Source organism: Pseudoxanthomonas kalamensis DSM 18571 (genome assembly GCF_010211745.1).
GTDB classification, from domain to species: domain Bacteria; phylum Pseudomonadota; class Gammaproteobacteria; order Xanthomonadales; family Xanthomonadaceae; genus Pseudoxanthomonas_A; species Pseudoxanthomonas_A kalamensis.
Map to the genome: position 1 here is coordinate 692,501 of NZ_PDWQ01000001.1, position 185,352 is coordinate 877,852.

Below are 185,352 nucleotides of genomic sequence, written 5' to 3' on the forward strand. Positions count from 1 at the left end.
GAAGCCCACATGGGCCGCATGCTCCGGGGCCATAGCTCAGCTGGGAGAGCACCTGCTTTGCAAGCAGGGGGTCGTCGGTTCGATCCCGACTGGCTCCACCATCTGGCTTCGGCCTGTACGTTTTGGGTCTGTAGCTCAGGTGGTTAGAGCGCACCCCTGATAAGGGTGAGGTCGGTGGTTCGAGTCCTCCCAGACCCACCATCCCGGTCGGGCGAATACTCTGCATTGCGCACACTAAAAAAGTTCGATGAAACATGCTTGGCGTTGAGGCCGGCATTGTGTTCTTTGACAACTTGGGACGTAGCGAGCGTTTGGATTTTCATCTAGACGTGTCGTTGAGGCTAAGGCGGGGGCATATAAGCCCCTAAACTTGAATGTCGTTGATATTCGCGTTCGTGGTTTGTACCCACGAGCACAGACGACCCTGAGGCGACTTGGGGTTATATGGTCAAGCGAATAAGCGCACACGGTGGATGCCTTGGCGGTCAGAGGCGATGAAGGACGTGGTAGCCTGCGAAAAGCGCGGGGGAGCTGGCAACAAGCTTTGATCCCGCGATGTCCGAATGGGGAAACCCACTGCTTCGGCAGTATCCTGCAGTGAATACATAGCTGCTGGAGGCAAACCCGGTGAACTGAAATATCTAAGTAACCGGAGGAAAAGAAATCAACCGAGATTCCCTCAGTAGTGACGAGCGAACGGGGACCAGCCCTTAAGCTGAGATGGTTTTAGAAGAAGCGCCTGGAAAGGTGCGCCATAGATGGTGATAGCCCAGTATTCGAAAGGGCCACCTCAGTGAAGACGAGTAGGGCGGGGCACGAGAAACCCTGTCTGAACATGGGGGGACCATCCTCCAAGGCTAAATACTCCTGACCGACCGATAGTGAACCAGTACCGTGAGGGAAAGGCGAAAAGAACCCCGGAGAGGGGAGTGAAATAGACCCTGAAACCGTGTGCGTACAAGCAGTAGGAGCCCTTCGGGGTGACTGCGTACCTTTTGTATAATGGGTCAGCGACTTACTGTTCGTGGCAAGCTTAACCGTATAGGGGAGGCGAAGGGAAACCGAGTCTGAAAAGGGCGCATAGTCGCGGGCAGTAGACCCGAAACCGGGTGATCTAGTCATGCCCAGGGTGAAGGTGCCGTAACAGGTACTGGAGGCCCGAACCCACTCCCGTTGCAAAGGTAGGGGATGAGGTGTGATTAGGAGTGAAAAGCTAATCGAACCCGGAGATAGCTGGTTCTCCTCGAAAGCTATTTAGGTAGCGCCTCATATGTATCCTCTTGGGGGTAGAGCACTGTTATGGCTAGCGGGTCATCGCGACTTAGCAAACCATTGCAAACTCCGAATACCAAGACGGACTGTATGGGAGACACACGGCGGGTGCTAACGTCCGTCGTGAAAAGGGAAACAACCCAGACCCACAGCTAAGGTCCCAAATTCAGTGCTAAGTGGAAAACCATGTGGAAAGGCACAGACAGCCAGGAGGTTGGCTTAGAAGCAGCCACCCTTTAAAGAAAGCGTAATAGCTCACTGGTCGAGTCGGTCTGCGGGGAAGATTTAACGGGGCTAAGTACTGAACCGAAGCTTGGGGTGCACACTTTGGTGTGCGCGGTAGAGGAGCGTTCCGTAAGCCTGCGAAGGTGGATTGAGAAGTCTGCTGGAGGTATCGGAAGTGCGAATGCTGACATGAGTAACGATAATGCGGGTGAAAAACCCGCACGCCGAAAGCCCAAGGTTTCCTTGCGCAACGTTAATCGGCGCAGGGTTAGTCGGCCCCTAAGGCGAGGGCGAAAGCCGTAGTCGATGGGAAGCTGGTTAATATTCCAGCACCTCGTGCAAGTGCGATGGAGGGACGGAGAAGGTTAGGCAGGCCGGGCGTTGGTTGTCCCGGTGAGAGAGTTGAGGCGGTGCCCTTAGGCAAATCCGGGGGCGCAACGTTGAGACTAAGGACGAGTCCTTTAGGACAAAGCTGCTGATATCACGCTTCCAGGAAAAGCTCCTAAGCTTCAGCTTGCACAGACCGTACCGTAAACCGACACAGGTGGGTAGGATGAGAATTCTCAGGCGCTTGAGAGAACTCGGGTGAAGGAACTAGGCAAAATAGCACCGTAACTTCGGGAGAAGGTGCGCCTCTTCTGGTGAATAGCTGGGGGAGGCCGAAGTAACCAGGCCGCTGCGACTGTTTACCAAAAACACAGCACTCTGCAAACACGTAAGTGGACGTATAGGGTGTGACGCCTGCCCGGTGCCGGAAGGTTAATTGATGGGGTCAGCCGCAAGGCGAAGCTCTTGATCGAAGCCCCGGTAAACGGCGGCCGTAACTATAACGGTCCTAAGGTAGCGAAATTCCTTGTCGGGTAAGTTCCGACCTGCACGAATGGCGTAACGACAGCGGCGCTGTCTCCACCCGAGACTCAGTGAAATTGAAATCGCTGTGAAGATGCAGCGTTCCCGTGGCAAGACGGAAAGACCCCGTGAACCTTTACTACAGCTTTACATTGAACGTTGAGTTCGTCTGTGTAGGATAGGTGGGAGGCTTTGAAACCGAGGCGCCAGCTTCGGTGGAGCCAACCTTGAAATACCACCCTGATGTGCTTGACGTTCTAACCCAGGCCCGTAATCCGGGTCGGGGACCATGTATGGTGGGTAGTTTGACTGGGGCGGTCTCCTCCCAAAGAGTAACGGAGGAGCTCGAAGGTACGCTCAGCGCGGTCGGACATCGCGCACTGTGTGCAAAGGCATAAGCGTGCTTGACTGCAAGATCGACGGATCAAGCAGGTACGAAAGTAGGACTTAGTGATCCGGTGGTTCTGTATGGAAGGGCCATCGCTCAACGGATAAAAGGTACTCCGGGGATAACAGGCTGATACCGCCCAAGAGTTCATATCGACGGCGGTGTTTGGCACCTCGATGTCGGCTCATCACATCCTGGGGCTGTAGTCGGTCCCAAGGGTATGGCTGTTCGCCATTTAAAGTGGTACGCGAGCTGGGTTCAGAACGTCGTGAGACAGTTCGGTCCCTATCTGCCATGGGCGTTGGAGATTTGAGAGGGGCTGCTCCTAGTACGAGAGGACCGGAGTGGACGAACCTCTGGTGTTCCGGTTGTCACGCCAGTGGCACTGCCGGGTAGCTATGTTCGGAAGCGATAACCGCTGAAAGCATCTAAGCGGGAAGCGCGCCTCAAGATGAGATCTCCCGGGGCACAAGCCCCCTAAAGGAACCATCAAGACCAGGTGGTTGATAGGTCAGGTGTGTAAGTGCAGTAATGCATTGAGCTAACTGATACTAATGATCCGTGTGGCTTGACCATATAACCTCAAGTTGCCTTGGACTCGACGAAACGTCGGAGAGAATCCAGGTTAACGCTACGTCCCAAGACCCTATGTGAGACAGGCGCCGCCCGTAGCTTCGGCACGGATGTGCGACGCTCCACCGTCTCCCTGGTGAAATTAGCGCTGTGGCACCACCCGATCCCATTCCGAACTCGGAAGTGAAACGCAGCTGCGCCGATGGTAGTGTGGGCTTCCCATGCGAGAGTAGGTCATCGCCAGGGTCTTTACCCGGAACCCCCAGTCGCAAGGCTGGGGGTTCTTCTTTTTGCTTTTCTGGGGTGTCTGCCGATGGCGGACGATCCGATTCCGGCATGAAAAAAGCGCGCGACTTTCGCCACGCGCCTTGCACGCCGACGATTCCGGTCGCCGTATCTAGAAGGCGTCGCCCGGTACGCGGACGCAACCTTCCATCAGGATCCGGGCGCTGCGGCTCATCACCGCCTTGGTCACCGTCCACTGGCCATCGACCTGCTGCACGGCCGCGCCAACACGCAAGGTGCCGGAGGGATGACCGAAGCGGACTGCGTCGCGCTGCCCACCGCCTGCCGCCAGGTTGACCAGCGTTCCCGGAACGGCCGCCGCAGTGGCAATGGCGACGGAGGCGGTGCCCATCATCGCGTGGTGCAGCTTGCCCATCGACATCGCCCGCACATTAAGGTCGATGTCGTCGGCCAGAATCGATTTGCCCGCCGATGTCGCGTATTCCGCCGGTGGCGCGACGAAGGCGACCTTCGGCGTGTGCTGGCGGCTGGCCGCTTCTTCCGGCGTCTTGATCAGACCCATGCGCAGCGCGCCGGCCACGCGGATGGCTTCCATCTTGTTGAGGGTCGCCGGATCGCCATTGATCGCAGGTTGCAGTTCGGTACCGTCGAAACCGATGTCAGCGGCATTGACGAACACGGTCGGAATGCCGGCGGTGATCATCGTGGCCTGCAGACCGCCGATGCCGGGCACGTCCAGCGTATCGACGACATTGCCGGTGGGAAACATCGAGCCGCCGGCTTCGTCCTCGTCGGCCGGGTCGAGGAATTCCAGCACGATCTCGGCGGCCGGGAAGGTCACCCCGTCCAGTTCGAAATCGCCGGTTTCCTGCACCTGGCCGCCAGTCACCGGCACGTGGGCGATGATGGTCTTGCCGATATTCGCCTGCCAGATGCGTACGACACAGGTGCCGCTTTCCGGTATGCGAGCCGGATCGACGTAACCGGCGTGCAGCGCGAAGGCGCCGGCGGCCGTGGACAGGTTGCCGCAATTGCCGGACCAGTCGACGAAATCGCTGTCGATCGACACCTGGCCATACAGGTAATCCACATCGTGATCGGGTTTTGCGGACGGCGACACGATCACGCACTTGCTGGTGCTGGAGGTCGCCCCACCCATGCCGTCGGTCTGCTTGCCGTAGGGGTCGGGCGAACCGATCACACGCTGGAACAGCTTGTCGCGCGCCGCTCCCGGAACTTGCGCCGAGGCCGGCAGGTCTTCCCGCCGGAAGAACACGCCCTTGCTGGTGCCGCCACGCATGTAAGTGGCGGCAATGCGGATCTGCGCAACGTGGCTCATGTCAGGCCGCCTTCGACGATTCGAGAAAATCCTGGGCGAAACGCTGCAGCACGCCGCCGGCTTCGTAGATCGAGACTTCTTCGGCGGTGTCGAGGCGACAGATGACCGGGACGTCGATGCTTTCGCCATTGCGTCGATGCACGATCAACTTCAGGGTCGCGCGCGGGGTGCGTTCGCCGATGACGTCGTAGGTTTCGCTGCCGTCCAGGCCGAGCGTCTTGCGGTTGGTGCCCGGCTCGAACTCCAGCGGCAGCACACCCATGCCGATCAGGTTGGTACGGTGAATTCGCTCGAAGCCCTCGGCGACGATCGCCTCGACCCCGGCCAGGCGCACGCCCTTGGCCGCCCAGTCGCGCGAGCTGCCCTGACCGTAATCGGTGCCGGCGACGATGATCAGCGGCTGCTTGCGATCCATGTAGGTCTCGATCGCCTCCCACATGCGCATGACGGTGCCGTCCGGCTCCAGCCGGGTCAGCGAGCCTTGCTTGACCTCGCCGTCGACCACCGCCATTTCGTTGATCAGCTTGGGGTTGGCGAAGGTGGCGCGCTGCGCGGTCAGGTGATCGCCGCGATGGGTGGCGTAGGAATTGAAGTCCTCTTCCGGCAAACCCATTTTTGCCAGGTATTCACCGGCGGCGCTGCTGGCGAGGATGGCATTGGACGGCGACAGGTGGTCAGTGGTGATGTTGTCGCCGAGCACGGCCAGCGGGCGCATGCCGGTGAGCGTGCGCTCGCCGGCCAGCGCGCCTTCCCAGTACGGCGGACGGCGGATATAGGTGCTCTGCGGGCGCCAGTCGTACAGTGGGTCGATCTTGTCGCCGGACTCGACGTGCAGCTTGAACATCGGTCCGTACACGCTGCGGAACTGTTCCGGCTTCACGCTGGCGGCGACGATGGCGTCGATCTCCTCGTCGCTCGGCCACAGGTCCTTCAGCGTGACCGGCGTGCCGTCGGCATCGACGCCCAGCGCGTCCTGCTCGATGTCGAAGCGGATGGTGCCGGCGATGGGGTAGGCAACCACCAGCGGCGGCGAGGCCAGGAACGCCTGCTTGGCATAGGGATGGATGCGGCCGTCGAAGTTGCGGTTGCCCGACAGCACGGCAACCGAATACAGGTCGCGGTCGATGATTTCCTGCTGGATCTTCGGGTCCAGCGCGCCGCTCATGCCGTTGCAGGTGGTGCAGGCGAAGCCGACGATGCCGAAGCCCAGTTGCTCCAGTTCCGGCAGCAGACCGGATTCCTGCAGGTACAGCTGCACCGCTTTCGAACCCGGCGCCAGCGAGGTCTTCACCCACGGCTTGCGCAACAGGCCGCGTGCGTTGGCGTTGCGCGCCAGCAGGCCGGCGGCGATCACGTTGCGCGGATTGGAGGTGTTGGTGCAGCTGGTGATGGCGGCGATGATCACCGCGCCGTCCGGCATCAGGCCCTGCGCCTCTTCCGCCTTCGCCGCGGCCAGCTTGGCCTCGTCGGCCAGTCCGCGCTCGTGCAGGGCGGTGGTCGGCAGGCGCCGGTGCGGGTTGGAGGGACCGGCCATGTTGCGCACCACGGTGGACAGGTCGAAGCTCAGTACGCGCTCGTAGCGCGCGTCCTTCAGGGCGTCGGACCAGTAGCCGGCGTGCCTGGCATAGGTTTCCACCAGTTTGACCTGCTCGTCCTCGCGGCCGGTCAGTTTCAGATAATCGATGGTCTGCGCGTCGATGTAGAACAGCGCCGCGGTGGCGCCGTACTCGGGGCACATGTTGGAAATGGTCGCGCGGTCGCCGATGGTCAGGCTGTCGGCGCCTTCGCCGTAGAACTCCAGGTAGGCACCGACCACCTTTTCCTTGCGCAGGAACTCGGTCAGCGCCAGCACGATGTCGGTGCAGGTGATGCCCGGCTGGCGGCGTCCGGTCAGTTGCACGCCGACGATGTCCGGCAGCCGCATCCACGAGGCGCGGCCGAGCATGACGTTTTCGGCTTCCAGGCCGCCGACGCCGACCGCGATCACGCCCAGCGCATCGACATGCGGGGTGTGGCTGTCGGTGCCGACGCAGGTGTCGGGGAAGGCGACGCCGTCCTGTACGTAGACCACCGGCGACATCTTCTCCAGATTGATCTGATGCATGATGCCGTTGCCGGGAGGGATGACATCGACGTTGCGGAACGCGCGCTTGGTCCAGTTGATGAAGTCGAAGCGGTCGGCGTTGCGGCGGTCCTCGACCGCACGGTTGCGGGCGAAGGCGTCCTTGTCGAAACCGGGATATTCGACCGCCAGCGAGTGATCGACGATCAGCTGGGTCGGGACCACCGGATTGACCTGGGCCGGATCGCCGCCCTTGTCGGCGATCGCGTCGCGCAGACCGGCCAGATCGACCAGCGCGGTCTGGCCGAGGATGTCGTGGCAGACCACGCGCACCGGGAACCACGGGAAGTCCAGGACGCGCCGACGCTCGATCAGCTGGGTCAGGTAATCGTGCAGCCGGTCCGGATCGGCGCGGCGGACCAGGTTCTCGGCATGCACGCGCGAGGTGTAGGGCAGGCCGTCCCAGGCGCCGGGGGCGATGGCCTCAACTGCGGCGCGGGCGTCGAAGTACTCCAGCGAGGTGCCGGGCAGGGGTTTGCGGTAGTTGGTGTTCATGGCGGGCATCCGGTGTTCGGGGCTGGCACGGACTGGCGGGGATCGGGGCGGAAGGCGCCGGACCGGCGGATCGGGAGGACAATCTGGCACCGGAGAACCCATTGATCAATCTTGATGGATGCGATCAATGCATCTGCCGGCAAGCGGTTTTCCCGACAGCGACCGCGCGGGAAACGACCGGCGTGGCGACCCTGTCCACAAGCAAACCTCAAGTGATTGATTCTGAATGATAAAATTTCTGCCTTCGGCAGCCGTTCCAGCCGCGGAACACAGGGAACTATCGGCCGGATTAGCAGTCAAACCCCGTGATTGCTAAGATGAATTCCATGAGCCAGAACATGACATCCACAGCCTTGGTTTCCCACAGCCTGCCGGTGCCCAGCGCGCTGGGTTCGCTGGAGGCCTACATCGGCGCCGTGCACCAGATTCCGGTGCTGTCGGTCGACGACGAGCAGGCGCTGGCCCGCCGTTTTCGCGACGATGACGATCTGGATGCGGCCCGCGAACTGGTGCATTCGCACCTGCGCTTCGTCGTTCACGTCGCCCGCGGCTACAGCGGCTACGGCCTGCAGCTGGGCGACCTGATCCAGGAAGGCAACATCGGCCTGATGAAGGCGGTCAAGCGCTTCGACCCCGACCAGGGCGTGCGCCTGGTCAGCTTCGCCGTGCACTGGATCCGTGCCGAGATGCACGAGTTCATCCTGAAGAACTGGCGCATCGTCAAGGTCGCCACGACCAAGGCGCAGCGCAAGCTGTTCTTCAACCTGCGCAAGGCCAAGACCCGCCTCGGCTGGCTGAATGCCGAAGAGGTCAGCGCGGTCGCCCGCGACCTCAACGTGTCCGAGCGCGAAGTGATGGAAATGGAATCGCGCCTGTCCGGCCGTGACATCGGTTTCGATGCTCCGTCCGGCGAGGACGATGATCACGCGCCGCCGGCGCCGGCCAACTATCTGGTCGCGCACGAGGAAGATCCGTCGCAGGCCTACGAGCGCGCCGACAGCGAGGACAACCAGCTTGAGCTGTTGCGCGAAGGCATGGCCAGCCTGGATGCGCGTTCGCGCGACATCGTCGCCCGCCGCTGGCTGGACGCCGACAACAAGGTCACCCTGCAGGAACTGGCCGACGAATACGGCGTGTCCGCCGAGCGCATCCGCCAGATTGAGGCCAATGCGTTGAAGAAGATGAAGGCGCTGTTCACCGCCTGATCACGTGTACTGCGTGAAACGAAACGGCCCGAATCGCTCCGGGCCGTTTCCATTTGTGCGACGATGCCGTTTCAGTCGAGGTCGATCCGCGAGTTGCGCCGGGTATCCGGCATCCACAGGTAGACCAGCAGCGAGAGGGCGATGCAGGCGGTGACGTAGCCGTAGAAGCCGCGCTCGAAGCCGATGTGCTTGAACCACAGTGCCACGTATTCGGCGCTGCCGCCGAACAGGGCCACGGTCAGCGCATACGGCAGGCCGACGCCGAGCGCGCGGATCTCGACCGGGAACAGTTCGGCCTTCACCACGGCATTGATCGAGGTGTATCCGCTGACGATGACCAGCGCCGCGAGGATCAGCCAGAAGGCCTGCGCGGGACTGGACGCATGCTGTAGCGCGGACAGGATCGGCCAGGTGCACAGGGTGCCGAGCACGCCGAAGGCGATCAGGATCGGGCGTCGGCCGATCCGGTCCGAAAGCGCGCCGACCAGCGGTTGCAGCAGCATGAAGACGAACAGGGTCGACGCGTTGATCAGGCTCGCCGTGCTGTTGGCGATACCGGCGCTGTTGACCATGAACTTGTGCACGTAGGTCGTGTAGGTATAGAAGGCCAGGGTGCCGCCCATGGTCAGGCCGACCACCGTCAGCACCGCGCGCGGATGCTTCGCCAGTTCGTGCAGCGTGCCCTGGCGCGCGTTGTCGGCGGCCGATGCGATGGTTTCGCTGCGTTCGAACGACTCGCTTTCGACCATCGCCCGCCGCAGCCACAGCGCCACGACTGCGGCGATGGCGCCGATCACGAACGGGATCCGCCAGCCCCAGGCGCGCAGTTGCTGTTCGTCCAGGAACAGCCGTTGCAGCGCGATCAGCACGCCGAGCGCGATCAGGTGGCCCATCACCAGGGTCACGTACTGCATGCTGGCCCAGAAACCGCGATGCCCGCGCGAAGCGACTTCACTCAGATAGGTTGCCGAGGTGCCGTATTCGCCGCCCACGCTCAGCCCCTGCAGCAGCCGCGCCAGCACCAGCAGGACCGGCGCGGCCATGCCGATGCTGGCGTGGACCGGCGTGCAGGCGATCAGCAGCGAGCCGCTGCACATCATCGTCACCGACAGCATCAGTGCGCGCTTGCGGCCGTGGCGGTCGGCGTAGCGGCCAAGCATCCAGGCGCCCAGCGGACGCATCAGGAAACCGACGGCGAAGATGGCCGACGTTTTCAGCAGCTGGCTGGTGCGGTCGCCGCCGGGGAAGAACGCTTCGGCGAAATACAGCGAGAACGCCGCGTAGACATACCAGTCGTACCACTCGACCAGGTTGCCGATCGAGCCGCTGAAGATGCTGCGCAGGCGGTGCGCGGGAGTCATTCCGGGTCCGGCAGTCGGGGCCATTCGTTGTCCGCGGGCGGGCGTCGCCACGATTCTGGCGGTTGCGGGCGTCGGCGTCACGCCTTGCGCGAGTCGGGTCTCAGTACAGGTCGATCGGATCCACGTCCAGCGACCAGCGGGTCTTGCGTGCGTCAGGCAGCGCGTGAATCTTCGGCATGGCCGCTTCCAGCGCGGCGTGCAGTTCGCGACGCGAGGACGCGGACAGCAGCAACTGCGTGCGATGCATGCCGGCGCGCAGCGGCATCGGCGCCGGCAGCGGGCCGCTGAGCTCGACCTGCTCGGCGCAGGCCGGCAGCAGGGTATCGCGGGCCGCGCGCAGGAAATCCATCGGCGGTCCGGCATGCTTGGCTTCGGCGCGCAGCAGGGCCAGATGCGCGAATGGCGGGAAGCCGGCGGCTTCGCGCTGCTCCAGTTCCTGTTCGGCAAAGGCGTGATAACCGCCGCGGATCAGCGTCTGCAGCAGCGGGTGCTCCGGGTGATGGGTCTGCAACACGACTTCGCCCGGCTTGCCGGCGCGCCCGGCGCGCCCTGCTACCTGCACCAGTAATTGCGCCAGCCGTTCGCCGGCGCGGAAGTCGGCCGAGAACAGCCCTTCGTCGATGCCGACCACCACCACCAGGGTCAGGTGCGGCAGGTCGTGGCCCTTGGCCAGCATCTGCGTGCCGATCAGGATGCCGGGGCGGTCTGCGAGTTCGTGCAGATGCTTTTCCAGCGCGTCCTTGCGGCGGGTACTGCCACGGTCGATGCGCAGCACCGGCACGTCGGTGAATTGCTCTGCCAGCAGTTCCTCCAGCCGCTCGGTGCCGACGCCCTGCGGCTGCAGGGCGAGGCTGGCGCAATCCGGGCAGGCCGGTGGCGACAGCTTGCGATAGCCGCAATGGTGGCATTGCAGACGCCGGCCGCCGTTGTGCGCGGTCAGCGGGGTGTCGCAGCGCGGGCAGCGCGCGCTCCAGCCGCAGTCGTGACAGAGCAGCACCGGCGCGTAGCCGCGGCGGTTGCGGAACACCAGCACCTGGCCACCGGCATCCAGCGCGGCGCGCACCGCGTCCAGCACCTGTTGCGACAGTCCGGCCTGCAGCGCACGCTTGCGCACGTCGATCACCCGCACCTGCGGCGGCTTCGCTTCGCCGGCGCGCCGGCTCAGGCGCAGCAGTCGGTAACGGTCGTTGCGCGCGTTGTACAGGCTTTCCAGCGACGGCGTTGCGCTGCCCAGCAACACCGGAACCTCCAGCGCCTTGCCGCGCACCAGAACGAAATCGCGGGCGTGGTAGTGGATGCCGTCCTGTTGCTTGTAGCTGGCGTCGTGTTCCTCGTCGACGACGATCAGCCCGGCGTCCGGCAACGGCACGAAGGCGGCCGAACGGGTGCCGACGATCACCCGCGCCTCGCCGCGCCAGGCCGCCGCCCAGGTGCGCGCGCGTTCGTTGTCGTTCAACCCGGAATGGCTGGCATGCACCGGCACGCCGAGACGGCTGCGGAACCGCGCCAGCAGTTGCGGGGTCAGGCCGATTTCCGGCACCAGCACCAGCGCCTGCTTGCCACGGGCCAGGCAATCGGCGATGGCCTGCAAATAGACCTCGGTCTTGCCGCTGCCGGTCACCCCGTCCAGCAGGAATGGCGCGAAGCCGTCGGTGGCGCGGACCGATTCGATCGCCGCGCGCTGTTCGGCGTTGAGCGCCGGTCCGGGGTGCGGCAACGGCGCTTGCGACGAGGCCGGCACCGCCAGGCGTTCGACATGGCCGCGCGCGGCCAGGCTGCGCATCGGCGTTCGCCAGCCGTCCAGCAGCCGGTCCAGCGCGTCTTCGTGCAACACCGCCGCGTGCAGGTGTTCGGCCAGCCGACGCGGTCGGCTGTTCTTGCGCAGGCCGGGCAGGGCCTCGATGCCGGCTTCGGTCAGTTGCCAGGCCCAGGCATGGGTGTCCGGCAGCGGTTCGCCGCGGCGCAGCGCGGCCGGCAGGGCGGTGGCCAGTACTTCGCCGAGGGGAGCCTGGGTGTAGCGCGCCAGCCAGCGCAGCGAGGCCAGCAACTCGCCTTGCAGCAACGGTTCGGGATCCAGCCAGGCCAGCGCGGTGCGCAGGTCGCCGACTTGCGGGTCTGTCGGCGCGATTTCGACCACGGTGCCGACCAGCTCGCGCGGGCCGAACGGCACCCGGACGCGGCGGCCGACAGCATCCGCGCCGACCGTATCAGTGTCCGGTGGCAGGTAGTCGAAGGCCTGCGGCAACGGCAAGGGCAGGGCGATGCGCAGGACGGATGCGGCGGCGGACATCGGCTCAGTGTAACCAGCGTCCTTGCCTCGTCAGCGGGCCGCGGCGCGGGACTACAGTTGCGAAGGAAAGCTGGCTCGCGATTGATGAGAATCACGCAAGCTGCTGCCGCGCATGGAGATTCCCGCTTATCCACACAGCTTGTGGATAAAACTGTGCATGGGCTTGTGGCTTCACGGCCCGGACGCCGTATCACAAGCCTGTCATCTGGATTGGCGAAAAAATCGCCAAATAAATAATTCATTTAAAAATCAAACAGATAGGCGTGAAACGGGAATGTCATCCGGGCGCCGGAGCGGGCGCGAACACGGCCGCACTCCCGCGTCGTGCCGCTGTGCACAACCTTGCCGGGCAAATTCCGGTCTGCATCAAAGGTTTGCAGCGACATGACAGCCCGGCTTGCCGCAACGGTGCGGTCCAAGCACCATTCCGGTGCGGGGCACCGCCGGCCAGCCGGGCTGGCTAGAATGCGTGTCCCGGCCCGGGGCCAGCGCCGCATTCCGATGGCGCGACCGCAGCCGTTCGAGCACTCGCATGACCTCCCGTGCCCAGGCCCGGACGCCCTTCGCCAGCGAAGTGCGCCGCACGGCCGTTCTTGCCGCGCCGCTGGTCGGCGGCCATCTGGCCACCGGCCTGTTCGGCTTCGTCGACAGCGTCATCGCCGGTCGCCACGGCACCGATACCCTGGCCGGGGTGGCGGTGGGCACGGCGATGTTCTGGCTGCCGATGATGGTGCCGATGGGCACGCTGATGGCCTTGCCGGCGATGGTGTCGCAACTGGACGGCAGCGGCCGGCACGAACGGATCGGGCCGCTGTTCCGGCAGGCGCTGTGGCTGGCGGCGACGCTTGGGCTGCTGCTGTTCGGCTTCCTCAGCCTGGCCGGCCTGCTGCTGGCGCCGATGGGGATCGCCGCCGAAGTGCGTCCGGCGGCGGCCGCTTTTCTCGACGGCCTGCGCTGGGGCATGCCCGCGCTGACCCTGTACTACGCCATGCGCTACCTCAGCGACGGCTTGCACTGGACCCTGCCGACCCTGGTGCTGGGCTTCGGCGGCCTGCTGCTGCTGGCCCCGCTAGGCTATGCGCTGACCTTTGGCTTGGGCGGCTTGCCGGAACTGGGGGCGAAGGGGCTGGGACTGGCGTCGTCGGTGATGATGTGGACGCAGGCGACGGTGTTCTTCGCCTATCTGGCGCGGTCGAAGCGGTTCGCCGGATTGCATCTGTTCGTGCGGCTGGAAGCACCGGATGCGCGCCAGATCGGCGCCCTGCTGCGGACCGGGCTGCCGATCGGGATCACCGTGCTGATGGAAGGCGGCCTGTTCATCGCCACCGCGCTGCTGATCGGCCGGTTGGGCGAAGTGCCGGCGGCGGCGCACCAGATCGCCATCAACGTGGCCAGCCTGTGCTTCATGATCCCGTTCGGCGTCGCCGAGGCGACCACGGTGCGGGTCGGGCATGCGCTTGGCGGCGGCCGCGGCACCGAAGGCGTGCGCCGCGCCGTGTGGGCCGGGCTGGCGCTGGTGCTGGCGACCCAGGCGCTGACCGGCCTGGCCCTGCTGCTGGGGCACGATGTGATCGCCGCCTGGTACACCCGTGATGCCGCGGTGGCGGGGCTGGCGGCCAGCCTGCTGCTGTTCGCGGCGGCGTTCCAGTTCCCCGACGGCGTGCAGGCGTTGTCGAACGGCGCCCTGCGCGGGCTGAAGGACACCCAGGTGCCGATGCTGCTGGCGGCGCTGGCCTATTGGGGCGTCGGCATGCCGCTGGGCGCCGGCCTGGGGCTGGGGCTGGGCCTGGGGCCGAAGGGTATGTGGGCGGGCCTGATCGCCGGGCTGGTGGTGGCGGCGGTCTTGCTGGGCGGGCGCTTCCTGCGCAGCAGCCGACGATTGCAGGCCTTCGCCGACGGTCAATGAGAGATGCCGGGCTGTGTCCGCTCATGCACATGGCCCGGACGCAATGACGATCGGCGCATGAAACCGCCGCTTGCAGCCGTTAAGCTGCCGGTATCGCAGCAGGAGCTTCCCCATGAACCAACCCGCCCCGTCGCGCGGCCCCATCGCCACTTTCTTCGTCGGCCTGTGGGACGTGATGAATTTCACCCGCCGGCTGATCCTCAACCTGCTGTTCTTCGGCCTGCTGCTGCTGTTCCTGGTGATCCTGGTGATGGTGGCCGGCAGTGGCGGTGGCATCACCCCGATGGGTGAGCGCACGACCCTGGTGATTGCGCCGGAAGGCGCGCTGGTCGAACAGTACACGCGCGATGCGCTGACCCGCGATGTCGGTCGTGCGCTGGGCGACCCCAGCGTCGAGGAAGTGCAGCTGCGCGACCTGATCCGCGGAATCGAGGCGGCCAAGGACGACAAGCGCATCGAGCGCGTGCTGCTGGACGTGGACAAGTTGCAGGCCAGCGGCTGGGCCTCGCTGCGCGAAGTCGCGGCGGCGCTGGCCGATCTGCGCGCGTCCGGCAAGCAGGTCGTCGCCTTCAGCCAGGGGCTGGGCCAGGGCCAGTACCTGCTGGCCGCGCAGGCCGACGAGGTCTATCTGGATCCGATGGGCGGCCTGGTGCTGGAAGGCCTGGGACGCTATCGCCAGTACTACCGGCAGGCGCTGCAGGACAAGCTCGGGGTGGACGTGCACCTGTTCCGCGTCGGCGAATACAAGTCGGCCGCCGAGCCGTACATTCTCGACGCCGCGTCGAAGGAGTCCAAGGAAGCCGACCTGTACTGGATGGGCGACCTGTGGCAGCGCTATCTGCAAGACGTCGCCAGCGCGCGCAAGCTGACCCCGGAAGCGATCGCGGCCGGCATCGACACCCTGCCCGAAGGCGTTGCCGCAGCCGGCGGCGACCTGGCCAAGTTCGCCCTGCAGCAGAAGCTGGTCGATGGCCTGAAAACCCGCGAGGAAGTCGAGGACCTGCTGGCCGAGCGCGGCGTCGCCGACGAGGATTCCGAATACGGCTTCCGCAGCATCGGTCTGGGCGCCTATCTGGCCCAGCTCGACGCCAAGCGCAATCCGCTCGATGAGCGTCCGCAGGTCGCAGTGGTGGTGGCGGCTGGCGAAATCACCGGTGGCCAGCAGCCGCCGGGTACGGTGGGCGGCGAATCGACGTCGGCCCTGCTGCGCGAGGCGCGCGACGACGAGGACGTCAAGGCGGTGGTGCTGCGGGTGGATTCGCCCGGTGGCGAGGTGTTCGCTTCCGAACAGATCCGCCGCGAGGTGGTCGCGCTGCAGGAAGCCGGCAAGCCGGTGGTGGTGTCGATGGGCGACCTGGCCGCGTCCGGCGGCTACTGGATCAGCATGAACGCCGACCGCATCTACGCCGACCCGTCGACCATCAGCGGCTCGATCGGCATCTTCGGCCTGATCCCCAACATCACCCGCACCCTGGACAAGGTCGGCGTGCATACCGACGGCGTCGGTACTACCCGCTTCGCCGGCGCCTTCGACATCAGCCGTCCGCTGGACCCGGCGGTCGGCCAGGTCATCCAGTCGGTGATCGACAAGGGCTACGCCGACTTCACCGGCAAGGTGGCCACGGCGCGCAAGAAGAGTGTCGAGGAGATCGACGCGATCGGCCGCGGCCGGGTCTGGAGTGGTGCACAGGCCAAGGAGCGCGGGCTGGTCGACGAACTGGGCGGACTGGACGCGGCGATCGCCGATGCCGCCGCCCGCGCCACGCTGGGCGATGTCGGCAAGTACCGCGTGCGCTACATCGAGCGCATGGCAACGCCGTTCGAGCGGTTCCTCGGTGGCTTCGCCGGCAGCCGCCTCGGCTCGGCCTGGCTGAAGGATTCGGGGCTGGCGCGTGCGCTGCTGGTCAAGGCGTTGCCGGAAACCGAGGCGCAGCTGCGCTTCGTCGAGAATGCGGTCAAGGACCGCAACGGCACGCCGGTGAAGTCGCTGGCCTACTGCTTCTGCGGGATGTAGGTCCGCAACCGTTTACCACTTCACTCAAGGAGTTCGCGTGATGATCAGGAAGTCGTGGGTTGCCGTGTTGCTGCTGCTGTTCCCGTTTGCCATCGTTGCCACCGCCGTCGCCGCCGAATCGCTGCCCAGCGAAGCCTCGGTGCGCGACCTGTTGCAGGTGACTGAGGCGCGCAAGATGATCGATGCCTCGATCGCCCAGATCGAGCCGATGATGCAGGCCACGACCCAGCAGGCCTTGCAGGGCCACGAGCTGGACGATGCGCAGCAGGCTCTGGTCGCGGAAATGAACGCCAAGCTCGTCGGCCTGCTCGGCGAGACGCTGGACTGGGACAGCCTGGAGCCGTCCTTCATCGACATCTACCGCAAGTCCTTCAGCCAGGACGAAATCGACGGCATGCTGCAGTTCTATCGCAGCGATGCCGGCAAGGCGGTGATCGCCAAGATGCCGCAGGTCATGCAATACAGCATGGAGTTGAGCCAGCAGCGCGTGCTCGGGATGATGCCGAAGCTGCAGGCGCTGCAGGCGGAGTATCTGGAGAAGCTGAAGGCAACCGACTGACGCGGTCGCTTACTGCTCCGCCGCCTCCAGCTCCTCGCGGCGCTTCTGGTCGGCCTGCTGCAAGGTGTCTTCCACGGCGCGCGCCTTGTCCTGCGGCGCCTGAATGGCGTCACGGAGTTCGGTGTTCGCCGGTTTCGCTGCGGCGGTCGCCTGAGGCTCGGGCGGCTGCTCCAGCGGCGGCGGTTCGGGCTGGCAGCCGGCCAAGGCGCAGATTGCGGCCAGCACGGCCAGCGGATGCAAAGTACTCATGCAAGCTCCCGGTGAGTAGGCAGGGGTATGCTACGCCCACGGAGGCGAAGATCGCATGAGCACCCATCGCTGGCGGCTGGACGGACAACTGGCGCTGATCACCGGCGCCAGCGCCGGCATCGGTCTGGCCGTCGCCCGCGAGCTGCTCGGCCTGGGCGCCGACGTCATGCTGGTGGCGCGCAATGCCGACATGCTGGAAACGGTCCGCGACGAGTTGTCCGACGAATTCCCCGAGCAGGGCGTGCTCGGTCTGGCTGCGGACGTGTCCGACGACGAGGACCGGCGCGAGATCCTCGACTGGGTGGAAGACCACGCCGACGGCCTGGACCTGCTGGTCAACAATGCCGGCGGCAACATCAGCAAGGCCACCGTCGACTACACCGAGGACGAGTGGCGCGACATCTTCGAGACCAACCTGTTCTCGGCCTTCGAGCTGTCGCGCTACGCCCATCCCTTGCTGTCGCGGCGTGCGGCGTCGGCGATCGTCAACGTCGGCAGCGTGTCCGGCATCACCGCAGTGCGCAGCGGCTCGCCCTACGGCATGACCAAGGCCGCGCTGCACCAGCTGACCCGCAACCTGGCGACCGAATGGGCCGAGGACGGCGTGCGGGTCAACGCGGTGGCGCCGTGGTACATCCGCACCCGGCGCACCTCGGCCCCGCTGGCCGATGTGGACTACTACGAGGAAGTGATCGAACGCACGCCGATGCGCCGGATCGGCGAACCGGAGGAAGTGGCCGCGGCGGTCGCCTTCCTGTGCCTGCCGGCGGCCAGCTACATCACCGGCGAATGCATCGCCGTGGACGGCGGCTTCCTGCGCTACGGCTTCTGAAAAACGCGGGCATCGCGGTCACGGGCCGCTGCAGGTACTTTCGGCCAGGATGCGCTGCACGCGCTCGAATTCGGCCCGGTTCTTCGCCGCGTTTTCCGCTCGGCCGAAGCGCCAGGCGACTTCGGTTTCGCTCAGGCGCTTGCGCCAGGTCTCGCACAGCTGCTCGTCCGGCACGCGCGCGCAGACATCGTGCACGATTTCGCAGGCCTGGCCGGCGCCGGTCTGCGGGTTGCCGTCCAGACCGACGGTACGCAAGGGCACGCAGCGGGATTGCGGCTGGTCGCTTTCGGTGATGTAGCTGCCGCCGGTGTCGGGCGCGGTGCAACTGAAGATCACTGGTGGCGGCAGGCGGTTTTCCGCGGGCGGCGGGGCTTCAGGCGGGCTCGACGGGGCGGCGGCCGTGTCCAGCACAGCGCTGCCCGCTTGCGTCGCGGGGACCGGTGGCGCTGCCGGCGATGGCGTGGCCGGGCGCGCGGGCAGATTGTCCATCGGCACCGTGTTGACGCTGGACACGGTGCGCTTCTCCTCGTGCATGCCGGCACCGCAGGGTTCGTTCTGCAGGGTCAGCTGGCCGGCGGCGTCGGTGCAGCGATAGATCACCACGTCCGTGGCCATGCCTGGTTGGGCGAGATGCAGCAGGGACGCAGCCAGCGCGAGCAATGCGACCTGTCGCATCAATAGCCTCCGCAATCGTTGTTCATCCGCGCCTCGATGTCGCGTTGTTCCAGATCCAGTGCGCGTCGTTCGCTCTGCAGCGCACTGTGGTAACGCCGCTTGATTTCGTAGCGACGGTCGGACAGCCGCGCACAGGCTTCCTGCTGCGGCAGCATGTGGCAGCTGTCGCGCACCCAGGTGCCACCGCCTGTGGGCACCACCACCGGTCCACCGGGACGCTGCACCGGCGGATAGCCCAGCGTCCACAACGGCACCCAGCGCGGATTGCCTTCGCCATCGTCGCTGTCGTAGCGATCGCCTTCGGGCGTGACGCATTCGTACATCGGCCGCGGCGGGGCGCGGTAGACTACCTGCACTTCACGCGGTGGTGACGGCGGTTCGACCGCGTCGGCGGGCGCAGCAGGAACCGCGAGCGCCGGCGGCGGGTCTTTCGGCCGCTGCATGCTGCGGATCTCCTGGGTTTCGCCGGCCAGGCATGGCGAATCACGCAGGCTGGTGTGGCCGCTGGCGTCAGTGCAGCGGTAGATGACGACTTCGTCGGCATGCAGTGGCAACGCCGTTGCCGACAGCAGCAGGAACAATAGCAGGCAGGCGGTTTCCGCTCGGGACATGGCCGCAGTGTGCGCGAACGGGCCGTCCATGCAAGTCCGGCGATCGTGTTTGTTCAGCCGCGCAGTCGCGCACCGCTGCGCGCATCGCGGATCGGCGTGGCCTCGACCAACTCTCCGGTTTCGCCTTCCAGCACGCCGTCCACCAGCGCCAGCAGGGCCGGATCGAGAGCTTCGCGCCGCCGCGGTGCCGGCTGCCCGGCCAGGTTGGCGCTGGTCGAGACCAGGGCACCGCCATGGGCGCGGCACAGGGCGACGACCGCAGGATGTGCGCTGACCCGCACGGCGATGCCGTCGTGGTTGCCGGTGATCCAGCCGGGCGCCTTGGCGCTGGCTGGCAGGATCCAGGTATGCGGCCCGGGCCAGCTCGCCAGCACTTCGGACAGCCGTTCGGCGGGCAGCGCCGTCAGGTCGAGAAAATCACGCAGCGGCTCCAGCGCATCGGCGATCAGGATCAGGCCCTTGTCGGGAGGACGGTGCTTGATCGCCAGCAGGCGCATCACCGCGAATTCGTCGAGCGGGTCGCAACCCAGGCCCCACACGCCCTCGGTCGGGTAGGCGATCACACCGCCCGCATGCAGGCGGCCGGCGGCGTGTTCGGCGGAGAGCGTGTCCATGTCGGCATTCTCGCACTCCGCAGTGGACGACGGACTATTGCGGACTGGGGCAGGCGGGATCGGGCTGCTTCAGCTTGGCGCACAGTTTCTGCCGGCAGCTGATGCCCTGCACGGTGTTGGCGGGCGGACAATTGCGCATGCGGGACTGCAGCTTGGCCGAGCTCTGCTCGATGCCGTCGACGGAAGCGGTCGAGGCGTCTTCTTTCAGCAGGTCCTCGACCAGTTCGTCCATGGTCTGCGGCTGGCCGACGGTGGTGGTGCCGCGCGACTGCCCCTGGTAGATGTTGTCGAGCAGGGTGGCCAGCAGATTCTCGTCGCCCGGCTGGACGGAAGCGCTGCGCGTTGCGCGCGCGCTGCGCGGACCGGCGGCGGTCCGTCGCGGCGAAGGCGTCTTGGTCGATGCCATCGCCCCGGGAGCGGCAGGAGCGTCGAGGGCCGGCCAGGCCGGGCTGGTGCTCGCGGCGACGGGTTCGGCCGAAGGCGCGCTGCCGGTCGCCGCTGGCTGGCCGAGCCGCGCCAGCGGGTCATCCGTTTCCGGTGCCGAAGATTGCGCCGCGACGGCGCCGGCGGAGTCGCCGACCAGGATCGCGGTGTCGGGGCGGGCCGGATCGCTTTCGTGTCCGCCATCGTTTGGCATCGCTGCGATCGCCACGGTCGGCGCCGGGTCCTGCGCGTCTGGCCCGAAGAACCACCATCCGATCACGCCGACCAGCAGCAGCGCGGCGATCGCGGACGGAATCAGCCAGCGCGGCGAACGCACGCGACGATGCGCGGTCGGTAGTGCCGAGGGCGCGGGGGGCAGGGCGGGGCCGCCGGTAGTCGGTGCGGCATCGCCCGTCTTGAAAAGACTGGGGCGGGCGGGCCTAGAGTCGTTCCTGTCCAATAGGATGCCTTGTCGTCCATGGCGGCGGAATCCGCAGCGCATGGCATTCTAACTCCGGCGGCATCGAGGCCGTCAATCGACCCACACGGACCGGATCGCGTGATTGCAATCGGAATGCTGGCGTTTCTGCTGGTCTCGGCGCTGCTGGTGTGGCTGCTGTTGTTCGAGCAGGCGCGCGATCGCGTGTTCGGCGGCTTGCGCCGTGGCGGATCGGCGCTGGCGGCGGTCTGCAGGCGCTGGCTGGGCCGCTGGTCGTCGCGTGCGGAGGTCGCCGCGACGCGCACGCGCAAGCAGGGCGGACGGGTGGCCGGCGCACTGCATGCGCACCGCGGCGTGCTGGTGATCGCGGTCGCGCTGCTGCTGGTCCCGGCGTTGTCGATCCTGGTGCTGCGGCGGAACGTGATTCTGGAAGGGTTCGATGCGGTCCAGCGTCCGGCGGTCAATCCGCTGGTGCAGGAACTGCTGCGCGGCGAGCGCCTGACCCCGCCGCCGCCGCCGCCGCCGGAGGTGTTCACGACCGCCGAGGTCGAGCAGGTGCGGCCGATGACCGCCAGCGCCGACCGCAAGTGGGAGCGGCTGGACCCCGAGTTCACCCAGAAGCTGCTGGTGGTCTACAAGGTCATGCGCGAGCAGTACGGCTACGAGATGGTGCTGGTCGAAGGCTATCGCAGTCCCGAGCGGCAGAACCGGCTGGCGGCGCAGGGCGCGGACGTGACCCGCGCGCGCGGCGGGCAGAGCTGGCACCAGTACGGACTGGCGGCCGACAGCGCCTTCCTGCGTGAGGGCAAGCTGGTGATCTCCGAGCGCGACCCGTGGGCCATGCGCGGCTACCAGCTGTACGGGCAGGTGGCCAAGCAGGCCGGGCTGACCTGGGGCGGCGACTGGCGCAGCATCAAGGACCTGATGCATGTCGAGCAGCGCCGGCCGGGTGTGATGAAACGCTAGCGACCTGCTATCTTTATCGGACATTGAACCCACGGAACGGGAGTCACATTCATGTCGCGGCCATTCATCGTATTGGGCGATTCGCTGGATCACGGCGGCAAGGTCACGTCCGCCTCGATCCAGAGCGGCACCGGCGGAAAACCCATCGCCCGCGTCGGCGACGGTTGCGTTTGCAGCAAGCATGGTCCCACCGTGATCGCCAGCGGCGACAGCACGGTGATCGTGGATGGCAAACCGGTCGCCCGCGACGGCGACAAGACCGCTTGCGGCGCCAAACTGATCTCCAGCCAGGCGCCGACCCATATCGGCTGAACCCGCGCGGCCCGGAGCGACCGCGCGATTTTCGCTACACGGCACTTCGCCGCAACACATCAGGGAATCGATACCGTGGCCGCCGCGGCGGCCACTACCAGGAAGGTAGGGCTAGTGAGCAGGGGCAGGTTGTTCGGCGCATTCGCAGGATTGTTGGTACTCACCGCGCTGGTGTGGTGCACGGTGCTGCTGTATTGGCAGGTCAACGATATCCGTCCCGGCGCGCGCGACATCGCCCTGTACCTGGGGGTGCTGCCGGTGGGCATGTTTGCGGTGGCGGTGCTGTTGCGCCGCGGTCTGCGCAGCGCCGCCGACAAGGCGAAGGCCAGCGATACGGTCGAAGGCGACGATACAACGACTCCGGAAGCGGCTGCCGCCGCTGCCGAGCCGGTCGATGTCGCGGTGCTGGCGATCCGCGCCGGCGCCCTGCGGTTGCCGGCCGGCGGCAATGCCTCCGACGTGGAACAGGCGGCGCGCGAGTCGCGCCAGGCCGGGCTGCACGGGAAACTGAAGGACGCCTCCGGATTTCCGGTGTTCGCCGCCTGGGTCGAGGACGCCGATGCCGAAGCCGGCCGCGACTGGTGGGCCGGGCTGGCGGGCGAGCCGCCCGCACTGGACGACGAGCAGTGGCGTGCGCTGTCGCTGCTGCAGCCGGTGGCGCGGGAGTTGCTGGAACGGGTGGCGGCCGATGGCCTGCTTGATGCGCCGGAACCGCCATCGCTGCAACGCCGGCGCGAACCGCTGCCGGCGCCGTCGTTGCAGGTTCGCCTGCAGCTGCCGGCCGACTGGAACGTGGCGGTCCGCGAAGGCACGCGCGCCCTGCTGCAGGCCGAAGCTTCCGCCTGCGGCTTGCCGTCGGAACGGGTTGCCTTCGACGTCCAGGCCTATCGCTCGCCGACCGAGGCCTGGCAATGGCTGCAAGCTTTGCAGCGAACCATGCCCGACATCGCCGCGCCGCCGACGCATTACCTGTGGCTGGGTTGCGATTCGCAACTCGGCGAACGTAGCGTGCAGCGGCTGCAGTCGGCCGGCCGGCTGATGGATGCGGCCACGCCGGAAGGACAGGTACCCGGCGAAGGCGCGGCTGGCCTGCTGCTGACGGTGGCCGATCGGCAGGCGCAGGGACAGCCGCTGGCACAGGCCTGCGGACTGGTGGATATCGACCAGGGCGTGTCCTGGCGCGAACGGACCGCGCAACAGCAAGTGGCGCAGATGCTGGCGCAGGTGTTCGCCCGCGCAGGCGCGCCGGACAAGGAGGTGGTGGCCGTGGTCAGCGATGCAGATCACCGCAAGAGCCGTCGGCAAATATCGGCCGCGGTGGCATCCGGGCTGGACGCAGTCGATCCCGAGGAAGGCCAGACCGATTTCGGCATGGCCTGCGGCAGCCTGGGTGCGGCGGCGGCGCCGGCCTTGCTGGCGCTGGCCGCGGCGCGTGCCGAGCGCGAACAGGCGCCGGTGCTCGCCCTTGGCCTGTGTGCCGAAAGCGAGCGCATCGCCGCCCTGCTGTTGCCGCCGCACGCCGCAGAAGACGAACCAGACGCGCCGGCCGGACACGGCGCGGCATGAGCGAACGACCCATGGACGCATGATGAGCAGATTCCGCTACTTCCTCACCGACTACCGCACCCTGACCGCGCTGGGCCTGATCTTCGGCGGCGGGGTCATGTTCATGGGCGCGGACCGCTGGCGGCAGATCGGCTTCTGGCTGCTGGTGGCGGCCATCGTCCTGCTACTGGTGTGGCTGCTGGTGTGGACGGTCAAGCGCATCCGCGCGCGGCGCGCGGCGGCGCAACTGGACGACATGGTGCGCGAGCAGGCCGACCGCGCGGTCGCCTCGGCCAAGCCGGCCGCGCGCGCCGACACCGAAGTGCTGCGCGAGAAGATGCTGGAGGCGGTCAAGGCGATCAAGGGTTCGCGGCTGGGACATACCCACGGTGCGTCCGCGCTGTACGAACTGCCGTGGTACGTGATCATCGGCAATCCGGCCGCCGGCAAGAGCACGGCGATCCTAAACTCGGGGCTGCAGTTCCCGTTCGAGGACAACCGCAGCAACGTGGTCCAGGGCATCGGCGGCACCCGCAACTGCGACTGGTACTTCACCACCGAAGGCATCGTGCTGGACACCGCCGGCCGCTATTCGGTCAATGCCGAAGACCGGCTCGACTGGCTGACCTTCCTTGAACTGCTGAAGAAGAACCGGCCGATGGCGCCGATCAACGGCGTGATCATCGCCGCCAGCATCGCCGAGCTCAGCGGCAGCAAGCCCGAGTTCGCCATCGAGCTGGCCAAGAACCTGCGCCAGCGCGTGCAGGAGCTGACCGAACGGCTGGAAGTGTTCGTGCCGATCTACGTGGTGTTCACCAAGGCCGACCTGATCGCCGGGTTCCCGGAATTCTTCGCCAGCCTGGACCCGGGCGAACGCGAGAACGGCTGGGGCGCGACCCTGCCGTTCGACGGCAAGGGCGAGACCGATGCGCTGGCCGCGTTCGACACTCATTTCGACATCCTGTCCGAAGGCCTGCGCGAGATGGCGCTGTCGCAGCTGGCGCTGCGCCGCGGCCGCGACATCGGTCCCGGCCTGCTGACCCTGCCGCTGGAATTCACCTCGCTGAAGCCATCGCTGCGTACCTTCATCGCCACCCTGTTCGAGGAGAATCCGTACCAGTTCAAGCCGGTGTTCCGCGGCTTCTACTTCACCAGTGCACTGCAGGAAGGCTTGAGCATGCAGCGCGCCTCGGACCGGATCTCCAACCAGTTCGGCCTGCAGGCGCGCAACGAGCCGACCGCGGTCGATCCGGTCGCGACCGGCGACACCGGCTATTTCCTCAAGGGCCTGTTCCGCAAGGTCGTGTTCGCCGATCGCAAGCTGGTGCGGCAGTACGCCAGCCCCGGCCGCACCCGGATGCGCTACGCGGCGCTGCTCGGTTCGGTGGCGTTGCTGGCGGTGGTGCTGGCCGGATGGGCGTGGTCGTACACCAGCAACCGCCAGTTCGCCAGCAACGTCGCGGCCGACCTGGACAAGGCGGTGCAGGTGCAGCAGGACAAGTTCGACCTGAAATCGCGGATCGAGGCCTTGCTGATCTTGCAGATGCGGCTGGAGCAACTGGAGCAGTACCGCAAGCAAAAGCCGCTGTCGATGGGATTGGGGCTGTACCAGGGCGACAACATCGAGCAGAAGCTGCGCCAAGAATACTTCGCCGGCATGCAGCAGGTGATGCTGCAACCGACCCGCGAGCGACTGGAGACGTTCCTGTCCGAGGTGGTCGGCAACGGCGACGCCATCCGCACTGCGGCCGGCAATCGCGGCAGTGCGGCCGAGGCGAAGCCGGAACCGGGCGAACAGCTGTACCAGGAAGCGTCGGCCGACAATCCCGACGATGCCTACAACGCGTTGAAGGCCTACCTGATGCTCGGCGATCCGGCGCGGGTCGAAGCCACCCACCTGAACGCCGAGCTGACCCGGTTCTGGCGCGGCTGGCTGGAAGCCAATCGCGGGCAGATGCCGCGCGAGGACATGATCCGCGACGCCGAGCGGCTGATGTCGTTCTACGTGGCCCAGTCCGCGACGTCGGGATGGCCGCGGATCGAGCCGCGCTTCGCCCTGGTCGACGACAGCCGCGGCCTGCTGCGCGAGGTGATGAAGGGCAAGCCGGCGCTGGAGCGCGTGTATACCGACATCAAGGCGCGCGCGGCGACCCGTTTCCCCACCATCACCGCGAACTACCTGATCGGCGAGGAAGCCAACAAGGGCGCGATCACCGGCAACTACGCCATTTCCGGCGCGTTCTCGCGCGAGGCCTGGGAAAACTACGTCCAGGATGCGATCAAGGAAGCCTCCAACACCCAGCTCAACACCACCGACTGGGTGCTGGAGACCAACGCGCCGACCGACCTGACCCTGGCCGGCAGTCCCGAACACATCCAGCAGGAGCTGGTTGCCCTGTACAAGAACGAATACGCGCGCGAGTGGCGCAAGTTCCTGGCCGGGGCGGCGGTGGCCGGATTCCCCGATTTCGAAACCGCGGTGGCACGGATGGGCAGCCTGGGCGACGTGCGCAATTCGCCGCTGCGCAAGCTGATCGAAGCGGTCAACCACAACACCATCTGGGACAACCCGCAAGCCGAAAGCGAACTGATGGGCAAGGTGCGCACCGGCTTCGTGGCCTGGTTCGAACGGGTCATCATGCGCCGCAACCCGACCACGATCCCGGTGCGGCTGGACCCGGAAACCGGCAAGAAGGTGCCGGTCCCGGCCGGCCCGGTCGGGCGCGAGTTCGCCGGGCTGGCGCGGCTGGCGCTGTCGCGCGACGGCAGCCCGTCCATGCTGGACGCCTATTTCGAGGCGCTGGGCAAGATCCGCGGTCGCCTCAACGCGATCCGCACCCAGGGCGAACCCGGTCCCGGCGCCGGCAAGCTGATGCAGGAAACCCTGTCCAACGGCGACGCCTCGGAACTGGCGGCGGCGCTGAAGCTGGTCGACGAGCAGATGCTGGACGGGGTCGAGGACGAGCAGCGGCAGGTGCTGCGCGCCTTGCTGCTGCGGCCGCTGACCCAGACCTATGCGGCATTGGTGGCGCCGACCGAAGGCGAGCTCAACCGCACTTGGACGGCGCAGGTCTACCAGCCGTTCCAGAACGGCATCGCCCAGCGCTATCCGTTCGCGCCCAACGCCTCGGTCGAGGCGATGCGGACCGACATCGAGCAGGTATTCGGCCCCAACGGCAGCATCGCCCAGTTCGGCAAAGACGCGCTGGGCACCTTGGTGACCCGCCGCGGCAACCAGATGGAGCCGGCGCGCTGGGCCGACATCGGCATCGGCCTGTCGCCGGAGTTCACCACCAGCTACGCCAGCTGGGTGGCGCCGCTGGGCCAGGTCGGCAGCGGCGGCGGTGGCGCGGCGGCCGAGTCCAACGGGCGCATGTTCCGCATCCAGCCGCAACCGGTAGCCGGGGTCAACGAATACAGCATCGAGATCGACGGCCAGCTGCTGCGCTACCGCAACACGCCGCCGCAATGGCAGAGCTTCCGCTGGCCCGGCCCCGGCACCCCCGGCGCGCGGGTATCGGCGACCGTGCCCGATGGCAGCGTGGTCGAACTGGTCAACGCGCCGGGTAGCCAGGGCCTGGGCAAATTGTTCGATGCCGCCGAGCAGGAAACCCTGGGCGACAACCATTACCGCCTGACCTGGCGCAACGGCAACGTCGCCATCTCGGTGGAATTGCAGGTGGTCAGCGCACCGGTGCAGGCCGCCAACGACAGCGGCAGCGTCGGTGGGCTGTCGCCGACCAGCATGCGCGGCCTGCGCCTGCCGACCCGGGTCGCCGGCGCGCCGGCTGCTGCTGCCACGCCAACGGCGGCGGCCACTTCGACGGAGCAGGCCGATGAGTGAGACGCAGGTTCCGCTGGGGTTCTTCGGCAAGCTGCCCGCGCGCGGCGATTTCGTCCGCAGCGGCGACGACCACGCCCTGCTGTCCTGGCTGGACCAATGGGCCGGGCAGGGGCTGGAACTGCTGAGCCGCGACGTGGCCTGGAAGCAGGCCTACGACCAGGCCCCGCCGCTGGCGTTCGCGGTGATGGGCGCGCGCAGCCGCAACGCCATCGCCGGGCACTGGCTGTCCAGCCAGGATGCTTCGCAGCGCCGCTTCCCGTTCCTGGCCGCGGCGCGGATCGACGCGCAACCGCCGCTGGATTTTCTTGCGCGCAGCCCGATGGCGCTGTCGCGGCTGTGGGCGGCGCTGTCGCGGATGTCGCGCGAGGTGACGATGGCCGAAGACCCGTCCGAGCCGCTGCGCCGGCTGTCCGAATCGCGGCCGGCGCTGAACCTGGCGCCCGGGTCCTACGACGCCCCGTTCTTCGACTTCCTCGACATGCAGTCGGTCGGCAGCCTGCGCGAGATGCTGCAGTCGGCTGGGCATGGCGCGGTCGAGTTGAAGTGGACCCTGCCGGCGCTGGGCCTGCTGCTGCAGCCGGCGCTGAGCCAGGCGCCGGGCCAGATCGACAAGGGCCTGTCGCTGCCGCTGCCGCGCGACCCGATCCACCGCAGCCTGGCGGCGGCGTTCTGGATGGACCTGATGGCCGGCTTCTTCGCCCGCGCCGATTACCAGCTGGCCCTGCTGCTGCCGGATTCCGAACAGCCGCGACTGGTGCTGGGCCTGAACGGCGCCGATGGCGCCACCCTGCACAGCCTGCTGGACCCGCAGGTCGCGCGCGAGCAGCTGATCCGGGTCGACGACGCCGAGTGGATCGAGGACCAGCTGTCCGGCGATTACGCGCTGAACAAGCTGGCGTCCTACCTGGATCACGACGACATCAGCCTGCGCTCGATCCGGCAGGTGTTCCGCGAGACTTTCCTGGGAGCGTGAGATGAGATTCCGAACCGCGAGCATCCTGCTGTGCGCCGTCCTCTCGGCATCGGCGCTGCCGACGCAGGCGCAGCGTGCGCCGGCGACCGGCGAGCGGCCGGTCGTGGCCGAAGGCGTGGTGCCGGACGAAGCGACCAAGGCGCAGTTGCTGGCGCGGCTGGGCGAACTGTACGGCGCCGGCCGGGTGGTCGATCGCCTGCGCGTCGAGCCGGTGGTCGCACCGCCCAACTGGAGCGAGAACGTGGCCAAGCTGGCCGCCGCACAGCTACGCCAGGTTTCGCCCGGCAAGCTCGAGGTGAACGGCAACAGCGTGCGCATCAGCGGCCAGGTGCCGAACGAGGCGCAGCGCCAGCAGGTGGTCAATCACCTGCTGACCTCGCTCAACGCCAGCTATTCGGTCGATGCCGACGGCCTGCGCGTCGGCGGCTCGCCGCAGACCCTGCTGGACGACGTGCTGGCCGACCGCATCATCGAATTCGAAAGCGGCAGCGCCAACCTGACGACGACCGGACGCGCCATCCTCGACGAGTTGGTGGAACCGATGCGGCAGATCGGCGATACCCGGGTGCAGGTGATCGGCCACACCGACAACGTCGGTGCGCGCCAGGCCAACATCGCGCTGAGCTACGCGCGGGCGCAGGCGGTACGCGAGTATTTCCGCCAGCGCGGCATTCCCGATGCCGGCCTGAGCGTGCTGGGCAAGGGCCCGGACGAGCCGGTGGCCGACAACGCCACCACCGAAGGCCGCGCCCGCAACCGGCGGATCCAGTTCAAGGTGCTGTGACGCGCGATTCGTGCGGGTGACGAAGCGGGCCGTCATCCCCGCGAAGGCGGGGATCCACATGCGTGCATCGCGGATGCGAAAGGCTGGATTCCCGCTTTCGCGGGAATGACGAGCAGAAGCCGAGTCGTGAATGGCGTCTCGTGGCGTGGGCGGCCCGGCATGCAGGTTATGCAGCCAACGACCGCAAGTCAGCTGTTGTCGTCCCAGCCGCTGTTCTGCTGGTCCACGTCCAGCAGTTCCTCGACCTGGGCCAGGGTGCTGTCGTCCTTGATGACCCGCTTCAGCCATACGTGCAGCGGCATTTCGCCCCAGCGCGCGGCCTTGTCGGCCAGGTAGGCGACCGGGCTGTGCGGTTCGGTGCGGCGGAAGAATTCGGCGACCCGGCGCAGTTGCGCCAGCGCTTCGCGTCGCGAATTGAGCGGGCCGTTGCCGCCGCCGGTGGTCGGTGCCGCATCGGCGTCCGCGGAATCGGCGGCTTCGGTCGCCTCCTCGCCTTCGACCAGCATGCCGGCTTCGCGCGCCGAACGCAGCACCAGGTCGTGCAGGAACTGCAGCTGGTCGCGGGCCGCGGCGAAGCTGGGGCCGTCCAGCCCCAGGCGGGCATCGACCACGTCCTCCAGCGATTTCAGCGCGCGCTGGCAATCGGGAATCGACTCCAGCAGTTCGCGATAGTAGTCGTGCGGGGTCTCGCGGCGCGCGGTCTCCAGCACATCCAGCGGCGGCAGCCCGTCATTGGCCTGAGCGGCGTTGTCGGGATGGTTGTGGCGGCTGCGCGCGGTTTCGAACTGGATCAGCCCGAACTGTCCCTGCGCGGTGCGGGTCAGTGGAATGTCCTTCATCCAGGCCCCGGAATTGGCCAGCAGCCAGCCCAGGTTGCCGATGCGCTGCTCGCTGTCGCCGTCCTCGATCGGCGGATACAGCGCGTCCCAGTAGCGTTCGCACAGGCCGGCCACCAGCCGGTAGCCTTCGGCCAGTCCGCGGAAGCCCTGCGTGCGTGCCGCCGCTTCGCAATGCCATACGGCCAGCTGCAGGTCCTTGCTGCGTTTGCGCAGCAGCGTGCCGGTCTGCGCCAGCACCGCCGGCCAGTCGGCGGCTTTCAGGTCGGTGACCCATTCGCCCTGTTCCAGGGTCGGGTCGTCGCTGCGGCGGGCGTCCTGGATGCGGTCGTATTCGAGGGAGAAGGACAGGTCCTCGCCGCAGGGCTGCGCTTCGGAGATCGGCGCCAGCAGGCCGCCGGTCAGGTCTTCCGCTTCCGTCATGTCGGTTCCATCCGATGGAATGTCGTCGCGATTCTACGTCAGCAGAACTCACCCGGCTAACCGTGCGGACGGCGGCTTAATGTGATTCCGTCGCATGTCGTATCGCGCACGAGTGTTCATCTGTCCGGCGACATCTGCTAATTTCACTTTTCGGTCGGCGTCGCGCGGGCCGGGCCGCGGAGGCGGTTGCGCCCGTATCGCCGGAAGCGAGACGCGGGCAGTTTCATGGAGGAAACATGGGCATTGTCGAGACATCGCAATCCCTGCTGGCGGCGCTGGCGCGCTATGTCGGCAGCGGGCGTCTGCACGAACTGGAATCCGATGCCGTTCCGGCCGATGCCGCCGTCGAGCGCTGGCAGGGGTGGGAACGGCTGGCGGACGGTTACGAATGGTGGGTGGACGTGCTGTCGTCCGATGCCGGCTGGGATCTGGACGCACTCGGCGGGCAGCCGGCCACGCTGAAGACGCGACTGGCGCGCGACGGTTTCGCGCGGCGCAGCGGAGTGATCCGCGAAGCGGCCTGCCTCGGCGCCGATGGCGGATTGGCGCGCTATCGCCTGTGCCTGGTGCCGTGGACGTGGTGGCTGGGGCAGGGCCGGCACAGCCGGGTGTTCCAGGACCGCAGCGTGTTGCAAATCGTCGAGGCAGTGTTCGCCGACTACGCACCACTGGCGGTCTGGCAGGTGGCCGACGAGGTCGGCCCGTTCCTGGCGGAGGCGCCGCCGCGCAGTTACTGCGTGCAGTATCGCGAGAGCGACCATGCCTTCGTGACCCGGCTGCTGGCCGAGGAAGGGCTGGGCTGGTGCTGGCAGGAAGACGAATCCGCCCCGGCCGGGCACCGGCTGCTGATCTTCGCCGACAGCACGACCCTGGCCGACGATGCCTGCGCGGCGGACGGCGGCATCCGCTTCCATCGCAGCGACGCCACCGAGTCCGACGACAGCGTGCAGGCCATCGGCCGCGAACACCGGCTGGGCGCGGCGAAGCTGAGCCTGCTCGGTACCGATTACAAGCACGACCAGGCGATCACGGCGCAACTGCCGCTGGGCTTGGACGATGTGCCGGTGTCGGGCGAGGTCTACGACCCGGCCGGCGCTTACGCCTTCGCCGACACCGCGCAAGGCCGACGTTACGCCGGTCTACTGGCGCAGGCGCGCGAAGCGCAGCTGCAGCACTGGCAAGGCCAAGGCACGGTGCGCAGCTTCCGCGCCGGCACCGGCTTCACTTTGACCCAGGCGCCGCTGTCGGCGGCCGACGGCGGCGAATATCTGCTGCTCAGCGTGCAGCAAGCGGGGTTCAACAACCTGCCGGACACGCTGCGCGAAGGCGTGCAGGCGCTGCTGGGACCATCGTCCGAACCGGCATCGCCGACGCCGGCGACCGGCGAAGGCTGGCAGGCGCTATGGCAACGCGCCGAACGGGTCGGCTACGCCAATGCCTTCCTCGCTCTGTCGCGGCAACAGCCGTGGCGGCCGGTGCTGCAGGACGGAACCGGCGCCCTGCTGAATCCGCGTCCGACCGCGCCGGGCTACCAGAGCGCGATCGTGGTGGCCGACGAAGGCGCCGATGCGCAGGAGTTGTACTGCGACGCGCTGGGCCGGGTGAAGGTGAAGTTCCACTTCCAGCAGGGTCGCGAAGCCGACGACCGCAACAGCTGCTGGTTGCGGGTGGCGCAGCGCTATGCCGGTCCCGGGGTGGGCGCGCAGTTCCTGCCGCGAATCGGGCAGGAAGTGCTGGTCGGCTTCCTGGACGGCGACATCGACCGACCGCTGATCCTCGGCAGCCTGTACAACGGCCGCGGCGAAGCGGGTGTCGCGGCCACGCCGGGCGGGCAGGCGGCGGAGAGCGATCTGTCGGCTTACGCGCAGGCCGGCGACCACCGCCCCAGCGCGCAGGCCAACCTGGCCGGCGGGCAGGCGCCGCTGTGGCACGGCATGGGCGCCGGCGATCAGGCCCACCGCAATGCGGCGGCGATGTGGGGCATTCAGTCGAAGGAATGGAATGGTTCGGGCCACAGTCGGCTGGTGTTCGACGACAGCGACGGCCAGTTGCGACTGCAGCTGGCCACCACCCAGGCGGCCAGCCAGTTGAACCTGGGGCATTTGATCCATCAGGCCGACAACTTCCGCGGCAGCTTCCGTGGCGAAGGTTTCGAGTTGCGGACCGATGGCTGGGGCGCGGTGCGCGCCGAGGCCGGGCTGTGGCTGAGCGCTCATGCGCATGCCGGGCAAACGCCCGCCGGCGACGCGGTGGCGCCGGCGGCGCTGCTGAAGCAGGCGCAGGCGGTGGCGCAAGTGTTCAGCCAGGCGGCCGGCACCCACCGCACGGTCAAGCTGGCCGTGCACGAAGGCGTGGGCGAAGCAAAGTCTTCGCTGATCGACGATCAGGCACCGCTGCAGGCGCTGCTGGCCAGCGTGAAGACCACCGTGGACGGCAGCGACTACGGCAACGGGCGCGGCGAAGCGATCGAACGCAGCCCGGCGTCAGGCGACGGCCGGGTTCCGCACAGCGGCGATGCGGTGCTGGGCATCGCCGCCCCGGCGGGCATCGGTCTGGTGGCCGGACAAAGCCTGCACTGGAGCGTCGGTGAAACCCTGACCCTGGCCAGCGGGCAGGCCAGCAACGCCGCCATCGCCGGCAACTTGCGTCTGCACAGCGGCCAGGCCATCGGCTGGCTGACCGCGGCGGTGGAAGGCGCGCCGGAGCAGACCGCGCTGAGCCTGGTGGCCGGCGAAGGCAAGCTGGAGTTCGAGGCCCAGCACGACAGCGCCCGGCTGCAATCTCGGGACGGCCTGAAGATCGTCAGCGCCAACGCCGAAGTCGAACTGGCGGCCGGCAAGACCGTGCACCTGGCCGTGGCCGGCGGCGCCAGCCTCACCCTCGAAGGCGGCAACATCGTCATCGCCTGCCCCGGCAAGATCACCGTGCACGCGGCCAGGAAGGACTTCGAAGGACCGGCGCACCTGAGCCGCGAGATGAACTCGTGGCCGGAGGCGAAGTTCGATGAGGTTTACGTGGTCAGGCATGAATTGACAGGTGAGCCGCTGAAGGATGTGGAGGTCGAACTGCAACGGGCGGATGGTGCAATTCTCAGACTGAAAACGGACGCGCAAGGCAAGCTTCCAAGGCAGCAAAGCGCATGGATGGATCAGGTGACGATGCGCGTGCTTGAGAAGGTGAAGGAAGAGGAGTAGCTAAGGATGGGCGAAAACTCAGAAGAAAGTGTCGATATCCCTTCGTACATCGACCCGAAGACGGGCGCGCGCCTTTGGCGTCCGCAGCTTACGGCGACAACTGACCAGCGGGAGAAGACGCTGTATCACAAGCCGAGCGCTGTGATCCCCATCGTGTTCATACCGGGCATCATGGGGACAAATCTTCGTACACGCGGCAAGAATGACGCGGTATGGCGGCCGCCGAATACGGTAGGCGGGAAACTTTCCGCGGCGTTCACATGGATATGGCGAGGTCCGAAGACACGGCAGGGATTGCTGGACATGAACGCTGTCGAGGTGGATCCGACTGGCCCGATCGACGTAGGTAACTCAGGTATCTCAACGGCTGTGGCAAGCGCCCGTGGTTGGGGCGCGGCCATGCAAAGCTCGTACCACCCGATCATGGCGCTGATGCAGAAGAGATTGAATGCGATAGCATTCTTCAGTTCGGGCGCACCTTTGAAATCTCCAACGGCATCTGTCACGTTGCATGATGGATGGAAGAAAGACGGGCTGAATGATCCTGCCGAGTACGGCGAGCGCCGCAAGTCGCCGGCTTTGACGCATGATGAGCTGGTTCGGGCGGCTCATTATCGATTTGATGTGTGGTGTGCTGGCTACAACTGGCTTCAATCCAATCGTCAATCCGGTCTTGATGTCAGGGATTACATCGAGAACACGGTTCTGAAATATTACAAAGACAGCAACATACCAGCCGAGAAAGTGATTCTGGTGACTCACTCCATGGGTGGGCTGGTCAGTCGTGCGCTGACCGAAATACATGGTTACGACAAAGTGCTTGGTGTGGTGAGTGGCGTCCAGCCAGCGACAGGGGCGCCGGCGTTCTATCATCATGCGCGCTGCGGGTATACGGGCTTGGAGCAGGTCGTCCTGGGAAGGAATGCGGGCGAGGTGGTGGCAGTCATTGCCAATGCGCCGGGAGCGCTTGAGTTGGCGCCGACATTTGACTACAACAGTGGCAATCCGTGGCTGACGTTGCATGATACGAGTACGCACAAGAAGACGCTGCTGCCGGCAACAAAAGACCCATACACGGAAATCTACAAGAATCCCGCTTGGTATGGATTGGTGCCGCAGGGGAATTCTAAATATCTAGACTTATCTAGCCTGGGAGGCGGGGGTCCGATCGCTTCTGCAAGAGCGAGATTTTATAAAACCATTAATATGGTCTCTGATTTTCATCATGATATTTATCACAAATATAATGATCAAACTTATGCGCACTATGGGGCAGATAGCAGGCGCGACAGCTGGACATCGATAGAATGGGTGGGGGAGGTGAGCAAGATGGGTTCGGAATATTTCGATGACCAGAACGGAAACTACTCAAGAACGGAAATCATCCCGACGCCCATGGGAGCGGTTACCAGTACCATTACCGGAGCTAGCCTGCGCTCGGGGGAGGGAGGGTCTGGCGACAGCACGGTTCCGATACTATCGGGGGCAGCGCCGGGCATGGCGGGGGTAAAGACTAGCTTTCGCCACGGCAACATGGGGGGCGGGACCTTCAACAAGGCCGAGGGATATGACCACCAGAGCAGTTACAACGACTCGCGTGCGCAGTGGGCAACGCTGTATAGCATTGCCAAGCTGGCGCAGCTTGCCGACTGGCATGCGCAGTAAATTGCTGGTTTTTCAAAAGTGGTTTTTCATTGCGAGCTTGTGCGTGTTCGTATCAGGCTGTGGTCATGCGAAGGTGAATCCTATGGATACAACAGGGTGGAAGACGCATTGCTTTGGCAGATTTTTGGTGGATTTGCCGCCAAAGGCAAGAGTCAGTCAGATGTACAAGATATGGAGTAATGAATTCAAAAGAACTTCAATTGATTTCAAATCTCTCGACGGGAAAATAAGCAGCATTGAAGACGATTTAAAGTCGGCGAGCCATAAGGGCTCCGGATCTATGTACATAAAGACCATTGGGTATGATAATGGATCTACTGGGGTTCTTCGCTGGGATTCAGCAAGATCTTCGGAATTTATGTGGATGAGCACATATTTTGTTGCTCCTCCCAAGGGTTTTGTTTATCAAATGGAATCTTTGGTGGAGATTGATAAACAACATTCATCTCAGAGTTTTGCAGAAAAAATTTCGTCAAATATCTCCTCCTTGGAGATGGATGTAATTCCATCTGGCTCCGGCTACTGCATTGATGGAGCTTTCATTGCGGGTGACGATCTTCAGTCAGAGTCGTTCAACATAGGAGTGACCCTGCCAAAGCATCCGGGAATGAACATCACTCTATTCGTCACGACACAGGGTGAAGTGGACAAGGAGACGCTGTTGGACCGCGCCGGGGCGGTAGAAGCTGCAGTATTGCTGCAGGGTGGCAAGCTGCTGAGAAAGGGGAAGCGCAATACCGGCGACCATGGTTCGATTCCCGGCGGCGAGTACTTGATGACATCGGAAGAAGATGGGCAAAAGATCTACGGATTCACGTGGGAGGCTCTTGGCAAGGCGAATTCGATAGCCGCGCCGTATATGACGGTCGAGCTTCAAGTGCTGGGCCAGAGCGTGGTCGATGAAGAGCATCCCTACCAGCCGCCTTTCAAGGATGACGACGAAGCGGTTGCCCTTTGGGATGCGATCATCGAATCGATTCGCTTGCGCCCTGGCGCAGCTTCCATTTGACGCCTCGGCGCCGGCCGGGCATCGGCTACTGATCTTCGCCGACAGCACGACCCTGTCGGACGATGCCTGCGCAGCGGGTGACAGCATCCGTTTCCAACGCAACGACGCCACCGAGTCCGACGACAGCATGCGGCCATTAGTCGTGAAACCCAGCTTCCGCCACGGCAACATGGGGGGGGGCGGGACCTTCAACAAGGCCGAGGGATATGACCACCAGAGCAGTTACAACGACTCGCGTGCACAGTGGGCAACGCTGTATAGCATTGCCAAGCTGGCGCAGCTTGCCGACTGGCATGCGCAGTAAATTCTTGGTTGTGCGCAAGTGGTTTTTCATCGCCGGCTTGTGCGTGTTCGTATCTGGCTGTGGTCATGCGAAGGTGAATCCCATGGATACAACGGACTGGAAGACGCATTGCTTTGGCAGGTTTTTGGTTGATTTACCAGAAACCTTTCGAGTTAATTATCGGGTCAGTTCTGTGACTTTATATTTTGGTCGCGATGAAAATTTTGAGACTGTGGATGTTCAAATTTCCGAAGAAGGGATAAGCTCTGATGAGTATATCGCCGCTGTGGAGAAGCGGAGTGAGCAGATTGCGGCAGAAACAAGTGATGTGACGAATGGATCAATGCTTCTTCTGAAAGAAGAGATTGAATCTGATGAAGTTCTTCTGCGCTATCAAAAAAGTGATATATCCGATCGGTCTCAGGTTCATGAAGTTCACCTATTGATTTCAGGGGTGCATGTTTTTCTGAAGGCAAATTCATATCAGGGGGTGATTGCCCCTGTGGAGGCCAGACTAATAAAGCTTGCAAAGCGAATTCATGCCGTTTCCGATTTAAAGAATGCGGGCCCTGGATTCTGCTTGGGTCCAATCGTGATTGATGCAGAGAACGACTATGAATTGGCAGATGTCCATTTTCGAGATGGAAATCGCGCCCATCGGGATGTGAGTCTTGATATTGAAATGAATACCTTCAAGCAGGACGGGGATGCTTCACGACTGGTGGACCGCATTGATTCTGTAATGTCCACGTTCGGATTTGGTCCCAAAGTGTTCCGCAAGGGGCAGACACAATTGGCCGGCATGCCGGCGGAAGAATGGCTTGGGCGCCATCGGGAAGATGGGCGAACCCAACATGCGTTCAGCATCGAATCTTATCCGCTGTCGCCTGGAATTGGATCGGCCGTATTGCAGTTGAGGATGAAAACTGGCGGGAGGATCCCGAATCTACCGACCAAGGGACTTCCCTCCTACATCCCAGTAACCCCGGACCCTGCATCCATGTCGACGGAGGAAGTCGATACCTCCCTTAATGATGACGAAGCTGTGAGTCTCTGGGATGCGATCATCGAATCGATTCGCTTGCGCCCGGGCTCAGCTTCCATTTGACGCCTCCGCGCCTTGCGACGATGGCAATGGTAGTTACCGCCGTCGCGGCACGCGCACCGCACCGGAAATTATCGCCGTCCATGGTGCAGGCGACGGCACGGTCAGTGAGCCTTCCGGCGCCGCGCCAAGTCGAGCCGGGGTAAGGGCCAGCTTCCGGCAAGGCTCGCTCGGCAACGGCCAGTATGCGACAGCGCGTGAAGGTTACGACCATCAGAACAGCTACAACGACAAGGGCGATCGCGCGCAATGGGCCACGTTGTATAGCATGGTCAAATTGGCGCAACAGGCCGACTGGCATCCTAATGACAAGGGTTGAATCCGATGAAATCGCTGCGTTTGATGTGCTGCATTGCGCTGGCGGCGGTGTCCGCCTGCGCGTATCCCGGCCAAGCCACCCGGAGTAATGCCATGGACACGACTGGATGGAGCACGTACTGCTTCGGCCGCTTTCTGGTGGACCTGCCACCATCGGTCAGGGTGACCGCAAGCTATGAAATATGGGGGGAAGAAGATTAAACGTTTGCAGGGCTCACCTTCGTCGCTGGCATCTGGCATTGATCAGCGAGAGAAAGAACTGAAGGTGCAGCCTCATGAAGAAGGCGGAAGTATGTTTATAGGTCGATACGCGCAATTTCAATCCACCAGCCTGTTTTCATGGGATAGCTCGAACAGAAAGTCTTTGATGAGGAGAGACACCTACTTGGTTACCCCAGACTCAAGGGTGGCATACGAATACACCGGCAAAGTATCGCCTGACAAGCAGCAATCGTCTTTGAATTTTATAGAGATACTCGCTCGCAATATCCGCTCTCGTACCCCCAGCGAAATCCCCACTGACCCCGGATTCTGCATCGACGGCGGTTTCATTGCCGGCAATACCTTCCAGTCCGAATCGGTTCGTGCAGGGGTGCAGATGCCAGAACATCCCGGGATGCAGATTTCATTCTGGAGCAGTACGGGCACCACGGAAACCACCTTGCTGGAGCGCGCTGATGGCTTCTTGCAGGGAATTGCCAAAAGCATCGCCGGCCTGCATACCTTGCGCAAAGGCAAGCGCAACATCGGGCCAATCCGGGCCGAGGAATACTTGATTGCGGCCAGTGCCAACGGCGAGCGGAGTTATGGCTTCAAGTGGGAGTCGCAAGGCAAGGACGATTCGCTTGCCTCGCCCACATTGAGCTTGGAGTTGAATGTGCTTGAGCGCGGCGAGGGTGACGATGGCAACCCACCACCGCCAGCATTCGAATCCGACGAAGAGGCGTTGGAGTTGTGGGACGCCATCCTCGACTCGATACGCCTGCGTCCAGGTGCGGCATAAACTCCAACCCACTCACAATCGATGTCTATGTGGATAGATGTCGCCTCCCTTGTGGAATGCGAAATGGATGCTTGCGTACGGCCATCCTTGCAGATTGATGGGCGGTACAGTTTGGAGTAACAAAACGTCGTGAGAATTCGTTACTCGATTTGGGTTAGGTAATTGGCATGCCAGATAAAATTCAGGTGGGTCGTATTCCTTTATATGCCTTTCCCGTTGGAATTGTAGCCGTACTGATTGGGCTGTTGGCAAATTCCTTATATCCATAAGCTCAGGGCGGCTTAGGCATGTCCAGGTCGATTGGAGTTGCGCTTATTCTTCTTCTGCATGGCCTCTATGGCCTGATATTCGCGGTGACGGCCTTCATATTGTTGCTGGTAAACCACAGAAGGAAAGGCGTGTCCCTGTCTCCTGCATGGTATGCCTTAACACTGCACGGAATCGTTGTGGGGTTGTTGATACTGGTCCTAATTTTTGGAAAAGAATAGTCATTCGAAATTTGAGTAATTGCGGTATTCACTCAGTCTTTTGACCACATGCCATCTTGCCGATGGCGATCACTTGCCCGGGCTGGCAGGGGCTCGGTATTGGCACAGTCGGCAGATCAGGCTATTGCGATTAGGCAGAAGCGTGCCGCTGGTTGTCGTATACTCCCCACCAGTATCAAGACGGGTGGTCATCCATGCCTCATTCGCCGGAGGACAAGAAGAAGGCGCTAACGCGGGTTCGCCGGATCCGCGGTCAGCTGGATGCGCTGGAACGCGCGCTGGATGCGGGTGCCGATTGCGCGCCGGTGCTGCAGCAGCTGGCGGCGGTGCGCGGCGCGGTCAACGGCTTGATGTCCGAGGTGCTGGAAAGCCACCTGCGCGAGACCCTAGTCCAATCGTCGCCGTCGAAGGCGACGCATCAGGCTGGCATCGACGATGCCGTGGCCCTGGTGCGCTCCTATCTCAAATAAATGCCCGAACGGAGGGAATCCCATGAAATCACGTGCCGCCGTCGCTTTCGCCGCTGGCGAACCCCTGCAGATCGTCGAGATCGACGTCGCCCCACCCAAGGCCGGCGAAGTGCTGGTGAAGATCACTCATACCGGCATCTGTCATACCGATGCCTTCACCCTGTCCGGCGACGATCCGGAAGGCCTGTTCCCGTGCATACTCGGTCACGAGGGCGCGGGCGTGGTGGTCGAGGTCGGTGAAGACGTGACCAGCGTCAAGCCGGGCGATCACGTCATCCCGCTGTATACCGCCGAATGCGGCGAGTGCCTGTTCTGCAAGAGCGGCAAGACCAACCTGTGCACCGCGGTGCGCGCCACCCAGGGCAAGGGCGTGATGCCCGACGGTACCAGCCGTTTCAGCTACAACGGTCAGCCGCTCTATCATTACATGGGCTGTTCGACCTTCAGCGAATACACCGTGGTCGCCGAGGTGTCGCTGGCCAAGGTCAATCCGCAATCCAATCCCGAACATGTCTGCCTGCTGGGTTGCGGGGTCACCACCGGCATCGGCGCCGTGCACAATACGGCCAAGGTGCAGGAAGGCGATTCGGTGGCGGTATTCGGGCTGGGCGGGATCGGCCTGGCGGTCATCCAGGGTGCGCGTCAGGCCAGAGCCGGGCGAATTATTGCCATCGACACCAACTCGTCGAAGTTCGAGTTGGCGAAGCAATTCGGTGCCACCGACTGCGTCAACCCGAAGGACCACAACGTCCCGATCCAGCAGGTGATCGTGGAGATGACCGGCTGGGGCGTGGACCACAGCTTCGAATGCATCGGCAACGTCAACGTGATGCGCGCGGCGCTGGAATGCGCGCACCGTGGCTGGGGCCAGAGCGTGATCATCGGCGTGGCCGGCTCCGGGCAGGAGATCAGTACGCGGCCGTTCCAGCTGGTCACCGGTCGCAAGTGGATGGGAACCGCTTTCGGCGGGGTGAAGGGGCGCAGTCAATTGCCGGGCATGGTCGAGGATGCGATGAAGGGCGATATCGAACTGGCGCCATTCGTCACCCACACCATGCCGCTGGACGACATCAACACCGCCTTCGATCTGATGCACGAGGGCAAGTCGATCCGCAGCGTGGTGCATTACTGATGGAACGGATCGAACATCGCGCCTGTTTCGGCGGCTGGCAGGATGTGTACCGGCATGAATCGGCGACGCTGGATTGCACGATGAACTTTGCCGTCTACCAGCCACCACAGGCGGAAGATGGCGCCAGGCTGCCGGTGCTGTACTGGCTGTCGGGGCTGACCTGCAGCGAGCAGAACTTCATCACCAAGGCCGGGGCACAGCGCTATGCGGCTGAGCACGGCATCGTCGTGGTCGCACCGGATACCAGCCCGCGCGGCGAGGACGTGGCCGACGATGCCGGCTACGACCTCGGCCAGGGCGCAGGCTTCTACCTCAACGCTACCCGCGAGCCGTGGGCCAGGCATTACCGGATGCGCGATTATCTCGTCGACGAGCTGTCTGCACTGATCGAGGCGAATTTTCCGGTGAACGATGCGCGCGCCATCAGTGGTCATTCGATGGGCGGACACGGCGCGCTGACCCTGGCGTTGGCGAATCCCGGGCGCTACCGCAGTGTGTCGGCGTTCTCGCCGATCGTCGCGCCCAGCCAGGTGCCGTGGGGGCAGAAGGCGTTCAGTGCCTATCTTGGAGATGACCTTGCTGCGTGGAGGCAGTACGACGCGGTCGAACTGGTGAAAACATCAGACGGAAAACTGCCGCTGCTGATCGATCAGGGCGGCGATGACGAATTCCTCGACGGGCAGCTGCGGCCGCAATTGCTGCAGGCCGCCTGCGAGGCGGCCGGGCATCCGCTGACTTTGCGGCTACGTCCCGGATACGACCACAGCTACTACTTCATCGCCAGTTTCATTGGCGAGCATTTCGCACATCATGCTGCCGCGTTGAAACAGGAATGTTGAAACAGGGATAAGGCGCGGACGACAGGCTCAGGCCGACGAGACGTCGTGCAGGCGCCAAGCGCTGCCGGCCAGCAGGCCCATGCGATGGCGGAACACCGCGCCGGGAATGGCGGTGACGACGATCAGGTCGACGTGCAGGTCGTGCTGTTCGCCTTTGACGCTGGCCTGCGGATCGACCGCGGCGAGACTGCCGTCGGTGGCATCCGGGTCGTCCTGCGCGCCGAGCCAGCGCTGGAACAGCGCATCGCCGCGCAAGGCGTCCTGCAACTCTTCGGCCAGGCCTTCGGCGCTGTGGGAACGGAAGGCGAACGGGCCGGCGGCGCGTGCTTGTTCCGGGTCGGGCAGGGTGATGTAGTAGCGGGCCGTCACGGCGAGCCCCTTCGGCAGGATCAGGCCGGAAGGGTAACCGAATCCCCGCGATGACGGATCAGGTGGCGAACTTGTGCGGATCTGCGGCGAAGGCGATGCCGACCGCGCCCTTGCCCACGTTGACCATGCCGGTCAGGCTCATCACGCTTTCGTAGACGTCGACGGAATGCTCGGCGCAGATTTCGCGCAACCGGGTGTAGCCGGGCAGCATGCGCAATTCCTCCAGCTCGCCGCCGTAGCAGATGCACACGGTAGGCGTCATCAGCCCTTCGCGCACCTTGCCGGCGGTGAACTCGAACAGCTTCTGCGCGGACGGTTCGAACCCCTTCAGCTTGGCGACCGGCTCGGTTTCGCCGCGGAAAGCGCGGATCACCGGCTTGATGTCCAGCGCACTGCCCAGTGTGGCGCCGATCAGGCCGACGCTGCGGTCGCCCTTGGCGCGCGCGCGATTGCGCAGGTAGTACAGATCGCGCGGGATCATGTAGCCGTAGGTGTTCTCGGTCAGCTGTTCGATCCGCGCACGGATCTGTGCGACGTTGGCGCCTTCGTCTCGCATCCTGACCGCCTCGACCGCGGTGATGCCCTGGCCGGCGAACAGGCTCAGGGTGTCGATCACGCGCAGCGCGAACGGCGAATTGTGTCCGGCCGCGCGGCGGACCGGCTTGTAGTCGTTGAGGATGGCGAAGCTGGCCTGCAGCGCGTTTTCGTGGATGTGGCTGCGCAGCTTGGAGATGGTCAGGCAGAACACATGGTCGTAGTCGATGACCAGCTTCTGCAGGAACAGGTCGCGGATCTGGTCGACGGTGAACGGCGTGGTCTCCGCTTCGTGCCCGCGTTCGGCCACGTGCGCATGCAGGAAGCTCAACGTGGCCTCCTCATCGCGGTGGTCGGCCAGGATCGCCTCGCCGATGCGCACGGTGATCGGCAGCACCACGATGTCGTTGCGGTCGATGTAGTCCGCTGGCAGGTCGCAGGCCGAATCGACGACGATCCCGATGCGCATGTGTTCCCCTCTGGCTTTCTTGAGTTCCCCGGCCCGGAACAGTAGCGGCTTGCCTGGAGGTTGTGCGCAGGCGGTCGGAGAAAAGTGATACGAGTCACAAAAGCATCGTGAACAGAGACAAATTCCGGGGAGCAGGCAACGATGTTGCGGCCACGACCGTAAAATATGTGACGGCCATCACGTTAACTGTGGTTGCCGTCTTGCCCGGTTCATGTGAGGACAAGACACTTGATCGCCCAAGGAGCAAGGTGCGGCATGAAGCAGGGGTGGTTACCGGTTTTCGTGGCATGGGGCGGGTTGTTAGTCTTGCCTGCCTTTGCGGCGATGGCCGGGAACGCCGGCATTGTCCGCGTCACGCCAGTCAACGATACGGGCAATTCCGCTCAATCGAAGGTCGATTCCCGGCAGGAACAGGGTTCCGAACTCGCTGTCGGCTGGTCGCTGGGCAACGGAACTTGGGAAATCGAAACTGAGCCGGGCATCGATACGCCGCTGCTGGTGATCTCGCACGCCTATTCGGCACGGGTGGGCGTGCAGGAAGGTGACGGCGCGTGGCATGAGAAATCCGTGTTCGACGCGGAACTCGATGCCGGATTTTCGCGCCAAGCCCTGGTGTTTCCTTTGGGTGTGCGGGGACCGGTCCGGGTCCGGGTCGAGAATGCGCGCTACCCGCCACGCGTCGCCGTGGTGCCGCAGGCGGCGTACCAGCGCGGCGATCAGCGGCATCTGCGGAATTTCATGCTGGTCGCAGGTGTGCTGGTGGGTCTGGCACTGACGGTCCTGCTGTTCTGGGTCATGCTGCGCGAAGCGGTCTATCTGCTGTACACCGTCACCCTGTCGCTGCAGACCTTGTCGCTGCTGTACCTGTCCGGCGAAGGCTATGCCATGCCGGTATTGCGGCAGCTGGCGCCGCTCGGTACCTATGGCGTCTGGATCGTGAGCGTACTGGCGATGGTGTCGGCCACCATGCTGTTGCTGGCCTATGCCGGCATGCGCTGGCGGGTACCGCGGATCAGCCAGGCGATGCGCTGGCTGGGCATCTACCTGCCGATGCTGCTGTTGCTGTTGCAGGCGTTGCCGTGGCTACAGGCCAAAGGGTGGCTGCCGAATGCGAGCAACGCGCTGTTCGTGGCCAGCAGCGCGCTGGGGATCGTCGGTCTGTACGCCGCCTGGCGCAAGGGCGGACGCCATGCGGGCATTCTGCTGATTGCCTGGGTGCCGATGGTGCTGTTCATCGCCGCACGCACCGTGCAGCTGGAGTCGCAGCGGCCGATGCCCGGCTGGATGGAATACGGCATGCCGCTGATGCTGGCCTTCACCGGGGTGGTAATGGCGTTGGGGCTGGCCGACCGCACGTTGACGATGCGCCGCGAACGCGACAGCGCGAAGGAGCATGCCGAGCGCGATTACCTGACCGGTGTGCTGAACCGAGGCGGCATCGAGTACCGGCTGGACTGGGCGATCATCAATACCCGTCGCGAGGGGTTGCCGTTGTCGGTGCTGTTCATGGACATCGACCACTTCAAGCGGGTCAACGACCATCATGGGCATGGCGTGGGCGACAGTTGCCTGCGGGCCGTGGTGCGCGCGATCAGCGAGGAGCTGCATTACGGGGACCAGTTGGGTCGTCTGGGCGGCGAGGAGTTCGTGCTCGGTCTGCCGGGCGCCGACGGCGAGGACGCGCTGCAGACCGCCGAGCGGCTGCGGCGGAAGATCGAATCCAATTGCAGGGAAGTCGAGGGCGCTCCGGTGTACATCACCGTCAGCATCGGCGTGGCCGAGAGCAATCCCGCCGACACCGTGGCTAGCCTGATCCGGCGCGCGGATCAGGCCATGTACGCGGCCAAGCATGCCGGCCGCAACCGGGTGGTCTGAACCGCGGCGGCTTTGGTCCTGCCTACTGTCCGGGGTAGGCGCGCGGCAGACCGCCCTCGGACGCCGGTTTCGGCGTCGGCAGATAGCGATCACGCAGCTCTGTCTGGCGCGAATGCATCGGCATTTCGCGACCGCCCAGCCAGACCTGGCGCGCGGTGTTGGCCACGTCCAGCGGATCGCCGCTCCACAACACCAGATCGGCGTTCATGCCGACGGCGATGCCGCCCAGACGGTCGCCGATGCCGAAAGCCTGCGCCGGCACCCGGGTCAGGCCGGCCAGCCCGTCGTCCCAGGGCAGGCCGTTGGCCACCGCGTTGCCGGCCAGCTGGCGTACCTTGCGCGCATTGTGCGAAGCATCGCCGCTCTGGGTGAAACCGACATCGACACCGGCGGCGCGCAGCCGGGCGGCGTTCTCCAGCGTGGCGTTGATCTGGTCGAAGCTGGAGGGCAGGTTGGCCAGCGCATCGACGAACACCGGCACCCTGGCCTTCGCCAGTTCCGGCGCCAGCTTCCACGCCTCGGCACCACCCGCGATCGCGATCTTCACGTTCTGCTTGCCGGCCCAGCGCAGCAACTGGCGGATGTCGGCGGCGCGCTGTACCCCGACGACAACGCGTCCCTGGCCGTCCAGATACTTGGCCAGCACGCTGCGGCCGGCGGGCGTCAGCAGGGCATGCGGCGAATCGCTGGCGACGCGCCCGCGCGCCTCGGCGACCATCTGGTCCAGCAGCATCCATTGCGCGGCGCGCGAATTGCCACTGCGGCTGGCGGCACTGCTGCCCAGCCGGATGAACAGCGCATGCGGGCCGATCGTGTCCGGACCGCCATCCAGCCGCATCATCGCACCCTGTCCGGCAACGAAGGCGCCGCCCTGACCGGCTGCCAGCAGGGTGAAGCCGATGCCTTCCACCCGCGCGACCGGCAACAGCACCGAATCGGGGTTGTAGGCCAGGGTGACATCGAATTCGGGACGCGCCGGCTGTTCGCCTTTGAGGTCGACGGCATCATCGACGGTGCTCGATTCGCCGGAGACTTCCTCGATGCCGATGTCGGTGATGCCGCCAAACAGCGCCGGCGTCAGCGGCTTGCCGTTGGCCTCCACCACCGGCACGCCAGTGGCGGACAGGCCGCTGCCGATGGCGGCGACCCTGCCGTCGCGCACCAGCACATCGGTGTGCTGCAGGGTGCCGCGCGCGGTGGCGGTATGCACGGTGGCGTCGTGGATCAGCACGTTCTGGGCACAGGCCGGGATGGCCAGCGCGGCCAGCGCGGCGGCGAGCAGGGAGCGACGGATCATGGCGTCGCCTCCTGGCCCAGCATGAAATCGGAAACGGGTCGATGGGCCGGGTCGTTGCGGTCGTACAGGCGAGCGCCGTCGATGTAGACCTGCTCGGCCAATGCATAGGAACTGAACGGATTGCGGTTCCACAGCACCACGTCGGCCATCTTGCCTTCTTCCAGCGTTCCGGTCTGGTCGAGAATGCCCATCGCCTTGGCCGGATTGGCGGTCAGCCAGCGGATGGCGTGTTCCGGCGTGATCGCGTTCATGCCTGCGCGTTCGGCGTTGGCGATGACCTTGGCCGACTCCTGATTCAAGCGCTGGATGCCTTCATCCGAATCCGAATGCACGATGGCGCAACCCTTGCCATCGCGGTCGACGATGGCGACGTTCTCCTGAATGCCGTCGAAGGCCTCCATCTTGAACCCCCACCAATCGGCCCACAGTGCGCCGCAGATGCCTTCGGCGGCGAGGGTGTCGGCCAGCTTGTAGGCTTCCACGCCGTGATGGAAAGCGGCGATCTTGAAGCCGAATTCCTTCGACAAATCTATCATGTTGGCCATTTCGTCGGCGCGGTAGCAGTGGATCTGCGGCAGGACCGAGCCATCCAGCACGCCGGCCAGCGTCTCCAGTTTGAGGTCGCGCTTGCCCGGGCTGCCCGACTTGCGTTTGCGGGCGTATTCGGCAGCGTCGATGAAGGCGGCACGGTAGCCGGCCATGCTGCCCATGCGGGTGGACGGACCGCCCTTCTGCCCGTAGACGCGCTTGGGATTCTCGCCGCAGGCCATCTTCAACCCGTACGGCGCGCCGGGGAACTTCATGCCCTGCATGGTGGTGGAGGGCACGTTCTTCAGCGTTACCCCTCGGCCGCCAAACAGGTTGGCCGAACCGGGCAGTATCTGCAGGGTGGTGATGCCGCCCGCCAGCGCGGTGATCAGGCCGGGGTCCTGCGGCCATACCGAGTGTTCGGCCCAGACCTGGGCGGTATTCGGGCTGACCGCCTCGTTGCCGTCGCTGCTTGCGCGCACCCCGGGGCTGGCGTACACGCCCAGGTGCGAGTGGATGTCGATCAGCCCCGGCGTGACCCATTTGCCCTGGCCGTCGACGCGGATGGCGTCGGCGGGGGCGGACAGGCCGGTGCCGATGGCGGCGATCTTGCCGTCCTGCAGCAGCACATCGGCGTTTTCCAGACGGCGTCCGTCGCCGACCAGCACGGTGGCACCGCTGATCAACACCGGTGGCGAGGCAATCGGCTGGTAGGTGCTAGGAAAGGCGGGTGAGGTATCCGGCTTCGGCGTGGTGGCGGTCGTCGCGCTGCGCTTGGTGTCGCCCGTGTGCGCGCAGCCGCCCAGCAGGGCGGCGCACAGGGCCAGGCTCAAGGTCTTGGTCATGCGGATCGGTCACGCTCCCCGGGACGAGTCCGTACAGTAACGGCCCGTTCGCGAACTGCCAAGTGAAAGCGCATGCGGCGTGACAGAATAGCGCAGATACGGAGAACGCGGATGAAAGAGAAAGAACAGATCGTCGAGAACTGGCTGCCACGCTATACCGGTGTGCCGCTGGACGGCTTCGGCCAGCACATCCTGCTGACCAATTTCGGCGGTTACCTGGACGCCTTTTCGCGCCTGACCGGCGCCGAGGTGGTCGGTCGCGACCGGCCGATGCCCAGCGCGACCTTCGACGGCATCACCATCATCAACTTCGGCATGGGCAGTCCCAATGCGGCAACGATGATGGACCTGCTGTCGGCAGTGACGCCGAAGGCGGCGCTGTTCCTGGGCAAGTGCGGCGGCTTGAAGCGAAAGAACCAGCTCGGCGATCTGGTGCTGCCGATCGCGGCGATCCGCGGCGAAGGCACCAGCGACGACTACCTGCCGCCGCAGGTGCCGGCGCTGCCGGCGTTCGCGATGCAGCGGGTGATTTCGACCACCATCCGCGACCTCGACCACGACTACTGGACCGGCACGGTCTACACCACCAACCGCCGGGTGTGGGAGCACGACGACGCGTTCAAGAAACGACTGCGACAGATGCGCTGCATGGCCATCGACATGGAGACGGCGACCATCTTCGCCGCCGGCTTCGCCAACCGCATTCCCTGCGGTGCGCTGCTGCTGGTGTCCGATCAGCCGATGATTCCGGAAGGGGTCAAGACCGAGGCGTCCGACGCCAAGGTCAGCGCGCAATATGTCGAGGACCACATCACCATCGGCATCGAGGCGCTGAAGCTGATCCGGCGCAACGGCAAGTCGGTGCGGCATCTGCGGTTCGATGAGTGAGCACGATGACGACGACGGAAGGCATCGGGAAAATCAACCGGTTCTGGCGCGAAGCCGGAGCCGGCAAGTGGTTCGGCGGCGGCGTGGCGTTCGATGCCGAATGCGAGCGCTTCCGCGACGCGCACTTCGCCGCCGCGTGCGGCGAGTGCGAGCCGTGGCTTGACGATGCCGAGGGCGCGCTGGCGGTCCTGATCCTGCTCGACCAGATTCCACGCAACCTGTTCCGCGGCAGCGCGCATTCCTGGGCTGCCGACGGGCTGGCGCGACAGTACGCGCAACGCGTCATCGCCGCCGGTCTGGATGCCGGTATCGAGCCGGCGCTGCGATTGTTCTTCTACCTGCCGTACGAGCATTCCGAGGCGCTGGCCGATCAGGCGCGTTCGCTGCAGTTGTTCGCTGCGCTGGGCAATGCCGGGTATCTGGATTACGCGCAGCGGCACTATGACGTCATCGAGCGTTTCGGTCGCTTCCCGCATCGCAATGCGGCGCTGGGCCGGGCGAACAGCCCGGACGAGCAGGCGTGGCTGGAGGCGGGTGGGGGATTCTGAGCCGAGATGCACGCGGATCTGTTCGCACAAGTCATCGACGATGACGACCAAGTACTCGGCGAACAGGCACGCGTGCTGCGTGGTTTCGCCATCCTGCAGGCGGAGGCGCTGTTGTCGGCTGTGGACGAGGTTGTCGCCATCGCGCCGTTCCGCCAGCTGCGTACGCCGAGCGGCCTGATGTCGGTGGCGATGAGCAACTGCGGCGAGCGCGGATGGTGCAGCGATGCGTGCGGTTACCGCTACAGTGCGACCGATCCGGACAGCGGTCGTGCGTGGCCGGCGATGCCGCTGTCGCTGCGCGATCTCGCCTGCAGGGCGGCGCAGGCGGCGGGGTTCCCGGACTATCGGCCGGATGCCTGCCTGATCAATCGCTATCGACCCGGTACGCGGATGGGTCTGCACCAGGATCGCGACGAAGGCGACAAGATCGCACCGATCGTGTCGGTTTCGCTCGGCATTCCGGCGACCTTCCTGTTCGGCGGCCTGAAGCGCAACGACGCGATCCGGAGGATCGAGGTGCGTCACGGTGATGTCGCGGTCTGGGGCGGCGTGGATCGCCTGCGCTATCACGGCGTCGCGACAGTCAAGCGTGCCGTGCATCCGCTGCTCGGCGATCAGCGGATCAACCTGACCTTCCGCAAGACGCGCTGAGTCGCAGGCGTCGGTACTTAGTACTCAATACTTGCCGATGCTGCCGTCGACCTGGTCGGACCAGGCGAGGATGCCACCGCTGACGTTGTAGACATCAGTGAAGCCGAGCGCACGGAATTCCTCGGCGGCGGTCTGGCTGCGCGCGCCGCTGCGACACAGAAAGGCCAGAGGAGTGTCCTTGGGCAGGGCTTCCAGTTCGGCACGGTCGTTGCCGTCGAAGGTACGGAACGGCACCTGCACCGCGGCGATGGTGCGTTCCTCGGGCGGACGGACGTCGATCAACACCAGTTCGCCGTTACGTGCTCGGGCATCTGCGTCCTGTACCGACATCGCCTGCACCGGCTTGGGCGCATTGGGGTTGTCGATGGCCAGGCCCTTGCCGCGGATATCGTCGATCCAGTCGATGGTGATGCCTTCGGCGCGGCGCGCGCTGGTCAAGTCGAACTGCACGCGCACGCCGTTGGATTCGCTGGCGATGGCGTTGGGGTCGTGGCGGGCGATCTGGAAGTTGGGCTGGAAGGCGGTGTTGATCGACAACGCCAGCGCGGCACCGGGGCCGGCATCGGCCAGCGCCTGCTTGAGCATGTCGGCGGCGGCCGGAGTGACGGTAATGACAGGCGGCGTGCGGTCGGGCATCGGCACGCCGAGCAGGCTGGCCAGTTCACCGGAGGCGGTCATCTGCTCGATGATATCGCTGCCGCCGACCAGTTCGCCGTCCACGTACAGCTGCGGGATGGTCGGCCAGTCGCCATAGGCCTTGATGCCTTCGCGGATTTCCGCATCGGCCAGCACGTTGACATGGGCGTAGTCCGCGCCCAGCGAATCCAGCGCGCCGGCGGCCTTGGCCGAGAAGCCGCATTGCGGCATCGAGGGCTGACCCTTCATGAACAGCACCACGCGGTTGGACTGCAGCAGGGATTCGATGCGCGAACGCAGGGCGGGGTCGAGGGACATCGGCGGATTCCGGGGGATTTCGAGGCCCGCAGTTTACGCCTGCCCGTCGTAGGCTGCCGTAACGGCAGGGCAACGCAGTGTCGCCGCAGCGCGTTCCGGGCTATTCCGGCATGGCGCGCACGGCCGGCAGGGCCAGTCGCGCCCATTCGGCGTACATCGCCGCCGAGGGGTGCAGGCCATCGGCGGCCAGCATGTTCGGCTCGGCGCCGTGCGCGCGGCTGACCGCGGTGATGTCGACGAATACGACGCCGCGATCGGCGCAGATGTCGTGCGCGGCGGCGTTGAAGGCGTCGATCTCGGCTGCGATCCGGCGTCGGCTGCGCAGTTCGCGGCCGGCGAACGGGGTCACGCCCCAGTCGGGAATCGACAGCACCAGCACCCGGTCCGGTCGCCGCCCTGCGTAGCCGATGGCGCGCGCCAGCAGTTCGGCAAATTGATGGCGGTATTCGTCGAGGTCGCGGCCGCGGTACTGGTTGTTGACCCCGATCAGCAGGCTGATCAGGCCGTATTCGCCGACCGGTTCGACGGCATCGAGCGCAGTCGCCAGTTCGTCGGTGGTCCAGCCGGTGGTGGCGATGATGCGCGGTTCGGCCACGGCAATGCCTTCGGCAGCCAAGGCGCGCACCAGCTGCACTGGCCAGCGTCCGTGCGGCTCGACGCCTTCGCCGATGGTGTAGGAATCGCCGAGGGCGAGGTAGCCCGGCAGCGATTCGCCGGGTGACTTGCTGTCTCGGGTCACGCCGCCGATTTCGCCTTCGACTTCATCGGCACCACCTTGGTGGCGGCCTCGGCGCGGCGCGACAGGGCGCGGTCGATGCGGGCGAACACTTCGCGCATGGCGTCCGCTTCCGGCAGCAGGGTGATGCGGAAATGGTGGCGGTACGGCACGTTGAAGCTGGAGCCGGGCACGATCAGCACGCTTTCGTTGTTCATCAGGTCCAGGGCGAAGTCGTGGTCGTCGAAGCCTTTGGCCGCCGGGCCGACCACGGCCGGGAAGGCGTACAGCGCACCGGCCGGCGCGACCAGCTGCAGGTGTTCGCTGGCGCCGCAGGCCTCGATCACGGCGCGGCGGGTTTCGTACAGGCGCCCGCCCGGCGAGCACAGCGCGCTGATGGTGTCCGGGCCGTTGACCGCCGCTTCGACCGCGTATTGCCCCGGTACGTTGGCGCACAGGCGCAGGGCGCCGAGCAGGTCCATCGCGTGGTGCAGCTCGCCGATCCGGTCCCAGGTGCCGGACAGCAGCGCCCAGCCGACCCGCCAGCCGCAGGCGCGGTGGACTTTGCTCAGGCCGCTGAAGGTCAGGCAGGGAACGTCGCCGGCCAGCGGCGCCAGCGGCACGAATTCGCTGTCGTCGTACAGCACTTGGTCGTAGATCTCGTCGACCATCAGCAGCAGCTGATGCTTGGCGGCGATGGCGACGATCCGTTCCAGCAACTCGCGCGGATAGGCGGCGCCGGTCGGGTTGTTGGGGTTGATCAACACGATGGCGCGGGTGCGATGCGACACGCGTGCTTCGATCTGCGCCGGATCGGGCAGGAAGCCGTTTTCGGGGTCGCAGCTGTAATAGACCGGGCGGCCGTCGTTTAGGATGGTCGCCGCGGACCACAGCGGGTAATCGGGCGAGGGCAGCAGGACTTCGTCGCCGGGGTTCAGCAGCGCGCGCAGCGACAGGTCGATCAGCTCGCTGACGCCGTTGCCGATGAAGACCCGTTCCGGCACCGCGTCCGGCGCGCCGCGGCGGGCGTAGTAGGCGGCGATGGCCTCGCGCGCTTCCGGCAGGCCCTGCTGGTGGGTGTAGGGGTCGGTGCGTCCCATGTCGTCGGCGATCGCGCGCTGCAGGTGCTCGGGCGCGCGGAAGCCGAAATTGCCCGGGTTGCCGATGTTCAGCTTGATCAGCTTGCGGCCACTGGCCTCCAGCTCGCGGGCGCGCTTGGCCAGTTCGCCACGGATTTCGTAGCGGACCTCGGACAGGCGCTCGCGGACGGCGAGCGAGGCTTGCGATGGATCGGGTGGCAGCGGGGACATGGCGACCCTGGCGGGAAAACGCTGAACAGGCGGCCGATGATAGCGAACATTCGCCTTCCGGTACGGTTTGCCTGCATCCGACATTAGAATCGGTACATGACTTCGAACGCCGTGGATTTCGCCGTATTGCACCGCATCGGCTGGCCTGCTGCCGGCGAGGCGGAAGAGCCTGCCTGGAGTGAACTGCTGGCTGCCCATCCACAGGCGCGCCCGGCGCGGGTGGTCGAACAGCACCGCAGCGGCTACGTGGTCGCCGATGCCCCGGGCGTCGCCCTGCGCGCCGAATCGCCGCCGGAATGGTTGCGCCGACCGGCCTTCCGCAAGGGCGAGGCGCCGATGCACGAGCGCGCCGCGGTCGGCGACTGGGTGCTGCTGGAGGACGTCCGCATCGTCGCCCTGCTGCCGCGGCATAGCGTGATCAAGCGCGGCGCCGCCGGCGAGCACTACCAGCAGCAGGTGATCGCGGCCAACATCGACACCGTGTTCGTGGTCTGCGGCCTGGACGAGGATTTCAATCCGCGGCGGATCGAACGCTACCTGCTGCTGGTCGGTGGTGGCGGCGCCGAACCGGTGGTGGTACTGACCAAGGCCGATCGCGGCGCCGATGTCGAGGCGGCGCTGGCGGGACTGGCCGACATTGCCGCACAAGGCGTGCCGGTGCTGGCGGTCAATGCCAAGGACCGCGACAGCGTGACCGCGCTCGATCCCTGGTTGGGCCCCGGCCGCAGCGTGGTGCTGGTCGGCTCGTCCGGTGCCGGCAAGTCGACCCTGGCCAATACCCTGCTGGGCGAGCAGAAGATGAAGACCGGCAAGGTGCGCGAATCGGATTCCCGTGGCCGCCACACCACCACCCACCGCGCGTTGATCGCGCTGCCGGGTGGCGCCTGCCTGATCGACACACCGGGGATGCGCGAGCTGAAACCGACCGGCGAGGAGGACCTGGCCGAAGGCGGTTTCGCCGACATCGAGGCGCTGGCGCGGGAATGCCGCTTCCGCGACTGTTCGCACCGGCAGGAGCCCGGTTGCGCGCTGCGTGCGGCCGTCGAGCGCGGCGAACTGGATCCGGCACGGCTGCAGAACTACCTGAAGCTGGAAGACGAGGTGGCCGGCGCAGCCGATCGCCTGGCCACCCGACTGGCGCAGAAGGCGCAGGCGCGCACCCAGGGGAAGGCGCTCAACAAGCGCCTGGACGAGAAATACGGCAAGCACTGAGCAGCAGATGCCCCAGGACATGGACATCGCCCGCCACGCCGTGCTGGACGCCCGTCTGGTGCAGGCCGTACGCGGCATCCGCCTGCTCGGCCTGAGCAGCTGGCCGGCCGGGCAGCAGGAACCGTTTCTGGAAAGCGTGCGCCGCGGGCAGCCACGACTGCCGGTGATCGAGTACCCGCACCACGATTTCGGCGATGCCCGCCGTGAGCTTGGCGAGATCGCGACGGCGGCCGATCCGGCGCATCCGCTGGGCAATTATCTGCAGGAATCGGTCCGCAGCTGGGACCTGGCCGCGCGCCTGCTGGAATCGCTGGGCAGTGCGCGGGCGGGGGAATTGTCGATCGAACTGTTCGGCCGTCCCGACCAGCCGCTGCCGGGCGACGGCCCGACCACGCGCGAGGCGGCGCGGCACTTCATCGGCATCGCCGACGAGCTGGATCATGAATTGCTGGCGCCGGAAGAACAGGTGCCGGTCTCGGCCACCGCGTTGCAATTGCAGTTGCAGGGCGATCTGGACGATTTCTTCGACGGCCGCGTGGTGACGGTGGAACTGGACTCCGAGCTGCTGGCCAAGGCCGCCGCCGGCGCCACTCGCATCCGCCTGCGCCAGGGTGCCGCGTTCGGTGACTACGATCGCCGCCAGTTGTTCAATCACGAGGCGCTGGTGCATTCGCTGACCGCGCTGAACGGCCGCGAGCAGGCCGTGCTGCCGAGCCTGGCGCTGTCCTCGCCGCGGGTCACCGAGACCCAGGAGGGGCTGGCGACCTTCGCCGAGCAGATCACCGGCAGCATCGACATCGAGCGGATGAAGCGGATCAGTCTGCGCACCGAGGCGGTTGCGATGGCGCTGGAAGGTGCCGACTTCGTCGAGGTGTTCCGCTACTTCGTCGGCGAAGGGCAGAATGAAGTGGAGAGCTTTTCCTCGGCCCAGCGCGTGTTCCGTGGGGTGCCGGTGTCCGGCGGCGCGGCCTTCACCAAGGACGCGACCTATCTGCGCGGCCTGGTCCGCGTGCATACCTTCTTCCGCCAGTCGCTGCAGCACGAGCGCCTGCCGCATTGTCGCTGGCTGTTCGCCGGCAAGATGACCCTGGACGACCTGCACGGATTCGCGCCGCTGTTCGAAACCGGGGTGCTGGTCGCACCGCGCTGGCTGCCCGAATGGGTCGAACGCGCCAGCGGTCTGGCCGGCATGCTGGCGTTCTCGCTGTTCGCCAATCGCATCCGGATGGACCGGCTGACGGCCATCGAATAGCGGCAGGGCATCGATGGCGGGTTGCGGGCGTGCTGTCCGCGGCGGCACCATGCGCGAAGCCGAACCGGAGCTGTTGCGTGCATCACAATCAAAATCCCCGGCCCGAACCGGCGCGAAAGACCCCCCTGTATCGGCAGTTGTATTTCCAGGTGGTGGTGGCCATCGCGCTGGGCGCCCTGCTGGGGCATTTCTGGCCCGGACTGGCCGAATCGATGAAGCCGCTGGGCGATGCCTTCATCAAGCTGGTCAAGATGATCATCGCGCCGGTGATCTTCCTGACCATCGTCACCGGAATCGCCGGCATGACCCACCTGCGCACGGTGGGCCGGGTATTCGCCAAGGCGATGGTCTACTTCCTGTTCTTCTCGACCCTGGCGCTGGTGGTCGGGTTGCTGGTCGCGCACACTGTCCAGCCCGGCGCTGGCATGAACATCGATCCCGCCGACCTGGACCAGACCGCGGTACAGGGCTACGTGCAGAAATCGCACGAGCTGACCCTGGTCGGCTTTGCGCTGGACATCATCCCGAAGACCCTGCTCAGTCCGTTCGTCGGCGACAACATCCTGCAGGTGCTGTTCGTCTCGATCCTGTTCGGCCTGTCGCTGGCACTGGTCGGCGAACGCGGCAAGCCGGTGCAGAACCTGCTGGAAGCGCTGGTGGCCCCGGTGTTCCAGCTGGTGCATCTGCTGATGCGTGCGGCGCCGATCGGTGCCTTCGGCGCGATCGCCTTCACCATCGGCAAGTACGGACTGGGTGCCCTGGCCAACCTCGCCTGGCTGGTCGGATCGTTCTACCTGACCTCGCTGCTGTTCGTGCTGGTCATCCTCGGCACGGTATCGTGGGCCTGCGGTTTCTCGATCCTGCGCCTGATCCGCTACCTGAAGGCCGAACTGCTGCTGGTGCTGGGGACTTCGTCGTCGGAGTCGGCGCTGCCGTCGCTGATGGAGAAGATGCAGCGCGCCGGCTGTTCCAAGTCGGTGGTCGGGCTGGTGGTGCCGACCGGCTATTCGTTCAACCTGGACGGCACCAACATCTACATGACCCTGGCGGCGCTGTTCATCGCCCAGGCCACTAATACCGAACTGACCCTGGGCCACCAGATCGCCCTGCTGCTGGTGGCGATGCTGAGCTCCAAGGGCGCCGCCGGCGTGACTGGGGCCGGCTTCATCACCCTGGCCGCCACCCTGGCGGTGGTGCCGGAAGTGCCGGTGGCCGGCATGGCGCTGATCCTGGGCGTGGACCGCTTCATGAGTGAATGCCGTTCGCTGACCAACTTCATCGGCAACGCCGTGGCCACCGTGGTGGTCGCGCGCTGGGAAGGCGAACTGGATCGCGAGGCGTTGGCGCAGGCCCTGCATGGTGTGCCGCGTACGCTGGCCGCCGCACCGGACCCGGCGGCCGGGCCGGGCGATCCGGTTCGATTGACCTCGGACTAGATCCGTCACGGTCGACCCGGAAGTCGAGCGGCAAATTTGCCGCAGTGCCGCAATCACGACGGCACGAGTCGCGAATGGAGCAGGTAGAATCCGGGCTCCTTCGCCTTTTCCCACGGCTTTCGGCTCCGCAATGAACAACGACGATTTGAAGCAGGCCGCTCTCGAGTACCACCGCTGCCCGCGCCCCGGCAAGATCAAGGTCTCGCCGACCAAGGCCATGGTTACCCAACGCGACCTGTCGCTGGCCTATTCGCCCGGTGTGGCCTACGCCTGCGAAGCGATCGTCGAGGATCCCGGGCAAGCCAGCCAGCTGACCGCGCGCGGCAACCTGGTGGCGGTGATCAGCAACGGTACCGCGGTGCTGGGGCTGGGCAACATCGGCCCGCTGGCCGGCAAGCCGGTGATGGAAGGCAAGGGCGTGCTGTTCAAGAAATTCGCCGGAATCGATGTGTTCGACATCGAGATCGACGAATCCGACCCCGACAAGCTGGTCGACATCATCGCCTCGCTGGAACCGACCTTCGGCGGCATCAACCTGGAAGACATCAAGGCGCCGGAATGTTTCGTCGTCGAGCGCAAGTTGCGCGAGCGGATGAACATCCCGGTGTTCCACGACGACCAGCACGGCACCGCGATCATCGTCGGCGCGGCGGTGCTGAACGCGATGGAAGTGACCGGCAAGAAGATCGGCGAGGTGCGGCTGGCGACCACCGGGATGGGCGCGGCCGGCATTTCCTGCGTCAACATGCTGATCTCGCTGGGGTTGAATCCGGACAACGTGCTGGCATTCGATCGTGGCGGCGTCATCCACAGCGGGCGTACCGACCTGGACCCCGAGAAGCGCCGCTTTGCGCGCGACACCGACAAGCGCACGCTGGCCGAGATCGTCGAGGGCGCGGACATCTTCCTCGGGCTGTCCGCCGGCGGCATCCTGAAGCCGGAGATGGTGGCGACAATGGCCAAGCAGCCGGTCATCTTCGCCCTAGCCAACCCCAGCCCGGAAATCAGTCCGGAAGATGCACGCAAGGTGAGACCGGACGCGATCATCGGCACCGGCCGCTCGGACTATCCGAACCAGGTCAACAATGTCCTCTGCTTCCCCTACCTGTTCCGTGGTGCGCTCGACGTCGGTGCCACCGAGATCAACGAGGAGATGAAGATCGCCTGCGTGAAGGCGATCGCGGCGCTGGCCAAGCGCGAAACGTCCGACCTTGGCGCGGTGTACGGCGGCGAGGCGCCCAGCTTCGGCCCCGATTACCTGATTCCGCGGCCGTTCGACCGGCGCCTGCTGGTGGAACTGTCGGCGGCGGTGGCGCAGGCGGCGATGGACTCCGGGGTGGCGACCCGTCCGATCGCCGACATGCGCGCCTATCGCGAGCAACTGGGCCAGTTCGTCCACCGCAGCAGCCTGATGATGAAGCCGGTCTACGAGCGCGCGCGCGCCGACCGCAAGCGGGTGGTGTATGCCGAAGGCGAGGAGGAGACCGTGTTGCGCGCGGTGCAGACGGTGGTCGACGAGGGCCTGGCCTTCCCGATCCTGATCGGTCGCCCGGAGGTGATCGAGTCGCGGATCGCGCGGCTGGGGCTGCGCCTGCGTATGGGCGTCGATTTCGAGCTGACCAACCAGGACGACGATCCACGCTTCAACGACTACTGGCAGTTCTACCACCAGCTGACTTCGCGTCGCGGGGTAACCCCGTCGGCGGCGAAGAACCTGATGCGTTCGCGGCCGACCCTGATTGCGGCGGTAATGGTCGCGCGCGGCGAGGCCGATGCGATGGTCAGCGGCATCGTCGGCCGCTACCACAAGAAACTCGGCTACGTGCGCAGCGTGGTCCCGCTGGATCGCGGCGTCGAATCGACCTCGGCAATGACCGGGGTGATCAATTCGCTCGGGGCGTGGTTCTTCGTCGATACCCATGTGCAGGACGACCCCGGCGCCGAGCAGATCGCCGAGGCGACCCTGCAGGCGGCGTACCGGCTGAAGCTGTTTGGGATCGAGCCGCGGGTGGCGCTGCTGTCGTATTCCAACTTCGGCAACCACGACAGTCCGGCCTCGCGCAAGATGCGTCAGGTGCGCGAACTGCTGCTCAAGCGCAAGCCCGATCTGAACATGGACGGCGAGATGCAGGGCGACACCGCCTGGGACGAGGTTCTGCGGCAGAAGTTCATGGCCGACAGCACGCTGAAAGGCCGCGCCAACCTGTTCGTGATGCCCAACCTGGAAGCGGCCAACATCGCCTACAACCTGGTGCGGGTGATGACCGACGGCGTGGCCATCGGTCCGATCCTGATGGGGATTTCCAGGCCGGTGCACATCCTGACCAGCAGCGCCACTGCGCGCCGGGTGGTCAACATGACCGCGATCGCCGCGGTCGACGCGCAGATCCGCGCGCAGCTGGAAGTGCGCGCCGACGAAGCGGGTTGAGCGCAACGGGGATGGGTCAGGATCTGGATCCAGCCTCCGGATCGCCGTCCTGGCCCAGGATCTGCCGCTGCACTGCGTCCAGGTAGGCGTCCAGCTCCTCGGTCGAGGCGAACACTACCTCGGGCGGCACCGCCTGCACCAGTTCGATCACCCGCCGCACCTGTTCCTGCGGATGCACCACCACCAGCCGGCCGCCGAACAGGTTCATGATCTTGCGCGTCTTCAGGATCGAGCGCACGCCGGCGCTGCTGATGTATTCCAGCCGGGCCAAATCCATCACCAGGGTCTGCGGGCGTTCGGCCAGCAGCGGCTCCAGCCGGGCGTCCAGCGATTCGTGGGTCAGCGTGTCCAGCCGCCCGTCCAGGGTCACGTACTGGTTGCCGTTCACTGGCGGGTAGATTTCGATCTGCAGGCTCATCAGGCCGGATTCCTTGCGTTTCCGTGTCAGTCTTCGTCGTCGTCCTGCAACACCTTGCGCTGCATCGCGTCCAGATAGGCGTCGACTTCCTCGATGGAGGTGAAGATGTCTCCCAGCGGTACCGCCTTGACCACGTCGAAGACCTTCTGGATCTGCGGCTGCGGGTTCAGCACCAGCACCTTGCCGCCGTGTTCGGCCTGAGCCTTGCGCGCCTTGAAGATGGAACGGATGCCGGCGCTGCTGATGTACTCCAGCTCGGTCAGGTCCAGCAACAGCGAATGCGGACGCTCGGCCAGCGCGGGCGCCAGCGCCGCATCGAACGCGTCGCAGGTGTGCGTATCCAGCCGGCCGCTCAGCTGCACACGGCGACTGCCGCCGCGATCGTCCTGCAGTCGGATGTCCAGACTCATGCCGCGTCCCCGGATTCGGGAATACGAAGATCCACCCGCAGCACGTTGCAATGGCCGTCGCGTTCGTAGTCGATGTTGCTGGCCAGCTGGCGGATCAGATAGACGCCCAGCCCACCAAGCGGGCGCTCGCTGATGTCGGTGTCCAGATCCGGTTCGGGCGCGCTGAGCGGGTTGAACGGCGCGCCGGTGTCGCGGAATTCCAGACGCAGGATGTCGCCGTGGATACCGATGTCCACCGACAACTCGTGCTGGGCCATGCCATTGGGTTCGCCACCGTAGTCGATGGCGTTGCTGGCCAGCTCCTCGACCACCAGCCGCACGTCGTTGCGCACGCTGTGGTCGATACGATGCAGGTTGAGCACCGCTTCCAGCGATGCATTGAGGTCTTCGACGCGGGCGTATTCGCCGGGCACGATCAGCCGGATCAGCATGCGAGCGGTTCCTGTCGGGTGGTGGAAGGGGTCGGGTGTGGATCGTGGTGCAGACGCATCGCCAGCAGGGTGATGTCGTCCGATTGCGGCGCCGGTTTGGCGAAAGCGTGCACGCGCGCGGCGACGCTGTCGCACAGTCCCTGCACGTCCAGTTCCGGCTGCAGCGATTCGACCAGATGGCCGCTGCCGAAGGCCACGTTGTCGGGGTTGAAGGCCTCGGTGACGCCATCGGTGTAGGCGACCAGGGTGGCCTCGGGCGGCAAGCGGCCGTGCCAGACCGGGAAGTCCTCGCTGACCTCGAAGCCCAGCGGCGGCCCGGCTTCGACCGGTAGCGTCTCGCAGCGGCCGTCGGCATGCAGCAGCAGCGGGCGTTCGTGGCCGGCGCTGGCCAGCGCGCATTCGCCGCTGTGCAGGTCGATGCGGCCGAACAGCACGGTGACGAACATGCAGGTGTCGTTGCCCTCGACCAGTTGGCGCGAGGCCTCGGCCAGCACCTGGTCGGGCGAACGGCTGCCGCGGGCGGCGACTTCCAGCACGGTGACGGTGCGCGCCATGAACAGCGCGGCCGGCACGCCCTTGTCGGAAACGTCGCCGATGGCGAACCACAGCGCGCCTTCCTCGGCATCGACGAAGCTGTAGAAATCGCCGCCGACCGTCTTCGCCGGTTCGAGCAGGGCGCCAACCTCCAGCCGCAGTGCGCCGCCCAGGCCGATTACCCGGCCGCGCGGCAGCATCGCCTGCTGGATGTCGCGCGCGATCGACAGCTCACTCTCCAGCTTCTGCCGCGCCGCGGCCATGTCCTCGATCTCGTCCATCTGCTGGCGGATCGACAATCGGGCCTGCTCCAGCGTGCGCGCCAGCACGCCGACCTCGTTGCTGCCCGGCGTTTCGCTCACCGGGGTTTCGTAGTGGCCTTCGACCATGCCGGCGGCGGCGGCGGTCAACTGCTCCAACGGCTGGCTGATGCGGCGCGACATCCGGCTGATCAGCAGCATGCAGACCAGGGTCAGCAGCACGCCGCCGGCCAGCAGCAACCACAGCGCGTGTTCCAGCCGTGCGGTGATCGGCGAGGACGCCTGCGAGACCAGCAATTTCCAGCCGCTCTCGTCGACCGGCTCGATCACGGTGAAGTACTTCTCGCCGCTGTCCACCGCGGTGTGGCTGAGATAGGCGAAATGCGGTACCGGCGCCGCGGCGGCGTCGGCCAGCGGCTGCAGGTCGCTGCGACCGCTGCGCTGGACGAACTGCGGCAGCGACAGGTTGTCGGCGACGTCCACGCCGGGGTAGTCGGCCAGGGTGCCGGAGGGCGAGATCAGGCCGGCGCGCCAGCCGGCGGTACGGGCCAGCGGCTCGATGCGCTGCTTCAGGCTGGACAGCGGCACGTCCAGGCTGACCATGCCGCGGGTGGCCACGCCGGCGCCTTCGCGGCGCAGCGGCCGGTTGTAGGTCAGCATCCACACGTTGCCGGCGGTTTCGTTGAAATAGGCGTCCGACCACCAGCCGTCCGGCGCGGCGATCGTGCGCCGGTACCAGGCCTGGCTGCGGAAGTCGTAGCCATTGGCGATGAAGTCGCGGTCGGCGCCGTGTGCGGAAATGTAGTGCGCGAACGCGGGCACGGCCGGGTCGTCGGACTCCAGGATCAGCAGGCCGCCAGCGCAATCCGGGGTGGCGCGCACCATCGCCCGCATCGCGGTCATCAGTTCGCCGGAGTCCAGATCCGAATTGGCCACCAGGTCCGACACGCCGCGGGTGGTGATGGTCACCATCTGCATCATGGTGCCGAGCCGGTCGACGGTTTCCTTGCTGCTGGCGCGGACGTCGAGACGGGCCTCGTCGAGGATCGCGCGGCGCGCGTACCAGGCCGCGCCGATCGTGACCAGCAGCAGCACGGCCACGATCAATGCCCCGGTCAGCAGCGCGATCCGGGTGCGCAGGCTGTGCCGCCAGCGGACGCGGCCGGCCTGCGACAGCGATGGGTCCTGCCGGGTTCCGAGCATCGGTCCCGTTTTCCCTGAATTTGTCCCCGAGCCGATCATACGCCGGATTTCCTGCAGGGGGACGACAGTGGTCCCATTTTGGTCATGCCTTGCCTCGGGACGGGCACACGCCGACCGCATCCATACGCCTGTGTCGGTGCGCCTTGCTGCGCTAGACTTCGAAGTTCGAACAAGAACGACTGCCGCTCTGCTGCGCGGCACCTCAGGGAGTGGCGATGAACTGGCTGAACGAGATGCTGCACAACGACCCCGATCCGGTCGAGACCCGCGAATGGGTCGAGTCGATGAAGGCGGTCATCGACGCCTCCGGCCCGCAGCGCGCGCATCAATTGCTGGAAGGCATGGTCGAGGTCACCCGCCGTTCCGGCGCCTTCCTGCCGTTCTCGCCGACCACCGAGTACGTCAACACCATCGCCCCGGCGCTGGAGGCCAAATCGCCCGGCGACGCCGAGATGGAGTGGAAGCTGCGCTGCCTGATCCGCTGGAACGCGATGGCCACCGTGGTCCGCGCCAATCGCAAGCCCGGCGACCTTGGCGGTCACATCGCCAGCTTCGCCTCCTCGGCCACCCTGTACGACGTCGGCTTCAACCACTTCTGGCGCGCGCCCAGCGACAGCCATCCCGGCGACCTGCTGTACATCCAGGGCCACAGCTCGCCCGGCGTGTATGCGCGCGCTTTCCTCGAAGGCCGCATCAGCGAATCGCAGCTGGACAACTTCCGCATGGAAGTGGATGGTCGCGGCATTTCCTCCTATCCGCACCCGTGGCTGATGCCGGAGTTCTGGCAGACCCCGACCGTGTCGATGGGTCTGGGCCCGCTGAGCGCGATCTACCAGGCGCAGTTCATGAAGTACCTGGAGCACCGCGGCCTGATCGAGCCGTCCGACCGCAAGGTCTGGTGCTTCCTCGGCGACGGCGAGACTGACGAGCCGGAGAGCCTGGGCGCGATCGCGCTGGCGGGCCGCGAAGGGCTGGACAACCTGGTGTTCGTCATCAACTGCAACCTGCAGCGCCTGGACGGCCCGGTGCGCGGCAACGGCAAGATCATCCAGGAGCTGGAAGGCGTGTTTCGCGGCGGCGGTTGGAACGTCATCAAGCTGATCTGGGGCAGCTACTGGGATCCGCTTCTGGCCCGAGACAGCGGCGGCGTGCTGAAGAAGCTGATGATGGAAACCGTCGACGGCGAGTACCAGAACTACAAGGCCTTCGGCGGCAAGTACACCCGCGAGCATTTCTTCAACAAGTACCCGGAAACCGCCGCGCTGGTGGCCAACATGTCCGACGACGACATCTGGCGCCTGAACCGCGGCGGCCACGACCCGCACAAGGTCTATGCGGCCTATCACCAGGCGGTCAATACCAAAGGCATGCCGACGGTGATCCTGGCCAAGACCGTGAAGGGCTACGGCATGGGCTCGTCCGGCGAGTCGCTCAACCCGACCCACCAGACCAAGAAGCTCGACGACGACGCGGTGCGCACCTTCCGCGACCGTTTCCAGATTCCGATCAGCGACAAACAGCTGGCCGAAGCCGAGCAGATCCCGTTCTATCACCCCGGCGAGGATTCGCCGGAAGTGCAGTACCTCAAGTCGCGCCGCAGTGCGCTGGGCGGTTACCTGCCGCAACGTCGGCGCAAGGCCAGCCAGTCGTTCGCGGTTCCGGCGCTGGACAGCTTCGAGCGCCTGCTCAAGTCCAGCGGCGAGCGCGAGCTCAGCACCACCATGGCTTTCGTGCAAGGCCTGAACATCGCCCTGCGCGACAAGCAGATCGGTCCGCGGCTGGTGCCGATCGTCGCCGACGAGGCGCGCACCTTCGGCATGGAAGGCATGTTCCGCCAGATCGGCATCTACGCGCCGTTCGGGCAGAAGTACAAGCCGGTCGACGCCGACCAGCTGATGTTCTACCGTGAGGACCAGTCCGGCCAGGTGTTGCAGCAGGGCATCAGCGAGCCGGGCGCGATCGCCTCGTGGATGGCCGCCGGCACCAGCTACTCGGTCAGCGACGTGCCGATGCTGCCGTTCTACATCTACTACTCCATGTTCGGTTTCCAGCGCGTCGGCGACATCGCTTGGCAGGCGGCCGACATGCGCACCCGCGGCTTCCTGCTCGGCGGCACTGCCGGTCGCACCACCCTCAACGGCGAGGGCCTGCAACACGAGGACGGCCACAGCCACCTGCTGGCCGGCGCCATTCCCAACTGCCGCAGCTACGACCCGACTTTCGGCTACGAAGTCATCGTGGTCCTGCAGCATGGCATGAAGGCGATGCTGGAAGACCAGATCGACGAGTACTACTACATCACCCTGATGAACGAGAACTACCCGCACCCGGAGATGCCCGTGGGCGCCGAGGCAGGCATCATCAAGGGCATGTACCTGCTGCAAGACGCCGGCAAGCCGAAGAAGGGCGAACTGCGCGTGCAGCTGCTGGGCAGCGGCACTATCCTGCGCGAGGCGATCGCGGCCGCCGAACTGCTGGACAAGGAGTTCGGCGTCACCGCCGACATCTGGTCCTGCCCCAGTTTCAACGAACTGCGCCGCGACGGCTTCGACGCCGAGCGCTGGAGCCGCCTGCATCCCGAGGAAACCCCGCGCAAGCCCTACGTCACCGAGTGCCTGGAAGGCCGCCAGGGCCCGGCCATCGCCGCCACCGACTACGTGCGCGGCTACGCCGACCAGGTCCGCGCCTTCGTTCCGGGCCACTACACGGTGCTGGGCACCGACGGCTTCGGCCGCAGCGACACCCGCGCCAACCTGCGCCGTTTCTTCGAGGTGGACCGCTACTACATCGCCCACGCCGCCATTGCCGCATTGGCGAAGGAAGGCAAGATGACCGGCAAGGACGTCGCCCGCGCGATCAAGCAGTGGAACATCGATCCGGAAAAGGCCAACCCGGTCGGGGTGTGAATCCCAACCTCTCTCCCGCGTGCGGGAGAGGGTGCCGAAGGCGGGTGAGGGAAAGTGAAAAGCGGCCGCAAGGCCGCTTTTTCATGAGCCGCGTAGGGTGGCGCGATAGTTGGAAGTTTCAAGATGGAAATTAGCTTCCACAGGCCCGACTTGGGTAAACATCCGAGGCCTTTTGCGAAAGGAGAAGAGCCGATAGAGGTGAAACTGAAATGGATTTTCGGCGGAGAACTCCACTTCGTTCGGCGTAATAAAGAAAGGGGTTTCGGCATCGTAGGCAGTGGTCTTGACTTCGATGAAACGCTCTCGTCCGTCGGCATCAAACGACAAGATGTCATGGCCAAGGCCGTCACCTCGACGGCTGGATACATGCTCGATACGATCGGCGAGCTTCTTTGCACCTTCGGCAAACAAGCGACGTGCCTCATACTCCATGACCAACAGCTCGCCTGCATGCCCAAGGGAGCGATTCTTGGCCTCACGCTCCAGATAGTCCCGCCGGATGGGTTTTCGCTGTATGAATCCGTTTTGAGCTTCATTGACCCTGTGTTTTGGCACAGGGATGTCAACGACAAAATCTTCCATGCTTTCCAGTAGGGGTTTCTCCGCTGGAGTTTCGACGCTGCGAAGGGTTGCATCATCGAGCTGGCGGTCAATCTCGAGGGCATCGGCAACCGCATCTACCAACAGCCCCTGGAAGTTGGAGAGTGGCTTGTATCCAGATACGGCTGGCACGCCGAACGAGTGGAGCACGGAACTGATGTTTCGGAATTTGTATTCGATGGCAGATCGATTGCGTGCGGGGAGTTTCTCGCCAAGTTCTTGGAGAAGTCTGGATTTCACAAAACTTTGGCCAAGCTCCTGCATCCGCAACATGCGGAAATAGCTCTGCACGGTTTCCCGCACTTCCGCCGGCGTCCAGTCTTCACCCGCGACCCCGTTCGATGTGGTCATGGCGTCCCCAGGAATCTATGCGTGCCAGGATAGCAGCCTGTAAAGCATGCTCAAGTCCATGCTGTGATCTGTGACTGCATCAGGTCAGGGAAATTGTTTGCCCATATGGTCGATTCACCCAAACAACCCCGGCTGCATCGGCACTTCTTCCGTGTCGTGGAAGTTGGACAGGCCGACGCCGACCAAGCGGTAGCGGGTGTCGTCTGGCAGGTCGATGCGCTGCAGCAGACCGACCGCGATCTCGGTGAAGGCCTGTACCGAATCCGGTGGGGATTCAGGGGTCAGGCTGCGGGTCAGGATGCGGAACTGCGCGGTCTTCAACTTCAGCACCACGGTGCGGCCGATGCGTTCGGTCTTGCGACTGGCGTTCCAGGCTTTCTCGGCGATGCGCCGCACCTCCGGCTCCAGCGCCGACAGCGGCAGATCGGTGGCGAAGGTGTCTTCGGCCGAGATCGATTGCACCGGCTGATCCGGCTGCACCGGGCGCTCGTCGATGCCGCGCGCGCGCCGGTACAGCGCCGCGCCGAAGCTGCCGAAGCGCAGTTGCAGTTCCTCCTGCCCGAAGCGGCGCAAGTCGCCGACGGTCAGCACGCCCAACTGTTCCAGCTTGCCCTGCATGACCTTGCCGACGCCGGGAATCTTGCCGACCGGCAGCGGGGTCAGGAAGGCCTCGACCTGCGCCGGCTTGACCACGAACAACCCGTCCGGCTTATTCCAGTCCGAAGCGATCTTGGCGATGAACTTGTTCGGCGCCACCCCGGCGGAGGCGGTCAACCCGGTGGCCTCGCGGATCTGCGCGCGGATCGCCTGCGCGGTGGCGGTGGCGCTGGGCGAGGCAATTTTCGGCTCGGTGACGTCCAGGTAGGCTTCGTCCAGCGACAGCGGCTGCACCAGATCGGTATGCGACAGGAAGATTTCGCGTACCTGCCGCGAGACGGCCTTGTAACGCGGGAAATCCGGCGGCACGAACACCGCCTGCGGGCACAGCCGTTCCGCGCGCAGCGCCGGCATCGCCGAGCGCACACCGAAGGTGCGCGCTTCGTACGAGGCCGCGCACACTACCGAGCGAGCGCCGCGCCAGGCGACCACTACCGGACGCCCGCGCAGTGCGGGATCGTCGCGTTGCTCGACCGACGCGTAGAACGCATCCATGTCGACATGGAGGATCTTGCGCAGGCGGCCGGTGGCCTCGGTCATGGCAGTCCGGGCAGTTGGCGCAGGTCGCCGACGATGGCGCAGGCACCGGCGGCATCGAGGTCGAAGTCGCGGCGGTAGCCGTAATCGACCAGCGCCAGCGGCATGCCGGCGGCATCGGCGGCTTCGGCATCGGTGCGCGAATCGCCGACCATCAGGCATTGCGCCGGGATCAGGCCAAACTTGCCGGCGATGTGCAATAACGGCTCCGGATCGGGCTTGCGCTGCGGCAGGGTATCGCCGCCGACGATGGCGTCGAAGCGCTCGCGCCAGTCCAGCGCCTGCAGTAGCGGGGCGATGAAGCGCTCGGGCTTGTTGGTGCACAGGGCGATCCGTATATCCTGCTGGCGCAGCGCCTCCAGCGCTTCGCATGCGCCCGGATAGGCGCGGGCCTGCAGCGGCAGAGAATCGCCGTAGTGACGCATCAGCCGTGCATAGGCATCCTCGAAATCCGGACCATCGGCCACGTCGGCGCCGGCGTGTTGCAGTGCGCGGTGCAGCAGCAGGCGTGCGCCATCGCCGATCCATGCGCGCACGGTGGCCTCGTCCTCACCGGTGTGGCCCAGTTCCCGCAGGGTGTGGTTGACCGCATCGGCGATGCCGACGGCGCTGTCGATCAGGGTGCCATCGAGGTCGAACAGCACGGCGCGGTAGGGAACGGGCATGCAACGGTCCACGAACGAACGGATGACCAGTGTATCGGTTGTGCTGCCGTGGTCCGGGCCGGTATGGTGGCGCGCCGACACGCCACCGATGCATTCGATGAGCCGCAAGACCTGGCTATGGACGGTGACGGCACTGACCGCCGTCGCCCTGGCCGCCACCTACATTTACGAAAGGACACGACCGTCGCCGGTCGAGGGTCCGCCGCCGACCCCGTTCGGTTGGCTGGCGCAGCTTCAGCTGGAAGCCGGCGATGGCGTCGGCGGCTGGCGCGATGGTGCGGCATTGCAGGCGCGCTTCGACGATCCCTGGGGGCTGGCGCTGGCCGCCGACGGGTCGCTGTACGTGGCCGATGCCGGCGACAACAATCGCATCCGTCGTATCGCCGTGGATGGCAACGTGACTACCCTGGCGGGCGGCGGTGAAGGCTTCGTGGACGGCAGCGGCGCGGCGGCGCGCTTCAATACCCCGTCCGGATTGGCGCTGGACGCGGCCGGCAATCTGTACGTGGCCGATACCGGCAATCACGCGATTCGCAAGGTATCGCCCGACGACATCGTGACCACACTGGCCGGCGACGGACAGCCGGGCGAGCGCGACGGCATCGGTGCGCAGGCGCGCTTCAACGGGCCGATGGGCGTGGCCGTCGATGCGGTGGGCAACGTCTACGTGGCCGATACCTACAACGACCGCATCCGCCGCATCGATGCGCAGGGGCGGGTCAGCACCATGGCCGGCGGCGGTGGTCCGGGGCAGTGGGACGGCATCGGCGCCGAGGCGCGCTTCGACACGCCGACCGCGCTGACGCTGGATGCCGACGGCAACCTGTGGGTGGCCGATACCGGCAACAGTACGCTGCGCCGGATCGCCGCCGGTGACGGCTGGGCCGGTACGCCGTTCCTGCCACCGCTGGACGGACCGCCACTGGTGCGGCGCCCGCTGGGACTGGTACTGACCGAGGACGGCACCATCTACGCCAGCGAAATGTCCGGGCGGGTGGTGCAGATTTCGCGCAGTGGCGTGCGTCACGAATTGATCGGCGCCGAACCGTCACAGCGGTTGTCGCGTCCGGCCGGACTGGTGCTGGCGGTCGATGGCAGCCTGCGGGTGGCCGATGCCGGCAGCCATCGCGTGCATCGCATCGTGCCGACGACCGATGCCGCCGCTGCCGTGCCGGTGGTCGGGCCGTCGATCGACGACCCCTTGCCCGACACCGGCGGTCGCTGGCCGCTGGCGCCGCAGAATGGCTGGCATGAAGTGGTCGGCACGCTGGGCGAGGTGCGCGGCAACTATCGGGGCGACAGCCGCGATCACCTGCACGCCGGACTGGACATCCGCGGCGATGTCGGCGCGACGGTGCTGGCGATTGCCGATGGCAAGGTCGACAGTCCGTTGGCGGCGCGGTCGGCTGGCAGCTTGAACGAAGGTTTCGCGATCGCCGATCTGGATTACATCCACATGCGGGTCGGCCGCGACCCTGCAGGACGCGTGCTGGACCCTTCGCGCTTCCACGCACAATACGACGAGGATGGAAGGCTGCGGCGCATCCGCGTGCCGCGCGGCACCCGCTTCCGTGCCGGCGACGCGCTGGGCACGATCAACGGCATGGCGCACGTGCACCTGCAGGTCGGCGCCAGCGGTTTCCAGCGCAACGCGGTGCAGCTTGGCTTCGTCGGCTATGCCGACCGGCAGCCGCCGCGGATCGTCGCCGTCGAGTTGTCCGATGCCGACGGCCAACCGCTGCCAAAGAACACCGATGGTCGCATCGTGGTGCCGCGCGATGCTGGTGTGCAGATCGTCGTCGAGGCCTGGGACCAGGTCGACGACAATCTGCCGCGGCGGCGACTGGGCCTGTATGCGGCGGGATATCAATTGCTAGACGCCAACGGCGCGGCGGCGCCGGGCTATGCGTCGCCGCGGATGAGCATCGTGTTCGACCGCATGCCGGCCGATCCGGACGCGGTGATGCTGGCTTATGCGCCGGACAGCGGCATCACCGTGCACGGCAGCGCGAGCACCCGTTTCCGCTACGTGTTGAGCAACACCGTGCACAACGGCGAGGTCGCCGCCGGGTATTGGCGCCCCGGCGAGTTGCCGCCCGGCGAATACACCCTGCGCATCGTCGCACGCGACTACAGCGGCAACGAAGCGCAGGCCGGTCGCGACGTCGGCCTGGTGCTGGAGTGATCCGGCACACGACCGGAATTCGAAATCCGTTTCAGCGCTTCATGCAGCGCTGCCAGCGTTCATCGACGCGGTTGGCGAACCAGGCGGTGGTCAGGTTGCGGGTGATTTTCGGGCTTTGCAGTTTGATGCCGGGCAGTACCGCACGCGGCAATGGCTTGCCGGCGGCCTGTTCGGCCAGCTCGTATACGCGTCGGTACAGCGCGGTTTTCTCGAAGTCCGGCGAATCGCCTTTCTGCAGGGCGCGGCGGATCTCGCGCGCATCCATGTCCAGCCGTGTGGACAACGCGTGCACGGCGCGTTCGGTTGCACCGGGATGTTCCAGATCGGCGCCGGGCAGCAGCAGGTCGCCGTCCAGCGCCAGCTCAATCCCCGAGGCGCGGGCGACGGCGACCTGGAAAGCGGCGTTGCGGCTGGCGTACCAGCCGGCGTTGAAGTCGGCGTAGCGGTAGATCAGCGATTCGTAGCTGGCCGGATAGTCCAGCAGGTGGGCGGTGCCGAAATACACGCCGCCGCGACGGGTGAACACCTCCTGGCGCACGCTGCCGGGCAACGGGTAAGGGTACTCGCGCGCATGCGCTTCGGCGAAGTCGATCGAGACCTGCATCGGACCGCCGGTATGTACCGGGTTGAAACCGCCCAGCAGGCGCTGGCCCATCGGCACGCGCGCGGTCATTTCCTCGAACAGCTCGCTCAGCTCGCGCTCGGTGCGTACCGTGTCGATCCGTTCGCCGTAGCTGCGGCCGTCCGGCGATTCCAGCTTCAGCGCCGTATCGACCACGAAACCCGGCACATGCAGGGTGGCGGCGCGCCTGCGCAGTTCCTCGCGGGCGATGCGGCCCAGGCCGGGCACCGCCGGATCGGCCTGCCAGCCCGATTCCTGTTCGATCACCGCCAACACCGCGCAGATGTTGTCGGGCGTGGTGGCGAGGTCGCGTGCCGACAGTGCCACGTAGATATCGTTGGCCCAGCCCTGGCGGTCGCCGGCACGGGCGGGAATCCGCCGTGCGATGTCGGCCTTGACCTCCTCGGGCGTGCGCTGCGGCAGTTGCGGGCCACTAGCGCAAGCGCCGAGCAGCAAGGCGACCAGCGTGGCAGGAAGGAACAGGCGTCGGGACATGCGGCCATCAATACCTGCGGCAAGCCCAGAACGGCAAGCCGATGCGGCCGCCGGTACATCGGCGCTTCAGCTGCCGACCAGTCGGTGGCGGCTATGCTGGACGCCGTCTCCAGTGATCGAATTCGGCATGAAGTCGCGCATTTCCCTGCATTCCGTCCGTATCTTCGCGGTGGCTGGCTTGTTGACGGCACTGGCCGGTTGCGGTGGCGACGAAGTGCGCCCGGACCCGCCGCCACCAGTCGTGCAGGCACCGCCGCCGTTGAAGATCGGTCTGGCGCTGGGCGGCGGCGCGGCCAAGGGCTTCGCCCACATCGGCGTGATCAAGATGCTGGAAGCCAATGGCATCAGGATCGACGTGGTCGCCGGCACCAGCGCCGGCAGCGTGGTCGGCGCGATGTATGCCAGCGGCATGGATGCGTTCACGATGCAGGAAAAGGCACTGGCGCTGGACGAATCCAGCATCCGCGACGTGCGGCTGTTCTCCGGCGGGCTGATCCAGGGTCAGGCGCTGCAGGACTACGTCAACCGCGAGGTCGGCGGGCTGCCGATCGAACGCCTGCGCAAGCCGTTCGCGGCGGTGGCGACGCGGCTGGAAACCGGCGACCGCACCGTGTTCGTGCGCGGCAATACCGGCCAGGCGGTGCGCGCTTCGAGCAGCGTGCCCGGGGTGTTCGAACCGGTGGTTATCCGCGACCGCAACTACGTCGATGGCGGCGTGGTCAGCCCGGTGCCGGTGGATGCCGCGCGCCAGCTTGGCGCCGATGTGGTGATCGCGGTGGACATTTCCACCAAGACCGACGGTAGTACGCCGACCAAGAGCATGGTCGGGATCGTCAACCAGTCGATCACCATCATGGGCCAGACCCTGGGCAAGCAGGAGCTGGCGCGTGCCGACGCGGTGATCCGCCCGCAGGTCAACGACATCGGCCCGGCCAGTTTCGAGCAACGCAACGCGGCGATCCTGCAGGGCGAGCGCGCGGCGCTGGCGGCGTTGCCGCAGATCCGTCGCGCACTGGCCGATGCCGAGCGCAAGCGCGCGCAGGCCGCGGCCGTCGCGCAACCGGCGACGGCGGAAAAGGACATCGACTGCGGCGACAGCTGGGTGCGGCGGCTGAATCCGTTCGCCAGGGACAAGGCTTGCTGAACGCCGGTTGCGGCTGCAGTGTCCGCAGGTCAACGCGACGGCGGGACGCCCGTTCCCGGACAATCGGTTGCGGTGAATGGACGGGCATGACGAGCGACACCATCGGCGGGGCGATGCGGGGCGGATCGGTGTGAGGGAGGCCTGGAGTTCCGGGCATCATGACCGTGGCATCGCGGCTGTCGTGGTGGTGCTGGTGCTGGCCTTGTTGCTGTCTCTGCTTCGCCTCGGCCCGGAAGGCGGGTCGGGTGCCGATGGCGAACGGATCCAGGTGCGTTTCCTGCGCCCGTTGCCGACGTATGCCGGGCCGGTCCCGCGGCAGCCGGCGGACACGGCGGTCGCGCCGTTGGCGCAGACACCTGCGATACCGGCACCTGCGGCGAGGATTGCGGCGCGACCGGACAGTCGTGACGAAGCGGCATCGACAACGATAGCGACAACGCCGGCTGCGGAAGGCCTGTACACCCGACAAGGGCAGGTACGGATCGCCGATGCGGTCGAGCTGACGCCGGAGTTCGCCGCGCATCCGCCGGGGGTGACGAACGAGCGCGAACGCCACCAAGCCGAACGGGTGCTGGAGCGCAGGAATCCGGTGGAATATCGCGAGACGGTATTCGACCAGGCCAAACGCGACCTGGCTGGCGGGCAGAGCAGGATCGAAGAGATCATCTTCGGCAAGGACCGCCAGGCCATCGCCGCGCGGCCGCCGCCAGAGGTGCGCTTCAACCCGGCCCTGCATGAACGTAGCGCCGACCTCGGCAGCGAGGCGACCGGGAATGCCTACCAGGCCGCGCCGATCGCGTTCGAGAAGGCACCCGGGTTGGACGGCGAAGCCAGCCGGCGGATCCGCAGCGGCATCGCCGAGGTCGAGAAGCGTCACGCCGGTTGCGACGGCGCGCGCCGGCAGCATCTGCTGGAACCGGCACGCCGGCATCTGGCCGACCTGGAACGGACCGAATACGCCCATGCTCACGGTGCCGACCCGGTGCAGGCCGAGCACCTGCTGCCGCGCCAGGCCGACAGCGCCTACAACCTGGCGCGCCGCGCGCTGTGGTACGCCCGCGACCAACTGCAGGCCTGTCGCGGCTAGGGCAGTATCCGAAGCGGACTCGGGCGGACGATTCTCGTCTATAACCCGCCCGGGGCTCCCGTTGCGCCGACCCGTTGGCGCTCCCCCTGCATGTCATGCAGGGCCCTGACTTCCAGGCTGCCGTAGTGAATCCACGGGAACTCGTGCGCCACCTGCACCGCGGTTTCGATGTCAGGGGCCTCGATCAGGTTGAAGCCGGCCAGGATTTCCTTGGTCTCGGCGAACGGTCCGTCGGTGACCCGCGACAGGCCATGGCGGGAGCGCACGGTGCGCGCCGTGGTCGGCGGTTCCAGTTTCTGCGCGGCCAGCAGGATGCCGCGCGCCTGCAACTCGGCGGCGTGCTCCAGGCAACCGCGCATCAGGCGGTCGTATTCCTCGGCCGGCAGGGCGGCGAGCAGGTCGGGGTCGGTATAGACCAGCAGCAGGTATTGCATGCCGGGCTCCGGCAGGGCGGGAAGGCCATGATGCCCGAAGACTGCGGCTGGCTTGTGAATGTGATTGCTGCGCGGCAGCGGGCGTTCCGGCACCGGCGGTGAAAAAATTTTCGTCCAGGCGTCGATTTTCGTCATTCCCGTTCGTCGTATGCCATGAGAGCGGTCGATCCGGCCGACGAACAGGCAAACGAAACCCAGGGAGACAGCGCAATGAGAGTGATGGCCATGGTACGCGCCACGACGGCGTCGGAAGCCGAACAGATGCCCGACACCGCCTTGCTGGAGGCGATGGGCAATTTCAACGAGGAACTGGTCCGGGCCGGGGTGATGCTGGCTGGCGAGGGCCTGCGTGCCAGCCGCCACGGCGCGCGGATCCGCTACCACGGGGCTACGCGCACGGTGATCGACGGGCCGTTCACCGAAACCAATGAACTGATTGCGGGCTTCTGGCTGTGGCAGGTGCGCTCGATGGACGAGGCGCTCGAATGGGCGCGACGCTGTCCGCCGCCGCTGGATGGCGAGTGCGAGATCGAACTGCGTCCGCTGTATGAAGCCGAGGATTTCGGCGAGGCCATGACCCCCGAACTGCGCAAACTGGAAGCACGACTGCGCCAGCGCCTGCAAGGCGGCGACTGAGGCCGCTGCGCACAAATGCCACGACCACCGACAAGGAGAACGAGATGAAACTGATGCCGTACCTGATGTTCACCAAGGGCGCCTGCCACGAGGCGTTCATGTTCTACGCACAAGCCCTTGGTGGCGAGATCGTCTCACTGATCCGCTACAGCGACATGCCCGACTCCCCCGAGCACATTCCACCGGAAAGCCTGGAGAGGATCGCCAATATTCACCTCATCGCCGGCGGCGCATCGATCATGGGCAGCGACAACGTCATGGGCGGGGCTGCCGCTGATGATGACGATGGCCGCAATGACACCACGGTCAATGTCGAAGTCGAAACCGTCGAGGATGCCGAGCGCGTGTTCGCCGCGCTGTCCGCCGGCGGACAGATACGGATGCCGTTGGCGGAAACCCCGTGGGCGATACGTTTCGGCATGTTCGAGGACCGCTACGGCAAGCCGTGGATGGTCAATTGCATGAAAACGCCGTGAGCGGTTTCGCAAATTCACCCCGACAGGAGAACGAACATGAGCTACGTGGACGGATTCGTGGTACCGGTGCCGATGGCACGACTGGACGAGTACAGGAAAATGGCGCGGCTGGGCCGCAAGGTGTGGATGGAGCATGGCGCGCTGGCCTACCACGAATGCATCGCGGACGACGTGCCGGTCGGCAAGCTGACCTCGTTTCCGAAGTCGGTCAAGCTGAAGGAGGACGAGGTCGTGGTGTTCTCGTACATCGTCTACAAGTCGCGCGCGCACCGGGACAAGGTCAACAAGCTGGCGATGAACGACAAGCGCTTCGCGAAGATGGATTTCAAGAGCATGCCGTTTGATGGGAAGCGGATGATCTACGGCGGCTTCAAGACCCTGGTTTCGACCTGAAACCCGGTATTGCCATCGTGATGGCGCGGTGGTGTCATCCCCCGCCATGACGGGTTTGCACGCGAAACTGGACACGTTGTGGCGGTTGGAGTCGCCGCGCATCGTCGCCCGTCTGGCGAGGATGACCGGCGACGTCGGCGCGGCCGAGGAACTGTCGCAGGACGTGTTGCTGGCCGCGTTGGAGCGCTGGCCACGCGACGGCGTGCCGGACAATCCGGCCGCCTGGCTGACCACGGCGGCCAGGCGGCGCGGCATCGACCATCTGCGCCAGCGGCGCCTGCGTGCGGACAAGCACGTCCTGCTGGCGAGCGAAACGGAAGATGATGCCATGGCCTGGATCGACGAGGATCGGCTGGACGAGGGCATCGACGACGACCTGCTGCGGCTGGTGTTCGTCGCCTGCCATCCGGTGCTGCCGCCGGACGCGCGGGTGGCGCTGACCCTGCGCCTGCTGTGCGGCCTGGGTACCGACGAGATCGCGCGTGCCTACCTGCAGTCCGAAGCCACCATCGCCCAGCGTATCGTCCGCGCCAAGCGCATGCTGGCGCAGAAGCGGGTGCCGTTCGAAGTGCCGCGCAAGGACGAACTGGACGAGCGCCTGGACTCGGTGCTGGAGGTGGTCTATCTGGTCTTCAACGAAGGCTATTCGGCCAGCGCCGGCGAGGACTGGATGCGCCCGGCACTGTGCGAGGAAGCCTTGCGTCTGGGGCGCGTGTTGTGCGCATTGATGCCGCGGGCGGCCGAAGTGCATGGCCTGCTTGCGTTGATGGAATTGCAGGCATCGCGGTTGCGCGCGCGCAGCGGTCGCGATGGCCGACCGGTGCTGCTGCAGGACCAGGACCGCAGCCGCTGGGACCGGCTGCAGATCGCGCGCGGACTGGCGACCCTGCAGCAGGCGCTGCGGCTGGGTGGTGCGCAGGAACCGTACACACTGCAGGCGTCGATCGCCGCCTGTCATGCCACCGCGACCCGCGCCGAACGGACTGACTGGGCCCGTATCGCCGCCCTGTATGCGCAATTGGCCAAGGCGATGCCGTCGCCGGTGGTCGAACTGAACCGCGCGGCGGCGATCGGCCATGCGCAGGGCGCGCAGGCGGCGTTGCCGCTGGTCGATGCGCTGGTGGACGAGCCCCTGCTGCGCGACTACCCGCAGCTGCCGGCCTTGCGTGGCGATCTGCTGGAGCGGCTGCAGCGCCATGCCGAGGCGCGGATCGAATTCGAACGCGCCGCCGCGCTGACCCGCAATGCCGGCGAACGCATGCAGATGCAGGCGCGCGCCCACGCCTGCCGGCAGCGGGAATGATGCGGCCGGGGTTCAGGCCGGATTCTTGTACCAGACGACCACTTCGCCGGTGTACTTCATCGTGATCGGCTTGCCGCGGCGGTCCAGCGCGCGTCCGGCCTGCACCCGGATCCAGCCCTCGCTGATGCAGTATTCCTCGACGTTGTCGCGCTCCACGCCGTTGAAACGCACACCGACGCCGCGGTCCAGGGCGGCGGCATCGTGATAGCGGCTGTCCTCGTCCACGGCCAGTCGATCGGGGGGCGTATCGGTTGCGGTCATCGTCGGCAGGAGCGGATGCGGAAAGGGCCGACAATGTAGCAGGTCAGGGTGCCTGGCCGCGTCCCTGCGCCTTGGCGCGGGCGATCACCACACGCATCTGCTCGCGATCGCGATGGCGGGAAATGGCCACCGCGCCCAGTTGCAGCGCCTGCTCGCGCAGCGGTGCCGGCAGGTCGTAGTGCGCGCCGCTGGTCTTGTCCTGGAAGGCGCGCCGTGGAATGCCCAGCGCGGCGGCGAAGGCGTGCAGTTCGTCCAGGGTGTCGGCCATCAGGTGCGCCCAGCGCTGCCCGCGCCACGGCGTCACCGCGTCGTCGACGTAGACCGCCACCGGGTCAGTCGGCCGGGCCGGCGTCGGCGCCGCCGCGCTGCAACAGATCGGGCAGGGGCTGGCCGCGATCGGTGAAGGTCAGCGACACCGAATTCAGGCAATGCCGTTCGCCGGTCGGCGGCGGGCCGTCCGGGAATACATGCCCGAGATGACTGCCGCAGCGGGCGCAGACTTCCTCGGTGCGGGTCATGCCGTGGCTGCTGTCGCGCAGGTAGCGGATGTGCTGCGGGTGGTAGGGCTGGAAGAAGCTGGGCCAGCCAGTACCGGAATCGAACTTGGCGCTGGAGCGGAACAGCGGCAGGCCGCAGAAGCGGCAGCTGTAGACGCCTTCGCGCTTGTTGTCGAGGAACACGCCGCAGAACGGCGCCTCGGTGCCGTGGCTCAACAGCACATGGCGTTCTTCCGGCGACAGCTCCGCCGTCAGCCGCGCGCGCTGCGTGTCGTCCGGCGGAGTCAGGTCGAAGTCCGTCATCGCGGGCGGGTCATTCGCCCTTCGGTTCGCGGATCGCACGCAGGCCGTTGCGGGTCCAGTCGTCGATCATGTTCTTTTCGTAGCGCAGCATGTCGCTGTCGCGGTACATCGAGCTGTGCATCAGGAAGCCGGTGTCGGCCAGTTTGCTGTCGCTTTCGGCGATGATCTGGCCGTCGGCATTGCGCAGCACGTAACTCAGCTCCATCCGTGGCGGATACATGTCGCGAACGATGCGGACATGGTCCAGATTCGGTCCGCGCCCCGGCTCGTAATGCCCGGCACGGGTGATGTCGGTGATGTTGACGCTCAGGGTTTCGCCCGGCGCCAGCTGCTTGGCGGCACTTTCGCGCAGGTGTTCGGCCAGATCCACGACCCAATTGCCGCGCTTGGCTTCCCAGCTGTTGCCGCTGAACTTGATCTCGCTGAACTCGTTCGGATCGGTCCAGGTCACCGAGACCGGACCTTCCTCGGGCAGGCTGCGCGGATAGTCGGCGTCGGTGACCGAAACGCTGCGGGCGTGGCCGGTGACGACCGTGCCCAGGCCAAGGGCCAGGGTGAACATCAGAGCGGCGATTTTCATGGGAACTCCGGGGGAATCGGCAATGTGAGAATTCTGCGCCGGCCGACCAATGCGCAGCAATCCTCGAAGCCATCGCAGTTGCGCGGGGTTCAGGCGCGCGTAGTGCGCGACACGGTCCGCAAGTTGCGATGCAGCATTCCGTTTTCGACCTTGCGCAGCCAGTCGCTCGCGGGTCGAATGATGACCTTCCCCCGATGCTTCGCAGGCGACTGTCCATGGAATACCGCTACCTCGGCAACTCCGGCTTCCGCGTCCCCGCCCTCAGCCTGGGCACCGGCACCTTCGGTGGTCAGGGCGAGTTCTTCAAGGCCTGGGGCAGTACCGATGTGGCGCAGGCGCGGCGCATGGTCGACATCTGCCTGGAGGCCGGGCTGAACATGTTCGACAGCGCCGACATCTATTCGAAAGGCGCGGCCGAATCGATCCTGGGCGAGGCGATCAAAGGCCGTCCGCGCGATTCGCTGATCATTTCCACCAAGGCCACCTTCCGCTTCGGCGAGGGCGAGAACCAGGTCGGCTCTTCCCGCTATCACCTGATCAACGCCGTCGATGCGGCGCTGCAGCGGTTGGGCACCGATTACATCGACCTGTTCCAATTGCATGGTTTCGACGCGCGGCCGCCGGTGGAGGAAGTGCTGTCCACTCTCGACACCCTGGTCAAGGCCGGCAAGATCCGCTATCTCGGCGTGTCCAATTTCTCCGGCTGGCACCTGATGAAGTCGCTGGCCGCCGCCGACCGCCATGGCTGGACCCGCTACGTTGCGCACCAGGCCTATTACTCGCTGGTCGGTCGCGATTACGAGTGGGAGCTGATGCCGCTGGCGGCCGACCAAGGTGTCGGTACGGTGATCTGGAGCCCGCTGGGCTGGGGCCGGTTGACCGGCAAGATCCGCCGCGGGCAACCGCTGCCGGCATCCAGCCGCCTGCAATCGCAGGTCGCCAACGATGCCGGTCCGCAGGTGGATCCGGAACACCTGTACCGGGTCGTCGACGCGCTGGACGCGGTCGCGCAGGAAACCGGCAAGACCATTCCGCAAGTCGCGCTGAACTGGCTGCTGCAGCGGCCGACCGTCTCTACCGTGGTGGTCGGTGCACGCAACGAGGAACAGTTGCGACAGAATCTCGGCGCGGTGGGCTGGAACCTGAGTCCCGAACAGATGGCCAAGCTGGATGAGGCCAGCGCCGTGCCCAAGCCGTACCCGTACTGGCACCAGGCCGCGTTCGCCTACCGCAATCCCCCACCGGTCTGATTACAGCCCCGGCGCCTTGCGGTGAACCACGGCCGGTCAGCCGTGGCTGCTGACCAGTACCGCTTCGCGGCCGGCCATGTCCATGACCACGGCGGTCGGGATGCCGTGACGTTCGTGCAGCGCGCCGGCCATGATGTCGGCCGTTTCCAGTGCGTCGTCCCAGCGGGAAAACCAGAACTTGCCTTCGTCGCCTTCGTACAACTGCCAGCCGGTGGCCTGGGCGGCGATGGTGAACAGCAATCGGTGCATGACGGCAACCTCGGTTGGACCGGTGCCTGCCAGCATGCGAGTCCGCCTCACAATTGCCACTCGGGGCATGCCGCGCCTGCGGGTAGGAAAAATCCGAATCGCGGGTCCGAAAGCCGTACGGGCCCGAGCGGTTGGCACGGGCCCGTACGGGTCAGCAGCAATCGAGAGGGATCAGTCCTGCCTGTCCTTGTGTTGCAGGTAGTCGCGCGCCCAGCGCTGGGTCAGGGTCGCCGCGGCTTCGCGACCGCCGAGGCCGAAGGCCAGGGCGGTGGCTACGGCAACCGCGCCGAGTATCAGGCCGAAGGCCAGGTTGACGATGTCGTCGGCGATGCCCATCGCCCGCAGGCCCATCGCCAGCACCATGCCGAGGATGGCGATGCGGGCGATCCGCGACAGGCCGATCGCCTTGTCCGGATTGGCGCGCTGGATGGCTTTGGCGGCCACGTCGGCCAGCCAGTAGCCGACCGCCAGGATCACGCCGCCGAGCAGGATGTCGGCGCCGAAGGCGATGAACTGTTCGAACAGTTCGCGCACGCCGGCGAAGCCCAGCTGGTGCGCGGCCTCGACGGTGGCGAACAGCATGACGAAGAACAGCGCCAGCTTGCCGGCGAAGGTGGACAGGCTGTTGCCGCCTGGCGCGTCATCGCCCGGCTTCGGGGCGTCGAAGGCCTGCCCCAGACCGAGCCGTGCCGGCAGCTGGTCGAAGCCCAGGCTCTGCAGCAGGCGCGCGATCAGACCGGCGACGAAGCGGCCCAGGTACCAGGCCACGATCAGGATCGCGGCGGCGGCCAGCACGTGCGGGATCGCGGCCAGGAAGATTTCCAGCATCCGGATCGCCGGTGCCGACAGCGCGGTGATGCCCAGCGTGTCCAGCGCGGCGATCAGCGCCGGCACCATGACCAGGACGAAGACCAGGGTGCCGCCCAGCTTCGACAGCTTCAGGCCCGAGTCGACTTCGCTGCCGAGCTTGTCCGCGCCCGCCGCATCCAGCAGGTGGGTAACCAGGCCGCGCAGCACGCGCGCCAGCAACCAGCCGGCACCGGCGATCAACGCGGCCGAGAACACGTTCGGCAAGGCCTGCAGGAAGGTGTGGGTCATGTCGCTCAACGGCGCCATCAGTCCCTGGATGTTCAGCGCGGCGATGATGGCGGGCAGGAACAGCAGCAGGACCAGCCAGTAGACGACGTTGCCCAGGGTCGAGGCGATCGGCTTGACCCCGGCCGAGCTGGACAGCTTCTCGTCCCACTGGGTGGCGGCCATCAGCCGGTTCAGGCCGGCGCGCAGCAGGACCGCCAGTACCCAGGCGAATCCGGCCAGCACGGCAGCCAGCAGGATCCGCGGCAGGTACAGCATAACTTCCGAGGCCAGTGCCGAGAACGGCGAATACAGCGCTTCGAACCTCAACACGCTGAACACGCCGGCCAGGGTTAGCACGATCACCAGCCAGAAGGCGACCAGCGAACCGATGCGCGCCAGCGGCAACGAGCCTTCGGTCTGGTCGTGGACTTTCGCCTCGATGCCGGTGGCGACGATCGCTTTGCGCACGCCGGCGCGGACCAGCAGAGCGACGACCAGGCCGACGACGAAGATCGCGATTGCGCCCAGTACGCTGGGCAGGTAGTTCCCCAGGCTTTGCTGGAGTTGCATGAGCAGGTTGTGGAGGTCCATGGATTTCCCCGGTTGATGCCATCGCGCGATGACCCGCGATGTCTGTGGCAAGAGCCCTGCAGCGGCAGGACGCGGCGCACGCATGGAGTCGGGCAGGGGCAGGCTTCGCCGGGAAGCCGCATCGATCCTGCCCGCTTCCGCGCAATGTCTGCGGAAATCGGGTCCGTCGACGACGACGGATTCCATGGATGCGTGCTTTTACCGTAGCACAGCCAGCAGGATTCACCGATGACAGTTGCGCAGGTGCGCATGCGGAATTCGAGCGGATTTTTGGCTGTGTTTCGCAAGTTGCCGGAATCACGGCGATTGTGCGGGCGAAATGCAAACTGGGGATTCAAGCGGCTTGCGGTCGCGGGTTCTCACATTCTTGCCGAGGCAAAGCTAGAATCGCCGCCCGTCTCTTTGATCATGGAGCATTGGCTTGACTGCAGCCGGATCCGATCCTGCGCTGGACGCCTTGCTGCTGCCGTTCGCTTCCGGGCAACTGGACTGGCCGCAGCGAGGCAGTCTGTTCCTGCGCGCGCGCGACGGCGGGACGCTGCATCGGCAGTCGATTCCGTCGTTGGTGTGCGAGCAGAGCTTCAAGCCGGCCCACGACGCCCTGCTGCGCTCCGGTCTGCAGGCGCGAATGAGCGGTGACGACACCGGTTGGCCGTGCGTGCTGCTGCTGCCGCCGCGTCAGCGCGACGAGGCGCGCGCGCTGTTCGCGCAGGCATGGACGCGTGCGCAGGCGGGTGGCATCGTCGTTGCCAGCATGGCCAACGACGAAGGCGCGAAATCCGGGCAGGCCGATTTCGAAAAGCTGTTCGGACCGGCTCATGCGCTCAGCAAGCACAAGTGCCGGGTGTTCTGGGCCCGGCGTGGCGACGACGGCGATGGCGATGCGGATGTGCTGGCGGCATGGACCCTGCTGGATGCGCCGCGCGCAATCGCTGCCGGGCGTTTCGTCAGCCGTCCCGGCGTGTTCGCCTGGGACCGGATCGATGCCGCCTCGGCGCTGCTGGCCGAGCATCTGCCCGACACGCTGGCCGGAAGCGGCGCCGATCTCGGTGCCGGTTACGGCTATCTGTCGACCGAACTGCTGGCGCGTTGTCCGGGCATTACCGACCTGCACCTGTACGAGGCCGAGGCGCGTGCGCTGGACTGTGCGCGCAGCAACCTGCAGGCGTACACGGGAGCGGTCGCGCTCGATTTCCGCTGGCACGACGTGACCGTTGGCTTGCCGCAGCGCTACGACTTCATCGTCAGCAATCCGCCGTTCCATGCGCAGCAACGGCAGTCGCGTCCGGATATCGGCCGCGCCTTCATCGCCGCCGCCGCCGAGGCGCTGCGCCCGCGTGGCGAACTGTGGTTGGTCGCGAATCGCCAGCTGCCCTACGAACAGGTGCTGGACACGCGCTTCGGCGAGGTCGAGACGCTGGCCCAGCGCGACGGCTTCAAAGTGGTGCGTGCGCGTAGGGGTGCGGCATGAAACTGGTCCGGCATCTGGCCAATCTTGGCTACGGCAGCCGCAAGCAGGTGGCGTGGATGTTCCGCGAAGGCCGGGTGACCGACGCCGACGGCGAGGTGCTGTACGCCGACGATGCAGTCGCGCACGACGATGTGCGAATCGACGGCGAGCCGCTGGACCCGCCGCCAGGCATGCTGGCGATGTTGCACAAGCCGGTCGGCTGCACCTGTTCGAACAAGGATGGCGGGCGACTGGTCCACGATCTGCTGCCGCCGCGTTTCCGCCTGCGCAAGCCGGTGCTGTCGACGGTGGGCCGGCTCGACCGCGACACCAGTGGCCTGCTGCTGCTGACCGACGACGGCAGCCTGTTGCACCGGATCATCTCGCCGAAGGCGAAACTGCCCAAGGTGTACGAAGCCGTGCTGGCCGAGGACCTGCGCGGCGACGAGGCCGCGCTGTTCGCCAGCGGCACGCTGTTGCTGGAGTCGGAAACCGTGCCGCTGCTGCCGGCGGATCTGCAGGTGCTGGAATCGCGACGGATACGGCTGACCCTGCACGAAGGCCGCTACCACCAGGTGCGGCGGATGTTCGCCGCAGTCGGCAACCATGTGCTGGCGCTGCATCGCAGCCGCGTCGGCGGACTGGCGCTGGACGGATTGCCGGAAGGGCAGTGGCGGTTGCTGGAACCTGCGGATCGGGAACGCTTGTTTTCGGTCGCGGATTCAGTCCGATAGTAGGCGCCGCCAGCCGTCGGCTCCCAGTTCGCGCAGGGTGTCGATGTTGCGCTGGACGATCACGTCCGGGTCCGGGAAGGCTTCCACCGCACGGTCGATGCTGGCTTCGCGCAGCAAGTGCAGGGTGGGGAAGGGCGAGCGGTTGGTGAAGTTGTCGATGTCGTCTTCGCCGCTGCCGGCGAAGCGATATTGCGGGTGGAAGCTGGCGACCTGCAGCACGCCGTCCAGCTCCAGCGCTTCCACCAGCGCATCGGCGCGGTCGAGGAAATCGTTGTAGTCGAGGAAATCGCCCAGTACCTGCGGGTGCACGATCAGGGTGGTGTCGATCCGTTCCGGGTCGGCGTCGCGCAGTTCCAGCAGTTCCTCGGCCAGCTGCTCCAGAAGCGCATCGGCAGTGCTGGCGTCGCTGAGGACCAGGCGCACCTGCTGCTTGGCGTACACCGCCTTGGCGAACGGGCACAGGTTCAGGCCGATCACCGCGCGTTCCAGCCAGCGCCGGGTCGCGGCGATGGCGTCCGGTTCGTCTGCGTGCATGTCAGTCGCGGAAATTGTCGAACTGCAGTGGCAGCTCGAACTCGGCGGCCTTCAGCAGGGCGATGACCTGTTGCAGGTCGTCGCGCTTCTTGCCGTTGACCCGCAGCTTGTCGCCGTTGATCTGCGCCTCGGCCTTGATCTTCGATTCCTTGATCTTGGCCACGATCTGCTTGGCCAGTTTCTGTTCGATGCCCTGGCGCACGGTGATCTTCTGCCGTGCGCCGGCCAGGTTGGTTTCCACCTCGCCGAACTCCAGACAGCGGGCGTCGATGCCGCGCGCGATCAGCCGCGCGCGCAGGATGTCGGACATCTGCTTGAGCTGGAAGTCGCTGGGTGCGGACTGCACGATCAGGCGCTCGTCCAGCGCGAACTTCGCGTCCACCCCCTTGAAGTCGAAGCGGTTGGACAGTTCGCGGTTGGCCTGGTCGACCGCATTGGTCAGTTCGTGGGTATCGACCTGGGATACGACGTCGAAGGAGGGCATGGCGGCGGATCGCTCCTGGTTGCGGAGAGGGGTGCGGGAATCATTCCGGGCTATCAGGGTAACCCGGCCGCGATGCGATAATGGACCATGACCTCCGTGCCGCTGTCCCGCCAGACTTCGCCACTGCCCGCGATCGGCCTGATGCTGCTGGCGGTGGCACTGTTCGCGCTGATGGACGCGGGCCTGAAACTGCTGTCGGCGCATTACCCGCCCTTGCAGGTGGCCACGTTGCGCGGGCTGTCCTCGTTGCCGTTCGTGCTGGTATGGGCGCTGTTGACGGTGCCGCCGCGTTCGCTGCTGCGGGTGCACTGGTCGCTGCACCTGCTGCGCGGCGCGCTGGGCATCGCGATGATGGTCGGTTTCGTCTACGGCCTGCGGCAGATGCCGATGTCCACCGCGTACGCAATCGCCTTCGTCGCCCCGCTACTGGTCACCGCGATGGCCGGGCCGGTGTTGAAGGAAAAAGTCGGTGCTCAGCGCTGGGTCGCCATCGCGATCGGCATGCTCGGGGTGCTGGTGATCCTGCGGCCCAACGGCGAGGGGTTCCCGATCCGCGCCGGGTTGGCCGTGCTGGTGTCGGCCGCCTGTTACGCGGGCAATTCGCTGACCGTGCGGGTGCTGGCGCAGCGCGACAGCACCCAGGCCATGGTGGTGTGGATGCTGACGCTGCTCTCGCTGGGCGCCGGGATGCTGGCGCTGCCACAGTGGCAGCCGTTGCGCTGGGACGATGCGGCGATCATCGCCGGCGTTGGCGTGGTCGGTGGGCTGGGACAGGTGGCGCTGACCGAGGCTTTCCGCCGCGGCGAGGCTTCGTTGATCGCGCCGCTCGAATACACCGCGCTGATCTGGGTGGTCGGGCTGGATCTGGCGGTATGGGGCGTGCTGCCGGACATGGTGACCTGGCTTGGGGCGGGAATCATCATTGCCAGCGGCTTCTATCTGCTGCGTCGCGAACAGGTGCACGCCGAAGCCGAGCATCCCTGAACGCGGCAATGGCTGGCCTACAATGGTCGTATCGCAGCCGCGTGACCGCCGATGCCCAAGCGCCGCCCCAGATCCCCGCAGACCTTGCCGGACGCCGGACCGACCATGGCGGACCTGGCCAAGATCGCCGGCGTTTCGGCGATCACCGTGTCCCGTGCCCTGCGCGACAGTCCGCTGGTCAACGCCGAGACCCGGGCCCGGGTGCAGGAAGTGGCACGCCAGCACGGTTACGCCTTCAACATCAATGCGCGCAACCTGCGCCTGCGCCGCAGCATGACGGTGGCGGTGGTGGTGGAGATGAAACCGAGTCTGGAGCGGCAGATGTCCGGTCCATATCCGCTGGAACTGCTCGGTGGTATTACCCAGGAACTGACCTCGTCCGGCTACAGCGTGTTGTTGACCGCATTGCAGGGGCCGCCGCCGCCCAGCGTGCAGGCGGCCGACGGGGTGATCCTGCTGGGCCAGGGCGCGCACGAGGACGCCATGCACGCCGTGCGCAGTTGGGGCCGACCGCTGGTGGTCTGGGGTGCGGTCAGCCGGCACGAGTCCGAGGTGGTGGTCGGCAGTGACAACCGCCGCGGTGGCGCGCTGGTCGCCGAGCGCTTCCTTGCCCTGGGTCGCAGCCGGCCGGTGTTCCTCGGCGATCCCGCCCACGGCGAGTTCGCCGAGCGCCTGGCCGGTTTTGCCGACACCCTGGCCGGTTACGGCATCCAGCCGCTGACCCCGCCGGTGGGTGGCTTCACCGTCAGCGCCGGGGCCGAGGCCGTGCGTGCCCTGCTCGAGCGGCAGCCGCAGTTTGACGCGCTGTTTGCGGCCAGCGACCTGCTGGCAATCGGTGCAATCCGTGCCCTGCTCGAACGCGGCCGGCGGGTTCCGGAAGACGTTTCGGTGATCGGCTACGACGACACCCCGCTGGGCGCGACCTACGTGCCGCCGCTGAGTTCGGTCCACCAGAATTTCCTCGATGCCGGCGTGCTGCTGGCACGCAAGGTGCGGGCCCTGATCGAGGGCGAAGCGGCCGATTCGGAGACCCTGCCGACCCATCTGGTGCTGCGCGCCACCTGAACCGCGGACGCGTTGTGCGCCGCAGCGTGCGGTTATCCCGAATCGCATCCGGATGATGATCGTCTTTCGGCAGATAACTCCTTGGATTTCATCGGCATGTCGTCGATATCGGGCGGTGGCGCCGGATCTGTCTGGAGCGCCGTTTTCGAACAAAATCCGCATTTGTTATCGATAACTTGACATCGATAACAATGGCCGCCTAGTGTCCGCCGCGGCCACCGGACCGGTGGCATTGGAAAGCGAGGCGACGTGGGCAGGCAGGAGCTGACGAACCAGGCGCAGATCGATACCGGGGCGAACGCAACCACGGGGGCAATCGACCCTTGGCGGTTGTGCCGCGACGGTTACGACCCCGTCAGCGACGCCCGTGACCAGACCCTGTTCGCGCTGGCCAACGGTTCGCTCGGCGTGCGTGCCGGGTTGGAGGAAGGCGGTCGTGGTGGCAGCTTCATGGCCGGTGTCTACGAGCGCCATCCGATTCACTACCACGAGCGTTTCCCCGGTTTCGCCCGCCATACCGATACCCGCCTGCCGGTCGCCGACGGCGCCCGCATCGGCATCTGGCTGGACGAAGAGCGGGTCGATCCGGGGCGCGTGGAATGGCTGCGGTTTCGGCGCGAACTGGATTTGCGCGATGGGCGCCTGACCCGTCGTGCGCGCTTGCGCACACCGCAGGGCAGGACGCTGGATATCGTCGCCGAGCGTGTGGTGCCAACGACGACACGTCCCGGCGCGGCCGATCTGCTGGCGATCCGCTATCGCGTGGAATCGGTCGATTACGACGGTCCGCTGACCCTGGTGTCGGCGCTGGAAAGCGGGCAACAGGCGGCGGCGCAGGGCGACGACCCACGCATCGGCGTGTCCGGAGGCGAAGGCCTGATCACCGAGGCCGGCGAAGCCAGCGAAGTGCAGGCGAGCCTGCGCCAGCGCACCCGCCACAGTGGCATCCATCTGGTTTGTGCGCAGCGCCACGGCGGCGATGACATGCCCGCCTACGACGGCAGTGAGCGCGAACCGGACCGGGTGGCGCAACGTTATCGCGTGCGCCTGCAGCCCGGGCAGGGCGTCACCCTGGAAAAGTACGTGGCCTATGCCTGTGGCGATTCGTCGGCCACGCTGCACGAACGGGCGGACGAGGCGTTGCGCGAGGCCATGAGCCTGGGCTTCGACGGCCTGGCCCGCCGCCATGCCGAAGGGTTGCACGAGTTCTGGCAGGCGGCCGAACTCGGTGTCGGTGGCGATCCCGCCAGCGAGCAGGCGTTGCGCTTCAACCTGTTTCATCTGCTGCAGTCGGCCGCGCACGACGGTGTGCACGGCACCGCGGCCAAGGGCCTGACCGGGGAAGGCTACGAAGGTCATTGCTTCTGGGATACCGAGGCTTTCGTGCTGCCGGTGATGGCGCTGACGGCGCCGGACATCGCCCGCGCCATGCTGATGTACCGCCATCGCACGCTGGACGCGGCGCGCGCGCATGCGCGGGAGATGAACCACGACAGCGGCGCGCTGTACGCCTGGCGCACCATCGCCGGTGGCGAGTGCTCGGCCCACTACCCCAGCGGCTCGGCGGCCTACCACATCAATGCCGCGATCGCCTACGCCATCGGCATGTACTTCGACGCCAGCGGCGACGTGGATTTCCTGGCTGAGGCCGGCGCCGAGATGCTGTTCGAAACTGCGCGGGTGTGGATGCAGATCGGCCACTTCAATCCGCACCGCGACAACCGCTTCTGCATCCACGAAGTGACCGGGCCAGACGAGTACACGACCCTGGTCGACAACAACTACTACACCAATCGGATGGCGCAGCGGCACCTGCAGCGCGCCGCGCAGGTCTGGCAGTTGCTGCAGGAGCAGCGGCCGGATGCGATCGCCGGACTGGCGCGCCAGCTGAGGGTGGACGCCGACGAAGTCGCCAACTGGCAACGCGCGGCCGACACGATGTACCTGCCCTACGACGAGGCGCTGGGCGTGCATGCGCAGGACGACACCTTCCTGGACAAGCCGCGCTGGCCGCATCCGCTGCAGCAGGGCGAACACCGGCCGCTGTTGCTCGACTACCACCCGCTGACCTTGTACCGCTACCAGGTCTGCAAGCAGGCCGACGTGGTCATGGCCCTGGTGCTGGCCGGCGACGGCATCGATGCGGCGAGCAAGCGCCGCGACTTCGACTACTACGAAGCCATCACCACCCACGATTCCACCCTGTCGGCCTCGGTGTTCGGCATCCTTGCAGGCGAGGTCGGCCATCCGGCGCGTGCCTGGCATTATTTCGACGCCGGCTTGCGGGTCGATCTGGACGATTTGCACCGCAATACCGACCACGGCGTGCACATGGCGGCGCTGGCCGGCAGCTGGCTGGGGCTGGCACAGGGCTTCGGCGGGCTGCGTGTAGTCGAAGGCGAACTGCACTTCCATCCGCGCTTGCCCGCGGCCTGGCAGAGCTATCGCTTCGGCCTGCGCTGGCGCGGCAGCGCGCTGCGGGTTGAAGTGGATGCCAGTGGCGTGCACTACACGCTGACCGGACAGGCGCCGCTGCGCATCCGCCATGCAGGTCGGGTGCTGGACCTGTTGCCTGGCCAGTCGCAGGTCATCGCCGACGAATTGGCTGAGACGGCGGTATTCCCGCGCCAGTGTCGCGCATTGATTTTCGACCTGGATGGGGTGTTGACCGATACCGCCAGCACCCACTACCGCGCCTGGAAGCGGCTGGCCGACGAGATCGGCGTGCCGTTCGACCGCAAGGTCAACGAGCGCCTGAAGGGCGTCGACCGCATGGCCTCGCTGGAAATCATCCTGGAACGTGCCGAGCGTGGCTATTCCGACGAAGAAAAGCAGGCGCTGGCCGCGCGCAAGAACACCTACTACGTGGCTGAGATCGAACACGTCACACCGGCGGATCTGTTCGAAGGTGTCGAGCGTCTACTGGCCGAGGCGCGTGCCCGTGGTCTGAAGCTGGGCCTGGCCTCGGCCAGCCGCAATGCCGCGGCGTTGCTGCAGCGGCTGGGCATCGCCGATCGCTTCGACTACGTGGCCGATGCGGCCCGCATCCGCAACGCCAAGCCCGATCCGGAAATCTTCCTGACCGTGGCCAATGCGCTGGGCGTCGCCCCGGCGCAATGCATCGGCGTTGAAGACGCCGCCGCCGGCATCGTCGCCATCCGCGATGCCGGCATGCCCGCGGTGGGCATCGGCGATCCCGTCGAACTGGCGCAGGCCGACCGCGTGCTGCCGTCGCTGGCGGCGTTCCGGCTGGAGGATTTCGTGTTGCCGTAAACGTCGCGGCAAAGACTGCGACGCATCAGCTGTATCGACTCAAAAAGAAGCACCCACTGGAGGGAAATATCATGAGATACAAGAAATTCATCCGTTACACGCTCTCTGCCGCCATCGCCGCGGCCCTGGCTCCGGTGTACGCGCAGGCGCAGGAAGCCACCGATACCGCTCCGTCCAGCGACCAGGCGGCGACCACGCTCGATGCGGTGGTCGTGTCCGGCAGCGCGGTCAGAGGCGGCGTCAAGAAACTCGAGGCCAGTTACAACATCGTTCGCGCAAGCGAAGAGCAGATCAAGATGGCCAATCCCAAGAGCACGGCCGACCTGCTGAAGATCTCGCCCGGACTGTGGCCGGAATCGACCGGCGGTCAGACCGGCGCCAACATCGAGATCGCCGGCTTCCCTGGTGGCGGCGACGCGCCGTACTTCTCCACGTTGCTGATGGGCTCGCCGTTGTATGGCATGCCGACCCTGTCGTTCTTCGAGACGACCTCGATGTTCCGCCTTGACGACACGGTGGGTTCGACCGAAATCCTGCAAGGCGGCCCGTCGGTGGTGTTCGCCGACGGCCAGATCGGCGCCACGGCCAACTTCTTCCTGAAGACCGGTTCCGATACGCCCTATGGCAGCGTCGGTCTGACTTATGGCGATGAAGGCCTGTTGCGGCTGGATGCCTTCAGCGGCTTCAAGGTGGCCGATGGCTGGTACGGCAGCGTTGGCGGCTTCTGGCGCAGTTCCGACGGCGTGCGCGATCCGCAGTTCAAGGCCGACGAGGGCGGCCAGCTGACCGCCACGTTGTCGCACGACTTCGCCGACGACAAGGGCAACCTGACCTTGTACGCGCGCTATCTGAACGACAAGAACCAGTTCATCACCCCGATTCCGCTGGTTCAGACCGGCACGGACAGTTTCCGCGCCTATCCCGGCTTCGATCCGCTGAAGGACACCTACTACAGCAAGGCCATCCAGCATGTGCACTTGCCGTCCTACGGCGGCGTGGCCGGGGGCGTGGACGCCGATCTGGCCGATGGCCGCGGCGCCGACATGATCTTCGTCGGCGGCAACTTCGACTACGACCTGGGCAACGGCTGGTCGATCAGCGACAAGTTCCTGTTCGACGAAGGCGACATGGACACCAGTGCGCTGTTTTCCGGCAACAACCCGGCCAGCCTGAACGACATGCTGTACACCGCCGGCGTTCCGGGCGGCTTCGCCCTGCCCGCGGGGACTGCCACGGCAACCTACGTCGGTGGTGGAGACGTGGCGCTGGACCAGAGCGTCATCCAGCAGGGCTGGTGGCATATTCACAAGCACCTGAAGAGTTTCAACAACGATTTCCGCCTGAGCAAGGAATTGTTTGACGGAAACACGCTGACCATCGGCCTGTATGTCAACCACTACACCATGGACGACAAGTGGTCGCTGGGCAATCAGATGCTGATGACCAATGAACCCAATGCGCGTCCCATCATGGTCACCTACGATGATGGCGGCACCACCTACTATCGCACCGACAGCCAGGGCTTTGCCGATTTCAGCGGATTCCATATCGCCGAGCACGGCAGCGCAACCAACACCGCGCTGTACCTGTCGGATTCGTGGCGGGTCGGCAAATGGCTGCTGGATTTGTCCGGTCGCATCGAGAATCAGGATGCCACCAACAACGTGTGCAACCTGGACAACGTCGACCTGGACGGCGACCCGACTACGCTGTACGACAACGCGGTTCCGGTTTGCAACGGCACTTATGCCAAGACCGATTATGACAAGACCCATCCGTCCTTCAGTGCGGGGGCGAACTATTCGTTCAACGACCACATGTCGATGTACGGACGCGTCAATACGGGCGGACATTTCCTTGATTTCGACAACGGCATTCGCGGCAGCACCACCGGCAACACGCCACCCATGCAGAAGATTCGCAACTACGAGATCGGCTTCAAGTACCAGTCCAAGCTGCTGTACGCCGACATCAGTGCCTATCGCCGCAAGTTCACCGGCCTGCAGTACCAGCCGACCAACGGCCTTGGCACTCCGACCGGTGACGTGCAGGTCTATGGTTCCGACTCGTTCGGGGTCAACTTCATTGGCGCGGTGACGCCGACCGACAACCTGCGCATCCAGCTGGTGGCCAATTATCTCGACGGCGAATACACCGACTACGATGCCTGTTTCCCGTATACCGACATCAATGGTGTCGACCAGTGCGCCGCCATCGATGGCGAGCAACTGCAGCGGCAACCGAAGATCCGCGCGATGCTGACGCCCAGCTACCGCTTCGACTTCGCCTGGGGCGACATCACCCCGTACATCACCTATACCCATGTCGGGGATCACACCCAGGACCAGTCGGGTCTGCAGGAACTTGGCTCGTACCACACGCTGGATTTCGGTATCACCTCCAACGTCGGTTACAACTGGTCGTTCGCGCTGCGCGGCACCAACGTGACCAACGAGCTGGGATTGACCGAGAGCAATTCGCGCATCTTCGGTTCAGCCGCAAGCAGCGGCGGTGTGCTGCTGGCGCGTCCGCTGGAAGGCCGCGAGATCAACTTCCAGGCCAAGTACAGCTGGTAACGGTGTTGCCGGCCCGGATTGGCGAAATCCGGCGGCGGGGCGCGTTGGCGCGCCCCGCCTTGTGCAGATCCGCAACCATGAAGTCGCCCAAGTACGATGACGTCGTGTTTCCCGCGCTGACGGTGCATCCGCAGTCGGGGCATGTCCCGGCCGGAGCGTTTGTCGTCCTGTCGTCCATGATCGGAGTCCATGAATGAGCCGTTCCCGCATGATTCTGGCGATGATCCTGACCTACATGGTCTTCGCCATACTGCTCAACAGCGTGGGTACCCTGATCCTGATAAGCCAGAAGGCTTACGGTGTCAGCAAGGAGGCGACCAGCGTTCTTGATGCGTACAAGGATCTGCCCATCGCGGTCGTGGCGTTTCTGGTTGCGTCATGGCTGCCGCGACTGGGCTATCGCCGCGGGATGATGCTGGGCCTGGTCGCGACCGCGGCGGCATGCGCGATGATGCCGCTGGCCAACACGTTCTGGGTGATGAAGCTGATGCTGGCCGTGCTGGGCGTGGCCTTCGCTTTCGTGAAGGTTTCGGTCTATTCCAGCATCGGCCTGCTGACCGAAGACAGCAAGGGGCATGCGAGTCTGACCAGTTTCGTCGAAGGCTGTTTCATGATCGGCGTTCTGGCCGGTCCATGGTTGTACAGCATCTTCATCGGCCAGCAGGAGACCCCGGATGATCCGGTCTGGCTGCACATCTACTGGTGGTTGGTGGGGGCGTGCGTGATCATCATCGGCCTGCTGGCAGTGTCGAGCATGGACGAAAGCGCCGCGACTGATGGCCACAACATCGCCCAGTCCTATCTGGACATGATCAAGCTGATCGCGGTGCCGCTGGTGATCGTGTTCCTGGTGTCGGCGTTCCTGTACGTGCTGCTCGAACAGGGCATCAACACCTGGCTGCCGACCTTCAATGCCGATGTGCTGCATCTGTCGACTGCGACCAGCGTGCAGCTGGGGAGCCTGTTCGCGGCCAGCACCGCGCTGGGCCGCCTCGGTGCGGGCCTGTTGTTGCGTCGCATGTCCTGGCACTGGTTGCTGGTGTTCTGCCTGCTGGCGACGGCGGGTCTGGTGCTGGTGGTCCTGCCGCTGGCGGCAAATGCCCAGCCACCGGCCGCCGATGGCTGGTGGCATGCGCCGAAAGCGGCGTTCCTGTTTCCGCTGATCGGCCTGTTCATCGCGCCGATCTACCCTTCGATCGTCTCGGCGGTGCTCAGCGCATTGCCCAGGACGCGGCATGCCGCGATGGCCGGCCTGGCCGTGGTGTTCTCGGCATTGGGCGGCAGCACCGGCTCGTTCGTCACCGGACACGTATTCGCGCGGTTCGGCGGACAGACGGCATTCTACCTGTCGCTGATACCGCTGGCGCTGCTGTTGCCCGCAGTATTGCTGCTCAAGCGGTGGTCCGATCGTCGCGGCACGACCTCGCCAGCGGCGATGGAGATTGCGCAATGAGGGCCTGGCCCATGCTGTTGGCGGTCGCATTGTGTGGCGTATGCGTACAGGTGACTGCCGAACCCCTGCAGTTCAGGATCAGCGAGGGCAGGGTCGAGAATGCGTTCTACCAGGAGGGACCGGTCGCGGTGCATGTGCTGCTCGACTCGGGCGTGCATCCGCGCGCGCTGGTGGCGTTCCCTGCCGGCAACAGCGGGGTCGGCGTCTGGTTCGAGGCGACCGACTCGACCGTGCGATGGACGCTCGAGGACATGCGTGGTGCCACGGTCGTCGATGATGCGGGGCGTGCACTGCACGGCATCGTCGCCACGGCCAGCGTCGATGCAACGCGACTGGTGGTGAAGGATGCGGTGCTGGGAAGCGTGCGCGTGTTGCGGGACTACCAGCTGGGGCAGCCGTATCCGCCGCAGACGGCAGCCAGGGCGGAGGTGTCGACCGACACGATCCTTTGGCGGCGGCACCGCCTGGATGGCGCCCCCGGCTACCGAATGGCGCTGGTGATCGAGCAGGGACGGATTGCCGGGCAGTCGCCGTTGACCCTGGTGCCGGATCGTCCGGGACAACCGCTGCGCCTGCGAATCGAGGCGTATACCGGCGAAACGCCGCTGACCCCGTTCGCGGCCGGGGAATTGTTCAACGCCGATGCCGGCAGCGATCCGCGCAGCCGCCAGGCGCTGCGTTTCCTCGCCTACCGGGACAAGTATCTGGCCGGCTCCTGGCGTTTCGACACGTATTTCGGTCGCGATACCTTGTTGTCCTTGCGGATGCTGATGCCGGTCCTGCAGCCGGATGCCGTCGAGGCCGGCCTGGCTGCAGTGCTCGACCGCCTGAACGCGAACGGCGAGGTGGCGCACGAGGAGGACATCGGCGAATTCGCCGTGCTTCGCCGCCGCGAACGGGGCGAAGATGGCGATGCGCCGTTGTACGACTACGGCATGGTCGATGACGACCGCATGCTGGCACCGGTCGCGGCGACCTATCTGCTCGATACGCTGGACCTGGATCGCGCCGCAGATCGTGCCCGCGCGGAAGCGTTCCTGGCCCGAAGGACGGCAACGGGCGAAGCCCTGAGTTCGGCATTGGTGCGCAACTTCGCTTTCGTGACGAAGTCGGCGCGCGCTTTCGCATCTGCGCCGGAAGCCGGCCACCTGATCGCCTTCGGCGAAGGGCGCAGCACCGGCCAGTGGCGCGACAGTCAGGAGGGCAATGCCTACGGGCGCTACGCCTACGACGTGAATGCGGTCTGGATGCCGGCGGCGCTCGAGGCGATTGCGCGCTTTGCCGGTTCCGGACTGCTGCAGCCGTATGCGAATGGCGGGATGTTCGACGATTGCAAGGTCCTGGCACGGGTCTGGGCGGAAAAGGCGCCTGCCATGTTCAGGGTGAAGCTGGATGCCGGAGCGGCGAATGCAGCCGTGCGCGCCTATGCGAACGGGCAGGGCATCGATCCGACGGCGGCGCTGGACAGCCTGCCGTCGGAGGGGCTCAAATTCGATGCATTGGCGCTGGACGCGCAGGGCAAGCCGATTCCGGTACTGCATTCCGATTACGGCTTTGCCCTGCTGTTCGGCAACCCCGACCCCGGAACGCTCGAACGAATGGTCGATGACATGATGCGTCCGTTTCCGGCGGGCCTGATGACCGATGTCGGCATGCTGGTGGCGAATCCGGCCTATGCCGATCCCGGAGTCGCGAAGCTGCTGGGTCGCACGGCCTACCACGGCACCGTGGTCTGGTCCTGGCAACAGGCACTGCTGGCCGACGGTCTGGCGCGGCAGCTGGCCCGGACCGACCTGCCTGCCGGCGTGCGGGACCGTCTGCGCTCGGCGCAGCGCCGCCTGTGGCGGGTCATCGATGCCACCCGCGATCTGCGTACCTCGGAATTGTGGTCCTGGTCGTGGAAGGATGGCCGCTACCGGATAGAGCCGTTCGGCCAGAGCGGCGGCGATGCCGACGAATCCAATGCCGCGCAGTTGTGGAGCACGGTGTACCTGGCGGTGAAACCGCCGGTCGAGACAACGGATGTTGCAGAATCCGCCACGGATCATGACGACTGACCGGGCCGTTTCCGGCGCATCGACGCGACTGGCTGCGCGTCTTCGCGATTTTCGCTATTGCAGGGAGTGCTCCTGATGAGCAGATGGTCGGTCTTCGTCGCGATATTGTTCTTCTGCAGCGGAACGGTTTTAGCGCAGGCGGCTGTCGAACCGGCTACAGGCAGCCGGGTGGACATGCCGGCGACGTCGTTGCCCTACAGCCGTTTCGCCAGCCCCGAGGCCAGAACCCGGTTCGAGCAGCTGCAGGCGGATCAAGGCCCGCCCTCTACCGACATCGCCGACTTGCGGCGTTTCTATCAGGACTACAACGATGCACGGCTGCGCGAAGTGCAATCGCGTTACCTGGCGCGGGTGGAAGCAACGACCATGGGCGGAGTGCCGGTGCAGGTCGTCGACCCGGCGGCCGGCGTCGCGGAAGGTAACGGCGCGCGCGTGTTGATCAATCTGCATGGCGGCGCCTTCATGTGGGGCGCGGGCAGCGGCGCGCTGGTGGAGGCGATTCCGATTGCCGTCGTTGCCGGCATGCGGGTGGTGGCGGTCGACTACCGGCTGGCGCCCGAGCATCCGTACCCGGCCGCTGCGGAAGACGTGGAGGCGGTGTACCGGGCGCTGCTGGAGGAATACCGGGCGGAGAACATTGGCATCTACGGCTGTTCGGCCGGCGGGGTGCTGACCGCGCAGGCAACCGCCAGGATCCTGCGGGCGGGCCTGCCGCGCCCCGGTGCCATCGGCACCTTCTGCGGCACCGGCTTGCCGTTCGCCGGCGACTCGGTTGTGCTGGGACAACTGGCGACCGGCGCCGCGCCGATGAAGGCCGACAGCGACGCGCGCCCCCCCTATCTGCTGGCGGATTCGGTCGATGGTCCGGCGGCGTATCCGGGCAAGTTTCCGGAACTGCTCGAACGCTTCCCGCCGACGCTGTTGCTGGCCGGTGGCAGGGATTTTTCGGTCAGTGCCCTGACCACCATGCATCGGCGCCTGCTGGGTTCGGGGGTCGAGGCCGATCTGGTGCTGTTCGATGGCATGTGGCACGCCTTCTTCGTGTTTCCGGAACTGCCCGAATCGCGAGAAGCCTACGGGCTGATCGCGGATTTCTTCGACCGGCACCTGGGCCGCGCACCGCACTGATCCGTCGGCGTCGCCAAACCGCGGCCGGCGTTCGCGTATCGTGATTGCCAGAATCGGACGGGTGGAGGCGGCACGTGAAAGCAATGAGTCTGGGACTGGCGGTTTTCATCGGCATGTTGTTGCCGTTGCAGGCCTTGATCAACGCCGCGCTGGGTCGACAGACCTTCGGGCCGCTGTTCGCCGCGTTGGCGTCGTTCGCGGTCGGCACGCTGGTGCTGCTGTTGTGGTGGTGGGCGGCCAAGCCGGTGTTCGAAGTGGCGGCGCTGGTGCGGGTGCCGTGGTGGGCCTGGACCGGGGGCGTGATCGGCGCGGTCTACGTGGCCGCGGCGACCCTGCTGATTCCGCGCATGGGCGCCGCGCCGCTGATCTGCCTGGTGGTGTTCGGCCAGTTGATCGGATCGCTGCTGCTCGATCATTTCGGCGTGCTGCACGCGCGCCAGCCGATCGACGGCATGCGCATGCTGGGTGCCGCACTGGTCGTCGTCGGCGCCTTGCTGGTGGTGCGTCCCTGGCAATCGCCTGCCGGTTGAATATGGCGGAGGAACTGGTCGGACTGGGGCCGCGGATTGCGGCCGATTGCCGCGTGCTGGTGCTGGGCTCGATGCCCGGCGGCGCTTCGCTGCAGGCCGGGCAGTATTACGCGCATCCGCGCAACCGGTTCTGGCCGCTGATGCAGCACCTGTTCGGCATCCCGGCCGGGCACGAATACGAACGGCGCATCGTCGGCTTGCAGCGCGCAGGCGTGGGCCTGTGGGACGTGATCGGCCGCTGCCGGCGCCGTGGCAGCCTGGATTCGGCCATCGAACGCGGCAGCGAGCTGCCCAATGCCGTCGCCGAAATACTGCAAGAGCAAACTGGTATCGCCGTGGTCGCGCTGAATGGCGGCAAGGCGGCATCGGCGTTCCGTCGATACGTGGTGCCGCAATTACAGCCGCAACGGTTGCAGACGCTGACCGTGCTGCCGTTGCCATCGACCAGTCCGGCGCATGCCGCGATGGATCTGCCCGCGCTGGTTCGGGCATGGTCGGTGTTGGCTGCGGCAGACGCTTGACCGGTTCGGTCGTCGCCCGTGGACGAAGGGACAGATGGCGATGCGGTCTGCTGATCCGACCAAAGCCATACCAGCGGCGTCGGTTTCGACGAATACGCGGCAGTATCGTCGGCATGGCCTGCCGAGACGGCGAAATTGCTGCACTGCAGAGGTTGTGCGCAGTGCGTTGCGCTGTCCACAATAGCAGTTCTCCCGTTCACGTGTTCCCCCGGAGTTCCCCGTATGGCTGAAGTCAAGGAAGCCCGCGTTCCCGATATCGGCGATTACAGCGATGTCCCCGTCATCGAGGTGCTGGTCGCGGTCGGCGATACGGTGAAGAAGGACCAGGGTTTGGTCACGCTGGAGTCGGACAAGGCGACGATGGAAGTGCCGTCGCCGTTCGATGGCGTGGTCAAGGAGCTGAAGGTCAAGCTGGGCGACGAATTGGCCGAAGGCAAGGTGGTGGCGCTGATCGAAGTCGGTGACACCGCGGCGGCGGCAGCGTCGGCCAGCGCGCCTGCGTCGAAGCCGGAACCACCTGCACCGGCGCCTGTTCCGGAAGCGAAACCGGTTGCGGTCGAGCCGGCTGAATTGACTGCCTTGTCGGCGGCCCCGCCGCAGTCGCCGCCGGTCAGTTTCGGCGCCGATAGCGTGTTGCCGTCCAAGGTGCCCTACGCCAGCCCGGCCGTGCGCCTGTTCGCGCGCGAACTGGGCGTCGATCTGTCGCAGGTCGCCGGCAGCGAGAAGGGTGGGCGCATCGGCAAGGCCGACGTGCAGAAATACGTCAAGGGCGTGATGTCCGGTACGGGCGCGCCGCCGCCGCCGGCAGGCGGCGGCAACGGTCTGAACCTGCTGCCGTGGCCGAAGGTGGATTTCTCCAAGTTCGGCGACACCGAGACGGTGCCGCTGTCGCGGATCAAGAAGATCTCCGGCGCCAACCTGGCGCGCAACTGGGCGATGATCCCGCATGTCACCCAGCATGAAGACGCCGACATCACCGAGCTGGAAGCGCTGCGGGTGAAGTTGAACAAGGAGAACGAGAAGGCCGGCATCAAGCTGACCATGCTGGCCTTCCTGATCAAGGCCAGTGCGGCGGCGCTGAAGAAATACCCCGAGTTCAACGCTTCGCTGGACGCCGCCGGCGAAAACCTGACCCTGAAGAAGTACTTCCACATCGGCTTCGCCGCCGACACGCCCAACGGGCTGGTGGTGCCGGTGCTGCGCGACGTGGACAGCAAGGGCGTGCTGCAGATCAGCCAGGAAATGGGCGACCTGGCGAAGAAGGCGCGCGACGGCAAGCTGGGTCCGGCCGACATGTCCGGCGGCTGCTTCTCGATTAGTTCGCTGGGCGGCATCGGCGGCACCAAGTTCACCCCGATCGTCAACGCGCCGGAAGTGGCGATCCTCGGCGTATCGAAATCGTCGATCCAGCCGGTCTGGGACGGTGCGCAGTTCCAGCCGCGGTTGATCCTGCCGCTGTCGCTGAGCTACGACCATCGCGTCATCGATGGCGCCGCCGCCGCGCGCTTCGCCGCGTACCTGGCGCAGGTGCTGGCCGACATGCGCCGCGTGCTGCTGTAAGGGGAACGGAAGAATGGCGAATATCGAAGTCAAGGTTCCCGATATCGGCGATTACAGCGACGTGCCGGTGATCGAGGTGCTGGTTGCGGTCGGCGACACGGTGACGAAGGACCAGGGCTTGGTCACGCTGGAGTCGGACAAGGCGACGATGGAAGTGCCGTCCTCGGCGGCTGGCGTGGTCAAGGAGCTGAGGGTCAAGCTGGGCGACAGCCTGTCCGAAGGCATGGTGGTAGCGATCCTGGAGGCTGAAGGCGCCGCTTCGGTGCCGGCGTCCGCCCCGGTGGCTCCTGCTGCCCCGGCTCCTGCCGCCGCGCCGCCGGCCGCACCCGCCGCTCCGGCACCGAAGGCCGCGACCGGTACCGGCAAGCCGGCCGACATCGAGTGTCGGATGGTGGTGATCGGTTCCGGCCCCGGCGGCTACACCGCGGCGTTCCGCGCCGCCGACCTCGGCTTGGACACGGTGCTGGTCGAACGCTACGACACGCTGGGTGGCGTCTGCCTCAACGTGGGCTGTATCCCGTCGAAGGCGTTGCTGCACGCGGCGGCGCTGATTGAGGAGGCGGCGCATTCGGACGCCATCGGTATCAGTTTCGGCAAGCCGAAGATCGACATCGACAAGCTGCGCGGCTTCAAGCAGGACAAGGTGGTCGGCCAGTTCACCAAGGGCCTGGCCGGCATGGCCAAGCAGCGCAAGGTGCGCACGGTGACCGGCGTGGCGAAGTTCGTTTCGCCGAATGAGCTCGAAATCGCCGGCGCCGGCGGCAAGACGCAGCTGCTGCGCTTCGAGCAATGCATCATCGCCGCCGGCTCGCAGGCGGTGAAGCTGCCCAACTTCCCGTGGGACGACCCGCGGGTGATGGATTCCACCGACGCCCTGCAGCTGGCCGAAGTGCCGAAAACGCTGCTGGTGGTCGGCGGCGGCATCATCGGTCTGGAAATGGCGACCGTGTACCGCGCGCTGGGCGCGCAGGTCACCGTGGTCGAGTTCATGGACCAACTGATGCCGGGTGCCGACAAGGATCTGGTCAAGCCGCTGGCCGACCGGCTGAAGAAGCAGGGTGTGGTCGTGCATCTCAAGACCAAGGCCGCCAAGGTCGAAGCGTCGAAGAAAGGCATTGCCGTGCATTTCGAAAGTGCCACCGAAGGCCAGGCGCCGGAACTGGAGTCCGGCATGTTTGATCGCGTGCTGGTCGCGGTCGGCCGCACGCCGAACGGCGGCAAGCTGGATGCCGACAAGGCCGGCGTGCAGGTGAGCGAACGCGGCTTCATCCCGGTCGACCGTCAGATGCGTACCAACGTGCCGCACATCTTCGCCATCGGCGATCTGGTCGGGCAGCCGATGCTGGCGCACAAGGCGACCCACGAAGGCAAGCTGGCCGCGGAAGTCGCCGCTGGCGAGAAGAAGGAGTGGGTGGCGCGGGTGATTCCGTCGGTGGCCTACACCGATCCGGAAATCGCCTGGACCGGTGTCACCGAGACCGAGGCCAAGGCCAGGGGCCTGAAAGTCGGCGTCGGCAAGTTCCCGTGGGTGGCTTCGGCGCGCGCGGTGGGCATCGGCCGCGGCGAGGGCTTCACCAAGCTGGTGTTCGACGAGGACAGCCACCGCATCATCGGCGCCGGCATCGTCGGCGTGCATGCCGGCGACCTGATCAGCGAACTGGCGCTGGCGATCGAGATGGGCTGCGAGGCGGCCGACATCGGTGCCACCGTGCATCCGCACCCGACGCTCAGCGAGTCGGTGGCGATGGCGGCCGAAGTCTACGAAGGCACGATCACCGACCTGTACATCCCGAAGAAGAAATAGCTGGCTCGCCCCGCCTGCGGGCGGGGAGGGTCAGACGGCCAATGCCTCGGACTGGCCGGAGCGCCGAAGCTCGCGCCGCTTCCAGAACTTCTCGTGGAAGTGGAACACCACCGTGTTGCAGGCCGGTTCCACCAGGGCCAGGGCGCCGCCAACCAGCCAGCTGCCGGTAAACAACCAGCCCAGCAGGAAAGCCACGCTGAAGTGCAGGGCGGCGAAGCTCATCGTCTTGGCCATGACCGACTCCAATTGAGAATGATTCCTATTATCTAGATGGGAGTTCTCTTGTCAAATGGATTGCTTGAAAGAAATTGATAGACATTTCCTATCGAAAGGTCGACCCCTTGACGGAGTCACCTCCTGTTCCGATGTGGCTGTACAGCTCGGGATACCCCGCCCTGCACGAGGCATCAGGAACGGTGTTTGCGGCAAGGCCGACGCCACGTCGACGCCATTCCGGCACCGCCGGCATTCGACCTTTGGCGGTTGCCGCTGAAAATTAACGACTGCTATACTTTCGCTGCTCGGCGAGGTGCTTTGATTGGCCTTGTCCCCCTGTCCACTTCCGGGCTTTTCGTGTGTCGAATTCGGTTGCCGCGGGCCGGCGGCTGGCATTGCGCGCGGCGGTCTGGCAGGCGGTTGCGGTAGCGATAGCGGCACTGGCCTTCCTGATCAAGGGGCCTCAGGCCGCCATCGCCGCGGCCGTGGGCGGAGCGGGAGTGGTGCTGGGCAATGCCCTGGCTGCGCATGTCGCGCTGGGCGGAGGGGTGGTGGCGGCCAGACCGGCGTTCAGGCGCTTGCTGATTGCCACGCTGCTGAAATGGACGGCGGCAATAACGGTATTCGCAGTGGCATTGGCTGTCTGGCGCATGGCGCCGCTGCCGGTGCTGGCAGGGTTCGCGACCGGCGTGGTGGCGTACCCGATCCTTTTGAATCTTAGTGTCAGGGTTGAACGTGAGCGCTGAAGCGGAAGCGGGTTCCGGCGGTTCCACCGCATACATCCAGCACCACCTGCAGCACCTGCAGTGGCAGGTCGGCGAGGGCAAGTTCATGACCCTCAACGTCGACAGTGTGGTGATTTCGCTGCTGCTGTCGCTGCTGTTCCTGGTGGTGTTCCTGCGCGTTTCGCGCAAGGCGACCGCCGGCGTGCCCGGCAAGTTCCAGACCTTCGTCGAGATGGTGGTCGGATTCGTCGACGGCCTGGTGCGCGAAACCTTCCACGGCCGCAGCAAGCTGATCGCGCCGCTGGCCATCACCATCTTCTGCATCGTGTTCCTGATGAACTTCATGGACATGATCCCGGTCGACTGGCTGCCGGGCGCGTGGATGAAGCTCAACGAGCTGGCCGGCCACGACCCCCATCATGCCTACCTGCGCGTGGTGCCGACCGCCGACCTCAACATCACCCTTGGCCTGTCGCTGATGGTGTTCCTGCTGATCCAGGTGTTCGCGATCGGGCACAAGGGCGTCGGCACCTTCGTCAAGGAAGCCTTCACCGCCCCGTTCCACGCCCACGGCGCGGTCGGCAAGATCATTCTGGCCCCGGTCAACCTGCTGCTGCGCGTGATTGAGGAACTGGTGCGCCCGCTGTCGCTGACCCTGAGACTGTTCGGCAACATGTACGCCGGCGAGCTGATCTTCATCCTGATCGCGCTGATGACCTGGAACGCGGCCTTCTCCAGCGGCCTCACCTACGTGATGGCGCCGATCCAGTTCATTTCCGGCTTCGTCTGGACCGCGTTCCATATCCTGGTCATCACCCTGCAGGCCTTCATTTTCATGATGCTGACCATCGTCTACCTGAGCATGTCGGTGGAAAGCCACTGATCGCGGCTTGCCGCGTTCCGCAAACGTTTCGCAGTACTGGTTTCAGTTCCTTTTACCCTTTCAATCAACTCGTAGCACCACGGAGAACACCATGGAAAACATTGCCCTGTACGCCGAAGTGGCGAAGTTCACGGTCATCGCGGCCGGCCTGCTGATCGGCCTTGGCGCCCTCGGTACCGCCATCGGCTTCGCCCTGCTGGGCGGCAAGTTCCTCGAGGGCTCGGCCCGCCAGCCGGAACTGACCCCGATGCTGCAGACCAAGATGTTCATCGTCGCCGGCTTGCTGGACGCGGTGCCGATCATCGGTGTGGCCATCGCCCTGCTGCTGATCTTCGCCAACCCGTTCCTCTCGGCGATCGCCGGCTGATCTAGCGCCCTGGCACGGCGTCGGCGCGACCCGCCGGCGCCCTGGAGTACGTCATGGATATCAATCTCACTTTCATCGTCCAGGGCCTCGCGTTCTTCGCGGTGGCGTGGTTGGTGATGAAGTTCGGCTGGCCGAGCATCATCGCGGCCATCGAAGAGCGTCAGCAGAAGATCGCCGAAGGCCTGGCCGCGGCCGACAACAGCCAGAAGGCGTTGGCTCAGGCGCAGGAACAGATCGACGACGAGCTGAAGCAGGCCCGCGCCAAGGCCAACGAGGTCATCGAGCAGGCCCACCAGCGCGCCAACCAGATCATCGAGGCGGCGCGCAACGAGGCGCTGACCGAAGCCGCGCGGCAGAAGGAAATCGCCCAGGCCGAGATCGAGGCGGCGACCAACCGTGCCCGCGAAGACCTGCGCAAGCAGGTGTCCGCGCTGGCGGTCACCGGCGCCGAGAAGCTGCTGCGGCGCGAGATCGACGCCAACGCGCACAAGGCCTTGCTCGACGAGCTGGCGGCCGAGATCTGACCATGAGCCAGGCTCTCACCCTCGCCCGTCCGTATGCCCGCGCCGCGTTCGGCATCGCCAGCGACGAAGGTCGGTTGCCGGCTTGGTCCGAAGCGCTCGGCCTGGCTGCGCGCGTGGCCGCTGATCCGCGAGTGGCGCCGTTGCTGCTGAATCCGGAACTGGACGACGCCGACGCCATTGCACTGGTCGGCAGCGATGCCGGCGGCGAAGCGTTCTCGCGCTTCCTGGCCCTGCTGGCCGAGAACCGCCGGTTGCCGCTGTTGCCGGAAATCGCCGGCCTGTACGAGGAGCTGCGCGCGGAAGCCGAGTGCGTGATCCGCGCCACGGTGACCTCGGCCGAGGCCTTGCCGGCGGCCGAACTGGACGGCATCAAGGTGGCGCTGAAGCGCCGCTTCGGCCGCGAAGTACAGGTCGAGACGGCGGTGGACGCCTCGCTGATCGGCGGCGCGGTCATCGACGCCGGCGACGTGGTGATCGACGGCTCGCTGAAGGGCAAGCTGGAGCGGCTGCAGACAGCTTTGGCGAATTAAACCGAAACACATGGGCGGGCCCCGGCCCACCGAACAGGATGGCGGGCCAGGGCCCGCCCTACAGGAAACCAAAATGGCTACCACGCTCAACCCCTCCGAAATCAGCGAACTGATCAAGACCCGGATAGAAAAGGTCAAGCTGGCCGCCGAGGCGCGCAACGAAGGCACCGTGACCAGCGTGTCCGACGGCATCGTGCGCATCTTCGGCCTGGCCGACGTGATGCAGGGCGAAATGATCGAACTGCCGGGCAACAGCTTCGCGCTGGCCCTGAACCTGGAGCGCGATTCGGTCGGCGCCGTGGTGCTGGGCGACTATGAGCACCTGCGCGAAGGCGACGTGGCCAAGACCACCGGCCGCATCCTGGAAGTGCCGACCGGTCCGGAGCTGCTGGGTCGTGTGGTCAACGCGCTGGGCGAGCCGATCGACGGCAAGGGCCCGATCGATGCCAAGACCCATGCCCCGGTGGAGCGCGTGGCCCCGGGCGTGATCTGGCGCAAGTCGGTATCGCAGCCGGTGCAGACCGGCTACAAGTCGGTCGACGCCATGATCCCGATCGGCCGCGGCCAGCGCGAGCTGATCATCGGCGACCGCCAGACCGGCAAGACCGCGCTGGCGGTCGACGCCATCATCAACCAGAAGGGTACCGGCGTTAAGTGCGTGTACGTGGCGATCGGGCAGAAGGCCTCGTCGGTGGCCAACGTGGTGCGCAAGCTGGAAGAGCACGGCGCGCTGGCACACACCATCGTGGTCGCCGCGACCGCCTCCGAATCGGCGGCGATGCAGTACATCAGCGCCTACTCCGGTTGCACGATGGGCGAATACTTCCTGGACCGTGGCGAAGACGCGCTGATCGTCTACGACGACCTGTCCAAGCAGGCGGTGGCCTATCGCCAGATCTCGCTGCTGCTGAAGCGCCCGCCGGGCCGCGAAGCCTATCCGGGCGACGTGTTTTACCTGCACAGCCGTTTGCTGGAGCGCGCCTGCCGCGTGTCCGAGGACTATGTCGAGAAGGCCACCGGCGGCGCCGTGAAGGGCAAGACCGGTTCGCTGACCGCGCTGCCGATCATCGAGACCCAGGCCGGCGACGTCTCCGCGTTCGTGCCGACCAACGTGATCTCGATCACCGACGGCCAGATCTTCCTGGAAACCGACCTGTTCAACGCCGGCATCCGCCCGGCGGTGAACGCCGGCATCTCGGTGTCGCGCGTCGGCGGCGCCGCGCAGACCAAGATCATCAAGAAGCTGTCGGGCGGCATCCGCATCTCGCTCGCCCAGTATCGTGAGCTGGCGGCGTTCGCCCAGTTCGCCTCGGATCTGGACGAAGCGACCCGCAAGCAGCTGGAGCGCGGTCAGCGCGTGACCGAGCTGATGAAGCAGAAACAGTACGCGCCGATGTCGATCGCGCATCAGGCGCTGTCGATCTACGCCGTCAACGAAGGCTATCTGGACGACGTGCCGGTCAACAGGATCCTAGCGTTCGAGGAATCGCTGCTGGCCCACTTCGACAACACCCTGGGCGACGTGGTCGGGAAGATCAACGACAGCGGCGACTGGAACGACGAGCTGGAAGCGGCGTTCAAGCAGGGCATCGAGGACTTCAAGAAGACCGGTAGCTGGTAATCGCAGGCGCGGCGCAAGCCGCGACGGGAGCCGCGGTTGATGCGGCGCCCACGACAGAGAGAGACGAAATGGCGGGCGGCAGAGAAATCAAAACCAAGATCAAGAGCGTGCAGAACACCCGCAAGGTGACCCGCGCGCTGGAAATGGTCTCGGCGTCCAAGATCCGCAAGGCGCAGGAGCGGATGAACGCTTCGCGCCCGTACGCGCGCGCCATGAAGCAGATGATCGGACACCTGGCCCAGGCCAATTCCGAGTATCAGCACCCGTACCTGGTCGAGCGCAAGGAGATCGGGCGGGTCGGATACATCGTGGTGTCGTCCGACCGCGGTCTGGCCGGTGGCCTGAACAACAACCTGTTCCGCAAGGCCGTCGGCGAGATGCGCCAATGGCAGCAGCAGGGCGCCGAGATCGACATGGTCACCATCGGCCAGAAGGCGTCGGCGTTCTTCCGCCGCATCAAGGTCGACATGCTGGCCAGCGTCACCCACCTGGGCGACGTGCCGCACCTGGACCAGCTGGTCGGCGTGATCAAGGTGATGCTGGATGCTTACGAATCCGGCAAGGTCGACCGCGTGTATCTGGTGTACAACGATTTCGTCAACACCATGACCCAGCGCGCGGCCTTCGACCAGTTGCTGCCGCTGGCCGCCGGCGAGCAGCTGGAGACCCGGCACGACTGGGACTACCTGTACGAGCCGGACGCGGAAGCGGTGCTGGAGCACGTGCTGACCCGCTACATCGAGTCGCTGGTGTACCAGGCGGTGCTGGAGAACGTGGCCTCCGAGCACGCGGCGCGCATGGTGGCGATGAAGGCCGCCAGCGACAACGCCAGCAAACTGATCGAAACGCTGAACCTGGCTTACAACAAGTCCCGGCAGGCGGCGATCACCCAGGAGATTTCCGAAATCGTCGGTGGCGCCGCAGCCGTCTGACGAGATCCACTGTAGGAGCGGCGCAAGCCGCGACCTGCAACCCGAACGAAGCGGTCGCGGCTCACGCCGCTCCTACAACGATATTGGAAAGTTAAGAGGAAACCAAAATGAGTCAGGGCAAGATCGTTCAGATCATCGGCGCGGTGGTAGACGTCGAGTTCCCGCGCAGCGAAGTGCCGAAGGTGTACGACGCGCTGAAGGTGCAGGGCACCGACATCACCCTGGAAGTGCAGCAGCAGCTGGGTGACGGCGTGGTGCGCACCATCGCGCTGGGCTCCACCGACGGCCTGAAGCGCAACCTGCTGGCCGACAACACCGGCAAGGCGATCTCGGTCCCGGTCGGCACCGGCACCCTCGGCCGCATCCTCGACGTGCTCGGCAACGCCATCGACGAGGCCGGCCCGGTCAAGGCCGCCGACCATTGGGAAATCCATCGCGCGGCGCCTTCGTACGAGGACCAGTCCTCGGCGACCGAGCTGCTGGAAACCGGCATCAAGGTGATCGACCTGATGTGCCCGTTCGCCAAGGGCGGCAAGGTCGGCCTGTTCGGCGGCGCCGGCGTCGGCAAGACCGTCAACATGATGGAGTTGATCAACAACATCGCCAAGGCGCACAGCGGTCTGTCGGTGTTCGCCGGCGTGGGCGAGCGTACCCGTGAAGGCAACGACTTCTACCACGAGATGATCGAGTCCGGCGTCGTCAACGTCGACACCCCGGAAGAATCCAAGGTGGCGATGGTCTACGGCCAGATGAACGAGCCGCCGGGCAACCGCCTGCGCGTCGCGCTGACCGGCCTGACCCTGGCCGAGTACTTCCGCGACGAGAAGGACGCTTCGGGCAAGGGCCGCGACGTGCTGCTGTTCGTCGACAACATCTACCGCTACACGCTGGCCGGTACCGAAGTGTCGGCGCTGCTGGGCCGCATGCCGTCGGCGGTGGGCTACCAGCCGACCCTGGCCGAGGAAATGGGCGTGTTGCAGGAACGCATCACCTCGACCAAGACCGGTTCGATCACCTCGATCCAGGCCGTGTACGTGCCCGCGGACGACCTGACCGACCCGTCGCCGGCGACCACCTTCGCCCACCTCGACGCCACCGTGGTGCTGAGCCGCAACATCGCTGCGCTGGGCATCTACCCGGCGGTCGATCCGCTGGATTCGACCAGCCGCCAGCTGGACCCGAACGTGATCGGCCACGAGCACTACGACACCGCGCGCCGGGTGCAGGCCACCCTGCAGAAGTACAAGGAACTGAAGGACATCATCGCCATCCTCGGCATGGACGAGTTGTCCGAAGAAGACAAGCAGGCGGTGTCGCGTGCGCGCAAGATCGAGCGCTTCTTCAGCCAGCCGTTCCACGTGGCCGAAGTGTTCACCGGCGCGCCCGGCAAGTACGTGTCGCTGAAGGACACCATCCGCGGCTTCAAGGGCATCGTCGACGGCGAGTACGACCACCTGCCGGAGCAGGCCTTCTACATGGTCGGCACCATCGAGGAAGCGGTCGAGAAGGCGGGCAAGATCGCAGAGAAGGCGTAAGAGCAGTGGTGAGAGAAGAGGAGTGAGGAGTCAGTAAAAGCCTTTCTCTTGTTCCTCACTTCTGACTTCTTACCTTCCCGGGCCGAACAAAGCGAGACCACATCATGGTATCCACCATCCGTTGCGACATCGTCAGTGCCGAGGCCGAGATCTTCCACGGCGAGGTCACCCTGGTCGTCGCCACCGGCGAAATCGGCGAGCTGGGCATCGTGCCCCGCCACGCGCCGCTGATCACCCGGCTGAAGCCGGGCAAGGTCGTGGTGACCCGCGACAACGGCGAAGTTCTGGACTTTGCGATCAGCGGCGGCATCCTCGAGGTACAGCCGCAGGTGGTGACTGTGCTGGCCGATACCGCGGTGCGCGCCGACGCCATCGACGAGGCCGCGGTGCGTGCAGCCAAGGAAGAGGCCGAGCGCGTGCTGGCGCAGAAGGATCCGAAGATGAGCATGGAAGAAGCGCAGCAGCAGCTGGCCATGAGCCTGGCCCAGCTGAGCGCGCTGGAGCGTCTGCGCAAGAACCTCAAGCACTGATCGGTCGGTCCCGGCCGATCCGCTGCAGCGCAAACGCCGGCCCTGTGCCGGCGTTGCGTTTTCCGGCTGTCAGGATTCAGCGATAGACCACATGCCGCCACAGGAAGAAGGCGGGCACCGCCAACGCGGCTTCCACCAGCGGCTTGGCCAGCCAGGCCAGCTGCAGCCCCATATGCTGGGCGACGCTGCTGACCAGCCAGGTGCTCAGTGCGGTCAGCGACAGCCAGATCAACACGAATTTCGTCAGTCGCCACCATCCCAGGCGGGCCTGGCCCTGGTGGGCGAAGGTATGCCGGCCATGCAGCCAGAAGCCCAGCAGGGCGCCGCTCACCCGCGCCAGCAGGTTGGCCGGCGGGGGCGGCATGCCCAGTGCAGTGGCGCCGACGAACACGCCCCAGTCGAGCAGTAGCTGCGCCGCGCCGACCAGCAGGAACAGCCGGCCTTGCCGCAGCAGGGTCATGCGAGGTGGTGTGAAGGGATCATCGATGCCGATCTTACGGTTGGCTGGCATAGAATTCGACATCGATTCTCCGGGATGGACCCGACATGACCCAAGCCCTGCACGTTGTCATTCTTGCCGCCGGCGAGGGCAAGCGGATGAAATCCGCCCTGCCCAAGGTGCTGCAACCGGTTGCCGGGCAGCCGATGCTGGCGCATGTGATCGCCGCGGCGCGCGGCCTGCAGCCGCAGGCCATCCACGTGGTGCACGGCCACGGCGGCGCGCAGGTGCGGGAGGCGTTCGCCGGCCAGGACGACCCCGGATCAAGTCCGGTGCAGGCTCTGCAATGGGTCGAACAGGCGCAGCAACTGGGTACGGGCCATGCCGTGGCCCAAGCCATGCCGCAGATCCCCGATGGCAGCACCGTGCTGGTGCTGTACGGCGACGTGCCGCTGATCCGCAGCGAGACCCTGAAGCGGCTGCTGGATGCCGGCGGCCGGCTGTCGGTACTGGTTGCCGAGCCGGAAGATCCCACCGGCTATGGCCGCGTGCTGCGCGACCCGGAAGGCAAGGTAGCGGCGATCGTCGAACAGAAGGACGCCAGCGAAGAGCAGCGCCGGATCCGCACCATCAACACCGGGATCATCGCCGCCGAGGCGACCGCCTTGCGCGGCTGGCTGCAGCGCCTGTCCAACGACAACGCGCAGGGCGAATACTATCTGACCGACGTGTTCGCCTCGGCTGCCAGGGAATACACGCCGGCCGAAATGGTGCTGGTCGCCGACCCGATGGAAACCGAAGGCGCCAACGATCCCTGGCAGCTGGCGCAACTGGAGCGCGCATTCCAGCGCCGGCAGGCGCGGGCGCTGTGCCTGCAGGGTGCGCATCTGGCCGATCCGGCCCGTTTCGACCAGCGCGGCAACGTGCGCGTCGGTCGCGACGTGCGCATCGATGTCGATGTAGTGCTGGAAGGCGAGGTCGAACTGGCCGATGGCGTCAGCATCGGTCCGTTCACCCGGCTCAAGGACGTGCGCCTGGGTCCGGGGACCGAAGTGCGCGCGCACTGCGACCTCGAAGGCGTGCAGACCGAAGGTGCGGCGATGATCGGCCCGTATGCGCGGCTGCGTCCCGGCACGGTGCTGGCCGATGGCGTCCACATCGGCAACTTCGTCGAGACCAAGAACGCCCGGATGGGGATCGGCAGCAAGGCCAACCATCTGACCTATCTCGGCGATGCGGTCGTGGGCGGCAAGGTGAACATTGGTGCGGGGACCATCACGTGCAACTACGACGGCGTGAACAAGTCACGCACTACTATCGGCGATGGTGTGTTCGTCGGCTCCAATTCCTCGCTGGTCGCGCCGGTGACGCTGGGCGACGGCGCGACTATCGGTGCCGGTTCGGTGATCACCAAGGATGCGCCGGCCGGCAAGTTGACCGTCTCGCGTTCGCGTCAGGTCACTGTGGATGGCTGGCAGCGGCCGCAGAAGAAGTCCTGACGGCACGCGTCGACTGAATTCGTTCAGGACGGCGACGGCCGCTCAGCCGGACAGCGGCAACTGCAAGGCCACGCACAATCCACCGCCATCGCGGTTGTGCAGCGACAGTCGTCCGCCATGTGCCTCGGCGATTTCGCGGGTCAGAGCCAGGCCCAGACCGGTGCCGTTGCGCTTGGTGGAGTAGAAGGGCACCAGCGCGTTTTGCAGCACGGCGTCGTTCATGCCGCTGCCGCGGTCCATCACTTCGATCCGCAGCCATTCCGGCAGGCGGGTCACGCGCAGACTGACTTCATTGTCGTCGCCGCCCGACTCGTGTGCGTTCTTCAGCAGGTTCAGCAGCGCCTGCTCGATCTGCGCCGGATCGATGCGGCAATCCACATCGCTGGTGTCGCCTTCCAGACGGAATCCGACCTGTCGCTGCAGGCCGGCTAGAAAATCCTGCCAGTCCACCGTCTGCAGGTGCGGTTGCGGCAGCTTGGCGAAACGGGCATAGCCGCGGATGAAGCCTTCCAGATGGCGGGCGCGTTCCTCGATGGTGGAGAAGATCTCCTCCAGCCGTTCCTGCCGGCCGCGACGGACCATTTCCGCACCGGAGTGCGCCAGCGAGGCGACCGGCGCCAGCGAGTTGTTCAGTTCGTGGCTGATCACCCGGATGACCTTCTTCCAGGTCTGCACTTCCTGTCGTCGCAGTTCGCTGGTCAGCTGCCGCAGCAGCAGCAGTTCGTGGTGGCGGCCGTTGAGGCGGAAGTTGCGCCGGGCCAGGTGATAGACCTGTTCGTCTCCGGACTCGCCGGTGCCGGTCTCGCCGCTGCCCTCGCCGCCGACGGCGAACAGGCTATCGCCGCCGCGCGCCATCGCTTCGCGCATTTCCAGCGGCGCATGCGCCATCAGTTCGTCCAGCCGCTGCCCTTCCAGCTTCCAGCCGCCATGCAGCAGCTTGCGCGCGGCCAGGTTGGCGAACGCCACCCGCTGCACGCCATCGCCGCCGCTGCCGAGCAGAAGCATTGCCACCGGGGTGTTCTGCACCATCGTGTCCAGCAGCAGTTCACGCTGCACCAGGGTCTGACGCTGCTCGCGCAGTACCTGGCCGAGCTCGGCATGCGATTGCACCAGCTCGCCGAGATCGTCGTTGCTGCGCCAGTGCACGCCGAAGTTGTATTCGCCGTCGCGATAGGTGTTGATGCTGCCGGCCAGGGCGCGGAACAGCGAGGCCAGCGGCAGCAGTGCGCGGCGTACGGTCCATGCGGCCAGCGGCAGGATCAGCATTGCGGACAGGATGGTGCTGAACCACGCATCGTCGAGCCAGCGTTGTAGCAGCAGGGGCAGGGCGATCGCCGCCAGCAGCAGCGGCGAGATCCACAACAGCAGACGACCGGCGAGCGAGCGGCGCTTCATTCCCGCGGCAGCTGGTAGCGATCCATGCGCCGGTACAGCGCTTGCCGGCTCAGGCCCAGTTCCGCAGCCGCCTGGGCGATCACGCCGCCAGCGCGCGCCAGCGCGGCTTCGACGGCCTCGCGGTCGGGTTCTTCGGCGCTCGTCGTCTTCTGCACCGGTGCGGATTTCGGCAGGTTGAGGTCGCTTGCCTCGATGCGTTCGCCGGCAGTCAGCAAGCCGGCGCGCTGGATGACATTGCGGAGTTCGCGCACGTTGCCCGGCCAGGGGTGGCGCAACAGCGCGGCGCGTGCGCTTTCGCCGATCCGCTTTTCCGGCGGGCAGAACAGTTCGGCCAGCGGCAGGATGTCGCCCGGTCGCTCGGCCAGCGGCGGCAGGTTCAGTTCGATCGCGTTGAGGCGGTAGTAGAGGTCCTCGCGGAACGTGCCTTCGCGGATCATCGCCGGCAGATCGGCATTGGTGGCGCTGATCACCCGCACATCCACCTGGCGTTCGCGATTGGAGCCCAGCCGTTCGAAACGGCCGGTTTCCAGCACCCGCAACAGTTTCATCTGCCCGGCCAGCGGCAGGTTGCCGATCTCGTCGAGGAATAGGGTGCCGCCGTCGGAGGCTTCGAACTTGCCTTCGCGGGCCTTGTTGGCGCCGGTGTAGGCGCCGGCGTCGGCACCGAACAGTTCGGCTTCGATCAGCTCGCCGGGCAGCGCACCGCAGTTGAGGGTCACGAACGGACCATTGCGTACCGCCGAATTGGCCTGGATGATTTCCGCGATCTTCTCCTTGCCGGCGCCGTTCGGTCCGGTGATCAGCACCGGCAGGTCCGAGCGCGCCACCTGGCAGGCCAGCGCGATCACCCGCTCGCTGGCCGGGTCGGAAAAGACCACCCCACGCAGGTCGTACTTCTGCTCCAGCTGCTGCCGGCTGCGGCGTTCGTGACTGCGGCGGCGGTCGAGCTCGTGCCGGGTTTCCGACAATTCCAGCAGGTTGTTGACCGTGGTCAGCAGCTTGCCGTCGTCCCAGGGCTTGGCCATATAGTCGGCGGCGCCGGCGCGGATCAGTTCGACCGCGCTGCTCAGATGCGTCCATGCGGTCAGCAGGATCACCGGCAGGTCGGGGTGGCGCTCGCGGATGGCGGCGAACAGCGCCTCGCCTTCGGCGCCGGAGGTGGTGTCGGCGCTGAAGTTCATGTCCTGGATGACCAGGTCGATCGATTCGGATTCCAGCAACGCCAACCCCGCTTCCGGCGATTCGGCATGCACGGAAGCGATGTCGTGCAGCGAGAACAGCACTTCCAGCGCGGTGGCGACCGAGGGGTTGTCGTCGATGATCAGGACGGTGGGCATGGCAAGTGCAAGTATGCGGACGGTTCTATCCTAACGGCTTGAACGTTGGCCGGCGGGGTGACAGTCCGGGCAACGCATCGATCACACGCTGCGGGTGGCGGTGGCCGGCGGCACGTCGGCGGCGCGGCGTGCAGGCCAGTACACCGCGATCTGCCCCAGCAGCCACAGCGCCAATGCGCCGGCTGGCAGGTAGAGCAGCGGCAGCCGTTCCAGCTCGTATTTGCTCATCAGCAATTGGTTGATGCCGTAGGCGGCCAGCATGCCGATGACGATGCCGAGCGTAGCCAGCAGGAAATTTTCGGTCTGGAAATATCGCAGGATCTGCCCCTTGGTCGCACCGAGCGCGCGGCGCACGCCGATCTGCTTGGTGCGCTGCTGTACCCAGAAACTGGCCAGGCCGATGATGCCGAGCGCGGTGATCACCAGCAGGGCGGCGATGACGATGCCGAGCAGCCAGACCATCGAACGCGATTGCTGGTGGTACTCCTGGCGCAGTTCCTGCATGGTCTTGCTGTTTTCCTCCAGAATGATCCGGTTCGGGTCATTGCTGCGCAGGATATCCTTGGCGGCTTTCATGACCTCGTCACGGCGACCCGGATCGGTGCGTAACAGGTAGTTTCCACCCATGCTGTAAGGAACGCGGATTGGAAACACCATGCTGAATTCGCGGGCCGCCGGACCGCCCTGCATGCTGGGCCGGATCAGGTGTTCGACTACGCCGACTACACGGGTCGGTTTATCGCCCCCCCAGCTATAGAAGGTCTTGCCGATGGCGCTTTCGCCGGGGAAAAGCTTGTCGGCCATCTTCTGGGTGATGATGGCAACGGGAATGCCGCCTTCGTAGTCGGGGGTGGAACCCACGGACCATTCGATGTATTCGTCGGGCTCGAAGTTGCGGCCCTGAACCAGGCGTAATCCCAACGTGTCGATGAACTGGTCCTCGGCAAGATATACGGTAGCGTTTAGAGTGGAGCGCTCCTGATCTTTGCTCAGGTTCACGCCGGAATTCCAAGACGAATTCACGAACGGCACCTGGTTCAGCACGGTGGCGGCCTTGACCCCGGGAATGGCACGCAGCGCGGCCAGATCGGTCCGGGTCATGGCCTCGTCGTTCTCGTTGGTGCCGATGCCGGTCAGCTGCACGCGGACCAGTTCGTCCTCGGCCAGGCCGCTGACTTCGTTGATCTGGTTCAGGCGTCCGCTGATCAGGAACAGCGCGTTGCAGATGATGGCGCAGGTCAGGGCGATTTCCAGCACGATCAGGGCGGCTGCGGTCTTGTGCCGGCGCAGGGTGCTGAGAATGGGGCGGATTTCCATGGAAGTGTCCTCGATGATCGGGGCGTTCTCCCCGCGAACGGGGAGAGCGGCATCACTGCGATTTCAGTTGCACGGCCGGGGTGATCTGCATTGCCCGCCATGCCGGCAGTACGCCGGCAAGCAGGCTGGCGACCACGGTCACGGCGAAGGTGGCCAGCAGCATCCACGGATCGAGGTGAGCCAGATCGGCATAATCGACGGGTTGCTGGCGGACCGCCCACAAGCCCAGCAGTGCCAGGCCCAGACCGAGCACGCCGCCGGCCAGACCGACCGCGCCGGCTTCGACCAGGAACTGCTTGAACACCTCCGTGCGGGTTGCGCCCAACGCGCGACGCACGCCGATCTCGCCGCTGCGGCGCAGGAACTTGGCCAGCAGCAGGCCGACGGTGTTGAGCAGGCAGACGGCCAGGAAGGCGAATGCCAGCCACATCTGCATGACCACATCGCTTGGCACGATGCGGTTGAAATCCAGCCATTCCATCAGGTTGCGCAGACGGATGTTGTTCGGCCGCTCGAAGCGCCCCGCCGCGCGTTGCTGGTCCGAATAGTTGGACAGGTATTGGCGATAGGCCTCGGCCTTGTCCGGCGAATCCAGCTGCACCCAGTACTGGATCCAGACGCATGGTGCATTCACGTCGGTTTCGTCGCCGCTGCTGTCTCCCCAGCAGTCCATGCTGCCGGAACGGTCCATCTTCAGATCGCGGGAAGTCGAGAACGGCACGAATACGTCCTCCCCGTCGCCGTAACCGCGATTGGCGAACATGTCGTAGAAGCGTGGGGTCGGACGCCAATCGTCGAGCACACCGACAATGGTGAGATCCGACTTGTCGACATGAATCGTCTTGCCGACACTGTTTGCGCCACCAAACAGCTTTTCGTTCAGGGATTTGGTGATTACGACCACGCGCGCGTGAGCGTCGTCTTCCTGGCTGCCCCAGCCGTTACCGTGCAGGAACGGCATGTCGAACATCGTGAACATGTCCGTCGATGTATAGCGCGAGTCGACCCGGAACGGGGCCAGATCGGAGTTCTGCGGCGTGATCGACACACTGCCGCCGGTCATCATCGCCTGGCGGTCGCCTTTCTTTTCGCGCAACAGGGTTTCCGCATCGAAGCGGGTGAGCTGGATGGGCGGTTCTTCGCCTTCCTGGTAGCCGCGAAGCGCCTGCGGGTCCAACTGCGGATGGAACAGCGCATGACTGCGGCCGGGAATCGGATCGCCGGAAAGCACGTAGAACACGGTCAGCGTGGTCATGCTGGCACCGATACCCAGAGCGATGGCCAGCACCATCAACGCGGTCAGGACCTTGTTACGCCTGAAGCTGCGCAGGGCCAGGTTGAAGTAGTAGGCAAGCATGGTCTCCTCCGAAGATCAGGCGCTGCGGGTGGCGATGGCCGGCGGAACGCTGGCGGCCTTGCGCGCAGGGCCCAGCACGGCCAGTTGTCCCAGCACCCATAACAGAACGGCACCGACAGGCAGGTAGAACCATGGCAGGCGCGTTAGTTCGTACCTGCTCATTAGCAATTGGTTGATGGCGAAGGCCAGTAGCATGCCCAGCACGATGCCACAACTGGTGAGGATGAAATTCTCGCTCTGGAAGTAGCTGAGGATCTGGCCCTTGGTGGCGCCCAGCGCGCGGCGCACGCCAATCTGCTTGGTGCGTTGCTGCACCCAGAAACTCGCCAGACCGGCGATGCCTAGTGCCGTCACCGCCAGCAGGGTGATGCTCACCGCAATCAGCAGCCAGACCACGGCGCGGTCGCGGCTGTAAAAATCGTGGCGCATGTCGGTAATGGTTCTCTGGTCGTTGAAGATGCGGTTGGCATCCACTTTGTTTAATGCGGCGATGGCGGCTTTCATCACTTCGTCGCGGCGTTCAGGAGTGGTGCGAAGCGCAAAGCTTCCATTGGAAACGCGTCCTGGAAGAATGATGGAGTCGTAATCCTCGTTGCTGCCACCAACTGAGGCACGGCTGTTGCCGGGGCCGACCAGATCATTGACGACGCCAACGATGCGGATGGGGTTCTCTCCCCAGACATAGACAGTCTTGCCGAGTGCGCTTTCACCGTGGAAAAGGTGCTGTGCCAGCGTGCGTGTCACCAGCGCCGCGCCGAAGACGGTGGTAGAGCCGGGTTTCTCCATTTCGCTCAGGTCAACGTATTCTTCCGGAGTGAAGGTGCGGCCCTCCAGTATCGTCAGACCGAAGGTCGGCAGCATGCCGCCATCATCCATATAGGTGTAGGCACTTAGGTTCGGCTCGGGCTGTTCCTTGGCCAGATTCACGCCGCTCATCCATGTATTCTCGCCGTAGGGAATCATGTTGAAGCTGGAAACGGCCTTGACGCCGGGCACGGCGGATAGCGCGGCGATGTCTTCGCGCCGTCCCGCGTCAATGTTGCGGTCGGGATTCAGGGTGGCGACTTCGATGTCCACCAATTCATCCTCGGCGATGCCACTTTCACGCTGCATGTGCTGTATGCGGCTTCCAATCACGAATGTTGCATTGCAGACAATGGCGCAGGCCAGCGCGATTTCAACAATGATGAGTGCGGCGGCTAGTTTGTGCCTGCGTAGTGAAGAAAGGATAGGGCGGATTTCCATGGCGTTCTCTGTAAGCTCATTCCTCTTGCAGGGGAAAGAGTTGAAATGGGGTTATTGCGTCTTGAGTTGTACCGCGGGAGCGATCTGCATTGCGCGCCATGCGGGCAGTACCCCGGCAAGCAAGCTCGCCAGCAGCGACAAGACGAAAGTGACCAGCAACATCTGCGCATCCAGTTGTGCCAGCTTGGCATAGTCGTCCGGTTGTTGGCGCACCAGCCACAGGCCCAGCCACGCGAAGCCAAGGCCCAATACCGCACCGACAATACCGATGCAACCCACTTCCACTAGGCATTGCTTGAAAATTTCCAGCCGCGATGCGCCCAGCGCGCGACGCACGCCGATCTCGCCGCTGCGGCGCAGGAACTTTGCCAGCAGCAAACCCACGGTGTTGACCAGGCACACCAGTAGAAAGCCAAAGGCCAGCCACATCTGCAGGCGAACATCATTCGGCACGATTTTCTTGTAATCCAGCCATTCCATCACGCTGTGCAGGCGAGTGTTTGCCGGCTGGGTGAAGCGCCCGGCACGGCGTTGCTGCTCGGAATAGTCCACCAGATATTTGCGGTAATCGGCCACTTTCTGCGGTGTGTCCAGTTGTACCCAGTATTGCAGCCACGCGCAGGGCGCGTTGATGCCGGTGCTGCCTTCTTCGTCCTGCCGGGAGTCGCCCCAGCAGTTCATGCTGCCCCGAGTGCCCAGGCGCAGCTCGCGCGAAGTGGAAAACGGCAGGAATACCATCTCGTTACCGCCGAAGCGGTTGTGGGTTAAATCGTAGAAACGCGGGCTCAGTTTCCATTCGTCCATCACCCCTATGATCTGGAATGTACTGCGCAGCGTGCGCAATTCGCGGCCAACGGCATTGCCGTCTCCGAACAGTTTTTCTGCCAGTTTGCGACTGATGACCACTACGAGCGCACGCGCCTCATCTTCTTTTGCTGTCCAGCTTCGCCCGGCCAGCATTGGCGGCTCGAACATGGGGAAGAAGTCTGCGCTGGTATAGCGGGCCTGAACGCGGAACGGCTGTATGCCGCTGTTCTCGGGTTGTGCGGTCAGCGAGCCGCCGGTCATCACCGCCTGGTAGTCGGCCTTCTTCTGCCGCAGAAGTTCCTCGGCGTCGAAGCGGGTCATCTGGTCGGATGGCTCCGGTTCCGGCTTGCCGTTCCTGCCCATCGTGCGTGGTTCGATTTGCGGGTAGAACAGCTTGCCGCTTTTCTGCGGAATCGGATCACCTGATAGCACATGGAACACGGTGAGCGTGGTCATGCTGGCGCCGATGCCCAAGGCAATGGTCAGCACCATCAGCACGGTCAATACCTTGTTGCGACGGAAGCTGCGCAAGGCCAGGCTGAAGTAGTAACCGAACATGGGATGGCCTCAGGCGGAGGCAGATGCGTCGGCCGCGGATTCGGCGGCGATCAGCGCAGGATCGGCGGTCAGGTCGGTGGCCATGCCGTCGACGATGTGCACGTTGCGCTGCGCGCGCGCGGCCAACTCTGGGTCGTGGGTGACCATGACGATGGTGGTGCCCTGCTGGTTGATCTCCTCCATCAGCTCCATCACCCCGCGCGCCATGTGCGAGTCCAGGTTGCCGGTCGGTTCGTCGGCGAGCAGCAGCTTGGGGCTGCCGGCCAGGGCGCGGGCGATGGCGGCGCGCTGCTGCTGGCCGCCGGACAGTTCGGCCGGGTAGTGCTTGATGCGCGAGCCCAGGCCGACCTGGCCCAGCGCCTGTTCGATCCGCTGCTTGCGTTCGGTGGCGGGCATGCCGCGGTAGCGCAGCGGCACGTCGCAGTTGTCGAACAGGTTCAGGTCAGGGATCAGGTTGAAGCTCTGGAAGATGAAGCCAATCTTCTGGTTGCGCAGCTTGCTGCGCTGGTTGTCGCTGAGATGGCTGACGTCCTCGCCGTCCAGCAGATAGGTGCCCGAGGTGAAGGTCTCCAGCAGGCCGGCGATGTTGAGGAAGGTGGTCTTGCCGGAACCGGACGGGCCGGTGACGGCCACGAACTCGCCGGTGCGGACATGCAGATCCAGCGAACGCAGGGCATGGGTTTCGACCAGCTCGGTGCGGTAGACCTTGGAGACTTGGCGCATTTCCAACATGGGAGATTCCTCGGGATTGGGATGAGTGGATGGGGTGGGCGGCTGCCGGCGACGGACGGGAGAGAGGTCGTCGCCGGCCGGCAGTCGCCGGTCAATTGATCTTCACGCGCTCCTCGTCGTCGAACTGGTCGCTGCCGGAGACCACGACGCGGTCGCCGGGCTTCAGGCCTTCCACCACTTCGATTTCGCCCAGGCTGCTGACGCCCAGCTGGACCGGCTGTCGGACCGCGACCGAGCCATCCATGACATAGGCGTAGCGACCGCCGGACTGCTCGACGAAGGGGCCGCGTTCGACCTTCAGCACGTTCGGACGGGTATCCAGCACGATTCGCGCAGACAGGCGCTGGTTCTGCCGCAGGCCCGGCGGTTGCTGGCCTTCGTCGAAGCGCAGTCGTGCGGTGACCTCACCGTTGACCACTTCGGGCGATACCGCCGCGACCTGCGCTGCGTACTGCTTGCTGCTGCTGGTGATCTGCGCGGGCACGCCGATGGCCAGATCACGGGCGAAGCTTTCCGGCACCTTGATCTCGACCTCGAACACGCTCAGGTCGACCACGCTGAGGATCGGCGCGTTGATCGCCACGTTGGTGCCCTGTGCGATCTGCACTTGGCCGACCTGGCCGTCGAACGGCGCGCGCAGGGTCAGCGCCTCGACCTGGCGCTGCAGTTCGGCCACGACCGCGCGCTGGCGGTCCGCCAGCAGGCGCTTGTTGCGCGAATCGATGCCGGCGCCCTGATCCTGCAGGCCAGATTCCTTGCGCGCAGTGGCCAGGCCGATGTCGGCCTTCTTCATCAGGTCCTGGGCGCGGTCCAGGTCGTTCTTGGACACGGCGCCACCCTCGTAGGCGCGCTGCATGCGCTCGAGGTCGCGCTGCGCCGCGGTGTGTTCGATCTGCGCCTGATCGACCAACTTGCCCGCGTTGGCCTGGGCCAGCAGGGCGTCGAGCTGGGCGCGACGGGCCTCGCCTTCCAGGCTGGCCAGGGTCGATTCCTCCTGCACCAGCCGGCTGCGCAGTTCCGGGCTGTCGATGACCGCCAGTTCCTGGCCATGCTTGACCGCGTCGCCGGCCACCACCTTCAGCGCCACGGTGCCGCCGGCGATGGCGTACAGGGTCGGGCTGTTGGCGGTGATGACCCGGCCGTCGGCGCGGATGTCACGGACCAGATCGCCGCGGACCACCTCGGCGATGCGTACCCGCGATTCGTCGATCGAACGCGATCCCGAGACCCAGGCGCGCACCAGCCACAGCAGGCTCAGCAGCAGGACGACGGCGACGGCGATCAGCAGCCAGCGTTGCGGCCGGAAGCCGGAAGCCGGCTTCTGCAGGACCTGATCCTGTCCGGAGGTGTCCCGAATCATTGCGAGCATGCGTTTATGGTCATGGCAGGGGTGACGCAAGCCCCATGCCAACCCCAAGTCGTTGATTGCAAAGCGCGGCGACCCGGCGGACGGTCTGTCCGGGTGTCCGCGGACAGTCGGCGGACACCGAGGCCCCGGTTCGCGTCGCGGTCATGGAGGGGACGATACACTCGACCATCGGACAGGCAACAGGACAGTACGGGGACAACAACACGATGTGCGGAATAGTGGGTGCGATCGCTGATCGCAATGTGGTCCCGGTACTGATCGAAGGCCTGAAGCGGCTGGAATACCGCGGTTACGATTCGGCCGGCATCGCCGTGGTCGATGGCCAGGATGTGCGCCGTGTGCGCCGCACCGGCCGCGTGGCCGAAATGGAGGGTGCGGCGGCCGGCGAAGGCTTCCGTTCCAGCCTCGGCATCGGCCATACCCGCTGGGCTACCCACGGTGGCGTGACCGAGGCCAACGCCCATCCGCACATCAGCCACGGCGTGGCGCTGGTTCACAACGGCATCATCGAGAACCACGAGGAGCAGCGCGAACGCCTGCGCGCATTGGGCTACGAATTCGAGTCGCAGACCGATACCGAGGTCATCGCCCACCTGATCCACCATCACCTCAAGCAGGGCACCGACCTGCTGCAGGCGCTGCAGCGGGTGGTCAAGGAACTGACCGGCGCCTATGCGCTGGCCGTGGTCAGCCGCAAGGAGCCCGAGCGGCTGGTGTGCGCGCGCATGGGCTGTCCGCTGCTGGTCGGCTTGGGCGAAGGCGAGAACTTCGTCGCCTCCGATGTGTCGGCGATCATCCAGGCCACCCGGCGGGTGATCTTCCTGGAAGAAGGCGATACCGCCGAAGTCGCGCGCGACCGCGTCCGCGTCTTCGACGCCGACGACCAGCCGGTGCAGCGCGAGGAACACGTGTCCGACGTGTCGCTGGCCTCGCTGGAGCTGGGCCCGTACCGGCACTTCATGCAGAAGGAAATCCACGAACAGCCGCGCGCGCTCGGCGATACCCTGGAAGCGGTGATCGACGCGGCTGGTTTCGAACCGTCACTGTTCGGCGCCGGTGCCGAGGACGTGCTGCAGCAGGTCGAAGGCATCCAGATCCTCGCCTGCGGCACCAGCTACTACGCCGGCTCGGTGGCGCGTTACTGGATCGAGTCGATCAGCGGCCTGCCGTGCAGCGTGGAGATTGCCAGCGAATACCGTTATCGCACCGTTGTCGCCAATCCGAAGCATCTGGTGGTGACAATCTCGCAGTCGGGCGAAACCCTGGACACGATGGAGGCGCTGAAATACGCCAAGTCGCTGGGCCATGCGCATACGCTGTCGATCTGCAACGTGCCCGAGAGCGCCATCCCGCGCGCCAGCCGGCTGGTGTTCTACACCCGCGCCGGCGCCGAGATCGGGGTGGCCTCGACCAAGGCCTTCACCACCCAGCTGGCCGGTCTGTTCCTGCTGGCCGCCACCCTGGCCAAGTTGAACGGACGGCTGGACGCGGAGCAGGAGGCCGGCTACATCGAGGCCTTGCGCCATCTGCCGGGCAGCGTGCAGCATGCGCTGAACCTGGAGCCGCAGATCGCTTCATGGGCCGAACGTTTCGCGCCGAAGCAGCACGCGCTGTTCCTGGGCCGTGGCGTGCATTATCCGATCGCGCTGGAAGGTGCGCTCAAGCTCAAGGAAATCTCCTACATCCACGCCGAAGCCTATCCGGCCGGCGAGCTCAAGCATGGCCCGCTGGCGCTGGTCGATGCCGACATGCCGGTGGTGGTGATCGCGCCGAACGACGGTCTGCTGGAAAAGGTCAAGTCCAACATGCAGGAAGTGCGCGCGCGCGGCGGCGAACTGTTCGTGTTCACCGACCAGGACAGCAACTTCGGCGAGTCCGAAGGCGTGCACGTCATCCGCACTCCGCGCCATGTCGGTGTGCTCAGCCCGATCGTCCACACCATCCCGGTACAGTTGCTGGCCTACCACACCGCACTGGCGCGCGGCACCGACGTGGACAAGCCGCGCAACCTGGCCAAGTCGGTGACGGTGGAATAGCGATCGTCGCGAGATATCAGCGCGCGGGCTGGTATCTCAGGTTGATGCCGTACTCGCGGCCGGGCTGGTTGTACCAGGCGATGGTTTCGTACTGGCGGTCGAACACGTTGTTGGCGCGGGCCTGCACGCTCCAGCCGGGGGCGAAGGCATATTCGGCGCGCAGGTCGAAGGTGGCATAGCCGCCCAGGCGCACGCTGTTGGCCGCATCGTCGTAGCGCTCGCCGGAGCCGAACAGGGTGGCGCCGAGGCGCAGCTTGCCGAAAGCGCGGTCGATGTCGATGCGGCCGGTATCGCGCGCGCGCCGCGGCAGCAACTTGTCGTAGTTGGCGCTGCCGGACGTGCGGTTGCGCGGATCGGTATGGCTGAGCTGGGTCGAGATTTCCCAGTCGGCCAGTCGCAGCGACAAGGTCAGTTCCGCGCCGCGGATGCGTGCCTGCTCGACCTGCTCCAGCACGAATGTGGACAGGTTGTAGGAAATCAGGTCGTCAACGTCGGTCTGGTACGCGTCCAGCCGCCATTGCCAGCTGTTGCCTTGCTGGCCGATGCCGAGGTTGACGCTTTCCGAGGTCTCCGGATCCAGCGTCGGCACGCCGCTCCACGGGTCGTACAGGTCGTTGAAGCTGGGTGCGCGGAAGCCAGTGGAATAGTCGGCCGAAAGCCGCCAGCCATCGCCGAACTGCAGCCCCCAGCCGACGCCGCCAGTGGTGTGGCCGCCGAACTGCTCGTTGTCGTCGTGGCGCAGGCTGGCCTGCAGTTGCTGCACGCCGAAGCGGCCCTGGTACAGGGCGAATACGCCGGTGTTGTCGCGGCTGTCGGCGGCGTAGGCGGTCGTGCTCTCGATGTCGTCGCGCAGCCAGTCCGCGCCGAGGCTCAGCGATTGCGTCCGTCCCAGGGCGATGTCGGCCTGCAGGCCGGCCTGATCGCGGCGGGTGTCGAAGGTGCTGATGTAGGTGTTGTCGTGGTAATCGTCGGACTGGTCGCGGCTGCGGCCCACGCTCAGCCCCAGCTTCAACGCCGGCAACGCCTGCCAGTCCATGCGCACGCCGGTGGCCTGCTGCACGGTATCGGAACGATTGGTCCAGCTGCCGTCGTACTCGTTCTCGGCGCGGGCGTCGAGCAAGCGACCTTCCACGCTGAGGGAGTCGCTCAGGCGCAGACCGGCATTCACCGAGACCGAGGTGTTGCGGTAGCCGTCTTCGTCCGGTTCATCGGTGTAGCAGCCGGTGAACAGGGTGCCGGAACCGCGGCAGGCGTTGATGCCGTCGGTGCGCAATTGTGCGGCGTGCACCCCGAACCAGCCGCGCTCGCCTCCGTTGCCGAAGCCACCGCCGAGCTGGCGCAGGCCGTGGCTGCCGGCGCCGAGCTCCAGATGCGGGGCGAAGCCGTTCGCGCGTCGGGTGAAGATCTGCAGTACGCCGCCGATGGCGTCCGAACCGTACAGGCTGGAGCGCGGGCCGCGCACGATTTCGATGCGTTCGATCTGGCCCAGTGGCAGGTCCTGCAGCGCCGGCAGGCCGGCGGTGGCCGAGCCGATGCGGATGCCGTCCACCAGCACCAACACGTGATCCGATTCGGTGCCGCGCAGGTTCAGCGTGGTGATCTTGCCCGGGCCGCCCTGGTTGGACAGGCTGATACCGGCGCGGCCTTTCAGCAGTTCCAGCAGCGAGGTGGCCTGGCTGCGCTCGATTTCGTCGCGGTCGATGACCTGGGCCGGGACCAGACTGTCGTCCAGCCGGTGTTCGCTGCGGGTGGCGGTAACGACGATCTGGTCCAGTTCGGTGGCCGGATCGACAGCTTGCGCATGGACCAGTGGGGACAGCGCCAGGGTAGTGGCGGTGAAAAGGTGGCGGTACTGCATGAAGTCGACTCCATCGCGCGCCCCGCGCGCATCGGTGCGGTGGGAAGTCGCGCGGGAGGACGGAAGCGGACAGCGCAGGGAAAGCGCGGCACGCGCGACGCCCTCCGCATCGCAACCAGTGGACTTCGGGGCCGGTCTCCGGACTCGCGAGTGGAGTCGATGACTCCGATCCCGGCGCCTTCCCATGCGCATGCACAGTGGCGGTTGCCTGGACCTTTCTCGCTTACCGTTGCGGGGGCAGTGCCGGAATGGCCGTGGCATGCGGATGCATGCGGTGGCGTCACCGGCTTCCCGTTTCAGCCCTTGGCGAAAAGCCGCGGGCCACCTCGAAGCGATGAGGATTGTACGGGATTGCGGCTGCGGGTGGACAGGTCGCGGCGGATCAGCCGATGCCGATCAGCTCGGCGGCCATGCGCGCGGCGATCCACTCCTCGTTGGTCGGTTCGACCGCGACCTGCACCCGGCTGTCCGGCGTCGAGATCACCGCCGCATCGCCGGCGTTGGCATCCGCGTCCAGCTCGATACCGAGGAAGCCGAGATCGCGGCAGACGCGTTCGCGGATGAAGGCATTGTGCTCGCCGATGCCGGCAGTGAAGACCAGCAGGTCCAGTCCGCCGAGGACGGCGGTCAGCGCGCCGATCTCGCGTACGATCCGGCGCACGAACAGGTCCAGCGCCAGCCGCGCGCGTTCGCCGCGTTCGCCGACGTCGTTTTCGTGCTGCACGATCGTCCGCGGCTCGCTGGAAATGCCGGAGACGCCGAGCAGACCGGACTCGTGGTAGAGCAGGTGGCCGACCTGTCGCAATGAAAGCTTCTCGATTTCCATCAGGTACAGCAGCGCGCCGGGGTCGAGCGCGCCGGTGCGGGAGCCCATCATCAGTCCGTCCAGCGCCGAGAAGCCCATCGTGGTGGCCATGCTGCGCAGTTCGCGCATGGCGCACAGGCTGGCGCCGCTGCCGAGGTGCGCTACCAGCGTGCGTCCATGGGCGAGCTCGCCATGCCGTTCCGGCAAGGCGGTGGCCATGTAGGCATAGGACAGTCCGTGGAAACCATAGCGACGCAGGCCGCGTCGCCAGGCGTCCCAGGGCAGCGGCAATGCCTGTTCGACCGTGGGCAGGGTGTGGTGGAAGCCGGTGTCGAAGCAGGCCACCTGCGGCAGTTCGGGGCGCTCGCGCAGCAGGATCTCGATTGCGTCCAGCGCGAACGGTTGGTGCAGCGGCGCCAGCGGGATGTAGCCCTTGAGATCGGCCAGCACGCCGGCATCGACGCGTACCGGATCGAAATACTTGCTGCCGCCATGGACGACGCGATGCGCCACTGCGGCCAGACGGCGTTCGCCCAGCCGCGCGAGCACGCGCTGGCGGATCAGTTCCAGCGCGGCGTGGTAGGGCTGGTCGGCATCAAGCTGGACCGCGAACGGCGCTACCCCGGTTTCGCCGCAGGTTGGCGCCGGGCCGCCGATGCCCTGTACCTTGCCGTTCCACACCGGTTGTCGCGGCAGCGGCGACTGTCCGGCGTCGAACAGCGCGAACTTGATGCTGGACGAACCGCAATTCAGTACCAGGACCAGCTCGCCGCGGCTCGGGTAGCGGTCGTGGCGTGCGCTCACGGCGGATGGTCGCGGTAGTGATGGGCCAGCATCAGCGCAATCGCGCACGAGGCGATCCGCGACTCGCGCGAATCGGCGCGGCTGGTCAGGATGATCGGAACCTTGGCGCCCAGCACAATCCCGGCGCTGGCCGCGTCGCCGAGGAACATCAATTGCTTGGCCAGCATGTTGCCGCTTTCCAGATCCGGTACCACCAGCACGTCGGCCTGGCCGGCCACTTCGGAGACGATGCCCTTGGTGCGCGCGGCGGCGGCCGAGACGGCATTGTCGAAGGCCAGCGGGCCGTCGAGCAGAGCACCGGAAATCTGTCCGCGATCGGCCATCTTGCACAGCGCGGCCGCATCCAGGGTGGCGGGCATTTCGGGGTTGACCGTCTCCACCGCGGCCAGGATCGCCACCCGTGGCGTTTGCACGCCGATCACGTGCGCCAGTTCGATCGCATTGCGGATGATGTCGGCCTTCTGCTGCAGGTCCGGGGCGATGTTGATCGCCGCGTCGGTGACGATGAACGGCCGCGGATAGGCCGGGGTCTGCAGCAGGAAGCAGTGGCTGATCCGGCGCTTGGTGCGCAGGCCGGCGCCGGCCGCGACCACCGCGGCCATCACTTCGTCGGTGTGCAGGCTGCCTTTCATCAGCGCTTCCACCTGGCCGCCGGCGGCCAGTTCGGCGGCGCGCGCGGCGGCGGCGTGGCTGTGCGGCACGTCCTCGATTTCCAGTCCGTCCAGGTCCAGGCCGGTTTCGGCGGCGACTGCTTCCAGTCGTGCCCGGGGTGCGATCAGCACCGGCACGATCAGGCCGGCGTCGCGTGCTTCCAGCGCTGCCGACAGGCTGAGTGCGTCACAGGGATGGATGACCGCGACCCGGATCGCCGGCAGGCTGGCGGTGTGTTGCAGCAAGCGCTGCAGGCCATCCGCGCCAGCCACGTCCAGGCGGATCTCCGGCAGGGTCGTGCGCCGGCGTTCGATCCGTTCGCTGGGCGCGACGACCAGGGCGCGACCGTCAATGACCGTCTTGCCGTCCTGGTTGACACAGCGGCAGGCTAGATCGACGCGCTTGTGCTCGGGTTCCAGCGTCTCGACCGTTACGCTGACCACGAGGCGGTCGCCGACGTGGACCGGGGCGAGGAAGCGCAGGCTCTGATCCAGATAGATCGTGCCCGGACCGGGCAGGTGGGTGCCCAGCACGGCCGAGATCAGCGCTGCGCCCCACATGCCGTGGGCGATCACCCCGTGGAAGCGCGCCGAGGCGGCGAATTCCGGATCGACGTGGAAGGGATTGACGTCGCCGGACATCAGCGCGAACAGCTGGATGTCCTGCTGGGTCAGGGTGCGCTCGATGCTGGCGCAGTCGCCGACGGCCAGCTCATCGAAGGTACGGTTGCGCAGTATCAGCAGGTCGCTGTCGGTACGGTCGCCGGAATCGTTCATGTTGTCGTCAAGGCCAAGCGTGTCCGCCAGCCACCTTATCCTGCAAAGGTGACCATCGAGTGGAGGATACGCCGGCCGCTGCGGTTCAGCGGCTGCGCTTGGCGGCCTTCTTCGCCGGGGCCTTCTTCGCGACTGCCTTCCTGGACGCGGCTTTCTTCGCTGGCGCCTTCTTTGCTGCTGCCTTCTTCTTTGCAGCGGGCTTGGGTGCCACTGCGGTCATGCCGGTGGCTTGCAGCAGTTCTTCCCAGGGCTTGACCAGGTCGTCCCAGCCCTCGGGCACGGATGGCATCAGGCTGGCCTCCTGACCGAGCAGGTGGGTGGTCTCGTACTGCCAGTCCTGCAGTATCTGCTGCAGACCACTGGCGAAGGCGTTCTGCGCGTTGACCGCGATCTGCGCCACCGCCTGGCTGTCGCCGACGCGTTGCTGCAGCTGCCGCCACAGCGATTCGGCCGGCAGGCTGGCCAGCTGCTGCCAATCCTGCGCCTGCAGCAGCTCGTCCATCTCGGCATTGCTTTCGGCGATGCTGTCGCCGATCAGGCGGTTGCCGTAGTCGAGCCATTGCTGGCCGCTTTCCTGGATCAGGCGGCCGATCTTCACCTGAAGCTCCAGGTTCGCCTTGTACAGGCTCAACGGCAATTCGGTCTTGCTGTTCATCGTGAGACCTCTCAGGGATTCGTGGGGGAAGACATCCGTCCGGGCAGCCCCGTCCGGATCGCTAAAGACTACGCCGAAACCGGCCCCTGCGGCCAAGCCGGCAGGGCCGGATTCGACGAAATGTCTAGTTGGGGCGATCAGTTGAGGATGTGGTAGCCGCCGTCGACGTACTGGGTGGTGCCGGTGATGGCGCGTGCGGCGTCGCTGGCCAGGAAGGCGGCCAGCGGGCCGACATCGTCGATGGAAAGCGCGGAAGGCAGCGGCGCGCGGCGCGACTGGTCGGCGACCAGGGCGTCGAATTCGGCCAGGCCGGAGGCGGCGCGGGTGGGGATGGCGCCCGGCGAGATCGCGTTGACGCGGATCGCTGACGGCCCGAGTTCGGCGGCCAGGTAGCGCACGGTCGATTCCAGCGCCGCCTTCACCGGGCCCATCAGGCCGTAGTGCGGTACGACTTCCTCGCTGCCCAGATAGCTGAGCGTGGTCAGGCTGCCGCCCTGCGCCATCAGCGGTTCGGCCAGCCGCGCCATGCGCACGAAGGAATGGCAGGACACGTCCATCGCCAGCAGGAAGCCTTCGCGGCTGCTGTCGGTCACCCGGCCCTGTAGGTCGGCCTTCGGGGCGAAGGCCACCGCGTGCAGCAGGAAATCCAGTCGCCCCCATTGCTCGGCGATGCGTGCGAACAGCGCCTGCATCTGCGCGTCGTCGGCCACGTCCAGCGCTTGCCGCAAATCCACGTCTAGCACATCCAGCAGTGGCTCGACATGCGGACGCGCCTTCTCGGTTTGCCAGGTCGCCGCCAGTTCGGCGCCGGCGTCGCGGCAGGCGCGGGCGCAGGCCCAGGCGATGCTGTGTTCGTTGGCGATGCCGACGATCAGCCCCTTCTTGCCCTGCAGCGAGATCAGTCCCACGTCTTTCCCTCCATGTCTGCGGATGGCAGCGCGGTGACAGTATCGGTCGGCACGGTTTCAGGCGCACGACGTTTCCGCCACGCGCCGGGCCGCAGCCGTTCGAGCGCGATCAGACGCTGCGCGGAGTGCGCCGGGCCAGGTAGATGCCGGTGCCGATCAGCAGGGCCACGCCCATCGCCAGCAGGTTCTGCCAGCTGGCCGCGGCCATCAGGCCGAGCGTCAGCAGCAGGGCCAGCACCGGGATCAGCGGACCGCCCGGCAGCCGCAAGGCATCGGGACGGTCGCCGTAGCGCTTGTGCAGCACCAGCACGCCAGCGGCGGTGCAGATGTAGCCGAGCAGGCGGGTCACCGTGGACAGCAGGGCCAGTTGCACGAACGAGCCGCTCAGCGCCAGCACCAGCGCGATCAGGCCCTGGGTGGCGATCGCCGCCGCCGGGGTGTGGAAGCGCGGATGCAGGCGGGCGAACCACGATGGCCCGTAGCCGTCCTGGGCCAGGCTCTGCAGGAAACGCGGTCCCAGCAGCATGGTGTTGCTGTTGGTGCCGAGGATCGACACTGCTGCGCCGAATGTCAGCAGCACCGCCAGCCACGGGCCTGCGAACAGGTCGGAAGCGTCGGCCAGCGGCGCCTTCGATGCGCCCAGGTCGGGCAGCGTGCCCTGCGCGACCAGCTGCGCGCCGGCGTACAGCAGGGTGACGATGGTGATCATGCTGAGCAGGGCGAACGGCACGTTGCGCTGCGGGCGGTGGTATTCGCCGGCGGCGGCCGGCAGGTTCTCGAAGCCGGCATAGGCGAACAGCAGCAGCAGCGCCGCTTCGCCCATCATCTTGTAGTTGTGGGTGTCCACCGGCGGGCCGCTGAAGGCCTGGCCCCAGTCCATGGCGAACAGGCCGATGCCGATGAACAGCAGCAGCGGTACCACCTTGCCGATCACCAGTACGCTGGCGGCATGTGCCGCCCAGCGCACGCCGGCGATGTTGATGCCGATCAGCAGCAGCAGCGAGCCGGCGACGATCGCAATCCGCACCGGACCGTCGGCAGCGGCCGGCCAGAAGCGGGTCAGCGCATCGGCCAGGCCGTTGCTGAGCGAGGCGGCCACGCTGACCCGGGTCAGCCAGATCGTCCAGCCGACCTGGAAGCCGACATACGGGCCGAAGGCCTCGCGCGCGTACAGGTAGCTGCCGCCGGGCTGGTCGAAGTAGCTGGCCGCCTGCGCGTAGCACATCACCAGCAGCGCCACCGCCAGGCCGGCCAGCAGCACCGCCCACAGGCTGAAGGGGCCGAGCAGGGCGAAGGTGGCAGCCGGCAGCAGGTAGACGCCGCTGCCGATGACGTCGTTGATCGACAGGCCGAGGATCTGCCAGCGTCCGACCGCACGCAGGTAACCGGGTTCGGAAGCGGGCTGGGTCATCAGGTGTCCTTGTCGGGTGAGGGCAGGCGCCAGGCGTGTTGCAGGCGCAGGTATTCGGAACGCGGCAGCAGCACGAACACCGGCTCCGCTTCCGGACGCAGCCAGGCCAGCAGCGCATCCATCGTCTCCGGCGCCATCGCCGTGCAGCCGGCGGTCGGTTCGCCCGGACGCCGCCACAGGTGGGCGAAGATGCAGCTGCCCGCGCCTTGCCGGGCATCGGGATTGTGGCCGATCACCAGGCCGTTGCGGTAGCGCGGGTCGCCGTCGTGGTGCAGGTCCAGCCGCATCGGTTCGCTGGAACCCTCGACCGCGTCGGCGCCGACCTCGGCGGCATCGACGATGCGGTTGTACAGCGGCGAGGCGGGCACGTCCATGCAGTAGCTGGTCGCCTGCATCGGCGCGTAGGGCATCGCGGTATCGGCGCTGCCGGCATAGCCGAAGGCGGTGCCCAGGGCGAACACGCCGGCCGGCGCGCGGCCATCGCCTTCGCGCTTCTGCGGGCCCTCGGCCTGCGCCGGATGCAGGCCCAGACCCCAGGCGGCGCCGGCACGACCGATCGCGATCGGTGCGGCGGGTGCGGCGGCCTTCCAGTCGCCGCCGGCATCGCGTTCGAAACGTTGCAGGGTGCCGGTGGTGGCGTCCCAGTTGGCCGGGATCACCAACACCAGCTGGCGCGCGCCGTCCCACGGCAGCGGCGCGGTTGCGGGCGTGCCGGCGCAGGCGCCCAGCGCGGTCGCGGACAGCGCGGTGAGCAGGGCGAAGGCGCGGCGAAAACGCGAAATCGAGGACGTCATGGGCGATCCGGTCAGGAGTCCAGCAGGTGCTGGATGCGTTCGAGGTTGATGTCCAGCTGCTGGCGACGCTCCGGGCTGGCATGACACAGCAGCACGAACAGGAAGTCGAGCAGGTAGTGCAGCGAGTTGCGGTACAGCAGCTGCGCCACGTGCGGCGAGGGGTCGTGCGCGGAGATCACCAGCGTGCCGTCGGCGTGCGCGCGCAGCGGATTGGCGGTATGGCGGGTGATCGAGACCACCTTGCCGCCGCCGGCCTGGAACTGGCGGCTGATCTGCGACAGTTCGGGCAGCTTGCCATGTTCGGAGAACATCAGCAGCACGTCGTCGTCGCGCACCGCCGACAGGTTGGCCATCATCAGGATCGGGTCGGCCTGGTGCACGGTCAGCACGCCCAGCAGGGACAGCCGCATGGCGAATTCGCGCGCGAACAGGCCGTCGTCGCCCAGCCCGCAGACGAACACCTTGCCGGCCCGGTCCAGCAGGCCGACGATCGGCTCGATCTGCTCGCGCGGATTGAGCAGCCGGGTTTCCTCCTCCGCCGCGGCCTTGCTGCGGCGCAGTTCGTCCAGCAGCTGGCCGTAGGCGTCGGTGGGGGCTGCTGCTTCCGGCAGATCGACCATCTGGCCGTTGCCGTTGCGGGCGACCGCCTCGCCGATCGAGTACTTCAGGTCCGGGTAGCCCTTGAAGCCGAGCTTCTGGCTGAATTTGACCACGCTGGACTGGCTGATGCCCAGCGCGTTGGCCAGCTGCTGCGAGGAGTAGTCGCGCAGCAGGGCAGCGTTTTCGAGGACAAAATCGGCGATGCGGCGCTCGATGGCCGACATCTGGTCGCGTTCGGAGCGGATTCTCACCAGTGGTGGCATGCGTTCCCCCCGGATTCTTCCGTCGTATCCTGCCATGGTCAGCGCGAAAGCATTTCCAGCCCGCGGATTTCGCGGATGCCCAGACCCGGCGCGTCGGTGATGGTGATCTCCGAATCGTCGAAGATCACCCCGCCTTCGACCGGGTCGTACTGGCACAGCGAGGGGCCATCCAGGTCGACCTTGGTGATCACGTCGGCCTTGGCCACGCCCAGATGCACGGCGGCAGCCACGCTGATGCTGGTCTCCAGCATGCAGCCGATCATGCATTCCACCCCGTACAGGGCGGCGATGTCGGCGATCCGGATGGCGTTGGACAGGCCGCCGGTCTTCATCAGCTTGATGTTGATGATGTCGGCCGCGCGCATCTTGATCAGGTCGATGGCGTCGGCCGGGCCGAACACGCTCTCGTCGGCCATCACCGGCGTGTGCACGCGGTCGGTGACGTATTTCAGGCCGTCGATGTCCTGCGCCTTGACCGGTTGCTCCAGCAGTTCCAGCACCACCCCGGCGTCTTCCAGGCTGTGCATGGCGAACACCGCCTGCTTGGCGGTCCAGCCCTGGTTGGCGTCCAGCCGCAGCAGGGCGCGGCCCTCGACCGCGGCGTGGATCGCCTTGACCCGTTCGACGTCCAGACCGATGTCCTTGCCGACCTTGATCTTCAGAGAGGCGAAACCGCGTTCTACCGCGTCGATCGAATCGGCCACCATCTTGTCGATGTAATCCACGCTGATGGTGATGTCGGTGGTGATGACCGGGTCGCCGCCGCCCAGCATGCGGTACAGCGGCGCGTTGTGCAGCTGCGCCCACAGGTCGTAGACGGCGATCTCGACCGCGGCCTTGGCGCTGGTGTTGCCTTCCAGCGAGGTCTGGATCAGCCGGGTGATGCGGTTCAGGTTGGACACGTCCTGGCCGATCAGCCGCGGACGGATGATCTTGTCGATGGCTTCGACGATCGAACCGTGGGTGTCGCCGGTGATGACCGCGGTGGCCGGCGCCTCGCCATAACCGATCTTGCCGGCGTCGGTTTCCACCAGCACCACGATGTCGTCGACGGTGTCGATGGTGCGCAACGCGGTCTTGAACGGGGTTTTCAACGGCACGCGCAGCATGCCCAGGCGAATGTCGGTGATCTTCATGCTTCGGTTCCGGTAGGCATGCGGGACTCAGGGGCGGATGCGCTGGATGCTGGTGATGCGTTCGACATAGCTGGTGTCGCCGTTGAACAGCAGCGGCTCCAGTGGAGTGACCGAGACGCCGTTGAGGTGGGCGCTGACGCGCTGACCCGAGGCATCGCGATACGAGGTCCCGCTGGTGTCGTGGATCACCCAGGTGCGGCCGTCCTGATGGCCGATCACCATCATCACGTGGCCGGGGATGTAGATCAGGTCGCCGGGGCGGGTGTCGCGGACGACGGCCAGCCGCGTCTGCAGGCTGTCGGCCGGGTCGAAGGCGATCCGGTTCAAGGCCGGGCTGACTGCCTGCGCGCTGGTGTTGCGGGGCAGTTCCACGCCCATGCTGCGGTAGATTTCGGACACGAAGCCGCTGCAGTCGCGGGTGCCGTAGGAATGGCCCCAACCGTAGCGTTCACCGAGGAACTTGAACGACTGTGCGATCAGGTTGGACGGTGTCAGCGGCAGATAGCCTTCGCGCACGTCGGCGCTGCGCGGCACCAGCGCCGGCACCAGCTGCAGGCCGCCATTGGCGTCGCGCACCGGCAGCTGCACCACATAGGACGCATAAGGATGCTGGCCGTTGACGGCGCGGTCCTGCGGCCAGTCGGTCAGCAACGGCAGGCGCAGGCCCATGTCCAGCCGCAGCGAGGATACGCGCGGTTCTTCCGGGGTGAAGGTGGTAAGCACGTCGGCGCCGGTCACTACCAGAGAGGGCCCTTGGTCGGCGTAATCCAGCACTTCGGTGCGCTCGCCCAGGGCGACGTACTGCTTCTCGATCCATGCCGCGTAATTCGGCCCGACCACGAACCACCACTGGCCGTCGAGGCTTTCGTGGACCACCGCGACCGTGGTGCCGGGGAACAGCGCGGATTCCTGGAAACGGTCGATGTCGGTATCGCCGATGGTGCTGAACGTGCGCAACCGGGTCGGGAAGGCGCGCAGGTCGCCGCGCCGCATGATCAGGCCGAAACGCGGCGCGACGCTGGCGGGAATCGCGGCCAATTGCAGCGATTGCTGCAGGTTGTCCAGGGCGGCATCGTCGATCTGCTTGCCCTGTGCGTCGTACAGCGTTCGTGTTGGTGGCGCGGACAGTTTGGATATCCAGGCACGTACCTGTTCGCCGGGCAGCGTCGCCGGCAGCTCGGCCAGCCGATGCATGGTCGGGTCCAAGGCATACAGCCGCGCGTTCTGGGCTGCGATGGCGGCCGTGTCCATCACCGGCCGGTCGGGGTGGGCCAATCGCGACTGCCAATAGCCGGGCTCGAGCTGGGCGATGCGTATGCCGAGCAGGCCGGTGTCGGGCGAGAGCGCCTCACGCGCCAGCGCCACCGTGCCCGGTGCCAGCGCCAGCAGCAGGGCCAGCATCGGTGCCGGGTTCATCGTCGGCCGTTTCATCGGGACGTGGGCGACGACCGGCCGGCAGGCCTGCCTGCAGGCAAGGGAAAGCGGATTTGCGGGGCCAGTTCCGTGGTTCACGTCGGGTCTTTCGTCCGGCATTGGCCGATGTTATGGAATATTTGCTTCGAAATTACAACATGAACGTAATAATTTATTGCGCTGGGTCCCGGTTACGTGATACGTCTTGGCACCGACAAGTCGGGAACCCGTGGGGTGGAATGATGATGGGAATGCGGCCGGGGCGGTACCGGCAATGGGTGCGTGCGCTTGCGGCCGGTCTGGCCGTGGTGGCGCTGGCGGGCTGCGTGAGCAGCGGGCCGCGCAACCCGATGGCGGACTGGGTGCGCTCCAAGAACTACGACGTCCGCCGCCCGGTGTTGATCGTCTTGCATTACACCGAGCAGGACTCGGTCGAGCAGTCGCTGCACACCCTGCGCAACCGCAACAGCGGCGGACGGGTCAGTTCGCACTATCTGGTCGGCAAGGACGGCAGCCTGTACCAGTTGGTGTCCGACGAAAAGCGTGCCTGGCATGCCGGCGCCGGGCGCTGGGGCACGATCACCGACGTCAATTCAGCCTCCATCGGCATCGAAATCGACAACGACGGCAAAAGCCCCTATCCGCAGGCGCAGATCGAGACTCTGCTGAAGCTGCTGGACGACCTGTGCACGCGCTGGCAGATCCCGCGCAGTCAGGTGATCGGCCATTCCGACTTGGCGCCGCGGCGCAAGGTCGATCCGGGTCCGCTGTTCCCGTGGAAGCAGTTGGCCGACGCCGGTTTCGGCGTCTGGCCGGCCGCCGATGCTGGCGACCCCGCTCCGGGTTTCGACCCGTGGCTGGCGATGCAGGCGATCGGCTACGACTTGCAGGACCGTGCCGCCGCGGTGCGCAGCTTTCATCACCATTTCCGCGGCATGGAGGGCGTTGAGCTGGATGCAGAGGACCTGCGAGTCCTGTGGGCGCTGACCCGGCTGCCGGCAGGGGACGTCCAGCCGTAATGGGCCGTGTGTACCGGCGGGATAGGCGCAGACCGGTTGCGGGGCGCCGATTCAGCCGGGAATTCAGTTGGGAATATTTATTCGGCCAATTTCAAATTCGACGAATAATTTATTGACACTGGCGTCCGGCACATGCTAAATCGCAATGTAACGGAATATTAAGCAATCGTACAGGACGTCAGTCCGGGGCGATTGCGGGCATGGAGGCGGTCAGGCAGGCGGGAGGCGATAGCGGTTTTGCCCGTATCCGATCGGGGATCGGCCGGGCGCGGGAATCAGGCAATTCGGCGGATCCGTGGCAGCGCCGGTTTCGTGGCGGGATCGGGCAGATACGGGCCGTAACGGTACATACGACACATTCCAGGAGAGATCGTCATGAAACTGAAGAGGTTGGCTTTGTCCCTGGCCATTGCGAGCGCATGTGCTCCGCTGATGGCGCAGGAAACCACGGCTCCCGCCGAGGACACGACATCCAAGACGCTCGATACCGTGACCGTGACCGGTTCGCGCATCAAGCGCGCCGATATCGAAACGCAGCTGCCGGTCACGATCATCAAGAAGGAAGAAATCGATGCCCAGGGCATCAGCTCTGCCGAGCAGTTGATGAATTACCTGAACATCGCCGGCAACGGCATGGACAACCTGGCCAGCAACGCCGGCATCATTTCCGGTGTTGATCAGCGTGGTAATAACGGCGTTTCCTCGGCCAACCTGCGCGGCCAAGGCGCCGATGCGACTCTGGTATTGCTGAACGGTCGTCGCGTTGCTTCACATGGTCTGAAGGGGCGAGTGGTTGACCTGAACTCGATTCCGTTCGCTGCCATCGAGCGTGTGGAAGTCCTGCGTGACGGTGCTTCGGCCATATACGGCACCGACGCCATCGGCGGCGTGATCAACTTCATCACCCGAACCGACTATCAAGGCCTGCAGGCTTCGGCTTTCACCGATACTACCGAGGAAGGTGGCGGCAACATCTATCGTGTCAACGTGCTGGGTGGTGCCGGCGATCTCGATACAGATCGCTGGAATGTCTTTGCGAGCCTGAGCTGGAAGAAGAACGAGATCCTGCGTGGCACCGATCGAGACTTCTCCAATGCGTTCCAGCCTGACCGCGGCTTGTCGCCGGACACCCGCGGCACGCCGTTTGCGACCATTGCCTATCGGCCAACCTCCACTCCGACCCTGATCGGAGCCGGGCTTACCGATCCGGCAGATGGGTCGAACCAGCGATACATAAACATCCTGAACCTGCCAGGTGCGTCGAGCTGCGAGAGCGGTCACGACATGATGGGTCCGTATGACTACCAGTTGTGGGGTTTGGTCGACTCGACCTATGCCTGTGCCTACGATTATCCGGCCGCGGCAGTGATTCAGCAGCCGGTCGAGAGCAAGGATTTCATCGGGCGAGCGACCTTCAAGGTGTCCGATACGACCCAAGCCTTCATCGAATTCATGGGTTCGGAAGTCGATGCACGCAAGTCGTTCGAGCCGTACCAGATCTCGCCCGGCAGTACCTTCGATGCGACCACTTGGTACCCGAGTACCGGGGAAGCCTACGACATGATCTACGATGCGTTGGCCGACTATTTCGGTACCGCGCAGCTGAATTATGGTGAGCCGATCGCTTATCGCTGGCGATGCATGGCTTGTGGCTCGCGTCAGATATCGACCAACACCAAGTCGTATCGCTTCCTGGCAGGAGTCGAAGGTTCATTGGGTAGCTGGGATTATGATGTCGGTGTGTCGCGCGCCGAGAGCAAGTCGACGTCCAAGCTATATGGGGGCTACTACTACACCGACAAGCTGAAAGCGGTGCTGGGCAGCGGGCTGCTGAATCCGTTCCTGCTTCCGGGCGAGGAGCAGTCGGAAGCAGGCATGGCGGCGCTGGCAGCAGCCTCCGCCTCCGGTACTGAGCTGTATGGCGGTACCTCGACGATGAGTACTCTGGATGCCAATTTCTCCGGAGGCTTGGGGTTCAGTTTGCCCGGTGGTGAAGCGCAAATGGCAACGGGTCTTGAGCTGCGTCGTGAGGAGTACGAGTTCGGCGGTAACTTGGATGCGGAAGCTGACGGCATTTATCTGGCGCCGTTTGATAATGGCAACGTGCTGAAGCAAGTCAAGCGTGATGTCTGGGCGGTCTATGCCGAGGTCTATCTGCCGATCCTAGATAGTCTGGACGTGACCATCGCTGGTCGTCATGACGATTACGAGGGTTTCGGAGGGACAGACAATCCGAAGGTGTCGTTCAAATGGCAGCCGATCGATTCGCTGGCTTTCCGTGGTGCCTATAGCACTGGCTTCAAAGTGCCGACTTTCAACCAGTTGTACTATGGCACCTCGTTGAGCCCGTATACAGGACTTGATTTGGCCGATCCGGCGACCTGCCCGAGTGGCATTGCGGATCCGTCGATTCCGGGTTGCGAGATGATCCAGCCAGATCTGCTGACCGGAGGCAAGGAGGATCTGGATCCGGAGGAATCCACGCAGAAGAGCATCGGTGTGGTGTTCTCACCGATCGACTGGTTCAACATGAGCCTGGATTGGTGGGAGATCGAACGCGAAAAGACCATCCGTTCCGGCATTTCGGTAGATACGTTGATTGAGAATTACGACACTTTCGCCGATAACTGGATTCGCGACGCCAATGGTGATGTGATTGCCATCGATCAGCGCTATCTCAACTCTGGTGGCAGTCTGATGCGAGGCATCGAGCTGGATGCCAACCTGATGTTCGACGATGTGTTCGATGGCGACTTGCGTATCCATCTCAATGGCAGCTATTTGGATACTTTCCAGACTAAAGATCTGGAGACCCTGCCGTACACGGACAATCTGGTCGGCGACTACATTCGCTACTACAGCTTGCCGATCCGCTGGAAGCACACTCTGGATTTCAGCTGGCGTCGCGGCGACTGGGCACACAATCTGACTCAGGTCTATCGTGCCGGCTACAAGGACGAAGAGCCCAATGGTGTCGCCAGCGGCAATTACATTCCGTCCAATTGGGACCCGGATGTGGATGCCTACATCGTCTACAACTACAACCTGACCTACACGGGGTTCGAGAAGATGAAGTTGTCGTTCGGCATCAAGAATCTGCTGAACACCGATCCGCCGTTCACCGCCCACAAGAACGACTGGGCGGCTGGTGCAGCATGGGAGCCGCGTATCGCAGATCCGCGGGGACGTGCCTATACGCTGCAGGTCGAGTACAAGTTCTTCTGATCCGGAAGTTGATGTTGTGATACGGGGAGGCGGCCTGAACGGGCCGCTTTCCTTTTTGCGGGGTCGGGCGGGCATGCCCGACGCGACAATCGAAAGTGGAGGCGGGCATGAAGCAGGCGCGAACAAACTTCCGGCGGACTGGAACAGAGTCGGAATCACTCCGTTGCAGGGCGATGGCCGTATTTGCATGTCTGCTGCTTTGCGGTTCGGGGCAGGTACTCGCACGCGACAACGGGGAGCGGGCGATCTTCGATGCCGCCTTCGACGACACCTTCAACCGCTATCACCTGCCGGGGTTGGCGGTCGGCATCGTCGAGGACGGCAAGGTCGTTTACACACGCGCCGCTGGTGAACTGGAGGCGGGCAAGGGCGAGTCGATCACGACCGAGACATTATTCAAGATCGCCTCCAACAGCAAGGCGATGACTACCGGCCTGCTGGCGCGGCTGGTCGATCAGGGCAAGCTGGCCTGGAGCGATCCGGTCAGCAAGTACTTGCCGGAGTTCCGCATGCACGACGACTGGGTGACGCAGAACATCCAGGTGCGCGACCTGCTGATTCACAACAGCGGCCTGGGTCCGGGTGCCGGCGACCTGATGCTATGGCCGGAGCCCAACCACTTCACCCGTGCGGACATCATCAACGGATTGGGGTGGTTGAAGCCGACCCACAGCTTCCGTGCGCATTACACCTACGACAACCTGATGTACGTGGTGGCAGGCGAAGTGGCGGCGGCGGCAGGCGGAAAGCCCTACGACCAACTGCTGCGCGAGCAGCTGTTTCAGCCGCTGGGTATGCAGCGATGCCAGGTAGGCGAATGGAATCGGATCGAGGTCGGGAACGTTGCCCAGCCGCACATGCGCATCGGCGACGGCAACCAGGTGATCCGCCGCGACGGCGATCTCGTGCCCGATGCGACCGGAATGGCGGCCGGCGGTATCCGTTGCAGCCTGGACGACATGCTGACCTGGGTGCGGATGTGGCTGGACCCGCAATCGCAGTGGGTCTCCGCGACTCAGCGGCGCACACTGTGGAGCGTGCAGATGCCGATGCCGGTCTCGCAGCGGATGCGTAACTGGGACAACACGCATTTCAACGGCTACGGCTACGGCTGGCGTCTGTCGGACGTGGATGGCGTCTGGCGGGTTGCGCATACCGGCACCCTCGCGGGGATGTATTCCTCGGTGACCTTGTTGCCCGACCAGCGCACGGGCATCGTGGTCCTGATCAACGGCAGCGGCGGCGAAGCACGCACGGTGCTGACCCAAGCATTGACCAAGCATTTCACCGCGCCGGAGCAGCGGGCAACCGTGGCTGGTTATGCCGAAGCCCTGGCCGGCGAGCGTGGCAAGACCGGGCGGTCTTCGGTTCAGGTCCCCGACACGTCGGCGCGCGCATCGCTGCCGCCAGCGCAGGCGAAGGATGCGCTGGGGCGTTATGTCGACCCCTGGTTCGGCACGATCAGTTTGTGCACGGTAGACGACCGGGTTGTCTTTGCCTCGGACAAGTCGCCGCTGATGCGCGGCGAAGTGATGCAAGTCGGCGGTCGCTGGCTGATCGACTGGTTCGACGACAGCGTCGATGCCGAGGCGTGGCTGGAATTCCATCCGCGGACTGCCGATACTGGAGGCCGACTTAGCCTGTCGCATGTCGATCCCGATGCCGATTCCAGCTTCGATTTCCCCGATCTCGATTTCAGTCGGGTTGCCGACTGTCCGTAAACGCGCGTGGGGTCGCATCCCGGCCTTGTTCGCGCTGTTGGCAGTCACGTTTTTACTGCACGCTCAGACAATCTCTCCGGCAACCCGGTTCGAGCAGACGGATCTGATCGATCTGACCCGGCTGGCGCCCGATATCCTGCTGGATATCCGTTACGCCACGGCCGACAATTTCGTCGGTGTGCCGGTGCGTGGATACGAGGCACCGAAGTGCTATCTGCTGGCACCAGCGGCGGCGGCGCTGGTGAGGCTCGAACATGAGCTGCGAGCGCAAGGGTATGCGCTGAAGGTGTTCGACTGCTACCGGCCAGCGCGCGCGGTGGCGCATTTCGTCGAATGGTCGCAGGATCTGTCCGACCGGAAGACCAAGCCGGGACACTATCCGGACCTGGACAAGTCGCAGCTGATGGGCGAGTACATTGCGCCGGTCTCCGGGCACAGCAAGGGCGCCACTGTCGACCTGACGCTGATGCGCTGCGAGCAGGATGACGTGTGCCGGGAACTGGACATGGGAACCGATTTCGATCTGTTCGGCCCACAGGCCAATACGGACTCGTCCGAAGTGACGAAACTTCAGCACGAAAACCGTTTGCGCTTGCGGCGCGCCATGGAGAGCGCCGGTTTTCGCAACTACCCGCTGGAATGGTGGCATTACAGTTTCCAGGCGGTTCCAGCCCCGGAGCTGCTGTACGATATTCCAGTAAAGTGAAATAAAGACACATTAAATGTGTCCATACCCGACCTCAGGCTTCCGAGCGGCCGTGTCGTGGCGACGGATTCCGGGGCGTTGCTTCCGAAACAGAGACGACAATGAACGACGCCGCGGTTTCCGGTCTTCTGGACGACCCATGGGTGATGACGGCGCTGCCGCTGATCAACATCCTGATCATGTTCGGAATCGGCATGACGCTGAGGGCGGGAGACTTCCGCAAGGTGATGCGGTATCCCGGCGCGGTCGGCGTCGGCATGGCCGGGCAATACCTGTTGTTGCCCGCGATCGGATTCATGATTGCCGCCCTGTTCACAAACACACCGGCGTATGCGGTCGGTTTCGTGCTTCTGGCCGCGTGCCCCAGCGCCAGCAGCTCCAATGTGCTGACCTATCTTTCGCGCGGCAATGTCGCATTGTCGGTGACCCTGACCGTCGTTTGCAGCGTGGTCACCCTGATCAGCATTCCGCTGCTGGTGAACCTGGCCTTGCATTGGCGGGGTGCGCAGATGCAGACAGTGCATCTGCCGATCATGAACACCATGGGCAGCCTGACGATGATCGTGTTGCTGCCGATCCTGGCGGGAATGCTTGCCCGGCGATATGCACCCGCGTTTGTATCTCGCGTCGAGAAGTGGGTTGGCCTGGTGTCTTTCCTGCTGCTGTTGGGCTTGATCGCGCTGATCACCTGGGCGCAGATCGAACTGGTGCAGTCAACGATTCTGCGGTTGGGTCCGGCGGCGCTGGTCATGTGTATGGCAGGTCTGGCCGGGGGCTGGGCATTGGCCAGAATGGCGCGCTTGGACGCTGCCGACAGCACCACCATCGCGATCGAGGTCGGGGTGCAGAACTGCGCGCTGGCGATCGTGGTGGCGCTTTCGGTGTTGCGGATGCCGCAGGCCGCGCTTCCGGCCGGAATCTATGGCTTGTTGATGTATCTCCCCGCTCTGGCAGGTGTGGCGATCACCAGGCGTCGGCGTAAAACCGCGCTGTCTTTATCTTGAGCTTCCTGCTGAGCACTAGCCGCTGAATGCTCGATGAGATTCTTGGCAGTGTAATAGGCGCTTTAGTTTCAATTGTGAGACGAAGTCCCTTGACAGGCGCGACTTGTTCTGATTTTGGATTCAAGACTATAATTGCCTGCGAGTCACGGAGTGCACGGGCTGGGGGATTATCTGCAAGTGCCGTTCATGTGGCTGAGTCCAGCCAGTTCGGCATCGTGACCGCAGGGGTATAGGGGGTTGTACAGGGGATCCGGAAGTGCATGCAGGTCATGCCCTGCGTTTTCCGCTGTCGACATCCGTACTCATCAGCATGACGCTGACGCCTTTGGTGTCGGTGTCCTTGAGGTGTGCGGAATCGTGTCCAAAGGGCATGGCATCCGTTTTTGGTGAAATCGACAGGCAGTTTCGGGTGGAGTGGATGCTCAGTCCACGCCATTGATCAGGGGATGATGCGGTGTATCAGGGAATACGAATGGACGTGAAGGGCTCGATGGCGCGAGGGGTGCTTCGCGCGACATTGTTGTTGCTGGCGTTGTGGCTGGTGCCGACCGTAGCCATGGCACAGCTGGCTATGAACAAGTCGTTTTCTCCGGCGGTTATTCCGCCCGGCGGCACCAGTACACTTTCCATTCTGTTGTTCAACAACGGTCCGGACGAGGCATTAAACGTATCGCTTGTCGACGATTTTCCGGCCAGTCCATCCGGCCTGACCGTGGGGCCGGGAGGGCTGCTCAGCAATACTTGTGGTGGCGCGGTCGCGGCCAATACTGGCGATGCATCCATTGTGCTCAGCGGCGGCGCGATTCCGGCAGCTTCGGGCGTTCTTCCGGGGCAGTGCGAGATCGTGGTCGAAGTGGTCGGAATGCCGCCGACGGCGCCTGCCAGCTACCTCAACGAGATTCCCGCGGGCAATGTGACCAGCAGTGTCGGAAGTCCGGGTGCGGATGTGTCCGCTTCATTGTCGGTCATTGCTGGAACCGAGATTGGCGTAAGCAAGACCATAATCAACTTTCCCGTGCGAGGGGGCGCCGAGTCGACAGTCCGGATCACGCTGAACAATCTGAATTTGTTCGACGTGACCGGAGTCAGCGTCAGTGATCCATTGCCCGGAGGTGGAATTCTGGTCGTGGCGGCGACGCCTGATGTGAATTCAACCTGTGGTGGTACGGTCACGGCCACGCCCGGCGCGACCAGTTTCTCGCTTGCGGGCGGGGTGATTGCTGCGGGGTCAAGCTGCGTCATCGAGGTCGATATCGAATTCAGCGGAGGTGGAACGGATCTCTACGGTGCCCGCCCGACCAATACCATCGCTGCGGGGACATTATCGAGCGACCAGGGTATATCCAACACGGTTGCATCAAGGAACTTCTATGCATTCAGTGGTGCAACGCTTACCAAGGCGTTCAGTCCGGCGGTGATTGCCCCGGATGGCGACAGCACCCTGACCATCACCATCGGTAACCGCAACGCCATCCCGATCGACAATTTCAGCCTGACCGACAACCTTCCGGCGGGGGTTACGATTACTGGCGCACCGACGACGACATGCTCGGGCGGCACGGTCGATGTCGTCGGCAGCGATGTGACGTTGAGTGGCGCCACCGTGCCAGGGTCGGGCTATCAAACCAGTATCAACGCCAATGTCCCGTACGACATTGGGAGTGCCAGTTGTACGGTGACAATTCCAGTGACGGCCAATGCCCTCGGGACCTATACCAATACGATCCCTGCCGGGACATTCTCCGGCGGCGTGCCGCATACGCAGGCTACCGATGATCTTGACGTCATCGGCACCGAGATCGTCGGCTACAAGGATTTCACTCCGTATGGCGGCGCGAATCCGGATATTCCGCAGTCGGGCCAGACTACTCTGCGGATCCGGGCGACCAATACAAGTACGACTACGCCGGCCACCAACCTCAGTATCACGGACGACTTGGCCACGATGGGTGCAGGGATCAGCATCGGTGGAACAGGAGGCGCTACTGCGAACACCTGCGGCGGCACGGTGACTGCGGTTCCAGGAACGACGCTGATTTCCCTCACGGGCGGCAGCATTCCTCCCGGAACTAGCGCGGCCAACCCGGGCGAGTGCTATATCGAAGTGCCGGTCAGGGTTGCCGCAGATGCGACAAGGAGTGCCCGTAACAATGACATCTTGCCGGGTGCCATCAGCAGCGATCTGGGAAGCAACCCGCAGCGCATTCGCAAACGCATGGATGTCACTTATGCGCTGCGCGCAGCCAAGGCATGGCTTCGCCCGGGATCCAATACCGCCGGCGCCACTTCGGTCAATGCCGGCGATATCGTCCGGGTCAGGGTGCAGGTCCTGCGAACCAATCAGGCGGCACGAATCACCGATATCGGTTTTACCGACACGCTTCCTGCTGGCTTCGTCATCGCCCCGACTCCGAATGAAAGCACCACCTGCTCGGGGGGCAGCGTAGCTGCTGTTCCGGGAAATGATTCGTTCACGCTGAGTGGGGGCGTACTAGGCTCTAGTGATTTCGTGGGCGCGGACAATTGTTACGTCTACGTCGATGTCGTGGCACCTATCACAACCGGGCAGTACATCAACAGGATCGAGATCGGTGATGTGACTGGCATGACGAATGTCGGCCAAGTCGCAAATGTCACGGCTGCAAGTGATGATATCAATGTCACCTCCGGGCTAGGTGTCAGCAAGTCGTTCTCGCCGATCAATATTGCGGCGGGAGGGACTTCTCGCGTCAGTGTGGTGGTTTCCAATACCGGTTTCGGTGCGGTTGCACTCACCGGAGTGAATCTGGCGGATGCATTGCCTGCCGGGCTGGAGATCGCCGCTGTGCCGAATGCGATCATCAGCCCGATCGCTGGTACATGCGGTGGCAACGCGTCGGCACCGGCCGGTGGCAATACGGCAACCTGGTCGAGCGGATCGATCGGCGTCAATGCCGTTTGTGAGCTGGCGTTCGATGTCACGACTGGTGCTATCGGCACCTTCGTCAACACTATACCCAGCGGCGCAGTGAGTTCCACGCAGAACATCAGCAACGTGAATTCCGCGCTGGCGACCTTGGTGAGTTCCGGCGACGCCGACATTGCCGTGACCAAGGATGATGGCGTGCCGGGTGTGGGCAAGGGCGACAGCACGACCTATCAGATCAACGTCACCAACAATTCCACGAACCGGTTCGTGTCCGGCATCCTGTTCGAGGATCTCGAGCCGACGGGGATGAGTTTCACTGCTTGGACCTGCACGGCGATCGCAGGCTCCAGCTGTGACGCAAGCAGCGGGACGGGCAGTATCAATACCCGCGTCAACCTGGCGCCTTCCGGAGTTGCCACATTCACGGTCGAGGCGACGGTCGATTCCGGCTACACCGGAGCCCAGATCACGAATACCGCCACGATCAATCCCGGTTCCAGTGGCGTCGTCGACCCGGATCTGAGCAACAACACTACATCGGATACCGATGACGTTTATCCGAAGCTGACCTTGGTCAAATCGGTGGATAACACCGGCGGTGGAACGGCAGCGGCCGACGCGTGGACACTGCAGGCATCAGGACCGACGCCAATAAGCGGGCAGAGCGGCAATGCAGCCGTCACCGATGTGGCCGTGTTGCCGGGAACGTATGCCCTTTCCGAAAGTGGCGGCCCGACTGATTACACGGCAGGAGACTGGGTCTGTACGAACGGCATCGCTGTCAATGCAGGCCAGATCGATCTTTCGCTTGGTCAGGACACGGTTTGCACCATCGTCAACACATTCCAGCCGGCTCCTGCGATGACGCTGGTCAAGTCCGCGGATGTCGACACGTATTCCACCATTGGTCAGGTGATCACGTACACCTATACGTTGACCAATACCGGTAACAACGCGATCACCGGCGTGTCGGTTTCGGACGACAAGCTGGGTCCGGTTACCTGTGCACCGACTGACATTGCGCCGACCGAAACATCAACCTGCACGGCGACCTATGCCATCCAGGCGAGTGACCTGGCAGCGACTCCAGGCACGATCACCAATGTCGCGACCGGCAATGGCACGCCGGAAGGCGGCACGCTGACGGCTCCGACCGATACCGTCATCATTACCGAATCGGTAAACCCGATTGTCGCAGTCAACGACAGCTACCCGGGGATCAACGGTTCAGATGGTGCGACCACGGGCAGCGTGCTGGACAACGACACGCTGAACGGGGTGGTGCTGGATCCTGCAGACGTGACACTGACGCCGGGGACGGCACCGACGCCGGCCAATGGCAGCATCACGATGAATGCCGATGGCACGATCACGGTGGCGCCGGGGACGACGGCCGGGGCGTACACCTACGACTACACGATTTGCGAGGTGCTGAACCCGACCAATTGCGATAGCGCGACGGCGACGGTGACGGTGACGGCTGCGCCGATCGTGGCCGAGGACGATGCCTATACCGGGATCAACGGTTCAGATGGTGCGACCACGGGCAGCGTGCTGGACAACGACACGCTCAATGGTGCGGCGGTGGTACCGGCCGAGGTGACACTGACGCCGGGGACGGCGCCGACGCCGGCCAATGGCAGCATCGCGATGAATGCTGATGGCACGATCACGGTAGCGCCGGGGACGACGGCCGGGGCGTACACCTACGACTACACGATTTGCGAGGTGCTGAACCCGACCAATTGCGACAGCGCGACGGTGACGGTGACGGTGACGGCTGCGCCGATCGTGGCCGAGGACGATGCCTATACCGGGATCAACGGTTCAGATGGTGCGACCACGGGCAGCGTGCTGGACAACGACACGCTCAATGGTGCGGCGGTGGTACCGGCCGAGGTGACACTGACGCCGGGGACGGCGCCGACGCCGGCCAATGGCAGCATCGCGATGAATGCCGATGGCACGATCACGGTGGCGCCGGGGACGACGGCCGGGGCGTACACCTACGACTACACGATTTGCGAGGTGCTGAACCCGACCAATTGCGACAGCGCGACGGCGACGGTGACGGTGGATGCCGCCGTGATCGATGCAGTGGACGACACGGGCAGTGTTTCGAGCGGCGCCACGGGCGGCACGGCAGTGACGAACGTTCTATCCAACGACAGTCTGAATGGCGCGGTACCGACATTGTCGACGGTGACGTTGGCTCAGGTATCAACGACGCATGCGAACGTGGTACTGGATCCGGCAACGGGTGCGGTAAGCGTTGCCCCAGGCACGCCGGCGGGCAGCTACGAAGTGGTTTACCGGATCTGCGAGGTGCTGAACCCGAGCAACTGCGATACCGCCACGGTTACGGTGGGTGTGGCGGCCGCGCCGATCAATGCAGTGGACGACAGCTACCCGGGGATCAACGGTTCGGATGGTGCAACCACGGGCAGCGTGCTGATCAACGACACGCTGAACGGGGTGGTGTTGGATCCTGCGGACGTGACACTGACGCCAGGGACGGCACCGACGCCGGCCAATGGCAGCATCACGATGAATGCCGATGGCACGATCACGGTGGCGCCGGGGACGACGGCCGGGGCATACACCTACGACTACACGATTTGCGAGGTGCTGAACCCGACCAATTGCGACAGTGCGACGGCGACGGTGACAGTGGATGCTGCCGCGATCGATGCAGCGAACGATGCCTTGGGTCCGGTGAACGGCAGTGATGGAGGCAGCGCGGGTAACGCCTACGACAACGACACGCTCAATGGCAGCCCGGTTGCTCCGACGGACATCACCGGGACAGTAACGACCCCGGCCACGCCGATCAACGGCGGTCCGGTGCCGACGCTGGATCTGGCCACGGGCGAGGTGACGGTGCCTGCGGCGACGCCGGCGGGCGACTACACGATCGTCTACCAGATCTGCGAGGTACTGAACCCGAGCAACTGCGATACGGCGACGATCACGGTGACGGTGACGGCCGCGCCGATCGATGCGGTGGATGACACCTTTGCCCCGGTGGATGGTGCTGGAGGTGACACTGCGGGCAACGCGTTCGACAACGACATGCTGAACGGCAATCCGATCACGACGATCGACATTACCGGCACGGTGGTGACGCCAGCCACGCCGATCAATGGCGGTCGGGTACCGATACTGGATCCGACGACGGGCGAGGTGACGGTGCCACCAGCGACGCCGGCGGGGGACTACACGATCGTTTACCAGATCTGCGAGCAGCTGAACCCGAGCAATTGCGACACGGCCACCATTACGGTGCCGGTGGCGGCTACGGCAATCGACGCGGTGGATGACACGCTGGCATCGGTTAATGGCGCCGAGGGTGGCAGCGCGGGCAACGCGTATAGCAACGACACGCTGAGTGGCTATCCGGTCGACCCGGACGAAAACATCACCGGGACAGTGACGACCCCGGCCACGCCGATCAACGGCGGTCCGGTGCCGACGCTGGACGTGAGCACGGGCGAGGTGACGGTGCCTGCGGCGACGCCGGCGGGCGACTACACGATCGTCTACCAGATCTGCGAGGTACTGAACCCGAGCAACTGTGATACGGCGACGATCACGGTGACGGTGACGGCCGCGCCGATCGAGGCGACCGATGACACCCTGGGTCCGATGAACGGCAGTGACGGCGGCAGCGCGGGTAACGCCTATGACAACGACACGCTGAACGGCAACCCGGTCGACCCGACGGAGATCACCGGGACGGTGACCACACCGGCCACGCCGATCAACGGTGGCCCGGTGCCGACGCTGGACGTAAGCACCGGCGAGGTGACGGTGCCGGCGGGCACGCCGGCGGGCGACTACACGATCGCCTACCAGATCTGCGAGGTGCTGAACCCGAGCAACTGTGACACCGCGACGGTGACGGTGACGGTGACGGCCGCGCCGATCGAGGCCAATGACGACGCGCTGGATCCGGTGAACGGCAGCGACGGTGGCAGTGCCGGCAATGCGTATGACAACGACACGCTGAACGGCAACCCGGTCGACCCGACGGAGATCACCGGGACGGTGACCACACCGGCCACGCCGATCAACGGTGGCCCGGTGCCGACGCTGGACGTAAGCACGGGCGAGGTGACGGTGCCGGCGGCGACACCGGCGGGCGACTACACGATCGCCTATCAGATCTGCGAGGTGCTGAACCCGAGCAACTGCGACACCGCGACGGTGACGGTGACGGTGACGGCGCCGGAAGTGATCGCCAACCCCGACGTCTATGACGGCGTGGACGGGACCGATGGCGGCCCGGTTGGCAACGTGCTGGACAACGACACCTACAACGGTGGCGTGACCGACATCAGCCAGGTGACGATCACGGTGGACGATCCGGATACCGGCGACGGCGTGCACATCGATCCGACCACCGGTGCGGTGATCGTCGATCCGGGAACGCCGACGGGCACCTACGAGCTGACCTACACGATCTGCGACGTGATCAACCCGGGCAACTGCAGTACCACGACGGTGACGGTGGGCGTGCTGGGCGATGTGCAGCTGCGGGTAACCAAGACCGCCAGCGTGCGCGAGGTCAATGTCGGCGATCTGGTCCGCTACACGGTAACGGTGGAGAACGTGGGCGACAGCCCGGCTGTGGCCGTGAGCATCGTGGACACCGCGGCAGCCGGCCTGAGCTACGTGGACGGTTCGCTGAGCGTGGTCGACGGCGACAACGCCGGCACGGCCACCGGCAGTAACCCGGTCCGCTTCGAGGGCCTGGACATCGGCGTGGGCCAGAGCGCGACCCTGGTCTACCTGATGCGGGTGGGCGCGGGCGTGCGTCCGGGCACCCTGGAGAACCAGGCCCAGGCCTACAGTTCGAGCGGCCAGCCGCTGTCGAACGTGGCCACGGCATCGGTGACCGTGGAGAGCGACCCGTTGATGGACGACTCGCTGGTGTTCGGCACGGTGTTCAACGATCGTGATGGCGACGGCTGGCAAGACAGCGCGGCCCTGGGCGGGGTACGGGTGCAGGGCGGCTTCGCACCAGGCGCCTACGTGGCCAACTCGACCACGGTCGACCGTGGCGCGGGCATGCAGCCCGAGCCGGATGCCAGCTCGCCGATGCTGCATGGCATCGAGGTGGGTGGCATCAGCGGCCGTGCCTCGACCGCTGATCCGGTGGGCGCGCATCAGGTGGTGATCCGTCAGCGCCTGAAGGAACTGGCCTTCACCGACGACTTCATGCTGACCAGCGCGCAGGGCGTGACGGTGCGGATGGATGCGGCCGGCCAGACCACGGTGGAGCGCTCGGGCCAGGCGGCCAAGGGCCTGACCGCAGCCGATCCGGTGGTCCAGCGCAAGGTCTCGCAGGGCGAAGGCGGCTACATCGTCGACTACGTGATCGGCAATGCCGGTATCGACGAACGCGGCATCCCCGGCGTGCGGATCGCCTCGGTCGAGGGCCTTCTGGTGGAGACTGACCAGTTCGGTCGCTACCATCTGGAAGGCATCGACGGCGGCAACCTGGCGCGTGGACGCAACTTTATCCTGAAGGTCGACAAGGCCACGTTGCCCTCGGGCGCGGTGTTCAGTACCGACAACCCGCTGTTGCGGCGGGTGACCCAGGGCGTGCCGGTGCGGTTCGACTTCGGCGTGACGTTGCCGGAAGTGGAGATCCAGGGCGGCAGCGAACAGGTGGAGCTGGAGCTGGGCGAGGTGTTCTTCGCCCCGGGCAGCGCCGAAGTGCGCGAGCAGTACCTGCCGGCGATCGAGCAGATCGCCGAGCAGGTCCAGCGCTACCAGGGCGGCGAGGTGGTGATCAGCGCCAACGGCTACAGCGAGGCGCTGGCCTTCGACCGCGCCAATGCGGTCAAGGACGCGCTGTTGTCGCGGCTGACGCCGGAACTGGCCTCGGCGCTGAAGGTCAGCGTGCGCAACGACCCGTCCGACCCGGACACGATGCTGGCCGGGATCGATGGCGGCTCGCCGGTGCTGGGCGTGGTGCTGTTCGATACCGATAAGTCGACGATCAAGCCGCAGTACCAGCCGCTGATCGACAAGATCGCCGCGTATCTGGAGCAGCAGGGTGGCGGCACGGTGGCCGTGGTCGGCCATACCGACTGGCGCGCCTCGGATGCCTACAACGCGGCCCTGGGCATGCGTCGGGCACGAGCAGTGTACGAAGCGATCGCAGCGAAATTGAGTCAGGACGTCCGTGGCAAGGTCCGGGTCGAAGCGAACAACGATCCGGCGGCTCCCGCTGGCATGGAACGCAAGTAAGGGGGGCGGGACATGAAGATGAAGATGAAACTGCTCGATTACACGCTGATCGGCCTGCTGGCCGGTACTGCGCCGCTGGCTGCGGCGCAGGAGGCCGGCACGGCGCCGGCCGCGGACATGAACTGCACCGATGACGGTTGCGCCTCGCAGGAGGGTCTGCTGTTCAAGTTGCGTACCCGCGGCGAGCGCGAGCCGGTCACCGAAGGCACGGCGCACAACCCGGACGCGCGGGTACTGGCGCCGGACCGCCGGGTCACCGTCGGCCTGGAAGGGCCGGGCAAGGCGGTGGCACGGGGCACGTTCTCGGTGGAACTGGCCAACGGTGGCGCGATCTGGGCGACCGAGGATCCGGTGCTGGGCGATGCCGAGCTGACGGTGACCGCACCATCGATCGTGGCGTTCGACGGCAAGGCGATCACCAAGCCGGTGCAGTTCTACGTGCGCAGCAACTACTCGGCCTTCGTCGAGCGCTACGAGTTGTCGGTGTACCGCTCCAGCGACGTGGACCTGATCGAGCCGATCGCCACGGTGCCGCTGAAGGTGGGCAACGTCAGCGCGAGCGAGTGGGACGGCGCATTGCCGGCGTCGTATCCGTTCCGCGCCGGCGACGAGCTGGTCTACGTGCTGCGCGCCTACGATGCGCACGGCGCCTACGACGAGACCTGGCCGCGCACCTTGCAACTGGTCACGCCGCAGGAAGCCGATCGCGGCGGACAGCAGCTGCGCGACAGTACCGAGAAGTCGCTGGGTACCTCGCTGACTACCGATCAGGCGCAGACGCAGAGCCTGCTGGACGCGGTGTTCGCCGAGAACGGGCTGCGCCTGCAGAACATCCCGCTGTACGGCTCGCGGGTGCGCATCCAGGGCCGCAACATCCCGCAGAACACCCAGCTGAAGATCAACGAGGAGAACTATCCGGTCGATCTGGAGCGCAAGTTCGTTGCCGAGTATCTGGTGCCGGTGGGCCGGCACAGCTTCGACATCGCGGTGGGCAACCAGGACGCCGCGGCGCACCACACGCTGGACGTGGATGTGACCGGTCAGTACTTCTTCGGCGTGGGCCTGGCCGACGTGACGATCGCGCAGAACAAGATCGGCGGCTCGACCGCGGCGTTCCAGAATGATCCGCGCTACCAGGACGACATCATCAGCGATGGCCGGCTGGCGTTCTACGGCAAGGCCAAGTTCAAGGGCAAGTACCTGGTGACGGCGCAGGCCGACACCACCGAGAAGGACCTGGAGCACCTGTTCGACGGCTTCACCGAGGCCTATCCGCAGGATGTGTTCCGGCGGCTGGACCCGGACCTGTACTACCCGGTCTACGGCGACGACTCCACGACCTATCGCGACGTCGACACCCAGGGCCGGTTCTACCTGCGGGTGGACTGGGACAAGAACGAAGCGTTGTGGGGCAACTTCTACACCGGTCTGACCGGGACCGAGTACAGCCAGTACACGCGTTCGCTCTATGGCGCGGCGCTGGACTGGCGCTCGCGCGGAATCAACGCCTGGGGCGATGCCAAGACCCAGTTGCGCGCGTTCGGCTCCGAGGCGCAGAGTGCGCCGGGGCATAGCGAATTCATTGGCACCGGCGGCAGCCTGTACTACCTGAAGCACACCGACCTGTTGCCGGGCTCGGACGTGGTGGTGCTGGAAGTGCGCGATGTCACCACCGGCCGGGTCGAGAACCGGGTCAACCTGGTGCGCGGGGCCGACTACGAGATCGACGAGCTGCAGGGGCGGATCCTGCTGACCCGGGCGTTGTCGCAGATCACCCGGGAGAACATCCCGACCCTGACCCGCGATACGCCGCTGAGCGGGTTCGAGCAGCGCCTGCTGGTGGACTACGAGTGGATCCCGAACGGGTTCGACGCCGACGAGACCACTGCCGGGTTCCGCGGCAAGCAGTGGTTCGGCGATCACCTCGGGGTGGGCCTGACCTATGTGCAGGAGAACCGGGCCGGTGAGGACTACACCCTCAGTGGCGCGGACCTGACCCTGCAGGCGGGCAAGGGCACCTACGTCAAGGCCGAGTATGCGCAGACCGAGTCGTTCAGCGCACCGGTGTTCTTCTCGGACAACGGCGGCTTCAGCTTCACCCAGCTCAACCCGACTGGTCCGCGCGAAGGCGAGGCCAAGTCGGTCGAGGCGCGGGCCAACTTCAAGGAACTGGGCTGGACGGCGCAGGATTGGAGTGCGGGCGCCTGGTGGCGCAACGTGGGCGCGGGTTACTCGATCAACCGTGCCGACACCGGGCTGGAGACCACCGAGTACGGCGCCGAGGTGCTGGGCAAGTTCACCCCGGACATCAGTCTGTACGCCCGCTACACCCGTGCCGAACGCGGCGCCGAGGCGCTGACCCAGGCGCAGTTGAGCGGCGAATGGCGGATGGGCGAGTACAGCACCTGGAGCGCGGAGATCCGTCGGGTCGAACAGGAGCAGACCGGCGGCGATGCGGCCGGCACTCTGGGCGCGGTGCGCTACACCCACCGCTTCGGCACCGCCTTCGACGTGTACGGCACCGCGCAGCTGACCCTGGACGACGATGGCGGGCGCTACGAGGACAACGACGCGTTCACCCTGGGCACCAAGTACCTGTTCGGCGAGCGTTCCAGCGTGGGCGCCGAGGCGACCACCGGCGATCGCGGCGATGCCCTGACCGCCAGCGCCGAGTACGAGTTGAACCCGGAGCACACGCTGTACGGCAGCTACACCTATTCGACCGACACCACCGAGTACGACTCGCTGTTCAACCCCAACCGGCAGACCGGCTGGACCCTGGGCCAACGCTGGCGGCTGAGCAACCAGGTCAACATGTTCAACGAGAGCCAGTACCTGAAAGCCGACCGCGCCACCGGCGAGGCCGGGCTGGCGCACACGTTCGGCATGGACTTCTATCCCGGTCAGGGCTGGAACCTGGGGTTCACTCTGGGCTATGGCGAACTGGTCAACAGTGTGGGCGGCAACGTCGACCGCAAGACGGTGAGCCTGAGTGGTGGGCGGACCTCGCCGGATACCGACTGGCAGAGCAAGCTCGAGTGGCGTCAGGACAGCGGCGCCGAGCAGCGCGAGCAGTGGGTCAGCACCAACCGGCTGACGCACAAGATCAACGAGAGCTGGCGGATCGCGGCGCGGCTGAACTACTCGGATACCGACGACGAGCTGGATCCGGCGGCCGGGGCGAAGTTCATCGAGGGCAACCTGGGCTTTGCCTGGCGTCCGTGGAACAGCACCCGCTGGGGCGTGTTCGGTCGCTACACCTACCTGTACGACCTGGCCACGCTGGGGCAGATGGGCGGGGCGGACTACGACCAGAAGTCGCAGGTGGTTTCGGTCGAAGGCGTGTACAAGCACGACTCCCGCTGGGAGTTCGCGGCCAAGGTCGCGCGGCGCGAAGGCGAGGTGCGCTACGGCCGCGGGACCGGCGACTGGGCCGACTCGGCGACCACGTTCGCTTCCGGGCAGATCCGTTACGACCTGCGCCAGCAGTGGCACGCGCTGGCCGAGTACCGCTGGCTGGACGTCAAGGACGGCGGCACCCGCACCGGCTGGCTGGTCGGCGTGGACCGCGACCTGGGCAAGAACTTCCGCATCGGCGTGGGCTACAACTTCACCGATTTCAGCGACGATCTGACCGATTTCGATTACGACCACAAGGGATGGTTCATCAACCTTGTCGGAACGTATTGATCTGGCGGCCGGATGAACAGGGGTCTGGCCTGCGGGCTCGGTTGACTGCGGTTTCAGGTCCGTTTGCGAAAGCCCCCGGTTAGCCGGGGGCTTTTACAAGACATCGGGGATGGGCACCGACAGCGCTTCGGCTTCCGCCTTGCAGTCACGGGCCGGCGGCGTTCCTTGTGTGCGTGCGGTATCCAGTTCGCGCCGGGCGATGGCCATGTCCTCGGTGAACTGTGGATTGGCGTGCAAACGGGCGACTACCGAAGCGGCGACGAAGCGGCCCTGCAGGATGTCGCTTTGCCAGTGGACGTTGCAGACCAGCCGGCTCTCGCCAAAGCTGCGGCCGCGGGCCAGCACGGCTTCGGCCTGATCCGGCGATGCCTCGGCCAACACCAGCGCGGAGGCCCAGCCGATCGCTGTATGCCCTGACGGGTATGAACCGCTCTTGCGCAAACCGGCTTCGTTGTCGGGAGTGCAGGTGGTTTCGCCGTGCGCCATGAACGGGCGTGGACGCAGGTAATGATTCTTGGCCGACCTGGTGCCGTAATGGCCGACATCGGCCATCAGGCGCTGCAGCACCTGGTACAGGCGCGGCGTTCCCTCGGCAGTGACCGCGGTTCCCAGAGCGCAATCGAAGGCGCTGGCCGCGCCCGGAAAATGCAGATCGGCATCGACGGCAGCCTGCTCCCAGCGCGGCGTTCCACGCAGGGCCTGGACATTGCGATGCACTTCCTCGTCGTGTGCAAGGGCAGCCGTGCCCGGGGCGGGCGGAGGTGGCAGCAATTCCAGGCTGCTGGGTACGGCGGCGGGATCCAGGTATCCGGCCAGGAAGCCCGGTATGGCTTCGGGCACATCGGTGCGCGGACCGGAGGCCAGCGGAGCCGGTGCCGTGGCGCAGGCACAGAGCAGCGCGGCGGCAAGCGAGGACAGCAAGACGAAGCGTGATGGCGAGTTCGGCATGGACATGGCGGCAGGCGTTTGTCTGGGAAGGATCAGGATACCGGTTCGATTTCAGTTTCCTGCCGGGTTTCATCATTCTGCACAGATCGTTTTTCAGGAAGCCACGAAGACGGGCCGGAAGCTGATGATCGATATCTTGGCCAATGTGCCGCTCTCGGTTTGCTTCAGTACCCGACTGTCTGCGTAGCCGGGGATGTACCAGACTTGGACGACGGCATCGCGCTTTTGAGGGAATCCCCTCTGTCCTTCGCCTGCGGCAGTTGAATCGACACGGAAAAGCCCGCATCAAGGGCGGGCTTTCGTTGCGTAACGAGCTGTTTTTGCAATTGATTCTGGTGGCTATGGGTGGAATCGAACCACCGACCTCGGGATTATGAGTCTCGCGCTCTAACCGTCTGAGCTACATAGCCATGGAACCGCGTATTTTTCCCGGGTCCGGGAGGCTTGTCAATTTTCTGCCGCTATGGGCGATTCCGGCTTGAGCCTTCCGCGTGGCCGTGGCACAGTCGGGCGCAGTAGATATCAGGAGTCCGCATCGTGATCGATTCGGACGGCTTCCGACCCAATGTCGGGATCGTGTTGATGCGCCAGGACGGCCAGGTGTTCTGGGCGCGGCGGGTGCGCCGCGACGGCTGGCAGTTTCCGCAGGGCGGCATGAACACGGACGAGACCCCGGTCGAGGCCATGTACCGCGAATTGCGTGAGGAAACCGGCCTGCTGCCCGAGCACGTGGAAGTGCTGGCGGCGACGCCAGGCTGGCTGCGCTACCGATTGCCGCAACGGGCGATCCGCCGCAACGAGCGCCATGTCTGTATCGGTCAGAAGCAGGTCTGGTTCCTGCTGCGGCTGGTCGGCGATGAGCGGCATGTGCAGCTGGATCTGACCGAGGCGCCCGAGTTCGACCATTGGCGCTGGGTGGATTTCTGGTATCCGCTGGAACACGTGGTCATGTTCAAGCGCGGGGTGTACGCCCGGGCGCTGCGTCATCTGGCGTCCTACGCCGAACAGGTCGCCGGCATCCAGGACCTGCCGCAGGCGTTGCTGGACAGCCTGCTGCCGGACCCGGGGCGCCGGCGACGCCCGGCGCGACACCGGAACGGACCGCGCTGCAAAGAGGCGGGAGTCGGCCAGGAGGGCGCTCCGAGGCCCGGCAGAAGCGGCGAATCGGGGAAGAATTGACAATCATTCTCATTCAATGTTGAATGGGCACGGGCCGATTCAGCCCGCGAAGCCGAACAACCCGCCTGCCATGTATGTCTGCGTCTGCAATGGAGTCACCGATCGCCAGATCCGCGAAGCCGCGGCCGGTGGTTGCCGCAGCGTGGCCGAACTGACCATGCGTACCGGCGCCGGTGCCTGCTGCGGCACCTGTCTGGACCTGGCGGCTTCGCTGCTGGACGAAGTCGCCGGCGCACGTGACCTCGGCCTGCCGCTGCTGAATCTGTCGCAGGCGGCCTGAACCTGTTCCGACACATTCGCGAACTGATCACGATTCGCGTTTCGTCATTCTCCTGCGCGGCTTGCTAGGCTGCGGCCACTCCCCGCCGAGAGAACCTGCCATGAAGGGCGATGCCAAGGTCATCGAGTTCCTCAACAAGGCGCTCTACAACGAGCTGACCGCGATCAACCAGTATTTCCTGCACGCCAAGATGCTGAAGAACTGGGGTCTGAAGGAACTGGCCGAACACGAGTACAAGGAATCGATCGACGAGATGAAGCACGCCGATGCCTTGTCCGAGCGGATCCTGTTTCTGGAAGGGCTGCCGAATTTCCAGTCGCTGGGCAAATTGCGGATCGGCGAGAACCCGCATGAGCTGCTGCAATGCGACCTGGCGCTGGAGATGGAGGCCGTGCCGCTGCTGCGCGAGGCGATCGCCCATTGCGAAGGCATGGGCGATTACGTCAGCCGCGACTTGCTGGCCGATATCCTCGAATCCGAGGAAGAGCACATCGACTGGATCGAGACCCAGCTGTCGCTGATCGAACGGATCGGCGAACCGAGCTACCTGCTGACCAAGCTGGAAGACTAGGGGTTGTCGACCGGGGCACGCGAGGCGTGCTGCGAGATGTAGCCCTGCAAGGCCATGCGCGCCCGCGCGTATTCGGCGATCACCAGCGCCACCGAGACCGCAGGGCGGTCCAGTTTCTGCGCCCGCGCGCCCAGCTCCACCCGTTTGGCCGCGGTGGACAGGGCCATGGCGCCGACGTTGGCGCTGGAGGATTTCAACGTATGCGCGGCATCGCGCATGGCATTCATGTCGGGGGCGACGGATGCCACTTCCAGCTGCTGGATCAGCTGCGGGGCGTCTTCCAGGAACAGCTGGATGATGCGCACGGTTTCGTCGCCGGCGATTTCCTGCAATTCGTCCAGCAGGTTGTGGTCCAGTACCGGGAAGCTGGCCGGCGAGGGCGCCGGCTTGCCGGTGGCCAGGGTGGCGGCAGGTGCGCCACCCATCGACGGCGTCGGCGGGGAGCCTTCGGCGGTGGCCAGCGGCTTGACCGGCTTCGGTGTCGGGGTCGAAGGCAGCCAGCGGCGCAGGCAGGCATCGAGCTGTTCGCGCGAGACCGGCTTGGACAGGAAGTCGTCCATGCCGGCATCCAGGCAGCGCTGGCGATCACCGGACATGGCGTTGGCCGTCATCGCCACGATCGGCAGTCGCGCCGTGCCCGGTCGGCCGGACTCGATGTCGCGCCAGCGGCGCGAGGCGGTATAGCCGTCCAGCACCGGCATCTGGCAATCCATCAGCACCAGGCCGTAGGCGCCGGTCGCCATCTTCTCCAGCGCCTGTTCGCCGTTGCCGGCGATGTCCGAGTCGTAACCCAGCACTTCCAGCAGCTTGCGGGCGACGGCGAGATTGACCGGGTTGTCCTCGACCAGCAGCAGTCGTCGGCTGGAGGCGACTGACGAGGCGGTGGCGATGTCGGCGGAGGCGGGCTTGGCGACGTCGGACGGCGCCGCCGCCGCCGGGATCGGTTCGGGTTCCGGTTTTGCGGCCGGAATCGACGATCCCGCTGGTGCCAGCAGGACTTCGCGAAGCTCCGATTCCGGGATCTGCCGGGGCAGCAGCGCGGCAGCCATGCGCAGCTCGTCGGGGACGCGTTCGTCGCCGTACAGCCATAGCAGGCGGGTGTCCGTATGGCGGTCGTTGCCTTCCAGGTTGCGTTGCAGCGCACGGGCGCTGCCGGGGATGCCGGCCAGGTCGCCGATCACCCAGGCGTAACTGCCGGGCGCATGCGTGCGCAGCAGTTCCAGCGCCTCCTGGGTGGTTTCGACCGCGTTGAGCTGCAGGTTCCAGGACGGCAGCAGGAAACTCATGCGCTGGCGCAGCCGCGGATCGGAGGTGACCAGCAGGACCCGTGGCGTGCTGCCGGCCAGCGTGTGGTTGCGCAGGTCGCCGACGATCTTCAGCAGCGGGATCTCGAACCAGAATGTCGAACCACGCCCGCGTGCCGAGACCACGCCGATGCTGCCGCCCATCAGGTCAACAATGCGCTTGCAGATCACCAGGCCCAGGCCGGTGCCGCCGTACAGGCGAGTGGTGGAGGCGTCGGCCTGATTGAAGGGGAGGAACAGACGCTCCTGTGCGTCTTCCTCGATGCCGATGCCGGTGTCGTGGACCTCGAAGCGCAGCAGGTGCTGGTCCTGACTCTCGCCGAGCCGGCGCACGGTGACGGTGACCGCGCCGCGCTCGGTGAACTTGACCGCGTTGCCGATCAGGTTGCTGAGGATCTGCCGCAGTCTCACCGGATCGCCGCGCACCGACAGGCGCACGGCCGGGTCCAGTTGCAGTTCCAGCCGCAGGCCCTTGCTTTCGGCCGGGCGCAGCATCAGGTGCAGCACGCCGTCGAGCAGTTCGCGCAGGTTGAAGGTGGTGGTCTCGAGGTCGAGCTTGTCGGCTTCGAGCTTGGAGTAGTCGAGGATGTCGTCGACGATCCGCAGCAGTTGCTGCGAAGACGCGGTCGCGGTGACCAGCATCTCGCGCTGGTCGGGCGCCAGCGGCGCGCGCGACAGCAGGTCCAGCATCGGCACGATGCCGTTGAGCGGAGTGCGGATCTCGTGGCTCATCGTGGCCAGGAACTCGCCCTTGGCCAGCACTGCGGCCTCGGCGGCCTGCTTGGCCTGCATCAGTTCCTGTTCCAGCTGGTCGTGGCGGCGCAGTTCGCGGTGCAGGCTGTCGCGCTCGGATTCGGCCATGGCCGCGCGCGTGCGCATCATGTCGTCTTCATCGGCCAGCTGGCGGTACTGCAACAGTGCGGCGATCGCCAGCAGCAGGGTCGCGGTGGCGCAGGGCAGGGCCAGCAGCAGCCACGGCCCCGGCACCCGCAGCACGTCCAGCGCCAGGAAGCACAGCGCCAGCAATGCGGCCGACAGGGTCAGCCAGGCCATGCGGGACGAACGCGGCGTTGAACCCATTCCTACAGGACCGCGTTGTAGAAATCGAAGCTCAGCTCGCTGCCGACGCCTTGCACCAGATTGCCCTGGATGAAATCGACGCCGCCCAGCCACATCGCGGCAGCGGCCTGCGGATCCTCGATGTGCTGGCCGATGACCTGCAGGCTGTGGCGATGGGCCAGCTCGATGATGTTGCGCAGCTGGTCGTGCAGGGCCGGGTCGGCATGCGCCTGGGCGTAGCGGTTGGCCAGCCGCAGGAAGCCCAGCGGCAGCTGCGCCAGCAGCGACTCGGCTTCAGCGCCGGGCTCGAACTGGCTGAGGCAGAACTGCACGCCGGCCGCCATCAACCGCTGGCAGAACTCGCGCAGGGTGACGGTGTGGATCAGTGCGTCGGCCAGGCGCAGGTCGATCACCAGCGAACTCGGGTCGATGCCGCGCTCGGCGATGCCCTTCAGCAGCCAGTCGGCGACGCCGTCGCGGGCCAGGGTGCGCGGCGACTGCGAGACGAACAGCCGCAGCGGCGGCGTCTGATCCTTGCGCTGGGCCAGCAGCTCCAGCACCCGTTCCAGCACCTGCTGGTCCAGCTCGACGATGCGGCCGGCGAATTCGGCCGCCGGCACGGCTTCGGCGGCGGTCAGCAGGTGGCCGTCGTCCTGGCGCATGCGCAGCAGGACCTGGTACTGCGCCAGATCGCTGCCGGCGACCGAGACGATCGGCTGGAACGCCAGTTCCAGCGAAGCGTCTTCCAGCGAGACCTTGTCCTGATCCTCGTCGGCGACGGCCGGCATGTAGGCGGCGATGTCGCTGGTCTGCTGGCGGGCGTCGAGGGCGGCGCGTTCGACCGCTTCCAGCGCGCTGCCGCCATCGGCGAACCCGTACGGCAGCGCGGCATAGCCGATCACCCCGCGCAGGCGCAGCGGCTGGTCTTCGCCGGGCAGTTCGAACGCCGCATGGCCGAGGCTGTCGCGCAGGCCGGTGGCCAGCGGCTCCAGCTGCTCCGCGGCGATGCCTTCGGCCAGGCACAGGAAACTGTTGTCGTTGAGCCGGGCCAGCAGGTGCGGCGCGGCCGCCTGCGCCAGCCGCTGTCCGGCCTGGATCATCAGCTGCTCGAAGCGCGAATAGCCGAAGCGCTCGCGCAGGCCCGGCGCGCCGCCGACTTCGACGAAATACACGCCGCCGGCGACCTCGTCGGAGCCGCGATGGGCCTCCAGCAGCGCGTTCAGGCGCTGGAACACGTGCGAGCGCACATGCAGCCCGGTCTCGGGGTTGATCGTCGGCGCGGGGGCGGCGACCGGCGCGCGCTGGCGCGCGCGCAGGATGCGGTTGGAGACCGCCGCGATCAGGTGGCGCGGGCGGATCGGCTTGGTCAGGAAATCGTCGGCGCCGCTTTCCAGCACTTCGAACTGGCGCTCCGGGTCCGGGTCGCCGGTCAGGAACACGATCGGCATGTGCAGGTATTCCGGGCGCTTGCGCAGTTGCTGGGTCAGCACCATGCCGTCGTTGCCGGGCATGTGCAGGTCCATCAGCACCAGATCGGGCGAGTAGCGTTCGATCGCTTCCAGGGCGTGCGCCGGGTCGGTCTGCACTTCGGCCTGCATGCCGGCCCCGTGCAGCACGGATTGCGCGAACAGCGCCTGCCCGCGGTCGTCCTCGATGATCAGGACCCGGTAGGGGGCGACATTGCCGCCATCGGCACCGCCGTTGCGGTCGGTTGCCGGAGGGGACATCGTGGCGCCGGTGTCGGCCGCGGACGGCGCTGCAGTCGTTTGCGGTCCGGGGATAGGCGGCGCCGGCGCGGCTGCAGTGGCGGGTTCGGGGGCGTCTTCGGCCGGGGCATCGCCGGTCCAGCGCCGCCAGAAATGCGGCGGCGGTGTTTCCGCGCGCAGCTGCGTTCGTTCGTTCGGCGGTCGTGGCGTCGATTCGATCCCGGACATCTAGGCTTCCCCAAGCTATCTCACATTATGCGACGAAGTTCACGAGTTGGGGCGCCGGCCGGAAAACTCATTCGGCGGCCGCGGCCGGGCCCGCGCCCGGAGATTCGTCGGTCTGGAACAGGCGCTTGAGCCCGCGGGTCACCTTCCGCCATACCCACCAGACGGTCAGCGCCACGATCAGGCTGATGCCTACCACCAGTACCAACGCAATCCAGGGGTGGGCAAAGGCCAGCGACAGGCCGCCGACCACCACCGCATCCTCGACGATCGACGCGGTCAGGTTGCTGGCCGGCTCCGGCGAGGTGTTGAGCAGGGCGCGCGAACCGCTCTTGACCAGATGGCTGGTCAGGGCCACGCCAGCCCCTGCCGCCAGCGCGCCGGCGCCGAGCTCGCCGTCGGGCGACAGCGTGGCCGCGGCCAGGAAGGCGCCGGCCGGGACCCGGGCCAGGGTCTGCAGCAGGTCCCAGACCGAGTCGACGCCGGGGATCTTGTCGGCGAAGAATTCGGTCAGCGCCAATGCGCCCGACGTGCCCAGCACCCACCACGAGGTCGTGGCTTCCAGGGCCGGCGGCAGGTCCAGCCAGCCCAGCGCGCCGGCTAGGCCGACGCCGAACACGGTCAGGTAGACGCGGATCCCGGCCATCCATGCCAACAGGATCCCAATTGCGAAAAGATGTGCTTCGGACATGGCGGGGATTCCCCTAGACTGGGCGCCAATGGGCCGTCATGGCCCGGCATGCCTCCGAGTATAGGATTGTTGACTGGATGCCGCCTGAGTCGCCCGTCAGCGGTGGGCACGGGGCGGCCAGACCCGGTTTCCCTGTCATCCGATGTCCAAGAACGCCGTACCCAATCCCGATTCGTTCGTCCACTACCGGATCGTGGCCCGCGATCCGGCGACCCGGCGCTGGATGGTCTGGGCGGTCGCGGCGCTGTGGCTGGCCAGCCTGATTGCGGTCTGGCTGCTCGCCGGGCGCCAGGCGGTCGGACCGCAGCGGGCCACCTCGCAGCAACAGACGCAGCAGTTGGAAAAGGAACTGCGGCAGGCCAAGGCGCGCCTGCGCGAGTTCGACCAGCGCGACGCCACCTTGCGCCGTTCGGACCAGATCAGCCGCCAGGCCAACCTGGACCTGCAAGGTACGCTGGCGCAGCGCGACGAGGAAATCGCCTCGCTGCGCGCCGACGTGGCCTTCTACGAACGTCTGGTCGGACCGACCAGCCCGCGCCAGGGGTTGAACGTGTTCAACGCCGAATTCGTCCCGCTCGGCGAGAACACCTGGAAATACCAGATCGTGCTGACCCAGAACCTCAACCGCGGTTCGGTCAGCAGCGGGCGCATGCGTTTCAGCGTGGAAGGCATCCGCGACGGCAAGCTGGCCACCATGGACTGGGCGCAACTGCACCAGAAGCCGGACATCGAACAACAGCCGTATTCGTTCCGCTATTTCCAGCAGCTGGAAGGCAATGTCACCTTGCCGCCCGGTTTCACCCCGCAGCGCGTGCGCGTATGGTTGCGTGGCGACAACGTCACCGTGCAGCGCGATTTCGACTGGACGCTTGCCGAAGCCACCCCCTGAGCCGTGGCGCGACCGCCGAGCGGCATCCCCCACCCCTGTCGGAGAACTCCCGATGCTCAAACAGAAACGACCGAATCCCGACGGTACCCAGATCGACACCCTGATCGGCGCCCACGTTACCCTGCGCGGCGACATCAGTTTCAGCGGCGGGCTGTACGTGGAAGGCCGCATCCACGGCACCGTGGTCGCCGAGGAGGGCCAGGCGGCGATACTGACGCTGTCCGAGCAGGGCAGCATCGAGGGCGAAGTGCGCGCGCCGGTGGTGATCGTCAACGGCCGCCTGCACGGCGACGTGTACGCGTCGGAAAAGGTCGAACTGGCGGCCAAGGCGCGGGTGCAGGGCAACATCCACTACAAGGTGGTGGAGATGAGCGCCGGCGCTACCCTGACCGGACGCCTGATCCACGCCGATGCCGAGACCGAATCGCCCGCGCTCAGCGCGGTGCCGTCGTCCCGGCCGGCGGCCAACGGCGACTGAAGCCGGTCGTTGTCCTGAGCCATGGGACATCCTGCACATCCACCGTCGGGCCTTCCTGCCCGCATCGGTTCGCTGGCACTGGGCATCGGGGTCCTGCTGTGTCTGGGATTCGGTGTCTGGGGTTTGTGGAGGGTGTGGGCGACGCGCAGCCAGCCGCAGGTCACCGCCGAGCAATGGCAGGCGCAGCAGCGCCGGATCGACGAACTGGAGCAGCAGGCCGTCAGCCTGCAGCGTTCCGACCAGATCAGCCGCGACGCCAATCTCGAATTGCAGGGCACGCTGGCCGAGCGCGACGAGGAAATTTCCGCGCTGCGCGCCGACGTGGCCTTCTATGAACGCCTGGTCGGGCCGACCGCGCAGCGGCGCGGCCTGACCGTGCATGCGCTGCGGTTGCAGGCGCAGAACGACCAGGCCTGGCATTTCACCGCCACTCTCAGCCAGACCCTCGGCCGCAGTGTCAACGCCGGCCAGCTGCGGCTGCGGGTGGAGGGCACCGAGAACGGCAAGCTGCGCCGGCTGGACTGGTCCGACCTGCGTCAGCAGGCCGATGCGCCGGGGGTGGCGTATTCGTTCAAGTACTTCCAGCGCCTCGAAGGCGATCTGCTGCTGCCGCCGGGGTTCCAGCCGGTCCGGATCGCGGTGCGCCTGCAGCCGCGCGGCGGTACGGCGGTGGAACAGTCCTTTGCCTGGAACGCAGTGGTGGCCCCGGAAGCCGCGCCGGACGGGGGATCGCCGGAACCGGATTGAAGCGGCGGACTTGAACCGCATCGGTTCCGGGCCCATCCTGAGTGCATGAGCACGCTGATTTCCCTGCCCGAAGCCGCGCCCGGCTACCAGTCGCTGGAGCAACCGCTGCATTTCACCGCGGCGGCGGCGGCCAAGGTGCGCGAGCTGATCCGTGAAGAGGGCAACGAGGCTCTGGCCCTGCGCGTGTATATCGAAGGTGGCGGCTGCTCGGGCTTCCAGTACGGTTTCGAGTTCGACGAGAACCGCGCCGAAGACGATCTGGCGGTACAGACCAACGGCGTGACCCTGCTGGTCGATCCGCTGAGCCTGCAGTACCTGATGGGCGCCGAAGTGGATTACAGCGAAAGCCTGCAGGGTGCCCAGTTCGTGATCCGCAATCCCAACGCCAGCACGACCTGCGGGTGCGGCAGCAGCTTCTCGGTCTGACCCGCACCGCGATCGCATGAGCGCCGCCACGGACGCCCGCGTTTCCGGCTTCGCCTTCGTCGACGATCCGCTCGACCGCGCCGATCTGCTGCGCGGCGATGCCGAAGCGTTGCGCCGCCTGTGGCCGCAGGCGCGGGTGCTGTGCCTGGATGCAGAGGGCCGCGCGCGCGCCGACGCGCAGGGGCAGCCGATGCCGCGGACCGGCGCGCAGGCCGGGGCCGGCCCGGAAGGGGCGATCTTCCTAGGACTGGACGGCGAACAGGCCTGGTTCGCCCAGGCCGGCGATGCGGCCGATGCGGAAACCCCGGGCGTCGATCTGCGCCAGGCGGGAGCGACCTGGCCGGCGCGCGAGGCGGGCGTGTTCGCGCTGGCGCGCGCCTTGCTGCATTGGCAGTCGCGCACCCGTTTCTGCGGCGTCTGCGGCGGCGGCGTGCGGTTCGAGCGCGCCGGCTATCTGGGCCGCTGCACGCAATGCCATGCCGAACACTATCCACGGGTGGATCCGGCGGTGATCGCCGCGGTCAGCGACGGCCGGCGCCTGCTGCTGGGGCGCAAGGCCGAATGGCCGGCGCGGCGCTATTCGCTGATCGCAGGCTTCGTCGAACCCGGGGAGACGCTGGAACAGACCGTGGCGCGCGAGGTGATGGAGGAAACCGGCGTGCGCGTACGTCGCAGCCGATACCTGGCTTCGCAGCCATGGCCGTTCCCCGGCGCGCTGATGCTGGGCTTCGAGGCGCTGGCCGAACCCGACCCGCCGCGGCTGGAAGACGAACTGGAGGACGTGCGCTGGTTCGAGCGCGAACAGGTGGGCGCGGCGCTGGAGCGCGGTGGCGAGGATGCGCCGTTGCGGCTGCCGCCGCGGCTTTCGATCGCCCGTGCCCTGGTCGAACGCTGGTACCGGCACGGCCCGATGCCCGCGTGATCCGGGGTACCGGCACCCGGCGGGAAGGCCGCTCGGCTAGAATCGTGGTCATGGAAGGGGACGACGCGTCGAGGAGTCGCGGATGTCGATCACGTTGCTAGCCGTGGTGGTCGCGCTGGTGCTGGGCCATGTGGCGCCGACGCTGGTTGCCGGCCTGCGGCAGTACGGCTGGTTCGCGCACTGGACCGGCTGGCTGGGCCGGCAGGCGCAGGGCTGGGAATTCTGGCGCGGACGCTACGGCATCGTGCTGGCGCTGCTGCCGCCGTTGCTGCTGGTCGGGCTGGTGCAGTGGGTCTGGCGACTGCCGTGGATGGGGTTGTTCGACCTGCTGTTTGGCGTCGTTGCGCTGGTGTACGCGTGGGGGCCGCGCGACCTCGATGTGGATGTCGAGGCGATCATCGACAGCGACGATCCTGAAGCGCGCCGTATCGCCATCGCGGACCTGTGGCCGTCCGATGCGCAGCCGTCCAGTGAGGGGCCGGCGTTGGTCGAGGCGGTGTTCCGCAGTGCTCTGCAGCGCTGGTTCGGCGTGGTGTTCTGGTTCCTGCTGTTGGGGCCGGCCGGCGCGCTGTTGTATCGCCTTGCCGAGCTGGCGGCCCAGCACGGCGAAACCTACGGCCTGCCGGAGGCCAACGCGGCCGGTGCGCGCGTGTTGCGCGCGCTGCTGGAATGGCCGGTGGCGCAGCTGATGACGTGGTCGATGGCGCTGGTCGGCAATTTCGACGTGGTCTACCAGGCCTGGCGCTCGAATGGCGGCAATCGCCTGCAACTGGACAGCGGCTTCCTGGGCGCGGCCGCACGCGCCAGCGTACGCTCGGAACTGGCCGAAGAAGCACAGGAATACGCCGAGGAAGGCATGGTGCAGGTATTGCCCGAACTGCCCGAATTGCGCGATGCGATGAGCCTGGCCTGGCGTGTGCTGCTGCTGTGGCTGGCGGTGCTGGCGGTACTGGTGATCGCCGGCTGGGTCAGCTGAGGCGGGCGTTGCCGGAAGGCGTGCGGCTCAGCCCGGCGCCAGCAGCGTGAACGGCATCCACGGCAGGTTTCGCAATACGGCGAAACCGAGCAGCAGAACCAGCCATAGTTGAGGTTTGGCCAATACTCGGATCAATGGATCGAGCGGGCGCAGGCGCACGCCGGCCGCGTTCAGCGCCATCAGGGCAATGAAGGGCAACGCCAATGTCAGCAGCGGATTCATCGTCAATGCCTGCAGGACATCCAGCTGGGTCAGTGCATGCAGGCAACGCGTGCTGCCACATCCAGGGCAATAGAGACCTGTTAGTGCGTGGAACGGGCATTCCGGCAACAGACTGCCCTGTGCGTTCGGATCGATCCGGCTGACCACTGACAATGCGCCGACACCGGCGACAGCCAGCAGGGCCGTAGGTGCCCAGCGCGGGATTCTTGAGACGAGGCTATGGTGCATGAATTCGGGCCAAGACGGCCCGGACGTTGTCCGGGCCGCTCACTTGCGATCAGTAATTACCCTGAAGCGCGCCCAGTCCACCCAAGGCGAACAGGAAGATCAGATAGGCGACGACCAGCACGACCCATGCGATGACCGACCAGATTGCCCATTGCTTGGCCTTGTTGGATGACTCTTGCGCTCCAGCCACATCGCCGGCAGCAAGCTTGCCGTTGACCTGTGCGGCATACACGATCGAGACGATGCCCAGCGGCAGACAGCAGAACAAGGTGGCCAGGATGGCCCAGACCAAGTTGTTCGGAACGTAGGCTGTGGGTGCGTTGGGAGGGGTTGCGCTCATGGGTGCTCCTCGATTGGGTGGTGATACGAAAATACAACAACTGGCAGCTTGTCAATTCATGTTGCTCAGGCCGCCCAGCACGCCCATCCCGCCGACGAGCAGGATGAACAGCAGATACAGCAACAATGGCACCAGGGCCAGGCCGGCCGACAGCATGGCCCAGAACTTGGCCTTGGCGGAGGATTCGCGTGCGCCGCTGATGTCGCCGGCAGCGCGCTTGCCGTCCACCTGTGAGGCATACACGATCGAGACGATGCCGATGGGCAGGCAGCAGAACAGTGTGCTGAGGATGGCCCAGACCAGATGGTTGGGAATGTATTCGACGGTATTGCCGGGCAGCGGAGGCGTCGCGTTCATCGGTTCCCCAGAGACTATGGTGCAGAAGCGTTGGCCCGCTGGACGCGAGGCAGCCTTATGCCGCTAGGGTAACCAAGTCGGCGTGCCCGGGAAAGCGTCAGGCCGCGTCGCCGCGCAGTTCGCGGACCTTGGCTTCCAGCGTCTCTGCCGTGACCGTGCTCCCATCGACCGGCGCATCGGCCACCACGTCCGCCCGCGCGCGGAAGCGGCGCGGCACGCGCATCCGGTGCAGTCGCGAGTCGCGATGGCTCCACATGCTGCTCCACATGCCTTTCAGCGCCATCGGTACCACTGGCACCGGGCGGCGTTCGAGGATCTTTTCCACGCCGGACTTGAACGGAGCGATCTGCCCGTCCCTGGTCAACGCGCCCTCGGGGAAGATGCACACCAGCTCGCCTTCGGCCAGCACGGCGTCGATCTGGTCGAAGGCGAGCTGCATCATCTCCGGGTCTTCGCGGGCGCCGGCGATCGGGATCGCCTTGGCGGTGCGGAAGATCCAGCGCATCACCGGGATGTTGAAGATCTTGTAGTACATCACGAAGCGCACCGGACGCGGCACGCTGGCGGCCAGGATCAGCGCGTCCATGTAGCTGACATGGTTGCACACCAGCAGGGCCGGGCCTTCGTCGGGGACGTGCTTCTCGATCCCGTGCAGGCGCAGCCGGTACAGCGCGCTGACCAGCATCCAGCTGAGGAAACGCATCAGGAACTCGGGCACGATGGTGAAGATCCACAGGGCGACTACCGCGTTGGCGATCGCCAGCGCCAGGAACAGTTGCGGGATGCTCCAGCCCAGCCAGCGCTGCAGCGCGATGCCGATCAGGGCCGCGCCGACGATGAACAGCGAGTTCTGGATGTTCATACCGGCGATCACCCGGGCCAGCTCCGATTTCGGCGTGCGGCTCTGGATCAGCGCATACAGCGGCACCACGTAGAAGCCGGTGAACAGGCCGATGCCGGTCAGGTCGAGGATGATCCGCCAGCTGCCGGCGCTTTCGACGAACTGGCCGATGCTCAGCCCCGACGCCAGCGCGCGGCCGGGCTGGGCGAAATACAGGTCCAGCATGAAGGCGCTCACGCCGAACGCGCCCAGCGGCACCAGGCCGATCTCGACGATGCGCCCGGACAGTTTTTCGCACAGCAGCGAGCCCACGCCCACGCCCAGCGAGAACAGCGCCAGCGCGAGGATGTACAGCTTCTGCGTGCCGCCGAGGTTGACCTCGGCATACACCGGCAACTGTGCGGTCAGCACGGTGCCGATGAACCAGAACCACGACACGCCGAGTACGGCGTTGCGCACGGCCAGGCGCTTGCGGGTCAGCTGCCAGATCGCCCATGATTCGCGCGCGATGTTCCAGCTGATCTCGAGTCCGGGTTCGCCGGCATCCACCTTCGGGATCCGCCGCGCCACCACGTTGCCGGCGATGGCCAGCAGAATGATCGAGATCGCCGCCACCTGCGGGCCGCATTCGCCGGCCAGTTCGAAGATCATGCCGCCGAAGATCATGCCGATCAGGATCGAGATCGAGGTGCCCATCTCGACCAGGCCGTTGCCGCCGGTCAGTTCCTCGGGCTTGAGTACCGAAGGCAGGATCGAATACTTGACCGGTCCGAACAGGGTCGATTGCAGGCCGGTGCAGAACAGTGCGACCAGCAGGATGGTCATGTTCTGCAGCAGAAAGCCGGCTGCGGCCACCGACATGATGACGATCTCCATCGTTGTGGTGATCACGATCAGCTTCTGCTTCTCCATCTTTTCGGCGATCTGCCCGGCGCTGGCCGAGAACAGCAGGTAGGGCAGGATGAAGATGGCTGGAGCCAGGTTGGCGTACAGCGCCTTTTCCGCGCTGCCGACGGCCATGAAGGCGAGCAGGCCGATGATCGCCTGCCGGTACACGTTGTCGTTGAACGCACCCAGCGCCTGTACGGTGAAATAGGGCAGGAATCGGCGCTGCCCGAGCAGGGCAAACTGGCTGTGTCCGGACATGCAAGGCTCCTTGGCTGGGCGAAGCCTAGCAGATGCGCGATGGCGGACGATGTCGGCGCACCTGTCCGTTCCACCGGCTTCGCCAATCGGTCGCGCCGGGCTTGCTAGAGTGCGGTCACGGTCCGGACGAGGGTGTCGCCATGACGCAGCCGCTGATGCCTGCCGCCTTCCTTGGCCATGGCAGCCCGATGAACGCGCTGGAACGCAATCGCTACACCGAGGCGTGGCGCGCGTTCGGCGCATCGGTGCCGAAGCCGCGGGCGATCCTGATGGTGTCCGCGCACTGGTACGTCAACGCGCTGGCGCTGACCGCGATGCCGGCGCCGCGCACGATTCATGATTTCTACGGATTCCCACAGGCGCTGTTCGACGTGCAATACCCGGCGCCGGGCTTGCCATCGCTGGCAGAAGAAGTCGCCGATCTGGTGAAACCGGACTTCGTTGCCGGCCAGGATCGCGACGGCTGGGGTCTGGATCATGGCGCCTGGTCAGTGCTGGTGCATGCGTTTCCGCAGGCCGACATCCCGGTGGTGCAGCTGTCCATCGATGCGCGCCGGCCGTTCGAATGGCATCTGGCGCTGGGCGCCAGGCTGGCGGCATTGCGCGCCAGCGGCGTGCTGGTCATCGGCAGCGGCAACGTGGTGCACAACCTGCGCGCGATCGACTGGCAGCAGCCGGATGGTGCATTCGACTGGACGCGGCGGTTCGATGCCGATGCGCGCGAGTTGATGGCCGAGCGCCCGCACGAACTGCCTTCACTGGTTGCGCATCGCGACTACCGGCTGGCGGTGCCGACGCCCGACCATTTCCTGCCGCTGCTGTACCTGGCCGGACTGGCGGCGGCGGAAAAGACCGGCGCCAGCGTCCTCGTCGACGGTGATGCCTACGGCTCGCTGTCGATGACCTCGTACACCCTGGATGCGCACTGTCCGCAAGCTGGCGATGCGACCGATGGCGCGGCGCCGCTGGAAACGGTGTTGCCGCCGGAGAGCGCCAACATCTGAGCGCTGCGCGGCTGTGTTCCGCCGGTGGCGTTGAACACCGGCGCGCTCGCGCCGATAGTGGCGACCTTGCGCACTCCGGGGTCGGCGTGCGCATGGGCGATATCCGCCGCACCTTCATCCTGTCCGGGAGTCCGTCTTGAGCCGCTTGTTCGCTCCGTTGTCCATCGGTCCGCTGTCGCTGTCCAACCGCATCGTCATCGCGCCGATGTGCCAGTACTCGGCCAATGACGGCCGCGCCAGCGACTGGCACCACTTCCATTGGACCAACCTGGCCCTGTCCGGTGCCGGGCTGATGATCATCGAAGCCACCGCCGTCGAGCCGCGCGGGCGCATCAGCTGGGCCGACATGGGCCTGTGGGACGATGACACCGAGCGTGCTTTCGCCGCCGCGCTGGCGGTCGCGCGTGGTTATTCGCGCATGCCGATCGGCGTGCAACTTGCCCACGCCGGGCGCAAGGCTTCGACGTAGCGGCCTTGGGAGCAGGGTGGTGGAGCCATCGCGGCGGGCGAGGAACATGGCTGGCTGACCGTTTCGGCTTCGGCATTGCCCTATGCCGAAGGCGATCCCGCGCCGGACGAACTCGACGCTACCGGCATCGATGCGGTGGTCGAAGCCTTCGCCGCCGCCGCGCGTCGCGCGGTGCGGTTGGGCCTGGATCTGATCGAGATCCATGCCGCGCACGGCTATCTGCTGCATCAGTTCCTGTCGCCATTGTCCAACCTGCGGCAGGACGCATACGGCGGCTCGCTGGAAAACCGCATGCGGCTGCTGTTGCGGGTGTTCGACGCGGTCAAGGCGGCGGTGCCGGAGTCGATGGCGCTGGGCGTGCGCATCTCCGCGACCGACTGGGTCGAAGATGGCTGGGATCTGGTGCAGAGCGTCGAGCTGGCGAAGGTGCTGGATGCGCGCGGCTGTCACTACATCCACGTCTCCAGCGGCGGGCTGGACCCGCGCCAGCAGATCAGCATCGGTCCTGGCTATCAGTTGCCGTTCGCCGAGGCGATCAAGCGCGAGGTGCGGATGCCGGTGGTCGCGGTCGGCCTGATCACCGAGGCCAGGCAGGCCGAGTCGGTGCTGGCGCAGGAACAGGCCGACGCGGTGGCGCTGGCGCGCGGCATCCTTTACGACCCTCGTTGGCCGTGGCATGCCGCCGCCGAGCTGGGTGCGCAGGTCGCGGTCGCGCCGCAGTACCTGCGCTGCACGCCGCACGGGCTGGACAAACTGCTCGTCGCGCAGCAGTGAGGGTGACGCCGGCAGTGCGGCGCCGGATTCAGGCCGTGCCGCGTTCGCGTTCGATCGCGCGCCAGCCGATGTCGTGGCGGTGGAATTCGTGCGACCACGAGATCGCGGCGACCCCGGCATAGGCGTCGCGTTGCGCCGCTGATACCGATTCGCCCAGCGCGGCTACGCACAGCACGCGGCCGCCGGCGCTGACCACCCGGCCCTCGGTGTCCAGTGCGGTGCCGGCGTGAAAGACCTTGGCGGTGTCCGGTACGGCGTCCAGACCATCGATGACCTCGCCGGTGACCGGCGATTCCGGATACGGGTGGGCCGCCATTACCACGCCCAGCGACGGCCGCGGGTCCCACTGCGCATCGACGGTATCCAGCCGGCCGTCAATGGCGGCCTCGACCAGTTCGATCAGGTCCGATTGCAGGCGCAGCATCACCGGCTGGGTTTCCGGGTCGCCGAAGCGCACGTTGAATTCGATCACCTTCGGTGCGCCGTTCTTGTCGATCATCAGCCCGGCGTACAGGAAACCGGTGAACGGCACGCCATCGGCGGCCATGCCGGCCACGGTCGGTTCGACCACCTCGCGCATGATTCGCGCATGCACCTCGGGGGTGACCACCGGCGCCGGTGAATACGCGCCCATGCCGCCGGTGTTGGGGCCGGTGTCGCCGTCGCCGACCCGCTTGTGGTCCTGCGAGGTCGCCATTGGCAGCGCATGGGTACCGTCCACCATCGAGATGAAGCTGGCTTCCTCGCCGTCGAGGAACTCCTCGATCACCACCCGCGCCCCCGCTTCGCCGAAAGCATTGCCGGCCAGCATGTCGCGCACCGCGGCCTCGGCTTCGTCCAGCGTCATCGCCACGATCACGCCCTTGCCGGCGGCCAGGCCATCGGCCTTGATGACGATCGGTGCGCCTTTGTCGCGGACATAGGCCAGCGCGGCATCCACGTCGGTATGCACTTCGTAGAACGCGGTGGGAATGGCGTGACGCTTGAGGAAATCCTTGGCGAACGCTTTGCTGCCCTCCAGCTGCGCGGCGGCGGCGCTCGGGCCGAAGATGCGCAGCCCGGCATTGCGGAAGGCATCGACCACGCCAGCCACCAGCGGCACTTCCGGGCCGACCACGGTCAGGCCCACGCCTTCGTCTTGCGCCAGCTTCAGCAGACCGGCGATGTCGGTGACCTTGACGGCTGCGTTGCGACAGCCGGCTTCGGTCGCGGTGCCGGCGTTGCCGGGGGCGACGATTACCTCGCTCACGCGCGGCGACTGCGCCAGCTTCCAGGCCAGGGCGTGTTCGCGGCCACCGGCGCCGATGACGAGGAGCTTCATGAAGCAGTCCTCGGGGCGGGGCACTCGCTGGCCGGCATCGAGACTTCGAAGATCAGCTTGTCCGAGGCATCCACGAAACGGCGGACGAGGACAGCATCGGTGCCGCGTAGCGGAGCGATGGCCGGCAGCGCACACAATCGCGGCAATTCGCGTTGTTCGCTCTGGTGCAGCTCGTCGAAGCGCGGATTCTTGCGCAGCGTGTCGGCATCGCCTTCCGGGCTGCGGATCAGGAACACCAGGCGCTTGCCTCTGGCCTCGACCGATTCGGTGACCAGGTCCTCGAAGTACGGCGCCGGCAGGGTGGCGGCGATCTGTTCGCGCACCTGTTGCACCGCCGGGTCGCGGGTGGTGCAGGCGGCCAGCACGAGCAGGCCGAGCGCGAGGATCGCGGGGCGAAGGAAGGAGGTCGTGGCCATGTCGCGCTCCGGCAGCGGAAATGATCGGTCAGTGGCGGAAGTGCCGCACGCCGGTGAATACCATGGCGATGCCGTGTTCGTCGGCTGCGGCGACGATTTCGGCGTCGCGCATCGAGCCGCCGGGCTGGATCACCGCCTTGATGCCGGCTTCGGCTGCGGCGTCGATACCGTCGCGGAACGGGAAGAAGGCGTCCGAAGCCATCACCGAGCCGGGCACGACCAAGTTGGCGTCGGTTGCCTTGATCCCGGCGATGCGCGCCGAATACACCCGGCTCATCTGCCCGGCGCCGACACCGATGGTGCGCTGGTCGCGGGCATAGACGATCGCATTCGACTTGACGAACTTGGCGACCTTCCAGGCGAACAACAGGTCGGCGAACTGTTGCTCGGTGGGCACCTGCCGGGTAACGACCTTCAGCTCGTCGCGGGTGACCACGCGGTCGTCGGCGGTTTGCAGCAGCATGCCGGAGTTGACCCGCTTGGCATCGATGAAGCCGGGCGAAACCGGCGCCAGCGGGATGCGCAGCACGCGCACGTTGACCTTCTTCTTGGCGTACTCCAGTGCGCCTTCCTCGTAGTCCGGCGCGATCAGCACCTCGACGAACTGACGGTCCAGGATGACCTTGGCGGTGGCCGCATCCAGCGTCCGGTTGAAGGCGAGGATGCCGCCGAAGGCGCTGGTCGGGTCGGTGGCGTAGGCCAGTTCGTAGGCGTCGCCACAGGCCGCGCCGACCGCCACCCCGCAGGGATTGGCGTGCTTGACGATCACGCAGGCCGGCGCATCGAACTGGCGCACGCATTCCCACGCCGCATCGCTGTCGGCGATGTTGTTGTAGCTCAGTTCCTTGCCCTGCAACTGGGTGAACGTGGGCAGCGAGCCCGGCGCGGGGTACAGGTCGCGGTAGAACGCGGCCTGCTGGTGCGGGTTCTCGCCGTAGCGCAGGTCCATCACCTTGACGAAGCAGCCGTTGGCTTGCGCGGCGAACTGCGCCTTGCTGCCGTCTTCCTGCAGGGAGGACAGGTGGCTGCTGATGCAGCCGTCGTAGTAGGCGACGCTGTTGAACGCGGCCACGGCGAGCTGCCAGCGGGTCTTCGCCGACAGCGCGCCGGCGTTGGCGTCCAGTTCCTCGACGATGCCGGCGTACTGCGCCGGGTCGGTGGCGACGGCCACGCGCGCGAAATTCTTGGCCGCGCTGCGCAGCATCGCCGGGCCGCCGATGTCGATGTTCTCGATGATGTCCTCGAAGCGGCTGTCCGGGTTGGCCGCCACTTGCGCGAACGGATACAGGTTCAGCACCAGCAGGTCGATTTTCTCGATGCCGTGCTGCGCCATCACCGCATCGTCCAGGCCGGCGCGGCCCAGCAGGCCGCCGTGGACCATCGGGTGCAGCGTCTTCACCCGGCCATCCATCATTTCCGGGAAGCCGGTGACGTCGGACACGTCCTTCACCGCCAGGCCGGCGTCGCGGATCGCTTTCGCGGTGCCGCCGGTGGAAAGCAGTTCCACGCCGTGCGCGGCCAGCGCCTTGGCGAGTTCGATCAGGCCGGTCTTGTCGGATACGGACAGCAGGGCCCGGCGGACGGGCGTCGGTTCGGACATTGTGGGGTGTGCGCTGGGAAACGGGCGCACATTGTAAGACCTGCGCGGCGGGGCTGTCCGCGCGCCGGCCGCGACCCGCTCAGTCCAGGCCGTAGTCGCGCAGCTTCTTGCGCAGGGTCGAGCGATGGATGCCCAGCAGTGCCGCGGCGCGGCTCTGGTTGCCTTCGCAGTGGTTCAGCACTTCGACGAACAGCGGGATTTCCATCTCGCGCAGGACGATGTCGTACACGTCGTTGGCGGTGCAGCCATCCAGATCGCACAGGTAGCGCCGGACCGATTGCGCGACGTGTTCGCGCAAGGGCTGGCGGTTGTGGCCACGACCTGGATCATGGCGGTTCGTGGCGGTGATCAACGCGACTCCCCGGAGAGTATTGCAGCGGACTGTGCTCGAAACGTGGACAAAAACCCGGCATTGCCGGCCGCCGCGACTGTTGTTGTGGAATCGGCGGGGGAGCGAGTCTAGCGCGTGAGCGCGGCTTGCGCACGTCCGTCCGGATCAAACTCAGCGGAATTCGAATGCGAAGGCGACCGCCGGCGTCGACGGCTCGCGCAAACGGAACGCGATCTGCGCACTTTGTCCTGGAAGGATCAATGTATCGGCGGCATCGCGGCTGTCGGCGTCGGCCTGGCTCAGATAATCGTCCGGCTGGAACGCGCGGGTGGCGACCACGCGGCCGTCGGCATCGGACAACGACAGCACCAGCACCGGCCACGGCTGTGCCCAGCGCGCATCGTTGCGGAAGCTGGCCTGCACCTGCAATGCGCCGTCTCGTTCCGGCACCGGACGCACGTCGCGGCTGAGCATGGCGAAGGCTTGCGGTTCGCGCCAGGCCGGCAGTTCGCAGCCAAGCGAATTGCACAATGTTTCGACGACCGGCCGCCATTCGGGATCGCCCGCCAGTCGCGCGCGGTCGGCCAGCAATACCTGCAGGCCGAGCAGCAGGGCCAGCGCGATCAGCAAGGCCCATTGCCAGCGGGGAACGGGTGGTCGCGGTGCCGCGTCCGGGCGGGTGAAGCTGGGCAGGGTCTCGGCGCTTTCATCGGCGGCGTCGGAGATGACGACGACCTGGGAAGCATCGACGGCATCGGGCGACGTCGCTTCGAGGTGCGCGTCTGCCGGTTCCGGAATGTCTTCGCTGGGAGTGGCGACATCGGTCGCTACGGCTTCCGTGATCTCCACGGCCTCGACGGCCACCAGTTCCGGTGTTTCCTCTGCTTCGGCCGCGAGCGGCTCGTCGTCACTCTCGGGTTCCGAAGGGGCAATGACGTCGTCGCTGACGGTTTCCTGCCCGACCGTGTCTTCGGCTGCGGTGGATGCCTCGGAAGCAAGCAGTTCCGGCGCCGGCACCCGCAGCAAGGTGGCCAGGCTGGTCGGCGCCTTCGCAGCGGCGCTGTCGACCGGCTTGCCGCAGCGCGGACAGAGACGCGAAGCGTCCGCCGGCCAGTCGGCATCGAAGGGGAACTGGCAATGTGGGCAAAGCTGGCTCACCGGCGTATTCCAACATGGTCGCCACGCAGGGCGCGGCGGCTTGCAAGGGCAGGCGTCGGCCGGGTCAGCGGCGCACGCCGTCGATGCGCATCCAGTCGTCTTCCCGTTCCGTGCGCAAGTCGTCGAACCAGGCCGCGTAGCGCTGCAGCAGTTCCCCTTCCTGCCCGTGCAGGATACCCGACAGCGCGATCCGCCCGCCCGCGGCCACGCGTGCGGCCAGGGTATCGGCCAGCGCATCGAGCGCCGAGGCCAGGATGTTGGCGACGACGATGGGGTAGGCGCCGGCTGGTTCGTCCTGCGGCGCGAACACCGCCAACCGCTCGCCGACCTGGTTGCGTTCGGCATTGTCGCGGGTGGCCAGCAGGGCCTGCGGATCGTTGTCCACGCCCACCGCCTGCGCCGCGCCCAGTTTCAGCGCCGCCAGCGCGAGAATGCCCGAGCCGCAGCCGAAATCCAGCACCGGTTGCCCCTGCAGTTCGCCACCGATGGCCAGCCCGTCCAGCCAGCGCAGGCACAGTGCGGTGGTCGGGTGGGTGCCCGAGCCGAAGGCCAGCCCCGGGTCCAGCCGCACCACGGCCGCGTCGGCGGCCTGCGCCTCGTCGGGCAGGGCGTGATTCCAGGGCACGATGAAGGTGCGGCTGCCGAAGCGCATCGGCTGGAACTGGTCCAGCCAGACGCGCTCCCAGTCCTGATCCTCGATGCTGCGGAAGCCGGCGCGGCTCCAGTCCAGACCGGGATCGAAGCTTTCCAGCGCGGCCAGCAGCAACAGGGCGTCGGTGCCGGCCGGAAACAGCGCGGTCAGCACCAGGGTGTCCCACAGCGGGGTCTGGCCGACGCCGGGCTCGAGGATGGCGCGCTCGTTGCTCGTGTCGGCCTCGGCGTCGAGCAGGGATACCGACAGCGCGCCAACGTCTTCCAGCGCGGTTTCGTAACGCGGCTGCTCGGATTCGGCGCAGCGCAGGGAAAGTTCCAGGTAGGGCACGGCAGGGTCGAAGTCGAGACGGGAAGCGCAAGGATACGCATCCCGTCACCGTGGTGCCGGCCTCAGCCCAGCGCGATCGACTTGTTCTTGCGCTCGGCCAGGCGCTTTTCCAGGTAGTGGATGTTCTGCCCGCCGGCCTGGAAGCCCTTGTCGCGCATGATCCGCTGCTGCAGCGGGATGTTGGTGCGGATGCCGTCCACGACCATTTCGCTCAGCGCCACCTTCATCCGCGCGATCGCGGTTTCGCGATCCGGTCCGTGCACGATCAGCTTGCCGATCATCGAGTCGTAGTTCGGCGGCACGCGGTAGCCGCTGTAGATGTGGGTGTCCACGCGCACGCCGGGGCCGCCGGGCGGGTGGAAGGTGTTGATCAGACCCGGATGCGGCATGAAGGTTTCCGGGTCTTCGGCGTTGATCCGGCACTCGATGGCGTGCCCGCGCAGCACCACGTCCTCTTGGCGGATGCTCAGCTTGCGACCGGCGGCGATTCGCAGCTGCTCGGCCAGCAGGTCGATGCCGGTCACCATCTCGGTCACCGGATGCTCGACCTGGATGCGGGTGTTCATCTCGATGAAGTAGAAGCGGCCGTTCTCGTAAAGGAACTCGAAGGTGCCGGCGCCACGATAGCCGATGCGCAGGCAGGCTTCGACGCAGACCTTGCCGATCTCGGCGCGCTGTTCGTCGCTGATGCCCGGCGCCGGCGCTTCCTCGACCACCTTCTGGTGGCGGCGCTGCATCGAGCAGTCACGTTCGCCCAGGTGGATGGCGTTGCCCTGGCCGTCGGCCAGCACCTGGATCTCCACGTGGCGCGGATTCTCCAGGAACTTCTCCATGTACACCTGATCGTTGCCGAACGCGGCCTTGGCCTCGGACTTGGTGGTGGCGATGGCGTTGTTCAGCGCGGCCTCGGAGTGGACCACGCGCATGCCGCGACCGCCGCCGCCGCCGGCCGCCTTGACGATGACCGGGTAGCCGATCTCACGGGCGATCCGGGTGTTGGTCACGACGTCGTCGTCCAGCGGGCCACCGGAGCCGGGCACGCAGGGCACGCCCGCGGCCTTCATCGCGCGGATCGCCTCGACCTTGTCGCCCATCAGGCGGATGGTGTCGGCCTTGGGGCCGATGAAGACGAAGCCGGACTGTTCGACACGCTCGGCGAAGCTGGCGTTCTCGGACAGGAAGCCGTAGCCAGGATGGATGGCCTGGGCGTCGGTGACTTCGGCCGCGGCGATGATCGCCGGGATGTTGAGGTAGCTTTCCGACGACGGCGCCGGGCCGATGCACACCGATTCGTCGGCCATGGCCACGTGCTTGAGGTTGCGGTCGACGGTGGAATGCACGGCCACGGTGTGGATGCCCAGCGCGTGGCAGGCACGCAGGATGCGCAGGGCGATTTCGCCGCGGTTGGCGATGACTACTTTATCGAGCATGGTCGGTTCTCGGTTGTTTCGCTCGTCCGGCCCGCCGGCATGCAGGCCGGCGGGCGTTCGCAGGCGCGCGCCTGCGGCGCTCGAATTCCCTGCTCACCCAATCACGAACAGCGGCTGGTCGAATTCCACCGGCGAGCCGTTCTCGACCAGGATCGCCAGTACGGTGCCGGAGACTTCGGCTTCGATCGGGTTGAACATCTTCATCGCCTCGATGATCGCCAGCGGATCGCCGGCCTTGACCGTCTGCCCGACGGTGGCGAACGGCGGCTTGTCCGGCGAGGCCGAGGCGTAATAGGTGCCGACCATCGGCGCGCGCATCACGTGGCCGTCAGGCAGGTCGGACGCGGCCGGGCGCGCGTTGCCGCCGGTGGCTGATTCGGTCGGCGACTGCATCGGCATCGGCGCCTCGGCACGCGGCGCGGCGGCGACCGGGGCGGCATGCATCATGTGGGCGACCGGCGCGGTGACGGTATTGCGCGACAGGCGGACGGACTCCTCGCCCTCCTTGATCTCGATCTCGGCGAGATTGGATTCTTCCAGCAGGTCGATGAGTTTCTTGATCTTGCGAAGGTCCATGGTTCGGCCCTTGTCTAGTGAATGTGGAAAGTAGGGGCAGGGGACAGTTGCTGCTGGCCCGATGACCGCGAAGGGGTGAAGAAGCAGCGGATCAGCCCGTAGTTCGGGTTGTCGGGATCGTCGCGAAACCGGCGCATGCCGTCGTAGGTCAGGTTGTCGTGGCGCAATCCGTGCGCGTCCAGCAGGGCTTTGGCGGCGGTTTCGAAACCGTCCTGCTGTCCCGGTTCGGACCAGAAGCGGACTTCCAACTGGCCGAATTCGGCCTGCCCGCGGATGCAGAACGGCATGTTGCTGCCATAGGTCTCGTCGAAGTTGGCGTCGGCACGGCCGCTCCATTCCAGGTCGAAACGGTTGTCGTGGCGCTGGCCGATGCGGATGTCGGATTCGCGCAGCGGCTCGTAATCGCACAGGTACAGGGTAGGGCCGCCGTCTTCGCCGGGGTCGGTTTCCAGGTCGAAGTGCAGCCGGCTTCCGGCAATCGCGCTCCAGTCCGGCACGCTCAACGGCAATACGTCGGTGAAGAAACACGGCGCAAAGCACGGCGCATCGGTGGCGTCCGGGAAGACGTGTTCCTTGCAGCGGACATCCAGCGACCAGCACACGCCGGCATCGGCAACGTCCGAGTACAGGTATGCATTGATGGCGGCGGACTCGATGCCGAGGCGCAGTCCGTTCAGCATGGCGTGACCTTCGGTAACCGGAGTCATTCGACGCTGGCGTCCAGCTGGCGCATCGCCGCGACCAGCGCCAGGCCGTAGCTCAGCGGGCCGAAGCCGGCGACCACGCCGACGGCCAGGTCGCTGAAGTAGCTGCTGTGGCGGAACGGTTCGCGGCGGTGCGGGTTGGACAGGTGCACCTCGATGAACGGCACGGCCACTGCGGCCAGCGCGTCGCGCAGGGCCACCGAGGTATGGGTGAAGGCGGCCGGATTGATCAGCACGAAGTCGGTGTCGTCCTCGCGGATGGCCTGGACCCGGGCGACCAGCTCGTGCTCGGCATTGGACTGGAAGCTTTCCAGCTCGTGGCCCTTGGCCATCGCCCGCGCCTTCAGGTCGGCGTCGATGTCCTCGAGCGTCGCATGGCCGTAGATGTCCGGCTCGCGGGTGCCCAGCAGATTCAGGTTGGGCCCGTGCAGGACCAGCAGCTTGGCCATGGGGGAACTCCAGCGGCAGGGCGCGCAGTGTGCGGGATGCTGGCGTTAGTGTCCAGATCAACGAAGTTGACGTTGTTTTAAGCGAACGTTTGAATTTGTTGAGGATGCAGCGCAAATCCTGCAATGGCGGGCTCAGCGGGTCCAGCCGTCGATTTCGCCGGGCTGGAACGGGCCCAGCTTCTGCTTGGCGATCCGGCCATTGGCGTCGATCAGCACCGTGTACGGCAGGGCGCCACGGACATTGCCCAGGCGCACGCTGGCATCGTCCGCACCGGGCAGGTCCAGCACGATCGGGTAATGCACCGGCAGCTGCCGCAGGAAGGCGCGGACCGCTTCCGGGGTGTCCAGCGCCAGCCCGATCACTTGCACGCCGTTATCGCCCTGTTCGCGGGAGTAACGGTCAAGTTCCGGCATTTCCTGCAGGCAGGGGCCACACCAGCTGGCCCAGACGTTGATCAGCAGCGGCCGGCCGGCGAAACGGCCGGGCAGTTTCAGTGGCTGGCCGTCCGGGTCGGGCAGGGTCAGCGCCGGCATCGGATCGCCGATGGCGACCATCGGCGCGGCTACGCTGACCTGTTCCGGCGCCGGGGATGGGGGCGACGGCTTGCGGCCATGCTCCAGCCACAGCCCACCGGCCAGGCCCAGCAGGCCGGCCAGCAAGGCTGCCAGCAGGGTCAGGGTGGTGGAGCGGCTCATTGCGTCGCCCGCTGCAGGGCGGAAACGACGATGTCCTCGGTCAGCACTGCCGGCAGTGCTTCGCCCTCGCCGCCGCCGCGCGGATAGACCACGTACAGCGGCACGCCGACCGCGTGGTGCTGTTCCAGATAGGCGCCGATGGCCGGATCAACATTGGTCCAGTCGCCAACCAGATAGGCGGCATCGGCGTTCTTCAGGGCTTGCCGGAACGGTTCGCGCGACAGCACCGCGCGTTCGTTGGCCTTGCAGGTCACGCACCAGTCGGCGGTCATGTTGACGAAGACCACCCGGCCTTCGTCACGCAGTGCCTGCAGGCGCTCGGCCGACCAGGCTTCGCGGCCTTCGCCTGCCACGGCCTGCGTCGTCGGTGAGGATAGTCGGGTCACGCCCCAGACCGGCAGCAGGGCGATCAGCGCCAGCAGCAGGGCCGGTACCCGGCTGGCGACCGAACCGCGCCAGCGCCGGCGTTCGAACCACCACAGCGCCAGCGCCAGTATCGCCAGGCCGGCGGCAACCAGCGCCATCGCATTGACGCCGCGCTGCTTGCCCAGCACCCACAGCAGCCAGATCGCGGTCAGGTACATCGGGAAGGCCAGCACCTGCTTCAGCGTCTCCATCCAGGCGCCCGGTCGCGGCAGGCGCGTGGCCAGCGACGGCACGAAGCCGATCAGCAGGAACGGCAGCGCCAGCCCCAGCCCCAGGGCCAGGAACACGGCCAGCGCCAGTGCGGCCGGGGCGGTGAAGGCGAAGGCCAGCGCGGTACCCATGAACGGGGCGATGCAGGGACTGGCGACCACGCAGGCCAAGATGCCGGTGAAGAAGTCGCCGGCCGGTCCGGTCTTGCCGGCCAGCCGGTTGCCCAGCGCGCCGGCGCTGCCGCCGAGAGTGAACACGCCGGACAGGCTCAGGCCGACGGCGAACATCAGATAGACCAGGGCGGCGACGAACCCCGGCTGCTGCAGCTGGAAGCCCCAGCCCAGCGCCTGACCGCCGGCGCGCAGGGCCAGCACCAGTCCGCCGATCGCGGCGAAGGCGACCAGCACGCCGAGCGTGTACCACAGCGCATGGCTGCGCGCGCGCGCATGGCTCTCGCCGCTTTGCGCCAGCCCCAGCACCTTCAGCGACAGCACCGGCAGCACGCAGGGCATCAGGTTCAGCACCAGACCGCCGAGCAGGGCCAGCAGCAGGGCGCTGGCCAGGCCGGTACCGGAGCCGGAACGTTCGGGTGGCGTGCTGCGATTGGCGTTGTCGTCACGCGCGTCGGTGGCGGGCGTGACTGCCGTGCCGTCGTCGAGGTCGTTGCCGTCGGTCGTGGGGGTGTCGGCGACCGCAATGGCGGCGTCGGCATTGTCGGGGACGGGATTATCCGCAGCCGTATTTGCATTATCGGTTGCGGAATCGGTGGCCGGCACGGCATCGCTGGCGGCGGCGACCGTACCCGCCGGCAGGGCGA

General features: G+C 65.8%; 152 protein-coding genes, 3 tRNA genes, 2 rRNA genes, 3 pseudogenes and 1 riboswitch. Of the genes and pseudogenes, 83 read left to right on the forward strand and 77 right to left on the reverse strand.

The window, feature by feature from the left end; genetic code table 11:
* The first annotated feature begins 25 nt into the window (after positions 1-25).
* The 4 genes from CSC70_RS03080 (at position 26) to rrf (ending at position 3,553) form a co-directional block, all read left to right on the forward strand.
* A tRNA-Ala gene (locus CSC70_RS03080) sits at positions 26-101 on the forward strand.
* Positions 102-124: 23 nt separating this feature from the next.
* Positions 125-201 (forward strand) — tRNA-Ile (locus CSC70_RS03085).
* Positions 202-446: 245 nt separating this feature from the next.
* Positions 447-3,310: ribosomal RNA gene (locus tag CSC70_RS03090) — 23S ribosomal RNA — on the forward strand.
* Positions 3,311-3,439: 129 nt separating this feature from the next.
* Positions 3,440-3,553, forward strand: a 5S ribosomal RNA gene (rrf, locus tag CSC70_RS03095).
* A gap of 151 nt (positions 3,554-3,704) precedes the next feature.
* Here rrf and prpF read toward each other — a convergent pair.
* Positions 3,705-4,892, reverse strand: coding sequence for a 2-methylaconitate cis-trans isomerase PrpF (gene prpF / locus CSC70_RS03100; protein ID WP_162455152.1), 1,188 nt, complete (start codon positions 4,890-4,892; stop codon positions 3,705-3,707).
* A 1-nt stretch (position 4,893) separates the two neighbouring features.
* The gene (gene acnD / locus CSC70_RS03105) at positions 4,894-7,509 is read right to left on the reverse strand and encodes a Fe/S-dependent 2-methylisocitrate dehydratase AcnD (protein WP_162455153.1); all 2,616 of its coding nucleotides are present in this window, start codon (positions 7,507-7,509) and stop codon (positions 4,894-4,896) included.
* Positions 7,510-7,835: 326 nt separating this feature from the next.
* Between acnD and rpoH the strand changes: the two genes are divergently transcribed.
* Positions 7,836-8,714, forward strand: a complete 879-nt coding sequence (gene rpoH / locus CSC70_RS03110; RefSeq protein WP_162455154.1) for an RNA polymerase sigma factor RpoH — start codon at positions 7,836-7,838, stop codon at positions 8,712-8,714.
* Between the two features lie 71 nt (positions 8,715-8,785).
* On the opposite strand, the gene CSC70_RS03115 is transcribed toward rpoH, so the two are convergent.
* The 3 genes from CSC70_RS03115 to CSC70_RS03125 all read right to left on the reverse strand — a co-directional run bounded on the left by CSC70_RS03115 (position 8,786) and on the right by CSC70_RS03125 (position 12,784).
* Positions 8,786-10,075: an MFS transporter gene (locus CSC70_RS03115; RefSeq protein ID WP_246189300.1), complete on the reverse strand. Its 1,290-nt coding sequence runs from the start codon at positions 10,073-10,075 to the stop codon at positions 8,786-8,788.
* A gap of 100 nt (positions 10,076-10,175) precedes the next feature.
* Entirely contained in the window at positions 10,176-12,365 is a 2,190-nt protein-coding gene (locus CSC70_RS03120; protein ID WP_162455156.1) for a primosomal protein N', read from the reverse strand.
* 242 nt (positions 12,366-12,607) lie between these two features.
* On the reverse strand, positions 12,608-12,784 hold the full coding sequence (locus tag CSC70_RS03125; RefSeq protein WP_162455157.1) for a hypothetical protein: 177 nt from the start codon (positions 12,782-12,784) through the stop codon (positions 12,608-12,610).
* 113 nt (positions 12,785-12,897) lie between these two features.
* Here CSC70_RS03125 and CSC70_RS03130 point away from each other — a divergent pair, with 113 nt between their 5' ends.
* The 3 genes from CSC70_RS03130 to CSC70_RS03140 all read left to right on the forward strand — a co-directional run bounded on the left by CSC70_RS03130 (position 12,898) and on the right by CSC70_RS03140 (position 16,844).
* A complete protein-coding gene (locus CSC70_RS03130) occupies positions 12,898-14,271 on the forward strand; it encodes an MATE family efflux transporter (protein ID WP_162455158.1) in 1,374 nt (457 codons plus the stop codon).
* A gap of 112 nt (positions 14,272-14,383) precedes the next feature.
* On the forward strand, positions 14,384-16,285 hold the full coding sequence (gene sppA, locus CSC70_RS03135) for a signal peptide peptidase SppA (RefSeq protein ID WP_162455159.1): 1,902 nt from the start codon (positions 14,384-14,386) through the stop codon (positions 16,283-16,285).
* Between the two features lie 40 nt (positions 16,286-16,325).
* Complete coding sequence (locus CSC70_RS03140; protein WP_162455160.1) at positions 16,326-16,844, forward strand: DUF2059 domain-containing protein; 519 nt, start codon at positions 16,326-16,328, stop codon at positions 16,842-16,844.
* Positions 16,845-16,853: 9 nt separating this feature from the next.
* On the opposite strand, the gene CSC70_RS03145 is transcribed toward CSC70_RS03140, so the two are convergent.
* Positions 16,854-17,093, reverse strand: coding sequence for a hypothetical protein (locus tag CSC70_RS03145; protein WP_162455161.1), 240 nt, complete (start codon positions 17,091-17,093; stop codon positions 16,854-16,856).
* 55 nt (positions 17,094-17,148) lie between these two features.
* Here CSC70_RS03145 and CSC70_RS03150 point away from each other — a divergent pair, with 55 nt between their 5' ends.
* On the forward strand, positions 17,149-17,925 hold the full coding sequence (locus CSC70_RS03150; RefSeq protein WP_162455162.1) for an SDR family oxidoreductase: 777 nt from the start codon (positions 17,149-17,151) through the stop codon (positions 17,923-17,925).
* Positions 17,926-17,943: 18 nt separating this feature from the next.
* Here CSC70_RS03150 and CSC70_RS03155 read toward each other — a convergent pair whose 3' ends face one another.
* Genes CSC70_RS03155 through CSC70_RS03170 form a run of 4 tightly spaced genes read right to left on the reverse strand, consistent with a single transcriptional unit; the run spans position 17,944 to position 20,585 of the window.
* The gene (locus CSC70_RS03155) at positions 17,944-18,600 is read right to left on the reverse strand and encodes a DUF4124 domain-containing protein (RefSeq protein ID WP_162455163.1); all 657 of its coding nucleotides are present in this window, start codon (positions 18,598-18,600) and stop codon (positions 17,944-17,946) included.
* Positions 18,600-19,211: a hypothetical protein gene (locus tag CSC70_RS03160; protein ID WP_162455164.1), complete on the reverse strand. Its 612-nt coding sequence runs from the start codon at positions 19,209-19,211 to the stop codon at positions 18,600-18,602. Before CSC70_RS03160 ends, CSC70_RS03155 begins: the two co-directional genes overlap by 1 nt.
* Positions 19,212-19,264: 53 nt before the next feature.
* Positions 19,265-19,825, reverse strand: a complete 561-nt coding sequence (gene tsaC / locus CSC70_RS03165; protein ID WP_162455165.1) for an L-threonylcarbamoyladenylate synthase type 1 TsaC — start codon at positions 19,823-19,825, stop codon at positions 19,265-19,267.
* Positions 19,826-19,859: 34 nt separating this feature from the next.
* Positions 19,860-20,585, reverse strand: coding sequence for a hypothetical protein (locus tag CSC70_RS03170; protein ID WP_162455166.1), 726 nt, complete (start codon positions 20,583-20,585; stop codon positions 19,860-19,862).
* A 222-nt stretch (positions 20,586-20,807) separates the two neighbouring features.
* Here CSC70_RS03170 and CSC70_RS03175 point away from each other — a divergent pair, with 222 nt between their 5' ends.
* The 6 genes from CSC70_RS03175 (at position 20,808) to CSC70_RS03200 (ending at position 29,111) form a co-directional block, all read left to right on the forward strand.
* Entirely contained in the window at positions 20,808-21,653 is an 846-nt protein-coding gene (locus CSC70_RS03175) for a M15 family metallopeptidase (RefSeq protein ID WP_246189301.1), read from the forward strand.
* 51 nt (positions 21,654-21,704) lie between these two features.
* Positions 21,705-21,965 (forward strand): PAAR domain-containing protein, encoded by a 261-nt coding sequence (locus CSC70_RS03180; RefSeq protein WP_162455167.1) that lies wholly within the window; start codon positions 21,705-21,707, stop codon positions 21,963-21,965.
* Between the two features lie 114 nt (positions 21,966-22,079).
* Entirely contained in the window at positions 22,080-23,531 is a 1,452-nt protein-coding gene (locus CSC70_RS03185; RefSeq protein ID WP_162455168.1) for a hypothetical protein, read from the forward strand.
* A 22-nt stretch (positions 23,532-23,553) separates the two neighbouring features.
* Positions 23,554-27,354, forward strand: coding sequence for a type VI secretion system membrane subunit TssM (gene tssM, locus CSC70_RS03190; protein WP_246189302.1), 3,801 nt, complete (start codon positions 23,554-23,556; stop codon positions 27,352-27,354).
* The gene (tagF, locus tag CSC70_RS03195; protein WP_162455170.1) at positions 27,347-28,327 is read left to right on the forward strand and encodes a type VI secretion system-associated protein TagF; all 981 of its coding nucleotides are present in this window, start codon (positions 27,347-27,349) and stop codon (positions 28,325-28,327) included. Before tssM ends, tagF begins: the two co-directional genes overlap by 8 nt.
* 1 nt (position 28,328) lies before the next feature.
* Positions 28,329-29,111 carry an OmpA family protein gene (locus CSC70_RS03200; protein ID WP_162455171.1) on the forward strand — a complete coding sequence of 261 codons (783 nt, stop codon included), beginning with the start codon at positions 28,329-28,331 and terminating at the stop codon, positions 29,109-29,111.
* A gap of 188 nt (positions 29,112-29,299) precedes the next feature.
* Here CSC70_RS03200 and tssA read toward each other — a convergent pair whose 3' ends face one another.
* On the reverse strand, positions 29,300-30,370 hold the full coding sequence (tssA, locus tag CSC70_RS03205) for a type VI secretion system protein TssA (RefSeq protein ID WP_162455172.1): 1,071 nt from the start codon (positions 30,368-30,370) through the stop codon (positions 29,300-29,302).
* Between the two features lie 236 nt (positions 30,371-30,606).
* Between tssA and CSC70_RS03210 the strand changes: the two genes are divergently transcribed.
* From CSC70_RS03210 to fghA, 9 genes are all read left to right on the forward strand, one after another.
* A complete protein-coding gene (locus CSC70_RS03210) occupies positions 30,607-33,564 on the forward strand; it encodes a type VI secretion system Vgr family protein (RefSeq protein WP_162455173.1) in 2,958 nt (985 codons plus the stop codon).
* Between the two features lie 6 nt (positions 33,565-33,570).
* Positions 33,571-35,229: an esterase/lipase family protein gene (locus CSC70_RS03215; RefSeq protein WP_162455174.1), complete on the forward strand. Its 1,659-nt coding sequence runs from the start codon at positions 33,571-33,573 to the stop codon at positions 35,227-35,229.
* Entirely contained in the window at positions 35,219-36,238 is a 1,020-nt protein-coding gene (locus tag CSC70_RS03220) for a T6SS immunity protein Tli4 family protein (RefSeq protein ID WP_162455175.1), read from the forward strand. The genes CSC70_RS03215 and CSC70_RS03220 overlap by 11 nt, the downstream gene beginning before the upstream one ends.
* Entirely contained in the window at positions 36,189-36,542 is a 354-nt protein-coding gene (locus CSC70_RS03225; RefSeq protein WP_162455176.1) for a hypothetical protein, read from the forward strand. Before CSC70_RS03220 ends, CSC70_RS03225 begins: the two co-directional genes overlap by 50 nt.
* Complete coding sequence (locus CSC70_RS03230) at positions 36,532-37,629, forward strand: T6SS immunity protein Tli4 family protein (RefSeq protein ID WP_162455177.1); 1,098 nt, start codon at positions 36,532-36,534, stop codon at positions 37,627-37,629. Before CSC70_RS03225 ends, CSC70_RS03230 begins: the two co-directional genes overlap by 11 nt.
* Positions 37,630-38,119: 490 nt before the next feature.
* Positions 38,120-38,947: a T6SS immunity protein Tli4 family protein gene (locus CSC70_RS03240; protein WP_211369396.1), complete on the forward strand. Its 828-nt coding sequence runs from the start codon at positions 38,120-38,122 to the stop codon at positions 38,945-38,947.
* Between the two features lie 682 nt (positions 38,948-39,629).
* On the forward strand, positions 39,630-39,905 hold the full coding sequence (gene frmR, locus CSC70_RS03245; protein ID WP_162455180.1) for a formaldehyde-responsive transcriptional repressor FrmR: 276 nt from the start codon (positions 39,630-39,632) through the stop codon (positions 39,903-39,905).
* A gap of 22 nt (positions 39,906-39,927) precedes the next feature.
* Positions 39,928-41,037, forward strand: coding sequence for an S-(hydroxymethyl)glutathione dehydrogenase/class III alcohol dehydrogenase (locus CSC70_RS03250; RefSeq protein WP_162455181.1), 1,110 nt, complete (start codon positions 39,928-39,930; stop codon positions 41,035-41,037).
* Positions 41,037-41,876 carry an S-formylglutathione hydrolase gene (gene fghA / locus CSC70_RS03255; protein ID WP_162455182.1) on the forward strand — a complete coding sequence of 280 codons (840 nt, stop codon included), beginning with the start codon at positions 41,037-41,039 and terminating at the stop codon, positions 41,874-41,876. The genes CSC70_RS03250 and fghA overlap by 1 nt, the downstream gene beginning before the upstream one ends.
* 27 nt (positions 41,877-41,903) lie before the next feature.
* On the opposite strand, the gene CSC70_RS03260 is transcribed toward fghA, so the two are convergent.
* The 3 genes from CSC70_RS03260 to CSC70_RS03270 form a co-directional block, all read right to left on the reverse strand.
* Complete coding sequence (locus tag CSC70_RS03260) at positions 41,904-42,245, reverse strand: hypothetical protein (protein ID WP_162455183.1); 342 nt, start codon at positions 42,243-42,245, stop codon at positions 41,904-41,906.
* A 58-nt stretch (positions 42,246-42,303) separates the two neighbouring features.
* Positions 42,304-43,248 carry a DegV family protein gene (locus CSC70_RS03265; RefSeq protein ID WP_162455184.1) on the reverse strand — a complete coding sequence of 315 codons (945 nt, stop codon included), beginning with the start codon at positions 43,246-43,248 and terminating at the stop codon, positions 42,304-42,306.
* Positions 43,249-43,548: 300 nt separating this feature from the next.
* On the reverse strand, positions 43,549-43,974 hold the full coding sequence (locus CSC70_RS03270; protein ID WP_162455185.1) for a hypothetical protein: 426 nt from the start codon (positions 43,972-43,974) through the stop codon (positions 43,549-43,551).
* 12 nt (positions 43,975-43,986) lie between these two features.
* Here CSC70_RS03270 and CSC70_RS03275 point away from each other — a divergent pair, with 12 nt between their 5' ends.
* Positions 43,987-45,123: a sensor domain-containing diguanylate cyclase gene (locus tag CSC70_RS03275; protein WP_162455186.1), complete on the forward strand. Its 1,137-nt coding sequence runs from the start codon at positions 43,987-43,989 to the stop codon at positions 45,121-45,123.
* 22 nt (positions 45,124-45,145) lie between these two features.
* Here the strand turns inward: CSC70_RS03275 and CSC70_RS03280 are convergent, their stop codons facing one another.
* Positions 45,146-46,420: an amidohydrolase family protein gene (locus CSC70_RS03280; RefSeq protein WP_162455187.1), complete on the reverse strand. Its 1,275-nt coding sequence runs from the start codon at positions 46,418-46,420 to the stop codon at positions 45,146-45,148.
* Positions 46,417-47,673, reverse strand: a pseudogene (locus CSC70_RS03285) (amidohydrolase); the annotation flags it as partial. The gene CSC70_RS03280 and the pseudogene CSC70_RS03285, both read right to left, overlap by 4 nt.
* A gap of 231 nt (positions 47,674-47,904) precedes the next feature.
* Here CSC70_RS03285 and CSC70_RS03290 point away from each other — a divergent pair.
* The 3 genes from CSC70_RS03290 to alkB are packed head-to-tail and all read left to right on the forward strand — an operon-like array spanning position 47,905 to position 49,880.
* A complete protein-coding gene (locus CSC70_RS03290; protein WP_162455189.1) occupies positions 47,905-48,681 on the forward strand; it encodes an AMP nucleosidase in 777 nt (258 codons plus the stop codon).
* 5 nt (positions 48,682-48,686) lie between these two features.
* Complete coding sequence (locus CSC70_RS03295) at positions 48,687-49,229, forward strand: DUF924 family protein (RefSeq protein WP_162455190.1); 543 nt, start codon at positions 48,687-48,689, stop codon at positions 49,227-49,229.
* 6 nt (positions 49,230-49,235) lie between these two features.
* The gene (gene alkB, locus CSC70_RS03300; RefSeq protein ID WP_162455191.1) at positions 49,236-49,880 is read left to right on the forward strand and encodes a DNA oxidative demethylase AlkB; all 645 of its coding nucleotides are present in this window, start codon (positions 49,236-49,238) and stop codon (positions 49,878-49,880) included.
* A 24-nt stretch (positions 49,881-49,904) separates the two neighbouring features.
* Here the strand turns inward: alkB and grxD are convergent, their stop codons facing one another.
* From grxD to CSC70_RS03315, 3 genes are all read right to left on the reverse strand, one after another.
* Positions 49,905-50,834, reverse strand: coding sequence for a Grx4 family monothiol glutaredoxin (gene grxD, locus CSC70_RS03305; protein WP_162455192.1), 930 nt, complete (start codon positions 50,832-50,834; stop codon positions 49,905-49,907).
* A 100-nt stretch (positions 50,835-50,934) separates the two neighbouring features.
* Complete coding sequence (locus CSC70_RS03310; protein WP_162455193.1) at positions 50,935-51,573, reverse strand: SGNH/GDSL hydrolase family protein; 639 nt, start codon at positions 51,571-51,573, stop codon at positions 50,935-50,937.
* On the reverse strand, positions 51,570-52,859 hold the full coding sequence (locus tag CSC70_RS03315) for a pyridoxal phosphate-dependent aminotransferase (RefSeq protein ID WP_162455194.1): 1,290 nt from the start codon (positions 52,857-52,859) through the stop codon (positions 51,570-51,572). Before CSC70_RS03315 ends, CSC70_RS03310 begins: the two co-directional genes overlap by 4 nt.
* 96 nt (positions 52,860-52,955) lie before the next feature.
* Here CSC70_RS03315 and rsgA point away from each other — a divergent pair, with 96 nt between their 5' ends.
* From rsgA to CSC70_RS03335, 4 genes are all read left to right on the forward strand, one after another.
* A complete protein-coding gene (rsgA, locus tag CSC70_RS03320) occupies positions 52,956-54,071 on the forward strand; it encodes a ribosome small subunit-dependent GTPase A (protein WP_162455195.1) in 1,116 nt (371 codons plus the stop codon).
* A gap of 7 nt (positions 54,072-54,078) precedes the next feature.
* Positions 54,079-55,323 carry a flavohemoglobin expression-modulating QEGLA motif protein gene (locus tag CSC70_RS03325; protein ID WP_162455196.1) on the forward strand — a complete coding sequence of 415 codons (1,245 nt, stop codon included), beginning with the start codon at positions 54,079-54,081 and terminating at the stop codon, positions 55,321-55,323.
* A gap of 77 nt (positions 55,324-55,400) precedes the next feature.
* Complete coding sequence (locus tag CSC70_RS03330) at positions 55,401-56,759, forward strand: dicarboxylate/amino acid:cation symporter (protein WP_162455197.1); 1,359 nt, start codon at positions 55,401-55,403, stop codon at positions 56,757-56,759.
* Positions 56,760-56,889: 130 nt separating this feature from the next.
* A complete protein-coding gene (locus tag CSC70_RS03335; RefSeq protein WP_162455198.1) occupies positions 56,890-59,187 on the forward strand; it encodes an NADP-dependent malic enzyme in 2,298 nt (765 codons plus the stop codon).
* A gap of 16 nt (positions 59,188-59,203) precedes the next feature.
* On the opposite strand, the gene CSC70_RS03340 is transcribed toward CSC70_RS03335, so the two are convergent.
* The 4 genes from CSC70_RS03340 to CSC70_RS03355 are packed head-to-tail and all read right to left on the reverse strand — an operon-like array spanning position 59,204 to position 62,443.
* On the reverse strand, positions 59,204-59,608 hold the full coding sequence (locus CSC70_RS03340) for an STAS domain-containing protein (protein ID WP_162455340.1): 405 nt from the start codon (positions 59,606-59,608) through the stop codon (positions 59,204-59,206).
* Positions 59,609-59,631: 23 nt separating this feature from the next.
* Entirely contained in the window at positions 59,632-60,015 is a 384-nt protein-coding gene (locus CSC70_RS03345; RefSeq protein ID WP_162455199.1) for an STAS domain-containing protein, read from the reverse strand.
* The gene (locus CSC70_RS03350; RefSeq protein ID WP_162455200.1) at positions 60,012-60,446 is read right to left on the reverse strand and encodes an ATP-binding protein; all 435 of its coding nucleotides are present in this window, start codon (positions 60,444-60,446) and stop codon (positions 60,012-60,014) included. The genes CSC70_RS03345 and CSC70_RS03350 overlap by 4 nt, the downstream gene beginning before the upstream one ends.
* Complete coding sequence (locus CSC70_RS03355; protein ID WP_162455201.1) at positions 60,440-62,443, reverse strand: SpoIIE family protein phosphatase; 2,004 nt, start codon at positions 62,441-62,443, stop codon at positions 60,440-60,442. Before CSC70_RS03355 ends, CSC70_RS03350 begins: the two co-directional genes overlap by 7 nt.
* Before the next feature lie 215 nt (positions 62,444-62,658).
* Between CSC70_RS03355 and aceE the strand changes: the two genes are divergently transcribed.
* The gene (gene aceE, locus CSC70_RS03360; RefSeq protein ID WP_162455202.1) at positions 62,659-65,349 is read left to right on the forward strand and encodes a pyruvate dehydrogenase (acetyl-transferring), homodimeric type; all 2,691 of its coding nucleotides are present in this window, start codon (positions 62,659-62,661) and stop codon (positions 65,347-65,349) included.
* Between the two features lie 81 nt (positions 65,350-65,430).
* Here the strand turns inward: aceE and CSC70_RS03365 are convergent, their stop codons facing one another.
* From CSC70_RS03365 to gph, 3 genes are all read right to left on the reverse strand, one after another.
* Positions 65,431-66,300 (reverse strand): protein NO VEIN domain-containing protein, encoded by an 870-nt coding sequence (locus CSC70_RS03365; RefSeq protein WP_162455203.1) that lies wholly within the window; start codon positions 66,298-66,300, stop codon positions 65,431-65,433.
* A gap of 114 nt (positions 66,301-66,414) precedes the next feature.
* Complete coding sequence (gene dinB / locus CSC70_RS03370; protein WP_162455341.1) at positions 66,415-67,476, reverse strand: DNA polymerase IV; 1,062 nt, start codon at positions 67,474-67,476, stop codon at positions 66,415-66,417.
* Positions 67,477-67,493: 17 nt separating this feature from the next.
* Positions 67,494-68,159 (reverse strand): phosphoglycolate phosphatase, encoded by a 666-nt coding sequence (gene gph, locus CSC70_RS03375; RefSeq protein ID WP_162455204.1) that lies wholly within the window; start codon positions 68,157-68,159, stop codon positions 67,494-67,496.
* Positions 68,160-68,256: 97 nt separating this feature from the next.
* Here gph and CSC70_RS03380 point away from each other — a divergent pair, with 97 nt between their 5' ends.
* Positions 68,257-70,344, forward strand: a complete 2,088-nt coding sequence (locus CSC70_RS03380) for a gluconolaconase (RefSeq protein WP_162455342.1) — start codon at positions 68,257-68,259, stop codon at positions 70,342-70,344.
* Positions 70,345-70,375: 31 nt separating this feature from the next.
* Here the strand turns inward: CSC70_RS03380 and CSC70_RS03385 are convergent, their stop codons facing one another.
* A complete protein-coding gene (locus CSC70_RS03385; RefSeq protein WP_162455205.1) occupies positions 70,376-71,461 on the reverse strand; it encodes a DUF1615 domain-containing protein in 1,086 nt (361 codons plus the stop codon).
* Positions 71,462-71,588: 127 nt separating this feature from the next.
* Here CSC70_RS03385 and CSC70_RS03390 point away from each other — a divergent pair, with 127 nt between their 5' ends.
* Both CSC70_RS03390 and CSC70_RS03395 read left to right on the forward strand, forming a co-directional pair.
* Positions 71,589-72,605, forward strand: a complete 1,017-nt coding sequence (locus CSC70_RS03390; protein ID WP_162455206.1) for a patatin-like phospholipase family protein — start codon at positions 71,589-71,591, stop codon at positions 72,603-72,605.
* 130 nt (positions 72,606-72,735) lie between these two features.
* Complete coding sequence (locus CSC70_RS03395; protein ID WP_162455207.1) at positions 72,736-73,692, forward strand: hypothetical protein; 957 nt, start codon at positions 72,736-72,738, stop codon at positions 73,690-73,692.
* A 38-nt stretch (positions 73,693-73,730) separates the two neighbouring features.
* Here the strand turns inward: CSC70_RS03395 and CSC70_RS03400 are convergent, their stop codons facing one another.
* Positions 73,731-74,126, reverse strand: coding sequence for a YciI family protein (locus CSC70_RS03400; RefSeq protein WP_162455208.1), 396 nt, complete (start codon positions 74,124-74,126; stop codon positions 73,731-73,733).
* A 210-nt stretch (positions 74,127-74,336) separates the two neighbouring features.
* Here CSC70_RS03400 and CSC70_RS03405 point away from each other — a divergent pair, with 210 nt between their 5' ends.
* The 4 genes from CSC70_RS03405 to CSC70_RS03420 are packed head-to-tail and all read left to right on the forward strand — an operon-like array spanning position 74,337 to position 76,934.
* Positions 74,337-74,762, forward strand: a complete 426-nt coding sequence (locus CSC70_RS03405; protein ID WP_162455209.1) for a YciI family protein — start codon at positions 74,337-74,339, stop codon at positions 74,760-74,762.
* Positions 74,763-74,806: 44 nt separating this feature from the next.
* Positions 74,807-75,238 (forward strand): VOC family protein, encoded by a 432-nt coding sequence (locus CSC70_RS03410; protein WP_162455210.1) that lies wholly within the window; start codon positions 74,807-74,809, stop codon positions 75,236-75,238.
* Between the two features lie 36 nt (positions 75,239-75,274).
* Positions 75,275-75,631, forward strand: a complete 357-nt coding sequence (locus tag CSC70_RS03415) for a DUF1428 domain-containing protein (RefSeq protein WP_162455211.1) — start codon at positions 75,275-75,277, stop codon at positions 75,629-75,631.
* Positions 75,632-75,677: 46 nt separating this feature from the next.
* Positions 75,678-76,934 carry an RNA polymerase sigma factor gene (locus CSC70_RS03420; protein ID WP_162455212.1) on the forward strand — a complete coding sequence of 419 codons (1,257 nt, stop codon included), beginning with the start codon at positions 75,678-75,680 and terminating at the stop codon, positions 76,932-76,934.
* A gap of 12 nt (positions 76,935-76,946) precedes the next feature.
* On the opposite strand, the gene CSC70_RS03425 is transcribed toward CSC70_RS03420, so the two are convergent.
* The 4 genes from CSC70_RS03425 to CSC70_RS03440 are packed head-to-tail and all read right to left on the reverse strand — an operon-like array spanning position 76,947 to position 78,575.
* Positions 76,947-77,195, reverse strand: a complete 249-nt coding sequence (locus CSC70_RS03425; RefSeq protein WP_162455213.1) for a DUF3297 family protein — start codon at positions 77,193-77,195, stop codon at positions 76,947-76,949.
* A 43-nt stretch (positions 77,196-77,238) separates the two neighbouring features.
* Complete coding sequence (locus CSC70_RS03430; RefSeq protein ID WP_162455214.1) at positions 77,239-77,523, reverse strand: DUF4031 domain-containing protein; 285 nt, start codon at positions 77,521-77,523, stop codon at positions 77,239-77,241.
* Between the two features lie 4 nt (positions 77,524-77,527).
* Complete coding sequence (msrB, locus tag CSC70_RS03435) at positions 77,528-77,995, reverse strand: peptide-methionine (R)-S-oxide reductase MsrB (RefSeq protein ID WP_162455215.1); 468 nt, start codon at positions 77,993-77,995, stop codon at positions 77,528-77,530.
* A 10-nt stretch (positions 77,996-78,005) separates the two neighbouring features.
* Positions 78,006-78,575: a DUF3016 domain-containing protein gene (locus CSC70_RS03440; protein ID WP_162455216.1), complete on the reverse strand. Its 570-nt coding sequence runs from the start codon at positions 78,573-78,575 to the stop codon at positions 78,006-78,008.
* Positions 78,576-78,790: 215 nt separating this feature from the next.
* On the opposite strand from CSC70_RS03440, the gene CSC70_RS03445 reads away from it, so the two are divergent.
* Positions 78,791-79,825: an aldo/keto reductase gene (locus CSC70_RS03445; RefSeq protein ID WP_162455217.1), complete on the forward strand. Its 1,035-nt coding sequence runs from the start codon at positions 78,791-78,793 to the stop codon at positions 79,823-79,825.
* A 36-nt stretch (positions 79,826-79,861) separates the two neighbouring features.
* Here the strand turns inward: CSC70_RS03445 and CSC70_RS03450 are convergent, their stop codons facing one another.
* Complete coding sequence (locus CSC70_RS03450) at positions 79,862-80,074, reverse strand: hypothetical protein (RefSeq protein ID WP_162455218.1); 213 nt, start codon at positions 80,072-80,074, stop codon at positions 79,862-79,864.
* 171 nt (positions 80,075-80,245) lie between these two features.
* The gene (locus tag CSC70_RS03455) at positions 80,246-81,721 is read right to left on the reverse strand and encodes a mechanosensitive ion channel (protein WP_211369397.1); all 1,476 of its coding nucleotides are present in this window, start codon (positions 81,719-81,721) and stop codon (positions 80,246-80,248) included.
* 442 nt (positions 81,722-82,163) lie between these two features.
* Between CSC70_RS03455 and CSC70_RS03460 the strand changes: the two genes are divergently transcribed.
* Both CSC70_RS03460 and CSC70_RS03465 read left to right on the forward strand, forming a co-directional pair.
* Entirely contained in the window at positions 82,164-83,213 is a 1,050-nt protein-coding gene (locus CSC70_RS03460; RefSeq protein WP_246189303.1) for a class I SAM-dependent methyltransferase, read from the forward strand.
* Positions 83,210-83,926 carry a pseudouridine synthase gene (locus CSC70_RS03465; protein ID WP_162455220.1) on the forward strand — a complete coding sequence of 239 codons (717 nt, stop codon included), beginning with the start codon at positions 83,210-83,212 and terminating at the stop codon, positions 83,924-83,926. Before CSC70_RS03460 ends, CSC70_RS03465 begins: the two co-directional genes overlap by 4 nt.
* On the opposite strand, the gene CSC70_RS03470 is transcribed toward CSC70_RS03465, so the two are convergent.
* Both CSC70_RS03470 and CSC70_RS03475 read right to left on the reverse strand, forming a co-directional pair.
* Positions 83,915-84,460, reverse strand: coding sequence for a DUF1415 domain-containing protein (locus CSC70_RS03470; protein WP_162455221.1), 546 nt, complete (start codon positions 84,458-84,460; stop codon positions 83,915-83,917). The two genes, CSC70_RS03465 and CSC70_RS03470, sit on opposite strands and share 12 nt — an antisense overlap.
* Position 84,461: 1 nt before the next feature.
* Positions 84,462-84,944: a YajQ family cyclic di-GMP-binding protein gene (locus CSC70_RS03475; protein WP_162455222.1), complete on the reverse strand. Its 483-nt coding sequence runs from the start codon at positions 84,942-84,944 to the stop codon at positions 84,462-84,464.
* Between the two features lie 96 nt (positions 84,945-85,040).
* Between CSC70_RS03475 and CSC70_RS03480 the strand changes: the two genes are divergently transcribed.
* From CSC70_RS03480 to lpdA, 11 genes are all read left to right on the forward strand, one after another.
* On the forward strand, positions 85,041-85,928 hold the full coding sequence (locus CSC70_RS03480) for a DMT family transporter (RefSeq protein ID WP_162455344.1): 888 nt from the start codon (positions 85,041-85,043) through the stop codon (positions 85,926-85,928).
* A gap of 105 nt (positions 85,929-86,033) precedes the next feature.
* Complete coding sequence (locus CSC70_RS03485) at positions 86,034-86,993, forward strand: substrate-binding domain-containing protein (RefSeq protein ID WP_162455345.1); 960 nt, start codon at positions 86,034-86,036, stop codon at positions 86,991-86,993.
* A 249-nt stretch (positions 86,994-87,242) separates the two neighbouring features.
* Positions 87,243-90,266 carry a beta-phosphoglucomutase gene (gene pgmB, locus CSC70_RS03490; protein WP_246189304.1) on the forward strand — a complete coding sequence of 1,008 codons (3,024 nt, stop codon included), beginning with the start codon at positions 87,243-87,245 and terminating at the stop codon, positions 90,264-90,266.
* Positions 90,267-90,337: 71 nt separating this feature from the next.
* On the forward strand, positions 90,338-92,842 hold the full coding sequence (locus tag CSC70_RS03495) for a TonB-dependent receptor (RefSeq protein ID WP_162455223.1): 2,505 nt from the start codon (positions 90,338-90,340) through the stop codon (positions 92,840-92,842).
* A gap of 193 nt (positions 92,843-93,035) precedes the next feature.
* Positions 93,036-94,295 carry an MFS transporter gene (locus tag CSC70_RS03500; RefSeq protein WP_162455224.1) on the forward strand — a complete coding sequence of 420 codons (1,260 nt, stop codon included), beginning with the start codon at positions 93,036-93,038 and terminating at the stop codon, positions 94,293-94,295.
* Positions 94,292-96,352 (forward strand): glucosidase family protein, encoded by a 2,061-nt coding sequence (locus CSC70_RS03505; RefSeq protein WP_246189305.1) that lies wholly within the window; start codon positions 94,292-94,294, stop codon positions 96,350-96,352. Before CSC70_RS03500 ends, CSC70_RS03505 begins: the two co-directional genes overlap by 4 nt.
* A gap of 75 nt (positions 96,353-96,427) precedes the next feature.
* Complete coding sequence (locus tag CSC70_RS03510; RefSeq protein ID WP_211369398.1) at positions 96,428-97,480, forward strand: alpha/beta hydrolase; 1,053 nt, start codon at positions 96,428-96,430, stop codon at positions 97,478-97,480.
* An 83-nt stretch (positions 97,481-97,563) separates the two neighbouring features.
* Entirely contained in the window at positions 97,564-98,010 is a 447-nt protein-coding gene (locus CSC70_RS03515) for a DMT family transporter (protein WP_246189318.1), read from the forward strand.
* Positions 98,011-98,012: 2 nt separating this feature from the next.
* Entirely contained in the window at positions 98,013-98,531 is a 519-nt protein-coding gene (locus CSC70_RS03520; protein WP_162455226.1) for a DNA-deoxyinosine glycosylase, read from the forward strand.
* Positions 98,532-98,753: 222 nt separating this feature from the next.
* Positions 98,754-100,091: a dihydrolipoyllysine-residue acetyltransferase gene (gene aceF, locus CSC70_RS03525; protein WP_162455227.1), complete on the forward strand. Its 1,338-nt coding sequence runs from the start codon at positions 98,754-98,756 to the stop codon at positions 100,089-100,091.
* 13 nt (positions 100,092-100,104) lie between these two features.
* Entirely contained in the window at positions 100,105-101,895 is a 1,791-nt protein-coding gene (lpdA, locus tag CSC70_RS03530; protein ID WP_162455228.1) for a dihydrolipoyl dehydrogenase, read from the forward strand.
* 30 nt (positions 101,896-101,925) lie between these two features.
* Here the strand turns inward: lpdA and CSC70_RS03535 are convergent, their stop codons facing one another.
* Positions 101,926-102,129, reverse strand: coding sequence for a DUF2061 domain-containing protein (locus tag CSC70_RS03535; RefSeq protein WP_162455229.1), 204 nt, complete (start codon positions 102,127-102,129; stop codon positions 101,926-101,928).
* 341 nt (positions 102,130-102,470) lie between these two features.
* Here CSC70_RS03535 and CSC70_RS03540 point away from each other — a divergent pair, with 341 nt between their 5' ends.
* The 9 genes from CSC70_RS03540 (at position 102,471) to CSC70_RS03580 (ending at position 109,758) form a co-directional block, all read left to right on the forward strand.
* Positions 102,471-102,857, forward strand: coding sequence for an ATP synthase subunit I (locus CSC70_RS03540; protein ID WP_162455230.1), 387 nt, complete (start codon positions 102,471-102,473; stop codon positions 102,855-102,857).
* Entirely contained in the window at positions 102,847-103,719 is an 873-nt protein-coding gene (atpB, locus tag CSC70_RS03545) for a F0F1 ATP synthase subunit A (protein WP_162455231.1), read from the forward strand. The genes CSC70_RS03540 and atpB overlap by 11 nt, the downstream gene beginning before the upstream one ends.
* Positions 103,720-103,810: 91 nt before the next feature.
* Entirely contained in the window at positions 103,811-104,086 is a 276-nt protein-coding gene (gene atpE, locus CSC70_RS03550) for a F0F1 ATP synthase subunit C (protein WP_162455232.1), read from the forward strand.
* 53 nt (positions 104,087-104,139) lie between these two features.
* Positions 104,140-104,610: a F0F1 ATP synthase subunit B gene (locus CSC70_RS03555; protein ID WP_162455233.1), complete on the forward strand. Its 471-nt coding sequence runs from the start codon at positions 104,140-104,142 to the stop codon at positions 104,608-104,610.
* Positions 104,611-104,612: 2 nt separating this feature from the next.
* Positions 104,613-105,140: a F0F1 ATP synthase subunit delta gene (locus CSC70_RS03560; protein ID WP_162455234.1), complete on the forward strand. Its 528-nt coding sequence runs from the start codon at positions 104,613-104,615 to the stop codon at positions 105,138-105,140.
* Between the two features lie 73 nt (positions 105,141-105,213).
* On the forward strand, positions 105,214-106,761 hold the full coding sequence (gene atpA / locus CSC70_RS03565; RefSeq protein WP_162455235.1) for a F0F1 ATP synthase subunit alpha: 1,548 nt from the start codon (positions 105,214-105,216) through the stop codon (positions 106,759-106,761).
* 68 nt (positions 106,762-106,829) lie between these two features.
* Positions 106,830-107,693 (forward strand): F0F1 ATP synthase subunit gamma, encoded by an 864-nt coding sequence (gene atpG, locus CSC70_RS03570; protein WP_162455236.1) that lies wholly within the window; start codon positions 106,830-106,832, stop codon positions 107,691-107,693.
* 107 nt (positions 107,694-107,800) lie between these two features.
* Entirely contained in the window at positions 107,801-109,228 is a 1,428-nt protein-coding gene (gene atpD, locus CSC70_RS03575) for a F0F1 ATP synthase subunit beta (protein WP_162455237.1), read from the forward strand.
* Positions 109,229-109,332: 104 nt separating this feature from the next.
* Positions 109,333-109,758, forward strand: coding sequence for a F0F1 ATP synthase subunit epsilon (locus tag CSC70_RS03580; protein WP_162455238.1), 426 nt, complete (start codon positions 109,333-109,335; stop codon positions 109,756-109,758).
* A 76-nt stretch (positions 109,759-109,834) separates the two neighbouring features.
* Here the strand turns inward: CSC70_RS03580 and CSC70_RS03585 are convergent, their stop codons facing one another.
* Positions 109,835-110,218: a GtrA family protein gene (locus CSC70_RS03585; RefSeq protein WP_162455239.1), complete on the reverse strand. Its 384-nt coding sequence runs from the start codon at positions 110,216-110,218 to the stop codon at positions 109,835-109,837.
* An 86-nt stretch (positions 110,219-110,304) separates the two neighbouring features.
* Between CSC70_RS03585 and glmU the strand changes: the two genes are divergently transcribed.
* On the forward strand, positions 110,305-111,696 hold the full coding sequence (glmU, locus tag CSC70_RS03590) for a bifunctional UDP-N-acetylglucosamine diphosphorylase/glucosamine-1-phosphate N-acetyltransferase GlmU (protein ID WP_162455240.1): 1,392 nt from the start codon (positions 110,305-110,307) through the stop codon (positions 111,694-111,696).
* Positions 111,697-111,738: 42 nt separating this feature from the next.
* Here the strand turns inward: glmU and CSC70_RS03595 are convergent, their stop codons facing one another.
* The 8 genes from CSC70_RS03595 to CSC70_RS03630 form a co-directional block, all read right to left on the reverse strand.
* Positions 111,739-113,091 (reverse strand): sensor histidine kinase, encoded by a 1,353-nt coding sequence (locus CSC70_RS03595; RefSeq protein WP_162455241.1) that lies wholly within the window; start codon positions 113,089-113,091, stop codon positions 111,739-111,741.
* Complete coding sequence (locus CSC70_RS03600) at positions 113,088-114,428, reverse strand: sigma-54-dependent transcriptional regulator (protein ID WP_162455242.1); 1,341 nt, start codon at positions 114,426-114,428, stop codon at positions 113,088-113,090. The genes CSC70_RS03595 and CSC70_RS03600 overlap by 4 nt, the downstream gene beginning before the upstream one ends.
* An 81-nt stretch (positions 114,429-114,509) precedes the next feature.
* Complete coding sequence (locus tag CSC70_RS03605) at positions 114,510-115,745, reverse strand: ABC transporter permease (RefSeq protein WP_162455243.1); 1,236 nt, start codon at positions 115,743-115,745, stop codon at positions 114,510-114,512.
* Positions 115,746-115,797: 52 nt separating this feature from the next.
* Positions 115,798-117,102: an ABC transporter permease gene (locus CSC70_RS03610; protein ID WP_162455244.1), complete on the reverse strand. Its 1,305-nt coding sequence runs from the start codon at positions 117,100-117,102 to the stop codon at positions 115,798-115,800.
* Between the two features lie 15 nt (positions 117,103-117,117).
* On the reverse strand, positions 117,118-118,347 hold the full coding sequence (locus tag CSC70_RS03615; RefSeq protein WP_162455245.1) for an ABC transporter permease: 1,230 nt from the start codon (positions 118,345-118,347) through the stop codon (positions 117,118-117,120).
* 51 nt (positions 118,348-118,398) lie between these two features.
* The gene (locus CSC70_RS03620) at positions 118,399-119,712 is read right to left on the reverse strand and encodes an ABC transporter permease (RefSeq protein ID WP_162455246.1); all 1,314 of its coding nucleotides are present in this window, start codon (positions 119,710-119,712) and stop codon (positions 118,399-118,401) included.
* Positions 119,713-119,721: 9 nt separating this feature from the next.
* The gene (locus CSC70_RS03625) at positions 119,722-120,444 is read right to left on the reverse strand and encodes an ABC transporter ATP-binding protein (RefSeq protein ID WP_162455247.1); all 723 of its coding nucleotides are present in this window, start codon (positions 120,442-120,444) and stop codon (positions 119,722-119,724) included.
* Between the two features lie 91 nt (positions 120,445-120,535).
* Positions 120,536-121,804, reverse strand: coding sequence for an efflux RND transporter periplasmic adaptor subunit (locus CSC70_RS03630; RefSeq protein WP_162455248.1), 1,269 nt, complete (start codon positions 121,802-121,804; stop codon positions 120,536-120,538).
* A 215-nt stretch (positions 121,805-122,019) separates the two neighbouring features.
* Between CSC70_RS03630 and glmS the strand changes: the two genes are divergently transcribed.
* On the forward strand, positions 122,020-123,849 hold the full coding sequence (gene glmS / locus CSC70_RS03635; RefSeq protein ID WP_162455249.1) for a glutamine--fructose-6-phosphate transaminase (isomerizing): 1,830 nt from the start codon (positions 122,020-122,022) through the stop codon (positions 123,847-123,849).
* Between the two features lie 16 nt (positions 123,850-123,865).
* Here the strand turns inward: glmS and btuB are convergent, their stop codons facing one another.
* The 10 genes from btuB to CSC70_RS03685 form a co-directional block, all read right to left on the reverse strand.
* Complete coding sequence (gene btuB / locus CSC70_RS03640) at positions 123,866-125,707, reverse strand: TonB-dependent vitamin B12 receptor (protein ID WP_162455250.1); 1,842 nt, start codon at positions 125,705-125,707, stop codon at positions 123,866-123,868.
* Positions 125,708-125,819: 112 nt separating this feature from the next.
* Positions 125,820-126,051, reverse strand: a riboswitch (cobalamin riboswitch).
* Positions 126,052-126,089: 38 nt separating this feature from the next.
* Positions 126,090-127,316 carry an acetate/propionate family kinase gene (locus CSC70_RS03645; protein WP_162455251.1) on the reverse strand — a complete coding sequence of 409 codons (1,227 nt, stop codon included), beginning with the start codon at positions 127,314-127,316 and terminating at the stop codon, positions 126,090-126,092.
* Positions 127,313-128,743, reverse strand: a complete 1,431-nt coding sequence (locus CSC70_RS03650; RefSeq protein WP_162455252.1) for a bifunctional enoyl-CoA hydratase/phosphate acetyltransferase — start codon at positions 128,741-128,743, stop codon at positions 127,313-127,315. The genes CSC70_RS03645 and CSC70_RS03650 overlap by 4 nt, the downstream gene beginning before the upstream one ends.
* Positions 128,744-128,828: 85 nt before the next feature.
* Complete coding sequence (locus tag CSC70_RS14575) at positions 128,829-129,398, reverse strand: phasin family protein (RefSeq protein WP_211369399.1); 570 nt, start codon at positions 129,396-129,398, stop codon at positions 128,829-128,831.
* A 137-nt stretch (positions 129,399-129,535) separates the two neighbouring features.
* Complete coding sequence (gene fabI, locus CSC70_RS03660) at positions 129,536-130,306, reverse strand: enoyl-ACP reductase FabI (protein ID WP_246189306.1); 771 nt, start codon at positions 130,304-130,306, stop codon at positions 129,536-129,538.
* A 109-nt stretch (positions 130,307-130,415) separates the two neighbouring features.
* Complete coding sequence (locus CSC70_RS03665) at positions 130,416-131,717, reverse strand: APC family permease (RefSeq protein ID WP_162455253.1); 1,302 nt, start codon at positions 131,715-131,717, stop codon at positions 130,416-130,418.
* Positions 131,717-132,511, reverse strand: a complete 795-nt coding sequence (locus CSC70_RS03670; RefSeq protein ID WP_162455254.1) for a L,D-transpeptidase family protein — start codon at positions 132,509-132,511, stop codon at positions 131,717-131,719. The genes CSC70_RS03665 and CSC70_RS03670 overlap by 1 nt, the downstream gene beginning before the upstream one ends.
* An 11-nt stretch (positions 132,512-132,522) precedes the next feature.
* Positions 132,523-133,374, reverse strand: coding sequence for a MurR/RpiR family transcriptional regulator (locus tag CSC70_RS03675; RefSeq protein ID WP_162455255.1), 852 nt, complete (start codon positions 133,372-133,374; stop codon positions 132,523-132,525).
* Between the two features lie 38 nt (positions 133,375-133,412).
* Positions 133,413-134,510, reverse strand: coding sequence for a dipeptide epimerase (locus tag CSC70_RS03680; RefSeq protein WP_162455256.1), 1,098 nt, complete (start codon positions 134,508-134,510; stop codon positions 133,413-133,415).
* 27 nt (positions 134,511-134,537) lie between these two features.
* Positions 134,538-135,926 carry a C40 family peptidase gene (locus tag CSC70_RS03685; RefSeq protein WP_162455257.1) on the reverse strand — a complete coding sequence of 463 codons (1,389 nt, stop codon included), beginning with the start codon at positions 135,924-135,926 and terminating at the stop codon, positions 134,538-134,540.
* A 242-nt stretch (positions 135,927-136,168) separates the two neighbouring features.
* On the opposite strand from CSC70_RS03685, the gene CSC70_RS03690 reads away from it, so the two are divergent.
* The 7 genes from CSC70_RS03690 (at position 136,169) to CSC70_RS03720 (ending at position 156,454) form a co-directional block, all read left to right on the forward strand.
* On the forward strand, positions 136,169-136,942 hold the full coding sequence (locus tag CSC70_RS03690; RefSeq protein ID WP_162455350.1) for an N-acetylmuramoyl-L-alanine amidase: 774 nt from the start codon (positions 136,169-136,171) through the stop codon (positions 136,940-136,942).
* A gap of 375 nt (positions 136,943-137,317) precedes the next feature.
* A complete protein-coding gene (locus CSC70_RS03695) occupies positions 137,318-140,167 on the forward strand; it encodes a TonB-dependent receptor plug domain-containing protein (RefSeq protein ID WP_162455258.1) in 2,850 nt (949 codons plus the stop codon).
* A gap of 173 nt (positions 140,168-140,340) precedes the next feature.
* Complete coding sequence (locus CSC70_RS03700) at positions 140,341-141,888, forward strand: serine hydrolase (RefSeq protein ID WP_162455259.1); 1,548 nt, start codon at positions 140,341-140,343, stop codon at positions 141,886-141,888.
* Positions 141,889-141,913: 25 nt separating this feature from the next.
* Positions 141,914-142,594: a M15 family metallopeptidase gene (locus CSC70_RS03705; protein ID WP_343038772.1), complete on the forward strand. Its 681-nt coding sequence runs from the start codon at positions 141,914-141,916 to the stop codon at positions 142,592-142,594.
* A 101-nt stretch (positions 142,595-142,695) separates the two neighbouring features.
* Positions 142,696-143,598, forward strand: a complete 903-nt coding sequence (locus CSC70_RS03710; RefSeq protein ID WP_162455260.1) for a bile acid:sodium symporter family protein — start codon at positions 142,696-142,698, stop codon at positions 143,596-143,598.
* A gap of 472 nt (positions 143,599-144,070) precedes the next feature.
* Positions 144,071-152,764 (forward strand): DUF7933 domain-containing protein, encoded by an 8,694-nt coding sequence (locus CSC70_RS03715; protein ID WP_162455261.1) that lies wholly within the window; start codon positions 144,071-144,073, stop codon positions 152,762-152,764.
* A gap of 12 nt (positions 152,765-152,776) precedes the next feature.
* Complete coding sequence (locus CSC70_RS03720; RefSeq protein ID WP_211369400.1) at positions 152,777-156,454, forward strand: hypothetical protein; 3,678 nt, start codon at positions 152,777-152,779, stop codon at positions 156,452-156,454.
* A gap of 93 nt (positions 156,455-156,547) precedes the next feature.
* On the opposite strand, the gene CSC70_RS03725 is transcribed toward CSC70_RS03720, so the two are convergent.
* Complete coding sequence (locus CSC70_RS03725; RefSeq protein WP_162455262.1) at positions 156,548-157,408, reverse strand: acid phosphatase; 861 nt, start codon at positions 157,406-157,408, stop codon at positions 156,548-156,550.
* A 327-nt stretch (positions 157,409-157,735) separates the two neighbouring features.
* A tRNA-Met gene (locus CSC70_RS03730) sits at positions 157,736-157,812 on the reverse strand.
* Positions 157,813-157,939: 127 nt separating this feature from the next.
* Here CSC70_RS03730 and CSC70_RS03735 point away from each other — a divergent pair.
* The 3 genes and pseudogenes from CSC70_RS03735 to bfr form a co-directional block, all read left to right on the forward strand.
* Positions 157,940-158,420: pseudogene (locus tag CSC70_RS03735) on the forward strand (RNA pyrophosphohydrolase); the annotation flags it as partial.
* Between the two features lie 231 nt (positions 158,421-158,651).
* Positions 158,652-158,861, forward strand: a complete 210-nt coding sequence (locus CSC70_RS03740) for a (2Fe-2S)-binding protein (RefSeq protein ID WP_162455264.1) — start codon at positions 158,652-158,654, stop codon at positions 158,859-158,861.
* 100 nt (positions 158,862-158,961) lie between these two features.
* On the forward strand, positions 158,962-159,432 hold the full coding sequence (bfr, locus tag CSC70_RS03745) for a bacterioferritin (RefSeq protein WP_162455265.1): 471 nt from the start codon (positions 158,962-158,964) through the stop codon (positions 159,430-159,432).
* Here the strand turns inward: bfr and CSC70_RS03750 are convergent.
* From CSC70_RS03750 to CSC70_RS03760, 3 genes are all read right to left on the reverse strand, one after another.
* Positions 159,429-161,780 carry an ATP-binding protein gene (locus tag CSC70_RS03750; protein WP_425501512.1) on the reverse strand — a complete coding sequence of 784 codons (2,352 nt, stop codon included), beginning with the start codon at positions 161,778-161,780 and terminating at the stop codon, positions 159,429-159,431. The two genes, bfr and CSC70_RS03750, sit on opposite strands and share 4 nt — an antisense overlap.
* A 38-nt stretch (positions 161,781-161,818) precedes the next feature.
* Positions 161,819-163,729, reverse strand: coding sequence for an EAL domain-containing protein (locus tag CSC70_RS03755; RefSeq protein WP_162455267.1), 1,911 nt, complete (start codon positions 163,727-163,729; stop codon positions 161,819-161,821).
* 67 nt (positions 163,730-163,796) lie between these two features.
* On the reverse strand, positions 163,797-164,417 hold the full coding sequence (locus tag CSC70_RS03760) for a DUF4126 domain-containing protein (RefSeq protein ID WP_162455268.1): 621 nt from the start codon (positions 164,415-164,417) through the stop codon (positions 163,797-163,799).
* Positions 164,418-164,559: 142 nt separating this feature from the next.
* Between CSC70_RS03760 and CSC70_RS03765 the strand changes: the two genes are divergently transcribed.
* The 6 genes from CSC70_RS03765 (at position 164,560) to CSC70_RS03790 (ending at position 168,855) form a co-directional block, all read left to right on the forward strand.
* Complete coding sequence (locus CSC70_RS03765; protein WP_162455269.1) at positions 164,560-165,306, forward strand: DUF6776 family protein; 747 nt, start codon at positions 164,560-164,562, stop codon at positions 165,304-165,306.
* A gap of 52 nt (positions 165,307-165,358) precedes the next feature.
* Positions 165,359-165,784, forward strand: coding sequence for a bactofilin family protein (locus tag CSC70_RS03770; RefSeq protein ID WP_162455270.1), 426 nt, complete (start codon positions 165,359-165,361; stop codon positions 165,782-165,784).
* Positions 165,785-165,805: 21 nt separating this feature from the next.
* Positions 165,806-166,531, forward strand: a complete 726-nt coding sequence (locus CSC70_RS03775) for a DUF6776 family protein (RefSeq protein WP_162455271.1) — start codon at positions 165,806-165,808, stop codon at positions 166,529-166,531.
* Between the two features lie 45 nt (positions 166,532-166,576).
* Positions 166,577-166,957 carry an iron-sulfur cluster insertion protein ErpA gene (gene erpA / locus CSC70_RS03780; protein WP_162455272.1) on the forward strand — a complete coding sequence of 127 codons (381 nt, stop codon included), beginning with the start codon at positions 166,577-166,579 and terminating at the stop codon, positions 166,955-166,957.
* A 16-nt stretch (positions 166,958-166,973) separates the two neighbouring features.
* A complete protein-coding gene (nudC, locus tag CSC70_RS03785; protein WP_162455273.1) occupies positions 166,974-167,879 on the forward strand; it encodes an NAD(+) diphosphatase in 906 nt (301 codons plus the stop codon).
* Between the two features lie 82 nt (positions 167,880-167,961).
* Positions 167,962-168,855, forward strand: coding sequence for a cobalamin biosynthesis protein (locus tag CSC70_RS03790; RefSeq protein WP_162455274.1), 894 nt, complete (start codon positions 167,962-167,964; stop codon positions 168,853-168,855).
* Positions 168,856-168,882: 27 nt separating this feature from the next.
* Here CSC70_RS03790 and CSC70_RS03795 read toward each other — a convergent pair whose 3' ends face one another.
* From CSC70_RS03795 to CSC70_RS03810, 4 genes are all read right to left on the reverse strand, one after another.
* Positions 168,883-169,305: a DUF2752 domain-containing protein gene (locus CSC70_RS03795; protein WP_162455275.1), complete on the reverse strand. Its 423-nt coding sequence runs from the start codon at positions 169,303-169,305 to the stop codon at positions 168,883-168,885.
* A gap of 49 nt (positions 169,306-169,354) precedes the next feature.
* Positions 169,355-169,645 (reverse strand): CD225/dispanin family protein, encoded by a 291-nt coding sequence (locus CSC70_RS03800; RefSeq protein ID WP_162455276.1) that lies wholly within the window; start codon positions 169,643-169,645, stop codon positions 169,355-169,357.
* A gap of 51 nt (positions 169,646-169,696) precedes the next feature.
* Entirely contained in the window at positions 169,697-170,002 is a 306-nt protein-coding gene (locus tag CSC70_RS03805) for a CD225/dispanin family protein (RefSeq protein WP_162455277.1), read from the reverse strand.
* Positions 170,003-170,099: 97 nt separating this feature from the next.
* Positions 170,100-171,989, reverse strand: a complete 1,890-nt coding sequence (locus CSC70_RS03810; RefSeq protein ID WP_162455278.1) for an MFS transporter — start codon at positions 171,987-171,989, stop codon at positions 170,100-170,102.
* Between the two features lie 140 nt (positions 171,990-172,129).
* On the opposite strand from CSC70_RS03810, the gene ygiD reads away from it, so the two are divergent.
* Positions 172,130-172,993 (forward strand): 4,5-DOPA-extradiol-dioxygenase, encoded by an 864-nt coding sequence (gene ygiD, locus CSC70_RS03815; RefSeq protein WP_246189309.1) that lies wholly within the window; start codon positions 172,130-172,132, stop codon positions 172,991-172,993.
* 136 nt (positions 172,994-173,129) lie between these two features.
* Positions 173,130-174,236: pseudogene (locus tag CSC70_RS03820) on the forward strand (NADH:flavin oxidoreductase/NADH oxidase).
* Between the two features lie 28 nt (positions 174,237-174,264).
* Here the strand turns inward: CSC70_RS03820 and purD are convergent.
* From purD to CSC70_RS03880, 12 genes are all read right to left on the reverse strand, one after another.
* A complete protein-coding gene (purD, locus tag CSC70_RS03825) occupies positions 174,265-175,557 on the reverse strand; it encodes a phosphoribosylamine--glycine ligase (protein ID WP_162455279.1) in 1,293 nt (430 codons plus the stop codon).
* Positions 175,554-175,973, reverse strand: a complete 420-nt coding sequence (locus CSC70_RS03830; protein ID WP_162455280.1) for a hypothetical protein — start codon at positions 175,971-175,973, stop codon at positions 175,554-175,556. The genes purD and CSC70_RS03830 overlap by 4 nt, the downstream gene beginning before the upstream one ends.
* A 28-nt stretch (positions 175,974-176,001) precedes the next feature.
* The gene (gene purH, locus CSC70_RS03835; protein WP_162455281.1) at positions 176,002-177,573 is read right to left on the reverse strand and encodes a bifunctional phosphoribosylaminoimidazolecarboxamide formyltransferase/IMP cyclohydrolase; all 1,572 of its coding nucleotides are present in this window, start codon (positions 177,571-177,573) and stop codon (positions 176,002-176,004) included.
* A 79-nt stretch (positions 177,574-177,652) separates the two neighbouring features.
* On the reverse strand, positions 177,653-177,925 hold the full coding sequence (gene fis / locus CSC70_RS03840; protein ID WP_162455282.1) for a DNA-binding transcriptional regulator Fis: 273 nt from the start codon (positions 177,923-177,925) through the stop codon (positions 177,653-177,655).
* Between the two features lie 150 nt (positions 177,926-178,075).
* Positions 178,076-179,062, reverse strand: a complete 987-nt coding sequence (locus tag CSC70_RS03845; protein WP_162455283.1) for a DUF3426 domain-containing protein — start codon at positions 179,060-179,062, stop codon at positions 178,076-178,078.
* A 64-nt stretch (positions 179,063-179,126) separates the two neighbouring features.
* A complete protein-coding gene (gene prmA / locus CSC70_RS03850) occupies positions 179,127-180,044 on the reverse strand; it encodes a 50S ribosomal protein L11 methyltransferase (protein WP_162455284.1) in 918 nt (305 codons plus the stop codon).
* Between the two features lie 62 nt (positions 180,045-180,106).
* Positions 180,107-181,474 carry an acetyl-CoA carboxylase biotin carboxylase subunit gene (accC, locus tag CSC70_RS03855; protein ID WP_162455285.1) on the reverse strand — a complete coding sequence of 456 codons (1,368 nt, stop codon included), beginning with the start codon at positions 181,472-181,474 and terminating at the stop codon, positions 180,107-180,109.
* A 93-nt stretch (positions 181,475-181,567) separates the two neighbouring features.
* Positions 181,568-182,050 carry an acetyl-CoA carboxylase biotin carboxyl carrier protein gene (accB, locus tag CSC70_RS03860; RefSeq protein WP_162455286.1) on the reverse strand — a complete coding sequence of 161 codons (483 nt, stop codon included), beginning with the start codon at positions 182,048-182,050 and terminating at the stop codon, positions 181,568-181,570.
* Between the two features lie 14 nt (positions 182,051-182,064).
* Positions 182,065-182,730, reverse strand: coding sequence for a hypothetical protein (locus tag CSC70_RS03865; protein WP_211369401.1), 666 nt, complete (start codon positions 182,728-182,730; stop codon positions 182,065-182,067).
* A gap of 23 nt (positions 182,731-182,753) precedes the next feature.
* A complete protein-coding gene (aroQ, locus tag CSC70_RS03870; protein WP_162455288.1) occupies positions 182,754-183,203 on the reverse strand; it encodes a type II 3-dehydroquinate dehydratase in 450 nt (149 codons plus the stop codon).
* Between the two features lie 132 nt (positions 183,204-183,335).
* Positions 183,336-183,899: a TlpA family protein disulfide reductase gene (locus CSC70_RS03875; protein ID WP_170293796.1), complete on the reverse strand. Its 564-nt coding sequence runs from the start codon at positions 183,897-183,899 to the stop codon at positions 183,336-183,338.
* Positions 183,896-185,352, reverse strand: a 1,457-nt coding sequence (locus CSC70_RS03880; RefSeq protein ID WP_211369402.1) for a protein-disulfide reductase DsbD family protein, incomplete at its 5' end; no start/stop codon positions are given. The genes CSC70_RS03875 and CSC70_RS03880, both read right to left, overlap by 4 nt.

Bases quoted from the DNA above. Each gene is read 5' to 3' on its own strand.
- prpF (WP_162455152.1), bottom strand. From the start codon at position 4,892: ATGAGCCACGTTGCGCAGATCCGCATTGCCGCCACTTACATGCGTGGC.
- acnD (WP_162455153.1), bottom strand. From the start codon at position 7,509: ATGAACACCAACTACCGCAAACCCCTGCCCGGCACCTCGCTGGAGTAC.
- rpoH (WP_162455154.1), top strand. From the start codon at position 7,836: ATGAGCCAGAACATGACATCCACAGCCTTGGTTTCCCACAGCCTGCCG.
- CSC70_RS03115 (WP_246189300.1), bottom strand. From the start codon at position 10,075: ATGACTCCCGCGCACCGCCTGCGCAGCATCTTCAGCGGCTCGATCGGC.
- CSC70_RS03120 (WP_162455156.1), bottom strand. From the start codon at position 12,365: ATGTCCGCCGCCGCATCCGTCCTGCGCATCGCCCTGCCCTTGCCGTTG.
- CSC70_RS03130 (WP_162455158.1), top strand. From the start codon at position 12,898: ATGACCTCCCGTGCCCAGGCCCGGACGCCCTTCGCCAGCGAAGTGCGC.
- sppA (WP_162455159.1), top strand. From the start codon at position 14,384: ATGAACCAACCCGCCCCGTCGCGCGGCCCCATCGCCACTTTCTTCGTC.
- CSC70_RS03140 (WP_162455160.1), top strand. From the start codon at position 16,326: ATGATCAGGAAGTCGTGGGTTGCCGTGTTGCTGCTGCTGTTCCCGTTT.
- CSC70_RS03145 (WP_162455161.1), bottom strand. From the start codon at position 17,093: ATGAGTACTTTGCATCCGCTGGCCGTGCTGGCCGCAATCTGCGCCTTG.
- CSC70_RS03150 (WP_162455162.1), top strand. From the start codon at position 17,149: ATGAGCACCCATCGCTGGCGGCTGGACGGACAACTGGCGCTGATCACC.
- CSC70_RS03155 (WP_162455163.1), bottom strand. From the start codon at position 18,600: ATGCGACAGGTCGCATTGCTCGCGCTGGCTGCGTCCCTGCTGCATCTC.
- CSC70_RS03160 (WP_162455164.1), bottom strand. From the start codon at position 19,211: ATGTCCCGAGCGGAAACCGCCTGCCTGCTATTGTTCCTGCTGCTGTCG.
- tsaC (WP_162455165.1), bottom strand. From the start codon at position 19,825: ATGGACACGCTCTCCGCCGAACACGCCGCCGGCCGCCTGCATGCGGGC.
- CSC70_RS03180 (WP_162455167.1), top strand. From the start codon at position 21,705: ATGTCGCGGCCATTCATCGTATTGGGCGATTCGCTGGATCACGGCGGC.
- tssM (WP_246189302.1), top strand. From the start codon at position 23,554: ATGAGCAGATTCCGCTACTTCCTCACCGACTACCGCACCCTGACCGCG.
- tagF (WP_162455170.1), top strand. From the start codon at position 27,347: ATGAGTGAGACGCAGGTTCCGCTGGGGTTCTTCGGCAAGCTGCCCGCG.
- CSC70_RS03200 (WP_162455171.1), top strand. From the start codon at position 28,329: ATGAGATTCCGAACCGCGAGCATCCTGCTGTGCGCCGTCCTCTCGGCA.
- tssA (WP_162455172.1), bottom strand. From the start codon at position 30,370: ATGACGGAAGCGGAAGACCTGACCGGCGGCCTGCTGGCGCCGATCTCC.
- CSC70_RS03210 (WP_162455173.1), top strand. From the start codon at position 30,607: ATGGGCATTGTCGAGACATCGCAATCCCTGCTGGCGGCGCTGGCGCGC.
- CSC70_RS03215 (WP_162455174.1), top strand. From the start codon at position 33,571: ATGGGCGAAAACTCAGAAGAAAGTGTCGATATCCCTTCGTACATCGAC.
- CSC70_RS03220 (WP_162455175.1), top strand. From the start codon at position 35,219: ATGCGCAGTAAATTGCTGGTTTTTCAAAAGTGGTTTTTCATTGCGAGC.
- CSC70_RS03225 (WP_162455176.1), top strand. From the start codon at position 36,189: ATGCGATCATCGAATCGATTCGCTTGCGCCCTGGCGCAGCTTCCATTT.
- CSC70_RS03230 (WP_162455177.1), top strand. From the start codon at position 36,532: ATGCGCAGTAAATTCTTGGTTGTGCGCAAGTGGTTTTTCATCGCCGGC.
- CSC70_RS03240 (WP_211369396.1), top strand. From the start codon at position 38,120: ATGAAATATGGGGGGAAGAAGATTAAACGTTTGCAGGGCTCACCTTCG.
- frmR (WP_162455180.1), top strand. From the start codon at position 39,630: ATGCCTCATTCGCCGGAGGACAAGAAGAAGGCGCTAACGCGGGTTCGC.
- CSC70_RS03250 (WP_162455181.1), top strand. From the start codon at position 39,928: ATGAAATCACGTGCCGCCGTCGCTTTCGCCGCTGGCGAACCCCTGCAG.
- fghA (WP_162455182.1), top strand. From the start codon at position 41,037: ATGGAACGGATCGAACATCGCGCCTGTTTCGGCGGCTGGCAGGATGTG.
- CSC70_RS03265 (WP_162455184.1), bottom strand. From the start codon at position 43,248: ATGCGCATCGGGATCGTCGTCGATTCGGCCTGCGACCTGCCAGCGGAC.
- CSC70_RS03270 (WP_162455185.1), bottom strand. From the start codon at position 43,974: ATGCCGCTGATCGCCGCGCTGGTACGCCGCCTGCGGCACCACGGCGAC.
- CSC70_RS03275 (WP_162455186.1), top strand. From the start codon at position 43,987: ATGCTGGTCGCAGGTGTGCTGGTGGGTCTGGCACTGACGGTCCTGCTG.
- CSC70_RS03280 (WP_162455187.1), bottom strand. From the start codon at position 46,420: ATGATCCGTCGCTCCCTGCTCGCCGCCGCGCTGGCCGCGCTGGCCATC.
- CSC70_RS03290 (WP_162455189.1), top strand. From the start codon at position 47,905: ATGAAAGAGAAAGAACAGATCGTCGAGAACTGGCTGCCACGCTATACC.
- CSC70_RS03295 (WP_162455190.1), top strand. From the start codon at position 48,687: ATGACGACGACGGAAGGCATCGGGAAAATCAACCGGTTCTGGCGCGAA.
- alkB (WP_162455191.1), top strand. From the start codon at position 49,236: ATGCACGCGGATCTGTTCGCACAAGTCATCGACGATGACGACCAAGTA.
- grxD (WP_162455192.1), bottom strand. From the start codon at position 50,834: ATGTCCCTCGACCCCGCCCTGCGTTCGCGCATCGAATCCCTGCTGCAG.
- CSC70_RS03315 (WP_162455194.1), bottom strand. From the start codon at position 52,859: ATGTCCCCGCTGCCACCCGATCCATCGCAAGCCTCGCTCGCCGTCCGC.
- rsgA (WP_162455195.1), top strand. From the start codon at position 52,956: ATGACTTCGAACGCCGTGGATTTCGCCGTATTGCACCGCATCGGCTGG.
- CSC70_RS03325 (WP_162455196.1), top strand. From the start codon at position 54,079: ATGCCCCAGGACATGGACATCGCCCGCCACGCCGTGCTGGACGCCCGT.
- CSC70_RS03335 (WP_162455198.1), top strand. From the start codon at position 56,890: ATGAACAACGACGATTTGAAGCAGGCCGCTCTCGAGTACCACCGCTGC.
- CSC70_RS03345 (WP_162455199.1), bottom strand. From the start codon at position 60,015: ATGAGTCTGGACATCCGACTGCAGGACGATCGCGGCGGCAGTCGCCGT.
- CSC70_RS03350 (WP_162455200.1), bottom strand. From the start codon at position 60,446: ATGCTGATCCGGCTGATCGTGCCCGGCGAATACGCCCGCGTCGAAGAC.
- CSC70_RS03355 (WP_162455201.1), bottom strand. From the start codon at position 62,443: ATGCTCGGAACCCGGCAGGACCCATCGCTGTCGCAGGCCGGCCGCGTC.
- aceE (WP_162455202.1), top strand. From the start codon at position 62,659: ATGAACTGGCTGAACGAGATGCTGCACAACGACCCCGATCCGGTCGAG.
- CSC70_RS03365 (WP_162455203.1), bottom strand. From the start codon at position 66,300: ATGACCACATCGAACGGGGTCGCGGGTGAAGACTGGACGCCGGCGGAA.
- gph (WP_162455204.1), bottom strand. From the start codon at position 68,159: ATGCCCGTTCCCTACCGCGCCGTGCTGTTCGACCTCGATGGCACCCTG.
- CSC70_RS03380 (WP_162455342.1), top strand. From the start codon at position 68,257: ATGAGCCGCAAGACCTGGCTATGGACGGTGACGGCACTGACCGCCGTC.
- CSC70_RS03385 (WP_162455205.1), bottom strand. From the start codon at position 71,461: ATGTCCCGACGCCTGTTCCTTCCTGCCACGCTGGTCGCCTTGCTGCTC.
- CSC70_RS03390 (WP_162455206.1), top strand. From the start codon at position 71,589: ATGAAGTCGCGCATTTCCCTGCATTCCGTCCGTATCTTCGCGGTGGCT.
- CSC70_RS03400 (WP_162455208.1), bottom strand. From the start codon at position 74,126: ATGCAATACCTGCTGCTGGTCTATACCGACCCCGACCTGCTCGCCGCC.
- CSC70_RS03405 (WP_162455209.1), top strand. From the start codon at position 74,337: ATGAGAGTGATGGCCATGGTACGCGCCACGACGGCGTCGGAAGCCGAA.
- CSC70_RS03410 (WP_162455210.1), top strand. From the start codon at position 74,807: ATGAAACTGATGCCGTACCTGATGTTCACCAAGGGCGCCTGCCACGAG.
- CSC70_RS03415 (WP_162455211.1), top strand. From the start codon at position 75,275: ATGAGCTACGTGGACGGATTCGTGGTACCGGTGCCGATGGCACGACTG.
- CSC70_RS03420 (WP_162455212.1), top strand. From the start codon at position 75,678: ATGACGGGTTTGCACGCGAAACTGGACACGTTGTGGCGGTTGGAGTCG.
- CSC70_RS03425 (WP_162455213.1), bottom strand. From the start codon at position 77,195: ATGACCGCAACCGATACGCCCCCCGATCGACTGGCCGTGGACGAGGAC.
- msrB (WP_162455215.1), bottom strand. From the start codon at position 77,995: ATGACGGACTTCGACCTGACTCCGCCGGACGACACGCAGCGCGCGCGG.
- CSC70_RS03440 (WP_162455216.1), bottom strand. From the start codon at position 78,575: ATGAAAATCGCCGCTCTGATGTTCACCCTGGCCCTTGGCCTGGGCACG.
- CSC70_RS03445 (WP_162455217.1), top strand. From the start codon at position 78,791: ATGGAATACCGCTACCTCGGCAACTCCGGCTTCCGCGTCCCCGCCCTC.
- CSC70_RS03450 (WP_162455218.1), bottom strand. From the start codon at position 80,074: ATGCACCGATTGCTGTTCACCATCGCCGCCCAGGCCACCGGCTGGCAG.
- CSC70_RS03455 (WP_211369397.1), bottom strand. From the start codon at position 81,721: ATGCAACTCCAGCAAAGCCTGGGGAACTACCTGCCCAGCGTACTGGGC.
- CSC70_RS03465 (WP_162455220.1), top strand. From the start codon at position 83,210: ATGAAACTGGTCCGGCATCTGGCCAATCTTGGCTACGGCAGCCGCAAG.
- CSC70_RS03470 (WP_162455221.1), bottom strand. From the start codon at position 84,460: ATGCACGCAGACGAACCGGACGCCATCGCCGCGACCCGGCGCTGGCTG.
- CSC70_RS03475 (WP_162455222.1), bottom strand. From the start codon at position 84,944: ATGCCCTCCTTCGACGTCGTATCCCAGGTCGATACCCACGAACTGACC.
- CSC70_RS03485 (WP_162455345.1), top strand. From the start codon at position 86,034: ATGGCGGACCTGGCCAAGATCGCCGGCGTTTCGGCGATCACCGTGTCC.
- CSC70_RS03495 (WP_162455223.1), top strand. From the start codon at position 90,338: ATGAGATACAAGAAATTCATCCGTTACACGCTCTCTGCCGCCATCGCC.
- CSC70_RS03500 (WP_162455224.1), top strand. From the start codon at position 93,036: ATGAGCCGTTCCCGCATGATTCTGGCGATGATCCTGACCTACATGGTC.
- CSC70_RS03505 (WP_246189305.1), top strand. From the start codon at position 94,292: ATGAGGGCCTGGCCCATGCTGTTGGCGGTCGCATTGTGTGGCGTATGC.
- CSC70_RS03510 (WP_211369398.1), top strand. From the start codon at position 96,428: ATGAGCAGATGGTCGGTCTTCGTCGCGATATTGTTCTTCTGCAGCGGA.
- CSC70_RS03515 (WP_246189318.1), top strand. From the start codon at position 97,564: ATGAGTCTGGGACTGGCGGTTTTCATCGGCATGTTGTTGCCGTTGCAG.
- CSC70_RS03520 (WP_162455226.1), top strand. From the start codon at position 98,013: ATGGCGGAGGAACTGGTCGGACTGGGGCCGCGGATTGCGGCCGATTGC.
- aceF (WP_162455227.1), top strand. From the start codon at position 98,754: ATGGCTGAAGTCAAGGAAGCCCGCGTTCCCGATATCGGCGATTACAGC.
- lpdA (WP_162455228.1), top strand. From the start codon at position 100,105: ATGGCGAATATCGAAGTCAAGGTTCCCGATATCGGCGATTACAGCGAC.
- CSC70_RS03535 (WP_162455229.1), bottom strand. From the start codon at position 102,129: ATGGCCAAGACGATGAGCTTCGCCGCCCTGCACTTCAGCGTGGCTTTC.
- atpE (WP_162455232.1), top strand. From the start codon at position 103,811: ATGGAAAACATTGCCCTGTACGCCGAAGTGGCGAAGTTCACGGTCATC.
- CSC70_RS03555 (WP_162455233.1), top strand. From the start codon at position 104,140: ATGGATATCAATCTCACTTTCATCGTCCAGGGCCTCGCGTTCTTCGCG.
- CSC70_RS03560 (WP_162455234.1), top strand. From the start codon at position 104,613: ATGAGCCAGGCTCTCACCCTCGCCCGTCCGTATGCCCGCGCCGCGTTC.
- atpA (WP_162455235.1), top strand. From the start codon at position 105,214: ATGGCTACCACGCTCAACCCCTCCGAAATCAGCGAACTGATCAAGACC.
- atpG (WP_162455236.1), top strand. From the start codon at position 106,830: ATGGCGGGCGGCAGAGAAATCAAAACCAAGATCAAGAGCGTGCAGAAC.
- atpD (WP_162455237.1), top strand. From the start codon at position 107,801: ATGAGTCAGGGCAAGATCGTTCAGATCATCGGCGCGGTGGTAGACGTC.
- CSC70_RS03580 (WP_162455238.1), top strand. From the start codon at position 109,333: ATGGTATCCACCATCCGTTGCGACATCGTCAGTGCCGAGGCCGAGATC.
- CSC70_RS03585 (WP_162455239.1), bottom strand. From the start codon at position 110,218: ATGACCCTGCTGCGGCAAGGCCGGCTGTTCCTGCTGGTCGGCGCGGCG.
- glmU (WP_162455240.1), top strand. From the start codon at position 110,305: ATGACCCAAGCCCTGCACGTTGTCATTCTTGCCGCCGGCGAGGGCAAG.
- CSC70_RS03595 (WP_162455241.1), bottom strand. From the start codon at position 113,091: ATGAAGCGCCGCTCGCTCGCCGGTCGTCTGCTGTTGTGGATCTCGCCG.
- CSC70_RS03600 (WP_162455242.1), bottom strand. From the start codon at position 114,428: ATGCCCACCGTCCTGATCATCGACGACAACCCCTCGGTCGCCACCGCG.
- CSC70_RS03605 (WP_162455243.1), bottom strand. From the start codon at position 115,745: ATGGAAATCCGCCCCATTCTCAGCACCCTGCGCCGGCACAAGACCGCA.
- CSC70_RS03610 (WP_162455244.1), bottom strand. From the start codon at position 117,102: ATGCTTGCCTACTACTTCAACCTGGCCCTGCGCAGCTTCAGGCGTAAC.
- CSC70_RS03615 (WP_162455245.1), bottom strand. From the start codon at position 118,347: ATGGAAATCCGCCCTATCCTTTCTTCACTACGCAGGCACAAACTAGCC.
- CSC70_RS03620 (WP_162455246.1), bottom strand. From the start codon at position 119,712: ATGTTCGGTTACTACTTCAGCCTGGCCTTGCGCAGCTTCCGTCGCAAC.
- CSC70_RS03625 (WP_162455247.1), bottom strand. From the start codon at position 120,444: ATGTTGGAAATGCGCCAAGTCTCCAAGGTCTACCGCACCGAGCTGGTC.
- CSC70_RS03630 (WP_162455248.1), bottom strand. From the start codon at position 121,804: ATGATTCGGGACACCTCCGGACAGGATCAGGTCCTGCAGAAGCCGGCT.
- glmS (WP_162455249.1), top strand. From the start codon at position 122,020: ATGTGCGGAATAGTGGGTGCGATCGCTGATCGCAATGTGGTCCCGGTA.
- btuB (WP_162455250.1), bottom strand. From the start codon at position 125,707: ATGCAGTACCGCCACCTTTTCACCGCCACTACCCTGGCGCTGTCCCCA.
- CSC70_RS03650 (WP_162455252.1), bottom strand. From the start codon at position 128,743: ATGAACGATTCCGGCGACCGTACCGACAGCGACCTGCTGATACTGCGC.
- CSC70_RS14575 (WP_211369399.1), bottom strand. From the start codon at position 129,398: ATGAACAGCAAGACCGAATTGCCGTTGAGCCTGTACAAGGCGAACCTG.
- CSC70_RS03665 (WP_162455253.1), bottom strand. From the start codon at position 131,717: ATGACCCAGCCCGCTTCCGAACCCGGTTACCTGCGTGCGGTCGGACGC.
- CSC70_RS03670 (WP_162455254.1), bottom strand. From the start codon at position 132,511: ATGACGTCCTCGATTTCGCGTTTTCGCCGCGCCTTCGCCCTGCTCACC.
- CSC70_RS03675 (WP_162455255.1), bottom strand. From the start codon at position 133,374: ATGCCACCACTGGTGAGAATCCGCTCCGAACGCGACCAGATGTCGGCC.
- CSC70_RS03680 (WP_162455256.1), bottom strand. From the start codon at position 134,510: ATGAAGATCACCGACATTCGCCTGGGCATGCTGCGCGTGCCGTTGAAA.
- CSC70_RS03685 (WP_162455257.1), bottom strand. From the start codon at position 135,926: ATGAACCCGGCACCGATGCTGGCCCTGCTGCTGGCGCTGGCACCGGGC.
- CSC70_RS03690 (WP_162455350.1), top strand. From the start codon at position 136,169: ATGGGAATGCGGCCGGGGCGGTACCGGCAATGGGTGCGTGCGCTTGCG.
- CSC70_RS03695 (WP_162455258.1), top strand. From the start codon at position 137,318: ATGAAACTGAAGAGGTTGGCTTTGTCCCTGGCCATTGCGAGCGCATGT.
- CSC70_RS03700 (WP_162455259.1), top strand. From the start codon at position 140,341: ATGGCCGTATTTGCATGTCTGCTGCTTTGCGGTTCGGGGCAGGTACTC.
- CSC70_RS03710 (WP_162455260.1), top strand. From the start codon at position 142,696: ATGAACGACGCCGCGGTTTCCGGTCTTCTGGACGACCCATGGGTGATG.
- CSC70_RS03715 (WP_162455261.1), top strand. From the start codon at position 144,071: ATGGACGTGAAGGGCTCGATGGCGCGAGGGGTGCTTCGCGCGACATTG.
- CSC70_RS03720 (WP_211369400.1), top strand. From the start codon at position 152,777: ATGAAGATGAAGATGAAACTGCTCGATTACACGCTGATCGGCCTGCTG.
- CSC70_RS03725 (WP_162455262.1), bottom strand. From the start codon at position 157,408: ATGTCCATGCCGAACTCGCCATCACGCTTCGTCTTGCTGTCCTCGCTT.
- CSC70_RS03740 (WP_162455264.1), top strand. From the start codon at position 158,652: ATGTATGTCTGCGTCTGCAATGGAGTCACCGATCGCCAGATCCGCGAA.
- bfr (WP_162455265.1), top strand. From the start codon at position 158,962: ATGAAGGGCGATGCCAAGGTCATCGAGTTCCTCAACAAGGCGCTCTAC.
- CSC70_RS03755 (WP_162455267.1), bottom strand. From the start codon at position 163,729: ATGTCCGGGATCGAATCGACGCCACGACCGCCGAACGAACGAACGCAG.
- CSC70_RS03760 (WP_162455268.1), bottom strand. From the start codon at position 164,417: ATGTCCGAAGCACATCTTTTCGCAATTGGGATCCTGTTGGCATGGATG.
- CSC70_RS03765 (WP_162455269.1), top strand. From the start codon at position 164,560: ATGTCCAAGAACGCCGTACCCAATCCCGATTCGTTCGTCCACTACCGG.
- CSC70_RS03770 (WP_162455270.1), top strand. From the start codon at position 165,359: ATGCTCAAACAGAAACGACCGAATCCCGACGGTACCCAGATCGACACC.
- CSC70_RS03775 (WP_162455271.1), top strand. From the start codon at position 165,806: ATGGGACATCCTGCACATCCACCGTCGGGCCTTCCTGCCCGCATCGGT.
- erpA (WP_162455272.1), top strand. From the start codon at position 166,577: ATGAGCACGCTGATTTCCCTGCCCGAAGCCGCGCCCGGCTACCAGTCG.
- nudC (WP_162455273.1), top strand. From the start codon at position 166,974: ATGAGCGCCGCCACGGACGCCCGCGTTTCCGGCTTCGCCTTCGTCGAC.
- CSC70_RS03790 (WP_162455274.1), top strand. From the start codon at position 167,962: ATGTCGATCACGTTGCTAGCCGTGGTGGTCGCGCTGGTGCTGGGCCAT.
- CSC70_RS03795 (WP_162455275.1), bottom strand. From the start codon at position 169,305: ATGCACCATAGCCTCGTCTCAAGAATCCCGCGCTGGGCACCTACGGCC.
- CSC70_RS03800 (WP_162455276.1), bottom strand. From the start codon at position 169,645: ATGAGCGCAACCCCTCCCAACGCACCCACAGCCTACGTTCCGAACAAC.
- CSC70_RS03805 (WP_162455277.1), bottom strand. From the start codon at position 170,002: ATGAACGCGACGCCTCCGCTGCCCGGCAATACCGTCGAATACATTCCC.
- CSC70_RS03810 (WP_162455278.1), bottom strand. From the start codon at position 171,989: ATGTCCGGACACAGCCAGTTTGCCCTGCTCGGGCAGCGCCGATTCCTG.
- ygiD (WP_246189309.1), top strand. From the start codon at position 172,130: ATGACGCAGCCGCTGATGCCTGCCGCCTTCCTTGGCCATGGCAGCCCG.
- purD (WP_162455279.1), bottom strand. From the start codon at position 175,557: ATGAAGCTCCTCGTCATCGGCGCCGGTGGCCGCGAACACGCCCTGGCC.
- CSC70_RS03830 (WP_162455280.1), bottom strand. From the start codon at position 175,973: ATGGCCACGACCTCCTTCCTTCGCCCCGCGATCCTCGCGCTCGGCCTG.
- purH (WP_162455281.1), bottom strand. From the start codon at position 177,573: ATGTCCGAACCGACGCCCGTCCGCCGGGCCCTGCTGTCCGTATCCGAC.
- accC (WP_162455285.1), bottom strand. From the start codon at position 181,474: ATGCTCGATAAAGTAGTCATCGCCAACCGCGGCGAAATCGCCCTGCGC.
- accB (WP_162455286.1), bottom strand. From the start codon at position 182,050: ATGGACCTTCGCAAGATCAAGAAACTCATCGACCTGCTGGAAGAATCC.
- CSC70_RS03865 (WP_211369401.1), bottom strand. From the start codon at position 182,730: ATGCTGAACGGACTGCGCCTCGGCATCGAGTCCGCCGCCATCAATGCA.
- aroQ (WP_162455288.1), bottom strand. From the start codon at position 183,203: ATGGCCAAGCTGCTGGTCCTGCACGGGCCCAACCTGAATCTGCTGGGC.
- CSC70_RS03875 (WP_170293796.1), bottom strand. From the start codon at position 183,899: ATGAGCCGCTCCACCACCCTGACCCTGCTGGCAGCCTTGCTGGCCGGC.